At 59.6% G+C, this 230686-nt stretch carries 209 protein-coding genes, 4 tRNA genes, 3 rRNA genes and 4 pseudogenes (1 of these 220 cut by a window edge); 92 read left to right on the forward strand and 128 right to left on the reverse strand.

What is annotated here, in order from left to right; genetic code table 11:
• The first annotated feature begins 63 nt into the window (after positions 1 to 63).
• Positions 64 to 1244 (forward strand): IS3 family transposase gene (locus D1224_RS02840; protein ID WP_119377970.1). Its coding sequence is split into 2 segments (ribosomal slippage): positions 64 to 313 and positions 313 to 1244, totalling 1182 coding nucleotides; the frame shifts between segments, so codons are not numbered across the junction.
• Between the two features lie 161 nt (positions 1245 to 1405).
• Here D1224_RS02840 and D1224_RS02845 read toward each other — a convergent pair.
• The 13 genes from D1224_RS02845 to D1224_RS02900 form a co-directional block, all read right to left on the reverse strand.
• Entirely contained in the window at positions 1406 to 1828 is a 423-nt protein-coding gene (locus D1224_RS02845; protein ID WP_119378439.1) for a PaaI family thioesterase, read from the reverse strand.
• Positions 1825 to 2493, reverse strand: coding sequence for an alpha/beta fold hydrolase (locus D1224_RS02850; protein ID WP_051076820.1), 669 nt, complete (start codon positions 2491 to 2493; stop codon positions 1825 to 1827). Before D1224_RS02850 ends, D1224_RS02845 begins: the two co-directional genes overlap by 4 nt.
• Positions 2445 to 2702, reverse strand: coding sequence for an alpha/beta fold hydrolase (locus D1224_RS16825; RefSeq protein WP_366041824.1), 258 nt, complete (start codon positions 2700 to 2702; stop codon positions 2445 to 2447). Before D1224_RS16825 ends, D1224_RS02850 begins: the two co-directional genes overlap by 49 nt.
• Positions 2703 to 3194: 492 nt before the next feature.
• Positions 3195 to 4166, reverse strand: coding sequence for an alpha/beta fold hydrolase (locus D1224_RS02855; protein ID WP_119378440.1), 972 nt, complete (start codon positions 4164 to 4166; stop codon positions 3195 to 3197).
• The gene (locus D1224_RS02860) at positions 4163 to 5800 is read right to left on the reverse strand and encodes a flavin-containing monooxygenase (RefSeq protein ID WP_119378441.1); all 1638 of its coding nucleotides are present in this window, start codon (positions 5798 to 5800) and stop codon (positions 4163 to 4165) included. Before D1224_RS02860 ends, D1224_RS02855 begins: the two co-directional genes overlap by 4 nt.
• Complete coding sequence (locus tag D1224_RS02865; RefSeq protein WP_119378442.1) at positions 5797 to 7407, reverse strand: acyl-CoA synthetase; 1611 nt, start codon at positions 7405 to 7407, stop codon at positions 5797 to 5799. Before D1224_RS02865 ends, D1224_RS02860 begins: the two co-directional genes overlap by 4 nt.
• A gap of 59 nt (positions 7408 to 7466) precedes the next feature.
• Positions 7467 to 8558 (reverse strand): acyl-CoA dehydrogenase family protein, encoded by a 1092-nt coding sequence (locus D1224_RS02870; protein WP_119378443.1) that lies wholly within the window; start codon positions 8556 to 8558, stop codon positions 7467 to 7469.
• Complete coding sequence (locus D1224_RS02875; protein WP_018147840.1) at positions 8558 to 9808, reverse strand: acyl-CoA dehydrogenase family protein; 1251 nt, start codon at positions 9806 to 9808, stop codon at positions 8558 to 8560. Before D1224_RS02875 ends, D1224_RS02870 begins: the two co-directional genes overlap by 1 nt.
• Before the next feature lie 7 nt (positions 9809 to 9815).
• On the reverse strand, positions 9816 to 10292 hold the full coding sequence (locus D1224_RS02880) for a Zn-ribbon domain-containing OB-fold protein (RefSeq protein WP_018147841.1): 477 nt from the start codon (positions 10290 to 10292) through the stop codon (positions 9816 to 9818).
• On the reverse strand, positions 10289 to 11479 hold the full coding sequence (locus D1224_RS02885) for a thiolase C-terminal domain-containing protein (RefSeq protein ID WP_119378444.1): 1191 nt from the start codon (positions 11477 to 11479) through the stop codon (positions 10289 to 10291). The genes D1224_RS02880 and D1224_RS02885 overlap by 4 nt, the downstream gene beginning before the upstream one ends.
• Positions 11476 to 12255, reverse strand: a complete 780-nt coding sequence (locus D1224_RS02890; RefSeq protein ID WP_233349004.1) for a Coq4 family protein — start codon at positions 12253 to 12255, stop codon at positions 11476 to 11478. Before D1224_RS02890 ends, D1224_RS02885 begins: the two co-directional genes overlap by 4 nt.
• A gap of 23 nt (positions 12256 to 12278) precedes the next feature.
• The gene (locus tag D1224_RS02895) at positions 12279 to 13421 is read right to left on the reverse strand and encodes an NAD(P)H-dependent flavin oxidoreductase (RefSeq protein WP_018147844.1); all 1143 of its coding nucleotides are present in this window, start codon (positions 13419 to 13421) and stop codon (positions 12279 to 12281) included.
• 45 nt (positions 13422 to 13466) lie between these two features.
• Positions 13467 to 14207: a FadR/GntR family transcriptional regulator gene (locus D1224_RS02900; protein ID WP_018147845.1), complete on the reverse strand. Its 741-nt coding sequence runs from the start codon at positions 14205 to 14207 to the stop codon at positions 13467 to 13469.
• A 178-nt stretch (positions 14208 to 14385) separates the two neighbouring features.
• On the opposite strand from D1224_RS02900, the gene D1224_RS02905 reads away from it, so the two are divergent.
• Positions 14386 to 15648 carry a cytochrome P450 gene (locus D1224_RS02905; protein ID WP_018147846.1) on the forward strand — a complete coding sequence of 421 codons (1263 nt, stop codon included), beginning with the start codon at positions 14386 to 14388 and terminating at the stop codon, positions 15646 to 15648.
• Between the two features lie 48 nt (positions 15649 to 15696).
• On the opposite strand, the pseudogene D1224_RS16830 reads toward D1224_RS02905, so the two are convergent.
• Positions 15697 to 15822, reverse strand: a pseudogene (locus D1224_RS16830) (IS6 family transposase); the annotation flags it as partial.
• A gap of 124 nt (positions 15823 to 15946) precedes the next feature.
• Between D1224_RS16830 and D1224_RS02915 the strand changes: the two are divergent.
• The gene (locus D1224_RS02915; RefSeq protein WP_026180629.1) at positions 15947 to 16561 is read left to right on the forward strand and encodes a class I SAM-dependent methyltransferase; all 615 of its coding nucleotides are present in this window, start codon (positions 15947 to 15949) and stop codon (positions 16559 to 16561) included.
• On the opposite strand, the gene D1224_RS02920 is transcribed toward D1224_RS02915, so the two are convergent.
• The 6 genes and pseudogenes from D1224_RS02920 to D1224_RS02945 form a co-directional block, all read right to left on the reverse strand.
• Positions 16553 to 17611 (reverse strand): hypothetical protein, encoded by a 1059-nt coding sequence (locus tag D1224_RS02920; protein WP_018147849.1) that lies wholly within the window; start codon positions 17609 to 17611, stop codon positions 16553 to 16555. The genes D1224_RS02915 and D1224_RS02920 overlap by 9 nt on opposite strands.
• Positions 17611 to 18339, reverse strand: coding sequence for a class I SAM-dependent methyltransferase (locus D1224_RS02925; RefSeq protein ID WP_018147850.1), 729 nt, complete (start codon positions 18337 to 18339; stop codon positions 17611 to 17613). The genes D1224_RS02920 and D1224_RS02925 overlap by 1 nt, the downstream gene beginning before the upstream one ends.
• Entirely contained in the window at positions 18333 to 19628 is a 1296-nt protein-coding gene (locus D1224_RS02930; RefSeq protein ID WP_051076821.1) for a glycosyltransferase family 4 protein, read from the reverse strand. The genes D1224_RS02925 and D1224_RS02930 overlap by 7 nt, the downstream gene beginning before the upstream one ends.
• Before the next feature lie 202 nt (positions 19629 to 19830).
• Positions 19831 to 20316 (reverse strand): annotated as a pseudogene (locus D1224_RS02935) (IS3 family transposase); the annotation flags it as partial.
• 63 nt (positions 20317 to 20379) lie between these two features.
• A protein-coding gene (locus D1224_RS02940) for an IS3 family transposase (protein WP_407637647.1) occupies positions 20380 to 21518 on the reverse strand; the annotation gives its coding sequence in 2 pieces (ribosomal slippage) (positions 20380 to 21260 and positions 21260 to 21518; 1140 coding nt in all).
• 259 nt (positions 21519 to 21777) lie between these two features.
• Entirely contained in the window at positions 21778 to 21981 is a 204-nt protein-coding gene (locus D1224_RS02945) for a globin family protein (RefSeq protein WP_018147856.1), read from the reverse strand.
• 409 nt (positions 21982 to 22390) lie between these two features.
• On the opposite strand from D1224_RS02945, the pseudogene D1224_RS02955 reads away from it, so the two are divergent.
• The 7 genes and pseudogenes from D1224_RS02955 to D1224_RS02985 form a co-directional block, all read left to right on the forward strand.
• Positions 22391 to 22711 (forward strand): annotated as a pseudogene (locus D1224_RS02955) (DUF2924 domain-containing protein); the annotation flags it as partial.
• A 32-nt stretch (positions 22712 to 22743) separates the two neighbouring features.
• Positions 22744 to 23077, forward strand: a pseudogene (locus D1224_RS16405) (recombinase family protein); the annotation flags it as partial.
• Between the two features lie 286 nt (positions 23078 to 23363).
• Entirely contained in the window at positions 23364 to 24251 is an 888-nt protein-coding gene (locus D1224_RS02960) for a TIGR02391 family protein (protein ID WP_018147857.1), read from the forward strand.
• Positions 24223 to 28728: an NACHT domain-containing protein gene (locus D1224_RS02965; protein WP_119378446.1), complete on the forward strand. Its 4506-nt coding sequence runs from the start codon at positions 24223 to 24225 to the stop codon at positions 28726 to 28728. Before D1224_RS02960 ends, D1224_RS02965 begins: the two co-directional genes overlap by 29 nt.
• Before the next feature lie 642 nt (positions 28729 to 29370).
• Positions 29371 to 29607: a DUF3489 domain-containing protein gene (locus D1224_RS02975; RefSeq protein WP_018147859.1), complete on the forward strand. Its 237-nt coding sequence runs from the start codon at positions 29371 to 29373 to the stop codon at positions 29605 to 29607.
• Positions 29604 to 29993 carry a DUF2924 domain-containing protein gene (locus tag D1224_RS02980; protein WP_119378447.1) on the forward strand — a complete coding sequence of 130 codons (390 nt, stop codon included), beginning with the start codon at positions 29604 to 29606 and terminating at the stop codon, positions 29991 to 29993. The genes D1224_RS02975 and D1224_RS02980 overlap by 4 nt, the downstream gene beginning before the upstream one ends.
• Positions 29990 to 31495, forward strand: a complete 1506-nt coding sequence (locus tag D1224_RS02985) for a recombinase family protein (protein WP_119378448.1) — start codon at positions 29990 to 29992, stop codon at positions 31493 to 31495. The genes D1224_RS02980 and D1224_RS02985 overlap by 4 nt, the downstream gene beginning before the upstream one ends.
• Before the next feature lie 792 nt (positions 31496 to 32287).
• On the opposite strand, the gene D1224_RS02990 is transcribed toward D1224_RS02985, so the two are convergent.
• The 3 genes from D1224_RS02990 to D1224_RS03000 form a co-directional block, all read right to left on the reverse strand.
• Positions 32288 to 32377 (reverse strand) — tRNA-Ser (locus D1224_RS02990).
• Between the two features lie 73 nt (positions 32378 to 32450).
• On the reverse strand, positions 32451 to 34442 hold the full coding sequence (locus D1224_RS02995) for an alkyl/aryl-sulfatase (RefSeq protein ID WP_119378449.1): 1992 nt from the start codon (positions 34440 to 34442) through the stop codon (positions 32451 to 32453).
• A 934-nt stretch (positions 34443 to 35376) separates the two neighbouring features.
• Positions 35377 to 37155, reverse strand: coding sequence for a hypothetical protein (locus D1224_RS03000; RefSeq protein ID WP_233350371.1), 1779 nt, complete (start codon positions 37153 to 37155; stop codon positions 35377 to 35379).
• A gap of 361 nt (positions 37156 to 37516) precedes the next feature.
• Between D1224_RS03000 and D1224_RS16720 the strand changes: the two genes are divergently transcribed.
• Together D1224_RS16720 and D1224_RS16410 are read left to right on the forward strand one after the other, a co-directional pair.
• Positions 37517 to 37648: a hypothetical protein gene (locus D1224_RS16720; RefSeq protein ID WP_267897071.1), complete on the forward strand. Its 132-nt coding sequence runs from the start codon at positions 37517 to 37519 to the stop codon at positions 37646 to 37648.
• A 1-nt stretch (position 37649) separates the two neighbouring features.
• Positions 37650 to 37823, forward strand: a complete 174-nt coding sequence (locus D1224_RS16410; protein ID WP_182482141.1) for a hypothetical protein — start codon at positions 37650 to 37652, stop codon at positions 37821 to 37823.
• A 226-nt stretch (positions 37824 to 38049) separates the two neighbouring features.
• Here the strand turns inward: D1224_RS16410 and D1224_RS03010 are convergent, their stop codons facing one another.
• The 6 genes from D1224_RS03010 to hppD all read right to left on the reverse strand — a co-directional run bounded on the left by D1224_RS03010 (position 38050) and on the right by hppD (position 44102).
• A complete protein-coding gene (locus D1224_RS03010) occupies positions 38050 to 40266 on the reverse strand; it encodes a xanthine dehydrogenase family protein molybdopterin-binding subunit (protein WP_119378451.1) in 2217 nt (738 codons plus the stop codon).
• On the reverse strand, positions 40263 to 41249 hold the full coding sequence (locus tag D1224_RS03015; RefSeq protein WP_119378452.1) for an FAD binding domain-containing protein: 987 nt from the start codon (positions 41247 to 41249) through the stop codon (positions 40263 to 40265). Before D1224_RS03015 ends, D1224_RS03010 begins: the two co-directional genes overlap by 4 nt.
• Positions 41246 to 41755 (reverse strand): 2Fe-2S iron-sulfur cluster-binding protein, encoded by a 510-nt coding sequence (locus tag D1224_RS03020; RefSeq protein WP_119378453.1) that lies wholly within the window; start codon positions 41753 to 41755, stop codon positions 41246 to 41248. Before D1224_RS03020 ends, D1224_RS03015 begins: the two co-directional genes overlap by 4 nt.
• 125 nt (positions 41756 to 41880) lie before the next feature.
• The gene (locus D1224_RS03025; protein ID WP_119378454.1) at positions 41881 to 42435 is read right to left on the reverse strand and encodes a VOC family protein; all 555 of its coding nucleotides are present in this window, start codon (positions 42433 to 42435) and stop codon (positions 41881 to 41883) included.
• Between the two features lie 9 nt (positions 42436 to 42444).
• The gene (locus tag D1224_RS16415) at positions 42445 to 42714 is read right to left on the reverse strand and encodes a hypothetical protein (RefSeq protein ID WP_182482142.1); all 270 of its coding nucleotides are present in this window, start codon (positions 42712 to 42714) and stop codon (positions 42445 to 42447) included.
• Positions 42715 to 42992: 278 nt separating this feature from the next.
• Positions 42993 to 44102: a 4-hydroxyphenylpyruvate dioxygenase gene (hppD, locus tag D1224_RS03035; protein ID WP_119378456.1), complete on the reverse strand. Its 1110-nt coding sequence runs from the start codon at positions 44100 to 44102 to the stop codon at positions 42993 to 42995.
• Positions 44103 to 44196: 94 nt separating this feature from the next.
• Here hppD and D1224_RS03040 point away from each other — a divergent pair, with 94 nt between their 5' ends.
• The 6 genes from D1224_RS03040 (at position 44197) to D1224_RS03065 (ending at position 50253) form a co-directional block, all read left to right on the forward strand.
• Positions 44197 to 44676, forward strand: a complete 480-nt coding sequence (locus tag D1224_RS03040; RefSeq protein WP_119378457.1) for a MarR family winged helix-turn-helix transcriptional regulator — start codon at positions 44197 to 44199, stop codon at positions 44674 to 44676.
• Positions 44677 to 44720: 44 nt separating this feature from the next.
• Positions 44721 to 45794: a DUF3137 domain-containing protein gene (locus D1224_RS03045; RefSeq protein WP_182482143.1), complete on the forward strand. Its 1074-nt coding sequence runs from the start codon at positions 44721 to 44723 to the stop codon at positions 45792 to 45794.
• A 125-nt stretch (positions 45795 to 45919) separates the two neighbouring features.
• Positions 45920 to 47452 (forward strand): exopolysaccharide biosynthesis polyprenyl glycosylphosphotransferase, encoded by a 1533-nt coding sequence (locus D1224_RS03050; protein ID WP_233350372.1) that lies wholly within the window; start codon positions 45920 to 45922, stop codon positions 47450 to 47452.
• Position 47453: 1 nt separating this feature from the next.
• Positions 47454 to 48437, forward strand: a complete 984-nt coding sequence (locus D1224_RS03055; RefSeq protein ID WP_119378459.1) for a glycosyltransferase family 2 protein — start codon at positions 47454 to 47456, stop codon at positions 48435 to 48437.
• Complete coding sequence (locus tag D1224_RS03060; RefSeq protein WP_182482144.1) at positions 48437 to 49222, forward strand: polysaccharide deacetylase family protein; 786 nt, start codon at positions 48437 to 48439, stop codon at positions 49220 to 49222. Before D1224_RS03055 ends, D1224_RS03060 begins: the two co-directional genes overlap by 1 nt.
• Positions 49219 to 50253 carry a glycosyltransferase family 2 protein gene (locus D1224_RS03065; RefSeq protein ID WP_119378461.1) on the forward strand — a complete coding sequence of 345 codons (1035 nt, stop codon included), beginning with the start codon at positions 49219 to 49221 and terminating at the stop codon, positions 50251 to 50253. The genes D1224_RS03060 and D1224_RS03065 overlap by 4 nt, the downstream gene beginning before the upstream one ends.
• On the opposite strand, the gene D1224_RS03070 is transcribed toward D1224_RS03065, so the two are convergent.
• The 3 genes from D1224_RS03070 to D1224_RS03080 form a co-directional block, all read right to left on the reverse strand.
• Positions 50170 to 51519 carry an O-antigen ligase family protein gene (locus tag D1224_RS03070; RefSeq protein ID WP_119378462.1) on the reverse strand — a complete coding sequence of 450 codons (1350 nt, stop codon included), beginning with the start codon at positions 51517 to 51519 and terminating at the stop codon, positions 50170 to 50172. The two genes, D1224_RS03065 and D1224_RS03070, sit on opposite strands and share 84 nt — an antisense overlap.
• The gene (locus tag D1224_RS03075) at positions 51488 to 52189 is read right to left on the reverse strand and encodes a P-loop NTPase family protein (RefSeq protein ID WP_119378463.1); all 702 of its coding nucleotides are present in this window, start codon (positions 52187 to 52189) and stop codon (positions 51488 to 51490) included. Before D1224_RS03075 ends, D1224_RS03070 begins: the two co-directional genes overlap by 32 nt.
• Before the next feature lie 78 nt (positions 52190 to 52267).
• Positions 52268 to 53728, reverse strand: a complete 1461-nt coding sequence (locus D1224_RS03080) for a GumC family protein (RefSeq protein ID WP_182482145.1) — start codon at positions 53726 to 53728, stop codon at positions 52268 to 52270.
• Positions 53729 to 53927: 199 nt separating this feature from the next.
• Here D1224_RS03080 and D1224_RS03085 point away from each other — a divergent pair, with 199 nt between their 5' ends.
• Positions 53928 to 54635: a polysaccharide biosynthesis/export family protein gene (locus D1224_RS03085; RefSeq protein WP_119378465.1), complete on the forward strand. Its 708-nt coding sequence runs from the start codon at positions 53928 to 53930 to the stop codon at positions 54633 to 54635.
• A 24-nt stretch (positions 54636 to 54659) separates the two neighbouring features.
• Here D1224_RS03085 and D1224_RS03090 read toward each other — a convergent pair whose 3' ends face one another.
• Positions 54660 to 54935 carry an SEL1-like repeat protein gene (locus D1224_RS03090; protein ID WP_119378466.1) on the reverse strand — a complete coding sequence of 92 codons (276 nt, stop codon included), beginning with the start codon at positions 54933 to 54935 and terminating at the stop codon, positions 54660 to 54662.
• A 327-nt stretch (positions 54936 to 55262) separates the two neighbouring features.
• Here D1224_RS03090 and D1224_RS03095 point away from each other — a divergent pair, with 327 nt between their 5' ends.
• The 4 genes from D1224_RS03095 to D1224_RS03110 all read left to right on the forward strand — a co-directional run bounded on the left by D1224_RS03095 (position 55263) and on the right by D1224_RS03110 (position 59109).
• Positions 55263 to 56204 carry an isopenicillin N synthase family dioxygenase gene (locus tag D1224_RS03095; RefSeq protein WP_119379873.1) on the forward strand — a complete coding sequence of 314 codons (942 nt, stop codon included), beginning with the start codon at positions 55263 to 55265 and terminating at the stop codon, positions 56202 to 56204.
• Positions 56204 to 57091 carry an alpha/beta hydrolase gene (locus D1224_RS03100; protein ID WP_182482146.1) on the forward strand — a complete coding sequence of 296 codons (888 nt, stop codon included), beginning with the start codon at positions 56204 to 56206 and terminating at the stop codon, positions 57089 to 57091. Before D1224_RS03095 ends, D1224_RS03100 begins: the two co-directional genes overlap by 1 nt.
• Positions 57092 to 57182: 91 nt before the next feature.
• Positions 57183 to 58199 (forward strand): amidohydrolase family protein, encoded by a 1017-nt coding sequence (locus D1224_RS03105; protein WP_119378468.1) that lies wholly within the window; start codon positions 57183 to 57185, stop codon positions 58197 to 58199.
• Between the two features lie 10 nt (positions 58200 to 58209).
• On the forward strand, positions 58210 to 59109 hold the full coding sequence (locus D1224_RS03110; protein ID WP_119378469.1) for a crotonase/enoyl-CoA hydratase family protein: 900 nt from the start codon (positions 58210 to 58212) through the stop codon (positions 59107 to 59109).
• A 26-nt stretch (positions 59110 to 59135) separates the two neighbouring features.
• Here D1224_RS03110 and D1224_RS03115 read toward each other — a convergent pair whose 3' ends face one another.
• From D1224_RS03115 to D1224_RS03125, 3 genes are all read right to left on the reverse strand, one after another.
• On the reverse strand, positions 59136 to 59606 hold the full coding sequence (locus tag D1224_RS03115) for a GNAT family N-acetyltransferase (protein WP_119378470.1): 471 nt from the start codon (positions 59604 to 59606) through the stop codon (positions 59136 to 59138).
• Positions 59607 to 59761: 155 nt separating this feature from the next.
• Positions 59762 to 60625, reverse strand: coding sequence for a ribokinase (locus tag D1224_RS03120; protein ID WP_119378471.1), 864 nt, complete (start codon positions 60623 to 60625; stop codon positions 59762 to 59764).
• Positions 60622 to 61557, reverse strand: coding sequence for a nucleoside hydrolase (locus tag D1224_RS03125; protein ID WP_119378472.1), 936 nt, complete (start codon positions 61555 to 61557; stop codon positions 60622 to 60624). Before D1224_RS03125 ends, D1224_RS03120 begins: the two co-directional genes overlap by 4 nt.
• A 104-nt stretch (positions 61558 to 61661) precedes the next feature.
• On the opposite strand from D1224_RS03125, the gene D1224_RS03130 reads away from it, so the two are divergent.
• Complete coding sequence (locus tag D1224_RS03130; RefSeq protein ID WP_233350373.1) at positions 61662 to 62369, forward strand: dienelactone hydrolase family protein; 708 nt, start codon at positions 61662 to 61664, stop codon at positions 62367 to 62369.
• Positions 62370 to 62378: 9 nt separating this feature from the next.
• On the opposite strand, the gene D1224_RS03135 is transcribed toward D1224_RS03130, so the two are convergent.
• From D1224_RS03135 to D1224_RS03150, 4 genes are all read right to left on the reverse strand, one after another.
• Complete coding sequence (locus tag D1224_RS03135) at positions 62379 to 64535, reverse strand: acylase (RefSeq protein WP_233350374.1); 2157 nt, start codon at positions 64533 to 64535, stop codon at positions 62379 to 62381.
• A 48-nt stretch (positions 64536 to 64583) separates the two neighbouring features.
• Positions 64584 to 65954, reverse strand: coding sequence for a Na+/H+ antiporter NhaC family protein (locus D1224_RS03140; protein WP_119378474.1), 1371 nt, complete (start codon positions 65952 to 65954; stop codon positions 64584 to 64586).
• Positions 65955 to 65987: 33 nt separating this feature from the next.
• Entirely contained in the window at positions 65988 to 67316 is a 1329-nt protein-coding gene (locus tag D1224_RS03145; RefSeq protein ID WP_119378475.1) for a dipeptidase, read from the reverse strand.
• Positions 67317 to 67386: 70 nt separating this feature from the next.
• A complete protein-coding gene (locus tag D1224_RS03150) occupies positions 67387 to 68694 on the reverse strand; it encodes a replication-associated recombination protein A (protein WP_119378476.1) in 1308 nt (435 codons plus the stop codon).
• 55 nt (positions 68695 to 68749) lie between these two features.
• Between D1224_RS03150 and D1224_RS03155 the strand changes: the two genes are divergently transcribed.
• On the forward strand, positions 68750 to 69595 hold the full coding sequence (locus D1224_RS03155) for a TauD/TfdA dioxygenase family protein (RefSeq protein WP_119378477.1): 846 nt from the start codon (positions 68750 to 68752) through the stop codon (positions 69593 to 69595).
• A gap of 7 nt (positions 69596 to 69602) precedes the next feature.
• Here D1224_RS03155 and D1224_RS03160 read toward each other — a convergent pair whose 3' ends face one another.
• Positions 69603 to 70280 carry a Fe2+-dependent dioxygenase gene (locus D1224_RS03160; RefSeq protein WP_119378478.1) on the reverse strand — a complete coding sequence of 226 codons (678 nt, stop codon included), beginning with the start codon at positions 70278 to 70280 and terminating at the stop codon, positions 69603 to 69605.
• Between the two features lie 73 nt (positions 70281 to 70353).
• Between D1224_RS03160 and D1224_RS03165 the strand changes: the two genes are divergently transcribed.
• The gene (locus tag D1224_RS03165) at positions 70354 to 71256 is read left to right on the forward strand and encodes a hypothetical protein (protein WP_119378479.1); all 903 of its coding nucleotides are present in this window, start codon (positions 70354 to 70356) and stop codon (positions 71254 to 71256) included.
• Positions 71257 to 71330: 74 nt separating this feature from the next.
• On the opposite strand, the gene D1224_RS03170 is transcribed toward D1224_RS03165, so the two are convergent.
• From D1224_RS03170 to D1224_RS03225, 12 genes are all read right to left on the reverse strand, one after another.
• Positions 71331 to 73340 carry an alpha/beta fold hydrolase gene (locus tag D1224_RS03170; protein WP_119378480.1) on the reverse strand — a complete coding sequence of 670 codons (2010 nt, stop codon included), beginning with the start codon at positions 73338 to 73340 and terminating at the stop codon, positions 71331 to 71333.
• A 91-nt stretch (positions 73341 to 73431) separates the two neighbouring features.
• Positions 73432 to 74964 (reverse strand): Do family serine endopeptidase, encoded by a 1533-nt coding sequence (locus D1224_RS03175; protein ID WP_407647452.1) that lies wholly within the window; start codon positions 74962 to 74964, stop codon positions 73432 to 73434.
• 85 nt (positions 74965 to 75049) lie between these two features.
• The gene (locus D1224_RS03180) at positions 75050 to 76498 is read right to left on the reverse strand and encodes an MFS transporter (RefSeq protein WP_119378482.1); all 1449 of its coding nucleotides are present in this window, start codon (positions 76496 to 76498) and stop codon (positions 75050 to 75052) included.
• Between the two features lie 37 nt (positions 76499 to 76535).
• Complete coding sequence (locus tag D1224_RS03185; protein WP_119378483.1) at positions 76536 to 76826, reverse strand: putative quinol monooxygenase; 291 nt, start codon at positions 76824 to 76826, stop codon at positions 76536 to 76538.
• 88 nt (positions 76827 to 76914) lie between these two features.
• Positions 76915 to 77307, reverse strand: coding sequence for a RidA family protein (locus D1224_RS03190; protein ID WP_119379875.1), 393 nt, complete (start codon positions 77305 to 77307; stop codon positions 76915 to 76917).
• Positions 77308 to 77397: 90 nt separating this feature from the next.
• Positions 77398 to 78276 carry a DUF6624 domain-containing protein gene (locus D1224_RS03195; protein ID WP_119378484.1) on the reverse strand — a complete coding sequence of 293 codons (879 nt, stop codon included), beginning with the start codon at positions 78274 to 78276 and terminating at the stop codon, positions 77398 to 77400.
• Positions 78277 to 78332: 56 nt separating this feature from the next.
• Entirely contained in the window at positions 78333 to 79130 is a 798-nt protein-coding gene (locus tag D1224_RS03200; protein ID WP_119378485.1) for a crotonase/enoyl-CoA hydratase family protein, read from the reverse strand.
• A gap of 89 nt (positions 79131 to 79219) precedes the next feature.
• Complete coding sequence (locus tag D1224_RS03205) at positions 79220 to 79777, reverse strand: hypothetical protein (RefSeq protein WP_119378486.1); 558 nt, start codon at positions 79775 to 79777, stop codon at positions 79220 to 79222.
• Positions 79778 to 79852: 75 nt separating this feature from the next.
• On the reverse strand, positions 79853 to 81010 hold the full coding sequence (locus D1224_RS03210) for an acyl-CoA dehydrogenase family protein (protein WP_119378487.1): 1158 nt from the start codon (positions 81008 to 81010) through the stop codon (positions 79853 to 79855).
• Between the two features lie 32 nt (positions 81011 to 81042).
• Positions 81043 to 81687 (reverse strand): hypothetical protein, encoded by a 645-nt coding sequence (locus D1224_RS03215; RefSeq protein WP_119378488.1) that lies wholly within the window; start codon positions 81685 to 81687, stop codon positions 81043 to 81045.
• A 2-nt stretch (positions 81688 to 81689) separates the two neighbouring features.
• A complete protein-coding gene (locus D1224_RS03220) occupies positions 81690 to 82886 on the reverse strand; it encodes an acyl-CoA dehydrogenase family protein (protein WP_119378489.1) in 1197 nt (398 codons plus the stop codon).
• 115 nt (positions 82887 to 83001) lie between these two features.
• Positions 83002 to 84015, reverse strand: coding sequence for a nicotinate-nucleotide--dimethylbenzimidazole phosphoribosyltransferase (locus tag D1224_RS03225; protein WP_119378490.1), 1014 nt, complete (start codon positions 84013 to 84015; stop codon positions 83002 to 83004).
• A 112-nt stretch (positions 84016 to 84127) separates the two neighbouring features.
• Between D1224_RS03225 and D1224_RS03230 the strand changes: the two genes are divergently transcribed.
• Both D1224_RS03230 and D1224_RS03235 read left to right on the forward strand, forming a co-directional pair.
• The gene (locus D1224_RS03230) at positions 84128 to 84334 is read left to right on the forward strand and encodes a DUF1289 domain-containing protein (RefSeq protein ID WP_119378491.1); all 207 of its coding nucleotides are present in this window, start codon (positions 84128 to 84130) and stop codon (positions 84332 to 84334) included.
• A gap of 18 nt (positions 84335 to 84352) precedes the next feature.
• On the forward strand, positions 84353 to 84883 hold the full coding sequence (locus D1224_RS03235) for a retropepsin-like aspartic protease family protein (protein ID WP_119378492.1): 531 nt from the start codon (positions 84353 to 84355) through the stop codon (positions 84881 to 84883).
• On the opposite strand, the gene D1224_RS03240 is transcribed toward D1224_RS03235, so the two are convergent.
• The 4 genes from D1224_RS03240 to D1224_RS03255 all read right to left on the reverse strand — a co-directional run bounded on the left by D1224_RS03240 (position 84870) and on the right by D1224_RS03255 (position 88781).
• On the reverse strand, positions 84870 to 85694 hold the full coding sequence (locus D1224_RS03240; protein ID WP_119378493.1) for a sulfite exporter TauE/SafE family protein: 825 nt from the start codon (positions 85692 to 85694) through the stop codon (positions 84870 to 84872). The genes D1224_RS03235 and D1224_RS03240 overlap by 14 nt on opposite strands.
• Positions 85694 to 86713 carry a tRNA dihydrouridine(20/20a) synthase DusA gene (gene dusA / locus D1224_RS03245; protein ID WP_119378494.1) on the reverse strand — a complete coding sequence of 340 codons (1020 nt, stop codon included), beginning with the start codon at positions 86711 to 86713 and terminating at the stop codon, positions 85694 to 85696. The genes D1224_RS03240 and dusA overlap by 1 nt, the downstream gene beginning before the upstream one ends.
• A 98-nt stretch (positions 86714 to 86811) precedes the next feature.
• On the reverse strand, positions 86812 to 87498 hold the full coding sequence (locus D1224_RS03250; RefSeq protein WP_119378495.1) for a protein-L-isoaspartate(D-aspartate) O-methyltransferase: 687 nt from the start codon (positions 87496 to 87498) through the stop codon (positions 86812 to 86814).
• A 104-nt stretch (positions 87499 to 87602) separates the two neighbouring features.
• Positions 87603 to 88781 (reverse strand): acyl-CoA dehydrogenase family protein, encoded by a 1179-nt coding sequence (locus D1224_RS03255; protein WP_119378496.1) that lies wholly within the window; start codon positions 88779 to 88781, stop codon positions 87603 to 87605.
• Positions 88782 to 88876: 95 nt separating this feature from the next.
• Here D1224_RS03255 and D1224_RS03260 point away from each other — a divergent pair, with 95 nt between their 5' ends.
• Both D1224_RS03260 and D1224_RS03265 read left to right on the forward strand, forming a co-directional pair.
• Positions 88877 to 89761, forward strand: a complete 885-nt coding sequence (locus D1224_RS03260; RefSeq protein ID WP_119378497.1) for an ROK family protein — start codon at positions 88877 to 88879, stop codon at positions 89759 to 89761.
• A gap of 83 nt (positions 89762 to 89844) precedes the next feature.
• Positions 89845 to 91020 carry a CaiB/BaiF CoA transferase family protein gene (locus D1224_RS03265; RefSeq protein ID WP_119378498.1) on the forward strand — a complete coding sequence of 392 codons (1176 nt, stop codon included), beginning with the start codon at positions 89845 to 89847 and terminating at the stop codon, positions 91018 to 91020.
• A gap of 452 nt (positions 91021 to 91472) precedes the next feature.
• Here D1224_RS03265 and D1224_RS03275 read toward each other — a convergent pair whose 3' ends face one another.
• Positions 91473 to 92453, reverse strand: a complete 981-nt coding sequence (locus tag D1224_RS03275; protein WP_119378500.1) for an NAD(P)H-dependent flavin oxidoreductase — start codon at positions 92451 to 92453, stop codon at positions 91473 to 91475.
• A 157-nt stretch (positions 92454 to 92610) separates the two neighbouring features.
• On the opposite strand from D1224_RS03275, the gene D1224_RS03280 reads away from it, so the two are divergent.
• The 7 genes from D1224_RS03280 (at position 92611) to D1224_RS03310 (ending at position 111662) form a co-directional block, all read left to right on the forward strand.
• Positions 92611 to 93693, forward strand: coding sequence for a DUF2855 family protein (locus D1224_RS03280; protein ID WP_119378501.1), 1083 nt, complete (start codon positions 92611 to 92613; stop codon positions 93691 to 93693).
• Positions 93694 to 93833: 140 nt separating this feature from the next.
• Positions 93834 to 96653 (forward strand): phosphoenolpyruvate carboxylase, encoded by a 2820-nt coding sequence (locus D1224_RS03285; RefSeq protein ID WP_119378502.1) that lies wholly within the window; start codon positions 93834 to 93836, stop codon positions 96651 to 96653.
• 191 nt (positions 96654 to 96844) lie between these two features.
• Positions 96845 to 98350, forward strand: coding sequence for a PfaD family polyunsaturated fatty acid/polyketide biosynthesis protein (locus D1224_RS03290; protein ID WP_119378503.1), 1506 nt, complete (start codon positions 96845 to 96847; stop codon positions 98348 to 98350).
• A gap of 27 nt (positions 98351 to 98377) precedes the next feature.
• A complete protein-coding gene (locus tag D1224_RS03295) occupies positions 98378 to 102280 on the forward strand; it encodes a type I polyketide synthase (RefSeq protein WP_119378504.1) in 3903 nt (1300 codons plus the stop codon).
• A gap of 302 nt (positions 102281 to 102582) precedes the next feature.
• Positions 102583 to 103779, forward strand: a complete 1197-nt coding sequence (locus D1224_RS03300) for an SDR family NAD(P)-dependent oxidoreductase (RefSeq protein ID WP_119378505.1) — start codon at positions 102583 to 102585, stop codon at positions 103777 to 103779.
• Positions 103772 to 111088 (forward strand): beta-ketoacyl synthase N-terminal-like domain-containing protein, encoded by a 7317-nt coding sequence (locus D1224_RS03305; RefSeq protein ID WP_182482147.1) that lies wholly within the window; start codon positions 103772 to 103774, stop codon positions 111086 to 111088. Before D1224_RS03300 ends, D1224_RS03305 begins: the two co-directional genes overlap by 8 nt.
• Positions 111081 to 111662, forward strand: coding sequence for an N-acyl amino acid synthase FeeM domain-containing protein (locus tag D1224_RS03310; protein ID WP_119378507.1), 582 nt, complete (start codon positions 111081 to 111083; stop codon positions 111660 to 111662). Before D1224_RS03305 ends, D1224_RS03310 begins: the two co-directional genes overlap by 8 nt.
• Here D1224_RS03310 and D1224_RS03315 read toward each other — a convergent pair.
• From D1224_RS03315 to D1224_RS16420, 4 genes are all read right to left on the reverse strand, one after another.
• Positions 111646 to 112299 carry a 4'-phosphopantetheinyl transferase family protein gene (locus D1224_RS03315; RefSeq protein WP_119378508.1) on the reverse strand — a complete coding sequence of 218 codons (654 nt, stop codon included), beginning with the start codon at positions 112297 to 112299 and terminating at the stop codon, positions 111646 to 111648. The genes D1224_RS03310 and D1224_RS03315 overlap by 17 nt on opposite strands.
• Positions 112300 to 112301: 2 nt before the next feature.
• Positions 112302 to 112895: a sigma-70 family RNA polymerase sigma factor gene (locus D1224_RS03320; protein ID WP_182482149.1), complete on the reverse strand. Its 594-nt coding sequence runs from the start codon at positions 112893 to 112895 to the stop codon at positions 112302 to 112304.
• Positions 112896 to 112936: 41 nt separating this feature from the next.
• Positions 112937 to 113116: a NepR family anti-sigma factor gene (locus tag D1224_RS03325; RefSeq protein WP_147372310.1), complete on the reverse strand. Its 180-nt coding sequence runs from the start codon at positions 113114 to 113116 to the stop codon at positions 112937 to 112939.
• 105 nt (positions 113117 to 113221) lie between these two features.
• Positions 113222 to 113374 (reverse strand): hypothetical protein, encoded by a 153-nt coding sequence (locus D1224_RS16420; protein WP_182482150.1) that lies wholly within the window; start codon positions 113372 to 113374, stop codon positions 113222 to 113224.
• An 82-nt stretch (positions 113375 to 113456) separates the two neighbouring features.
• Between D1224_RS16420 and D1224_RS03330 the strand changes: the two genes are divergently transcribed.
• Complete coding sequence (locus tag D1224_RS03330) at positions 113457 to 115223, forward strand: autotransporter assembly complex protein TamA (RefSeq protein ID WP_119378511.1); 1767 nt, start codon at positions 113457 to 113459, stop codon at positions 115221 to 115223.
• Entirely contained in the window at positions 115223 to 119425 is a 4203-nt protein-coding gene (locus tag D1224_RS03335) for a translocation/assembly module TamB domain-containing protein (RefSeq protein ID WP_119378512.1), read from the forward strand. The genes D1224_RS03330 and D1224_RS03335 overlap by 1 nt, the downstream gene beginning before the upstream one ends.
• Here D1224_RS03335 and mmsB read toward each other — a convergent pair.
• From mmsB to D1224_RS03355, 4 genes are read right to left on the reverse strand one after another with little or no spacing between them, the layout of a single operon-like run.
• Positions 119422 to 120312 carry a 3-hydroxyisobutyrate dehydrogenase gene (gene mmsB / locus D1224_RS03340; protein ID WP_119378513.1) on the reverse strand — a complete coding sequence of 297 codons (891 nt, stop codon included), beginning with the start codon at positions 120310 to 120312 and terminating at the stop codon, positions 119422 to 119424. The two genes, D1224_RS03335 and mmsB, sit on opposite strands and share 4 nt — an antisense overlap.
• A gap of 15 nt (positions 120313 to 120327) precedes the next feature.
• Positions 120328 to 121353 (reverse strand): enoyl-CoA hydratase/isomerase family protein, encoded by a 1026-nt coding sequence (locus tag D1224_RS03345; protein ID WP_119378514.1) that lies wholly within the window; start codon positions 121351 to 121353, stop codon positions 120328 to 120330.
• Positions 121350 to 122492 carry an acyl-CoA dehydrogenase family protein gene (locus D1224_RS03350; RefSeq protein ID WP_119378515.1) on the reverse strand — a complete coding sequence of 381 codons (1143 nt, stop codon included), beginning with the start codon at positions 122490 to 122492 and terminating at the stop codon, positions 121350 to 121352. Before D1224_RS03350 ends, D1224_RS03345 begins: the two co-directional genes overlap by 4 nt.
• 36 nt (positions 122493 to 122528) lie before the next feature.
• Positions 122529 to 124025 carry a CoA-acylating methylmalonate-semialdehyde dehydrogenase gene (locus D1224_RS03355; RefSeq protein ID WP_119378516.1) on the reverse strand — a complete coding sequence of 499 codons (1497 nt, stop codon included), beginning with the start codon at positions 124023 to 124025 and terminating at the stop codon, positions 122529 to 122531.
• A 109-nt stretch (positions 124026 to 124134) separates the two neighbouring features.
• Here D1224_RS03355 and D1224_RS03360 point away from each other — a divergent pair, with 109 nt between their 5' ends.
• On the forward strand, positions 124135 to 125031 hold the full coding sequence (locus D1224_RS03360; RefSeq protein ID WP_119378517.1) for a LysR family transcriptional regulator: 897 nt from the start codon (positions 124135 to 124137) through the stop codon (positions 125029 to 125031).
• 3 nt (positions 125032 to 125034) lie between these two features.
• On the opposite strand, the gene D1224_RS03365 is transcribed toward D1224_RS03360, so the two are convergent.
• Together D1224_RS03365 and D1224_RS03370 are read right to left on the reverse strand one after the other, a co-directional pair.
• Complete coding sequence (locus tag D1224_RS03365; protein ID WP_119378518.1) at positions 125035 to 126228, reverse strand: acyl-CoA dehydrogenase family protein; 1194 nt, start codon at positions 126226 to 126228, stop codon at positions 125035 to 125037.
• Positions 126229 to 126312: 84 nt separating this feature from the next.
• Entirely contained in the window at positions 126313 to 127551 is a 1239-nt protein-coding gene (locus D1224_RS03370) for an MFS transporter (RefSeq protein WP_407647453.1), read from the reverse strand.
• Between the two features lie 216 nt (positions 127552 to 127767).
• Between D1224_RS03370 and D1224_RS03375 the strand changes: the two genes are divergently transcribed.
• From D1224_RS03375 to D1224_RS03390, 4 genes are all read left to right on the forward strand, one after another.
• Positions 127768 to 127953 (forward strand): hypothetical protein, encoded by a 186-nt coding sequence (locus tag D1224_RS03375; RefSeq protein ID WP_119378520.1) that lies wholly within the window; start codon positions 127768 to 127770, stop codon positions 127951 to 127953.
• A gap of 79 nt (positions 127954 to 128032) precedes the next feature.
• Positions 128033 to 128797 carry a TIGR04255 family protein gene (locus D1224_RS03380; protein ID WP_119378521.1) on the forward strand — a complete coding sequence of 255 codons (765 nt, stop codon included), beginning with the start codon at positions 128033 to 128035 and terminating at the stop codon, positions 128795 to 128797.
• Positions 128790 to 129131: a hypothetical protein gene (locus D1224_RS03385; RefSeq protein ID WP_119378522.1), complete on the forward strand. Its 342-nt coding sequence runs from the start codon at positions 128790 to 128792 to the stop codon at positions 129129 to 129131. Before D1224_RS03380 ends, D1224_RS03385 begins: the two co-directional genes overlap by 8 nt.
• Before the next feature lie 9 nt (positions 129132 to 129140).
• Positions 129141 to 129773 carry a hypothetical protein gene (locus D1224_RS03390; protein WP_119378523.1) on the forward strand — a complete coding sequence of 211 codons (633 nt, stop codon included), beginning with the start codon at positions 129141 to 129143 and terminating at the stop codon, positions 129771 to 129773.
• Between the two features lie 45 nt (positions 129774 to 129818).
• On the opposite strand, the gene D1224_RS03395 is transcribed toward D1224_RS03390, so the two are convergent.
• The 7 genes from D1224_RS03395 to D1224_RS03425 form a co-directional block, all read right to left on the reverse strand.
• Positions 129819 to 129895 (reverse strand) — tRNA-Met (locus tag D1224_RS03395).
• Positions 129896 to 130074: 179 nt separating this feature from the next.
• A 5S ribosomal RNA gene (rrf, locus tag D1224_RS03400) occupies positions 130075 to 130189 on the reverse strand.
• A gap of 143 nt (positions 130190 to 130332) precedes the next feature.
• Positions 130333 to 133110 (reverse strand): 23S ribosomal RNA (locus D1224_RS03405).
• 287 nt (positions 133111 to 133397) lie between these two features.
• Positions 133398 to 133473, reverse strand: a tRNA-Ala gene (locus tag D1224_RS03410).
• 53 nt (positions 133474 to 133526) lie between these two features.
• Positions 133527 to 133603 (reverse strand) — tRNA-Ile (locus D1224_RS03415).
• Positions 133604 to 133787: 184 nt separating this feature from the next.
• Positions 133788 to 135241, reverse strand: a 16S ribosomal RNA gene (locus D1224_RS03420).
• The 16S, 23S and 5S rRNA genes sit together here with 3 tRNA genes alongside, the layout of an rRNA operon.
• Positions 135242 to 136383: 1142 nt before the next feature.
• On the reverse strand, positions 136384 to 136812 hold the full coding sequence (locus D1224_RS03425; protein ID WP_119378524.1) for a CBS domain-containing protein: 429 nt from the start codon (positions 136810 to 136812) through the stop codon (positions 136384 to 136386).
• Between the two features lie 269 nt (positions 136813 to 137081).
• On the opposite strand from D1224_RS03425, the gene hfaA reads away from it, so the two are divergent.
• The 5 genes from hfaA to D1224_RS03450 all read left to right on the forward strand — a co-directional run bounded on the left by hfaA (position 137082) and on the right by D1224_RS03450 (position 141150).
• Positions 137082 to 137498 carry a holdfast anchoring protein HfaA gene (hfaA, locus tag D1224_RS03430; RefSeq protein WP_119378525.1) on the forward strand — a complete coding sequence of 139 codons (417 nt, stop codon included), beginning with the start codon at positions 137082 to 137084 and terminating at the stop codon, positions 137496 to 137498.
• A gap of 20 nt (positions 137499 to 137518) precedes the next feature.
• The gene (gene hfaB, locus D1224_RS03435; protein ID WP_182482243.1) at positions 137519 to 138493 is read left to right on the forward strand and encodes a holdfast anchoring protein HfaB; all 975 of its coding nucleotides are present in this window, start codon (positions 137519 to 137521) and stop codon (positions 138491 to 138493) included.
• 41 nt (positions 138494 to 138534) lie between these two features.
• Positions 138535 to 139833, forward strand: coding sequence for a holdfast anchor protein HfaD (gene hfaD, locus D1224_RS03440; RefSeq protein ID WP_119378526.1), 1299 nt, complete (start codon positions 138535 to 138537; stop codon positions 139831 to 139833).
• 102 nt (positions 139834 to 139935) lie between these two features.
• Positions 139936 to 140319, forward strand: a complete 384-nt coding sequence (locus tag D1224_RS03445) for a DUF4345 family protein (protein WP_119378527.1) — start codon at positions 139936 to 139938, stop codon at positions 140317 to 140319.
• Positions 140320 to 140340: 21 nt separating this feature from the next.
• Entirely contained in the window at positions 140341 to 141150 is an 810-nt protein-coding gene (locus D1224_RS03450) for a hypothetical protein (RefSeq protein ID WP_147372311.1), read from the forward strand.
• A 59-nt stretch (positions 141151 to 141209) separates the two neighbouring features.
• Here D1224_RS03450 and D1224_RS03455 read toward each other — a convergent pair whose 3' ends face one another.
• Positions 141210 to 143711 carry a TonB-dependent receptor gene (locus D1224_RS03455; RefSeq protein ID WP_182482151.1) on the reverse strand — a complete coding sequence of 834 codons (2502 nt, stop codon included), beginning with the start codon at positions 143709 to 143711 and terminating at the stop codon, positions 141210 to 141212.
• 326 nt (positions 143712 to 144037) lie between these two features.
• The gene (locus D1224_RS03460; RefSeq protein ID WP_147372312.1) at positions 144038 to 145003 is read right to left on the reverse strand and encodes a hypothetical protein; all 966 of its coding nucleotides are present in this window, start codon (positions 145001 to 145003) and stop codon (positions 144038 to 144040) included.
• Positions 145004 to 145207: 204 nt separating this feature from the next.
• Between D1224_RS03460 and D1224_RS03465 the strand changes: the two genes are divergently transcribed.
• Positions 145208 to 145756, forward strand: a complete 549-nt coding sequence (locus D1224_RS03465; RefSeq protein WP_119378531.1) for a PAS domain-containing protein — start codon at positions 145208 to 145210, stop codon at positions 145754 to 145756.
• A 4-nt stretch (positions 145757 to 145760) separates the two neighbouring features.
• Here the strand turns inward: D1224_RS03465 and D1224_RS03470 are convergent, their stop codons facing one another.
• Entirely contained in the window at positions 145761 to 146294 is a 534-nt protein-coding gene (locus D1224_RS03470) for a gamma carbonic anhydrase family protein (protein ID WP_119378532.1), read from the reverse strand.
• A 241-nt stretch (positions 146295 to 146535) separates the two neighbouring features.
• Between D1224_RS03470 and D1224_RS03475 the strand changes: the two genes are divergently transcribed.
• Positions 146536 to 147336 carry a PhoH family protein gene (locus D1224_RS03475; protein WP_119378533.1) on the forward strand — a complete coding sequence of 267 codons (801 nt, stop codon included), beginning with the start codon at positions 146536 to 146538 and terminating at the stop codon, positions 147334 to 147336.
• A 63-nt stretch (positions 147337 to 147399) separates the two neighbouring features.
• Here the strand turns inward: D1224_RS03475 and D1224_RS03480 are convergent, their stop codons facing one another.
• The 6 genes from D1224_RS03480 to D1224_RS03505 all read right to left on the reverse strand — a co-directional run bounded on the left by D1224_RS03480 (position 147400) and on the right by D1224_RS03505 (position 151968).
• Positions 147400 to 148965 carry an ABC transporter permease/substrate-binding protein gene (locus D1224_RS03480; RefSeq protein ID WP_119378534.1) on the reverse strand — a complete coding sequence of 522 codons (1566 nt, stop codon included), beginning with the start codon at positions 148963 to 148965 and terminating at the stop codon, positions 147400 to 147402.
• Positions 148962 to 149684, reverse strand: coding sequence for an ATP-binding cassette domain-containing protein (locus D1224_RS03485; protein ID WP_233350378.1), 723 nt, complete (start codon positions 149682 to 149684; stop codon positions 148962 to 148964). Before D1224_RS03485 ends, D1224_RS03480 begins: the two co-directional genes overlap by 4 nt.
• 53 nt (positions 149685 to 149737) lie before the next feature.
• Positions 149738 to 149959: a DUF3126 family protein gene (locus tag D1224_RS03490; RefSeq protein WP_119378536.1), complete on the reverse strand. Its 222-nt coding sequence runs from the start codon at positions 149957 to 149959 to the stop codon at positions 149738 to 149740.
• Between the two features lie 73 nt (positions 149960 to 150032).
• The gene (locus D1224_RS03495) at positions 150033 to 150422 is read right to left on the reverse strand and encodes a hypothetical protein (RefSeq protein WP_119378537.1); all 390 of its coding nucleotides are present in this window, start codon (positions 150420 to 150422) and stop codon (positions 150033 to 150035) included.
• A 63-nt stretch (positions 150423 to 150485) separates the two neighbouring features.
• On the reverse strand, positions 150486 to 151289 hold the full coding sequence (gene cysE, locus D1224_RS03500) for a serine O-acetyltransferase (RefSeq protein WP_119378538.1): 804 nt from the start codon (positions 151287 to 151289) through the stop codon (positions 150486 to 150488).
• A 76-nt stretch (positions 151290 to 151365) separates the two neighbouring features.
• A complete protein-coding gene (locus D1224_RS03505) occupies positions 151366 to 151968 on the reverse strand; it encodes a PilZ domain-containing protein (RefSeq protein ID WP_233350379.1) in 603 nt (200 codons plus the stop codon).
• A gap of 149 nt (positions 151969 to 152117) precedes the next feature.
• Between D1224_RS03505 and D1224_RS03510 the strand changes: the two genes are divergently transcribed.
• Entirely contained in the window at positions 152118 to 153761 is a 1644-nt protein-coding gene (locus D1224_RS03510) for a choline dehydrogenase (protein WP_119378539.1), read from the forward strand.
• Here the strand turns inward: D1224_RS03510 and D1224_RS03515 are convergent.
• From D1224_RS03515 to D1224_RS03530, 4 genes are all read right to left on the reverse strand, one after another.
• Entirely contained in the window at positions 153758 to 154294 is a 537-nt protein-coding gene (locus D1224_RS03515) for a hypothetical protein (RefSeq protein ID WP_119378540.1), read from the reverse strand. The two genes, D1224_RS03510 and D1224_RS03515, sit on opposite strands and share 4 nt — an antisense overlap.
• 99 nt (positions 154295 to 154393) lie before the next feature.
• Positions 154394 to 157516, reverse strand: coding sequence for an efflux RND transporter permease subunit (locus D1224_RS03520; RefSeq protein WP_119378541.1), 3123 nt, complete (start codon positions 157514 to 157516; stop codon positions 154394 to 154396).
• A gap of 14 nt (positions 157517 to 157530) precedes the next feature.
• Complete coding sequence (locus tag D1224_RS03525; RefSeq protein WP_119378542.1) at positions 157531 to 158697, reverse strand: efflux RND transporter periplasmic adaptor subunit; 1167 nt, start codon at positions 158695 to 158697, stop codon at positions 157531 to 157533.
• Entirely contained in the window at positions 158694 to 159356 is a 663-nt protein-coding gene (locus tag D1224_RS03530; protein ID WP_119378543.1) for a TetR/AcrR family transcriptional regulator, read from the reverse strand. The genes D1224_RS03525 and D1224_RS03530 overlap by 4 nt, the downstream gene beginning before the upstream one ends.
• Positions 159357 to 159518: 162 nt before the next feature.
• Here D1224_RS03530 and D1224_RS03535 point away from each other — a divergent pair, with 162 nt between their 5' ends.
• The gene (locus D1224_RS03535) at positions 159519 to 160148 is read left to right on the forward strand and encodes a nitroreductase family protein (RefSeq protein ID WP_119378544.1); all 630 of its coding nucleotides are present in this window, start codon (positions 159519 to 159521) and stop codon (positions 160146 to 160148) included.
• On the opposite strand, the gene D1224_RS03540 is transcribed toward D1224_RS03535, so the two are convergent.
• Positions 160145 to 161911 (reverse strand): acyl-CoA dehydrogenase, encoded by a 1767-nt coding sequence (locus D1224_RS03540; RefSeq protein WP_119378545.1) that lies wholly within the window; start codon positions 161909 to 161911, stop codon positions 160145 to 160147. The two genes, D1224_RS03535 and D1224_RS03540, sit on opposite strands and share 4 nt — an antisense overlap.
• 119 nt (positions 161912 to 162030) lie before the next feature.
• Here D1224_RS03540 and D1224_RS03545 point away from each other — a divergent pair, with 119 nt between their 5' ends.
• The 9 genes from D1224_RS03545 (at position 162031) to D1224_RS03585 (ending at position 169688) form a co-directional block, all read left to right on the forward strand.
• Positions 162031 to 162672 (forward strand): YceI family protein, encoded by a 642-nt coding sequence (locus D1224_RS03545; RefSeq protein ID WP_119378546.1) that lies wholly within the window; start codon positions 162031 to 162033, stop codon positions 162670 to 162672.
• A gap of 28 nt (positions 162673 to 162700) precedes the next feature.
• Positions 162701 to 163456, forward strand: a complete 756-nt coding sequence (locus D1224_RS03550; RefSeq protein ID WP_119378547.1) for a YceI family protein — start codon at positions 162701 to 162703, stop codon at positions 163454 to 163456.
• 5 nt (positions 163457 to 163461) lie between these two features.
• A complete protein-coding gene (locus D1224_RS03555; RefSeq protein WP_119378548.1) occupies positions 163462 to 164664 on the forward strand; it encodes a cytochrome b/b6 domain-containing protein in 1203 nt (400 codons plus the stop codon).
• 20 nt (positions 164665 to 164684) lie between these two features.
• Positions 164685 to 165620 (forward strand): L-threonylcarbamoyladenylate synthase, encoded by a 936-nt coding sequence (locus D1224_RS03560; RefSeq protein ID WP_119378549.1) that lies wholly within the window; start codon positions 164685 to 164687, stop codon positions 165618 to 165620.
• Positions 165621 to 165629: 9 nt separating this feature from the next.
• Complete coding sequence (locus D1224_RS03565) at positions 165630 to 166232, forward strand: FMN-binding negative transcriptional regulator (protein ID WP_119378550.1); 603 nt, start codon at positions 165630 to 165632, stop codon at positions 166230 to 166232.
• Complete coding sequence (locus tag D1224_RS03570; RefSeq protein ID WP_233350380.1) at positions 166232 to 167641, forward strand: FAD-binding oxidoreductase; 1410 nt, start codon at positions 166232 to 166234, stop codon at positions 167639 to 167641. Before D1224_RS03565 ends, D1224_RS03570 begins: the two co-directional genes overlap by 1 nt.
• A 109-nt stretch (positions 167642 to 167750) precedes the next feature.
• Positions 167751 to 168029, forward strand: coding sequence for a DUF2218 domain-containing protein (locus tag D1224_RS03575; protein WP_119378552.1), 279 nt, complete (start codon positions 167751 to 167753; stop codon positions 168027 to 168029).
• A gap of 181 nt (positions 168030 to 168210) precedes the next feature.
• Positions 168211 to 169107 (forward strand): acyl-CoA desaturase, encoded by an 897-nt coding sequence (locus D1224_RS03580; RefSeq protein WP_233350381.1) that lies wholly within the window; start codon positions 168211 to 168213, stop codon positions 169105 to 169107.
• The gene (locus D1224_RS03585) at positions 169104 to 169688 is read left to right on the forward strand and encodes an NUDIX domain-containing protein (RefSeq protein ID WP_119378553.1); all 585 of its coding nucleotides are present in this window, start codon (positions 169104 to 169106) and stop codon (positions 169686 to 169688) included. Before D1224_RS03580 ends, D1224_RS03585 begins: the two co-directional genes overlap by 4 nt.
• Before the next feature lie 60 nt (positions 169689 to 169748).
• Here D1224_RS03585 and D1224_RS03590 read toward each other — a convergent pair whose 3' ends face one another.
• The 5 genes from D1224_RS03590 to D1224_RS03605 all read right to left on the reverse strand — a co-directional run bounded on the left by D1224_RS03590 (position 169749) and on the right by D1224_RS03605 (position 173519).
• The gene (locus D1224_RS03590) at positions 169749 to 170084 is read right to left on the reverse strand and encodes a YegP family protein (RefSeq protein ID WP_119378554.1); all 336 of its coding nucleotides are present in this window, start codon (positions 170082 to 170084) and stop codon (positions 169749 to 169751) included.
• 105 nt (positions 170085 to 170189) lie between these two features.
• Entirely contained in the window at positions 170190 to 170348 is a 159-nt protein-coding gene (locus D1224_RS16425) for a hypothetical protein (RefSeq protein WP_182482152.1), read from the reverse strand.
• On the reverse strand, positions 170341 to 171381 hold the full coding sequence (gene cydB, locus D1224_RS03595) for a cytochrome d ubiquinol oxidase subunit II (RefSeq protein ID WP_119378555.1): 1041 nt from the start codon (positions 171379 to 171381) through the stop codon (positions 170341 to 170343). The genes D1224_RS16425 and cydB overlap by 8 nt, the downstream gene beginning before the upstream one ends.
• A 15-nt stretch (positions 171382 to 171396) precedes the next feature.
• Entirely contained in the window at positions 171397 to 172815 is a 1419-nt protein-coding gene (locus tag D1224_RS03600; RefSeq protein WP_119378556.1) for a cytochrome ubiquinol oxidase subunit I, read from the reverse strand.
• Positions 172816 to 172892: 77 nt separating this feature from the next.
• Positions 172893 to 173519 (reverse strand): peroxiredoxin, encoded by a 627-nt coding sequence (locus D1224_RS03605; protein WP_119378557.1) that lies wholly within the window; start codon positions 173517 to 173519, stop codon positions 172893 to 172895.
• Between the two features lie 131 nt (positions 173520 to 173650).
• Between D1224_RS03605 and D1224_RS03610 the strand changes: the two genes are divergently transcribed.
• Positions 173651 to 174448, forward strand: a complete 798-nt coding sequence (locus tag D1224_RS03610) for a hypothetical protein (RefSeq protein ID WP_119378558.1) — start codon at positions 173651 to 173653, stop codon at positions 174446 to 174448.
• Positions 174448 to 175074: an HAD family hydrolase gene (locus tag D1224_RS03615; protein WP_119378559.1), complete on the forward strand. Its 627-nt coding sequence runs from the start codon at positions 174448 to 174450 to the stop codon at positions 175072 to 175074. The genes D1224_RS03610 and D1224_RS03615 overlap by 1 nt, the downstream gene beginning before the upstream one ends.
• Before the next feature lie 18 nt (positions 175075 to 175092).
• Here the strand turns inward: D1224_RS03615 and D1224_RS03620 are convergent, their stop codons facing one another.
• Positions 175093 to 175578, reverse strand: a complete 486-nt coding sequence (locus D1224_RS03620) for an MgtC/SapB family protein (protein ID WP_119378560.1) — start codon at positions 175576 to 175578, stop codon at positions 175093 to 175095.
• Between the two features lie 41 nt (positions 175579 to 175619).
• Positions 175620 to 177743, reverse strand: a complete 2124-nt coding sequence (locus D1224_RS03625) for a TonB-dependent receptor (protein WP_119378561.1) — start codon at positions 177741 to 177743, stop codon at positions 175620 to 175622.
• Positions 177744 to 177954: 211 nt separating this feature from the next.
• Here D1224_RS03625 and mnmA point away from each other — a divergent pair, with 211 nt between their 5' ends.
• The 9 genes from mnmA (at position 177955) to ctrA (ending at position 184906) form a co-directional block, all read left to right on the forward strand.
• Positions 177955 to 179133 (forward strand): tRNA 2-thiouridine(34) synthase MnmA, encoded by a 1179-nt coding sequence (gene mnmA / locus D1224_RS03630; protein WP_119379879.1) that lies wholly within the window; start codon positions 177955 to 177957, stop codon positions 179131 to 179133.
• Between the two features lie 197 nt (positions 179134 to 179330).
• Positions 179331 to 179621 carry a CtrA inhibitor SciP gene (gene sciP, locus D1224_RS03635; RefSeq protein ID WP_119378562.1) on the forward strand — a complete coding sequence of 97 codons (291 nt, stop codon included), beginning with the start codon at positions 179331 to 179333 and terminating at the stop codon, positions 179619 to 179621.
• A 142-nt stretch (positions 179622 to 179763) separates the two neighbouring features.
• On the forward strand, positions 179764 to 180408 hold the full coding sequence (locus D1224_RS03640; protein WP_182482153.1) for a hypothetical protein: 645 nt from the start codon (positions 179764 to 179766) through the stop codon (positions 180406 to 180408).
• Positions 180405 to 181346, forward strand: coding sequence for a FliG C-terminal domain-containing protein (locus D1224_RS03645; protein ID WP_119378564.1), 942 nt, complete (start codon positions 180405 to 180407; stop codon positions 181344 to 181346). The genes D1224_RS03640 and D1224_RS03645 overlap by 4 nt, the downstream gene beginning before the upstream one ends.
• A complete protein-coding gene (locus D1224_RS03650; protein WP_119378565.1) occupies positions 181343 to 181705 on the forward strand; it encodes a hypothetical protein in 363 nt (120 codons plus the stop codon). The genes D1224_RS03645 and D1224_RS03650 overlap by 4 nt, the downstream gene beginning before the upstream one ends.
• 94 nt (positions 181706 to 181799) lie before the next feature.
• Positions 181800 to 182057, forward strand: a complete 258-nt coding sequence (locus D1224_RS03655) for a FliM/FliN family flagellar motor switch protein (RefSeq protein WP_119378566.1) — start codon at positions 181800 to 181802, stop codon at positions 182055 to 182057.
• Positions 182058 to 182201: 144 nt separating this feature from the next.
• Positions 182202 to 183209: a flagellar biosynthesis protein FlhF gene (locus D1224_RS03660; RefSeq protein WP_233350382.1), complete on the forward strand. Its 1008-nt coding sequence runs from the start codon at positions 182202 to 182204 to the stop codon at positions 183207 to 183209.
• A 1-nt stretch (position 183210) separates the two neighbouring features.
• A complete protein-coding gene (locus D1224_RS03665) occupies positions 183211 to 184062 on the forward strand; it encodes a nucleotide-binding protein (RefSeq protein ID WP_119378567.1) in 852 nt (283 codons plus the stop codon).
• A 124-nt stretch (positions 184063 to 184186) separates the two neighbouring features.
• Complete coding sequence (gene ctrA / locus D1224_RS03670) at positions 184187 to 184906, forward strand: response regulator transcription factor CtrA (protein WP_119378568.1); 720 nt, start codon at positions 184187 to 184189, stop codon at positions 184904 to 184906.
• A 74-nt stretch (positions 184907 to 184980) separates the two neighbouring features.
• Here the strand turns inward: ctrA and D1224_RS03675 are convergent, their stop codons facing one another.
• The 4 genes from D1224_RS03675 to dnaK form a co-directional block, all read right to left on the reverse strand.
• On the reverse strand, positions 184981 to 186462 hold the full coding sequence (locus D1224_RS03675) for an aldehyde dehydrogenase family protein (protein WP_119378569.1): 1482 nt from the start codon (positions 186460 to 186462) through the stop codon (positions 184981 to 184983).
• A gap of 93 nt (positions 186463 to 186555) precedes the next feature.
• Positions 186556 to 187068 carry a hypothetical protein gene (locus tag D1224_RS03680; protein WP_119378570.1) on the reverse strand — a complete coding sequence of 171 codons (513 nt, stop codon included), beginning with the start codon at positions 187066 to 187068 and terminating at the stop codon, positions 186556 to 186558.
• Positions 187065 to 188402, reverse strand: a complete 1338-nt coding sequence (locus D1224_RS03685) for a mechanosensitive ion channel family protein (RefSeq protein ID WP_119378571.1) — start codon at positions 188400 to 188402, stop codon at positions 187065 to 187067. Before D1224_RS03685 ends, D1224_RS03680 begins: the two co-directional genes overlap by 4 nt.
• 112 nt (positions 188403 to 188514) lie before the next feature.
• The gene (dnaK, locus tag D1224_RS03690; RefSeq protein WP_119378572.1) at positions 188515 to 190425 is read right to left on the reverse strand and encodes a molecular chaperone DnaK; all 1911 of its coding nucleotides are present in this window, start codon (positions 190423 to 190425) and stop codon (positions 188515 to 188517) included.
• Positions 190426 to 190694: 269 nt separating this feature from the next.
• Here dnaK and D1224_RS03695 point away from each other — a divergent pair, with 269 nt between their 5' ends.
• Positions 190695 to 190940 carry a DUF2061 domain-containing protein gene (locus D1224_RS03695; protein WP_119378573.1) on the forward strand — a complete coding sequence of 82 codons (246 nt, stop codon included), beginning with the start codon at positions 190695 to 190697 and terminating at the stop codon, positions 190938 to 190940.
• Here the strand turns inward: D1224_RS03695 and D1224_RS03700 are convergent.
• A complete protein-coding gene (locus tag D1224_RS03700) occupies positions 190937 to 191536 on the reverse strand; it encodes a nucleotide exchange factor GrpE (RefSeq protein ID WP_119378574.1) in 600 nt (199 codons plus the stop codon). The two genes, D1224_RS03695 and D1224_RS03700, sit on opposite strands and share 4 nt — an antisense overlap.
• 19 nt (positions 191537 to 191555) lie before the next feature.
• Positions 191556 to 192632, reverse strand: a complete 1077-nt coding sequence (gene hrcA / locus D1224_RS03705) for a heat-inducible transcriptional repressor HrcA (protein ID WP_119378575.1) — start codon at positions 192630 to 192632, stop codon at positions 191556 to 191558.
• Between the two features lie 88 nt (positions 192633 to 192720).
• Here hrcA and D1224_RS03710 point away from each other — a divergent pair, with 88 nt between their 5' ends.
• Together D1224_RS03710 and rph are read left to right on the forward strand one after the other, a co-directional pair.
• A complete protein-coding gene (locus D1224_RS03710) occupies positions 192721 to 194118 on the forward strand; it encodes an MFS transporter (protein ID WP_119378576.1) in 1398 nt (465 codons plus the stop codon).
• Complete coding sequence (rph, locus tag D1224_RS03715) at positions 194118 to 194843, forward strand: ribonuclease PH (RefSeq protein WP_119378577.1); 726 nt, start codon at positions 194118 to 194120, stop codon at positions 194841 to 194843. The genes D1224_RS03710 and rph overlap by 1 nt, the downstream gene beginning before the upstream one ends.
• Before the next feature lie 55 nt (positions 194844 to 194898).
• Here the strand turns inward: rph and D1224_RS03720 are convergent, their stop codons facing one another.
• The 5 genes from D1224_RS03720 to D1224_RS03740 all read right to left on the reverse strand — a co-directional run bounded on the left by D1224_RS03720 (position 194899) and on the right by D1224_RS03740 (position 197135).
• The gene (locus tag D1224_RS03720; RefSeq protein ID WP_119378578.1) at positions 194899 to 195336 is read right to left on the reverse strand and encodes a group III truncated hemoglobin; all 438 of its coding nucleotides are present in this window, start codon (positions 195334 to 195336) and stop codon (positions 194899 to 194901) included.
• A gap of 56 nt (positions 195337 to 195392) precedes the next feature.
• Positions 195393 to 195896, reverse strand: coding sequence for a CreA family protein (locus tag D1224_RS03725; protein ID WP_119378579.1), 504 nt, complete (start codon positions 195894 to 195896; stop codon positions 195393 to 195395).
• Positions 195897 to 196054: 158 nt separating this feature from the next.
• The gene (locus D1224_RS03730; RefSeq protein ID WP_119378580.1) at positions 196055 to 196357 is read right to left on the reverse strand and encodes a GIY-YIG nuclease family protein; all 303 of its coding nucleotides are present in this window, start codon (positions 196355 to 196357) and stop codon (positions 196055 to 196057) included.
• 9 nt (positions 196358 to 196366) lie between these two features.
• Entirely contained in the window at positions 196367 to 196612 is a 246-nt protein-coding gene (locus D1224_RS03735) for a helix-turn-helix domain-containing protein (protein WP_119378581.1), read from the reverse strand.
• A gap of 16 nt (positions 196613 to 196628) precedes the next feature.
• Positions 196629 to 197135 carry a DUF2975 domain-containing protein gene (locus D1224_RS03740; RefSeq protein ID WP_233350383.1) on the reverse strand — a complete coding sequence of 169 codons (507 nt, stop codon included), beginning with the start codon at positions 197133 to 197135 and terminating at the stop codon, positions 196629 to 196631.
• A 141-nt stretch (positions 197136 to 197276) separates the two neighbouring features.
• Between D1224_RS03740 and rdgB the strand changes: the two genes are divergently transcribed.
• Positions 197277 to 197876 (forward strand): RdgB/HAM1 family non-canonical purine NTP pyrophosphatase, encoded by a 600-nt coding sequence (rdgB, locus tag D1224_RS03745; protein ID WP_119378583.1) that lies wholly within the window; start codon positions 197277 to 197279, stop codon positions 197874 to 197876.
• Positions 197876 to 199042, forward strand: coding sequence for a radical SAM family heme chaperone HemW (hemW, locus tag D1224_RS03750; RefSeq protein ID WP_119378584.1), 1167 nt, complete (start codon positions 197876 to 197878; stop codon positions 199040 to 199042). Before rdgB ends, hemW begins: the two co-directional genes overlap by 1 nt.
• Here the strand turns inward: hemW and D1224_RS03755 are convergent.
• Together D1224_RS03755 and D1224_RS03760 are read right to left on the reverse strand one after the other, a co-directional pair.
• Positions 199039 to 199878 (reverse strand): SDR family NAD(P)-dependent oxidoreductase, encoded by an 840-nt coding sequence (locus D1224_RS03755; protein ID WP_233350384.1) that lies wholly within the window; start codon positions 199876 to 199878, stop codon positions 199039 to 199041. The genes hemW and D1224_RS03755 overlap by 4 nt on opposite strands.
• Positions 199838 to 200923, reverse strand: a complete 1086-nt coding sequence (locus D1224_RS03760) for a class I SAM-dependent methyltransferase (RefSeq protein ID WP_119378586.1) — start codon at positions 200921 to 200923, stop codon at positions 199838 to 199840. Before D1224_RS03760 ends, D1224_RS03755 begins: the two co-directional genes overlap by 41 nt.
• A 155-nt stretch (positions 200924 to 201078) precedes the next feature.
• Between D1224_RS03760 and D1224_RS03765 the strand changes: the two genes are divergently transcribed.
• Positions 201079 to 201858: a hypothetical protein gene (locus D1224_RS03765; protein ID WP_119378587.1), complete on the forward strand. Its 780-nt coding sequence runs from the start codon at positions 201079 to 201081 to the stop codon at positions 201856 to 201858.
• Between the two features lie 124 nt (positions 201859 to 201982).
• On the opposite strand, the gene D1224_RS03770 is transcribed toward D1224_RS03765, so the two are convergent.
• The 4 genes from D1224_RS03770 to D1224_RS03785 all read right to left on the reverse strand — a co-directional run bounded on the left by D1224_RS03770 (position 201983) and on the right by D1224_RS03785 (position 206812).
• Positions 201983 to 202534, reverse strand: a complete 552-nt coding sequence (locus D1224_RS03770; protein WP_119378588.1) for a chloramphenicol phosphotransferase CPT family protein — start codon at positions 202532 to 202534, stop codon at positions 201983 to 201985.
• A gap of 10 nt (positions 202535 to 202544) precedes the next feature.
• Entirely contained in the window at positions 202545 to 204104 is a 1560-nt protein-coding gene (locus tag D1224_RS03775; protein WP_119378589.1) for an acetolactate synthase large subunit, read from the reverse strand.
• A 63-nt stretch (positions 204105 to 204167) separates the two neighbouring features.
• Positions 204168 to 206033, reverse strand: coding sequence for a feruloyl-CoA synthase (locus D1224_RS03780; protein WP_119378590.1), 1866 nt, complete (start codon positions 206031 to 206033; stop codon positions 204168 to 204170).
• The gene (locus D1224_RS03785) at positions 206030 to 206812 is read right to left on the reverse strand and encodes a potassium channel family protein (RefSeq protein ID WP_119378591.1); all 783 of its coding nucleotides are present in this window, start codon (positions 206810 to 206812) and stop codon (positions 206030 to 206032) included. The genes D1224_RS03780 and D1224_RS03785 overlap by 4 nt, the downstream gene beginning before the upstream one ends.
• A gap of 202 nt (positions 206813 to 207014) precedes the next feature.
• On the opposite strand from D1224_RS03785, the gene D1224_RS03790 reads away from it, so the two are divergent.
• Positions 207015 to 207689 carry a Crp/Fnr family transcriptional regulator gene (locus tag D1224_RS03790; RefSeq protein WP_182482154.1) on the forward strand — a complete coding sequence of 225 codons (675 nt, stop codon included), beginning with the start codon at positions 207015 to 207017 and terminating at the stop codon, positions 207687 to 207689.
• A 133-nt stretch (positions 207690 to 207822) separates the two neighbouring features.
• Positions 207823 to 209526, forward strand: coding sequence for a S41 family peptidase (locus D1224_RS03795; protein ID WP_119378593.1), 1704 nt, complete (start codon positions 207823 to 207825; stop codon positions 209524 to 209526).
• Positions 209527 to 209549: 23 nt separating this feature from the next.
• Here the strand turns inward: D1224_RS03795 and D1224_RS03800 are convergent, their stop codons facing one another.
• The 11 genes from D1224_RS03800 to D1224_RS03850 all read right to left on the reverse strand — a co-directional run bounded on the left by D1224_RS03800 (position 209550) and on the right by D1224_RS03850 (position 219012).
• A complete protein-coding gene (locus D1224_RS03800) occupies positions 209550 to 210338 on the reverse strand; it encodes a hypothetical protein (RefSeq protein WP_119378594.1) in 789 nt (262 codons plus the stop codon).
• 74 nt (positions 210339 to 210412) lie between these two features.
• The gene (locus D1224_RS03805; RefSeq protein ID WP_182482155.1) at positions 210413 to 211831 is read right to left on the reverse strand and encodes a M20/M25/M40 family metallo-hydrolase; all 1419 of its coding nucleotides are present in this window, start codon (positions 211829 to 211831) and stop codon (positions 210413 to 210415) included.
• Between the two features lie 217 nt (positions 211832 to 212048).
• Positions 212049 to 212810: a hypothetical protein gene (locus D1224_RS03810; protein WP_119378595.1), complete on the reverse strand. Its 762-nt coding sequence runs from the start codon at positions 212808 to 212810 to the stop codon at positions 212049 to 212051.
• Positions 212807 to 213577, reverse strand: coding sequence for a hypothetical protein (locus D1224_RS03815; RefSeq protein ID WP_119378596.1), 771 nt, complete (start codon positions 213575 to 213577; stop codon positions 212807 to 212809). Before D1224_RS03815 ends, D1224_RS03810 begins: the two co-directional genes overlap by 4 nt.
• A gap of 7 nt (positions 213578 to 213584) precedes the next feature.
• Positions 213585 to 214073, reverse strand: a complete 489-nt coding sequence (locus D1224_RS03820; protein ID WP_018148013.1) for a hypothetical protein — start codon at positions 214071 to 214073, stop codon at positions 213585 to 213587.
• Positions 214070 to 214561, reverse strand: a complete 492-nt coding sequence (locus D1224_RS03825) for a hypothetical protein (protein WP_119378597.1) — start codon at positions 214559 to 214561, stop codon at positions 214070 to 214072. Before D1224_RS03825 ends, D1224_RS03820 begins: the two co-directional genes overlap by 4 nt.
• A gap of 15 nt (positions 214562 to 214576) precedes the next feature.
• Positions 214577 to 215194, reverse strand: a complete 618-nt coding sequence (locus D1224_RS03830) for a sulfotransferase family protein (protein WP_182482156.1) — start codon at positions 215192 to 215194, stop codon at positions 214577 to 214579.
• A 119-nt stretch (positions 215195 to 215313) separates the two neighbouring features.
• A complete protein-coding gene (locus D1224_RS03835; RefSeq protein WP_147372314.1) occupies positions 215314 to 216171 on the reverse strand; it encodes a hypothetical protein in 858 nt (285 codons plus the stop codon).
• The gene (locus tag D1224_RS03840) at positions 216168 to 217511 is read right to left on the reverse strand and encodes a dihydroorotase (protein ID WP_119378600.1); all 1344 of its coding nucleotides are present in this window, start codon (positions 217509 to 217511) and stop codon (positions 216168 to 216170) included. Before D1224_RS03840 ends, D1224_RS03835 begins: the two co-directional genes overlap by 4 nt.
• A gap of 372 nt (positions 217512 to 217883) precedes the next feature.
• The gene (locus tag D1224_RS03845) at positions 217884 to 218273 is read right to left on the reverse strand and encodes a phytanoyl-CoA dioxygenase family protein (protein WP_119378601.1); all 390 of its coding nucleotides are present in this window, start codon (positions 218271 to 218273) and stop codon (positions 217884 to 217886) included.
• A 286-nt stretch (positions 218274 to 218559) separates the two neighbouring features.
• Complete coding sequence (locus D1224_RS03850) at positions 218560 to 219012, reverse strand: hypothetical protein (RefSeq protein ID WP_119378602.1); 453 nt, start codon at positions 219010 to 219012, stop codon at positions 218560 to 218562.
• A 183-nt stretch (positions 219013 to 219195) separates the two neighbouring features.
• Between D1224_RS03850 and D1224_RS03855 the strand changes: the two genes are divergently transcribed.
• The 5 genes from D1224_RS03855 (at position 219196) to D1224_RS03875 (ending at position 222678) form a co-directional block, all read left to right on the forward strand.
• Positions 219196 to 219729: a biotin transporter BioY gene (locus D1224_RS03855; protein WP_119379882.1), complete on the forward strand. Its 534-nt coding sequence runs from the start codon at positions 219196 to 219198 to the stop codon at positions 219727 to 219729.
• 98 nt (positions 219730 to 219827) lie between these two features.
• On the forward strand, positions 219828 to 220637 hold the full coding sequence (gene ygfZ / locus D1224_RS03860; RefSeq protein WP_119378603.1) for a CAF17-like 4Fe-4S cluster assembly/insertion protein YgfZ: 810 nt from the start codon (positions 219828 to 219830) through the stop codon (positions 220635 to 220637).
• 12 nt (positions 220638 to 220649) lie between these two features.
• Positions 220650 to 221252, forward strand: a complete 603-nt coding sequence (locus tag D1224_RS03865; protein ID WP_119378604.1) for a DNA-3-methyladenine glycosylase I — start codon at positions 220650 to 220652, stop codon at positions 221250 to 221252.
• Positions 221249 to 221473 (forward strand): hypothetical protein, encoded by a 225-nt coding sequence (locus D1224_RS03870; protein ID WP_147372315.1) that lies wholly within the window; start codon positions 221249 to 221251, stop codon positions 221471 to 221473. The genes D1224_RS03865 and D1224_RS03870 overlap by 4 nt, the downstream gene beginning before the upstream one ends.
• 86 nt (positions 221474 to 221559) lie before the next feature.
• The gene (locus D1224_RS03875) at positions 221560 to 222678 is read left to right on the forward strand and encodes a beta-ketoacyl-ACP synthase III (RefSeq protein WP_119378606.1); all 1119 of its coding nucleotides are present in this window, start codon (positions 221560 to 221562) and stop codon (positions 222676 to 222678) included.
• Between the two features lie 102 nt (positions 222679 to 222780).
• On the opposite strand, the gene D1224_RS16430 is transcribed toward D1224_RS03875, so the two are convergent.
• Positions 222781 to 222924, reverse strand: a complete 144-nt coding sequence (locus D1224_RS16430; protein ID WP_182482157.1) for a hypothetical protein — start codon at positions 222922 to 222924, stop codon at positions 222781 to 222783.
• A gap of 154 nt (positions 222925 to 223078) precedes the next feature.
• On the opposite strand from D1224_RS16430, the gene D1224_RS03880 reads away from it, so the two are divergent.
• Entirely contained in the window at positions 223079 to 223705 is a 627-nt protein-coding gene (locus D1224_RS03880) for an HD domain-containing protein (RefSeq protein ID WP_233350385.1), read from the forward strand.
• A complete protein-coding gene (locus D1224_RS03885; protein WP_119378607.1) occupies positions 223705 to 224652 on the forward strand; it encodes an NUDIX hydrolase in 948 nt (315 codons plus the stop codon). The genes D1224_RS03880 and D1224_RS03885 overlap by 1 nt, the downstream gene beginning before the upstream one ends.
• A 104-nt stretch (positions 224653 to 224756) precedes the next feature.
• Here D1224_RS03885 and D1224_RS03890 read toward each other — a convergent pair whose 3' ends face one another.
• Positions 224757 to 225446, reverse strand: a complete 690-nt coding sequence (locus D1224_RS03890; RefSeq protein ID WP_119378608.1) for a rhomboid family intramembrane serine protease — start codon at positions 225444 to 225446, stop codon at positions 224757 to 224759.
• Between the two features lie 152 nt (positions 225447 to 225598).
• On the opposite strand from D1224_RS03890, the gene D1224_RS03895 reads away from it, so the two are divergent.
• Positions 225599 to 226780 (forward strand): acyl-CoA dehydrogenase family protein, encoded by a 1182-nt coding sequence (locus D1224_RS03895; RefSeq protein WP_182482158.1) that lies wholly within the window; start codon positions 225599 to 225601, stop codon positions 226778 to 226780.
• A gap of 142 nt (positions 226781 to 226922) precedes the next feature.
• Positions 226923 to 227363 carry a hypothetical protein gene (locus tag D1224_RS03900; RefSeq protein ID WP_119378609.1) on the forward strand — a complete coding sequence of 147 codons (441 nt, stop codon included), beginning with the start codon at positions 226923 to 226925 and terminating at the stop codon, positions 227361 to 227363.
• Positions 227364 to 227444: 81 nt separating this feature from the next.
• Here D1224_RS03900 and D1224_RS03905 read toward each other — a convergent pair whose 3' ends face one another.
• Entirely contained in the window at positions 227445 to 228143 is a 699-nt protein-coding gene (locus tag D1224_RS03905; RefSeq protein WP_182482159.1) for an OmpW/AlkL family protein, read from the reverse strand.
• Positions 228144 to 228328: 185 nt separating this feature from the next.
• On the opposite strand from D1224_RS03905, the gene D1224_RS03910 reads away from it, so the two are divergent.
• Entirely contained in the window at positions 228329 to 228814 is a 486-nt protein-coding gene (locus D1224_RS03910; RefSeq protein ID WP_119378610.1) for a transcriptional repressor, read from the forward strand.
• Positions 228815 to 228890: 76 nt separating this feature from the next.
• Positions 228891 to 229814: an acyl-ACP thioesterase gene (locus D1224_RS03915; protein ID WP_233350386.1), complete on the forward strand. Its 924-nt coding sequence runs from the start codon at positions 228891 to 228893 to the stop codon at positions 229812 to 229814.
• Positions 229815 to 229823: 9 nt separating this feature from the next.
• On the opposite strand, the gene D1224_RS03920 is transcribed toward D1224_RS03915, so the two are convergent.
• A protein-coding gene (locus D1224_RS03920; protein ID WP_119378611.1) for an alpha/beta fold hydrolase crosses the window boundary here: on the reverse strand, positions 229824 to 230686 show its 3' portion. 109 nt of this gene lie beyond the right edge of the window; only the last 863 of its 972 coding nucleotides appear in the window; the start codon falls outside the window, past its right edge — the gene reads right to left on this strand; it ends in the stop codon at positions 229824 to 229826.

Here is a 230686-nt window from a genome sequence, read left to right on the forward strand (position 1 = left end):
TGACCCAGCCCCGTAATTTCCGGCCATGAATTTGCAGAGTCCTCGACACGAAGAGGATGACAGATGCGCAAATCACGATTTTCCGAAGAACAGATCATTGGGATGATCCGGGAGCACGAAGCTGGTGTGAAGACGGCCGATATCTGCCGCAAGTACGGCATCTCGGATGCGACCTTCTACAAGTACAAGGCGAAGTTCGGCGGCATGACGGTGTCGGACGCCCGGCGGTTGAAGACGCTGGAGGAGGAGAACTCGAAGCTGAAGCGCCTCCTGGCCGATGCCATGCTGGACAATGCCGCCCTGAAGGACCTGGCGACAAAAAACTTCTGACGCCCGATGCGAAGCGGAAGGCCGTGCACCACGTGATGGAAACGCATGGCCTGTCGGAGCGTCGGGCCTGCCTGCTGGCCGATCTCGATCGGTCCACCTTCCAGTATGAGAAACGCGATGGCGGTGACGAGAAGCTGCGCCAGAGGCTACGGGAGCTGGCTGGTGAACGCCGCCGGTTCGGCTATCGCAGGCTCGGCATCCTGCTGGACCGCGAGGGCCTCAGTGCCAATCACAAGAAGATCTACCGCATCTATGCCGAGGAGGGGTTGGCCGTGAAACGACGACGCGGGCGAAAGCGGGCGACAGGCACGCGTTCGCCCATGCTCCTGCCGGAACAGGCGAATGAGCGATGGAGCCTGGACTTCGTGTCGGATGCCCTCAGCGATGGCCGCCGGTTCCGCACGCTCTGTGTTGTCGACGACTTCTCCCGGGAAGCCCTGGCTGTGGTCGTCGATGTCTCCTTGTCCGGCGTGCGGGTCGCGAGGGAGCTGTCCCGCCTCATCGCCCAGCGGGGCGCTCCGAAGATGATCGTCTCCGACAATGGCACTGAGCTCACCAGTCATGCGATCCTGAAATGGGTCCGCGAGGTCGGCATCGAGTGGCATTACATCGCGCCGGGAAAGCCGACACAGAATGCCTTCGTCGAAAGCTTCAACGGCCGGCTGCGCGACGAGTGCCTGAACGAGCATCTCTTCGACAGTCTCGGTGACGCCCGGCGCATCATCGAAGCCTGGCGGATCGATTACAACACGACACGGCCGCACACCGCACTCGGCGGACTTGCTCCGTTGACCTATGCCGCTCAGCACCGCAGACACCGGCCCGGCTCGCTTGAGCGTCGCGGTGGCTCCGCTCGCCGGGCCTTGACCTCAAACCAACCAACAGAAAGAAAGGCGAACAGACTCTCCGAATGAACGGCCCGGATCACGGGGCTGGGTCATCTTGAGTGGTTTGAACCCATAAGCACCAGCGCAGATTTCGGACATCTCATCGGTCGATAGAGGCGTCTATTTTCTCAAGGGGATTGGCGCCGGACGCTAAAAGAAAAATAAGGGCGCGGATGGCGCATCCTTACTCACGATGGCGCCCTAAGCATGCGATAAGCACCCCTGCCGCTCGACAGCAAACCACCTGTGCTGTTAAAAACACTGGCCTCCGCCACGGACAAAGTGGTGCCAAGTCGAATCACTTTCCCGACAATTGTAAGCGCGCCGGGCGTTGCAATTTTATGATAATCAACACGCAGGTCTGCCGTTGCCACAGGCATGTTTCCAGTCGCAAGCAACGCATAAAATCCCGTCAGGTCGATCAGCGCGGCGAGCACGCCGCCATGTGCGGACTGCACCTTCGGGTTCGACACAAGTTCGTCTCGCCAGGGCATTAACAGTTTAATTTCATCTGCGCCCGTTTCGGTCACACTGAGTCCGAGCCAGCGGTGAAACGGTGCCGCTTCTAATGCCTCCTGAACAAAGGCGCGATCAGGCAAGGTCGCGTTCATGCGTCAATCCCTTCTGAATGCTTCCGTAGAAAATCACTGACAGCCGCGGTGAACACATCATTCTTGTCGCCAGCTACCATGTGCCGCGCATCAGCGACGTCCGTAAAGTGGGCGTCGGGTGCCAAGGCTTTAAAAGCTTCGACCGAGGCATCAGAGACGAGTTCACTCATGCGGCCTCGCACCAAATGAATTGGGGCTTTTATGTTTCGAACCGATTGCTCGAGGTCGCCGACCCGCTCAACCGCAGATCGCCTCACAACGTCTTGAATGAAAGCTGGATCCCAGTGCCAACGCCAGCGGCCGTCCTGGCCTAGCCGAAGGTTTTTCCGCAAGCCTTCAAGGTCTTTAGGCCGGCGTCGATGTGGCAAGTATTTAGCGATGACATCTGCAGCCTCATTGAGCGATGAAAAACCATCTTTGCTGTGCTCGCCCATAAAGCCGACAATCTTTGTGACACCGCTTTCTTCCAAATTAGGGGTGATATCGACTAGAGTCACCGAGGAAAAAACTCCGGGTTTCAAGGTTCCAGCCGCAATGACCGCGCCGAGCCCACCGAGCGACGCACCGACAATGTGCGGCGCACAGCGCTCACATTCGAATTCTGCGGCCACTGCAATCAGGTCGCTACCGAAAGCCTTAAGGAATAGTCGCCATCCAAAGCCCAATCGCTATCGCCATGTCCGCGGAGGTCTAGAGCGACAGAATGATAGCCTTGCTCACCGAGCGACTTGGCTGCATCTTTCCAAGCATGTCGAGTCTGGCCACCCCCGTGAGCGAAGATTACGACCGGCGCTACTTCTTGACCATACACCGAGCAAGCTAATGTCAGACCGTTTCCTGAGATTCTTCGATCAGAAGCATCATAGTTTTTCATGCCGTACTCTTACTTATATATTATAAGATAGCCGATTATATGCATTCTTACGATCAAGTAAACCGTGATGGACCTTTGAAGTATCACTCGCAGGCTAAATCAACCTTTAGCGAAGAGTGGCAAGCGCAAGCACATCATCACCGCAAGCTAGATGATTTCTGGTGATATCTCGCAGTAGCGAAAAGACGAGTTGGTCATTCAACCTAGAAATCAAACACCGGTAAAGCGCCGGTTCCTCTAACAATGCCCTGCAACATGCTCGTTCAGGTTACCGATTATTCGTTGTTCTGTGAATCAGCAATGCCTCATTCGTCCACTTTTCATCATCAACAGATAAACCTCAAAGCATTGGCTTTTCAGTTGATCCGGTCAAAATGCAAGAGAAAATGGGGCACAGGTCGATAGCCCAAAGGAATAGGATCGGCTCTTCAAACTATTAAGTTTCATTGTTCGCCTGGGACGCATGACTGAAAACCCATAAACGTAGTACGTTTATTTCCCCCAAACGGAAAGAATACTCCTGAGTGCCGTTAGAAAAGCTAATGGCTGGTCGAGCATCAAATGGTGGCGAGCTTCGGGTACGGCAATTATCGGAATATCGTCCCCACCTAACTCGCGGATGTATTCGCCCGAGTCCTGGGTAAATAGTTGGCTTTTAGCACCGTGTACAATGGCTTTGCGGCCCGGCGCTCTCACCAGTCTCTCGCCCATTTTCAGCCACTCATCTGGCTTATTGCTCTGCCGGAATACCTCGGGTGAAAACTTCCATGTCCAGTCTTCCCCGTCGCGCCGCAGGGAATGATACGCCATGTAGTCCGCGAGGAAGGGCTCGCCAACCGGCTGGGGCGGGGAAAGGATGTATCTTTTGCGCGCGGCTTCATAACTGGGATAGCGTTTGTTGGGCTTGTCTGGATTACCCGATCCAGGGCTTGCGCGCCGACGATTCCAGTATTGCTCCATCAGCTCAGGCCGCATGATCATCAGATCGCAAATTACAGCGCCGGAGAATGCATCGGGCGACTGGGTGACGGCCGTCAGTGCCGCGCCGGAACCAAAACTGTGCGCGATCAGGGTGGGTTTGTGCCCATCCACGAACATATCGAGCGCCTCCGCGATTTCACTGAACTCACGTCCTCTGGCCGTCGGATCGACCTCCCCGCGCATCTCGCTGTCGCCCATTCCTGCAAGATCGAACGCCACCACATCGTGGTCCTCCGCAAGAAACGGAGCTATGAAGGCAAAGCAGCGGGCGTGTGCGAGGAAACCATGCGTCATAAGCAGTTTCGGTTTGCGCCTGTCGCCCCAACGGAAGTAATGCGCTCTGGCACCGTTGATCTCAACATAGCCCTCTTCGCGTGGCACCTTCAGGGCCGACACAAACCATTTCGGCAGATGAGATCCGTCGCCTGCCCAGACGGGATCGATGTCCCCGGAAAGATCTTCGATGTTGGTCAGTACGTTCATTCAGTTGTCGTCTCCTTGGTTGAGATATTTTCAACAGCGAGACCGTGATAGCCTTTCTCTGCGACATCGTCGCAAAGCGCGGCGTAAATCGACAGGCTCGGAAAGTTAATAAGTTGACGCTTGTTGTCTGGAATGTTCGCACTCATGTACCAAGAGTCCGCTTCGGGAAACAATGTCATCTCGCCGGCCTGAGCAACTATTTCTGTCCATCCTGCTTCAGCGGCCGGATCGGCTTCGAAAAGGTCCTGTTCGTTGTTCCGCATCCAGACCAGGAAGTCGCAGATCCAATCGCCCTGGACCTCTGCGCTTGAAGGGCCATTTGAAAAACCCGACGGGCTAAGGGGGCCATAAGAAAACAGCATGTTGGGAAATCCCGACACGGCCATGCCCAAATACGCGCGCAACCCGTCTTTCCATGCTTGCGAAAGGGATAATCCGTTCGCTCCGGTGATATTCATGTCGCTCAGCCCTCCACGCCCGGCATCGAAGCCGGTAGCGAAGACTATGAGGTCGCATTCCATCTCGCCGTCCACAGTCTCGATCGCATGCGGCTTGACCCGGAGGATCGGCGTTGATCTCAGATCGATCAACGCAACGTTATCCTGCGCGAAAATTTCATAGTATCCCTGCTCAAGCGAAGGTCTCTTCGTGCCGAACGGATGGGGCGGATCGGCGGGCGCGAGCCGCTCGGCAAGGTCGGGATCTGCGATTCTCGCACGAACCTTGTCGCGCCAGAAATTGTAGGCGTGGCGGTTTGCTTCACGGTTGGAAAGCAGGTCGGCAAAATTGTGATACCAGAACCTCAGGCCGCCCCGCTGCCATAAATATTCGAAGTGCGCATCGCGCTCTTTTTTGTCTACTTCAAGGGCTGAAACCTCTAGCGATTGGCATTCAAACCCACCGCTCGTCTGCCGGCGTTTTTCGAAGATCGCGGAATGGCCCTGTTTTTCCCTTTCCTGATTTATCTTGGACAGCTTTTCTTGCCTCATCGGCAGAGCCAGAATTGGGGTTCTTTGATACAGAGTCAGTTTCTTCGCTGACTTGGCCGCTTCTTGCGCGACCTGTACGCCACTTGCACCGGTGCCGATCAAGGCAACCCTACGGTCGGCGAGGTCGATTCCCTCTTGCGGCCAGCGTGCTGTGTGAAACCACTGGCCTTTGAAATCTTCGAGGCCCGGGAAATCAGGAAGATACGGCTTTGAGGCGAAACCAAGGGCTGGCAGCAGAAACTGTGTCGAAATGATTACATCATCGTCGAGATGCAAACGCCACCGCTTCGCTTCCTTCTCAAAATGCGCGCTTTTGACTCTCGTCCCCATGCGCATCATTGGCCAAAGGTCTAGCGTATCGCAAACATGCCGGAAGTACGCTCTGAGCTCTTCCCAGCCTGGAAATCGCTCGCTCCAGGTCCATGACTTCCACACTTCATCTATCGAAAATTCGTAGAGCGGGACCTGCGAATCAACACGTGCACCGGGATAACAATTCCAGTACCAGATGCCCCCTGGCTGCGACGCAGCATCCACAAGAAGCACGTTGAATCCAGCGTCACGCAACTTGTGGAGCAGATAGATTCCGCTGAAACCCGCGCCGACAATTATAGCGTCGTAATGGCGAGAAGCCTGATTAATCACGTTGCAACCGTCAGACGTTCCGCGATTGCTTTCGCGGTTGCATAATCGGCCTTGCCGTTGGATGCACGCAGGGGTGTTTTCGTCGGATGAACGGCCTTCGGCGTTTTGTATCCTGCCAGCTGCCCGCGTACATGGTCCTTGATGGCTTGCTCTTCGAACGGAACATCGTGGTTGAGGTGGACGACGGCGGTGACGGCTTGACCCCATTTTTCATTCGGAACACCTACCACCAGCGCATCACCAATGGCAGGATGGGTCTTGAGCACTTCCTCGACTTCTTCTGGGTATACCTTCTCGCCAGCAGTGTTGATGCATACGCTACCGCGGCCTAGCAGGATCAGGCTTCCGTCGGCCTCTACCTGGCACCAATCGCCCGGTATTGAATAGCGCACGCCATCAATTGTGCGAAATGTCTTGGCTGATTTTTCGGGATCTTTGTAATATCCCTTGGGGATGGCTCCCTTGCGCGCGATAAAACCGGGTACGCCGCTTCCCGGTTCAACTTTCTGATCGTTCTCATCAAAAACATCGCAAAACTCGCCAATCCCGAATTTCGCAGTGTTCGTGCCGCCCTGTGCGGTCGTGATGGACAGCCCGTAGCCGAGGCCTTCAGAAGCCCCAAAACTGTCCATCAGGACGACCTGGGGTATGTGCCTGCAAAGACCGGCTTTAACCTCCTTGCTCCACATCACGCCGGACGAGATGATGGACACGAGACTCTTGGTATCCCAGCGCCCGGGATGTTCATCGAGGGTGCGAAGCATCGGCTTGGCAAACGCGTCCCCCACAATTGCGATACTCTCGACCTTGTGCTTATCGACGGTCTGCCACAGTTCTTCGGCATCAAAGGACGGGTCCGAGAGAGTAACAATTGCACCGCCGGACATCAGCGCACCGATCGCGGTAATAAAACCAGTCCCATGCATCAGCGGGCAGGAGGAAAGAGTACGCCTGCCAGGTCCCTCATTTTTGATCAGGGCAACATTTTCTTCCAGTGTCTGCGGTACGGTGCCAAGTAGCTTCTGCGCGTCAAGCTGGGCTTTACGCATGTCGTCGTGCCGCCACATCACGCCTTTCGGCATTCCAGTTGTGCCGCCGGTATAGATGAAGAGCAGATCGTCAGGTGAGCGTTCGATACCGAGCGCCGATCCGTCTCCCTCACCCGCCAATGTTTCATAAGAACGTGCAAAAGGCGCTATTTCGGAAGGATCGCCAATTTCGACGAAGGTATGAACCTTCTTCAGCCTGTCCTTGAGCTCAAGAATACAGTCGCGAAATTCAGAACTATAGACGATCACCTCGCTATCGGAATCGTCGAAGATGTAAAATACTTCTTCGGGCCGATAGCGATAATTGATGTTCACATGCGTGAGTCGACCCTTGAAGCATGCCGCCATCAACTCGCCATATTCAGGGCGGTTGCGCATGTAGAAGGCCACCTTGGCACCATTTTTTGCGCGTTGACGCAGTGCGCGTGCGATATTGTTCGAGTGCGATGACATTTCGGGCCAGGTAATAATCCGGTCGCCGTGTATCAGCGCCGGAGCGTCGCGAGGCATGGCTGGCTCGATCGCGTCGAGGATGTCACCGAGATTCCAGTCTATCATGTCGATCTTCCTTTCGGACAACGCAGCAAGTCCCGAGGGAACCGCCGATAATGAGTATCTTATGCGGCCTTGATCCAACCTTGCAGTACTGCCGCCTCGGCCCGCACCAATTCGGGACCTCCCAGAACCTGCCGGTCGAATCCTATGCGTTTGAACCAGTAATGCAGACCAACCAGGTCGGTGAATCCCATACCACCATGTACCTCGGTAGACGTGCGGGCGACAAAGCGATGGACGTCTCCAGTATGTGATTTTGCCTGGCAGGCGGCGAGCGATACATCCTCCGGCATCGCCTCATAAGCATACGCGGCGTACCAGATAAGCGAGCGGCATGGTTCATGATGTGCGGCCATCTCTGCGCACATGTGCTTCACGGCCTGAAAGCTACCGATAAGACGACCGAATTGCTCGCGCTGTCCAGAATAATCGACCGCCTTTTCGATCATGGCCTGGCCTGCGCCCAGGCTGTCGGCGGCCAGGAGGATACGTCCCGCATCGCGCAGGCGCCCGGCAGTGAAACCGCTATCGTCGGCCAGTGGCTCGGCGGTGACCTGTGCGAAGCGCAGTTCCCCGACACTGCGGGTCCGGTCGATCGTCATCAGGGGGATTTTCTCGAGACCCGATGCGTTGGCCGGAACAAGGTGCAACCGCCCCGTGGTATCAGCCACCAGGAAGGCATCAGCCCCCGCAAAATCCAGCGCAAACAGCGCCGTGCCGTCGAGTTTGCCACCCCTGCAGGTTACGCCAGCACCATCGCGCGCCTCGACTGTTTCGGAAATTGCCACACTTATATGCGCCTCGCCACTCGCGATCTTCGGCAGCCATCTGACCTTTTGATCCTCGCTGCCTGCCTCGCTGAGTGCGAGGGGTGCCAAAACATGACTGGCAAGGAAAGAAACTGGTGCGACCGCATAGGCGAGCTGCTCTGCAACTAATGCAGCGTCGAGAAGGGTCATGCCTAGGCCGCCATGCTCTTCCGGGATCATCATCCCGGGAATACCCAGGCCTTGCAGAGCGTCCAGCACCTTGTCGCTAACTGGATTGTCCCGCTCGGAGCATTCGCGGACATGCTCCAGCGGACAGGTATCGGCTAGACACCGCGCAACTGCATCGCGCAGCATCTGCTGCTCTTGAGAAAGTCCAAAATCCATCAGGCTGACCCCTGTTTCTGACGTAACATGTCTGCCGTTCCCTTCGCCGCACCCGAGATCTTCGGCAGCTTCGGTTCGCGCGGCATGTCGAGGCCACGCTCAGCGATGATATTCTTCTGGATCTGCGCGGTGCCGCCACCGATGATGAGCCCCAGCTGAAACATGTAATTCCATTGCCATGTCCCCCTCATCCGCTCGCGCGCGCTACCGCTATAAAGGATGCCCATCTCGCCCATTGCGTCGATGGCGAGCGCCGAAATCTGGTGTGCCAGCTCGCAGCTTTGCAGCTTCACGATCAGCTTCGCCATGCCGCCTGGCTCGCCTTTGAGGCTGTTCGAAAGTATACGCATTCCGTTGCATTTCATCGCAGCCACTTCGGCCTGAAGCGCGCCCAGCCGATCGCGCAGCACGGAATTGTCGATCGCGCGGCCCATGCCGATGCGTTCTTCCTTCATCAGCCTCACAAGAGCCTGGAAGCGATTTTCCAGGGCGTCAGGATCGCCCAGCATGCCCCGCTCGTGGCCCAGCGTTGCATTGGCAACGAACCAGCCCTGGCCCCGCTCGCCGACAATTTGTCCTACAGGCACCCGTACCTCAGAAAAGAAGGTCTCATTGAATTCCGCATGACCAGTCATCGTCTTTAATGGCCGCACCTCGATCCCCGGTGTATCCATCGAAAAAATCAGATAGGAAATGCCGCCATGCTTGGGCGCGTCGTGTTCGGTCCTGACCAGGCAGAAGATCATGTCCGCCTGCTTCGCAGTACTGGTCCAGATTTTCTGGCCGTTGATGACAAACTCACCGCTTTCGATTCGTGCGCTGGTCTTCAGACTGGCAAGGTCCGATCCCGCGCCGGGCTCCGAATAGCCCTGACACCAGACGACCTCGCCTTTCAGCGTCGGCTCTACCCACTGGCGCTTCTGTTCCTCGGTGCCGAGTTCCAACAGGGTGGGGACCAACATGGATATTCCCTGATTGGCGAGTCCGCCGGGAATGCCCGCGCGCGAGAATTCCTCGGCGATGATGCGCGATTTGAGGATGTCTGGCTCAGACCCGTAGCCGCCATAGTCTCTGGGGATCGTGCGCGCGGTATAGCCATGTTCGATCAACAGCTTCTGCCATTCGACCGCTTCGGCAGAGGGACGAGCGGCGCGGGCCTGCCCAGTCGGCGCGCGATGGCCGTGCATCTTCAAGAATAGCCGCATCTCCTGACGGAAAGCATCATATTCGGGTCCGTAGTCGAGATCCATGTCGTACCTATCTTTTCTCGCGCCGGTTCATATCAGGGCGGAAAACGGGCAGGCGAAACTCGGGGCTGATCGGTTCAAAGTCGAGCTCCACCGGCAGATCCAGCTCCAGCGTATCGCGGTCGCAATCAATCAGGCGCGTGGCCATGCGCACGCCTTCTTCCAGTTCTACGACTGCAGCAATGAACGGAAGATCTTCGGCAAAGGCCGGGTGCAGAGCCTGGTGCGTGACGGTCCAGGAAAAAAGCGTGCCCTTGCCGGTGCTGCGCTCCCACGAAAATTCTGGTGAGCCACACTTGGCGCACATATAACGCGGCAGGTGCCGGAAAGTGCTGCAACTGCCGCAGCGCTGGAAGTAGAGATAGCCATCCTGACACCGATTCCAGAACTCCTGTTCGATTGGGTCCTGCGGGCGCGGCAGCGGCTTGGGCGGTACCTTCTGCGCTGCGGCACGGGTGTTCGGCAGCCGTTCGTTATCGTCGTTCACGCATACCTCCTGAGGATAGCGATACTTCCGTCACCGAGGTCGCCCCAGCCAGTTACGAGGCCGGTCTGCGCACCCATTACCTGTCGCTCGCCGCAATCATGCCGCAGCTGTCGCACAGCTTCCACGACATGGTTGAGGCCCCAAACGTGTGCTTCGCTGAGCAAGCCGCCATGGGTGTTGATCGGAAAGCGTCCACCTAACTCAATCTGGCCATTGTCCACGAATTCGGTCTGACCGCCAGGCTCACAGTATCCGAGGGCCTCAAGTTGCAGCAACACAACATAAGTGAAACAGTCATAGATCTGGAGAAAGTCCATCTCCTCACGTGTAACGCCTCCCATCTCGAATGCACGTGGGGCGGCATATTTGAGGCCAATCTTGAAAGGATCCGGACGCGAGGGAATGTCGTCGGCGGGATACGGGTGCCCTTCGGCGGCGCCAGCAATGCTCACTGGAACATGCGGCATATCCTTGGCCTGCTCCATCCGCGAGACAACGACCGCGCAGGCGCCATCGGTTTCCAGACAGCAATCATAGAGCCGGAAAGGCTCGGATATCCAACGCGCCGAATGATATGTCTCCGCGTCAAGCTTTCGGCCGAAGCTGAAGGCTTTCGGATTCAACTGCGCGTGTTGGCGACAGGCAAGTGCGACGGCGGCCGTCGCATCCGGTCCGACCCCGTAGAGCTTGGAATGGCGCATGGCGAGCCAAGCATACATCTGCACTGGCAGGAACACTCCATAGGGCATGTAATAGCCCTTTATGGTGTTGGTCAGCGTGTTCATATTCATCGGTCGGGTCGGTGGCGCGCCCGGCTTCGGCCTCAGAGCAGAATATCCGTTCCATCCAAGGGTTATCAGAACATGGTCGCACAGGCCGTTGGAAATCGCCATCGCTGCGTTCTGCAAAGCCGTGATTGGGCTCGCCCCGCCCATATGTACTGTCGACGCAAAACGCAGGACATCGATACCAAGATTGGCGGCCATTTCCTCTGATGTCGTATAGATCGGGGGAGGCACCATACCGTCTATGTCAGACGGTTTCAGTCCGGCATCGGCAATCGCCCGGCGCGAGGCATCAAGCATCATGTCGACCGCTGTCCGTTCGGTCCCCTTGACGAATTCTGTCTCGGCGACACCGGTGATCGCGGATTTGTCGCTGAAATTGAAGGTGGAGGAGACACTCATGCGTGATGCTCGCTCTGACGGCTGGCTTGGAAATCTCGCTCAAGTGAGCGGGACAGATCCTGCACCCGAAGATAGCGAATCGGTGGCTTCAGATTCAAAAGCCGTCGCACCTCCTCTAATGGTGTATCGAGATGTTTTTCCCAATAGAAGGTTGTGAAATCGGCGGCAGTCCTGCCCCGCTTCCACGCTTCGAACGCAGTACGGGCCACCGGCAATCCCGAGACCTCAGCAAGAGTTTTTGCAATTCCGGTTGCCACGATGAAGGCGATTCCGTGATTGTAGAACTGAGCGTTGCCGAGCGATAGCACACACAATTCACCCAGCGCATCTCGTCCATACCCGGTCACAACGTGAAACAGATCGTGCGAATCTCGCAGCCGCTTCCGATATAGTGAGACTTCCGGATCGCTGAAATCGTCGGCTCCGACCACTTCACTTGCATCCACTAACCCCTCAGCGGTCAACCCCTCTCCATAAACGAAATCAAGATAAGCACGCCCCAGCGTTCCCGGTTCGCATCCGCTCAAGCGATCACGGTCACATAAGGTGCCGAGTAGGTCCGCATGGTCCAGAAGGATACGCTTCCCCTCAGGCGAGGCAGCGAAGCGCCGGAAACTGCGATAATAGGAATTGCCCGACAATGCCCTGACAATATGGAAGACCTGCGCTGTGTCTTCCTTGTCCCGGATAAGTCGGCGCATGGCCGCAATTGCTTCACCCGGGCGAATTGGCGAGCGCAGTTCATGTCCCTTCAGCGGCTGGTCGGCGTTTCTCATCACATGTCTGCCTTTATCCCGTGTCATTCGTAAGATTTGGTGCGGGCGAGTGCGGTTTCCGCCCCTTCGACGAGTTCGCGCATCACTTCGGCTGCGGGCCGGATCGAATGAATGAGACCAATTCCCTGGCCTGCAAAACCCGGAATTACATCCTTGCGCTGGGCCTTGATACCGGACGCCATGACAGGCCCCGAGATCATCGACTGATAGGGCATGGGCAATGGTTCCTTGCCTGCTTCTATCCAGGCATCAGCCCATTTGTTGCGGATCATTCGCGCAGGTTTGCCGGTGAGAGAGCGACTTACCACGGTGTCGGCATCACCGCTTTCTATGATCGCTTCTTTCTGGAATCGTTCGATGCCCGCTTCTTCGGTTGCAAGAAACGCTGTCCCAATCCACGCGCCCTCGGCTCCCAGCATCAGCGCTGCAGCAATACCTCGGCCGTCGGAAATGCCCCCCGCACCAATCACAGGAACGCGGCTGCCCACCGCATCAACCACTTGGGGAATCAGCGAAATGGTGCCGACTGGTGAGTTGTGGCCACCTCCGTCGTGCCCCTGCGCAACGATCATGTCGACGCCGGTTTCGACGACCTGCTGAGCATGCTTTACCTTACCAATGACGGCCATAACCTTGGTGCCATTAGCGTGCAGCCGGTCCATCCAGGGGCCGGGATTACCAAGCCCAGCAGCATAGACGGGCACTTTCTCCTCGATCACCACCTCCATTTGCGCTTCAAAGAATTCCTTCGAGAACAGCTGGGGCATTCCCTTACCTGCTTCCGGCGCGCCAGCAGCGCGCATTTCAGATGCGAGGTCCGTTTCCGGCAGATGTTCGCGCCGTATGAAGTCGCAGGTGAACTCTTGGTATTCGCCAAGAAGCGCCGCGGGATTTCTGGTCGAATCTTCACTCTGCGGGGCCGGGTCTCGCCTGACAGATGCAGGAAGAAGAGTATCAACACCAAACGGCTTGTCTGTCATCTCGCGGGTCTCGCGAATCCAGCTGCGCAACTGGTCTGGCGAGCATGCCGCCGCCCCGAGAACGCCCAGCCCGCCGGCATTCGATACCGCGGCAGCGAGAGCAGGAACGCTCGCCCCACCCATTCCAGCCAGAAAGATGGGGTGTTCTATACCGAGAATTTCACAAATGCGGCTTTTGAGCGCCATAGTCTTGTATCCTTTATTCCGCGACCTTTGATGGACGCAATTTTTTTAAATCTGTCCCCACCGGATCCTTTGGGAAACAAGCTCCGGACTTCTTTCAGCCAAATAAGATGCAGATCCCGACACGAGCCGGGTCATAGCCTGTCGCGCCGCTTGAGCATCCCCTGTGCGGACGGCCTCCAGAACGCGGCGCAGGAAGCGCAACTGGACCGCCCGCTCCTGCGCCGAATAGCCGAGCGAGCTCGAGAATTCGCGAGTAAGCAAATGCATGGAGGAGGTCAGAAGACCGAAGAGCGGATTGCCGCTGGCCCACCCGAGAAGATCGTGAAAGCGGCGGTTTAATTCCTCGAACTGACTTCCAGCCTCATTGCGCTCCAGCTCTTTGAGGCAATCGACCAAGGCACTGAGGTCACCCGTGGTCGCTCGTTGGGCAGCATAGGCTGCAACGTCCGGCGCGATGGCTTCGCGCAGCTCGAGCAGCCCCCTTAAATCGGCTTCCATGAAATGCAGGATGAGTGAAAGACTGCTGGCAAAATCGCCAGTCTGGGGACGCGCCACCACAGGCCCGCCAGATCGGCCAAGCTGAAGATAGATAACACCCTGAAGCTCGAGAAAGCGAAGCGCTTCACGCAAGGTCGCCCTGGCAACTTCGTATCGGGCAAGCATCTCTTCTTCACGCGGCAACCTGTCTCCCGGAACATGAGCCCCTGCCTCGATATCGCGAACGATGTCTTGCGCGAGCGAGAGCGCACGCTTGGCTTTCTTCGCGTTATCGACCATCGGCTGCATTTCTGAAACTCTCTCCTGTGGCAAAACTCTTATAAGATTTAATCATATTCACCGCTTCCGCTACACATAAACTTTCCACGGTCACCAGGAGGTGTCAAGAAAACATTATAAGCTTTATTGACTGCGCTCTTTCGAAAATTTATCTCTTCGAGAATAACGAGTCTTTTTGAGGTGATTTATGAGCGTCGAGACAGTGGAGCTGGATACAGTCGAGAAAATCGCGGCCATTCCGATTGAGCAAATTGATGTTTCGCGGCCGAACCTATTTCAGAAGGACACAATTGGTCTGTTCTTCGACCGGTTGCGCAAGGAGGATCCGGTCCATTACTGCCGGGAAAGCAATGTCGGACCCTACTGGTCTGTCACCAAGTTCAACGACATCATGGCCGTGGACACCAACCATAAAGTCTTCTCGTCAGAGGCGAAACTTGGCGGCATCGCCATTCAGGACATGCATTCGGTGGAAGGTGCCCTGGAGCTTGAAATGTTCATCGCCATGGATCCGCCCAAGCACGACCAGCAACGAAAGGCTGTTACCTCCTCAGTTGCGCCATCCAATTTGCGGCTGCTTGAGCCAACAATCCGCGAACGCGCATGCGAGATTCTCGATGACCTGCCGATAGGGGAGGATTTCGACTGGGTCGACAAGGTCTCGATTGAGTTGACCACAATGACACTTGCGACCCTGTTTGACTTTCCATGGGAAGAGCGGCGCAAGCTCACGCGCTGGTCAGACATCGCAACGGCCGCCCCCGAAACCGGCATTGTCGAATCCTATCAGGCAAGGCGCGAAGAGCTCATCGAATGCGCAATGTACTTCAAAGAGCTGTGGGAACAGCGCATCAAGCAAGAACCGAAAAACGATCTCATTTCCATGATGGCACACTCTCCGGCGACACGGGAAATGCCCTTCATGGAATTTCTCGGAAATCTCCTGTTACTTATTGTGGGCGGCAACGACACCACACGCAACTCGATTAGCGGCGGTGTACTCGCCCTCAATCAAAACCCCGACGAATATCGCAAGCTGAATGATGATACATCGCTAATCACAAGCATGGTGCCGGAGATCATCCGATGGCAGACGCCACTTACCCATATGCGCCGTACCGCCCTTCAGGACTGGGATATCGGCGGCAAGCAGATAAAAGAAGGGGATAAGGTCGTTATGTGGTATTTGTCAGGCAACCGCGATGATACGGTCATCGACAAGGCTGACCAGTTCATTATAGACCGCAGTAATCCACGTCATCACCTGTCCTTCGGCTTTGGCATACACCGCTGCATGGGCAATAGGCTTGCAGAACTGCAGCTGCGGATCATCTGGGAAGAGATCCACAAACGTTTCGTAAAGGTCGAAGTGGTTGACCAACCCGAGCGCCTCTTTTCAAACCTTGTGCGAGGGATCACGAAACTGCCTGTGCGACTGCATGCTCGCTAATTGACTGCGCCCAATGCCGACAAGGGGTTATGGCGATGTGTACAGCGTGACCGTGGTTTTCCGCAATAGATCTTCGACGTTGCGCAGCGAGAATGGGAATCGCACATACACCATCACTGAGAGCTGGACGATCTCAAGCGACATTTTGAAACAACGAAATGGGTTCAGAGGCATGAGACGCGACTAACCAAACTGCCCTATCCGACCAGTTTCGCTGACAATGCTATTCGAACTTCAACCTTCTCGGTCCTCACTTTAAGAAATCGACTATGGATAGCTGACCGGTTACCTCGGCAAGATGAAACTACCGTTGAACCCCTCGAGCGTAAAAGGCTTCCTTGATGATGAGGAAGGGCTTGCGCTGCATAACGCGGCCCTTGAACGCGCAGATTACGGGCCTTGCCTCGAAGTGGGTGGATATTGCGGAAAATCGACCATCTACATTGGATCGGCTTGTGCACGCGCTAACGAACTTCTGTTCTCCATCGATCACCATCGCGGATCTGAAGAGAACCAGCCTGGCTGGGAGTACTTCGATGCGGAGCTATGGGATGAGACCGCAGGTGCTGTCGATACACTCCCGTTTTTCCGGGATACAATACGCAAGGCTGGCCTAGAAGCGACTGTGATTGCAATTGTCGGTCAATCAAAGGACGTCGCCGCGCGGTGGGGAACGCCTCTAAGTCTGCTCTTTATCGACGGCGGACACACGACGGAACACGCACTCAATGACTATGAAGGATGGGTTCCCCATCTCATGGTCGGCGGGCTGTTAGCGATCCATGATGTATTTCCTGACCCGAAAGATGGCGGGCGACCTCCTTTTGATATCTACCAGAAAGCACTGAGGTCTCATGCCTTCGCTGAAGAAGGCGCGATCAAAAGCCTGAGGCTGCTGCGGCGCCTAAAGTAGCGGGGCCAGAAAAATCCGGTTGGCGCCGCTGAACCCTTTCAGCGCGTCCGCGGCTAGTATTGCGGCCGCCTGCGTCCAGGTTGGCCTCTCCTTCGGCCAGATGACACTCTCGGCGGTTTGCCAGCCCATCCAGAGCACGCCTGCCGGATCGCGGATGGTCATTGCCTGACGAAAAAGCCTCTCAGCCAAAGTCTGGTCGCCAACGGAAGCAAGAGCGATCACCAGTTCGCAAGTCTCAGCGACTGTAACCCATGGCTCATCGCTCACGCAGCGGCAGCCGTGCCCTGCAATGACGAAGCGGCTCCAGTTGTGATCGAGACGCTGACGCGCTGAGGCTTTGCTCAGGGCTCCAGAGAGCACCGGATAGTACCAATCCATGGCGAAGCGCTGCCCTGTGGCCCGTCTGTCGAAAGCGCTTGGCTTATCTCTGAGAGCCATAATAATTTTTGCATGTGCCTCGCGCCATAACGCTGCGGGTTCATTGAATTTATCAGCCAGAAATAACGCACATTCGAGACTTTTGGCGATCGAGGCATTCCCCGCCACCAGAGCGTCATCATCGCTCGAATTGATCGCATCGAGCGCCCATGGGACCGCCCCGTCTTCGCGCTGAAGGGACACCACGAAATCAATGGAAGCTTTGATCATCGGCCACCACCTACGAACGCCCCGCCAGTCGCCGGTCGCCAATGCGTAATGCGCGACACCCACAGCCGGGTAAGCGCAGAAATTCGTATCGACCAACTGCGGCGCAGGCTCACGACTAATAAAATCGCGGTCGACCATCGGAAGCGCATTGCCATAGCCCCCGAGCCAGGCGCCGTCAGCGCGCTGTGTGGCGCGCAGATAGTCCAAAGCCGCGCCTGCCGCCTTGGTTCTGCCCATTACCGTCAGGGCCATCGCGCTTTCGACATGATTCCAAGGGTCCCAGGGACCATCCTCGAACCAGGGGATTGCCCCCTGCGGTGTCTGGAGATCAAGGATACGCTGAAGCGGCGCCTCAAGGTCGATTGCTCCAAGGGACAGCGCTTTCTTGAAAGAGCCATCCATCAGAGTTTGCCTTCCTTCTCGAAGTACATGACGAGGCTCTTACCCATAACCGGCGTAAGCAGGGCATCCAGAACCCGCGTCAGAGGGGGGCGCTTCATGATGTCCCAGACCAGAAACCGGTGATAGGTTTTTACCCAGGGATGATCATCTCGCCTCGCCCAGAACGCACATTTCAACCACCAGAGCGGCGCATGCAGCCCATGCGCATAATGGCGGCGCACCATTCGAAAACCCTTCCGCTCAATGGAGATTTTGAGGTCGACCTTGTCGAAAATCCGGATATGGCCACCGGGTTGAAAAGGATATCCGTCCGGTGGCGGTGCGAGGTGCCAGCATATCCTCTCCGGCCAGGCACGTGGGACGGATATGCAAAGGCCGCCGCCTGGTTTGAGCACGCGGCGAATTTCGGCAATCGCCGCATGATAGTCTGGCAGATGCTCTAGAACTTCTGAACAGATGACGGCGTCAAAGGTGTTGTCTTCAAACATCAGAGCCGTTGCATCTCCCTGCGCAAAACGGGCCACTCCATCATCGCTGCCTCGAGGCGGCGGAAGTGAGCTGAGCCCCACCTCTGCCTTTTCGAGGGCCTCCGCGTCGAGATCAATACCATCGATTTCGAGGCCGCCGATCATATAAAGTCCATGAACGTGGCGACCTTCACCACAGCCGAGATCCAGTACGCGGTCCCCGGCAGAGAGCCCAAGGTGCTGTAAGCGCGCTGTCAGCATGGGTTCGCTCTCGCCTCTTCCATAAGCGAGAGGTAGCGCGGCGCGATCTGACGCCAGTCGAACTCGGTCCTCGCACGCATGAGACACGCTTCGCCGACGGACAGACGGTTGTCAGCATGATCCAGCAAGCGCGCAATCGAGGCCGCGAGCGCGTCCGCATCGCCGCGCGGCACCACGATGCCAGCATCTCCTGCAACTTCCGGTAAAGCCCCGCCATCCGTAACGATGACCGGGGTGCCACAACTCATGGCTTCTGCTGCCGGAAGACCGAAACCTTCGTAAAGTGACGGCGTGACGGCAATTGTGGCCCTGCAAAACTCTTCAGCGAGCTCTCGCCTGGTCAGTCCGCTCTTGAATTGCACGCAGTGCTCCAGCCCCAGCTCACCAAGCATCCGCCGGGCCAGCCCATCCCTAAGCTTTCCAATGACAACAAGCTCCAGATCAGGATGATTATCAAGCAGCTGACGATAGGCCTTCAGAAGGACCGGCAATCCCTTGAGCGGTGTGTCCGCACTGGCTGTCGAAATGATCCGGTTTTTCGCGCGTGGAATCTGGGGTTTGGGACGAAACGCGCTCTGATCGACACCAAGTGGGATTGGATGGAGACGATCCGGGTCGACACCGAACGCCTCTACGATGTCTCTTTTCGCCGCTTCGGAGGGGCAAGTCATCACCTTCAGCCTGCGTGCGACACGGATTTGCATATGATGAAAGGCGTACCAGCGCTTGATCAACCAGCGTTGACGCCAGGTTTCCGCGGCTTCGAGAGCGAGCCTTCGATCCTGCGTGACGGGATGGTGTATCATCGTCACCAGCGGCAATCCCAAACCTGACTGAATCCTGAGCATTCCGCTGGCAAGGGTCTGATTGTCCAGAACGACGTCGTAATGATGTGCTCTCTGCCTGAGGAACCGATATACGCGTTCGCCGAAAACATAAGGTTCGACAAACTTGCCAGAGAGATGACCGAAATACTCGTAGGTATCCGTCTTGCTCAGCAGGTGCCGGGGACGCAAAGAATAGTGCCCATTGTGGGGCTGCGCATAGAGGTCAAGCGAGGGGATTTTCAAAAGACGTACATCGCCAGAGAGTTCGGGGTAAGGCGGCCCCGAAATCACGTCGACATGCGCCCCCGCCTCGCTCAGCGCTTGAGACAGATAATCAATGTATACGCCCTGCCCTCCCACTTTCGAATCCGAGCGATATCCAAGGATCGCAATACGAAGAGGCGCCAGCTTAGAGGGCAAGGCGACTCTGCTATGCCGAAGCCGGGGGCGTGCGGTGACCATTACGCGGTGCTTAAAGCCGGACTGGACGAAAGCAAGTGGTCATGCGGCACATCGTCGAAACCCGTAAAGGTGCCTGCTGAGGATAACGAAGGTTAGGAACAGTCAGGGGCAATACAAGCAATACTTCGCATCTGACTTCCCTTCGAAAATCTCCCTGGAAACCTTTGATAACTGGCCTGCTGCCGGTTTGATGGACGGCAACTTAAGCTTCCATCGCTTGCTCCTCATACTGCATAGGGCTGAGATATCCCAGCGTCGAGTGCCGGCGGGTGGGATTGTAGAACCGCTCGATATAATCGAACACATCGGAACGCGCCTGATCACGGGTTCGGTAAACTTGGCCCCTGATCCGCTCGGTCTTGAGCGATGAGAAGAAGCTCTCCATCGCCGCATTATCCCAGCAGTTGCCGGACCGGCTCATTGAGCATGTGATGCCATTGTCCCTCATCAGGCGTTGGAAGGCCTCACTGGTATACTGGCTGCCCTGATCGGAGTGATGCATCAGCGTCCGGGGACGCCCTCTTCTCCAGATGGCCATCATCAGGGCGTCGGTGACCATCTGCGTGGTCATCGCTTCCTTCATCGACCAGCCGACGATGCGCCGGGAGAACAGGTCGAGGACCACGGCCAGGTAAAGCCAGCCTTCAGCGGTCCAGATATAGGTGAAGTCCGCGACCCATTTCCGGTTTGCTCTGCCCCACCGAGTTGGTCCACCGGCTTTGTTAGCCCGGCGGTTTCCACGTAGCGGCGTTCATGCCGCTACTTCCACACAGTAAGGCGATATGAACGCCGCGGGCAAGATGGCTTGTGGCGCGGGCGGCCGGTAGCCCAGAGAAGAGTGCGGACGCGCGGTGTTGTAATGCCGGCGCCAGGTCTCGATCAGGACTTTCGCCTCCCTGAGATCATAGAAGATTTCCCTCGCCAGCAACTCGTCTCTGAGCTTGGAGTTGAAGCTCTCGCAGTATCCATTCTCCCATGGAGAACCCGGCTCGATATAGAGCGTCCTCACGCCGATCCGGCCAAGCCACTCGCGCAGGGCAGTGGCGATGAACTCGGGGCCATTGTCGGAACGGATATGCTCCGGCGGGCCATGATGCACGAACAGTTCGCCCAGCGTGTCGAGGACATCGCGGGAGTTCAGCTTGCGCTCGACGCGGATGGCGAGGCATTCGCGAGTGAACTCATCAATGACGCACAGCATGCGGAACACCTTGTCGTCATGCGTGCGGTCCTGAACGAAGTCATAGGACCAGACATGCCCCTTGTGCGCAGGGCGAAGCCTCACGCACGAGCCGTCATTCAGCCAGAGACGGCCGCGTTTCGGTTGTTTCATTGGCACTTTCAGCCCTTCACGCCGCCAGATGCGATAGACGCGCTTCTCGTTCACATGCCAGCCATCCCGTCTCAGCAAAGCTGTGATCCGGCGATAGCCATACCGGCCAAACCGTTCTGCCAGGGCGATGATGGCCGCTGTCAGCACATCCTCGTCCTGGCGCGGCACGCGCGGCTTGCGCTGGGTGGAACGATGCTGGCCCATCACGCGGCAAGCCCGGCGCTCTGTTGCGCCGAGTGTCTCTACCACATGATCGACCGCTTTGCGCTTGCGTGAAGGGCTTAGAACTTTCCCCGCACGACTTCCTGCAGGATCTGGTTGTCGAGGGTCAGATCAGAGATCGCCCGGCGAAGCCGCGCATTCTCCTTCTCCATCTCCTTCATCCGTTTGGCCTGGCCGACCTGTAGCCCGCCATACTCCTTGCGCCACCGGTAGTAGGTCTGCTCCGTCACACCGATCGAACGCACCGCCTGACCCGTCGTCTCACCGCGCGCGAGGCGCACCTCCACCTCCCGCAGCTTCGCAATAATCTCTTCAGGCGTTGATCTCTTGCCCATCTCTAAGCTCCATATCTGAAGCCGGAACTAACTCAAATAATGGACCACTTTTCAGGGAGCAGACCAATCCGCCGATGCTTCGAATGCACGCCCGCACCAAGAAATGGGTGTAATGGTCTCTTCCAATGGCTCGGCGCAACACTTGCGTGAACAATTTCAAGTCAAACGCGACTACGCAAGTTAGATAGCACCTTTCGACGGGCGCCCCCCCCAGCAAAGGCCCAAAGTTGGTGCTCTCCATCTCGACTGCGATCGAAATTTAGTGCTCATCAGAGAGCAGGCGCTCAGCCGCTTCGAGCCTTAGGACCGCTTTTTCAATGCGACCATTTAGGGCGGCCAGTCCAGTTGTAATTTCCTGTCTTCCTGACATTGGCGCCTGCGCTGGCAAACCATCATCCAGCGCCCGTTCCAACTCCGCTATTGCTTCCACGACTAGTTCACGGATGGGATCTAATTCGTCCATGCGCGGACCTCGCACCACTTCACGCTCGCAGTCCACGCAGCTTCTTCGCCCCACTGGACTTGCCGCCCGATCCGAGCGTCGCTGTCTCTGGTAACAAGGTCGCGCTGCCCGGTATCATCCCGGGCTTGTCTCTGTGGGAGCGGATAATGGCGCCTGCAAATCTACAGTAGACAAGCCATGACTGACCAACACACAATTGACGCTCCGAAAGACGGCACGAAGGAAGCTCGCCTAGTCGAGGCGCTGACCGGCAAAGGCCAGACGTTGAAGCAGCTATCTCGCTGCTCACTTGGCAACCACACACGGTCCGCGCCGCGATGACCCGACTCCGCAAACGCGGCTACGTCATCTACCGGATCGCTAAGACCGAGAAATCCGCCGCACGGTTCAAGTTGCGCGGGGACAAGGCGTGAGCCGGATCGACTTCAAGCGTCATTTGCGAGAGGCGCTAATCGAGTGCTGGATCGAGACGATCCGTTCAGCGCCCCCTCGCAAGCTCCGTTCGCCCATGATGGCGAAGATCCTGACCTGCGAAGACCAGTGGCACACCTCTGGCAAACCACGCGCGGCAAATGCAAGAAAGCTCAGACGGCTTGCATCAGCCTCACCCGATACCGCCGCGCCTGGCAGCAACGGCCAACGTAGCGTGCGAGAATGGAACGGGGTACAGCACACCGTCGGTATTACGGAGGCAGGCTATCTCTGGAATGGCAAGACTTGGCGATCGCTCAGCGCCATCGCCAAGGAGATCACAGGGACCAAATGGTCGGGGCCTCGCTTCTTCGGTGTGCAGACACGAAAAAAGTCCGCTGCGTCATTTACACCCGAAAAACCTCTGACGAAGACCTTGACCAGGCTTTCAACTCGCTGGACGCGCAGCGTGAGGCCTGCGAGGCCTATATACGCTCGCAGCGCCACGGAGGACGGAAGCTCCTGCCGCAGCACTATGATGATGGCGGGATATCCGGTGGGACCATGGATCGCCCTAGCCTAAGGGCCCTGCTCGCTGAACTCAAGGCCGGCAGCATTGACATGGTCGTAGTATGCAAGATCGACCAGCTCACGCTCACTCACCGACTTTGCTCGGTTGTCCGAACTGATTTCGCTTGAGCTACCCGCCGAAGAGGATTTGCGGCTGCGCACGATCGCGCACGATCGCGCGCGAGCAAGCCGTTCTGTCCTTCTTTCCAACAGCGGAGTCCGCAACGATTTCACGGTCCGCGGCTCCTCGAAGTCGAAATCATCGCCGTGTATTGGTGATGCAAGGTCGATGTTTATGCGCCCAATCCTTGCCGAAGCCGCGAGAACGAAGCAAAAACACTGACGGTGGCCACTCTGGCAATTCGTCTTGTACTTCCGATCGATAAAAGGGGACTCAATGCATGGCCAAGGCGGCAACACAACAGGCAGCTGGCCTTGCCTATCATGGATTGAGCGGGGTCACGCGGCCTTGCGAGGAAGCGGTTCTTGAAGCGCTCCAGCGAGAAACCAGGATAGAACGCGCGCGGATCTTGTCCTTTCGAGAGCAGCACGGACTGTTGCTGATTAACGCCGTCGGAGATGGTCTTGTCATTAGACCGGGATTTGCGTCCGGCTATAGCGGGGAGGGGCCTTCTGGGCTGTCCAAAGCGATTGCCATGCTAAGCGCACATGAGGTGCAGATTGACGAGGTGGATCTGACACCGGCGGAGTTTCAGCGGCTGGATGACTCTGTCCTCACCGAATCGGATCTGCAAGACCTAGCCGCGCGGCGGGCCGTGCGTATTGGTCAATATCAGGATTATATGTTCAGGGGCGATTGGGACGACGCCCGCGCGGGTCGTTTGTGGTCACACTATCCTGCCCGCCTGCCATTAGCCGCATTGGCGCCTGGGCTGATTGACCTTGTTCTGGAGTTCGACACGCGGCCGGGACACGCCTTGCATTTGGGATACATCAGGCTTGAAGACCGACTGCGGAAACTGACATGCACAAGACTTTCGGGTACTCGGCTTGTCGATGCCGCTTTTTCTCCAAAACACGCCTTGTTGAAGTTGAGCGGCCGGGAGGATCCCGGTGAGCAAGCCGGGCTTGAGTTCCTGTTCCGTGGCGTGCTTCAGCTACACAGAAATCCCCATGCCCATAGCGAGCTCAATCGGTCGCCGGTTGAAGCTGTGAGCGAGTTCCTGGTGCTCAATCATCTGTTTCGCCTTCTTGATGCAGTTGAAGTGGCCAATGGCAAGGCCGGTAAGGACCCATCCGATGAAGGGAGCGGGCTTGGCACTGGCTGAACTCCTGATCTCTGGCGGGGGCGGCTGGGCCATTGGCAAAGCGGCCGACGCACTGAGCGCACCACTCGAGGGCCTTGCTGAAGACATCAATGTGCGTTTTGCCATTTCAGCGGCCCTGGAGCGAAGTGCTGCACGTCTAGATGAGGTGTTCGGCGAACGCGAGCAGGCCGACCTGACGGACATGTTGCGCGGCCAGCACGCGCTCGTTTTCACGCTGATCCTAGAGCGGCTTAAACGCGCACCGGCGTCTGATCTCATGCGGGGCGGACTATCGGCAGAACTCGCGCAAGTCTTAAGGGCCGGAAACGGTCAAGCCCGAGATGCCCTGCGAAAGCTCGCGGATCTGATTGACAGTGAGCTTTGGGCGAAGCCGCCTTTGGCCGCGTATCGTCAGAAACTTAGCGAATATGTAAATGAACAGCGGCTTGGCCATTTGCTTGAGCGACTGGCGCCGGACATGTCTGCCGCAGCGATTGCCGCGCGGGTGAGATTTGCCGCGCGGTCCGATATCACAAGACGGCTGAGCAGGGTTCACACGACACGTCTTGTTTTGCCGCGACGCGTGAGCGAACTGAATGACGAGGACAGTGCGCCTGGCCCGCTGACCGCGCTGGCGGAGCGTTTGACACCAGGTTGGCGCGGCGCCCTGATCGATCAGGGCGGCGCTGGAAAGACCATTGCGCTGCTCACAATTGGCGAGGCCGTGTTCAGCAGGTTCGATGAAGCGGCTGCGGTCTATGTACCGATGGCGGAGGCGGCGACGCACGGTTCGGTAATTTCGGCCCTCTTGCAGCGCGATGCGCTGATCGCCGAAAACATCTCGCAGGCGGATCTGGCCGCACAGGCTCGGGCCGGGAGATTGACGTTTCTGCTGGATGGTTGGAATGAGTTGTCGGTTGACGAGCGGCGCCAAGCCCGGTCTGCGATCGAAGCCTTCCACGGCGAATATCCGGATGCACCGCTTCTTTTTGCAACGCGGCCATACTGGTCAACCTTGCCAACGACGATCAGCGCGAGCTTTGCTCTCGACCGGATCACCTTCGATGACCAGGCGCGCTTTATTGAAAGCGTTGGTGGTGTTGCAGGCCTTCAAGCGCATACTCGTACGCGCGATCACCGCCCGCTGCGCGAGCTCCTCGGCATACCGTTTTTCCTGAATCTGTTCGCTCGTCTGGAATGGCAGGCAAGCGATGGCGACCTGCCGGAAAACAGTGTCCAGCTTGTCTCTCGTTTCGTCGAGGGCGAATTTGGCCGTCCGGCCTATCTTGATCCGCCGCCGGGCGGGTCGGCAGAGTTCGTGCGTGGTCTGCTCATGGAATTGGCGGTTCGCATGGCCGGGTCCGGTACAGTTGAACTGCACATCAAAGCGGCGAGCGCCGTCATTGCTGCACGCCTGAAGGCCGCTGGCCATGTCCACAACGCCGCCGAGTGCGAGCGCGCTCTTCAGCGCCTTTCACAGCAATCTCTCATCCAGGTTGCAGGTGAGGGCAGAGCGAGGCGGTTTGTCTTCGATCACCAACTGCTCCAGGATTGGTTCGCTTCGTTTCACGTACGGGATGCTATTGTCGCTTGTGCCAACGACACGGCTTTGCCGTCGCCCGCCGCAGCTGAATTCGGCAATGCGAGAAGCTGGGAAGGGGCGGTTGAAATCGCGGTGGAGGCGCTCGGCCAATCTGGCCCAATTGATCCGGGCCTGCGCCGGTTTCTGATGGAACTTTGGGGAATGGATCCCGAATTTGCGGCGAAGATGATGTCTCGGCTGAGTGACGCCGCTTGGGACGGGATACGCGACGATGTGCAGCGCTTTGTTCGTGCTTGGCGCAGGAAAGATCCAGGTGTGGAGGTTTTATCCTTCATGGTGGGCACCGGGCGCTCCGAGTTCGCAGAGACGATATTCGAAGACCTCGCTTCGGAAAAGGAGAGGCGCCGCGAGCGCCAGTTAACCCGACGGGGTGGATTTCACCCGGATGTGCTTGGACCAGACTGGAGCGCCAAGGCCGAAGGGCTTTCCAGATCCCAGCGCCGGATACTGGTCCATGATCTGGCCTATTCCGGCGGTGATCGCGGACTGGATATGGCGATTGAGCTTAGCGCCGGGGACACCGAGACTGATCATCTTGGCTTCGTCCTCGATGAAATCCACTACCTCGGCCGGAAAGACAAATCGACCGCGCTGTTCGCGGCCATGACTGAAGCCTCGGCTGACAAATGGGCGCTTGACGAGAGATACAGGGAGATTGCGGCGGAACACGACCCTGAGCGCTATCGGGCAACGCTCAAGCGGATTATTAAGAAGGGGCCGAACACAACCGGCGGCGTACACGCCCGAATGATCCTTTGTGAGCTTGATGGCGAGCTTTTTCCCGCGGACCTGATTGAGGCCGGGCTCGCTCTACATGATCAGAGCAAGGATAATCGCCACTGGCATTTGCACAGGTTTTCCGAAGATGCCCCTAGCGCGCTTTCAGACGTGCTCCTGGAGCACATGAAAACTGGCAAGGTGCTCTACAGGCTGCATGAGTATGTCACCAAAGTGAATCCAGCCCAGGCTGACGACATTCTGTCGTTCTTGCTCGACGATAGGCGGGAGCGTCACGACGGGCTTGGGATGGCGACGCATCTCAAACCGGGACAGTTACGCTGTGTCCTCACCGAGGCCTTGCAGATTTGCCGCACACTTGAGGGTGCAGATCGTTATGCCATGCGCGACGAGCGCAGCCGGCTTGCGCGCCTGATGGATGTGCTCAAGAATTCCGATAACACGCGCCTTATTCAGATTCTTATTAACTCGCCCGCGAAAAACCGGTCCGAAGTGGTCTTGCTGATGAAGCTTGTGACTGGCTGGAAGGGCGCGGACCATCATGATGAGAGAGGTCTGAGCCCGACGGGCCTCGCATCGCTGGGCTTGCACAGTGCAATCGATCGGTGGTGTCGATTGCTATTGGCGGTGCCGGACAAAAGCAGCGACGATCTGCAATTGGCCTTACGGGCACTGGCTGTTCCCGGCCGTGTTTCAGCATTGAAACGCATGCATGAAGTGCATGAAGCTGAACTCCTGCAGTATGAGCAGGAGCATGCTGACAACCCGAGTCGGCTGAGGCTACGGGGCGGCTATCCAGGGGACTATCGTCGCCGGGAGCCATTTATGCGCCATGGTTGGCCGGAGGCGAAGGCGCTGTTGCTGGGCTATATTGGCGATGAACGATTTGAGCTCGGCGCGGCGATAGCGCTTCGCAAATTCGCTCCTTTTGTCGCGGCCGATGTTCAGGGCAAGGGGCTCTTTCCAAACGATCGCAGTCATGAGCTGAAACGGGAGCGCCGGGCGGTCTGTCTGGAGCGGGGACCTTCAGCATCGTGTCATCACATTGCAGCCCGTATCCTCGATCGTGTTGCTGAGATTGATCTTGATGCTAAGGATGGCTGGGCGCGGGCGCGCAGTCTGGCTGCCTCTGCGGCCTGGATGGATTGTGGCCCGCGCCTGGCGGAGGTGATCGATCTCATTCGACGCGATCCCGAGCCGGTCAAGTCCCTGGCGATACTTGAGGCGCTGGCCGAGACCGGCCAGCCGCTCAAAGCGGACTGGATCCTGCCAGGTCTTGCAGCGGCAGAGGCTGAGTATTTTGCGCAGACCTGGCGTTCCGAGAACGATTTTTACATCCTTCGCCCATGGCTCGACCTCCTGGCGCGATCAGACACGCCGCTTGAGCTCATCGCCAGAAAAGCCAAGCACCCCCGCGAGGTTCACCAATGGCAGGCAGGCGATTTCATCTCGCTGCTCATGCTGGAAGACGCTGATGCGATGGTTGACGCCATCGAAGCCCTGCATGCTGAATGCCGTCTCGGCCATGGTGACTATGATCGCATCCGCGCGCTCTTTCGCGTCGGGTCGGACCGAGCGCTCAGTCTGCTTTTGGATGATGTTCTTGAAGGGCGATATCAAGACTTGCTTCATTTCGGGTTTCATGGGCCCAATGCCATTGCCGATATGCTCGAACGCGAGCCGGACAAGCTAAAGGCGGCCGTCGCAAAAGCTGCGTCAAATGATAATGCGCGGGGAAATGCAGCGTATCGTTTGGGCAGTCTTTGCCGGGGGGCACAAACCGCCAAACTGTTCGAGATAGCGTTGGAAGAGAGCCGCAGTGGGTCCGAAGCTATGATATGGCGTGTTTTAGCGGAGCATATGTTGGAAGGACAGTGCACAAGATACGAGCCGCTCGGCCCTGGCAGCTATAAGCTTCACCAAAAGTCTGTCGGCGAGTTGCGGCAAAGCCTCTTTTCCTGGGTTTTGGCGGAACCCGAGGAGCCTTTCTGGCGGAAGCTGCTTGCCGGCGTCGATGATCTGGTTTCGCAACATGGCGGACATCCCGATGATCCGCGTCACCCCGATGTCGTCACGGGGGTACCTTATCCGGATTTTGAGCCCGATATCTGGGCCAAGGTGCGTATTTTGGAGAACCCTCCGAGCCATTTTGACTAGGAGGGTTACGGCAACAATCACATGCATAATATGATGGGTGCTTTGTCGGTGTGCGCAAATAGCTGGTGAATGGTGGGATACCGAGTGCGAGTGTTGTTCCAAGTAAATTTACCCGCATTTCTTGCGCAGGCTGACTCGGCAATCGTTATAAACTGACTGGCTGAATTGAAGCGTGGCCGCCATTCAATCTACAACATAAGTCTGGAAGGGTTTGGCCCGAAGCGTACAAACTGCTCCTTTACGAGAATGCTCGATAGCGGGATTCAGCTGATTTCGGATAGGCGGACTTCAGCGTGTTCAACTTTTCTGGTGGCAGATTCAATCCGCGCTCGCAATGCCGCCCACCCAACCTTAATTTCCTGCCCTTTAGCGCTCGGTGCCCGAGCTGGCAGACCATCAATCAGCGCCTGTTCCAGCTCTACCATCGCCTAAACAAATTTGCGAACAGGATCTAGCTCGTCCATTTCGGACACATTCCGCGACCTCACGTCACCAGTCTACGCAGCTTTTTCGACAGCCGCTGGACTTTGCCCGCATTCGGAGCATTGCTGTCTTCGACAATTTAAAGCGCGGCCCGGTATCGGCCCGGGCTTGTCTCAGTGGGAGCGGATGATCGCCCCTACAATCGAAAGGAGACAAGCCATGACTGACCAACACACAATCGACGCTCCTAAAGACGGCACCAAGGAAGCCCGCCTAGTCGACGGCCTGACCGGCAAGGGCCAGACGCTGAAGCAACTTTCGGCCCTACTGACTTGGCAGCCACACACGGTCCGCGCCGCCATGACCCGGCTGCGCAAGCGCGGTTATGTTATCGACAGGGTCGCAAAGACCGAGAAGTCCGCTGCCCGCTTCAAGCTGCGTGGAGACAAGACGTGAGGCACGGCGACTTCAACCGGCTTTCACGGGAGGAGCTGATCGAGTGCTGGACCGAAATCATCGGTTCACCGCCGCCTCATAAGCTCCGCTCGCCCATGATGGCGAAGATCCTGACCTGCGAACACCAATGGCAGACCTCAGGTCGCCCACGGGCGACGCTGGTTCGCAAGCTGCAACGGCTAACTGGGGCCCCGCCCAATAGCACCTTGCCGGCCACCAGCGGCCAACGCCTGGTTCGAGAATGGAGCGGCGTCGAGCACACCGTCGATATCACCGAAGCCGGCTATCTCTGGAATGGCAAGACCTGGCGATCGCTTAGCGCCATCGCCAAGGAGATCACCGGGACCAAGTGGTCGGGACCTCGCTTCTTCGGTGTGCAGACATGAAGAAGGTCCGCTGCGCCATCTACACTCGGAAGTCCTCCGATGAAGGCCTTGACCAGGCTTTCAACTCGCTCGATGCGCAGCGAGAGGCCTGCGAGGCCTATATTCGGTCGCAGCGCCATGAAGGCTGGAAACTCCTGCCGCAGCGCTATGACGATGGCGGCATATCCGGTGGGACCATGGATCGCCCTGCCCTCCAGGCATTGCTCGCTGAACTCAAGGCCGGCCGCATCGACATGGTCGTCGTATACAAGATCGACCGCCTCACTCGCTCACTCGCCGACTTTGCTCGGCTGGTTGAGCGGTTCGACGCGACCGCCGCGTCTTTCGTTTCGGTAACTCAGCAGTTCAACACCGCCTCCAGCATGGGCCGACTGACACTGAACGTCCTGCTCTCCTTTGCCCAGTTCGAGCGGGAGGTCACGGCCGAGCGGATCCGCGATAAAATCGCCGCCTCTAAGAAAAAGGGAATGTGGATGGGCGGCGTTCTGCCGCTAGGCTACGATAAAACCGATGGTGGTATCGTGATCAACAAGGGTGAAGCTGAGACGGTCCAAACCCTATTCAAAACATACATCAACGTCGGCTCGGTCCGGAAACTGAAGGACTACGCTGATACCGAAGACCTAAGGACCAAGCAGCACGTGTCTGCCTCGGGCCGGGTCACTGGCGGCAAACCATTCACAAGGGGCCATCTTTATCAGCTGCTCTCCAACCCTCTCTATCGCGGAAAAATCAAGCATCGCGACCAGGTCTATGATGGACTGCATGACGCGATCATTTCGGAAGCGCTCTGGGTCCGGGTTCAGGAGAAGCTCGCAAACAACCGTGTCGCCCGAAAAACACGAAAGAGTGCCGCCAATCCATCCCCGCTCGCTGGCAGAGTGTTCGATGAGAATGGACGATCCTTCTACGCCCATCATGCTCGGAAAGGGCAGCGACGATACCGCTATTACGTTTCTTCGGACGAGACGGTCCGCCTGCCCGCCCATGAGCTAGAACAGGCGGCGTTCAATGCGCTGATTCATCGTCCTAACATTCGACAACAATCGGCTGATGGCGTCACATCGCAGCGCGAAACGCTGGAACAGATCGACCGGCTGGTGGTTGGCTCGAATGAGCTGGAAATCCACCTCGCCGGACGGGAGAACGCGCATCCGGTCCGTGTTCCGTTCACACAACGCCGTCGCGGTGTGGAACGGAAACTTGTTTTGGAAAATGCGAGCGTATCTCGAAAAGTGGATCGGGCCCTGATCCGTCGGGTCGTTAAGGCCATGGATTGGCTCGATGCCATCAAAGCTGGACGCGCAATCAGCGAGATCGCGGCCGAGCAAAATGTCTCGCCATCCTACATCACGCACAATCTTGATCTGGCATTTCTGTCCCCGCGAATTCTTGAAGCGATTAGTGGGGGTCGGCAGGCGCCGCATATCTCAGCTTATCAGCTTTCGAAGATTTCGATCCCGGTAAATTGGGACGAACAGGACTCGATTTTCCTCTCCTAGATTCCCGCGTAATCACCCGGTGCATCCTCTGCAAAATCTTCAATGGTATGCGCTGAGGACTTGAGATTTTCCTCTCGGTCATACCCTTAGTCATATGACTTAGGTCATGACTAAAGGTATGACTAAAGCTATGACTTAGCCCCCCCCCGCGACGATAGAGCAGGTCCAGCAGCTCCGGCCGCGGCTCGCGTCTGAACTGAGCGCACCAGTTCCCAAATCACTTCAGCGGTAGGTCGTTCACTTCGCAATATTCCCGCTGATTCAAGTCACTGCGCTCCACGCCTCGTGATGAGCCCACAAGAACGCTTGCAGCTCCGCACGTTTCTCAACTGACAATCTCGTCATCGGCAGCTCCCCTCGGCTTTTGAACACCAACCGAAAGAGATCGAACGCCCCGCACAAGCATGTCACTATTGTACGCTTTCCTGGTCCGTTCGCCGATTTTTCCCTGTTAATGAAAATAAATTTCCCTGTTATGGATCAAAGAATTCCCTGTTATTGCACGCAGGGAATTTAGCTTTAGAGCACTGTAAACACGCGATTTTGCAGCCTTAGGAGTCGACGTTTCCCTGCAAAAATAAGCGATTTCGCTGTAAATCGGGCGATAACAGGGAAAATGCCGCTAAACTTGACTGAAAAATTGGCCGACAGAGACTTTTGGCTGAAAGCGCACGATTGCAGGAGAATGGAGACGGAAACTGCAGATTTTAGTCGCTGATACGGGCGATAAGCCCCGGAATTGTCGGGATTATTCGCAGACGTCTCGATTCTCGGGATTTTCGGAAGACTGGCTGGCGGAGAGGAAGGGATTCGAACCCTCGATACGCGTAAACGTATACGCCCTTAGCAGGGGCGCGCCTTCAGCCACTCGGCCACCTCTCCCAAGCCAGATTGCCTGACTAACCGGATGGCCTCATGCGGGCAAGAGGCCAAACAGCACCGTCTGCATATCGCATCAGGGCGTGACGACCGGGAACCAGAACTCCGGCTGGTCGAGAGCGCCCAGGAATGCGGCAGCAGCTGCCCCCTCCCCTTCGATTGAAAGTGCGCCAGAGGCGACAAGTTGAGGCACGCCAGCTTCGCGCAGGATCAGCCTGTTAAAGTCGGCCCGCGTCATGTTCAGCGTAGCGGTCGCGTCACCCGTCTCAGCAACACTGCGCGGTACAACGACATCGCGGCCGACTTCGACACGGATATTTTCGCCGGTATCGCTGAACGCAAAGACGACGGCAAACGGGTCACGCGAGAGCTTGTCAGGGTTGTAGCGGCTGGCCAGCGCATCAAACAAATCGAGCGTCGGTACAGCGGCAAGGAAGTCGGCATTGCCAAGATTGGGTGCCCCACTCTCTGGGACTCCGTTTCTCAATTCGGATGCGGCGGTCAGGAAATAGCTTCGCCAGGAGCCGCTTTCAGCCTGAAAACCCATCTGTTCATAGGTGGCCGCCAGCCAGTCCTTTGCCGTCTGGCTATCCGGTTCGGCAAAGACGGCCTTGTTGAACAGCTCTGCAGCCCACCGGTAGTCGCCTTGCTCATAGGCGCCGGCCCCACGCGCGAGAACGGCCTCAAGTCCGCCCATAGCTTCAACATAGCGCGGCGCGGTCTCTTCGTCAGGAAGGGCATGATAGTTGGCGGGCACACCGCTCCACCAGCCATAATAGTATTGATAGACCGCCTTGGAGTTATGGTTCAGCGTGCCGTAATAGCCGCGTGTCGAAAAATCTTCCTGGCTGAAGTCCGGCTCGGGGATTGTCTCCGCGGCCTCCGTCATTGTGGCGCCGGCATTGGCGCGGCGCAGGGTCTGGTCATGTACATAGCGATAGGTGTCGCGCTGGTTGCGCAGGAAGCTCTCGACATTCTCCTGCCCCCAGCTTGGCCAATGGTGGGACGCGAAGACAACGTCTGAGCGGTCGCCATAATCGGCAAGCGCGCGGTCGATCACCCGGCTCCATTTCAGCGCATCGCGGACTTTTGCCCCGCGGGATGTCAGGACGTTATGGAAGGTCCCGGTCGCGACCTCTGCGGTGCAAAGCGCGTCGAACTGCGGCAGGTAGAACATGAATTCGGCCGGCGCTTCGGTGCCGCCCGCATCCATGAATTCGAACCTCACACCATCAATCTCGCGAACGGTGCCCCAGCCTTCGATTTCTTCGGTCGGGAGGACGAGGCCGGTCGTGCCTTGCGGTAGGCCCGGACCAAGCCCTGTTCCCACATTCGCGGTTTCCGAGCGCGGGATCGTATTTCCGAACATGAGAACTGCGCGGCGCTGCATCAGATTGCCCGCGATAAGGTTCTCAGTCACCGCACTTTCGGTGAAGCCGATTGGCGCAAGCACTGGCACGCCGCGCGCCTCGATCTCTTCTTCGCTGATCACGCCGCGAGCCCCGCCAAAATGGTCCGCGTGTGCATGCGTGTAGAGAACGCCGGTCACAGGCCGCTCACCCAGCGTCTCGTTGACCAGCTTGAGCGCCGCTGCAGCGGTTTCCCTGACTGTCAGAGGATCGACGATGATCCAGCCTGTTTCACCGCGAATGACGGTCATGACGGAGAGGTCATAGCCCCGCACCTGCCAGATGCCGTCTTTCACCTCAAACAGGCCATGTTTGGCTGCCAGCGCCGACTGGCGCCAGAGCGACGGGTTCACCGTGGCTGGCGCATCGCCCTGCAGAAAGTCAAATTGCGGGATCGACCAGACCGTATTCCCGTCTTCATCGAGGATGGCGTCGGCTTCAATCGCGGCAAGAAACCCCCGCGAAGCGTCTTCAAGGTCGCCCTGGTCATTGAGCGGCAGTCGTTCGGCAATGGCACGGTTGGCAGCGGCGGTTGCCTCACTCGCCTCACCAGCAGCCGGCGGTGCAGGAACGTCAACATTGCTGCCTTCGGTATGAGCAAACGACGACATTGAAACGAATGCGAGGGCAAAGGCCGATACGGCCATTCTGTAAGTCATGCGATTTTTCCTCCCGGCATATTTTGCGAAGAGCCTATGCGCGCGGGGCAGATTTCGGAAGGGCAATTTGCTCTTTCAGGTTTGCTCCCGTGTCGGCGCTGGTGCGCCTCTCATGGAGCGGGCTAAGGGCTGCAGCGTCTCATGCATCCGCTCATCCCGGCGCAGGCCGGGATGTCGTGAGGCGGGCGCCGTACCCAAACTGGCTGAGACCCCGGCCTGCGCCGGGGTGAGCGGACTATTTCAACTCAAACACCGATATCGCCATACGGGGTTTCCCGCTGGCGGTGCGCATCAGTCTCGCCCCTGTGACAGGGCCGGGCGCGTCCAGGGTGGACGCTATATGTAATGCCAGCCTTTCGGCGTGGCTGTAGAGCGTGCGCCTTGGACGCGCCCTGCGAAGAATTGCCCGCTCGTTTGACGCGGGCCGCCCAGAGGACTCAGAAAGGCGAGCCGTCGCCTGACTGGACAAGTGGATAGCGCGGACCGCCTTGTGGCAGGGCCGTTAGTCCCATACCGGCAGCACTCGTCTCCTTCGCACTCCACTCATGGGCGGCAGATGCCAGCCATGAGCCCTCTCGCTCTGCTGAATGCCTGCCGGGGTCTTTCCGGCAGGCACCAACGCTGCGAGAACCATCTCCACCCGGTCGGTCCGGACCGCCCTGTCTGGTGATGGAAGGCGTGTAGTATGCGCTGCGCTCTAGATGGTGGGGATAAATTTGATTTGTCCGACAGCCCCGCTTTGCCGTCATCCCGGTTTGCGTTCTTGCGCAACACCGGGACCCAGCTGCTGCGTGGCGCTTCGTTTCCTCTGGGTCCCGGCTCAAGGCCGGGATGACGATAGAGTTAATAGCGCCAGGACGAATTCTGATGGCAGGAGATGGGCCCTCAGACGGGCCTTCGGAATAGTAGCGCGATCTGGAAGAACGGCTTCTAGTCAAAGGTCAGCGAGCGATGGCGCGTCCGGCCCGCCGAGCCATGCTTCAATGAACAGGTGTCTCGCATAGGCTTCAGAGCGCTCATTTCCCTTGGCCGCGTAGGCTTCGGCGAGCCCAAAAAGGGCATAGGCGTTGTTTGGCGACTCGATCAGGGTCTTGAAGAATTCTCGTTCGGCGCGGTCAATCTGGCCGTCCACGAGAAGGTAGGCGCCGAGTGATTGCCGGACTGGATAATACCACCAGGCTGGTTCGAAATAGGGGAGTTTTTCCTGCGAGGTGGCCGCAGACTCCAATGCGTCGATAGCCGCTGCGTAATTGCCTTCAGCTGCGGCGATACGGCCCGCGAGAACATGACTGGCCACTTCAACAAGGTCCGGCAAAGGTGCGCCGCGCGCTGCATACGCATCAAAGCCCTCAGCCTCTGTCAGCGACCTCAACGCCGCGAGTTCCGTGCGGGCACCGTCCAGCGCGCCCTGTCTCGCAAGGACAACGCCCCGGGCATGGTGCCAGGCCATCTGAGCGAAGAGGTGTGCCGAAGACGGCAATTCATATTCGAGCACGTCCTCATCGGACCCGAATTGCAGGAGCGTGAACAGCTCAGCCGCCGCGACACGTTCCCCGAAAGGCGATGGAGAGGCAGGATCTATCGTCACGATGCCTGACAGCTTGTCCGCCATCGAAAGCGCCGTCGCTGCGTCGCCGCCAAGCTGCGCATTCGCGATCACGAAATGCACATTGTGGGGATAGTAGACGGCGCCATAGAATCCGCCATTTGCGCTTTCAGCGATATAGGCCTCATCGGCGGCGATGGCGTCGATATTTGCCTGAATGGCTTTTTTCCAGCGTCCAAGCCGAAGATAGATGTGGGACGGCATGTGAACGAGGTGACCGACGCCAAGCCCTTGTGCATGCAAACGGTCCGCAAATCCTTCGGCGCGAAACGGGTCTACCGACGCTTCGGTTGCATGGATGTAAAGGTGGATCGGCGGCGCAAAGTCTGGGTCAATTGCCAGCGCCGCATCGAGCAGTTCGAGTGTGCGGGCCGTCCGTCCCTTGGGTATGCGCGCGCCAGCCTGCCAATAGTCCCAGGGCTGTGTGTCCATGTTCGCTTCGGCCGCGAGGGCAAGGATCAGCTTGTCATCGCCATAGCGGCGCGAAACAATATCCATTCTGTCGGCATAGGTTTCGGCGTCTTCGACGACCTCGCCCGTCTCATTCTGGCGGTAGCGAGCCTCCAGCGCCGATATGAGGGCTGCTTCCTTTTCCGAAATGGAAGAGGCCTTCGCCGCAGCGCCGCGCGTTGCAATCAGTCCGGCCGCGCCACGTGCCGGGACGAAGGGCGCATTGATATTACTGCCAAAGGCGAGCCCCTCGCCCCAGAAACACATGGCACAGTCCGGGTCGAGCCGCTGCCCCTCCCGGAAGGCCGCAATGGCTTCATTGTGATTGAAGTTGGCCATATGCGCGAGACCGGTGTCGAACCATGTCTGGGCGTGTGCACTCTTCGTTGTGACCGGGTAATGGAAATGGTCGATGACCTCTTCAGGCAGGGCAAATGGCGCCCCGAAATCGAAGCTTGCCTCCAGTGGCAAAGCGTCCGTCTGGTCCTGAGCGCCGATGGGCGCGGCCTGCCCGCCGCAGCGGGTCTGCGACAGGATGAGCGGGTCGATGAAAGCGGGTGGCGGCGCGTCACTGTCTGCCCCTTCCCCGGACACGCAGGAGGCGAGCATCAAGGCGCCGACCGCGGCCCCCAACATATCGTGGCGTCTGGATCGCATCGCATTTCCCCCTTTGAGAAGGAAAAGATGCGACATGGCACCTTACAAGTCTACGGCGCGCCGCGAAATTGCGCGCGCCTGAAGGCAACCACGCACCGTGCCTTTATGTAGGAACCGCTCAAAGTTTTCTACGAAGTGCGGCCGCGCAGAAGCAGTTTCTGGCCCTACTCCAGCAGTCGTTTCGCTGCTTCGAGGCCGATGCCGTCAGTGGCGCCTGTCAGAAGAATAGTTTTTATGGAAAATGCCTTTTGTCTGGCAGACGCCAGGTCGAGCTGGTCAGCATTCTAGGTCGCAAGCCCTTGTTTTCAACCCTGATCCAGTTGGAGCGCGCCCCCGTAGCCATTGGTGAAAGGAGTTCAAAATGAAACAGACGAAACTTCAGACCGACAAGGCGCGCCAGGGCTCGATCACCCCCGGAATGCTGGCCGTACTGGCAATCTCTACCGCGCTGGCAGTCTTTGCCATGACCGGCGTAATTGCGGGGGTGAGCTAGCATGATGAAATCGCAGGATAACCAGAAGAAGGCGCCGCAGCCGGCGCGACGGACAGTTCACCTGCCCAAGCGTGATGAAGCCTCGTTCTTCAAAAAGCGCGGAAACCTCAATCTCGAAAACGATACGGCCTCTCACCGGCGTTACACCTGGATGTTCGAGGACCTGTTGCAATAGTTCCGGCAACCGCTGGGGACCGGGCGTTCGAAGTGCCCCGTTCCCGGCTGCTGCCTGTCTGGATCAGACCTCGGTCAGCGTAACCGACAGGGGAAGTTTCGACTTCGGCGTCTTTGCGTTGAAGTCATTTGCTTCGTCGCGGTAACCAAGCTCGATGACCACTGGTAAGGTGTTTTTGGAGCGAGGCGCACGTTCTAGCCCTAGCCAAGCATGATCAGCGCGGAGCTCAGGCTGGCTCAAGCTCCGGTAGGCCATCCAGGATCTTGTCCAGTGTTGCCGGATACTCGCGAACCCGTACGCCGGTTGCATTGAAGATGGCGTTGGTGACCGCCGCGCCTGCGCCGCAAAGACCAAGCTCGCCAATGCCCTTGGCCTGTATGGGGCTCGCCCAATCGTCTCGTTCTTCGAGCAGGACAACCTCCAGCTGCGGCACGTCGAGATTAACCGGTACGTGGTACTCTGCCAAATCATTGTTCACGACATGACCGTCGCGCGGGTCGAATTCCATCGCTTCGTGGAGCGCCATGCCGATGCCCCAGGTCATACCTCCAAGACATTGCGACCTGGCCGTCTTGTGGTTGAGGATCCGCCCCGCCCCAAACACGCCGAGCATGCGGCGTACGCGGGCTTCACCTGTCACGGCGTTGACAGCGACCTCGGCGAAGTATGAGCCGTAGGTCGCTTGCTGCACCTTTTCCATCGTTTCACCCGGCTCGATATGGCCTTCGCCTTCAATGGTCTCGCCGGCGAGAAGCTCGATCAGGCTGACTTCCTTGCCGCCGCCGGAGGCTTTGCCATCGTTCAGCTGGAGCTCATCTTCATCGCAACCCAGCCTGCGGGCGAGTTCGCCGCGAATGTCCTGACAGGCGAGGTAGACAGACGACCCGGAGGAGGATGCACCGACAGAGCCACCGGAACCGGACGCCTTGGGGAAGTTGCTGTCGCCGAGGCGCGTATCAACCTGCTCTGGCGCAAGGCCCAGCATGTCGCAGCAAAGCTGGGTGAGGATTGCATAGGTGCCTGTCCCGATATCGGTCATGTCGGTTTCGACAATGGCAGTCCCGTCATCTATCAGTTTTACCCGGGCTTTAGATTCCATCAGCATGTTGACGCGCGCAGCGGCGGCCATGCCCATGCCGATCAACCATTCGCCGTCGCGCTGTTTGCCAGGCTCTGGATTGCGCTTGTCCCACCCGAAGCGTTTGGCGCCTTCGTCAAGGGCTGCTGCAAAGGGGCGTGAACTATAAGGCATGTCCTCTTCTGGATGGATTTCCGGAATGTTGCCCTTTCGAAGCTCAACCGGATCGATACCGGAGACGTGGGCGAGTTCGTCCATCGCGTTCTCGAGTACCTGCATCCCGATCGCCTCGCCGGGGGCGCGAACGGAGCCCGCGCACATACGGTTGAGGCGGGCGACCTCAATGCTGAGCCGCCGGTTTTCGCCGCCATAGATGAAATGCGTCGCCTGAATAACTGGCTCATGAAAGGACTCGCCGGGCAGGTTTGAAACGAGGCATTCATGACCAAGGCCCGTCAGCTTACCTGTTTCATCTGCGGCAAGACGCAGACGCTGGCGCGACTCCGACCGGCGCATGACATTCTCGAAGACCTGCTGACGGGTGAGGGTCACACAGACGGGGCGGCCGATCTCTTTTGCCGCAATCGCCGCAGCGACGGCTTCGGGCGCGATCCCTAGCTTTGAGCCGAAACCGCCACCGACAAATGGCGACAGGATACGGACTTTTTCCGGTTCAACTCCAAGGGAGTCGGCAAGCTCATTCACATTGTACTTCACCATCTGGTAGCTGCCATGAAGGGTGAGCTGGTCGCCCTCCCAGCTGGCGATGGAACAGTGCGGTTCCATGGCGGCGCTGTTGTGATTTGGCGTGCGATAGGTGGAATCAACAGTGAAGGCGGCCTCAGCCATGGCCTTGTCGAGATCGCCCTGATCAAGCTGGTCGTCTTCGGGTTGTTCGGGCGAGAGGTTGCTGGCTTCAGGGTCATAGACGCCGTCGGTGTCGGCCTCACAGACCAGTTCCAGCATATGGGCGCCGTGGCGGGCCTGCTCAAAGGTTTCGGCAACGACAAGCGCGATGGGCTGACCGAAATAGGAGATTTCGGACACGCCCTGAATTGGCGCCTCATTCGCGGTGCCTTGAGCTGGATTGCGCAGGAAGCGGTCATCGCTGAAGACGCCTAGGATGCCAGGCAGGCCTTCAATGGAAGACTTATCGATGCGTACGAGCTTGCCTTTGGAAATTGGGGCACGGACAAGGACGCCAAAGGTTTTGCCCTCGATCTGCCACTCATGGGCATAGGTCGCTGTGCCGGAGACTTTCTTTGGCCCATCGGGCCGGTCCATGGGCGTCCCGGTCAGTCGGCTCGGCAGCTGGTCGAGTAGCCGCGCGGTTGCCGGCGTGTCCATTTTGAGATGGCGTGTCATGAGCGCTCTCCTGTCGCTTCGCGCAGCACCGCTTTCAGCGTGCGGCGGGCCAGCGGTATCTTGAAATCATTGCCGCCCTGCCCGTTCGCATCGGCGAGCAGGATGTCGGCCGCCTTGTCGAAAAGGGCGTCGGAGGGTGCTTCACCGATCAGCAAGTCATCTATTTCCGGGTCATGCCACGGCTTGTGAGCGAGACCGCCAAAGGCGAGCGAGGCTGACGCGATCTTGCCTGCGTCCATCTCGACCACGGCGGCGATCGAGACGAGCGCGAAAGCATAGGAGGCCCGGTCGCGGACCTTGCGGTAGATGTGGCGGCCCCTGGCAGGCGGCGGCAAAGTTACGTGTGTGATGAGCTCACCGGGCCGCAGGATATTGTCCTTGTCAGGCTGGTCACCCGGCAGGCGGTGGAAGTCGCGAACGGGAACGGTGCGGATGTCGCCGCCCTGCCCTTCGATTACGACCTGCGCGTCGAGCGCGGCCATCGCAACGGCCATATCACCCGGATAAGTCGCGATGCACTCATCACTGGCGCCGAGAATAGCGTGGATGCGATTGGCGCCTCCGACGGCAGAGCAGCCAGAGCCGGGCTTGCGCTTGTTGCAAGGCATATCTGGATCATAAAAATAGTAGCAGCGCGTACGTTGGCAGAGATTGCCGCCCGTCGTTGCCTTATTGCGGAGCTGGCCACTCGCGCCCGCAAGAATAGCGCGAGAGAGGACTTCATAGTCCTGACGGATCCGCATGTCGGCGGCGCAATCGCTGTTGGTCACCAGCGTACCAATGAAAAGACCGCCGTCATCGGAAGGCGTGATTTCATCAAGGCCGATACGATTAATATCGATGAGCCGATTTGGCGTCATCAGGTCAAGCTTCATGAGATCGAGCAGGTTTGTGCCACCCGCAATGAAGAGTGCCCCCTTTTCGCTGGCAGCTTCTACGGCATCTGCCGGGTCGTTCGAGCGGTAATAGTCGAAGGGCCTCATGAGCTTGCCTCCGCGGCTTCGCGGATCGCATCGACAATGTTCGGATAGGCCGCGCAACGGCAGAGATTGCCGCTCATGCGTTCGGAGATTTCTTTGAGCGTGAGTTTCGCTTCGCCGGTCAGGCTGCCGGACACGTTGCTTGGCCAGTTATCCTTGATCTCTTCGAGCATTGCAGTTGCCGAGCAGATCTGTCCGGACGTGCAATACCCGCACTGGAAACCGTCATGCTTAACGAACGCGGCCTGAAGCGGGGAGAGATCGCCCGGCTCACCGAGGCCCTCAACAGTCGTAATCTCATCGCCGTCGTGCATGCAGGCGAGCGTTAGACAACTATTGATGCGCCGCCCGTTTACCATGACCGTACAGGCACCGCACTGGCCGTGATCACACCCTTTCTTCGAGCCGGTCAGACCGAGGTGATTGCGGAGGGCGTCGAGAAGCGTTGTGCGCGTATCAGCAGAGAGCTTGCGCTCTTCGCCGTTGATGCGCAGCGTCGTATCTTTCATGGGGCGGGTCCTTGCATGCGTTTATCGTGAACGCCGCACACCCCATTCAGTTGCTCATTAGACTAAGAAAACGAAAAACGCCGCCCGAGCAGGCGGCGTTCTCACATTTCCATTCAGCAGCCTTATCAGGCCGTTTCGTTGGCGATCTTTTCGTGGAGCCAGGCCGCGTGGCGCGGGGCTTTCTTGGTCTGGGACCATTCGTCGAGCATGTCCTGCGCGACTGATTTCAGCTGGGCCATCTGGTCTGGCGTGCCGATGTCGCAGGCGAGTTCCAGACGGTGGCCGTTCGGGTCGAAGAAGTAGATCGACTTGAAAATGCCGTGATGGGTCGGCCCGACAACGTCGAGGCCCATTTCCTCAGCCCGCGCCTTGGCGTTCATCAGGTCGTCCATCGTCTCCACCTTGAAGGCGATGTGCTGGACCCATTCGGGCGTATTGCGGTCGCGGTCCATGTCCGGCTTCGTCGGAAGCTCAAAGAAGGCAAGGACATTGCCGTTCCCGGCATCCAGGAAGACGTGCATGTACGGGTCAGGCGCGCCGGTCGAGGGCACCTTGTCCTCTGCAATGGCAAGCTGGAAATCCATCCCGAGCAGCTTGTTGTAGAACTCGACCGTCTCTTTCGCATCCTTGCAGCGATAGGCGACGTGGTGAACGCCGCCGAGTTTTGGGTCTTCAGTCATTTTGGTCTCCTAGTTCACATCAATATAAGTTTGCTTGCCATCGCAATCACGCGGCAGCGATAGGTCGCGAAGTTCTCGAAGCACGACGTCGCGAGCCCCGATGCCTCGAATACTGTGCGTTGCGCAAACATCCTGGTCTGGTCCACCAACCGTGGTGATTATCCAGTTTCCGCGAAAATAATCTCGCTCAATATCTAATGGGTCATCATCATATTGAGATACGCGGTAGGCCAGAGCGACTGCCATACCGTTATCTGTTCTCCAGATCAGGTCAGGCATGCATCGCCGGACAGGCTCGCCTTCCGCCCACTCGTCCGGCAATTTACCAGGACTTATAAGGCATCCACCGACAGCCTGAATGATGTAGAGCTCTCCTCCAACAGACGACTGGCAGTCCTTCACGGCTTCATCAGCAACGTGCGCCGAGGGCTTGCAGGAAAGCTCGCTTAGCCGCTCGTCGACGAGGGTTGTTTGTGGGGACGCAGACACATTCGGGGTAGGCTCATCGCCACTACACGCAGCGATGAGCAATCCTCCAAATGTAAGAAGGGCCTTCCTCAAGCGTCCTCTTTCTCATCCACCTTCAGCGCACCGCGCTTGATCTGGTCGCGTTCCATGCTTTCGAACAGCGCCTTGAAGTTACCTTCGCCGAAACCCTGCTTGTAGTCACCCTTGCGCTGGATGAATTCAAAGAAGACAGGGCCGACTTGCGGTTCTGCAAAGATCTGGAAGAGGAGGCGTGGTTCGCCGCCCTCGGTCGTGCCATCGAGCAGGAGGCCGCGCGTCTTCAGCGCATTCTCGTCCTCGCCGTGGCCCGGCAGGCGCTCGCCCAGCATCTCGTAATAGGTATCCGGCGGAGGCGTCATCATTGGCACGCCGCGCGCTTTCAGCTTGTCATAGGCCGCGACGAGGTCATCGCAGATGAGCGCGATGTGCTGGATGCCTTCGCCATTGTATTCACGCAGGAATTCCTCGATCTGGCCCTTGCCGCCTTCGGCTTCTTCATTGAGCGGAATACGGATCTTGCCATCCGGCGCGGTCAGCGCCTGCGAGGTGAGGCCGGTATATTCGCCCTTAATGTCGAAATAGCGGATTTCCTGGAAGTTGAAGAGCTTCTCATAGAAGTCAGCCCAATACTTCATCCGGCCCTTATAGACGTTGTGGGTCAGGTGATCGACGAGCTTGAAACCACAGCCTTCCGGGAATTTCTCGACGCCCGGCAGGTATTCGAAGTCGATGTCATAGATGGAGAGGCCCTCTTCGCCCTCATCGGCGTAACGGTCGATGAGGTAGATGAGCGAGTGGCCGATACCGCGAATGGCCGGCAGCTTAAGCTCCATCGGGCCGGCGGGGACATCGCATGGCTCTGCATCATTTGCGATGAGGTGATCATAGGCGGCCTTGGCGTCGCGGACGCGAAAACCCATGCCACAGGCGCTCGGCCCGTGTTCCTTGGCGAAATAATAGGCCGGCGAGCCCTTTTCGTAATTGGTGATGAGGTTGATGCCGCCCTGGCGCCAGAGCTCGACATCCTTGGAGCGATGGCGGGCAACCTTGGTAAAGCCCATGACTTCGAAGACGGGTTCGAGCTGGCCCTTCTCTGGCGCAGAAAATTCGATGAATTCAAAGCCATCGAGGCCAGCTGGATTTTCAAACAGGTCTGCCATGTGCTTAACCTCCAAAAGTTGCGTTTGACTCGATAATAGTTTCATTTGCAACTAAATCAAGTTAACTCGCGCAAAGGTAGGACCTCGCCAGATCATGAATGACGATGCCGGTGACAAGCTTCGCCTCGACAACTTCCTGCCTTACAGGCTCTCAGTGCTTTCCAATGCGGTCTCGCGGAAGATCGCCGACATGTATGAGCGCGAGTTCGATATCTCGATCTGGCAATGGCGCATCCTGGCGGTCCTTGGCGAGAGTGACGGGATTACCTCTACTGAGGTCGCCGCACGCACACTGATGGACAAGCCGGCGGTGAGCCGGGCCACGGCGAGCCTGATCGACCGGGGGCTGGTGACGCGGACCTCGGATGTTGCCGACAGGCGCAAGTCGGCGCTCGGCCTCTCTACGGCAGGGCGGGAGGTCTACAATGCTGTCATTCCGCGGGCACTGGCGTATGAGCAGGAACTGCTGGCAGCCCTTAGCCCGGAAGATGCAGAGGCGCTTCACGGCTTGCTAACCCGTCTGGCGCAAATAGCGTCACCAGAGCGAGACCTTTGGGACATGCGCGAGGGCTGAAGCCGCTGAGGCCGCCTCATCCAGTGACGGCAATGGGGGAATTGATGTCGAAATTCATGACGCTTGAGGATCACTTCGCGCGCCTTCACCCTGTCCGCCCGGAGCATGATGCCGCCCGCCTCCTCTGGCAGGATCGTCTCGCGCCCGAACTGACGACGATGGAAGAAGAGCGCAAGGCCGTCATCAAGCGGGCGACCATGCACACGGTTGCAACAGCGGCCTTCATTGTTGCGCTGGTCTTTGCGGCCATTATCGCCTTCGGGTTTGAAGCGATTTTCCCATTCGGGATCTTTGCCGGGATCGTCGGCATCTTCATCGCCTGCGCAGCCGTGTGGATGCCGGTCTTCAGCATGAAATCGCAGACCAAGCAGCTCGTCGTGGGTGCGGCGTGCGAACCGTTCGGCTTTACCTACAGCACGCTGCACCAGGACTTGTCTGGCGTCAGCAGCCTGCGCAGCCTTGGCTCATGGGTAAATGCAAACAAGTCGGCGGTCTTTTCGAAGGGCAATGAACCGCCCACGCCCGCCTTCGAACGGCTGAAAACGGTTGGCCTCATGCCGAGCTATGACTCGCGCAAGTTCGAAGACCTGATCGAAGGGGTACGCGCCGACGCCGCCTTTACCATGGTTGAATGCAAGCTCACCGAGCAGCAGGGATCGGGCAAGAACCGGCGCACGGTGACCAAATTCCAGGGCCTGCTGCTCAATATCGAATATCCAGAACGCTTCCTCGGGCGCACATTGCTGGCCCGCGATGGCTGGTGGAGCTGGGGCCGGAAGAATGGCATGCAGCAGGTCCAGCTGGTATCGAAAGAGCTCGAAGACGCCTTTACAGTCTATTCGACAGACCAGGTGGAGGCGCGCACCCTGCTGACGCCTGACCGGATGGAACGGCTGATCGCACTGGAGCGCCATTTCAAGGGCTCAAAACTCCGCGGCGTGTTCGAGGAAGGCCATCTGACGATCGCGCTCGAAGCCGACAACCAGTTCGAAGCCGGCTCTATCTTCAAACCGCTCATCGACCCGGCGCGCTATGTCGAAACGCTGACTGAAATCGGCCTGATCTGCGACCTGATCGACGGCTTCCTGACGCGCGACTGGTACAAGGACAAGATCTGAGCGCGGCCCGCCCCAGCACCTGGCTGCGCATGCATGACCAGTTTAGTTGAAATTTAAAACATGCCACAAAGGCAATATTGATGCTGTTCTGGCAGGAATGCTCTCAGTTGCATGAGACCGAGGCCATGGCTGAAGGACTATCCAGACTGGCCGAACCGGCCAACAGCAATCGACCTGATGAAGCGGCTCACCTCGTTTCGACGGCGACGACGTCACCGGCTGATCTATCGGCAGGGGCGCGGCGCATCCAGCAACGCCACCACCCGATCAATCGCGAACTGCTGCGCGCCGCCCTCAGCATCGTCGATTTTGCAGGCGCCGCCTTCATCGCCTGGTTCACGCTTTACCTCACCGGTCACAGCGTTCTCTACTCGCCCGTCAATCTGGTCCTGCCATTTGCCCTCATGCCGTTTGCGTTGCGCTGGGGCCTGAAGGCGAGCCAGTCCTATACGCTGTCCTATGCCCGGCCAGTGACCGAGCACATGATCCGCGCATCGATTGGCGCGGGGTATGGTCTGGCAGCACTCTGTGCAGCCACTGCCCTACTTTATGGTGAGGCGCATACGCGCTGGGTTATGGGGTCTGCTTACCTCACCTTTTGCGCAAGCATCGGCATCCACGCCCACTTCATCGTCCTGTTCAAGGTTCTGACCCGTAACGGCGCTCTTTCGGAGAATGTCGTGCTGGTTGGGGCGACGCCGAATGCGCAGCGCTTGCTGTCGCGCAATGACGAAACGCGCGAGCTGAATATTGTCGGCGTCTTTGATGACCGCCTGTCGCGTGCGCCGAAGTCCATGGCGGGTGTACCCGTGCTCGGACGGCTGGACGATCTGATGAACTGGGACCGCCTGCCCGAAATTGATCGTATTGTCGTGACCGTAACATCGGATGCGCGCCACCGTGTCCGTGAGCTTATTGACCGTCTGCGTGTGCTGCCGCAGCGTGTCGTCCTCCTGCTAGACCTTGAAGGGTTCGACCCAGAAACCGAAAGCCTTGCCGAGATTGCAAGGTCGCCCGCCGCCTATGTTTCCGGCGCACCGGACGACAACCGCCGCGCAACCGTCAAGCGCGCCGCGGATATCGTGTTTGCGAGCCTCATGCTGGTCGCATTCAGCCCGATCCTGCTCATCACAGCCATTTCCGTCAAACTGGAGAGCCCGGGGCCGATCCTGTTCCGTCAGCGTCGCCAGGGCTTCAACAATCAGGTCATTCGCGTCTGGAAATTCCGCTCCATGCGCCACGACCCGGACGCCGAAGAGAAGATGGCCCAGCAGACGCTGAGTGATGACGAGCGGGTGACGCGTGTCGGCAAGCTTATTCGCGCCACCTCCCTCGATGAGCTGCCGCAGCTGATTAACGTGCTGCGCGGCGAGATGTCGATTGTCGGTCCACGTCCGCACGCGATCGGCATGACGGCCGAGAATGACGAAGTTCAGGGCATTGTTGGCGACTATGCGCACCGCCACCGGGTCAAGCCGGGCATTACAGGCTGGGCCCAGGTCAATGGTTCTCGCGGCCCCGTTCATACGCGCGAGGAAGTGCGCGAACGCATCCGCCTCGATATGGAATATGTGAACCGCGCCTCTTTCTGGTTTGACGTGTTCATAATGGTCATCACCGCGCCATGCCTGCTCGGCGACTTCAAGCGCCAGCGCTAGCATGACAGGTCAAGATGCCATGCGTGCGGCGGGGGAGCACACCAGAAAAGCGGACGCCGTCAAAGGCGAAGCACACTGGTCGAACGGCAAGCCAGGCAATAGCGCGATCACGGTTTGCGTTCCCTGCTACCGCGATGATGTTTCGGCGCTGGTCGCCAACCTCTCACAGGCGGAAGGCGCCGCGCGTGCCGCAGTGCTGATCTACGACGATGGGAGCGCAGACCCGCAGCTGACCGCCAGACTGAAAACCTTTCTGGAGGCCTATCCGGGACCAGCACGCTTGGTGACGGCCTCCGACAACCAGGGCCGCGCCCACGCGAGAAACCGGTTGCACGACGTTTGCGAAAGCGACTGGATCCTTTTTCTCGATGCCGACATGAAACCGGATGATGCCAGATTTCTGGCGCGCTATCTGGCGGCTGTCGAAGAGTGCGAGGGCCCTGCCCTGATCGCCGGTGGTTTCAGTCTCCAGCATGCTGAGGTCAGCGCGCAAACGCGGCTTCATGCGGCCCAGTCGCTTGCCTCCGAATGCCTTGATGCGGTCGCGCGGCGCAAGGAACCCGGGCGCTATGTCTTTACCTCGAACATCCTCGTTCACCGCCGCGTGCTGTCAGAGGTGCCTTTCGATGACGGCTTCAAGGGTTGGGGCTGGGAGGATGTCGACTGGGGTCTCAATGTCGCGAAAGCCTATCCTGTCCACCACATCGACAATACCGCCACGCATCTCGGGCTGGACGAGACAGATACTTTGCTTCGTAAATTTGGCAGTTCGGCACAAAACTTTGCGCGGTTGGCGAGGCGCCATCCGGACGCCGTCCAATCGATGCCGCTATACCAAATAGCCCATAAATTCAGAAACTTACCGGCCCGCACTTTATTCATGGGCCTTGCACGCTTCGGCGCGCGATCAGCCACACTCCCCGATGGCCTGCGGCTTGCATGCTTGAAGACCTATCGGGCGCTGGCATATTCGAGGGAGATATAATGACCGCAGCCACGCTTTCAGCCTACCAGCCATCGGACTCGCTTGTGGCGAAATTCCGCCGGCGTGCCGCACGCTGGCACCGCGCGCGTCCGCTTGGCGCGACGCCGCGCCGTACCCGTATCTGCTTCACGTTCGACGATTTCCCGAAATCCGCCGCCGACACCGGCGCAGAGATCCTGGACGAAGTAGGCGCAAAGGGTTGCTACTATGCCTGTACGGGCATGGCAGGCACGCACAACCATCTTGGCGACCTGTTCGACGAGCGTGACCTGAAAGCGCTAACCGCCGCCGGTCACGAAATCGGGGCGCATACACAGACGCATCTGGACTGCAGCCAGGCGCCTGCATCCATCGTACTGGCTGATATTGATGCAAATCTGCGCAATCTTGTCTCAATGGGACACAATGAGATTGTCCGCCAGTTCGCATGGCCGTATGGCGAAACCCGCGCCGATCTTAAGCCGCGCCTCGCCACACGCTTTGACGCCGTTCGCGGCATTCATGCTGGCGTGAACTCCAAAGGGTCTGACCTGATGCAACTGACCGCGCTGGAACTTCAAGCTGACGAGAGCAGCATTGAGCGCGCCGCAGCCGCGATCGAGGCGTCAGCTCACAACCCGTCCTGGATTTTCGTCTTCACTCATGATGTCCGCAATAACCATAGTCGCTGGGGCACCTCTCCTGAACAGTTCCGCCGGATCGTGCGGCTCGCCCGCGATACCGGTGCGCGCCTTCAGACACCGTCCGATGCACTGGATGCCATCATAGCCCGGGACAAAAATTGACCGGCGATGTCCTCACTGTTGTCATACCGACCTATAATCGGCCGGATAGTCTGCGACGGGCCATGGAGAGCCTGTTCTGGCAGGGCGAAGCGCGCTCTGGCCTCAGGCTGATCGTCGCCGATAATTCGGTCGACGCGTCTGCCCGCCTGACCTTCGATACGCTTGCCGAGAAAGCGCCAGACACAATTACGCTAACCTATCTGCACGTTCCGGAAGCCGGCGTCGCCAATGCGCGCAATGCCGCGATGAAAGAACTCGAAACTCCGCTTATTGCCTTTCTGGATGATGACCAGGCCGCGCCAACTCACTGGATTGAAGAGCTTCTCGCGGCCTACAAGACCTTCGGCGCTGCCGTAACATTCGGCCCTGTCCAGACGGTGCTGCCTGACGATATCACCAAGCATCGCGCCTATTATGAAAATTTCTTTGCGCGCGAACCCAACATCTCGCCCGGCTATATCGAGAAACCGTTCGGGTGTGGCAATTGCCTGATCGATGCGCGGCAGGTGCCGACGAAGGGACCGTGGTTCGACACGCGAATGAACGAAGTTGGCGGCGAGGACGATCTTCTTTTCCAGAGGATACGCGCAAACAGGGGCAAGTTTGCCTGGGCGCCGAATGCGCCGGTTTTCGAATACCCGCTACGCCAGCGCATTTCCCTGTCATACACGCTGCGGCGCGCATTCGCTTATGGGCAAGGTCCCGTCACGTTGGCTCGCAAACGTCAGCCACCCCGCTACGATTTGTTGCTGTTCTGGGTCATTATTGGCGGTGGAAAGTTCGCCCTGCATTCACTGCGCTGGCTTGTCCTTCGCCTGATTGGCAACAGGAATCGGGCTTTTGAGGCCGATCAGGCCGTGCGGGGCCTTGGCAAGATTTTATTCTGGGTGAAGCTACGCTTTTATGGCACCTCGACGGTCACCCAATTCAGCGATCAACCTGGTGCCTCATCTGCTACGGGCGAGCCCGCTCCCGCTGTTCATGACACCCGCCCCGGCATGACCGGGCGCGACAGTCTTGCGCGGCGTTGAATTCGGAACGTAGGCAGGCCGCTGCAGGCTGATTGCCGTTTTTGCTGCGATCGCGACATAGGTTACCCAGATAATTGAGTTCTGCTGCAGGGCATTGCTCTCTGACAGGCTGAAAAGCAGGAACTGTCCGGCGACACCAAGCGCAAATATGCCTAGCCAGTTGTCGATGGACAGCCAGGCCGCCCGCGCGACGAACAGTACATAGTTCGCCATGAGAAGCCCCAGCCCGATCAGGCCGACGCTCAAAGCCGTTTCGAGCCAGCCATTGTGAGCCGTGGGCACGAGCCATTCCGTTGCCGAGCGCACGCGATGGGCCGGCATTGAATCAAGTTGCCAGAACGCGCCGTACCCATACCCAAGCTGTGGGCGATCCGCGATCGCACCGGCGAGAACGCTCCAGATATCGGTACGTCCCGTCAGTGTGGCGTCACGCCCTAGCAGGTTGAGAACGATGCCGGGTTCAATGATCATGATGGCGGCGAAGGCAGAGGATAGGACAATGCCGGTCCAGAGACCCGAGATGGTTATGGCCGTCCCCTTGCGGCTGATCCAGCCCGCGAAAAGTATGCCAAAGCCCAGCATCAGACCGAGCAGAGCCGTCTTCGATGTGGAGGCCACAACCAGTCCGCTGCAGAGCAAGACGGCAAAGCCCCAGACCGAACGCCACGGCCGGTCCAGAATGAACAGGAAGGCGCACAGGAATGCGGCGCGTGCCATATGACCACCCAGCGTATTCTTCTCCCACCAGAGCCCCTTCCAGGCGCCTGGGTGAATTTCACTCATGATCGCAAAGCCCGGCGCGACAATAACGGCGCCGAGGGAAACGATCGCCATGAACAGCCACATGGCGCCCATAAGGCGCAGGAGCGTACGCCAGTCATAGCGCGCGGCGAGATAGAAGCCTGCAAGGCTGGTGGCGACGACGGCAATCGAGCGGCGCTGCGTCAAAGCCGGATCAAGCGACCAGAGAAAGGAAGCCGCGGTCACTGCCAGTAGCAGAATCAGAAAAGGCATCCGTACCGCAAGCGATACCATTGACCTCACCTTCCAGAGACAGCCTATCGCCACAAGCCCATAGACCGGAAGCCAGAGCAGGCGCAGGAAGGCGCTGCTGTCTGTGTCGTATTCAGACGCAAAAAGCCGAGGCAGGAGGCCTTCGCTGAAGAGGACGAGGCAGATGAAAGCCAGTCCCAGCTCTACCGCCAGTATGACAGTCTGCGTCAGCGAGCGCTGACTATCCTGCAAGCCGGTCGGCGAAACTGGCATCGGATCCGATCCTGTTCATGACAACACCGGCGACGTGTCCGCCGTGCGCTTCAATCGCCTCGCGCAGGCCCATGACCTCATCGGCGCCAGTTGAGTCCGCCTCGAGAACGATAAAGACCCCATCCATCTGTCCAGCCACGGCAAGCCCGGCTTGCGAGCGCGCCAGCGAAGGTGCATCGACGATTACGAGGCCTGCGGCGCGCCGCACCTGCTGCCACCAGTCCGGGCGGGCGCGAAGCTGTACGCGCTGGCCTCTGCGGACACCTTCGTTTCGAAAACGTGTCACGAAAAGACGCGAGCCCTGAATAGGGTGTACGGAAAGCAGGCCCTTCTGCTGGCTTTCCTGACGTCCGCCGGACAAGGTCGGGGTCACCGAATAGATCGGGGCTGTACGAAGCGATCCATCAAAGGCGCGCCCCGGTTTTCCGACGTCGCGGGCAAAGCCCTTCTGGAATGACCTGAACATTGCATTCTGCCGCAGGCCAAGATCTATGAGCCATGTCGGACGCGACGACTGGGCCGCGCAGCGAAGCGCGACCGATGCGGCAACGCTGCTGGTGCCTTCTTCCTGTCTGGCAGACATGAACATGACGCAGCGGGCACCCGTTTCCGGCGACACCCGCGCGACGGCCTTGCAGACCGGGTCCATCTTTCTGCGCAAATCTTTCATAGCGTCCAATTCCCTGTTGAATCGGGCCTATCATGCGGTTGGTTAACGGTTTTCTTAATGTTGAACGCGGCCGTACCGTCAGACCGCCTTGAGCGACCCGACGACCTTCAGGCCCGTGGTGCGCTCAACTGACCGTGCTGTTGCAAAGCCCCGACGCGTCAGGGCCCATAGCAACCCGGCCATGAGAGCCGTGAATCCTGCGAACAGAAAGCCAAGCGCGGCCACTACCATTTTGAGGCTCTTGCCTTTTACCGGCACACTTGCCGGCTCAAGCACGCGCACGCTGTCTGCTGTCTGACCGGAAATTTCCGAGAGGGCGCGCTCCTCGACCTCGCGGACCGAGAAGTTCTCGACGTTTCTTTCCATCAGGGCCTTGCGGCGCTGCAGCTCCTGCCATTCAGGCGCCAGATCATTCAGACGACTGAGGCGCGCTTCGACGCGGGCAAGCTGTCGATTGAGCTCTGCTTCCTGCAAAGCCAGCGATTGCTGTTCTGCCTGAAGGGACGAAGCTGATTGCTCGATGGTCTGGTAGACTGGATTGGGGCCGCGGCGGGTCGTGCCTGAGAGCCCATCGCGCGATGAAAGATAATTCTCGACCTGCGCGATACGTCGGTCGATCGCCTGAACGCGCTGGGACTGCTCGGTATAGCGGCTCAGGAGGTCTTCACGCTCGATACGAAGCTGCATGAGGGTCTGGGCGGAGTTGTCCTCGACATACAGGTTCTGCTGCGGATCAAGGCGCGCAAGCTGCTGGTTGTAGATATCAAGTTGTCCGTCGACGGCGCTCGCGCGCGACTGCGTGGTCAGAAGCTCGGATGAGACGGTCGAGTAGAGCTGTTGGGCGGTTGCCCGCTCGCTTTCGAAGTCACCGATATTGGTGCGGCGAAGGAAGTCGCGGATGTCTTCTTCGACCTCAAGCAGCTGGGCTTCGAACTTTACGCGCTGTTCCTGCAAGCTGGCCGAGCCATTGCTTGAGAACACCTCGCTGCGATAGTCGAGATAGCTGTTGATCCAGTAATTGAGCAGGTCAGCCGACAGCGCCGCATCCTTGTGCTCAAGCGCCGTACTGATGACCGGTGTCTTGGGCGCCGTGCCGGAGCTGAAGTCTTTCTGCAGTCCGAGCACCCCCTTGCGGAATGTCTGCTCTTCAATCGCGGCATGTTCTGATGGCGGGCTGGCGGCGATCTTGTCGTCGCGCGCATCGGCGAGTTTAGGGAAAACCCGGTCGATACCGAACTCGGTCAAGACACGTTCTGCGATGACGGGGCTGCGTAGAACTTCGAGTTCCGCCTGTATGAGAAGCTCTTCTTCCGGCGCAACCCCCTGAAGCTCACCGCCGACGCGAGGCCGGTAGACGTTCTCGTCACCGATCCGGACGAAAAGGCGCGATGTCGCCTCATACGATTTCGGCATCTGGAAGGCGACAAGCAACCCGATGAGGAAGATCGGAATGAAGACGAGGATCATCAGCCACTTGGCCCGCCAAAGCTGCAGGATGAGATCAGCGGGGCCAATGCGGGGGCGTGAACGAACAGGCATGGCATTGCCCTGCTGCGGTTGCCTCGCTCCCCATTCGGCTGAATTCGACATAGACGGTCATCCCTGAAGGTGGCCGGGAGCAAATCAAACGCAAACCCCCTTACTTGGCTTCTTCAGGCACGTGGCTTGATAATTCCTTAAACATTAACGTTGAGCCTCAGACTGTACACAATTAGCAAAGAGATCGTGAGCCAGTATCATGCGAAGTCTTCTCGCCGCATCTGCTCTTGTCCTCGGTGCCTGCCAGTCAGTCACGCCGACGCCTTCGGAGTATTTCCCGGTCGCCGAGTGGCGGCATGAGGATGGCCGCGACCAGCCTTACCTGCTCGCTCCAGGCGATACGGTATCCATCGTTTTCAACTCTGTGCCAGAACTCAATCGGGATATAAAAATCGCCCCGGACGGGTCTTTAACCCTGCCCTATGTGGGCACGGTACAGGCCTCCGCTCGCACGCCAGCAGAGATACAGGCCGAGCTTGTGCAAGCTTATGCGGGCGAGCTGCGATACCCTGACGTCGATGTCATCCCGATGGCATTCGACAGTCAGAAGATCTTTGTAGGTGGCGAGGTTCAAGCGCCAGGCATGCTGGACCTGCCAGGCCAGATTGATCCGCTTCAGGCGGTCATCATGGCGGGCGGCTTTACCCCCGGCGCCAAACCAACACAGGTGGCGCTAATGCGGCGTATGCCGGGCGGTGAGGTCATGACGGCTGTCATAGATATCCGCGCCGGGCTGAATGATCCAAGGCTTGCGGACTTTACGCCGCTTCGCCGTTTTGACGTGGTCTATGTGCCACGCTCGGCAATCGCTGAAGAAAACCTCTTCATGGAGCAGTGGTTTCGCGCTGCCCTGCCGATCGATTTCTCGCTGTATTATGACCTCGCGGGCGATTTCAACGGGCGCTAGGTCAGGCCCGCCGGCCCGGCGAGATCAGTTCATCAGCTGAAGCCAGTCACGCGCAGATTTGAGCGCCTGCTTGATCTCTTCGCTAGAGAGCATGTCAGACATCTGCTGGCGGTATTCCTTGGCCTCTTCCGAGCCCTTGAGCACTGCGAGATTGAACCATTTGTGCGCAGCGACCATGTCGGCATCGACGCCGACGCCCGTCGAATAGGCAAGGCCAACCTTGCAGAGTTCTTCGGCCGTCGCGTGTTCGCTGAGACCAGTTTCGGGGGCGACATCCATCGCCATTTCTGAATACGGCATTGTCTTCTTCCTTTAACCCAGAACCCGTCGGTTTGCGGCTGTCTTTGCGTCCGCTTGGCCGATGAGCTTTTGTCCATCCGTCACGTCTTGTGACAGGGAAGAGGTTGCGCTCAGGGGTTTGCCACATGGTTAACAGGATCGGCCTGGAAGCGCGTCTGTGTTAATGATAGGCGGGCCAAACTTTACACTTGGCCAAAATCTGGCTGCAGAGGCGCTGTTGCAGCAGACTTTGCCGCGGGCCGCAGCTTGGCTAATGGCAAACGGACGCATTGGCGCGAAGGCCGCCGCGCGATAGATTTCCGGCCTGGAACAGACAAGGCAGATGCAATGAGCAACCTTTTCGAACCGATCCCCTACAGCCTCTGGAGAGAGGACAAGCAGGCTTTCGCCAAGCGGCTTGGCAGTTCTTTCCGTGAGACCGGGTTCGCCGTGATCACCGGGCACCCTGTCAAACAGACCGTTATCGACGAGGCAAATGACGCAGCGAAGGCTTTCTTCGCGCTGTCCAGCGAAGCCAAGGAAAAATATCACGACGCAGAGGGCGGCCGTCAGCGTGGCTATACGCCGTTCGGCACTGAGAACGCCAAGGGCCAGAAGGCCGCTGACCTGAAAGAATTCTGGCACACAGGCCGCAAGCTGCCCGCAGACTCGAAATACCGCTCGACGATGAAGGACACACCTGTCGTCGACGAGGTGCCGGAGTTCGACGCCGCGACCTATGCCTTCTACACCGAGATGGATGAGTTTGGCCGCGACCTGCTGCGCGCCGTCGCCCTTCACCTGGAGCTGCCGGAGAACTGGTTCGACGACAAGGTCGAGAGCGGGAACTCCATCCTCCGCCTGCTTCACTATCCGCCGCATGAAAACCCGCCACCTAAGGGCACGGTTCGCGCTGCCGCGCATGAGGACATCAACGTCATCACGCTCCTGCTGGGTGCTGAAGAGGCAGGCCTCGAAGTCCTGCACCGATCTGGCGACTGGCTGTCGGTGAACCCGCCTGCCGGCTCGCTCGTCATCAATTGCGGTGACATGCTGCAGCGCCTGACCGGCGGCGTCCTGCCATCTACGACGCACCGCGTCGTGAACCCGGAGCCGGAACGCGCCAAATTTCCGCGTTATTCCACGCCATTCTTCCTGCACTTCAATCAGGACTTCCTGATTGAGCAGCTGCCGCAATGCCTGGAAGAAGGCGGCAAGACACAGGCGCCCATCACCGCGCAGGATTATCTGATGGAGCGCCTGCGGGAGATCGGGCTAGTGAAAGCCTGATGCGCGTCCGGCTTGATGCGCTCGCTCTTGCGCTTTCGCTATGGGCGAGCGGGCATGACGGCCCCGCTGCTTTCGTGCAGGAGCCGATTGAGTTCGGCGAGACCTATACAATTCAGTCCGAAACGCTGGGTGAGGCGCGCACCATAAATGTCTGGGTGCCGCCGCACCCAGATGAAGACCCGCGCGCGCCTTACCGCGTTCTCTACCTGATCGACGGCGGCACGCAGCAGGACTGGTTTCATATTACCGGACTTGCCCAGCTTGGCGCGCTATCCTGGACATTTGAGCCAATGGTCGTGGTTGGCATCGAAACGGATGACCGCCAGAACGAGCTGACGCCCGAAGCCAGCGACCAACGCTATTCGGCCGCGTTTCCAACCTCTGGCGGCGCGGCAGACTTCCGTGCTTTCCTCATTGGTGAAGTGAAGCCCTTTATCGAGGCGAACTTCCCAGTCGGCGAACAAAGTGCCCTCATCGGCGAGTCTCTAGCCGGCCTGTTTGTCGCCGACACCTATCTCAATAGTCCGGACGCTTTCGGCGACTATCTCTCGATCAGCCCGAGCCTATGGTGGGATGACAAGGCACTCGGACTTCAGGCCGCGCGCCTGATGGCGGCGAACGAGTATGAAGGCAAACGTCTCTTTATCGCTGCCGCCGATGAGGGCGGCACGATGCAGCAGGCCATCGACCAGCTGTATAAGGCAGCTGTCGAAGCGGGCGTCGAGGTTCATTTCGATGACCTCTCGGCCACGGAGACGCATGCGACGATCTTCCATCAGGCCGCCTTGCATGCCTTCCGGCTGCTCTATGCAGAGCCGCCTTATGATTACGGGCCGACACCCTGGTATCTGATTGAAGGCGGCGAGCCAGAGCCAGCGCAGGACTAGGCAACCCGCTTGCCGCCGCGTCCGGCTTGCCAGACGACATCATAGCGACTGAACTACTCCCAAGGCCCAGAAGAGGCAAAAGGGAGTAGAGATGTTCGATAATGACGACTGGCTGAACAAGCACCGTGAGGAGCTTATCGACCCCGCTCGCGAGATTGTGGACCCGCACCATCACCTCTGGCGCGAAAGCCACCCGGTCATCCGGTACGACCTCAAGGAGTTGTGGTCGGACACCGATGACGGCCACAACATCACCCAGACCGTATTCATGGAATGCGGCTCTTCCTATCGCGAGGATGGACCAGAGCATCTGAGACCGGTTGGCGAGAGCGAATACATCGCAGAAGCCGCCGCCCTTTCGAACGCCGTACCTGCCAAGGCGAGCATTGCAGCCCTCGTCGCGCATGCCGATCTTCGCTTGCCGATCGACACGCTGGATGAAGTTCTGAATTCCCATATTGAAGCATCGCAGGGGCTATTTCGCGGGATCCGGCACTCAGGTCCGTTCGACAAGGCTGGCGCCGGCTTTCGCATTCCGCCTCGCGCCCCGGAGGGCCTCTACAAGGATGAAGCTTTCAGACGGGGCGTCGCGCATCTCGGGCAGCGCGGCTTTACCTATGACACCTGGAACTATCATCACCAAATCCTGGACTTCCGTGATCTCGCCGCCGCAATCCCTGAAACGACGATGATCCTCGATCATTTCGGCACGCCGCTGGGCGTCGGCCCCTATGAGGGCAAGCGCCAGGAGAATTTCGGAAAGTGGAAAGACGATATCGCCGCCGTTGCCGAGCAGAAGAACGTCTTCGCCAAGCTTGGCGGCCTTGCCATGCCGGACAATGGCTTCGGCTGGCATGAGCGCGACCTGCCGCCCTCGTCCGACGAAGTCGTCGATGCGCAGGCTGAATACTATCATCACGCGATTTCCTGCTTCGGCGCGGACCGCTGCATGTTTGAAAGCAACTTCCCGGTCGATCGGCTTTCCCTGAGCTACCGCGTCTACTGGAATGCGATGAAGAAGATCGCCGCCGACTATTCGGAACTGGAGCAGCAAGCCATGTTCAGCCGCGTGGCGCGGCAGGTCTATCGCATAGATCCACCCCTATAGGAGGCTCTCCATGTTCGAAGAAATCCTGTACGAGGTCGAGAATGGCCGCGCCCGCATAACGCTAAATAGGCCTGACAAGCTGAACGCGCTGACGCTAAAAATGCAGGCCGAAATGTCAGAAGCGCTCTGGCAGGCCGACAACGACAAAGCAGTGCATTGCGTCATCATAAAGGGCGCGGGCCGGGGTTTTTCAGCCGGGTATGATCTTGCAGGCTCCGACAGCGTGCCGGTCTCTCGGCTTGATGCTGTTACCGGCAATAAGCGCGGTGGCCGCTCTGTCGACGATGATATATGGCAGCTGGAGCGCGCGCAGCGCTATCGCCTGGCGATCTTTGACATGCACAAACCTGTCATCGCACAGATTCACGGGCCCTGCGTGGCCGGCGGCACGGATATCGCGCTTCTTTGCGACATGGTCATCATCGCCGATGATGCGATGGTGTCCTTCCCTGCGGGGCGAAACCTCGGCGCGCTTCCTAACCAAATGTGGCTCTATAATGTCGGCCCTCAATGGACCAAGAGACTTATGCTGACCGGCGACAGCATTACAGGGGTCGAGGCCGCACAGCTTGGTTTCGCGATGAAGTCGGTGCCTGCGGACATGCTGGAAGCCGAAGTCGAAGGCCTCGCCGACCGGATGGCGCACATTGATGCTGACATCCTTGCCGCGAACAAGCGGGCGGTGAACCTCGGCATGGAGTTGATGGGTGCTCGGACGATGCAACGCCTTGCCGTCGAAAATGACGTGCGCGGTCATCAGGCCGCCTCTGCGCATGCCTTCGTGAAACGGGTTGGCGAAGCAGGCCTGCGTGAAGCCTTGCGCGAACGTGACGCCCCGTTCGGCGATGGCCGCGCCCGCGTCAACGGGCCTGAGGTCAGGGATGCCGAAGGAAATCTGATTGAGGACTAACCGCCCGATGGTTCGGCGACCGGCGGTTAATCGGTGAACTGGGCCAGCCAGTCATCGCGCATGATTTCCCAGACCTGCGACTGGCGGATGCTGCCATCCGGTCGCTTGCTTTCGATATCGCCGCGATAGACAAAACCGGTCCGCTGAAACAGTTTCTGTATACGGACATTGTCGAGCGCCGTCGTGTTACAGATAAGATCGAGGCCGAGCGCCCTGAACATCCAGGTAAAGGTCGCGGCCATCCCGGCGCCGCCCTGTCGCTTGCTCTGCAGGTCTGGGCGCATCGCGCCCGCAAGCTCTCCGGCACCCCATTGGGGCCAGACGCATAGTTCGGAATAGCCAGACAGAACGCCAGCCTCATCGAAGTTAAGTGATAACAGGCCCTCGCCCCGCTTCCGCGCGCCCTCCATCCTGGCGATATACTTCGCGACGGCTTCTTCGGTCAGGGGGCGGGGCAGGCTGTAGATCCATCGGTTTACCTCTGGAAAGGCGAACAGCTCTGTAAGGGTGCGACATCCTCGGGCGTTGCCAGCCTGCTCGTGGCAGCGGTACTGGGCAAGGCACGGATTTCGCGAACAGCAGCCCGGATGTCAGCTTCACGCGCTGGCCCTACATCCATCCGTGTCCATGGAAACTGCCCCATCCGCCGCTCTCAGTCTTGATCTTCCAGAAACGCGTCCACATCTTCGCGCCACGGCAGGCTTGGCTGCGCGCCAGGCTTTGTCACGGTCAGCGCAGAGGCCGCCGACGCGAAACGCAGTGCTTCTCCTTCCTCACGGCCTTCGGCAAGCGCGAGCACAAGCGCGCCGCAGAAAGTATCGCCTGCTCCGGTCGTGTCGATCACAGGCACGGTGAAAGCCGGGACGCGCGCAATCTCTTTACCGGCGCGGTAGAGTACAGCGCCCTGCCCTCCAAGCGTCAGGGCGACCAAACCGCCGCCGCGGTGGATACCATCGCCATAGAAGGCGGCTTCGCCCTCGTTCACGATCAGGAGGTCCGCTGTCTCCAGCAGCTCAACCGGGACAGGGCCAGCGGGGGCAAGGTTCACAGCAAAGAGGCCGCTATTGGCGCGCATGGCCGCCAGCACGCATGCAGTGGGTATCTCTAGCTGGCAGAGCACGGCGTCCGGCTTTCCCTCGATGTTCACATCACCAGGTGACAGGCAGGCATTCGCGCCGCTTGCGACGACGATATGGTTTTCGCCAGCCTTGTCCACGGCGATGAGGGCGACGCCTGTCTGCTGCTCCGGGTCGCTGACAATGCCAGACAGGTCGACGCCATCCGCCTTGAGCAGTGCGAGGGCAGCGTCGCGGTTTGGGCCCTCTCCGGTGCGTGCGATCATGGAAACATCTGCGCCGAGACGGCGCGCTGCGAGTGCCTGGTTCGCCCCCTTGCCGCCCGGGTGTTGTGCGAAGGTGGCACCGGTGACGGTTTCGCCCGCCACGGGCAGTTTTTCAGCCGTCGCAACAAGATCAAGATTCGCCGAGCCAACTATTGTGATACGGGCGCTTGTCATAACGGATATCTTCCGAGCTGACCGATCAGTTCTGCAAAAGCGCCATCAGCGTCGACGGTGGTATACCACTCAACGTGGCCGTCTTCGCGGAACTCCGGAATTGTCTTGCCGAACCGCTCGCCTTCTTCGGTGACGACCGATACGCGCGCCTTGAGCCCCGCAAACAGGTCTGGCCGCAAGAGCGCAAGAATGGTGGACGGGTCGTGTAGCGGCGCATTGCGCGCCTTTGCCGACTCTTCCAGCCGGTTGGAGGCTGCGAGAAGGTCTGCAGCAATAACGGCCTGCCGAGACCCGAGCGCGCGCACCCGCTCGACCATCTCATCCTGTGTCAGCAACTGATGGGTCACATCGAGGCTGAGCACCCGCATCGGGACGCCGGATCGGAAAACCGCCTGCGCGGCGTGCGGGTCTGCGAAGATATTGAATTCTGCGTGCGGCGTAATGTTGCCGCCTTCGGTATCGGCCCCGCCCATAATGACAATCTCTGAGAGCCCCTCGGCGATGTCTGGCGCCATGCTGAGCGCGAGCGCCACATTGGTCAGTGGGCCAGTCACGACCAGCGTGGCCGGAAAGCCTTTGGCCGTGCGAAGGGTCTGTATCAGGAAATTCACGCCGTGCTGACGCGAGGCCCGCCCTTTCGGTTTTGGCAGATCCAGCCCACCCAGACCTGTCGTGCCGTGAAAGTCCTCCGCCGTTACCGGATCGCGCACCAGCGGGCGCGGCGCACCTGCGCGGACAGGAAGGTCTGGATGATTGCCGGCGACGTCCCGAATGATACGCGCATTACGATGGGTGAGCTCACCGCGGACATTGCCTGCTACGGTCGTAATTCCAAGCACATCGATCCGGTCGGTTGCCGCAAAGGCAAGTAGCAACGCGACGGCATCATCGAGCCCCGGGTCGCAATCTATTATAATCTGGCGTTTCCTCATGCCCTCTATTTGTGTCTGTTCCGATCTTCCCGGCAAGGTCTAGCTATCACTCAGAGAAACCCTAAGTGAGGCTGGGACACGTCAAACAAGAAGGAATGAAGCTCATGGCCGTTTCAACGAAATCACTGGACTATGAACAGGCCGGACAGACCTATGAAGGCTTTCTGGCCATGCCCGAAGGCAAGCCGAAAGCTGTCGTCCTCGTCTCCCATGCATGGGGCGGGCAAGACAAGTTTGATCATGAGAAGGCCAAGATGCTGGCAGAGTGGGGCTATGCCGGCTTCGCGCTCGACGTCTATGGCAAGGGCAAGCGCGGCTCGACCAAGGAAGAAAGCCAGGCGCTGATGGAGCCGCTCGCCTCCAATCGCGGCGAGCTTCAGAATCGTCTGAAACTGAGCCTTGAAGTCGCGAAGAAAGAGTCTGGTTGCGATACGGCCGCCGCTATCGGTTTCTGCTTCGGCGGCCTCTGCGTGCTCGACATGGCGCGAGCCGGTATGGATGTAGAGGGCGTTGCCTCCTTCCACGGCATTCTGGGCGCCCCGGGCAATACAGACGGCCACAAGACGAAGTCCAAGGTCCTCGCCCTGCACGGCTGGGACGACCCAATGGCGAAGCCTGAGGATGTCATGGCTTTCTCCAAGGAAATGACGGATGCAGGCGCAGACTGGCAACTGCACGCCTTTGGCGGCGTTATGCACGCCTTCACCAACCCGGACGCGAACGATCCGGACTTCGGCACGGTGTACGACCCGGCCGCCGAGCGCCGCAGCTTTGCGATCCTCAAGGACTATCTTGAAGAGCTTTTCGGTTAGGCCAAACGCCTAATCAGACCAGGCGGGCCGGTAGGTCCGCTCAGCATTCTCCTCGACGGCGGCGCGTTCAATCAGGGCGCGCCGCCATTTCATGTCTGCAAAGAGCGGCGCCTGATCGGCATAATGGGCTGAAGTTTCATCCAGCGTCGCCGCGCCAAACTGGTGGATGACTTCGGCCCTCTGCTCGCCAACCTCATCCCACTCGACCAGCGCGATCCATGTATCGCCAGCCGCTGCCGCAAGAATGCCGGTGTCGCCAATCTCTGCCGGGTAGATCGCGCGCAGCGTGTCTGGACCTCCGTCGAGCGGCAGACTGACATCACCGCGCACCAGCCGGTTCACCTCGCCCCATTCAGGATCGATGCGGCCATGATGCGTCATCAGCCAGTCGACAGCTTCGCGGAATGCATCTTCCGGCGCTGGCGGGGGGCTGCCATCGATTGAGCTGCGGATTTCACGGATGACCGTCAGCACACCGAGCGCAGCATGCGTATTCTCGCGGTTGGTTCGCTTGTCCCAGGCGCGGAGGTGGTCGGCAGCAGCCGCGAGCCTGTCGTCATCGCTCCAGTCCTCAGCCAGAACGGCTTCGATCACCTCTTCGGCCTGCGAACCCTCTGCATAGGACTGGTCGAACTTGATATCGAGAAGGCGAGCACGGCCGATAGGTTCGCCTTCGCCCGTCAGCTCTGCAATCCGCAGAGAGCGGTTGGTCTCATTTTCCTGCAGGCCTATCGCGACCGGGAAGTCTTCTGGCTTCAGATTGTCCGCCCCGTCAGTTGCCGAATAGGGCGTATTGTTCGCATTGTAGACAAAGCCGCTTTCCGGATTGATGAGCATCGGCACAGCCTCGAACGGCAGATAGTCCTGCCAGATGAGATCGGAGCGGTCGCCGGGAAGGTCCTTGCGCCACTCCCAGCCCGCCACTCTGTCCGGGTACTGGGCATTATGGATGAAGGCGATATTCCCCGCCTTGTCCGCATAGATATAGTTGATGCTCGGCAAGGCATTCATAGACATGGCGTCCATGAACTCATCGAGTGAGCCTGCCTTGTTCAGACGGTAATACTGCTCCAGCTGGCGGATCTCGCCACGCCCGGCATAGCGGATGGCGTAGGTGCCGTGTTCGGCTTCGATCACCGGCCCGTGCACGGAATGCTTGAGCGTACGCTTTGCCTTGAAGGCAAACGGGCCGAGCAATCCAACACGGATGGTAACGGTTTCGGTCTTAAAGTCGTGCCACTCGCCATCCAGCCTGTAGCGGGTTCCATCCTCGTCGACTTCCAACCGGTAAACATCGGCAAGGTCCGGCTTGTTGACGGTATTGGCCCAGCCAAGATCCTGATTGAAGCCGTGCAGAATGAGGGGCGTGCCGGGAAAGAGGCCTCCGGTAATGTTGAGCCCCTCCTCGGAAATGAGATGAGCCTCCCACCAGGCGACAGGCCCGGTCATGGGCTGGTGAGAATTGATCACGAGGCGCGTCACGCCGTCGCCAGATCGCTCCGGGGCGACTGCAAACGCGTTCGACCCGCGCTCTGGCTGACCATGTGGGACGGCGTGAAAGGCTTCGCGCCCGCCGCTCGGGTCGAGCGCGATGGCGGCCTGCCGCTCATCGCCAAACAACTCCATCAGCGTTGAATCGAGGCCGTAAAAGAAGGGCGTCTTGAAGACGAAGCCCGCAACGACGTCCTCTGCGGTGAAAGGCGCCAGGCCCGCCCAGGTCGCCTCCGGGTTTTCTGCCGCATAGAGATTAAGCCCTGCGGCATAGGCCTCTGCGATGGCCTTAACATTGTCTGGCACGTCAGTCTCGTACCGCACATCGACCGTATCCCAGACACCCAGCAATGCCACGATATAGTCAGTCGGGGCCGCCCCTGCCCCATCATAGCGCGCCAGCACGCCGCGCGTGGCAGCGACGACATTCTGGATTGTTTCATAGTCATCTCCGGCATGGGCGTAGGCAACGCCGAAGGCGACGTCCGCGTCGCGGGCGCCATAAATGTGCGGCACACCCCAAGTATCGCGGATGATCTCTGCATCGTAGTTTGAAGCTGCAGCGGCGAGTTTATCTGGCGGCGGATTGCTTCCAACCGGATCCCAGAGCCAGATGGCGAGCCCGAAAATAGCAACGATGAGAGCGGCGAGGCCCCATTTCAGAATCCGCATCATGCGCCCCTCCCCTTCAGTTTTTCTTATTTCTGTAAAGGCGTGCACGCTTCAAAGCGTGGTGGCAATACCCGCCGCGAGATAGCTGACCACTGCGAGCAGTCCGGCGCTGAGCGCATAGGGAAGCTGAGTACGCACGTGTTCAATATGATCACATTCAGCCGCCAAGCTGGCGATGATCGAGGTGTCAGATATCGGCGAGCAATGGTCACCGAAAACGCCGCCGCCGAGCACCGCCGCGAGGGCAAGCGACGGCGGAACACCGCTGCCGAGCGCGAGCGGGATGGCGACTGGAACAAGGATGCCATAGGTGCCCCAGCTCGTGCCGGTCGTGAATGAAGTGATACCCGCCACAACAAATACGATGGCAGGTAGCGCCCAGGCAAAGGAGATACTGCCCGCAAGGCTGCCGAGCACTTCGCCGGTGCCAAGGGCCTTGAGGCTCGCGCCAAGCACCAGCGCGAGGAAGATCACCGTAACCGCAGGCAGGAGATCGCCCATGCCCTTGAAGCCTGTTTCGATGAGGCTGCCTTTCGGCTCCTTGCCGGATCGGAGCAGAAGAAGGAAAGCGACAGCGGTCGCAATGCAGACCGCCCACAGGATGGATTGAGAGCCTGAACCCTCGAGCATGTTGCCGCCGCCTGTCCACAGCATGAAGCCGAGCGCGCCGCCGACCAGCACGAGCAGGGGCACGCCCATATTGAACGCGCTGCCCGTGCCTGTCTCTTCTTCAGGTGCATCGTCATTCGCCGCGATCGTCTGCTCTTCACGTGCGCGCAGCGGGCCGAATGTACGGTCGCTGATGACAGTCAGCCAAACGCCCGCCAGCGTCAAAAGCGCATAGAAATTGAGCGGGATGGTCCCCACGAGCACGGCCAGCGGATTGTCGAGGTCGTACTCTGCGATAAGGCCAAGGACAAAAGCACCCCAGCCATTCAGCAGGATCAGGATGCTGACAGGGGCGGACGTCGAATCGATAATATAGGCGAGGCGCTCCCGGCTCATCTTCAACCGGTCGAAGAGCGGTCGCCCCATGATGCCGGTCGTCAGGAGGCTGATATTGGTCTCAACGAAAATGAGCGTTCCGGTCAGCGCTGTGACTGCGCCTGCCCGCCGCCGCGTGCCCGCTGCGCCTGTACGCACCAGCCAGTTCACCATGCCGGCAATACCGCCTGACCGGCGCATATACTCGATCAGCGCGCCGATGATCAGACAGAACAGAAGGATGCGGGTATTGCCTTCACTGCCGAAAACGGAGACCGCCCGCTCGACGCCGCCGAGCAGGCCAAGCGCCGGGTTTCCCCCGGCAATCAGCGTTTCCGATGTCCAGATGGCGAGGCCCAGCGCCCAATAGACGTTGCGCGTCCAGACCGCGAGGCCGAGCGCCAGGACAGGCGGCAGTAGTGTAATCCAATCCGCCATTATTCGACTCCCGGCAGTTCGTCCTTGACCGCGTTAGTTCAGAACGGTCGGCGATTGCAGTTCAGAGGTACGAGCCTCTTCTGCCTGACGCAGGAGGCGCAGCATGTTGCCGCTCCAGAACTTCTCAATGTCCTGCTCGCTATAGCCGGCTTCAAGAAGCGCCGCGGTCACTTTTGGAAGGAATGTGATATCCGTCATTCCGTCGACGCCGCCGCCGCCATCCCAGTCGGCGCCCATGCCGACATGGTCCGGGCCGACAAGGTCGAGCGCATAAAGAAGGTGCTCCATGAACTTCTCGAAGGTGGAACGCGGTGCCGGGTACTGCGCGTCGATCTCTTCGCGGGCGGCGGAGTATTCTTCGCGCGTCGCTTCGTCGAGATCGTAATAGCTGCCACCGAAACGCTCTTCCAGGTCGGCCATGGCTTGCTGGCGCTCAGCGCTTGGCTCCAGCGCTTCAAGGTAGCCGCCATACGCGTTGATCTGGATGACACCACCATCTTCAGCGATTGCCGTCAGCAGCTCATCCGGAATGTTGCGGAAGTGGTCGTAGACGCCGTCTACGCCAGTGTGGGACAGGATGATCGGCGTCGTGGACAGCTCGATCATATCATAGACGGTTTCATCCGAAGCGTGCGAGCCATCCAGCACCATGCCGAGCTCGTTGGCCTTGCGCACAAGGTCTTCACCGAGAGGCGACAGGCCGCCATAGGAGTCGCCTGAGACGTCGGTCGCGCTGTCGGCGAACTGGCTATCACGGAAATGGACGGGCGCGATCATGCGCAGGCCGCCGATATAGAAGGTTTCCATCAAGGACACATCGGTGCCCAGAGGATAGGCGTTTTCCATACTCTGATAGACGACGCGCTTTCCTTCGCCTGCGATGCGTTCGGCGTCATCGGCGGTGAACGCAAGTTCGACCTCGTCACTATACTTCGCTGCAAGTTCGCGGATCGACATCTGACGCAGCATCGCCTGGTTACGGGCAGCGTCGTACGATGCCTCATCCAACGGACCCTGCGCGGTGAAGATGACCCAGAAACCGCCATCAAGACCGCCTTCCTTCATGCGCGGCAGATCAACGTGGGTGCCGTTCTGCTCAAAGGTTTGGCGAACCGAAAAGTCGTAATCAGGCGTGTGGAAATAGGCGGGGGTATCGAGGTGGGTGTCCATGACGAGCATGCCCTCATGGATGGACTCCACATTTTGCGCCACGCTCATGGGCGCGGCGACTTCGGCGCTGGACTGGGCCTCAGCCGGGGCAAAGATTTCGCTGCCGCTTGGTTCAGCGTCCGGATTGCACGCGGCGAGCACCGCCAGCGCGCCTGCCATCATGAGACCATTGCGAAAGTTGAAACCCGTCATCCTGTTACCCCTTTGATCAATCTGTTTGCGATACCAGCAGAAGCCGGGCCGGGCTGCAATCGCAGATGCGTTATTCACCCCGGCTCTTACGCAGCTCTGCCCAGCGTTTCAGCCGCTCAGCGATGGGGCCTTCGCGCCCCTGCCCCTTGGGTTGGTAAAAACTTTCGCGCTTCATTCCATCCGGGAAATAGTTCTGGCCTGAAAAGCCGTCCTCGGCGTCATGGTCATAGGCATAGCCTTTGCCATAGCCCTCGCCCTTCATGAAGGCGGTGGGCGCGTTCAGGATATGCTTTGGCGGCATCAGGGATCCGGTCTCTTTCGCGGCGCGCTGAGCCGCCTTCCAGGCGGTATAGACCGCGTTCGACTTCGGCGCCGTGGCGAGGTGAACGACGGCATGCGCGAGGGCCAGCTCACCCTCCGGGCTGCCGAGGCGCTCATAGGTGCGGGCCGCTTCACTCGCGATCATCAGCGCCGTCGGGTCGGCGAGGCCGATCTCCTCTGACGCCATGCGGACGATGCGGCGGGCAAGGTAGAGCGGATCTTCACCGCCTGTGACCATGCGGGCGAACCAGTAGAGCGCCGCATCCGGGTCTGACCCGCGCACCGATTTATGCAGGGCGGAGATGAGGTTGTAATGCTCTTCGCGGTCCTTGTCATAAGCGGGCGCGCGCTTCTGGAGTGCCTGGCTCAGCGCCTCTGGCGTCAGTTCCGTCCCCTCATCAGCCAGCGTGAAGGCCTGCTCGGCAAGGTTCAGCATGTAGCGGCCATCGCCGTCGGCCATGTCGATCAGCGCTTCGCGGGCGCGCGGCTCCAGTGGCAGTTTGCGTCCCTCAAGCGCTTCGGCGCGGACGAGCAATTCTTCCAGTGCCTCTGGTGTCAGGCGTTTGAGCGTCAGCACCGCGCAGCGCGACAGGAGCGCGCCATTGATCTCGAAGCTCGGATTCTCCGTGGTGGCACCCACAAGGGTCACGACACCCGCCTCAACGAAGGGCAGGAAGCCATCCTGCTGGGCACGGTTGAAGCGGTGGATTTCGTCCACGAAGAGCAGCGTGCCCTTCCCCGTGCTGCGCCGGTTCTCGGCCCGGTCAAACGCGGCGCGCAGATCCTTTACACCCGAAAAGACCGCGCTGATCGCCTCGAATTCGAGATCGGTTTCCTTGGCGAGCAGCCTGGCAATGGTCGTCTTGCCGACGCCGGGGGGGCCCCAGAAAATGATCGAGGAGAGGCGCTTCGTTGACAGCATCCGCCCAAGCGCGCCGTCAGGCCCGAGCAGATGGTTCTGCCCTACGACTTCGGACAGCTTTGCCGGGCGCAGCCTGTCAGCCAGCGGCCGAGGCGCCTCATCAGCCATACCCGAAGCGGAAAAGAGATCACTCATGCTGCACACCTAGCCCGCGTCAGTGCCCGTGATAAGATGGCAGCTGGAGGAAACCATGACACTGACCATCACTAAAAGCGGTGAGGCGTGCGGGGCGAGCGTAACAGGCATAGACCTGAGCCAGCCCCTCAGTGAGGCAACCATTGCGGATATCCGTACGGCCTGGCTCACCCATCACGTCCTCGCCTTTCCGGACCAGATCCTCAGCGATGATGATCTGGAGCGGTTCACGCAATACTTCGGACCCTTTGGCGATGATCCGTTTATCGCGCCGATACCGGGCCGGAAGCACATCATTGCCGTCAAACGCAAGGCCGATGAGACCGGCCCGGTCTTTGCCGAGACCTGGCACACCGACTGGAGCTTTCAGGCCTCTCCGCCTGCTGGCACGTGCCTTTATGGCATTACGATTCCGCCCATCGGCGGCGACACGCTTTTCACCAATCAGCACAAGGCGCTGGCGGAGATGCCTGACGATCTGCGTGAGAAGCTGGACGGCAAGATGGCCGTGCATTCGGCGCGAAACGGCTATGGAAAGACAGGCCTATATGGCGAGAATGATGAAGGCCGGAGCATGGACATCCGCTCTTCGGATGAGGCGCTCGCGACGCAGTCCCATCCCATCATCCGCAAGCATCCTGAAACCGGCGAGGAAGGCATCTTTGGCTGCGCTGGATACATCATCGGCTTTCAAGGCATGGATGAGGAAGAGAGCTGGGCTTTGCTGACAGAGCTCTATCGCTGGCAGACGCGGCCAGAGTTCCAGTACCGCCACAAATGGTCGGCGGGCACGCTACTGATGTGGGACAATCGCTCATGTCTTCATATGGCGACGAGCGGTTATCAGGGGCATGACCGCCTGCTCCACCGCACAACGATTGGCAGCCGCGCGGCCGCCTGAACCGCTGTCAGACCTCCGACCAGAGGCGACGCAGATTCGCGATCACCTTTGAAAGCGCGAGATGTTCTGGCGCGCCTTCTGGCAGGGAGGCGCGCACGGAGACTTTCAGGTTCGCAAGATCGAACAGGATGTCGCGCTGCTCGCTGGTACGGACCTGGCTCTGTACCCAACCGACGCAGACTGTGCGCTGGCCAGACGTGATCGTCTCGACGCGGTGCAGGCTGGTCGATGGATAGAGGAGGAGCGAGCCAGCTTCGAGCTTCATGGAATGGATCATGCCCGCCCAGTCGATGGTCAGCTCACCGCCCTCATAATCGGCCGGGTCATTGAGAAAAAGCGTGAAGGACAAATCCGTCCTGATCCGGTTCGCGCCTGTGCCCATCAGCGCATTGTCGACATGGGTGCCATAGCCCTGCGCCTCGCCGCTGCGGCTGACGAGCAGGCGTGACAGGCGCGCCGGCTGAGCGGCGGCCTGGAAGACCGCGTTCTTGCGAATTGCATCATTGAGCAATGTATGCAGCGCGGTGCCCGAGCGGGACGACAGATCCGCCTGCTCGTTGCGCTTTACTTTCGCTGCTTCTGGTCCCGCCGTCTTGCGCCCATCGGCCCAGCCGGTCTTCGCCAGAAGCTCTTTCGCCTCAGTGAGGGCGGCTGCGTCAAGTATGTCTGGAATCGTGATCAGCATCTTGCTTTTGAGAATTATTTGCAGATATAGCTAGGCGTTACTGGAACACTCGCAACAATGAAAGTGCACCTCTATGGCATCAAAATACAAATCTCTTGCTGCGCTCGGCCTGTCGACCACCCTTCTTGGCGGCCTTGTAGCGTGCGGCAATGAGGTGGAAACAGCCCCTGCTCCGACCGAAACCGCCGCAGCCGAAGATACCGATACGGCGGCAACCCAGACACCCGACGCCGAAACTGACACCTCCTCCTACGCGATGTCCGGCGGCGAAGGTGAGGGCGACGGCGGTGAGGGAGAAGGCGGGGAAGGTGAAGGCGGCGAGGGCGGCGTTGATCTTACTGCAGCCGCAGAAGACCCAGCTGTCTATCGCAGCGCGCTCGCCATGACTGAAGCGCATATCCGCGCCGGTATCGATGCGTTGGACGCGGGCGAACGCCGCGCAGCCGGCGAGATGTTCGCCCACCCGGTTAGCGAGATCCTGCTCGACTTCGAGCCAGTGCTCGTCCAGCAGGGCGTCGAACCCTTCGCGCAGAAGCTGAGCGATGCCTCCGCCGCCGTGTTCGCCGAAGAGTCCGCTGAAGACCTCCGCGCCCGCGCAGATGACATCATCGAAACGCTTCGCGCGGCTGCCGAAAAGGCACCCGAGGGCAGCGACAGCGAAGCCGTCGTGGAAGCAAAAGTGATCGCAGACCAGATCGACCGCGCTACCGCGCAATATGACTCAGCGAGCCGCACGGACGCCTATGAACCATATCTTGACGGCTATGGTTTCTACAACACGGCGAACGCGCTGCTGGAAGACCACCGCGCCGACATTGAAGCCGACGCGCCGGAATTCGTTGAACAGGCTGACGCAGTCCTCGCCATGCTGGCTGACGCGTATCCGACAGCAAACCGCCCGGACACGCTGGACGCAGACCAGTCCGCCATGACGGCTGGCAATTCAGAGCTTCAGCTGATCGTCAGCGGCCTGTAAGGCCTCGCTGGCTTCGACAGAAAAAGAAAAGGCCGGGCAATCGCCCGGCCTTTTTTGTTGCGCGTTGGACCTGCCTAGTCTGCGGCGTTATCACTTGCTGCATCCGCTTCCTGCAGCGCAGTCTCACCCTTCAGATAGGTGTCGAGGAAACTGACATAGGCTTCTGACGCAGTGATGCGGTTCTCTCGCTTCTGGAAGCCGTGGCCTTCATCGGGGAAGAGGACATACTCCACTGTCGCGCCATTCGCACGGGCCGCCTCAACCAGCTCATCGCTTTCGACCTGCAGAACGCGCGGATCGTTTGCGCCCTGGATAACCAGGAGCGGCTTCGTGATTTGGTCGGCGTGGAAGAGCGGCGAAATCCGGCGCAGGCGTTCTTCATCCTCTGCCGGGTCGCCCATCTCGTCATAGAGCGCATCACGGAACGAGCCCCACCATGGCGGAATGCTCTCAAGCGTGCGCAGCCAGTTGGTCACACCGAAGATATTTACGCCGACATCAAAGACTTCCGGCTCAAACGCGAGCGCGGCCGCTACCATGAAGCCCCCATAGGAGCCGCCGATGATACCGATCTTGTCCGGGTCGATGCCGTCAACGCCCTCGAGGTATTCGCGGCCATAAACAATGTCCTGAAGATCATCCTCGCCATGATTCTGGTCGTCGAGGTGGAAGAAGGTTTTGCCATAGCCTGACGAGCCGCGATTATTGGCGCCGAGCACAGCGTAGCCATGATTGACGAGGTGCTGGATCGTCGCCGAATAGCCGCGCGTTGTTTGCCCGCCCGGCCCGCCATGCACCCAGACGAGCGCCGGGACAGGGTTCTCCGCCGATGCCTGTTTCGGCATGTAGAAAACAGCCGGAATGTCGAGACCGTCAAAGCTCTGGTATCGCACGATCTTTGCCGTCACGAGGTCATCTTCATCAATCGCTTCCGGCAGCGCGGACGTGAGCCGCGTTGCTTCGCCGGTTTCAAGATCAGCCATGTAGAGGTTGAAGGGCGATGTATCGGTGTTCACGCCGAAGGCGATCTCGCTTTCATCGCGGCTGAAGCGGACCTGACCGACTTCGCCATCCGGGATGTTGCTGAGGGCCACTTCCTCACCGGTCTGATTGTCGAGAATGGTCAGTTCCGTCAGCGCATCATTGTTGATCGCGGAAACCAGGTACCGACCTGTTGGGCTGTCGAAGACGTAGGACACGTCCCAGTCGGACTGGATCAGAGGGCTGCGCTCTCCGCTCGCCAGATTATAGGTCCAGGCCTGGTTGAACTCACCATACTCATTCGTGGCATAGATCAGCGTTTCGCTGTCAGCCGTAAAGTCATAGACGCCATAGGAGATGTCGCCATCATGCTCGGTGATGAGTTGCTCATCCGGCTCGTCGGCCAGGAGGTCGATAAGGAAGATGTTGGAGTCCGCATTGGTGCGGTCTTTCGACAGCGCGAGCCAGCGCCCGTCCGGGGAGACGTCGGCAATATCCTTGCCGTTATTCTGAAAGACCATTTTGCGCGAATAGTCGCTTGCCTGATAGGCATAAAGATCATTCGTCTGCGGGTCGCGCTCATTGGTCTGAATGTAGAAAACCTCCCCGTCGCTGCGCCAGCCTACAAAGCTCGCGCGCACCTCGGCACCCGGCGTCAGGTCACGCAGGGTCCCATCTTCCTCCCGCACATAGACGTGAAAGATCTCGTCGCCGCCGCCATCAGAGGTCAGAAGTGTTCTGTTGTCGTCTGGGAAGAAGGACTGGGCGTAGATCGCGTCGCTATTGGAGTGGGTGAGCGCTGTGACCGCACCGGTCTCATCCATCGTCACCGCATTGTAAATGCCGGTCACATCAGTGGAGGCAAGGATGTCACCGCCCTCAGCTGAGAAGACATAACCGCCCGAAGAAGCGAGAGAATAGCTGGTTGTCTCGTGGAACAGCGCGGCCGGATACGTCTCCACCTCAACGCCGACAAGCGGCGCGTCTGAAGCATCGGCGCTTTCGCCCGGCGGCGTTGGGGCCGTCGTGTCAGCTTCCTGTGTCTGTGCGCAGCCAAAGGCCAGCACGGACGCGCCTAGCGCCAGAGCAGTTCTGAGTTTCATGGATCAAGCCTTCCGCATCTGATGTTGATGCGGACGCTAGCACCGCCGCCCACAGGTGGCGAGGCTTGACCGGGCTAATTCTCGAATTCGCCTAGAGGCGCAGTGTGCCGCTGATCCGGCGTCCATTGCGATCAAGCTCGATCGCCCAGGTGGACGTCTTTCCACCCAGTGCTTCGTCGAGATCGCTGAGGCCCTCGATCTGCTTATCATTCACAGACACGATCAGGTCCCCGGGGCGCACCACACGCCAGGCATAGGCCCCGCGCAGAATGCGCGTGACAAGGACACCGGTTTCGAACGGGTCACGGCCAAGCTCTTCGGCGAGGCGGGGCGACAGTTCTGCAACCTCCGCACCGGAGAAAGGATGACGGCCTTCCAGCAGTTCAAGTTCTGCCTCAGTCGCGCCGGGCGGCGGCGCCAGCTCTACGCTGATAGTGTCGAAAGACCCGCCGCGCAGGACGGTCAGCTCGGAGAATTCACCGGGGGAACGCGTTGCTGCCAGAAATTTTAGCCCCCGCTCATCGAACACTTCGCGGCCATCAATCTCGGTGATCAGATCGCCGCGGGCGATACCGGCTTCATCGGCCGGGCCGTTCTGGAAAACCTCCGTAACCATGACGCCAAGTGGGCGGTCGAGACCTTGCGCCTGAGCGATGTCATAACTCACAGACTGTGCCTTCAGGCCCAGCCAAGGCCGCACGATCATGCCTTCATTCACGGCTGCGTCTACGACGCGGCGTACCATTTCGGCCGGGATGGCAAAGCCGATCCCGTTCGAGCCGCCGGAGCGCGAGAAGATCGCGGTGTTCACGCCGACAAGCTCTGCCTTCGTATTGATCAGCGCGCCGCCGGAATTGCCTGGGTTAACCGCTGCATCGGTCTGAAGGAAGAAGGAATAGTCCGATACGCCAACATCGGTGCGTGCTGTTGCCGAAATAATGCCTGTGGTCACGGTCTGTCCAACGCCGAACGGGTTACCGATGGCCAGCACAATATCGCCAACTTCAGTGTCGCGCGTGTCTGCATATTTGACCGTGGGGAGCGGGTCGCCATCATTGTCGATACGCAGGACGGCAAGGTCGGTGCGCTCATCGGACAGGACGAGCTCAGCCTCGTATTCGCGCCGGTCGGACAGGACAACGAGGAACTGGTCGGCATCCTTCACCACATGGCTATTGGTGACAATGACGCCATCATCCGACACGATCACACCGGAGCCGAGCGAGTTCTGCACCCGCTCACGGGCACGCGGGGTCGCGCCAAAGAACTGTCGGAAGATGGGGTCATTGGCGAAAGGCGAATTGCTCTGACGCACGACGCGGCTGGTATAGACGTTCACAACGGCCGGAGAGACCTGTTTGACCAGAGGCGCATAGGACAGCTGGATCTCTGCCTGGCTTTGCGGCACGCGCCGACCGGGCATGAAGAAATTGCTGTCCTCGTCTGCCCGTGACGGGCTTGCCTCAGACTGGGTGGACTGCGCCTCGTTGGCTTGGGATTGCGCGCCAGCCTGCTGGCCGAATGAAAATAGCGGACTGATAACAACGGCCAGCAGCGCAAGGACTGCGATGGCCGTTATGAAGAGCAGTTTCGAAACGTGCCGTGTCATAGCGGTGTTATGCATCATGAAAATGGCTCTATTGCGGCCTTGGCGAGGGCGCAATCTGGCACCGCATAACATTTTTGTCAGCTGGCACCAGCTGAGGAGCCTAGCTTTTCTCGAAACGCGGCTCTGCCGTCGCCCCTGATCTGAGCGCTTCGAGGTTGGCCTCATGGTCTTCACGGCTGATCCGGTAGAAGCTGATGCAGACCATCATGATCGTCCATAGCGTGAGCAGACTGAGCGCATAGCCCCAACCAAGAATGCGGATGGATTCCTCGCTCGCCTGCGCGGACCGCATACCCGGTGTGATCGACGCAACCGCCAGAACGCCAGACGCCGTCAGCACGCCCATGCCCTGGGCAAGTTTGCGCATGAAGCTGATGCCAGCAAAATAGATGCCTTCAGACCGCCTGCCCGTGGCAAGTTCATTCTGCTCGACGATATCAGCCACCATGGAGGCAGCCAGCATCTGGTAAGCGATGATGAGCGCTAAATCGAAAATCGTGACGGTGATCACGATGTAGTAGAGCGCATCGCTGCCGTTTGGCGGAAGGAGGCCGAACTGGCGCAGGATCACTGGCATGGGTGCAATCGTGAAGGCGAGGAAGCCGATGATGATGGCTGCCTTCTTCTTGCCGAAAGCCTTGCCAACCGGCGGCGCGATGACGAGCGCAAGAATGGCCGAGACATAAACCGCAACGGTCAGTCCGCCGATCTGGTCATTGGTGAATTCCCAGAAGAAGCCGTTGATGTACTGGTTCAGGGTTGCAGATATACCGCTCGCCAGAAGGCCGAAAAGCGTCGCAATGAAAAGCGCCCGGAAGGACGGGTTCGACACGGTTTCCCATATTTCGCCAAGGATCTTAACCGGGGTCAGCTTGCGCGCCGCAGGTGGGGCCTTGAGGTGCGGAATATGCCTGTGCGTGCCGAGTGATGTGATGGCGATCGAGACGAGGATACAGCTCGCGCCAATCAGGCCATACGTATTCCAGCCGGGAATGTGGAAGAAGCCAGACGGGTCGCCTTCGCTCGGTTGCAGCAGGAAGAAGAATAGGATGATCTGAACGGTCAGACCGCCGACCCATGCAAAGAAGTACCGGAAGGACATGAGCGATGTGCGCTCATCATAATCCTGCGTCAACTCTGCCGCGAGCGCGGTACTTGGCACCTCAAAGAAGGTATACATCAACCGCACAATCACCGTGAAGCCGAGCAACCAGGCGAACAGGTTAAAGCCTGAAAGTTCTGTCGGCGGATTCCAGACGAAGAAATAGGCAATCGCAACCGGCAGCATGGCGGTGTACATCAGAGGGTGCCGACGACCCCATTTCGTCCGCATATTGTCTGACCAGTAACCGACGACCGGGTCGGAAAAGGCGTCGATCAGGAGAGCGATCCACAGCGCCGCCGCAACGAGAACGGCCGAAAGGCCCATGATCTGGCTGTAAAACAGCAGGAGGACGTATTCGAAGCCATTGTTCTTGATGCCGCCAGCCGCGCCGCCAATGCCATAGGCAAGGCGGGTCGCGAGGCTCGGTTTACCGGTCTCAACCATATCGGGCCCTCCTTCGGGGACGACGCGTCAGAGGGTTTTATTCAACGATATCGTAGCGTTCGATTTCCGGTTTGCCGCCGAGACAGCCTGCCATTTTTGGGCCGGCCGCCTTGAAGTATTCGGTCTGACCATGCGCCTTCAGCGCCTCATCGTCAGAATACTGTTCCATGAAGATATAGGTCTGCGGATCGGACTGTGAGCGATAGAGCTGATAGGTGAGACAGCCAGGCTCATTCGCCTTGACCTTGGCCATCAGGTCCTTGCCGACCTGCTCAAACTCATCATTCTTGCCTTCAGCGATTTGCAGCTTCGCGACGATACCGATCATGTAGTCCTCCCTTGAGGCGTTTTTCGCCTTTATCGATGGAGAGCTTATCGACTAGCGGAAAGCAGGCAAGGCATGACGTGGCGGAGGGTCAAGCCCCCGCGCGGAACGCTGTCACTTCGATTTCGATCTTCATTTCAGGCGAAATCAATCCCGCGATCACCATGGTCGCCGCAGGCCGGATATTGCCCATATGCCTTCCAAGAACGGGCGCAACTTCATCGACCAGCGCCCGGTCGGTCAGCGTGTACTGGACGCGCACAATGTCCGACATCGCGAAGCCTGCCTCATCAAGGACGCGGCCAATTGTGGCAAAGCAGGCTTCTGCCTGTGCAGCGGCATCCTCCGGCATCGTCATTGAGGCGTAATCATAGCCGGTTACCCCGGCCACGAAGCACCAGTCCCCCTGCACGACAGCGCGCGAATAGCCGAACGCCTTCTCGAATGGCGAACCAGTAGATATCAGGCGGCGCGCTTCTGACATGAATGTATCACTCCCAGCGACAGTAAAGCTTCCAGTTTCACTTGCCATGAAACACGAAAGAACGCTTTCAAAAAGATTGGACATGACGCTTCAGTCAGGCGAAGCAGGCGCATCACAATGTGCAGGATCGAACCTTGGCATACCGAGATAGTCGGCTATCGGCCCTAGGCCGACCGATGCACGAAGGGCCTCTAAACCTTCCTCGTCCTCCAGAAGTTTGGGCTGATATCGTCCATCTCGGCACTCCAACTGGGTGCCATAGCGTTGAGCCTGTCCAGCACCGCTCATGACCCGATCATAGAGATAGGCATAGCTGCCTTTATCGACCTCGTCCGTTTCGATCATTGGCTCCATCTTCGCAAGCACCTTCCTCTGGAAGGCTGGGTCGTGATCAGCATGCTGCACCAGAAGCCAGAGATGAAAGGACGCATCTTCGCCAATCTCAGAGATCGGCCACCATTCGCGTCCATTGGCATCGAACGCCCGTTCCAGCCATGCCGCGTTCTCGATATCCATGGAGAACGCCTCGCGGTGCATAACCTCCTGGACCCGGACCAATTGCTCATCTGACAGGGTGTGACCGAGTTCTTGCAGTTTAAGTCGCTTGTCAGCAAGCGTCGGCGGCAAGGTGAACCGCATGAACTGGTCTCTGGCTGCGCGTGTGAACAGTTCGCGTTCGAATTCGGTATCGGCGGCCATCGCTTTCTGCCGCAAACCGTCGATATATTCGTCCGAGCGCTCTTCTCCGGTCGAATTCCGACCCGCAACGCCTTGATCAACCCAACGGCGCCACGCATCGACGGCGTCCCTCTCAGGTAAAGAGAGAGCCGGATAGGTCACGAGGTCTGATCCGTCCGCCCCGCCGATAGCAGACTGTTGCGCGGTCTGGCCAAAACTTGGCCAGACCGCGCCAAATCCAGTTCCGGCTAAGAGCAGAACGGCAATAATCCATGATAGAATTTGGGACATCTTATCACCTCTAACGCAAACGTTAGAAGCAATGCCCCGGAGAATCAATCAGAGCCCTACTTGCCTTCGAACTTCGGCGCGCGCTTTTCGAGGATAGCGTGAACGCCTTCCATATGGTCCTCGGTCTCGTGCATCAGGGCTTGCGAGGCAGCTGAAAGCTCCATGATCGTGTCGTAGGAGGCAGACTGGCCGTGACGCAGGAGGGTCTTTGCGAGGCGCAGCGCCTGCGGCGGCTGGACAGCCATCCGCTCTGCGAGCGCCATGGCGGCGTCCATCAGAGCCTCCGGCGTGTGGACCTCTGAGATCAGCCCCCAGTCGAGCGCGGTTTCAGCATCGATCACATCGCCAGTGAAGAGAAGCTGGGCTGCGCGGGCATTGCCTACGATCCGCGGAAGGAGCCATGCGCCACCATCACCCGGGATAAGACCAAGCTTCAGGAATGTGACGCCGAACTTCGCCTTGTCCGACGCGATCCGAACATCCGCCATACAGGCGACGTCACAGCCAAGGCCGATCGCCGCGCCATTCACGGCAGAGATCAGCGGGACTTCCAGATTGTAGAGCGACTTGACGACCATATGGATATTACGGCGATAGCCATTGCGAATCTGGTTCGGGCTGCCGCCGAAAGCACCGGTCTTGTCGCGCATGGCTTTCACGTCGCCGCCAGCGGAGAAGGCGCGGCCTTCACCCGTAAGGATCGCTACACGGATATCCGGATCAGCTTCGATCTCTGCGCAGGCGGCCGCGACGGCCGGGCCGTCACCTTCCTGGCCGAGGGCATTCATCATGTCCGGACGCGTCAGCGTCAGCGTTGCAATGGATCCGGATTTCTCGAGCTTGATGACGGACATGGTGTCTCCCTCAATGTCTGACGCAGTGTCTGGTTTTCCTGACCGGGACTATGGCAGCTGCGAGATCATGTCGAGTAGGCACCCGCGTCTTATTCAGCCCTTGGCTTCGGGCGATAGACACCCGTGAACCAGTCATCCCACCCGTCAGTCTGAGAATTGAATTGTTGAAAGCGCTGCGTGACGCTTCCGTTCGGTTCAGGGGTCCAGCTGCCACGAAAAGGGGCTGTCGTGCCATTGCGATAGGCGATCTTGCCTTCGAGGCGCATTTCGCCGTCCTCGGTCAGTTTGCCTGCATAATCGATCGTCGCGCCGCGAGCGACCCAGACCTGGCGCCATTTCTGAAGGCCAGTATCGTAGAAATTATAGCTTTGCCCGGTCGTCCCCTGCGCGCCCGTCCAACGCTCGATCAAGAGACAGCCGTCTTCGGCTTTCGTGATCGAATTGGTGCCTGCGACCTGCCCGTCCGGTGTGGTGACATCCCACTCGCCCAGCCAGAAATCAAAATCGTCATACACGTCGCCTTCACAGGACGATTGCGCAGGCTGCGGCGCAGCCTCGCCGGTGTCCTGTGCGCTTGCCACCGGCGGGGCGCCCAAGCCTGCAACCAGAGCGGCCAAGGCAGCAAACGCAATCGAAACCTGTTTCATCTTCCCGTCCCCAAAAGAAAAACCCGGCCTGCAGTGTTGCAGGCCGGGCCTTTTCGTCAAGCTTGTGGACGGTACCTATTCGGCAGCCATCGCCTGATCTTCGCCGCTGAGGCGCGAGTAGCGGCGCATGTGGAAGTCCACATTGCCATACTCGCTGTCGATCATGGTGAGGCGCTTGAAATAATGGCCAACCGCCAGCTCGTCCGTCATGCCCATACCGCCATGGATCTGAATGGCTTCCTGACCAACGAAACGGCCGCCCTGGCCGATGCGGACCTTGGCCGCAGAGACGGCTTTCTTGCGGGTCACTTCGTCTTCGTCGAGTTTCAGCGTCGCCATATAGGTCATGGAAATCGACTGCTCATGCTCCATGAACATGTCGACCATGCGGTGCTGGAGCACCTGGAACTTGCCGATGGCGATACCGAACTGCTTGCGCTGCTTGGAGTATTCAACCGTCTGCTTGTGCGCGACGCCCATGGCGCCCATGGCTTCGGCGCAGACCGCAACCGTCGCCTCGTCCACGATACGCTCGATCAGCGGCAGGGCCTTGCCTTCCTCGCCGATCAGGTTGCCGGCTGGCACAGTGACGTTCTCGAAATAGACTTCCGAAGCACGGCGGCCGTCGACAGTCGGGTAATCGCGCGTGGTGACGCCCTTTGCATCCTTTTCGACGATGAAGACCGAGATGCCATCCTTGTCGCGCCGGTCGCCGGAGGTGCGCGCCGTCACGATGAGGTGGCTTGCCCATGGCGCGCCAACGACGACAGCCTTGTGGCCGTTCAGCGTGTAGGCATCGCCATCTTTCTTCGCCGTGGTCTCGAGATCATTGAGGTCATAGCGCCCGCGCGGCTCTGCATAAGCGAAAGCAAACACACGCTCGCCGCCAATGATGGCTTCGAGATGCTCGGACTTCTGTTCTGGCGTGCCAGCATGCTTCAGGAAGCCGCCTGCGCAAACGATGGTTGGCACATAAGGCTCAACGACCAGCGCCTTGCCGAACTCTTCCATGATGACCATCGAGTCGATCGATCCGCCGCCAAGGCCGCCATCTTCTTCAGAGAAAGGCGCCGCAAGCAGGCCGAGCTCTGCGAACTGCTGCCACATTTCCGGGCGCCAGCCGGCCTCGCTACCAGTCACCTTACGGCGTGTGTCGAAATCATACTGATCGCGCAGCAGCCTTGCGAGGCTGTCGCGGATCATTGTCTGTTCGTCTGAGAAATTGAAATCCATTACGGTCTCCTCCGGAATTTCCTTGATTTTGTCTAGTTCAGAAGTGCCGCGCAGTTCCCGAGCATTTCGGGCGACGGCACGTCTTGTATTTCATTCGATTGCGCGATCAGCGTGACGCGGTCCTTGCCACTTTCACCCCAATCCAACCCAACCGTGTAGGGCTTTTCAGTCAGCACGAACATTGTCTCATCTTCGTGCGCTTCGTCATCCTCTGGATAATCGAACACAACCTTGTTTACGCTGACACTCTCCCCCATCAGGAAGAAGTCTTCGCGCGCGCCGATCCGGATGACGGGGCCGCCCGAAAAGGTCGTCTCTTCCATAACGCCCCCCTCTGTAAGCGGGAAAAGCGCGGCCAGTCGGCCGCGTTCCGCCTGATCCGGCATCTCGTCTTCGCTACAGCCGCGATAGTCGATGCCGGAAAAGAGAGCGTAGAAATCGTCTGGACCGACTTCGTCGCTCTCAGAAAGCCGCTCATCTTCCAGAAGCTGGTAGATCGCCCAATCGTCACCTGCTGCCACAATGCGTTCCCGATAGCTTGAATCATAGCCGTCATAATGGCTGACCCAGAAAAGGGATACGCCTGCCTCAACGTCAGGAACGTCCTGACCTGCAGCGGGAAGAGCCGGGGCAGCAATTGCGATACTGAGTGAAGCGATTGCTGCCCGGGCCGTCATGACTAGAGCCCCAGGATCATCTTCGTGATGATGTTGCGCTGGATCTCGTTGGAGCCGCCATAGATCGACGTCTTGCGCATGTTGAAATAGCTCGGCGCTGCCTGATGGGCATAGTCCGGGCCGATCGGGAATTCGTTGGAGCCGTCTTCCGGAAAACCGCGGAAATATGGGTGACCATAGTGGCCGACAGCTTCAAGCGTGAGCTCGGTCAGGCGCTGCTGGATCTCGGTGCCCTTCACCTTGAGGATGGAGCTTTCCGGTCCGGGACCCTTGCCCTGTGCTTCACCGGCCAGTGTGCGCAGTTCGGTGAATTCCAGTGCCGTGAGGTCGATTTCAAGCTGCGAGACTTTACGCAGGAAGTCGTCATCATTGATCAGCGGCTTGCCTTCGAGCAGCTCTGTCGAAGCAATCTGGCGAAGCTTTTCGACACCGCGCTTGGAGCGGGCGACGCCAGCGATGCCAGAACGCTCGTGCGCCAGCAGGAACTTGGCGTAGGTCCAACCTTCGTTTTCCTTGCCGACAAGGTTCTCGACCGGCACGCGGACATCCGTGAGCCACGTCTCGTTGACCTCGACACCGCCATCAATCGTCTTGATCGGCTTCACTTCGATGCCCGGCGTATTCATGTCGGCCAGGATAAAGGAGATGCCTTCCTGCGGCTTGGCTGCGTTCGGGTCCGTACGGCAAAGGAAGAAACCCCAGTCAGCGTGCTGGGCCAGCGTGGTCCAGGTCTTCTGACCGTTGATCACATAGTGGTCGCCATCGCGAACTGCCGTCGTCTTGAGCGAGGCAAGGTCAGAGCCGGCGCCCGGCTCGGAATACCCCTGACACCACCAGACAGAACCATCACGGATACCCGGAAGGTGCTTGGCCTTCATTTCTTCGGACCCGAATGTGTAGATCACAGGGCCGACCATGGAGACGCCGAAAGGCAGCGGCATGATCGTATCCATGCGGGCGTTCTCTTCCGACCAGATATATTTCTGCGTCGGGGTCCAGCCGGTACCGCCATATTTTTCCGGCCATGCAGGGACAGACCAGCCCTTCTGGCCGAGGATCTGGTGCCAGGCCAGCATGTCTTCCTTGTTGAGATCCTCGCGCGCGCCAACGCCGCGGAGTTGCTCAGGATAATTGTTCTCGATAAATTCGCGGACTTCCTTGCGGAAGGCCACTTCTTCGGGCGTGAATTCCAGATTCATGTGCGCGCTCCTCTAGTGTTTTTTGCTCTTACGCAGGTCTTCTGCCTCCCGCCTTCGACGAAAGCAAGGTGACGCGAACGTCAACGTAAATCATGTCGCACCTAAAAGGCAGTAATCAGTTGCCTGACTGGTCCGGTTTTCCCAGGAACGGCGCGCAAGCTGTCCGCAGGAGGCCAATTGCCGCAACCGATCCCATTCCGCCGCCCGTGTTGAATTCCATGGGCAGAAGCGGGGTCATGTCCAGGCGGTCCAGGGCGGCCTGATGGGCCGGTCGGCGGGTGACATGGCCTGCCAGCACATGCTCGACGGCACTCGGGTTCATCGCATGGACGATACCGGCAGCAATTGTCGTTGCGAAGCCGTCGAGAACGACTGGCACAGACTGGATGCGCGCGGCCAGGATCGCTCCGACGCAGGCGGCCAGTTCGCGCCCGCCAAGACAACGAAGCGCCTCCAGCGGGTCATCCAGATGGCCACGGTGCCGGGCAAGGCCAGCGTTCACTGTCTTGATGCGAGCGGCGCTGATTTCCTTCGGCGTGGATGGGCCGGGTCTGACCCAGTATTCTGGCGTGCCGCCATACAGCCCGCACGCCACTGCAGCAGCTGCAGTACCGATACCGGCCCCGACAACCCCGAGCGCCAGCAAATCCGGTTTACCTTCCAGTGCCTCGAAACCATAAGCGATCGTCGCTGCGCACTCGCGTTCACTCATGGCGGCGTCATCGGTAAAGTTCGCCGTAGGCTTTTCGATTGCCAGCTCAAAAATGCGTATGTTTGCCTCATTGGCGGCGGCGATGGCAGAAAGCGGCGACCGGCCCGCGCGCAGGTCCTCGACCCGCGTCTTGGTATTTTCGTCAGACGATAGCGAAACGGCGCCGTCGAGCGCTGTCACGCCATGAGAGCCTGCAAAGACGGCCAGAGTCGCGTTTTCGATCCGCGGCGGATACCGCCGCTGCCAACCGGCCAACCACTCGGCAGCGTTGCCCAGCTTGCCGAAATCGCCCTGCCGTCCCATGCCGAGCAGCGCGTTGTGCACCTGTTCACTGCTGGACGCATCTGGTGCGATATCGCGCATAGCGAGCTCGCGCACGTCACTGAAAGGTGTAGAAGATTCAAGCGCTTTGCTCACACGATTCCCTCTCACTGGATTTAACGGGAAACCGCATGATCCAGCCGTCGAAGTCAACGAAACTTTCGTGAATTTTTGACATAGTCCATTTGCTGCTGAAGAACAGGCCCTGATGACCACACCCCGACCCACGCCAATCGTGTCCCCGTGCAAGAAAGTTTGCGCCGTAGACGGACAGACCGGGCTCTGCCTCGGTTGCGGACGGACTCTGCGTGAAATCGGAAGCTGGTCGAGCTTGCCCACTGAACAGCGCGATGAGATCATGCAGGAGCTCGACGAGCGGATGGAGCGTCTTCAGTCGCTCGGAAAACTCGGCTGAGGCGAGGACGCACATCAGATGAACCATAAATTCCTAAGCCTGATGGTCAGCGCCGGTGCGATTGCGGCAGCGCTAGTGCTCATCCTGGTTCCGAAGATTGAAAATGCCGAGGCTGCTTCCGAAGCGCGGGCCGCAGAGACCGTGAACGTCGTCGAGACTGCAGATCCTGGCGAGATGCGCCGGACTGCCGTCATGCTCATCAAATCAGACGGTCACTACTGGGCCCGCACACTTGTCAATCGCAAGGCCAGCGTCGACTTCATGGTCGACACCGGCGCCAGCACAGTCGCGCTGACGCAGGACGATGCCCAGAAAATGGGGCTGCGGCCACGCGCTCTGACCTACGATATCGAAATCCGCACCGCTGGCGGCATCACTTATGGTGCTGACGTCGTCATCGACTCCATCAGGATTGGCGAAGTGGAAGTGCGTGATGTCCGCGGCGTTGTCATGAAAGATGTGCTGACACAGTCATTGCTCGGCATGAGCTTCCTGCGCGAGCTTTATTCCTATGAGTTTCGCAGTGACCGGCTGATCATCCGGCAATAGTCTTCCAGATCATCCGCACTGAAACGAGAACCAGTAGAAGCCCGAACAGCTTGCGCAATAGGCCTGCGTCCAGCTTGTGGGCGAGCGCGGCGCCAATCGGCGCCATGGTGACCGTGCAGACAGAGATCAGCGCAAAGGCCGGCAGGTTCACATGGCCGAGCGAAAATGGCGGAAGGCCCTCACGGCCGAGGCCGTTCAGGATCGCCACGATGGCGCCCGGTAGACCAATCGCGACACCAAAGCCCGCAGCCGTGCCAACTGCCTGATGGATCGGGCGACCGCAGATCGTCATCAGGCTGACCCCGAACGTGCCACCGCCAATACCCATGATTGCCGACAAAGTGCCAAGCCCGGTGCCAAGACCTGCACGCGGCGCGCCGCCGGGAAGGTCTTCAGCAAGCTTCCATGTCGGGCGGCCAAAATAGAGCTGCAGCGCAAGGATGAGCAGAAGCGAGCCGAAGGTCAGCGTCAGGGCATCTTTCGAGACAAACCCCGCAACCAGTTGCCCCAAACAGGCGCCGATCACGATCCATGGCGCCCACCCCTTGAGAACGGACCAGTCCACAGCGCCGTGCTGATTGTGAGACATGACAGAACGGATGGACGTCAGGATGATCGTCGCAAGCGATGTCGCAACGGCGACATGCATCGCGGTTTGCTCATAGCCGAGCGCGGTCAGCAGAAAATAGAGGACCGGCACAATGACCGCGCCGCCACCAATGCCGAACAGGCCCGCCGCCAAACCCGCAAGGACACCGGCCGCAATCAGGGAAATAATAAGCACGCCATACTCGGCGAGAAATGCGTCCATCAGGCGTCGACCTCCATGCCCGCGACATGCGACAGGGCCTCGTCAAGAATGTCCAGACCGGCACCTTCTTTGACGGCCTTTTCCGAAAGAGTACGGCGCCATGCACGCGCACCCGGCTGGCCAGCAAACAGTCCCAACATGTGCCGTGTCATCGATGAAAGCTTTATCCCCTCATCCAGCCGCGCTGCCATGTATGGTCTGTAGCGTTCAAGCGCTGTCAGTGCCCCCGCCATATCGAACGTGTCATCGCCTGTACCATCATGGATTAGCTGGTCAGCCGACAGTAGGCAGGAGGGCGTCTGATAGGCAGCACGCCCCAGCATGACACCGTCGAACGTCTGGAGATGGGCGGCGGCGTCCGCCATTGTCTTGATCCCGCCATTGAGGATCAGCGTCAGGTCCGGGCGCTCTGCCTTCAGATCTGCCACCAGGCCATAGTCGAGTGGCGGGATGTCCCGGTTCTCCTTGGGGCTAAGGCCCGATAGCCAGGCTTTCCGCGCATGGACGGTGAACACCTCACAGCCTGCATCCGCGACCTGATCGACAAAACCGAAGAGCGTCTCGCGCGGCGGATCGTCATCGACGGCCACCCGGCATTTCACGGTCACCGGAATGGAAACGGCATTGCGCATCGCCGCCACGCAGGCCGCCACTGTCGAAGGCTCCTGCATAAGGCAGGCACCGAACCGCCCGGACTGCACCCTGTCCGACGGACAGCCGCAATTGATGTTGACCTCGTCATATCCGAATTCTTCGGCGATCCGACTTGCCTCTGCCAGCTTGGCCGGGTCCGACCCGCCAAGCTGAAGCACCAGAGGATGTTCGGCAGCACTGAACCCTATCAGGCGCTCACGGTCGCCATGGATCACCGCATCGGCGGTCACCATCTCGGTCCAGAGCAGCGCATCCTTCGAAAGCGCACGATGGAACATCCGGCAATGCCGGTCCGTCCAGTCCATCATCGGCGCGACCGAGAACCGGTAGGTGGTGGGTGTCGGGTATGTGCTGGTTCCTGGCATTCAGATCTGGTCCGGCTCGATTGCGAACGCTCCTATAACGCCTTTGCCTGTTAACGATCCACCCCGTCCTTGCTGCAGCGCAGACAAGGTGGCCGCGTCTACCCCGAGGGCGCAAACGCTTCTTCGCCTACGAGCGGCACAAATTGAACCCTACCCAAGTCTTCTTCCGAGAAGTCGTCTTCACCGCTTCTTGTAATCTGCAGCAGCCTCTGCTCGTCATGTCTGCCTGCAACGGGGACGATTAGCCGGCCACCTTGTGCAAGCTGGCTTAAGAGGGGCTGGGCAATGCGTGGCGCAACCGCTGATACGATTATCGCGTCAAATGGAGCTTTCTCGACCCAGCCTGCAGACCCATCGCCGCTGCGGATCTCGATATTCTCACAGTTGAGTTCAGCGAGACGACGCGGAAGCTCGCGCGCCAAGGCCTCGTTTCGTTCTATGGCGAACACCTTGGCTGCCAGGCGCGACATGATCGCCACGCAGTAGCCAGACCCTGCCCCGATTTCGAGGACGCGTGATGTCGCCGTCAGTCCCGCTGCCCTGATCATCAGGGCGGCCATATAGGGCTGCGAAATCGTCTGGGCTTCCCCGATCGGCAGCGGGGCATCGTCATAGGAAAATTCTCTCAGATTTTCCGGCACAAAAAGCTCGCGCGGCACCTCTTTCATTGCGCGCAGCAACGCCTTGTCACGTATCCCGCGCGCCTTGATCTGGCGTCGCACCATTCTCTGTCTCTCAGAGGCGAAGAGTCTCTCAATTTGCGCCTTCGTTCTTGAACGTTTCATGTCAGGGAAACGGGCGCGTATGAGACAACGTTCCTCTGCCCTGCCTCTCAGGCAGGCGGCAGAGGGCGCTAGACCTCTCTTTCATGAATCAAGGCGGCAGGCGCCTATTTTACGCCAGTGCGGACCAGCTCAGCCTTTTTGATCTTTTTCGCCAGCGACCATTTGTGCACTTCGGTCGGGCCATCATAAATGCGGAAAGCCCGAACTTCGCGGAATAGCTGTTCCACGATTGTATCGCGGCTGACACCCATGCCGCCCATCACCTGGACGCAGCGGTCTGCAACCCGGAACAGCGCTTCCGACACAGCGACCTTGGCCATGGAGCTTTCGACATTGCCATTCTCGCCGCGGTCCAGCGCGTCCGCGCACCAGTCTATCATCAGCGAGGATTGCTGCAGGTCGATCTGGTTTTCGGCCAGCATGAAACCGACGCCCTCATGGTCCACGAGCAGCTTGCCAAAGGCCTGACGCCTGCAGGCATATTCGGTCGCAATCTCCTGCGCCCTTGTCGCCACGCCGTGCCACCGCATGCAGTGCGACAGGCGCGCGGGCGCCAGCCGGATCTGCGCATAGCGGAACCCCTCGCCGGGATTACCCAGCATGTCAGAGGCTGGCACGCGGAGATTGTCGATCACGACCTCGGAATGCCCGCCCGGCATAGAGTTATCGATTGTGTCCAGCACCCGCTCGATCCGGATCGCCGGGTCCGGCAGGTCGACGAGGAACATGCACGCGCCCTCCTCAGACTTGCCCATGATGATCCCGACCTTTGCGCCCTCAGCGCCTGTAATGAACGTCTTGCGGCCGTTGATGACCCAGTGATTGCCATCCTGCACGCAGGTCGTCTGCATCATGGACGGGTCAGACCCTGCCCCGCCGTCGGCGGCTGGCTCGGTCATGAAAAAGGCAGAGCGCGCCTCGCCGGAAACCAACGGCTGCAGGAAGCGCTCATGCTGCTCTGGCGTCGCGACCTTGCCGAGTAGAAACATGTTCCCTTCATCCGGCGCTCCCGTATTGCAGGCCACAGGCCCCAGCGGCGAGAGGCCCGTCTTCTGAAGCACATATGCCGTCCCGCGCTGTGAGAGGTGGCCGCCATCTTCCAGGATGTGCGGCGTCATCACGCCCGCATTGCGCGCTTTCGCTCTCATCTCGACGACCAGTTCTTCCGATGGGCCATGTTCGCCAAGGCGCGGATCGCGCTCATACGGCGCCACGACATCGCGCACAAAGGCTTCCACGCGTGCGCCAATTTCCTCGGCAAGTTTCTGGTCGGAATAGGTCATGGGGGTTGTCTCCTTGAAGCGGGGAAAGACCTATCCATTGAAGCGCGGGCTGCATAGTCTGGCAGGTCTGATAGAGTTGAGGGTCACAAGGCAGGATGTCGGACAATTTTCTACACGGCGGCATCGATGCGGGCGGGACGACATTCAAGTGCGGCCTCGCCGATGCGTCCGGCACGCTTGTCGATACTCAGCGTATATTGGTGACCACCCCGGAAGAGACGCTTGCGGCCGCTGCAAACTGGTTCGCCCCTCATGCGCACGCGGGCACCCTCAAGACGTTCGGTATTGCCAGTTTTGGCCCAATAGATGTGGACCCTACGTCGCCCGCCTATGGCACAATTACCGGATCTGCGAAGCCCGGCTGGGCCGACATTCCGTTACGGGCCCGCTTCGCCGATGCGCTCGGCCTGCCCGTCACCGTCGATACTGATGTGAACGGCGCACTCCTCGCAGAGATGAAACAAGGCGCCGCGAAGGGCTGCGCCTCAGCTGCCTATGTCACGGTCGGGACAGGTATCGGGGCCGGGCTCTTTGCCAACGGCGGCTTTCTAGGTCGCCCAGCGCACCCGGAATTCGGTCACATCGCCCTACGCCGCCACCCTGCCGACCATGAATTTGAAAGCGTCTGCCGTTTCCACCCCGACTGCCTCGAAGGTCTCGCATCGGTGCGCGCCATTCGCGCCCGGGCCGGTGCGCCGGAAGACCTCTCCCCCGACCATCCTGTCTGGGACATGGCAACCGACTATCTTGCGCAGGCTGCGCGCAGCTTGACGCTTACCTTTCGACCAGAGCGCATCGTGATCGGCGGCGGATTATTGCTTGCCCCTCATCTCATCGCCCGCATCCGCATGTCCTATGACGAGCAGATGAGAGGCTATCTTGAACACGCCCCCTCCGCTGACCTGATCACCACACCGGGTCTTGGCGATGATGCCGGCTTGATCGGCGCCATCCTTCTTGGCGTGCAGGGGGCGCAGTAACCGGACGCTGGGTCAGCCTGTGCGGCGACAAGCTCTCGGTCTAGAACGCTTGCACCTGAGAAGACCTGGAGAAAGCACGCATCATGGATATAAAGGGATTTCCACTTGAAGGGCTGAAAGTCCTTGATCTTTCACGTGTTCTTGCAGGCCCTTTTGCGACGCGGATGCTGTCTGACCTCGGCGCAGATGTCCTCAAGGTCGAACCGCCCGAAGGCGATGTGACACGCCATTTCGGCAAGTCGGATGAAGGCGTCGCCGGCTTCTACCTTCAGCAGAATATCGGCAAGCGGAATATCTGTATCGACCTAAAGGCCGAAGGCGCGCGTGAGCTTGTGCTGGAGCTTTGCAAGGAAGCCGACATGCTGGTGGAGAATTTCCGCCCCGGCGTGATGAAGCGCTTCGGTCTCGACTGGGAGAGCGTGCACGCGGTCAACCCGAAGCTGGTCATGCTGTCCATCTCTGGCTTCGGCCAGACGGGGCCAGAGGCAAAGCGCGCCGCCTATGCGCCGGTCGTGCATGCCGAGGCGGGGCTCATCGCCCGGCAGGCAGAGATCAGCGGCGGGCACCCAACTGACCTCCAATACTCTCTCGCCGACAGCTACAGCTCACTGCACGGTCTCGTTGGCCTGCTCGCCGCCCTGCGCGTCGCGGAAAAGACGGGTGAAGGCCAGCATGTTGATATTGCAATGATCAACGTCATTCATGCGACCGATGACTATGCGCATTGGGCGCTGGACGGCGTCTGGCCGAAGCCGAAGGAAAACCAGGTCTGGGACGCGCCGGAAGGCAAGCGCATCCTGATTGCCTCTGACATGAAATGGATCTGGATCGTGCTGTCCAAAAAGGCGGGGCTCGTCGATCCGACCCCGAAAGGCGCAAGCCTTGAGGAGAAAGTCGCTGCGCGCCACAAGGCCGTCACCGACCACATCCTCTCCTATCCAAGCTTTGAGGCGCTCACCAAGGCGCTGGACGGGATGAACCTCGCCTGGGGACTGGTGCGGAAATTTGGCGAGGAATCCTTCTCGCAGACCAGTGTCGGGCCGAATGGCGTTCTGGTCGATGTCGAAGACGACAAGGGCAATGCACGCCGCACGGTCCAGTCGCCCTATAAATTCTCTCAGTCAAAGAGCGGCATCTCCGCAGGCATGCGCCCACCACGCCGGGGCGAACACAATGTCGATGCCTTGAAAGACTGGATCGGCGCAGATGAGGCCCGCGTCTCTGAGCTAACGGAAAAAGGCATCCTGCTCAGCGAATAGCAACGAGATGAAACTTTTTGGTCAATACCGCCGACGGTATCTTAATTTACCAACGCGATGACTAATAGCGTCCCGCCAATAGCGAGGCCCAAGTTAAAGACGAGGGCGAATAACATAAATTTCAGTTTTTTTCGGTAATTAGCGATGCCAGCTTCTCTAGACTGACCCGGAATTAGACATGTTGGAAATACGATCAGCAGGACGGCGGATATGATAAACACCTGAACTGCCACAATATACGCTGCTGGTATTCCAAGAAATTCGTAGAAAAAGCTGGAATCAAAAAAAGTGTTTGAGATCGCTACAGCGAGCCCAACCTTCAGCAAGTAAATATACTTTTCCATCTAGAGGCGATTGTACTGCGCGGGGCGGCTGTTAGCTAGCCGCCCCCTAAACAATGTATCGGTCTATGACCTTCTTAATCCCATCACATTAGGAAGAAAAAAGGATGCTCAGGAAACAACGAAATTCGACATCCGCTTCTTGATGATCTCTTCGGCGTCGGAAACGATCCGGTCGATCAGTTCCTGCACGCTTGGAATGTCGTGGATGAGGCCCTGGATCATGCCGGCCGACCAGATGCCGTCATCGGCGTCGCCTTCTTCCATCGCCTTGCGGCCACGGACACCTGCGACGAGGTGCTGGACGTCCTCGAACTTGGCGCCGCCCTTGCCTTCGATCGCGACGACCTCTTCCGACACCTTGTTCTTCATCACGCGGGCCGTGTTGTGCAGCGTGCGGAAGATGAGCTTGGTGTCGCGCTCATCATTCTCGACCATCTGCTTCTTGAAGTTCTCGTGGATCGGCGCCTCTTTCGTAACGCAGAAACGCGTGCCCATATTGATGCCGTCGGCGCCGAGCGCCAGAGCCGCAGCAAGACCACGGCCATCGCCGATACCGCCAGAGGCCAGCATCGGGATTTTCACCTTGTCGGCCGCGGCCGGGATCAGGATGAGGCCCGGAATGTCGTCCTCACCCGGGTGACCGGCGCACTCAAAGCCGTCGATCGAAATCGCGTCTACGCCCATGCGCTCCGCCGAGAGCGCGTGACGCACAGCGGTACATTTGTGGATGACCTTGATGCCGTGCTTCTTGAATTCGTCGACATGCTCCTGCGGCTTGTAGCCAGCGGTCTCGACGATCTTGATCCCGCCCTCGATGATCGCCTGGCGATACTCGGCATATGGCGGAGGCTTGATGGCCGGCAGGATGGTGAGGTTCACGCCGAACGGCTTGTCCGTCATGTCCTTGGTACGCTGGATTTCCTTGGCGAGGTCTTCCGGCGTCGGCTGGGTCAGCGCGGTCAGAAGGCCAAGGCCGCCAGCGTTTGAAACCGGCGCTGCCATTTCCGCATAACCGACCCATTGCATACCCCCTTGAACGATCGGATGCTCGATGCCGAGCAGTTCGGTGATCCGTGTCTTGATGGCCATGTCGTCTCCTCAAATCATGTTTTCCCGCTCTTGATAGGACAATCGCCCGCCCCTGCGAAGGATTGCCCTCGCGGCAGCAAATCGCCCACCCCTTGCACTCGCCCCCAGACAGTTCATTCTTGCGCCGGATAAAAGATTTAAGGGAAGGACCGACCCGATGGCTGATGTCAGTGAGCTCTGGATCAATCGCAGCGACTACCGGAAGACGAAACCTGTTACCCGGCCCCAAGCCCCGCTTGAGGACGGACAGGTCCGCGTCGCCATCGACAAGTTCGCGATCACCTCGAACAATGTGAGCTATGCGATCTCTGGTGACGCGATCGGCTATTGGCGTTTCTTTCCCGCAGACGATGGCTGGGGCAAGGTCACGGTCTGGGGCTTTGGCGATGTCGTTGAATCGCGCAGCCCCGATATCGCGGTCGGTGAGCGCCTCTATGGCTTCTTCCCGATGGCGAGCGAAGCCGTCCTGACGGTCGGGCGCGTGAAGGATGATTTCTTCATGGACGCCTCCCCGCACCGCGCAGACCTCGCCGCGGTCTACAACCAGTATCGCCGGCTCGCCGGTGAACCCGAAGCCATGCGCAAACTGGAAGATGAGCGCAGCCTCTACTTCCCACTCTTCATCACGTCTTTCGTGCTCTACGATTATCTGACGGACAATGACTATTTCGGGGCCAGCCAGGTTGTCATCGGCTCTGTGTCGTCCAAGACGGCCTTCGGACTTGCCCAGTTCATCCATGAGGATGAAAGCGCAGGCCAGCGCGTTATCGGCCTTACCTCGCCGGGCAATCGCGCTTTCGTTGAAAGCCTCGGCTGCTGCAACGACATCCTGCTCTATGGCGATGAAGAGAAGATCGACCCGAGCGTGAAGACCGCCTATGTCGACATGTCCGGTAACCGCGACCTCACCGTGACCCTTCACAATCACCTTCAGGAAAACATGGTCGAAAGCTGCATGGTCGGCGCCACTCATTGGGAAAGCGCCGGCCGCGCCAAGGGACTTCCGGGTGCAGAGCCGAAATTCTTTTTCGCGCCGGCACAGATCGCCAAGCGAGACAAGGAATGGGGGCCCGGCGTGCTGTACGGCAAAGCAAGCGAAGCGAGCGCGCGTCTTGCCCGGTCCGCCTCCAAGGAAATCGAGATCGAACGCGTCAAAGGCCCGGACGAAGTGGCAGCCATCTGGCGCGATTTTCTCGACAACAAGGTCGCTCCGAACAGAGGCATCATGGCGTCGCTCTAGCGTTATGTGTGCTGTCGTCAGGCATTTCACTGATCAACAGCGCCGTTTGGCGTCAGAAGTCTTGACTGAAATCGTTCGGACTCTCCTGCTGAACAAGATAAACGTCGAAGCGCTATCTCGCTTTCAGGGAGAACGACGACATGCCGACCCGTAAGACGCCGCTCGACCCGGCTCGCATCCGCAGATTCCTGCGCGATCACGCAGAAAGCATTGATCGCGATCCGCTGACCAATTCGGTTTTCTCTTTTGCGCTGCAACTCTTCCAGGACCTTGAGGCGGGCCGCACCGACCTCTCCAGCGTCGCTGAAACGGTAGATGGCCTGCATTTCGACCTTCTCAAGGACCGCGCCGACCAGTTTCGGTCGCAGCATACCGAGATCGGCAAACCGAAGGATGCCTTCGCCGGGGTCAGCGCAAAGCTCGCGGCCCTCGCCAAGTCGGACCCGGAGCGTTTCCGGCACACCGTCACACGGCATGCTGGCGGCATCGTCTTTACCGCCCATCCCACCTTTGCGCTTTCACAGGACCTGCGCCGTGCCTTCGCCGCCTATGCAAGCAAGCCGGGGAAAATCGAACTTGCCACGCTAAAAACGGTCGCCAGTGATCCGCAGCCGGACTGGCCGGACCAGATTACTCTGACCCACGAACATGAAGAAGCGCAGGACGCGATTACGAATGCGCAGGACGCGGCGGGCCACTATGCCGGTATCATGGTGGACGCGGCCAGAAAGTCCCTCGACGACTGGCGCAGCCTCCGCCCGGTCCTCCCCACGCTCGCAAGCTGGGTTGGCTATGACCTCGATGGACGCACCGATATTCACTGGTCGCAGTCAATCACACTTCGCCTTCGCGAGAAGGCAGCCCAGCTTGCCTATTATCGCGGACGTCTTTCCAATTTCGCAAAGTTCGAGACGCTTAAGGCTCTTGAGGAACGGCTAGCCGCTGCGCAGGCCCATACCGAAGCGGCCGCCGAGAAATTTGGTCAGGACCTGTCCGACCCGAACGTCCTCAGCCAAGCGGCCAACTTCCTGACAGCCGCCTCCGATGACAAGATCACCGACGCCGTCACGCTGAGCGATCCGCTGACGACGCTCATCAAAGACGCAGAAACACCAGATGAGACAGCCGCCGCGCTGATGATCCTGCGCGCCGAAATCGATGCGCTGCAGCTTGGCACCGCCCGGATCCATCTTCGCGTAAATGCCGCACAGGTGCGCACGGTCTTGCAACGCGACCTCGACCTTGAAACCGAAGACAGCGAGCTTGGCCGTCTTGCCCTCAGCAAGCTCTCAAAGATGGCAGTAAAGACCGAAGTGAGGCCCGTAAATTTCGCGGACCTCTTCCTCGAACAGTCGACCGCGCGGCGCCAGTTCATGATGTGCGCGCAGATCCTCAAACATATCGATGCAGGCTCCCCGATCCGCTTTCTCATTGCAGAAAGCGAGAACCCTGCCACTGTCATGGGCGCGCTTCATCTTGCCCGTCAGTACGGCGTTGATCACGCCCTCGACATCTCGCCCCTGTTCGAGACGCCTGAGGCGCTGGAGACCGGTGGGCGGTTCGTGGAACGCCTGCTCGAGGAGGACGCCTTCAGGGACTATATCAGGACGCGCGGCTATCTCTCCATCCAGCTTGGCTTTTCCGACTCCGGGCGGTTCATCGGACAGGTCGCCGGCAATATGGCAATCGAGCGCATTCATAGCCTGATCGGGCGCGCGCTCGGCGACGTCCTGCCCGGCACAGGCCTGCTCGTCTTCAATACGCATGGCGAATCCATTGGCCGCGGCGCTTATCCCGGCAGTTTCCAGCAGCGTCATAACCACCTTCTGACGCCATGGACGCGCAGCGAACTCCTCGCCCGAAATATCCAGCCCATCCACGAAGTGAGCTTCCAGGGCGGTGATGGCTTTCTGCATTTCGCGACGCCAGAACTCTCGCACGCCACCTATGCAGCTTTCTGCGAGCACATTCTCTCGGAACCAACATCTATCGAAGATGATGCCTTCTACACTCAGACCGACTTTGTCTGGGACGCATACCGCGCGCTTCGCAGCTGGCATGAGACGCTCTTCGTCGACCGCGACTACGAGGAAATGCTCGGCGGGTTCACATCCGGCTTTCTGGTCAAGGCAGGCTCCCGCCCGGTAAAGCGCGCAGGCGGCCCAAGCGGGCCCTCGGCCATCCGGGCGATCTCTCATAATGCCATGCTCCAGCAGCTCGGTGTGCCGCTGAACTCGGCCTGTGGCATTGGCTCTGCCATGCCGCGCGAGAAAGAGCGCATGCGCGACATCATCAATGCCTCGCCGCGCCTTCACGCCCTCATCATGCTCGCGACCCGCGCCCGCATGCTGACCAGCCTTCCTGTGCTGCGTGGCTATGCCAGCGTTTTCGATCCGCATGTCTGGCTCGCCGTCTCACGTCATGGCGACATTTCGCAAGCAGGCCCGATGCGCCGCATTGCCGAAGCGCTCCGCGAGAACCAGACTGCTGCCAGCCTGCAGAAAATCGCCAACCGACTAAGCGTAGACCTTGTAGAGTTTGATGGTCTTATCGCCTTTCTCGATGAAACCCCAAGTGTCGAAAGCCGGCATGAGAGCCGCCTGGATTTCCACGCCCTCCACGCCATCCGGCAGGCACTTATGCTCTACGCGTTTAGCCTGACCGGTCGCCTCAGCGACCTTTCGGCCCGCCACGATACGAGCCGCACTGATATCATCGCCCTTGTTCTCACCATGCAGATCGAACAGGCGGCTGATCTTCTTGAAGAAATCTATCCGCCGTCACACGGAGAGGCTGATCTGTTTCAGCACATCGACGAACCAGGTTACGAGACCGGCGCGCGAAGCGAGACCGGCTATGACCGGTTGCATCAGGAATTAATAGCGCCCCTCCGTCAGTGCGGTACGCTGATTTCGAGGCTATCGGTCGCGACCAGCCACGCCTTCAATGCCTGGGGCTGATCCCGTTTTCACTCCTGCATACATGTCTATGGAAGCTCGTAATCTGTCGTGCTTGCAATAGGTTGGAAAAATCGTGACATATGCGTCACGTTTTTCATTACATTCGCTGCACGCGCGATAATCAGTCCCCAGAACATTGCAAGAGAGCCCAATTCACGTTCTACTTCTCGGCCTATAGGGAAAGCTGAGGCATGAGGATCCAGCACTGGGAGTCTAGCAATTATAGCGGCCCGGCCAAGAAGGTTGAGACGCGGCACCCCCCATTAACCAAGAACACCTCTTCGCAGACTCACGCCGTTTACGCCGACTGGCTCGGCGACCACGCTTTCACGAAAATCCATGGCAGCCGCTTTGCCTATATCGTTGGCGAAATGGCACGCGGGATCGCAACGCCGCGCATGGTCATAGCAGCGGCGCAGGCTGGCCTTGTCGGTTTCTATGGCAGCGCCGGGCTGAAGCCTGAAACCATCGCCTCAGGTCTCGACGAGATCGAAGCCGCGCTCGGCAAAGGCGCGCCCGCCTGGGGCGCCAATCTCATACATACCCCGCAGCAGCCAGGCTATGAGCGTGCGGTCGTCGATCTTTTCCTGTCGCGCGGTGTCGCCCGCGTTTCAGCCTCCGCCTTCATGCAGCTGTCGCCGGAAATCGTGCGCTACAGCGCCGCCGGCGTCTCGCGCGCCGATGACGGTACCATCACCCGCTCCACACACGTCTTCGCCAAAGTCTCCCGCGCTGAGGTCGCCCGCCAGTTCATGGCCCCCGCGCCAGACGCGATCCTGAAACAGCTGGTCGCCCGCGCTGACATTACGCCAGAGCAGGCAGAGATTGCCGCCAGCGTTCCTGTCGCCCTCGACATCACCGCCGAAGCCGATAGCGGCGGGCATACGGACAACCGCGCCGCCGGGCCGCTCTTTTCCTCGCTGGTCCAGGCCCGCCGGGAGGTCTGCGAGATCCATAACCTCAATGGCGACGATATCCGCATCGGCCTTGGTGGCGGGATTGGCACGCCATGGGCGGCTGCGGCCGCATTCCAGATGGGCGCGGCCTATATCATTACCGGCTCGGTCAATCAGGCCGCTGCCGAATCCGGCCTCTCGCTGGCTGGCCGAAAACTTCTCGCAGATGCTGGTCCGGCTGACGTCGCCATGGCCCCGGCCGCCGACATGTTCGAACAGGGCGTTGAAGTTCAGGTCCTGAAACGCGGGACGCTCTTTGCCATGCGCGGGTGCCGGATGCGCGAGATCTACAGGACCCGTACAGGCTTTGCCGACTGCACACCGCAGGAGCAGGCCTTCATCGAAGCCGCTCTTGGCGAGACCTATGCCTCCGCATGGGAAAAGACCCGCGCCTTCATGGCGGGGACCAATCCGAAAGAGCTGGAGAAGGCAGAAGCAGACCTTCGCCACCAGCTCGCCCTTGTCTTCCGCAGGTATCTTTTCTTCGGGGCCCAATGGGCCCGTGAGGGCGAGGAAAGCCGCCTGCGCGACTACCAGATCTGGTGCGGCCCGGCGATGGGCGCCTTCAATGAGTGGGTCAAGGGAAGCCCGCTCGAAGCGCTTGAAAACCGGACCGTCAAACAGATCGCGCTCAACCTGATGGATGGGGCGGCGCACCTGACCGGGCTTCAGGCCCGCCGGGCGCGCGGGGAGAACATTCCACAATCGGCTTTCGACTATCGGGCGGGGCTATTCGAGTAAATCTCTGGCTGAGGGGCTGAGAACAACATGGCAGACAGAACGTCGGGACCAGCAGATATAGCCATTGTCGGATATGGCGCGATGTTTCCCGGGCGCGGCGACGCGGCGGGCTTCTGGCGCGATATTGCCGAAGGCGTTGATACGCTGGGGCCCGTTCCGCCGACGCATTGGCTGATCGAGGACTATTACGACGCCGACCCGAAAGCCCGGGACAAGACCTATGGCCAGCGCGGCGGCTTCCTCTCGCCTCAAGGGTTCGACCCACTTTCCTTCGGTATTCCGCCCAATCAGATCGAGGCCACAGACAGCGCCCAGCTCCTCGCGCTCATGGTGGCGCAGGCTGCGCTGGATGAAGCGGAAAAAGCCTCCAATGGCACGATTGATCGCAAGCGCACCTCCTGCATTCTAGGCGTTGCCTCGGCCACCGAACTCGTCGGCCATATGTCGGGCCGTCTACAGCGCCCCTCCTGGATCAAGGGCCTGCGGGACGCCGGTCTTCCCGAAGCGCAAGTCCAGGAGATCGCCGATAAGATCTCGTCGAACTTCTCCGAATGGAAGGAAAGCACCTTCCCTGGCCTCCTTGGCAATGTCGTCGCCGGACGGATCGCCAACCGGATGGACCTTGGCGGCTCCAACTATGTCACGGACGCAGCCTGCGCCTCATCTCTCTCAGCCCTTCACGGCGCAATCCATGAGCTTCGCGCAGGCGACAGCGACCTTGTCCTGACCGGCGGTGTCGATGCCCTCAATGACATCCTCATGTATATGTGTTTCTCGAAGACACCGGCCCTCTCACCAACCGAAGACTGCCGTCCATTCTCGGACAAAGCAGATGGTACGATGCTGGGTGAAGGCATCGGCATCCTGGCGCTCCGCCGCCTTGCCGATGCCGAACGGGACGGCAACCGGATCCACGCGATCATCAAGGGCATTGGCGCCGGCTCTGATGGGCGCGCCACCGCAATCTATGCCCCGCTACCTGATGGGCAGGCCCGCGCCCTTGGCCGCGCCTATGAACAGGCCGGTTATGACCCGCGCTCTGTCGAGCTGGTCGAAGCGCACGGCACAGGCACGAAGGCAGGCGACGCGGCTGAAATCGCCGGGCTGAAGCAGGCCTTCTGCGAAGAGGGCGAGATCGTCGATACGCCCTGGTGCGCCATCGGATCGGTCAAATCCCAGATCGGCCACACCAAGGCCGCCGCCGGATCAGCCAGCCTGATCAAGACGGCGATGTCGCTGTCCAGAAAAGCTCTGCCGCCAACGATCAAGGTCGACCAACCCAGCCCGGCGCTCGCAGGCTCCCCCTTCTATGTGAACCGCGAACTTCGCCCATGGGTGCGAGATAAATCCCATCCCCGGCGGGCGTCTGTCAGCTCCTTCGGCTTCGGCGGCTCGAACTTTCACGTAACGCTTGAAGAGTACACCGGCCCTCAGGCGGCCCTGCCAGACCGTATCCTGCCAGCAGAACTCTTCATGGTTTCGGCGAGCTCACCAGATGCGCTGGCGACGGCCATTGAAGCGACGGCGCGCAAACTGGTGCATGAAGAAGACCTCGCCATCGCCGCCAGCGAAAGCCATGCAGCTTTCGAAGCAGATGCGACCTGCCGCGCGGCCATCACTGCCAGCAGCAATGACGACTTCAACGCAAAGGCCGCCAAGCTCGCCGCCCATATCCGTGCAGGCAACGCCGAGAGCGCACCGCTGCCGAAAGGAAGCAGCGTCAGCCTCAGCGCCGCCAAACCCGGCAAGCTCGCCTTCCTGATGCCGGGCCAGGGCAGCCAGTATGTCGGCATGGGCCGCGACCTCGCCCTTGCCTTCCCGGAGGCACGCGCCGCCTGGGATTATGCCGCCAGCCACAAGAAAGCCGGCAAGCTCGGCCTCCATCGCCTCGCCTTTCCGCCATCGGCCTTCAGCGATGAGGACGCGAAGGCGCAGGCCGACACGCTGACGGCGATGGAAAATGCCCAACCTGCACTTGCCGCCGCGACGATGGCTGTCCTCGCCGTTCTGGAAAAGGCCGGCCTCAATGCCGACATGGCCGCCGGTCACAGCTTCGGTGAGATCATGGCGCTCAACGCATCAGGCGTGTTGTCGGACAAGGATGCGCTGAGCACCGCCTGCAAGCGCGCCAAGCTGATGAGCCAGGCCGCCGCCGACAATGAAGGCGCGATGCTGGCCACACAGGCCTCGAGCGAACAGCTTGCGCCGATCCTAAAAAACCATCCGGACGTGGTCGTCGCCAATGACAATGCGCCAACGCAGACAGTGCTTTCCGGCCCTGTCGACGCCATAGAGGCCGCCCGGCAAGCCATAGAGGCCGCGGGCATCAAGGCGCGCCGCCTTCCCGTTGCCTCGGCTTTCCATTCGCCGATTGTGGCTGGCGCTGTCGCCCCCTTCCGCAAGGCGCTCGGCAAGACCGATTTCGCCAAGGGCGACTTCCCGGTCTTCGCCAACGCGTCGGCCAAACGCTACCCGCTTGCCTATGACAAGCAGCGCGACCTCCTCGCCGGGCAAATCGAGAGCCCCGTGCGCTTCCGCGAAATCATTGAGGCGATGCATGAAGCCGGCGTCACAACCTTTGTGGAGGCAGGCCCCGGCACGGTGCTCACCGCTCTTGTCGGCCAGATCCTGCCCGGTGGGGTTAATGCCGTCTCGCTCGATGACAAGAAGGGCAATGGACTCGCCGCATTCCTCGCCGGGCTCGGTAAGCTTGCCGTCCTCGGACATAAGGTCGATTTCGAAGCGCTGTTCGCCAACATGCCCGCCCCAGACGCACGCAAGCCGCGCTCCAAGCACGCCATCGATCTCACCGGTGCGAACTATAACAAGCCCTACCCGCCAAAGGGCGGCGCTGCGGCCCTGCCACCGCCGAAAGCGGCGGCCTCGGTACCCGAGCAGGTGAGCAAGCCGGTACCTGACGACCCGCCAGACCCGGCGCCAGCACCTGCCCCTACTTCAACTGCTACTTCCCAGATTTCCCAGCCAGGACCTTCGCCCATGACTGAGCCCCGCCACTCCGCCCCCGCCAGCACGGCCGCGCAGATCCACGCCCAGATGACAGAGGCCCACACCGCCTACATGCAAGCGCTGCAGACGGCGCACGCCCAGTATATGCAGACCACGCAGGCCATGCTCGCATCGGCAGGGTCGGCCGCTGCGCCAGCGCCTCAGCCGCAGGTCCAGCCAGCAACCCAACCGGCGCCAGCTCCTGTAGCGGCCGCACCAGTGACGCCGCCAGCACCAGCCCCAGCCGCAGCGGCGACAGCACCAACCCCAGCGCCTCAACCGGCCCCTGCTCCCGCTCCGGCGCCAGCAGCCGCGCCCGCCCAGGACTTCACCGCGCTCGTCACCAGCCTCGTTGCCGAAAAGACCGGCTATCCCGCCGACATGCTCGAACCAGACATGGACCTTGAAGGTGAGCTTGGCGTCGACTCCATCAAACAGGTCGAGATCCTCTCAGCCCTGCGCGAGAAGATGCCCTCCCTACCAGAGATCGAGCCTGAACAGATCGCAGAGCTGCGCACCATCGCAAAGATCGCCGCTTTCCTCGGCCCATCGGCTGGCAGCGCGCCAGCACCGAAACCAGCCCCTGCCCCCGCCCCGGCAGCGCACGCAAATGGAAACGGCCATGCCAACGGCAACGGCCACCACATCGCCGCCGCTCCAGCCCCGGCACCTGCAGCTCCCTCGGCAGACGCTGGCGTCGATATGACAGAGCTGGTCCGCAACCTCATCGCCGACAAGACGGGCTATCCGCCTGAAATGCTCGAAGACGATATGGACCTTGAGGGCGAACTTGGCGTCGACTCCATCAAACAGGTCGAGATCCTCTCTGCCCTGCGCGAGCAGATGCCGAACCTGCCAGAGGTCGAACCGGAACAGATCGCTGAGCTGCGCTCGATCCGGAAGATCGCCGATTTTTTTGGCTAAGGGGCGCGCCGGCGTCACCTGACGCTGCCCGCCCCGCTTCGCGCGATGCTCGACCCGTTTCTGGTCCAGCGCCGCTTGCCCTGAAAGCCGTCGCCTATGTCAGCCAGTCTGCCATTGGACGGGTAACGCCGGGCCTGCGCGAAGCATCGCTCATCGAGTGGGTCACGCCAGACCTCGCCGCAGCTGAGCATTTCATTGCCGCGCTTGGCGCATCAGGCTTTCAGGTCCGCGCCGTCACCGAACCGAGCGGGCAAGCCAACGCGCTGATCCTCGCGCATGGCCTTTCCAGCTCGCGTGAGACCTTGCACGCAGACGCCGTCGCCGCCCTGAAATCCGCCTCGCCGCAACTGGAAACACAAAGCGGCGCCGTCATCCTGCTGCAGGACACAGGCGGGCTTTTTCAGCCGCAGGACCACCGCGCCTGGCGCGGCGGCCTTTCCGGTCTTGCCCGCACCGCCGCACGCGAGTTCACAGCTGCCACCATCCGCCTCATCGATATCGACATGGCGGGCTTCGGCACGTCGCTCGCCGCCAGCCACCTCGTCGAAGAACTCCTCACCGGTGGCACCGCGCCCACGACAGGCCTCAGCCCCGCTGGCCGCTATGTTCCGCAGGACAGAGACTTCACCCTGCCCCGCAACCAGCCCGGCCGCCTTGGCCTGCAGGATGTCATCCTCGTCACCGGCGGCGCACGCGGCGTGACCGCAGACTGCGTCATAGAGCTCGCCCGCCGCACCGGCGCGCGCTTTGCGCTTCTCGGGCGCTCCCCCGTGACGCCATGGCCAGACGGTTTGCCGACAACGACCAACGAGAAGACCCTGCGCGGCGCGCTCGCCAAAGCAGCAAAGGCCGCAGGCGAAAAGATCACCCCCGCCGCCCTCAACACCCGCGCCCGCGCGCTGCTCTCTGGCGCTGAGATCCGTGAAACCCTCACCGCGATCGGTCAGGCAGGCGGCGAGGCGCGCTACATCCCTGCAGACGTTTCGGACCCCGCCGCGCTCACCCAGGCGCTTGCCGATATCCGCGCCGACCTCGGCGAAATCACCGGCCTCGTCCATGGCGCAGGCGTCCTCGCCGACAAGCTCATCCGCGAGAAGACACCAGAGCAGATCGCCCGTGTCTTCGGCCCCAAAATCGGTGGCCTCGATGCCCTGCTTACCCAGCTCGACACGTCAAAGCTGAAAACCATCGCCTTCTTCTCATCGGTCGCGGCCCGATATGGCAATGCAGGCCAGGCCGATTACGCGATGGCGAATGAGATCCTGAACCGGATGGCCTGGTGGCTGAAATCGACCCATCCGGATGCCGCCGTCACCTCGATAAATTGGGGCCCATGGGATGGCGGCATGGTGGATGATGGCCTCCACGCCAAATTCGCCGAGCTTGGCGTTGCCCTCATCTCAAAACCCGCAGGTGCCAACGCCTTCGCCGACGCCGTGCTCGCTGGCCCCGCCTGCCCAGTCGAAATCGTTGCTGGCGCGGAGATCGCCCATGGCTAAGCCGACGTTTGAGCCCATTGCCATCATCGGCCGCGGCTGCGTCCTGCCGGGCGCGCTCACCCCGGCAGAGCTCTGGCAGGCCGTGCTGGACGAAAAGACCCTCATCACCGACGCCCCATCCGGCAAATGGGGCGTCACCGAAGCCGAGCATCAGGCCCTCGGCTACAAGGGCGCGTTCGTCACCGGCTTCGACAAGGTCTTCGACGCCGCCGCCCATGACCTCGGCGACACTGACGCCGCAGACCTCGATCCGGTCTTCCAGTGGCTGCTTCATGCAGGCCGCGAGGCCTGGCGCGAAGCTGGACAGCCCAAGAGCCGCAGGTCCCGCATTGGCGTCATCGCTGGCAATCTCGGCTATCCGAGCCGCGCCCTTTCTGACTTTGCCGCAGACATCTGGTTGGACGGTGCCTCCGACATCCACCCACAGAACCGCTTCAACACAGGCGGCCCGGCGCAGCTTCTGGCCCGCGCCCTTGGCGCCGCTGGCCCGGCCTTCGCCGTCGATGCCGCCTGCGCCTCCTCGCTCTATGCCATCAAGCTCGCCTGCGACCGCCTGCAGGACCATAGCCTCGATGTCGTCATTGCAGCGGCGGTCAACGGCGCTGACAATCTCATCCTGCATCAGGGCTTTTCAGCGCTCAACGCGCTCTCTCCTACTGGCCGCTCACGCCCCTTCGTCGATGGCGCAGATGGACTTGTCCCTGCAGAAGGCGCTGCCGCGATCGTGCTTAAACGCCTCAGCGATTGCGACCTTGCCGACCGCGTCTTCGGCGTCATTCGCGGCATCGGCCTTTCCAATGATGGACGCCGTAAATCCCTCCTCGCCCCGGACGGCGACGGCCAGCGCGAAGCCATGACCGCAGCCTGGGCCGGTTCCGGCCTCGATCCTGCCCGCGATATCGGCCTCCTCGAAGCCCACGCCACAGGCACGCGCACGGGCGACGCCGTCGAGCTTGCCGCCACCGCCGCGCACTTTGATGGTTTGGAAAACCTCCCCATCGGCTCTCTTAAAGGCAATCTCGGCCACCTCATTACCGCCGCCGGCATGGCGAGCCTCATCAAGCTGACCTTCGCGGTGAATGAAGGCACCATCCCGCCGACCCGCCTTGAAGGCGACGCCATTTCCGGCTTCGAAGGCAGCGGTCTGACACCTGCCCGGCAGGGCAAGTGGCCGGACGACCGTCCCCGCGTCGCCGCCCTCTCAAACTTCGGATTTGGCGGCAACAATGCGCACCTCATCCTAGCTGCGGATGACGGCCACCGCGCACGCCGCACCCCCGTCAAAGCCGCCAGCAAAGCAGTCCCGGTATCCATCACCGCCACCGGCCTCTCCCTTGGCCCGGATCGCGGCGTCGCGCGCGTGCTTCAACGCCTGATGCGCCCGCCAAAGGATGCGCGCGGCCCGTTGCTCGAGACCCATGCCGACCCAAAAGCGCTGCGGGCGCCACCATCCGACCTTTCGTCCGCGCAAGGCCAGCAAGTCGCGCTATGGGACACAATCGATGAAGCCCTTGCCCGCGTCGCCATTCCGGACGGTGCCCGCGTCGGCGTCTTCACCGGCTTTGCCTGCTCACCCGAAGCCACCCGCTGGATGCTGCGCGCTCGCATCGCATCTCGTCTGGGCCTCGATCCGGAAGCAGCCCAGACAGATGACGCCCGCAACGCCATCGCCCCGCCACTGAAGGCAGGCGACGTGCTCGGCGCCATGCCGAACGTCTCGGCCAACCGGATCAATGTACGCGGCGACTGGCGCGCGCAAGGGTTCGCTGTGATGGAAGAGGAGGCCTCCGGCCTTCGCGCCGCAGAGCTTGCGATCCGCGCGCTTCAGGCCGGCGAGATTGACGCAGCCATCGTCGCTGCGGCCGATCTCTCATCGGACCTTGTTCACCGCGCCAGCGGCAGCCCCCTCACCGGCGACGGCGCCGCCGCGCTCATCCTGATGCGCAGCGAGGACACTCCCGCCGCCACCGAAATCCATAATCTGCGGCTCGAAGCCGGCACACCGCCGAACGCCCTCCTCGGCCGTATCTATGGCCACGCCCATGCTGCCGGCGGTCTGGTCCAACTCGCCCTGCAGGCCGAGGCCGCACAGCGCGGTCTTCACCTGACCGATCAAGGGCTCGTCCCGCGCCTTGCCACCGGCAAGGACAAACCGCCTGTGGCGGGCGCGAAACTCAAACTGAAAGCCTCGCCACACGCGGCGCCAGACCTGCTCCGCCCGTCTCCTTTGCTCGAAACCTACGCCGCAGAAAACCGCGACGCGCTGGCGGCCTCTATTCAGTCTGGCGAACAGAATACCCAAGGCGATGTCCGGGTCGCCCTCCTCGCCTCTCGCCCCGAAGAAATGACAGCCCTCCGCCTCGAAGCGATTTCACGGCTGAGGTCAGGCAGGCTTGAAACCGGCGGCGGCATCCATTTCGGGGAAGGCAGCCCAAAGGGAGAGCTCGCCTTTGTCTTTACTGGCGCAGCCGCCGCCTATCCCGGCATGGGGCGCGACCTCTTCTCGGCATTCCCCTCCCTCGGCAAGCTGATGACGAAGCGTTTCCCGACCGCGCAGACCGTTGCCGACACGCTCGCGACCGGGCTCGAAAGCGCGTTCAGCCAGCTTCGCGCGACAACGCTGGTCTCGCAGGCCCAGCATCTGCTCCTGACCCAGAAACTTGGCCTCAACCCAACCGTCGCCATGGGGCTTTCGTCCGGTGAAACCAATTCGCTGATCGCCTTTGGCGCATGGGTCGACGCCGATGGCCTGATGGGCACGATTGGCGAAAGCGGCATGTATGATCGCTATCTCGCCGGGACATTCGACACTGCACGCAAGGCATGGGGCGAGAAAGCCCCGATCGAGTGGGCGACATGGCGCCTGCGCACCAGCGAGGCCTCCGTCCGCGATGCCGTGAAACCAGAGCCGCGCTGCGATATCACCATCATCTATAGCGCCAATGATGTCGTGATTGCGGGGGAGGCCGTCGCCTGCCAGCGCGTCATCAAACGGCTTGGCGCGCCCGCCATCCGCGTGTCGCATGACCTCACCGTCCACACGCCCGCCATGGCCTCCTATGAAAAGACCTGGCACCAGCTCCACTTCCGCAAGACGAAAGCGCCAGACGGCGTGCGCTTCTATGCCAACGCGATAAATGGCAGCTACAAGGTCTCTGCCGACAGCGCCGCCAACATGCTGACCGCGCAGGCCGTCACCCCCATCAACTTCCCCGCCACGCTGCGCGCCGCCTATGCGGACGGGGTGCGCACCTTCGTGGAAATCGGCCCGCGCGACACGCTGACCGGCGCCATTCAGGATACGCTGGGGCCCAAAACCCTTGTGCTGCCAGCTGACCGGTTTGGCGCCCCCGCGCTCGACTGTATCGCCGCCCTCGCCGCCCATCTTTTTGCCGCCGGCCATGCCATCAATATGGACTGGCTCAAGCGCGAGCTGACCGAAGCGGCCGCAAATACCATCCCGTTACGCATTGCGGACAAGACATCGGTTACCTTCGCCGCACATATCAAACCGCCGCGACTGCCAAAGCTTGCCAGACAGCCGAAACCGACGGCCCGCCGCCGCCTCGCGCTTCCGAAGTTCCCATCCATCGACCCAGGCTCGCTTCCTTCTGCCAAGCCGATCCGGGCACGCACCCTGCCACTGCCGCCTGGCACAAGCTGGACGCCACCTGTCGTAAAAACTGTCGGAGCTGCTGTTCTGGAACGCACGAGAGCGGCCACCCCGCCCACGCCTCCTAAAGCGACGCCGCCCAAGACGGTGACAGCAAAGCGGGCCTCACCTGCGCCTGCGCAACCGCGAAAGTCCATCACGCCGCTTGATCGAAAGGCCCCCACAGGCGCCTCCTTTACCCGCGCCGATATCGAACAGGCCGCCGTTGGCAACATCTCCAGCGTTTTCGGCAAAGCCTTCGCCGCGCAGGATAAATACCGCCGGCAAGTGCGTATGCCGCGTCCGCCCATGCTGCTCTGCGACCGGATCACCGGCATCGATGCAGACGCGCTCGTTCAGGGCAAAGGCACGATCTGGACCGAAACAGACGTCACCGCAGACCTCTGGGCGGTCAGCGACGGCATGCTGCGCCCCGGCCCCCTAATTGAGGCAGGGCAGGCAGACCTCGCGCTCATCTCATGGATGGGCGCCGACCTCCTGAACTGTTCCGACAGGGTCTACCGCCTGCTCGGCTGCGAGCTCACCTTCCATGAAGGCGGCCTGCCGCGTGTGGGTGAAACCCTGCGCTTCCAGATCTCCATCAAGGGCCACGCAGAGCTCTCTGGCGTGCGCATGTTCTTCTTTGAATATGACTGCTACGCCGACGAACGCCTGCTGCTCTCGGTTCGCGATGGCCAGGCAGGCTTTTTCACCGATGAAGAACTTGCCAACTCAAAGGGCGTGCTCTGGGACGCCGAAGAAGCCGGCGCCCCAACGCCTGACCCCCGCCTCGACGCGGCCGCGCCAACAGGCAAGCGCAGCTTCAGCGCCGATGAGGTCGCCGCCTTCCGGTCGGGCGACACCTATCGCTGCTTCGGCGACGGCTTTGAGCGCGCCGCCCCGCACACCCGTCCTGCCCGCCTGCCGGACGGCAGGCTCGCCCTCTTCGATGAAGTTGTTGAGTTCGAGCCGGAGGGAGGCCCCTGGAAGCGCGGCTATCTGAAGGCGCGCCACCATGTTTCGAAAGACGCCTGGTTCTATGACGGCCACTTCCACGAAGACCCCTGCATGCCGGGCACGCTGATGGCAGAGGCAGCCGTTCAGGCGCTTGAGTTCACCGCCGCCGGACTTGGCCTCACTATTGAGCGCGACAGCCATGTCTTCGAACCAGCCCCCGGCGAAGCGGCGACCTTTTATTGCCGCGGTCAGGTCACCCCGGACGCCGACCATGACGTGACCTATGAGGTCTTTGTCGATGAAGTAATCGACGGTGAAGAACCGATGGTCTTCGCCAGCCTCTTGGCCCGCTCCGATGGCCGCAAGGTCTTCTACTGTCCACGCTTCGGCGTGCGCCTGCGCCGCCAATGGCCGAAGCCAGACAATCTCGGGGCCAGCCCTCATTATGTGAATCCAGGCTGCGATGTACGGGGCGATGAGATTGCTCTGATAGAATGCGGGTCAGGTGCGCCAAGCAACGCCTTTGGCAGCATGTATGCGCCCTTCGACACAATGGGCGCTGTCCCCCGCCTGCCGCAGCCGCCCTATCACATGGTCAGCCGCGTCATTTCGGTATCAGAACCTGCAGGCCAGCAGGGCGCAGGTCTCGAAGCCGTCGCTGAATACGACATTCCAGAAGACGCCTGGTATTTCGAGGATGGCGGCACGGGCACGATGCCTTTCAGCGTGCTGACCGAAGTCATCCTTCAGCCCTGCGGCTGGCTCGCCTCCTATTCAGGCTTTGCCCTCTCCGGAGAGACGCGCTTTCGCAATCTCGATGGCAGCGGCAAGCTGCATCGTCAGGTCCGGCCCGGCGACGGCATGGTCCGCACGACCACAAAACTCACACGCTGTTCGCGCGTCGGTCCGATGACCATTGTCTTCTTTGCGCTCGAAGCCACGCTCGCCGACGGCACGCCTATCATCTCGCTGGAAACGAGCTTCGGCTTCTTCACCAAAGCCTCGCTCGCTGCACAGGCCGGCCTGAAACCAACCGATGCCGACCGCGACTTTGTGAAAGCGCCAGCAGACCCGCCAAGCGAAGCAGACACTCGGCTCAAGGCCTCACAGAACCGTCTCGCCCTCTTCGATGTCATAGACCGGTTCGAGCCGACAAGCGGCGAGGCAGGTCTTGGCCGTATCCGCGCGCGCCAAGCCGTCGATCCCTATGCCTGGTACTTCAAGGCGCACTTTTTCTCTGACCCGGTCCAGCCCGGCTCGCTTGGTCTCGATATGCTGGTCCAGCTTCTGGCCCGGGCCGCAGATCTCAAAGGGTACGCAGACAGGTTCGAGCATCCGGTCTGGGAGCCAATAGCCGAGACCCATGAGATTAACTGGACTTATCGCGGACAGGTCATGCCGACCGCGAAGCAAGCCACCCCTATGGTCGAAATTCTCGGCGTCAAAGAGCGCGATGACGCCACCGTCATTACCGGACGCGGAGTCCTCTGGGTCGATGGGCTCAAAATTTATGAGATGCGCGAACTGAGTGTCCGGATATGTACCGCCCATGCACCGTCACTGCACCGTCACTGCACCATGTTTTCTGTGGGAAATGACGGCTGGCTCCAGTCGCATCGTCCGACCCACACTCTCCCCTCACTCCCCCTCCTGGCACAGGCTGGCATGGCCCTGCGACAGGCCCGCGCCGCAGGCTTTGAAGGCTATCCTATTGAATTGAAGGCGTTTTCACCAAAGCGCTGGGGCAGCCTTGGCGGTGATGGCCTCAGCGTTGAGACCAGGGTCACGCCGGACGGAGAAGCCCGTCTACGCGGCCGCGATGCCCTTTCCGGCGACGCACCCTGGTATGAAGTTTCCGCCGGAAAGATCAGCCAGCCCGTGCGCGGACCTAAACCGAAACTCCAGCCGAAAAAGCATGGAAAGAAGCGCGGCGATCCTTACGCATCGGGCGACCTTTTCCACGGCCCGGCCATGCAGCCCGTCATCTCCATGCGCCGCGACGCAAAGGGATTCGAAGCTGTTCTGGACCTCGGCGCGGCGATAGATCCGGGGGACCCGTTCGACCCCGTCATACTGGACGGGCTGGTGCATGGCCCGCCGCATGAAACGCCTGAAGAGTGGTTCGATGATGCGGGAAATAGCGCGATCTACCCCGTCCGGATCGAGCGCCTCACCGTGCTTGGTCCTCTCCCGGAAAGCGGCAAACTCACTGTAAGAGGCCGCCGTCAACGGCGGCCTGAAGGCTCTGACGACCTGCCTGTTCTGATCGAAGCCTATCTCGAAGATGGTAGCCTCTGGGCCCGGCTCAATCTGATTGAGAAAGCCTACCCGAAAGGCAAACTCGGCGCGCTTAACCCTCTGGCACGAAAAGCTTTTCTGACCGGCGAAAATGATCAGGTGGTTGCCCCCCTAAGCTGGGAGCAAAGCGGAAGATCACTTGTTTCACCCGCAGATATCATGGCCTGCGACTGGCTCCCCGGTACGGTTGCCGCCGCCTGGGGTCTTGAAGGCTTGACTGGCGCCGACCTCATCAAGGGCGTCGCGGTGAAGGAATTCTTCGCCCGCAAATGGGGTATCCATCCGCAAAAGCTGACGCTGGACCCACCTTTCGTCACAGGCCCGAACGCCCGTAGCCGTTACGATTTGCGCTTCGACAAGTCCGAAAGGGCCTGGTCGGTAGGAGATGAGCCCCATGGATAGTTTCGAGATCATCCCTGTTACTGGCGCAACGCTGCCCCTCGTCCAGCACCTGCGCTACCGCGTCTATTGCGCCGAGAAACAGTTCGCCATGCCTGGCGCTGACCATGACAATCGTCTGCTGCGCGATGATGCTGACCAACTGGGCGAAACCTTCGCCCTGTTCGATGGCGCAGATCTCGTCTCCAGCGCGCAGGTCATCCCCGTCCATGCGAGCGAAGCGTCTGAAAGGTTTCCGGTTTTCGATCTAGGATCGGTCCTCGCTGACGGGGAAAGCTGTGTCGTGGTCTCAAAACTGGTCACGGCACCTGAGCGTCGAGGTTCAAAGACACTCGGCCCGATCATGCGCGCCGTCCTCGACTATGTCGCCCGCGACAAGCATCGCTACATCGCCATTCTGGCCGAAGCGCAGATGCGAGAATTCTATGGCTCCATGGGGTTCGATATCCGCAAGGAAGGCATCAACGCGCCGCCCTTTGGCACTGTTTCCCTTATGGTTTTTGATATGCATGATGAGCGCCACACAAGCGGGCGGTCACTTGCCGGCTGGATGTTCAAATCTATTTTTGCGCGCTGAACGCCAAAGTGCAAACGGCATCGGGGCCAGCATCGATCACTGAAAGTGCTAGCGACACGCCACGATCATGAATTGTAATTGTGTCGGCGCGCCCGTGTATGAACGCCAGCGGTATTTCAACACTCTTCGCGCCGCCGCGCAGACCTTCTCCCCGGCATTTCAGGACCGCTTCCTTGGCCGTCCATAGCCGGTAGAAAGCGGCAAGCTGCGCCGTCTCATTACCCGCCGACGCAACAGCAGCTGCCTCTGTTCCGCTCGCGGTCATTGTCAGGACAGCGCCCGTATCGCGCGCAATCACCCGCTCGATATCGATGCCGACGATCCCCCCTCCGGAAAGGGCCGCTGCCGCCACTGGCCCTGACTTCGACCAGCTGAGGGCCACATCAGGCGCCCTGGGGAGTTCGGGGCGGGCATCGTCATAGCTTTGGAGAACGGGCGTTTCCATTTGCGGGCGACGCTGCTGGATCAGATGGCGCATAAGCCACCTTGCATGCAGGAAATCAGCTACGTCTTCGCCGCGCCTCAGTTTCGATGCACGGCTTTTCTCTACCGCGTCGGCCGGATCGAAAACGCGTTGAATGCCCCGCCTGTCGGAAATGGCCCAATCTGGGCCAGCAGCCAGAGAGCCGCCTTTCACCTTCAAAGGGGGTGCCGGGCAGGCCCTGCCAGTTCATCAAGACGGTGAAGCAAGGCTGGCAGCCCTTCTCCTTCAGGACGCTTGACCAAGTAGGAAGAGCGCTCGCTCGAAACAAAACGTCGTTTAACCGTCTCGCGAGCGCGGCTTACGCGGCTCTTGATCGTTCCAGCAGAGCAGCCACAGACCTCGCCAGCTTCGTCATAGGTCATTCCCGCCGCCAATATCAGGATAAGCGCGTCGCGCTGCTCATCAGGAAGCTGACTGATCAGCCGCTCCATGCGGGCAAAGTCCTTGCTGGTTTCCTGATTTGCTTCAGCGACAAGCGCCGCCGCGATCACATCCGGTTCGAGATTGACCGACCGCCATGAGCGGCGCTTCTGCATGTAAAATTCATTGCGGAGAATGCGGAACAGCCAAGGGCGCATGGATTGTGCCGGGTCGAACATCTCCTGTGATGTCCAGGCTTTGAGACAGGCATCCTGCACAAGGTCATCTGCAAGCGCAGCGTCGCGGCAAAGCCCCCTCGCAAAAGCGCGAAGCTCTGGGATGAGCGCTTCGAGACGGGCGACGAAGGACGCTTCTACTATTTCGACCAAACACCCAACTCCAACACCTGAACGCCGGCTATTGCCGTGCATCAATCCGCTTTTCTTTCCTGCTCTCGCAGGCGCCGGATCAGATCCTGCAGACGCTCGGGCACTGGTTCTTCAGCGACATCCCGATAAGCCTTACGCAGGGCTTCACCGACAGGCGGTTCCTTCATCCAGGGTGATGGCGATTTGCGGTTCTGCCGGGCTGGCGACTTTTTCTTTGTCACGTTTTCGTCCCAGCGATAGAAAATCAGATCCGCTCTGGTGCCATACACCTTTCAATGTCGCAACTATGCCTGATGCCATCTAACGATCAATTTCCTAATCTCTTTCTAAATTCCCGTGAAACTTTCTGCCTTTGCTGCAATCAGCGCCCGCACGAAAGCAGGTGTCCTGCTCAGTTCCACATGTCCGAACTGTAAATTGCGCGCCGAAAGCGGAAACATAACAACGTAGACAGCGTTGAATTCCACTGCAGCCAACATACCGCTTAAGGGTATCGTCGCCATCGCAGGGCAAATGATGCCCCGGATGGTGCCGGGTTGTTACTTAAAGAGCCGGGGACTGATGTTTAATCGACTTATCTTTTTGCTTGTCGTCCTCATGACGATGGCGGCGTCTGCTGCAGCAGAGAAAGTCGATATCGAGTTTGCGGGAGACCGCCCCGGCGACGAGTTGAGATCGACACTTCAGTATGCACTTCCAGACGAAAGCGACCCTGAGACGGCATTAGAGGCACGCCGTCAGGGCAGGCGCGCCGCTGAAGCAGTACGAAGCGCATTGAATAGTGAAGGCTATTACGATCCACAGATCGACCTTGCCGTTCTGGGTACGGAGGCGCCCGAAGCGCGTTTGCGCATCGATACGGGTCCGCGTTTTTCTCTTGGCCGAGTGAAAGTTTCCTTCGTCGGAACGAGCCCTGCCGAAGCAAACCAGGCACAAATCCGCGAAGACCTGCCCGTTCGCGCTGGACGCCCGGCAATTCCGGCAGATGTTATCGATGCAGAGCGCTGGATCACGAATGAATTGCGCAATGCAGGTTACCCCTATGCGGAGGTTGAGGAACGCCGCGTTCTGGGCGACCGCGACGCCGAAACAATAAGCGTGACCTATGAAACGCGCACCGGTCCCCGCGTCGTCTTCGGCGAGACCCGGTTTCCCGATGAAAATATCGAGACGAAGGCGAGTTACCTTAACCGGCTCATCCCGTATGAGGCTGGCGCTATCTATGACCCCTCCGAACTATCGAGATTTAACACACGCCTGGCGGAAACCCGCATGTTCAAGGTTGCGCGGGCCGATCTCGCTAGCGAGCCATCAGGACAGACCGAGGCCGGGGAAGAGATCCGCGACGTCGTCGTCACGCTGACCGAGAGGCCGCAGAACTCTATCGGTCTCGGCGGGAAATACTCCACCAGCGAAGGTTTTGGCCTCAACGCCGAACTCACCCGCCGCAACCTGACGCGGCGCGGCGATGTGCTGAACGCGGATCTTACCGTTGCTGAACTCGAGCAATCACTGGAAGTCATCTGGCGGCGCCCGAACGAGTTCGGATATGGACGCGGCCTTGTCCTGTCAGCCGGCGTGAACAATGAGACGACGGATGCTTATGACCGTCAGGCTATTTTTGCTGGCGTCGGCTTTGAAGTCGTTCGGAGCCCGGAATTCACCTATTCCTATGGCGTGCAGGGTGAAATCGCCAAGGAAGAAGACGAATATGGCGAGCGCGACCTTCAGATCGTTTCGGTCTATGCAGATGCCCGCCTCGACAAGACTGATAGCCTGCTGGACCCACGCTCAGGCTGGCGAGCCAATGCACGGGTAGAGCCAAGCTACGCCTTTGGCGATGAGGTCAGCCCGTTTGTTCGCTCTGTCGGTCAGGTAAGTGCCTATGTGCCGTTCGACGAGGACAGGCAATTTGTACTGGCTGGACGCTTCAAGGCAGGCGCCGTTGTCGGCGCAGACGTCGAGAACCTGCCGGTTGATACGCGCTTTTATGCTGGCGGCGGCGGCAGCGTTCGCGGATATGCCTATCAGGCAATCGGGCCGCGCGCCGACGATGGCACACCGCTCGGCGGGTCCTCGGTCATCGAAGCTTCGGTCGAAGGGCGCTACGCCGTGCGGCCAAATATTGGCGTGGTGGCTTTTCTCGACGCGGGCGCTGTTTCGACCAGCCAGTTTTCCGACTTCAGCGATGCGCGCTATGGCGCAGGCATTGGCGTTCGCTACACAACGCCCGCAGGCCCGATCCGCCTTGATGTGGCGACACCGCTAAACCCCACAGACTTTGACGATCCGGTCCAGATCTACATCTCGATCGGTCAGGCCTTTTAATGAGCACCACTGACCCGACACCAAACCAGCCCGCCGGAAAGCGGAGCCTGACGCGCCGTCTCCTGAAATGGACAGCGATCATACTGGGAGTGCTTCTGGCGCTGGTTATCGTTCTTTTTCTGGCCGCGAGATACGCGGCGCAGTCCGGCTTTGGCCGTGAGTTCGTGGAAACACGGATCGAGGCGGCCGACCCATCCGGTCAGGAAATCGAAGTCGAAGGCCTGTCAGGCGATTTGCTCGGCACGTTTCGGATAGAACGTCTCACGGTAGCCGACGAAGACGGCATCTGGCTGATTGCGGAAAATCTGCTGGCAGACTGGAAACCATTCGACCTGCGCAAGCGTGCCCTTACCATCGAAGCGCTGGAAGCAGACCTTATCCACGTCCTGCGCCGACCGGTACTCCAGACGTCCGAAAGCGACTCTTCCTCTGGCGGCTCAATGCCACTGCGCGCTGGCGAACTTGGGCGGTTGCGGATTGGAGAGCTTCGAACAGATGAAGGCGTCATCCCGCGCGCGCTATCCCTGAACATTGAGGCGCAAGGCCGGGTCGGGCGCGATGGCGGACGGACCGAAATGACTGTCGTTCCACTGGACGGCAATGGAGATGAGCTGCTGGCTGACCTCACCTGGTCAGACGATTTCCGGTTGCAGGGTAATCTGGCGCTGGACGGGCCCGCAGGCGGTCTATTTGCAAGCCTCGCCCGGCTCGGTCCTGATCAGTCGATATCCGCCAAGCTGGACACCGACGGTGAGCTGAACGACTGGCAGGCCGAAGCCGACATCGAGATTGGCGGCGCTTCGCTTGTTATGCTCGATGCAGAGGCGCGCGGCCAGATCATCAGCTTTCAGTCAGATATCCAGCCAGCACTTCACCCGCTTACACGGCAGATCGCTGAAACACTGGGCGAAACGCTTACTATTGAGGGCGACCTGTCCCGCGGCGAGGCAGGTCCGACACTCGATGTCACCGCCATGGCCGAAGGTCTGGAGCTGAACGCGATTGCGAAGCAGGCGGAAGGTGACGGCTATCGCGCGGACCTGCGACTGACGCTGGACGATCCGACCCGCTATGCCAAGGTCGAGAATGTGAGCGTCGGCGAAGCCATGCTAGATGGCGTGCTCGTCTATGCAGGCGGCACCGCGCGGTTTGACGGTGATGTGCGGGCGTCGGGTGTGGATGTGCCATCATTTGAGGCGGAGAGCGTGTCTGGTCCGATGACGGCCATCTATGGCGAGCGCCGCGCGAGCGTGCGCACGACATTGACCGCTGCAGGCGCGACCCTACCGGGCACACTTGGACAGATTGCAGGTCGCGCGCCGGCCCTCGTGCTAAATGGCGACTACGATATTGCGCAGAAAACTATCGACCTGCGCGAGACTGTCATCCGGGGGCGCGCCGGTCGTATAGCCGCTCAGGGGAATATCGCCCTGTCACCATCGCTCAGCGCCAGTGTCTCGGGCAGTTTCCAGCTTGATGGCAGCGCAGCGGAGCTGGCGCGACCGGTAGATTTGCAGGGCAATTTCGAAGCGAGTCGCGCTGGCGCAGGCTCCACGCGGTTCAATACGCGCATCAATGCAAGTGAGCTTGGCGCCCTGCCTGCTCCCTTAAGCGACTGGGCCTCGGACGCCGCCCTGCTCAATGTGAACGGCGTGCTGCAGCCAGACAATGCGGTGGATCTCAGCCAGATTTCGCTGGAAAGCGGGTCGCTGTCACTCAATGGCTCAGGCCGGTTGAGCAGCGAGCAAGCTGTCTCGGCGTCATTGCAGTTGCAGGCGGGGGAAGCACGCGTGGCGGGCTATGCGCTGGAGAGCGTGACCGGTCGCGCCGACGTCTCTGGCACGCTCGATGCCATGGACTTCGTCGTGAACCTCAACGCCCCGCAGCTCGCCAGCGAGAGCTTCACCTTTACGCATGTCGCCCTTGGCGCTGATGGCACTTATGGTGGCGGGGCGCTCAATGCCTCTGTTTCGCTGGATGCCGGGACGACGAATGGCCCGCTCGATATCGAGACAGGCGTCGCGCTCAACGGGTCCGAGTGGCAGGTTGAAGGCTTGGAAGCGAGCTGGGGGCCGCTGGCCGCGAATGCGACGATCAGCGGGTCTGGTGGCGAGCTTGGCACGATGCGAGGTGAGGCAAATGTGCGCGGCGAGCTGCCTGACGGCCTGCCCGCTCGCCGCATCGATGCGAGTGCCTTCATTGAGGGCGAAGCCCTTACGATAGATGCAACGCTAGAAGAGGTGGCGGCCGGACCGACACGCGCCGCGGCGCTCGTCATCCGGGCGACTGGCACGCCGGACAATGCTGATTTTATCGTAGAGATGGATGGCAGCACAGAAGTCGACGGTCTGTCCTATCGAACGCTGCTGAACGTCGATGGTAATCTGAGCGGCCTGACAAGCGGCACGATGGAACTCGTGGCAGGTGTGGACGCCAGTCTTGGCGAGCTCACCCTGATGACGCAGGAGCCGCTTCGCTACACCTCGTTTGAAGATGGCATGGAGGCATCGACAGAGCTCGCTGCGCTCGGCGGCTCATTTTCGGCCAGCCTCACCACGCGCGGGGACACGCAACTGCGCGCATCCGCAGGCGGGCTCAGACTGGCCCCGCTTCTGGTTCTGCTCGGCCGCCCGGCGCTGGACGGCGCGCTGGATCTGTCTCTCGCCTTCGACGAAACGGCCGAAGGTGGACTTAGCGGCCCGATCGAAGCGGAGATGCGCGGCGTGGCACGGCCCGGAACTGACCTGCCGCCGGTTGACCTGTTTGTCAGTGGCACACTTCAACCGGACCTGCTGGATCTTGCGCTTCGTGCGCTAGACAATGAGACGCTTGAGGCCCGCGCTTCAGTAGAAGTTCCAGTGAACACTTATGAAAGCGCGCCGTTCATTCAGCCTGTATCGGGCGCGAGCATTCCCTTCGCAGCGAATGCCAGCGGTCAGATAGAAGCGATTGCCGCGCTGTTCATCCCCCCGCAAATGGTGTTGCAAGGCGTGGTTGATGCCGAACTGTCGGGCGACCTGCCAAGCCTGAATGAGAGCTTTTCTGGCACAGTGCAGTTCTCCGAAGGTGTTTTTGAGCATGGCGACCTAGGCATGGTGCTCAACCGGATTTCCGCCGATGCGCGCCTTGGTGGTGGCACGGTCACGCTTGCGAGCTTTGCCGCGCGTGGTCGATCCGGCGGTACGCTTGAAGGCAGCGGTTCCATGGCTGTTGATGGCTCCGGCCGCAGCGATGTGCAGATACGCGCAAACCAGCTTGTGGTGACAGAGCGCCGGGAGGGCTCTGCGACGGTGAGCGGCACGCTGTCGCTTAACCAGCAACCTGACCTGTTCGAGATTACAGGCGACCTGACCGTCGATGAAGGCTCTATCAATCTCGCCAACCTGCCGCAGGGGGGGCCACCGACGCTGGATGTCACTTTCCGCGAGCCAGATGAGGATGAAGAGGAAGGAGAAGCCGAGGAGGCCGCGACGCGGCTCGATATCAGCCTGAACGCGCCGGGGCGTATCGATATCAGCGGGCGCGGCGTGAACGCGGAGCTCGCGCTGGACGCTGATATTGAAGGCCCGATCGGCAGCCCGGTCATTACAGGCGAAGCTGAGATCGTCCGCGGCCGGTTCGACCTCATCGGCAAGCGCTTCCAGTTTGGCGAGAGCACGGTCCGGCTCGCGCCTGACCTTGGCGAGTCGCGCCTATCGGTTCGCGCCGAGCATGAGACGCGCGATGATATTACAGCCATCCTGAACGTTGTCGGCACGGTGTCGCGGCCGGAGATCGAGCTGACCTCAGAGCCAGTCCTGCCCGAAGACGAAGTGCTTTCGCGCGTCTTGTTCGGCCGCTCCCCGACGCAGCTGACGGCGCTGGAGACGGCGCGGCTTGCAGCGGCGCTTGCCCAGCTCTCTGGTGGCGGTGGCTTTGACCTTCTCGGCGGCATTGAGACCGCGCTTGGCCTCGACACATTCGATGTCGGCAGCGGCGCTAGCGGCGGCGTCGAAGTGACGAGCGGCAAATACCTTACCGACAATGTCTATCTGGAAGTACGCTCAGGCGCGACTGGCGCACCAGGTATCGCCATTGAGTGGGAGCCAATCGAAAATATCGAAGTCGAGGCCGCCACCAATACAGGTGAGGAGCAAGGTCAGGAACTCTCGATCCAGTGGACGCGCGACTTCGATGACCCCGGCAGCGGTGACGAAGACTAGAGCTCGCCCTTGAGGCGGCGCATTACACCGGAAAAATCGATATCGCCGAAGCCGTCCTCATCGAGCTTTGCATAGATCTGCTGGGCATGATTGCCGAGCGGTGTATCTGCCCCGACGTCATCGCCTGCCCCCATGGCAAGCCGCAGGTCCTTCAGCATCATGGCAACTGCGAAGCCTGGCTGATAGTCGCGGTTCGACGGCGCTGCTGGGACAGGTCCCGGCGCCGGGCAGTAGCTTGTCATCGACCAGCACTGGCCTGACGCGGTAGAGGAAATATCGTAGAAAGTCTGCGCATCAAGGCCGAGCTTTTCGGCCAGATTGAACGCTTCGCATGTCCCGATCATCGAAATGCCGAGCAGCATATTGTTGGCGATCTTTGCGACCTGCCCATTGCCCGGGTCGCCTGCATGGAAGACGTTCTTGCCCATGACGTCGAGGATCGGCTTTGCCTTCTCGAACCCGTCCTTGCCCCCCCCCACCATGAAGGTCAGTGAGCCAGCCTCGGCAGCGGCAACCCCGCCGGACACGGGCGCGTCCATATAAGAGAAGCCCGCCTGCGCCGCCTTTGCGGCAGCATCGCGCGCCTCTTCCACCGCGATGGTCGAGCAGTCGAGGAAGAGCGTGCCGGATTTGGCGTGAGCCGTCACACCATCGTCACCAAAATAGACCTGGTGAACGTGCTTGCCGGCTGGCAGCATGGACACCACGACGTCGACATCGCTCACCGCCTCGCCGACAGTGGCGGCAGCGTTCGCCCCTGCCGCGACGGCGGTCTCCACCGCATCGGCATTGAGGTCAAAGGCGTGTACGTCATGTCCCGCCTTGGCGAGGTTCGCGCACATTCCGGAGCCCATATTGCCAAGGCCAATGAATGCAATCTTCGTCATGGTGAGATTTCCTCCCTAGAGAAATGTAAGCTCGTCTGCCCCTAGCGGCGCAAAGAAGCTGTCGACCAACTTCTCATCCACTGAGGCCAGATCGGCCGGAACCCATTTGGGGTCATTATCGCGGTCAACGAGAACGGCGCGGACGCCCTCAATGAAGTTCTCGGTGCAGACTATGCGCGCGCCGATCCGGAATTCCATTTTCATATTGTCCCGGAAGTCGCCGAGATTGCCGCCTTCGCGGAGCTGGCGGTACGCAACCTTGAGCGTGAGCGGCGACTTGGTTTTCAGCGTCTCGGCCTGTTTGTGGGCCCACTCACTGCCAGCTTCGAGGCAGGCGATGATCTCTTCGACCGTGTCCTTGCCGAAGCAGTTATCGATCTCGGACTGGTGTGCTGCGAAGCTGCCTTCTGCCGACTGTTCCAGGCCATCAAGAGCGGAGAGGCCCTGTTCTGCAAGCTGCGCAGCAAGGCCGGTGGCATCTTCGGTGAAATGCGTCGCGACGCCCGCCGCGAGGACATCCTTACCTTTGAGGCGCGCGCCCGTGAGGGCCAGCCACTGGCCCAGTTCACCGCCCAGACGCGGCAGGAACCAGCCGCCGCCGACATCCGGGAAGAGGCCAATGCCGCTTTCAGGCATTGCGAAGGTCGTGTTGGGCGTTGCGACGCGTACATCGCCATGCACGGAGATACCAACGCCGCCGCCCATGGTGACGCCATCGATGATTGCGACGTAGGGCTTTGGATATTCCTCGATCAGCGTGTTGAGGCGGTATTCGGCCGCGAAGAAAGCCTGGGCTTCCTTGCCATCGGCCTTGCCGGAATCCTGCAGCATGCGGATGTCGCCGCCTGCGCAAAAGCCGCGCGTATCCTCGAGATGATCGACAATGACCAGCTCAACCGCATCGTCATCCCGCCAGGCGAGAAGCGCCTCGATCATCAGATCGCACATTTCCTGATTGAGGGAATGGAGGGCCTTCGGGCGGTTCAGCGTGATCCGCCCCGCCCGGCCCTCTTTGCGGGCGATAATAACTTGATCGCTCATACCTGGCCTTTCATCATTTCACGCGCGACGATGACGCGCATGATTTCATTGGTGCCTTCAAGGATCTGATGGACGCGAAGATCGCGCACGATCCGCTCAACTTCATAGTCGCCGAGATAGCCGTAACCCCCATGCAACTGGAGCGCGTCATTCGCGACCTTTGAGGAGGTGTCCGTCACGAAGCGTTTTGCCATGGCGCAGAACTTGGTCGCGTCGGGCGTCTTCCTGTCGAGCTTGGATGCGGCCTCATAAAGAAGCGCGCGGGCAGCCGCGAGTTCGGTTTCCATGTCGGCCAGCTTGAACTGCGTCGCCTGGAAATCGATGATGGCGCGGCCAAACTGCTGGCGCTCCTGCACATAGGCGAAAGCGCGGTCGAGCGCGTCCTGCGCGCCACCCAGCGCGCACGCCGCAATGTTGAGGCGCCCGCCATCGAGGCCCGCCATGGCGAATTTAAAGCCATTGCCTTCATCGCCAACACGGTTCGTTGCCGGGATGCGGCAGTCATCGAAATTGACCATAGCGGTCGGCTGGGCGCGCCAGCCCATCTTGTCTTCGTGCTTGCCGAATGAGAGGCCCGGCGCGTCCTTGTCGACGATGAAGGTCGACACGCCCTTGGCGCCGCCCTCATCTGTCCGTGCCATCACGACATAGACGTCAGAAAAGCCCGCGCCGGAAATGAAGACCTTGGCCCCGTTGAGGACGTATTCATTGCCCTCCAGCTTTGCCGTCGTCTTGAGACTTGCCGCATCGGAGCCTGCGCCCGGTTCGGTGAGACAGTAGGATGCGATGAGTTCTGTCGCGGTCAGGCGCGGAACATATTTCGCGCGCAGCTGGTCATGGGCGAAGCTGTCGATCATCCAAGTCGCCATATTGTGGATCGACAGGAAGGCCGCATGGCTGATGTCGCCGCGCGAGAGCTGTTCGAAGATCAGCGCCGCATCGAGGCGTGTGAGGCCCGAACCGCCATGCTCCTCAGTCGTGTAGATGCCGCCAAAGCCGAGCTCGCCCAACGCTTCCAGTTTGGAGCGATCAAGATTGCCTTCCTTGTCCCACCTCGCCGCGTTGGGGCGAAGCTCCTTCATGGCGAACCCCTTCGCCATGTCGGAAATCATCGTCTGTTCTTCGGTTAGAAGCGTCATGGACTTAACCCTCAAAATCTAGGACCTGGGTCAGACTTATTGCATCGTCGGGATGATGAAAGCCTGATCGCCAACGTCGCCTTCCGGCCAGCGCTGGGTGACGGTTTTGATCTTGGTCCAGAACTTCACGCCTTCCGGGCCGTGCTGGTTCGTGTCGCCAAACGCAGAGCGTTTCCAGCCACCGAAAGTGTGGTAGGAGACCGGCACCGGGATCGGCACATTGATGCCGACCATGCCGACATTGACCTGGGCGGCGAACTCACGCGCGGCGCGGCCGTCAGAGGTGAAGATCGCGACGCCATTGCCATACTGGTGATTGCTTGGCAGGGCGGCGGCTTCTTCCAGTGTCTCCGCGCGCATGACCTGAAGGACCGGACCGAAGATCTCTTCCTTATAGCTGCGCATGTCCGGCTTTACGTAGTCGAACAGGCTTGGGCCGACAAAGAAGCCGTTCTCATGGCCCTGAAGCGTGTGTCCGCGGCCGTCGAGTTTGAGCTCTGCGCCCTCCTCGACACCCATGCGGATATAGTCCTCGACCTTCGCCTTGTGGGCGGCAGAGACAACAGGGCCGTAATGGGCATCAGTATCTGTTGAAATACCAACTTTGAGGTTCTGCGCCGCTTCCAGCATGCGTTCGACGAACTCGTCGCCTGTCTTCTTGCCGACCGTGACGGCCACCGGCAATGCCATGCAGCGCTCGCCAGCGGAGCCATAGGCCGCGCCTACGATGTCCTTCACAGCCTGCTCCATATTGCAGTCCGGCATGATGATGCCGTGGTTCTTTGCGCCGCCCATCGCCTGCACGCGCTTTCCGTGCGCCGTGCCGGTCGCGTAGACATACTGGGCAATATCTGAGGAGCCGACGAAGCTGACGGCCTTCACGTCAGGGTGCTTCAGGATGGCGTCGACTGATGATTTGTCGCCATGCACCACGTTGAGCACGCCTTCCGGGGCGCCGGCTTCGAGGAAAAGCTCTGCCAGGCGGACCGGAACCGATGGGTCTTTTTCCGATGGCTTCAGAACGAAAGTGTTGCCGCAAGCGACGGCGACCGCGAACATCCAGCACGGGATCATGGCCGGGAAGTTGAATGGCGTGATGCCTGCGCAAACGCCCAGCGGCTGGCGCATCGAGTAAACGTCGATGCCGGGGCCTGCGCCCTCTGTATACTCACCCTTCTGCAGATGCGGGATGCCGCAGGCGAACTCGACCACGTCGATGCCGCGCTGCACGTCACCCTTGGAGTCGGCGACAACCTTGCCGTGCTCAGAGGAGAGAAGCTCTGCAAGCTCGTCAATGTTCTGCTCGAGCAGGTCCTTGAACTTGAACAGGATGCGCGCGCGGCGCTGCGGGTTCGTTGCCATCCAGCCAGGCAGTGCGGCCTTCGCTGCCTCGACCGCCATGTCGACCTCAGCATCAAGCGCAAGGCCGACCTTCGCCTGAACCTCACCAGTGTTCGGATCGTAGATGTCACCGAAACGGCCAGAGGACGTCTCAACGGATTTACCCGAAATGAAATGATGAACGCTGCGCATACGGCTTTCTCCCATATCTATCTGACCGCAGTTTATCTTTGGCGCACACGCAGTTAAACACGCACATATGCAGGTTTAACCTGCATAATCGCAGCCAAGGACAAGCCCCGTGAACTGGGACGACCTCAAACTCCTCCTCGAGATCAGCCGTCATGCGAAACTGTCGGACGCGGCAGCGCGCACAGGGCTCGACGCCACGACTGTTGGGCGGCGGCTCAGACGGCTAGAAGCGGATCTCGGTCTGTCGCTGTTTGAGCGCACACGCCGCGGCCATATCCTGACCGCAGCTGGAGAAGCCATCGTCGCCAAGGCCGAAGCCATCGAACAATCAGCACTCGAAATCTCTGCGCAGGCTGACATAGGCGGCACGGAGGCGAGCGGCCGGGTGCGCCTAGGCGTCACCGAGGGGCTCGGCAATGCGCTGATCGCCCCTGCCCTTGCGGGTTTTCGCAACCGCTATCCCTCAATCGCGCTGGACCTCATCGCCATGTCGGGCTTTGCTAGCGTACCCAAGCGCGAGGCCGACATGGCCGTCATGCTGGCACGGCCGACATCGGGCCGGCTGAAAGTCCGCAAGCTGTCAGACTATGCGCTCCACCTGTTCGCAAGCAGAGATTATCTTTCGCGCTGGGGCGTACCGCAGACGCCAGGCGACCTCTCCCGGCACACGCTGATCGGCTATGTTGACGATCTGATCTACTCGCCGCAGCTTCGCTATCACGCCGAAATCGCACCGGATCTCACGCTGCATTTTTGTAGCCCGTCCATTATTGCGCAGCTTCAGATGGCACGCGCGGGCCTTGGCATCGCCGTATTACCGAACTTCATGGCGGCGCGCGACGTCGCGCTTCGGCCTGTCCTACAGGATCAGGTGCGGGTGGAGCGCAGCTTCTGGCTGACCACGCATGAGGATCTTGCCCCGCTCGCGAGAATACGCGCGCTAAGCGAGTTTCTCGCTGAGCTATTCGACACGCACCGGGACATTGTCCTGCCCGGGATGCGCTAAAGTCTACAGCATGGCCGTGTCAGCAGACTGGCCGAGATAGAGCCGACCCGTCGTTTCCCAGGTCGACGCGCCGACCATGATGTGCTGGGTCGCGACATGGATATCGCGAAAACGGCGCTGAATGGGCGACTGGCTATAGACCGCGGTGCCACCAGCCAACTCATAGACCCGGTCCACGGCGCGCTTGGCCGACTGAACGGCGCTTGTCGTCGCGAGGCGGAGATCACGGCGAAGCTCCAGCGGTACTGGCCCATCCTGCGCGGCATGCCAGGCCGCCTCGATGGCTTCGAAAAAGAAGGCGCGCCCCTGCCGGATGTCCGCTTCGCTCATCGCCACATCGCGGTGGGTGAGCGCCTTTTCAGAAAGCGTCTTGCTGCTACCCGATGGCTTCTTGGCGCCGGCGAGTTCATAGAAGTCGTCCATCGCGCCTCGTGCCGCGCCAAGGGCGACGGCGGCAATACCGATCGCGAGCAAGCCGAAAGCCGGAAAGCGGAAGGCGGCTTCATCCTGGCGCGTACGACCAAAACCGGCCGTTACCCGGTCAGCCGGGACGAACGCGTCTTTGACTTCAAAGTCGGTCGAGCCTGTACCCTTGAGGCCCGTAACATGCCAGGTGTCGACGAAGCTGATCTGGTCGGACGCAAAGATGGGGGCGAGCTGTATGGGCCCACCCTTGGCCGACATGATGAGCCCTCCAGCCTCATCGACAAGGAAGCATCCGCCGCTGACCCAGTCGGCATTCTGACTGCCAGACCCCCAGGCCCAGCGACCGGTAACACGGTAGCCCTGCACACCATCCTGCTCGGCTTGGACGGCGCGCCCCATAGGCGCAAAAACGCCTGCCGTCTTCACATCAGAGCGGCATAGCAGGTCCCGCACATTCGAATTGTCGGCAAACGCCATACCAAAAGCCGCTGTCGACGCAATGAAGGCGCACCAGGCGGGGGCGGCGTCACCGCGCGCCAGCGTTTCGACAAGCTCAGCATATTCAATGGGTGTTGTTCCTGACCCACCATCGCTTTCGGGGTGGCACAGACCGTAGAAACCATCACGGGCCAGGCCGTCGGCTATATCCTGAGGAAGCTTCCGAGCGGCTTCCGCCTCTTCAGCGCGCGCGGCAAGGATGGAGCGCCAGGCCTCCGCACGCTCATAGAGACCCGCCCTCATATCTAGCTGATTGATTGTATCTGCCGGCATATTACGTCTCCCTGTCTTCTAGCAGTGTCAGAGCCTGCTTTGCGGCGACGCTAGCACAGGAGTAGTTGCGCTGTCGCGGAGGGTTCATGGTTCTGGGGCGGTCTGATTGAGGCGACTGTGCGTTCGGAGGAAAAGTGCACCAATAATAGCGGCGATAAAGCCTGCTGCTGCGCCTGCACCCAGCCCCCAGCGCGGCCCGAGTTCATCGGCAATCCAGCCTATGATTGGCGCGCCCAGAGGCGCCCCGCCCAAAGCAACGGCAATACGAAGGGCCATGACCCGGCCGCGCATGTCTGGCGCGGTGGTGAGCTGCATCATGCTGTTCGTCGTCGTCATAAACGTAAGTGCAGCCATACCGGTCACCACGAGGGCTGCGGCGAACGTCCAGTACCCTGGCGCGAGCGCGGCGCCGAGACACCCTGCGCCAAACAGACCGGCGCCACTAACCATCAGGTTCATACTATGGGTGCGGCGTCTCGCGGCTAGAAAGGCACCCGCGACAGTTCCGACTGCGATAAAAGACGAGAGAACACCAAAGCCCTGCGCGTCCGTCTGAAAGACCTTGGTTGCCATTGTCGCAATGAAGATCGGAAACTTGAAGCCGAACGTGCCGATCAGGAAGAGCATGATGAGGGTTATGCGAAGATCCGGCCGTTTCCAGACATAGGCAAAACCCGCTGTGAAATTGCCGCGCTGGCGTTTCGCACGCTTCGCCTTGTGCAGCTGCCTAACCTTCAAGAGGAAGAGTGACAGCAGGACCGCCAGATAGGAAATACCATTTAACAGGAAAGCCCAACCGGTTCCGAACGCCGCGATCAGGAAACCGGCCACCGCAGGACCCGCGAGACGTGCGCTGTTGAACGAGGCTGAGTTTAGCGCCACCGCATTCGGTAAATCGGTGTCACCAACAAGATCGCTGACGAAAGTTTGTCTTACTGGCGCGTCAATCGCGGCTGCACAGCCGAAAAGAAAAGCAAACACATAGACATGCCAGAGGACCACAAGACCGGTGACGGTAAGCAGGCCAAGCATTAGCGCGAGTACGCCCATCAAGAGCTGAGTCACGACAAGCAGCTTTCGCCTGTCGAAATAGTCGGCCGCAAAGCCGCTCCATGGCAAGAGAAGAAGCTGCGGCGCGAACTGGCAGGCGACGACGAAACCCAGGGCTGTCGCATTATGATCTGTCAGCTGGGTAAGGACCAGCCAGTCCTGCGCTGTACGCTGGATCCAGGTACCGAAATTCGAGACGACTGAACCACTCGCCCAGACGCGGTAGTTGAAACTTCGGAATGACCGAAGCGCGCCGTTCGCTGAAATCCGTATCATGAAGACGAGACCACCATGCGGGCAGATCTAGACCAGTCTCCGTTCCCAGAAAATGACAAGGCGGCCCGCCGACTGTCTAGAAACATTCAGTCCAAACGCAAAAAGCCCCCGATCCGAAGATCAGGGGCTTATTTGGGTGCGGGAGGGGGATTTGACCGGCTACGTCGGACCAATTCTCCATCATTTCAAAGACTTGCGGCAGGCTGACATCAGATGCCGAAGAAGCAAAATGACAAGAAAAGTAAGAACGGAAGCACGCGCCAAATCCCTGCAGCAATCGTCCAATTTGCTGAATTGATCGGGAAACTGGCAGCGCGCCGCGATTACAAGCGGGAAGTCGAAGAACGCAAGCGGCCAAAACCCAACCCGCACCCAAAGGACTCTGATTTGGATGACTGAATTGGTTGGAAATGAATGGCAGAGCCGGTTGTGCCTCTAGGCAACGCTCGCTAAGTCTTCAACAAGCAGCGCGGATTTAATGAAAGCAGAGCAAGTGGCCCATCGACTTCCTAAAAAGCTTGGAAAAGAGCCGCTCATTGATGCCGTGTTTGAGTTTCGCTTTTCAGCTCACGCTTCATTTTCCGAGATTGTCCCCGGTTTCCTGTTTAGTGAATTTGGTGGCAAAGCAAAAATTGAGCGGCTCGGACCGGCCGAGCTGCCTCGTCCGGTGAGAGATCAAGATGCGAAACTTCGATACGTGCCGATCTATAGGCTACAGCTAGAAAAGTTTACCGTGTTGATTGGCGACCGGGTGCTCGCACTTGCATGTAAGCTGCCTTATCCAGGCTGGGGTGCTTTTAAGCCAGAAATACTTGGGCTTGCCGAGCGCATGCGAAAGCTAGAGCTCATTGAGAAGGTCGAGCGACACTCAATTAAATATGTAAATATCGTCGCTTCCGACGGAGTGGCAAACCAACTGTCCCAAACTACCCTGTCTTTGGAACTGGCTGGAGAACAAATAAAGTCTGACAACGTTTCGCTTCGAATTGAGAAGCATCAAGATTCTCTGCTTAACGTAATTCAGCTTGTAACAGGGGCTGAGGCTACCCGAGAAAACGAACATATCGCATCGGGCATAGTAATAGATATAGACACCATTGTGAATTTCGAACCCGTCTCTTTCCACGAGTGGCTCAGAGAGCTTCCAGATTCCTCAGAGAAAATTCGAGCAGAGAACAGAAAGGTGTTTTTCTCTTGTCTGCATCCTCGAACAATTGACGAATTAGAGCCGATCTATGAATGATTCAGCCTCCCACTTCACGCAATCCACATACGTGCAAGCTGTGATCTCGGCAGGCATCATGGCTACTTCGCTTAGCCCTTCGATGGCAGCGAACCAACAGGCTACTGATTGGAAAGCTACTCAGTACGAGAACACTGCGTATTCGATGAACCAGGTACAATCATCCCACGGTTCAGAGCAGGTCTATCTCCAACGTAAAGGCGCGTTAAGCGAGGCTCAGTTCAGCAGTGAAATCTCGGCGCTGTACGCAGAACTTTTGCAGGCTCAGAAAAGTCTACCCGAGGACCTCGCTGCATATTTAGACGAGCACGCCTTAGACTTATATGCGTCGTAGGATCCGATCATGGTCAGCGACTTTGAGAATCTAGAGCGGCAACTGCCCTATTATCTTACACAGGGTCGGGATGCGCTCCTCAAAGAGCTGAAAGCTTTTTTCACATCACAACAGGGGCATTATTACTACGAAGGCCCCAACGACGAAATTTATCAAGGCGACGCCTGGAGGGGGCTGGAGTTTTATCATTTCGACACCGGCAAAAAAATTACCGCCCGAGCAATAGTTCTCTCCAACACTTGTGACGTTGCTCCAGAAAATAGAAGAGTATTTCCGCGTCGAATAACGTTCGCCCCTCTCACTCCGTTCTCGCAGTATCGAAGCGCCCTCGTAAACTTTGGATGGTCTGACTCACAAATTGAGCCCCATCTTGAAGACATAAAGAAGCAGCGCATAACTAGTGTCTTCCATCTACCCAGCGGAGGCGGGCTGGAGGAAGATCACTTGGCTCGTTTAGATGACATTCACAGCGTCCCAGCAGCTGCACATGAAAAGAACGCTGAGCGCGAAAAGTTATTCACACTCAGCCAATTCGGGCACTACGTCTTCTTATTCAAGCTCTCTATTCACTTTTGCAGGTTTCAAGAGGAGATTGTTAGATCGCCGGAGCAAAGTGAAACAGCTATCTTTGGGCAGGCTTAGCCAAAAAAAAGGCCCTGAAATCTTCAACGATTTCAGGGCCTTGTCTGGGTGCGGGAGTAGGATTTGAACCTACGACCTTCAGGTTATGAGCCTGACGAGCTACCGGACTGCTCCATCCCGCGTCAACTTTTTGTCAGAACCAGATTTCACTAGCCCTGAAAACACAAATCCGGCCACTGGGGCCGGACTGCATCGCGGTCCGGCTTTAGGCGGCCGGCCACGCTCCGCCCGTAAGGCGGTAAATTGTAAGGAAAAGACTTGTCTGCAAGTGTCTAGTTTTGCGCATCGCCCGTTTCGGCGGACCCGGCAGCGACTTACTCTCCCACGTCTTGAGACGCAGTACCATCAGCGCAAGGGGACTTAACGACCGAGTTCGGAATGGGATCGGGTGGGGAACCCCTGCCATAACCACCGGGTCGGCGGAAACGGGCAATGGCGCAAATTCCAACATGTCACTCATACTCGTATCCGAGCATGTACCACTTTCATTTTTATCAGAGGTGTTTTGATCTGAAAACTTCAAGCGGTGGTGCATTCACCACCGCACACGAAGCTTCGCAAGATCAAGCCTATCGAGCAATTAGTACTGGTTAGCTCCACGCCTCGCGGCGCGTCCACACCCAGCCTATCGACGTCGTCGTCTACGACGGCTCTCAAGGGAAACCTGGTTTTGAGGTGGGTTTCTCGCTTAGATGCATTCAGCGATTATCCCGTCCATACATAGCTACCCTGCTGCGCGGCTGGCGCCACGACAGGTCCACCAGAGGTATGTCCATCCCGGTCCTCTCGTACTAAGGACAGATCCTCTCAAGTTTCCAACACCCACGGCAGATAGGGACCAAACTGTCTCACGACGTTCTGAACCCAGCTCACGTACCACTTTAATCGGCGAACAGCCGAACCCTTGGGACCTGCTCCAGCCCCAGGATGTGATGAGCCGACATCGAGGTGCCAAACGATGCCGTCGATATGGACTCTTGGGCATCATCAGCCTGTTATCCCCGGAGTACCTTTTATTCGTTGAGCGATGGCCCTTCCACTCGGGACCACCGGATCACTATGACCGACTTTCGTCTCTGCTCGAGTTGTCACTCTCGCAGTCAGGCAAGCTTATGCCATTGCACTCAACAGACGATGTCCGACCGTCTTGAGCTTACCATCGCGCGCCTCCGTTACTCTTTGGGAGGCGACCGCCCCAGTCAAACTGCCCACCATGCTGGGTCCCGTCCCCATCCAGGGGAGCGGTTAGACATCACAAAGAATAAGGGTGGTATTTCAAGGACGGCTCCACTCAGACTGGCGCCCAAGCTTCAAAGCCTCCCACCTATCCTACACATACACTTTATGATGCCACAGCAAAGCTGCAGTAAAGGTTCACAGGGTCTTTCCGTCTGACCGCGGGTACCCCGCATCTTCACGGGGAATTCAATTTCGCTGAGTCGATGCTGGAGACAGTGGGGAAGTCGTTACGCCATTCGTGCAGGTCGGAACTTACCCGACAAGGAATTTCGCTACCTTAGGACCGTTATAGTTACGGCCGCCGTTCACCGGGGCTTCAATTCGGAGCTTGCACTCCTCCTTTTAACCTTCCGGCACCGGGCAGGCGTCAGACTGTATACGTCGCCTTACGGCTTCGCACAGCCCTGTGTTTTTGATAAACAGTCGCAACCCCCTGGTCTGTGCCCCTCATAGCTGGTTGCCCAGTATGAGGCCTCCTTCTCCCGAAGTTACGGAGGTAATTTGCCGAGTTCCTTCAGCATCGTTCTCTCAAGCGCCTTGGCATGCTCTGCCTGTCCACCTGTGTCGGTTTAGGGTACGGTCTATACGGGAGGGCTATTTCCAGGAACTCCCAGGCTGCCTATCCAATCCAATAAGGACAGACAACTTTCGGAATTCGTCACACACTCCCAGGCCACAGAATATTAACTGTGTTCCCATCGACTACGCCTTTCGGCCTCGCCTTAGGGGCCGGCTAACCCTGCGCAGATTAGCTTTACGCAGGAACCCTTGGACTTTCGGCGAGCGGGTCTCTCACCCGCTTTATCGCTACTCATGTCAGCATTCTCACTTCTGATACCTCCAGCATCCCTCACAGGACACCTTCACAGGCTTACAGAACGCTCCGCTACCGCTCCTATGGAGCCCACGATTTCGGTATATAGCTTTAGCCCCGTTACATTTTCGGCGCAGGGTCGCTTGATGAGTGAGCTGTTACGCTTTCTTTAAAGGATGGCTGCTTCTAAGCCAACCTCCTCATTGTCTAAGCAACCCCACATCCTTTCACACTTAGCTATAATTTGGGGACCTTAATCGGTGGTCAGGGTTGTTTCCCTCTTCACGACGGACGTTAGCACCCGCCGTGTGTCTGCCAGATATTACTTCCAGGTATTCGGAGTTTGGTAAGGTTTGGTAAGACGGTGAGTCCCCCTAGCCCATCCAGTGCTCTACCCCCTGGAGTATTCATCTGACGCTCTACCTAAATAGATTTCGCGGAGAACCAGCTATCAGCAGATTTGATTGGCCTTTCACCCCTAGGCACAAGTCATCCGAGTATTTTTCAACATACAACGGTTCGGCCCTCCAGTGGGTGTTACCCCACCTTCAGCCTGCTCATGCATAGATCATCTGCCTTCGGGTCTAATGCTACGTACTCAATCGCCCTATTCAGACTCGCTTTCGCTACGCCTACACCTAACGGCTTAAGCTTGCACGCAACACTAAGTCGCTGACCCATTATACAAAAGGTACGGTGTCACTCCGAAGAGCTCCACCTGCTTGTAAGCATCCGGTTTCAGGTACTGTTTCACTCCCCTCGTCGGGGTGCTTTTCATCTTTCCCTCACGGTACTGGTTCACTATCGGTCGGTAAGGAGTACTTAGGCTTGGAGGGTGGTCCCCCCATGTTCAGACAGGATTTCACGTGTCCCGCCCTACTCTAAACGGTCTTCATTTTACGGATACGGGACTATCACCCACTACGGTTGAGCTTCCCAGCTCATTCTCCTTGTTTCAGACCAGGCCTGGTCCGCGTTCGCTCGCCACTACTAACGGAGTCTCAATTGATGTCCTTTCCTCCGGGTACTTAGATGTTTCAATTCCCCGGGTTTGCTTTTCAACACCTATGTATTCAGTGTGAAATACCTCTCTAGTGAAATGAAAGACCAAGGGCTGACACGGATGCCAGCCTGTAGTCTCCCATCTCGGAGGTGGGTTTCCCCATTCGGAAATCACGGGATCAAAGGGTGCTCTCGCCTCCCCCGTGCTTATCGCAGAGTGCCACGTCCTTCATCGCCTCTTACCGCCAAGACATCCCCCGGATGCCCTTTTGACGCTTGATCTCATTCGAAACTCGTGTGCGGAGGTGAATGCACTTTGCAGTACATCACTAATCCGCCCACAATTTCAGATCAGACATGTTGGTTTCTTGCAGACTGACCCTTTGGCGCAAGCTTTGTTGCCATACTCCTATGGCACTTGCGTTATCGGCTATAAGCAGACACATCGATCACGAGGATCGGCATGTCGGCCGGATCAGTCTTTCCCTTACGATTTACAAACATCCCGGACCGCAGTCCGGAAACTTATGACTTCTTTCATTCGCTATTTACGCACACCATTCAAGGAATGGTGGAGCCTAGCGGGATCGAACCGCTGACCTCCTGAATGCAAATCAGGCGCTCTCCCAGCTGAGCTAAGGCCCCAAATATACCAGTATCAAGCTGTAGCATAGGGCCCGGCGCACTCCCTTGGGTCGTGGTGGGCCGAGATGGAGTTGAACCATCGACCTCACGCTTATCAGGCGTGCGCTCTAACCACCTGAGCTACCGGCCCTTGTTACCAGGACCCGGGGGCTCGCTGAACTATGCCGTCCAGCTGGCCGGCACGGCGAATGAAGGAAGAGAAACGAAGACGGCACAAACAGCCGCATATGTTTTGCTGTCAGAGCAAGCTCTGCAGCTATGTCTATCAGAGCTTTCGAAGTCTGCGTGAGCAGACAATCAGAAAGCATCCTTAGAAAGGAGGTGATCCAGCCGCAGGTTCCCCTACGGCTACCTTGTTACGACTTCATCCCAGTCGCTGAACCTACCGTGGCCTGCTGCCTCCGAAGTTAGCGCACAGTCTTCGGGTAGATCCAACTCCCATGATGTGACGGGCGGTGTGTACAAGGCCCGGGAACGTATTCACCGTGGCATGCTGATCCACGATTACTAGCGATTCCAACTTCATGCCCTCGAGTTGCAGAGGACAATCTGAACTGAGACAGCTTTTTGGGATTATCCCATTGTCACTGCCATTGTAGCACGTGTGTAGCCCCGCGTGTAAGGGCCATGAGGACTTGACGTCATCCCCGCCTTCCTCCGGCTTAGCACCGGCAGTTTCCTTAGAGTGCCCACCCAAACGTGCTGGCAACTAAGGATAAGGGTTGCGCTCGTTGCGGGACTTAACCCAACATCTCACGACACGAGCTGACGACAGCCATGCAGCACCTGTGCACCTGCCAACCAAATGAAGGAAACCATCTCTGGTAACCAAACAGGGCATGTCAAACGCGGGTAAGGTTCTGCGCGTTGCTTCGAATTAAACCACATGCTCCACCGCTTGTGCGGGCCCCCGTCAATTTCTTTGAGTTTTAACCTTGCGGCCGTACTCCCCAGGCGGAATGCTTAATGCGTTAGCTGCGTCACCTGTATGCATGCACACAGACAACTAGCATTCATCGTTTACGGTGTGGACTACCAGGGTATCTAATCCTGTTTGCTCCCCACACTTTCGCGCCTCAGCGTCAGTACCAGTCCAGTTAGCCGCCTTCGCCACTGGTGTTCCACCGAATATCTACGAATTTCACCTCTACACTCGGTATTCCGCTAACCTCTCCTGGTCTCTAGGCTACCAGTTCCAAATGCAATTCCGGAGTTGAGCTCCGGGCTTTCACATCTGGCTTAATAGCCCGCCTACGCGCGCTTTACGCCCAGTAATTCCGAACAACGCTAGCCCCCTTCGTATTACCGCGGCTGCTGGCACGAAGTTAGCCGGGGCTTCTTTACCAGGTACTGTCATTATCATCCCTGGCGAAAGAATTTTACAACCCTAAGGCCTTCATCATTCACGCGGCATGGCTGCATCAGGCTTTCGCCCATTGTGCAAGATTCCCCACTGCTGCCTCCCGTAGGAGTCTGGGCCGTGTCTCAGTCCCAGTGTGGCTGATCATCCTCTCAGACCAGCTATAGATCGTAGTCTTGGTAGGCCATTACCCCACCAACAAACTAATCTAACGCGGGCCGATCCTTCACCGATAAATCTTTCCCCCGAAGGGCGTATACGGTATTACCTTCCGTTTCCAGAAGCTATTCCGTAGTGAAGGGTACGTTCCCACGCGTTACTCACCCGTCTGCCACTATGTCGTTCGACTTGCATGTGTTAAGCCTGCCGCCAGCGTTCGTTCTGAGCCAGAATCAAACTCTCAGGTTGAGTGCTCGATCTCTGACGTACTCGACCTCTTGGAATAGAGGCCGGAAATTGCTGATTGCAATTTTGCGTTTTGACGGGAAACCCTTTTCACAAAATCATTGGCCGAAACCAATAATAGTGAAAGGTATTTCCTTGAAACGCATCGTCATGATCGCATTGGAGCCCCTGAGGGCTCCGCAAGCTATTCATGCCGCCTGCGTTTCTCTTCCATAATCCTACGATGTCAAACAACCCGGCCGAAGCCTTGTTTCCCTCGGCTGGAGCAATCTGCTCCGCTTCGGAAGAGGCGGCTTATATTGGCCGCCGAATTCCCCGTCAACACCCTTTTTTGCGCTTTCTGCAGAACTTCGCAGTGAACCGCGAAACCTGCAAAATGGAGCGCGAAACCCGGCTTTCGATCCGTGCCGCGAGGCACCGTCTCAACCAGTTGAGCGTCTCAGGAGAGGGCGGCATATATGAGGCCGTCCGAACTCCGTCAACACCCTTTTTCGCACCCTCTGCAGTTCGTAGGCACAAGGCCAAAAAACCGCAGAAACATAAGCGCTTACCGTCCGTCCAGAACCCGGTAAGGTTCCTTCCGTCTGGCAGGTCGTCTCCAGAAGAAGGGCGGCTCTTAAAGACCTGCCCGACCCCCGTCAACAACCTTTTCAGCACCCTCTGCAGTTTGTGGCACAAGGCCGAAAACCGCAGAAACAAAAGCGCTTGCCGTCCGTCCAGAACCTCGAAAGGCTCCTTCAGTCTGGCAGGTCGTCTCCAAGAGAAGGGCGGCTCTTAAAGACCTGCCCAACCCCCGTCAACAACCCTTTTGCACTCTTCTGCAGCAACCCGGCAAAAGCCGAAAACCGCAGTGTTTGAAGCACAACCCGGATCCCGCGAAGTTCGTTAGAACCTCGTTTTCACCGGAAGGTCTTTCCAGAAGAAGGGCGGCTTCTATTCGCCGCTCCGTCCCCCGTCAACAAACCTTCTGCACTTCTCCGGCAGATTAAACAGTGACCCGTTTATCCTGCCATTTTGGCGCAAAACGCTGCCCAGCTGAGCCGATTATTCATCGGCCCCACATAGACAGAGGCGTTTCGGATGGAACCGACCATATAGAATCTGTTCGCGGTTCTTGGCAAGCGCTAATATCACCCGACAGGCGATTATTGGCCCTTGATGTAATCGGCCATGGCGTCGGCTTCTGCGCGGGTTTCCTCGATCTTCCATTTCACAAGGTCGCCAATGGAAATTATACCGGCGAGCCGACCGTCCCGCATGACGGGGAGATGACGCACGCGTCTGTCGGTCATCCGGCCGAGGCACTGGTCGAGACTCTCGCTCGGATTCGCCGTAATCACACCGCGCGTCATCGATTCCTCAACGGTCATCTGCAAGGCATCAGCCCCATGGCGCGCTACCTGGCGAAGGATGTCGCGCTCAGAAAGAACGCCCGCAAGACCCGTATCATTGACGGCGACAACCGCACCGATTTTTGCATCATCGAGGAATCTCGCCGCGTCGCTCAGTGAACTCTGCGCGTCGATCGTAAGGACTTCGCCGCCCTTCGTTTTCAAGATCTGCTCAATCAGCATATTAATCCTCCCTGATTTTTATGGCCAGTTTTCTGGCTCCGATTTCGTATCCCTATAACACACGCACACGTGCGCGCGAAGGAATGCGTCGCGTTTGCCCGCCGCGCGTCTGGCGCATATCGGCACAATTTCTTCGGTCAGCTGCCGTCCATTGCTGCAATTTGCCGGCTGGCTGTTCCCCAAAGACGCGAGAAAAGCTGTTCCTGCTCCCGCAAACTGGCACACCCATTGCAACCGATCCTCGCATCAACCCCAAAAGGGATCGGCAGATGAAACATACGATGCAACTTTTTACCGGCCTGGCTGGCTTCGCGATCGCTGCAACCGCGGCCGTCGCCCAGCCTGCTGCGGCACAGGCTGCCTCAAGCGCCTCGCAGTTCGAACGCCCTTATGGCTTCGCTCCTGGACAAGAAAGCCAGCCGTTTACCGCAACTTCACGCGATGCGAGCAATAATCGTGTCGTTATCAATGGCTTGATCAATGGCGGCACCGGGCTTGGTACCGGCCTCTATACAAGCTGGGGGCAGACAGAAGGTGCACCGGGTATGCTCGGATCAGGAACCGCAATCGGTAACCAGCTCAACGTGGTCACGAACGGAAACTACAACACCGTGATCATTGATTCCACGCAGATCAACAATGGCGACCAGACGGTCGTTCTCAATGGGGAGCTCGACCTGCAATGATCAATCTTGGCAAGACGAAAATGACCGCAACCAAACGGCTTTCCGGTGCAGTTCTGGCAAGCGCCATGCTCGCAACCGGCTGTGTCTCACCCGTGGCAGGCCCGGGCGGCAATTATGCTGACCCGATCGGCAACGCCCCGGTGACCGCAAACCCGACGCCATATTCCGACGGTCTCGTCTGTATGGGCCATTATGCCCGTCAGAGCGGATACGCCGCCCCGCGAATCGCTGTGGGCCGTATCCTCGACTATACCGGCAAGGCAGACTTTGAAGGCGGCCGCCGCGTTACGCAGGGTGCCTCACTCATGGCAATCTCCGCATTCGCGAAAGCTGGTGCCCGCCTGGTTGAGCGATTCGACACCTCTGTTTCAGAGCTAGAGCTTAAATATGCCAATAATCGCCTGATCGGCGATGACGTGGCGCAGGATTTCCGCCGCATCAATGCCGGCTCCATTCCGGGCTCCGACTATTATCTTATCGGCGGCATCACCGAGCTGAACTACAATATTCGTTCGGTTGGCGGTGAAGCTTTTGTCGGTGACACCGACGCGATGGACACCAAAGGCTCCATCGGCGCGAAGCTCTACGTCATCAATGTCGGTCTCGACCTGCGTCTCGTAGAGACCGAGAGCCTCGAAGTTGTTGATGTCATTTCCTACCAGAAGCAGATCATCGGCCGCGAAGTTTCGCTCGGCGTGTTCGATTTCGCCAACGGCAATGTGTTCGACATCGGGATCGGTGGCCGTGCGCAAGAGCCTATCCAGCTTGCGATTCGTTCGGTTCTCGAACGCGCCGTGCTGGAAATGATGGCGAATCTCTACGCCGCTCCGACGTCTGACGTCTGCGCCCTGACCGCTGGCGGCATCTCGACCAATAGCGTCACCGGCGACTTTCGCCCGGCAGGTGCGCCGCTCGAAGAATATAACGGTCCGTCGCGTCAGTCCGTCTCGGCCTGGCACAATCGCCGTGACCCTGTCCTGCGTGGCCGCAACTAGCCGCCCGAACAGACACAGATAACTGCTCCATGGAGGCTTGCATGCCCAAGACAGGAATCAGATTTTCGGCTCTTCTCATGATTGCCGCCTCGACGACGGCCATGGCTGCCGCGCAGGACTGGGAATACATCCCATATATGGGCGACGAAGCGGCCGAATCGGAAGCCGAATCCTCTTCCAGTGTCGCATCCGGCACGATTGACCAGGTCCAGTTCGGCAATGTCTGGGCGGATATGGACGTCCAGCTGGATGATCACACACCGAATGCGGTGTCGACATCTACCACGGTCGGCAACCTCGCCGCTGCGACTCGCCACACCGGTGACATTGATGCAGAGGTTCGCCAAAGCTTTGACGCGGCAGCTGCCGCAACGAATCGCCTGCGTGGCTATTCCGCTGGCACCGCAGTATCGACCACAACGGCTTATGCCAACGCCTCGTCTGGTGGCACGAACTACGGATCCAACAGCTATTATGCGCAGCAAGGGGCCGCAGGGTCCGTCGATGCGTACAGCCGAATCGAACTTTACCAGGCCGATCAGGTTGCCAGTGCAACGACCGCAGTGGCGAATGTGTCGACCAACGACAACAATCACGGCTTCAGCGTGGCCGACCAGACTCAGTACAGCGCTGCAGATGTCACTGCAGAAACCGATGCGGACATGTGCTGCGATGGTACATCAGCGTCATTTGCAACCACAGCTGGCGCCAACGCGACCTCTTCGACCGGCTATACAAGCACAAATTACAATCGCGCCCTGCAGAAAACCGAAGATGGAACCCGCGTGTCTGCATCAACCGACGTCTATATGGGCAGCGGAACGAATGTGATTGCCGCAACAAACAGCTTCGGCAACTCCGCGACGGTCCACAATGAGTGGGGATATGCGACGCTCGGCATTGAGGGCGCACCGACTCAGCAGGAAAACAATGCTGATATCGACGCACAAACCTATGTGACCCTTGATCACTGGAACGGCTACGCGAATGCAAGCTCGTATGGCGTCGGTAACTCTGCACTGATCTCGAATGTCGGATCTGACACTGTACTTTACGCTGACCAGTACAATAGTGGCACAGTTTACAGCTATGCAGATCTCAATGGGGCCTCCTGGACGGGTGGCACGGGCGTCGTGACATCGACAGCTATCGGCAACGCCGCCACGGCAAGCGTCTGTAATTTCTGCAGCGACGGCGCAGTTGGTGGCCAGATCAACCAGCACAACGCCGCCAATATCATCGCGCAGGGTCAGGCCAGCATCAGCTATGGCGGAAGCGTCTACGGCTCTGCCAGCGCTGTCGGCAATGCCGCAACCATTCAGTCGCTCGGCGAGCAATAGCGCGCAAAGCGACTGAGGATCTGCCGATCCAAGGCCCCTGCCCTCGCAAGAAGGCAGGGGTTTTTGATTCGCCGTTGAAAGATCCGATCTATATCGCCGTTCATGGCTACACGTATTTTTCTCGGCGCAATCGCCCTGCTCTTCGTCGGCTTCGGCCTCTGGTCCATCATCGACCCCATCGGAATGACAGCGCGACTGGACGTGACTGTCACCGGATCCAATGCGGCATTCGAGATGCGCGGCATTTTTGGCGGGGTCAGCCTCGCAGCTGCCGGTCTCACAGGTGCCGGCGCACTGATGCCCGCGCGCTATGAGCGTCCGGCCCTCTGGTTTCTGGTCGTCTATATGGGTGGTTACACCCTTGCCCGGCTCGTTTCACTGATTGTCGGCGACAGCGCGACGTTCAATGGATGGGCATTCGCCAGCTTCGAAGTTATTAGTTTTGTTCTTGCGGCGCTCGCACTCAAAGTCCGCAAGATCCCTTAGAGTTTGAAGATAAGGCTTGCGATGACAATTATTTTGGCAGGACTTGCCTTTCAACTTCAAGCTGTCGCGCCTCAACCCCCTCTGCCCGCATCCATGATTGGTGATACCGAATGTCTGCAATATGCAGCCTTCGAGCAGGTGATCGACACTCATTCTGGGGTCTTCCTCGGCGAAATGCATGGACAGTCACAGTCCGCACAAATCGTTCGTTGCCTCGCAAAAATGGCGGGCGAGACCAGTCTTCAGCCGGTCATTTCGCTGGAGCTTTCAGAGGTAAGCGAGCGCCGGATCGCAACGCTTGAAGAATATGGCGGCGAAGGCGTGTCTGTTGCTGTGCCCGAACTTTCCTGCGCAGTCGCAACCCTGGCAGAACGGGGTGAAGCAACGCTGAGTTTCCATAATCCGAAAAGCGGCCGCATGCGGTCGGACGGGGGTTTTGATTCCACACACGACGAACGACAGCGCGCAGACCGCATCGAAGCCGAAATAGCGGAACGGGCATTTGTAATAGCGCTGTCAGGTTGGCGTCACGTACAGAACTTTCATAATCGCACTGGAGACCGGCTCGATGCGAAGGCAGGTTACTTCCTCCCAGAGAGTATTGCCCTTGTTAAAATCACCCACGAACCCGGAAGCCGCGCGCGCAACTGCCAGTTTGGCGGTCAGTGCGGTGTACATGACTATAACGGCAGCGCCCGAACCGATCCGCTCACTCTTGCACCGTATGAGACCGATCTGTTTGACTTCGAATTCAACGTCGGGAGGCTGACGCCCTCTTCCGGTCCTGACGGCTACGCCGCCTGTCCCAATTACAAACGGGCATTTGAATAAAAAAAGCCCCGCCAGACAGGCTGGCGGGGCTTTCTCTATTCAGATCGGAGCTTTGAGACCTAGAAGTTCACCTTCAGCTCTGCGCCGTACATCGTCGGGATGCCTGGATAGACGGCAATCGTGCCGGTCTGCTCAGGGACCGCGAAGGATGCAAGGTTGTAATACTCGTCGGTGATGTTCTCACCAAAGATCGAGAATTCCCACTTACCATCTGCGGTCTTCAGGCCGATACGGCCACCAACCAGCGTATAGGCGTCATTGTCCGCGATGCCAGCCGTTGCTGCCGAGGTGATGTGCTCGGAGTTATAGCGTGCATTAAGGTGGAACAGCGCCGTCAGGTTTGGCGAGATATCATAGAGATACGTGCCCGATGCGGTCAGAACATGCTCCGGCGTGAGGGACAGCTGGGTGCCACCCTGCGCGAGGACCTGGTTCTGGCCATTACCGAGCGGCACGATCACGTCACCTTGGCGCTCTGCCTTGGTGTAGGCGTAGCCGCCCTGGATGGTCAGGCCATCTGCCGGAATGATCGAGGCATCCAGTTCAAGACCGTAGCTTTCGACGTCGGAGTTGATGACGCGGAAGTTCGTGCCCGTGAAGAAGTTCTCCTGGAAGTCCTGCACGTCCTGGAAGAAGATCGCACCGTTCAGCGTCGCATTGAGCGCGTTGAAAGACGATTTCCAACCAAGCTCATAGCTGTCGACTGTTTCAGAATCGAACTGCAGGTCGGTTGGCTGTGCGCCGTTGCCGCCAAACAGAACGCTGTCGAAACCAGACCGGTCAAGGTTGTAACCGCCGGACTTGAAGCCGCGTGAGTAGGACACGTAGGCCATGAAATCATCGGTGAAGTCATAGGCCAGCTTCGCTGTGCCGCTTAGATTGGTCTCGTCGAAGCTGTCGTTGTCAGAGCCATTATACTCGCTATTGATCGCCGGGTTACAGCTGAGCAGAGCAAGATCGAGCGCGTTAATCGCACCGAGTTGCTGAAGAACAGACTGGCCATCAGCCGTGAAGAAGAAGTCGCAGGATGGCGCAACCGAAGTGAGATCATAGGCGATCTCTTTTTCTTCATAGTTGAGGCGAAGGCCTGCCGTCGCCGTCAGGCGGTCGGTGACCATATACTCATTGTGCGTGAACAGTGCGGCTGCGTTGGTCTTCACCTCGAACACGTCGCTGTTCTGACCGCCGCCGTCGACGAGACCCGGGACGAAGTAGGACGGTAGACCAGCAGGCACGCCAGGCGCGATGCGAAGTGCCGGGTCCCCCGGCACGCCGTCGCCATTGGTGTCGAACGGCAGGCTCACGAAGAGTGTCGGAACAGCTGGGCCGAGCGAACCGGTGAGCTGGAAGCCAGTCGGCACCAGCGGGTTGGCGGTCGCGCCAGCCGAGATCAGGTCGGTATAGAGATTGGCCTGTGAACCAGTGCGAATCGTATCGGTGTAGCCAAGCTCCTCGTTCATGTAGAAACCGCCGACGAGCCAGTCGAGGTCACCCCAAGTGTCCTGAAGACGGACTTCCTGGGTGAAAACCTTGTCGGTAATGTCGGTGCCATCGCGATAAGCACGGTCGATACCAGAGAAATCGACGTCCTGCGCGCGATCTGCCTGCCAGTCACGATAGGAGGTGATGGAGGTGAGGCTGATCGTGCCGATCTGGTTCTTATACTCGCCAGAAATGCCCCACTCTTCGACATCGTCGCGGATATCGCGGTTAGGGGACAGCGCAACTTTCAGGTCTTCCGGGCGCGCATTGGCAAAGCCCTGCAGGCCAGCAAAAGCGGCGGCGGTGTTGACCGCGGCGCCGGTTGGGCCTTGCAGAAGGTTCACGCCGATACAGCAATCTTCATCGGTCTGGCCGTAATCTGCAATCACCCGAAGGCTGGCATCGCCTTCTTCGAATAGCATCTGGCCGCGCATGAGGAAGCGGTTGAGATTGTTTAGCTCACGACCGGAATTCACATCGTCGATATAGCCATCGCGTTCGCGGTATCTGATGTCGACGCGGGTCGCGATGTTGTCCGCGATCGGGCCCGTCACCATGGCTTCAGCGGCATACATGCCGTAATTGCCAGCAGAAACGCCAAGCGTTGCTTCAGGATCGAATTGCGGGCCGGCCGTGTTGATCGAAACGACGCCGGCCGATGTGTTACGGCCGAACAGCGTGCCTTGCGGTCCGCGAAGGACTTCGATGCTACGAAGCTCTGGCAGCTCGGAAAGGGCAATACCTGTACGGGTGCGGTACACGCCATCGATCAGGACACCGACAGCTGGCTCGAAGCCCGGATTGTTGGAGCCGGTACCGATACCACGAATGGAGATCGAGGTGCCGGAGGCGGCCGACTCGGTCTGCGCGATCTGCACCGATGGAGCGATCTGCTCGATATCGTTGAGGCGGGCGACGCCGGTATCTTCCAGCAACGCAGCGTCGAACGCGGTCACCGAGACCGGAACGTCCTGCACAGTGGTGCCTGCGCGGCGCGTTGCTTCGACAACGACGGCATTGAGGCGCCGCTCGCTGTTGTCTGCTTCTTCTTCGGCGTCTTGCGCCGAAGCTGTAAACATTTGCGACCCCATAAGCGCCGCAAGGCCAACGCTGGCACAAAGCGACATTTTCGCTAGCTTCGCATTGCTCGAAGGTCTGGGAAGAAACCTCATCTAACGTCTCCGAATTGTCTGAATTATTATTTGAACAAGCCTCTAACGGACTCTTCGCCTGATTAGCAGCGCTATGCAGGGATGCAAGTCGCAAACCCAGACGCGAGACAATTCGCCGTATCGAATGTCCGAAGTGCAACAATAAAGAAACGCCGTGCAGCCACAGCACGGCGTTTCTCCCCCCACAAAGCGCGCAAGAATAGCGCGTCCCTGCCCTATGAAACTTCGCTCTTCTAGTAGACGCCTTGGCCGACGCCGCCGTCGAATACCATCGACTTGGCTTCGGCCTGACGAACACGTCGGACCTGGCGTGTCACTTCACGCATCACTGTGCGGGTCTGTGGCACACAGACTTCTTCGGCAACGCGCGCTTCTACGACCTTGATACCGGGCCCGTAGCGACGAAGGAGCGAGCGCTCATTACAGTCACGCTGAGGTTTTTGTGGCGCACAGCTAAGATCGCCGCCCGGGCGGTGAACGAGTGCTTCGCCCTTTGCACAGGCCATTGTCTGGCCTCGGTTGAAGTCGGCACGGCCGTTCTGGATGTCACCAAGCGTCACCTGAAGGCGCGAGCCGGCCACACAACGGAATACTTCGCCGCTATAGTTGCCCGCGATGTCACGACCACCATCAACTTGCGAAGCCGGATGTGGTGAACCGGTATCGTCGATACAGACAGCCTGGACCGCACGGAAGGCCATGCGATAGCTAACCTGGTCGACACAGTATTCTTCGGTTTCTGGAACCTGCTCGGTCACGGTGTCGGTATAGGTTTCTTCTGCACCGCTCACATTGAGCTGGCCGATTGAGGTCACGCCAACCGGAGCCGGACCACCGAAACCACCCCCACCGCCAGCATAGGCGATCACTTCGCTGGAGGCCGATGCGCCAGCAGTCACATTGAGATAGCTCTGCGCCGACACATTCAGATTGCCGCCGTGAACGTTTACATTCGTGCCGCCAATAGAGATGTTCGGACCTGCCACGTTCACACCAGGCACGCGTAGCGCATGCTGCTTGCCACCATCACAGCAACCAGAACGCCCGCCATTATAAGTCGGTGGAGAGACCGGCTTGGCGGTACACGTATTGCAACCACCATTGCCGCCACTACCGCCAGCCCAGGCGAGGCCGGACAAGGTTATAATGACTGCCGCACCAGCACCGGCAAACAAAGTGTGTCGTGATGAAACGCGCATATGGGGTCTCCGTGGCTCTTCGCCTGAGGAGAAGCACAAGCCGTGCCAGTTCTCGCCTGATTAGCGAAAATTGTTCCGATGCCGGAAAATTTGGACCGCAGCAGGACACATAGAACTGGCCCGCGCCTTGCGACGAGATGATGCGACAGCCTCACGGCAGTCCGACGCTTTAGAAATAACGCCAGAATAGAGAAGCAGGTCAAAATGCTCGACAGAACCCTTCATCCGAACAGCCAGACCCTGCTGTCTGCCTGGCAGCGCATGTCTATTGCTGCGTCGGACGTCCCGTCCGGACCGACGACAAAGGACCATCCGGACCTGATCGAGCGACTGTTCGTGATCCAGCAGGAGAGCGACGACCAGTGGCTCTTCCGTACCGCAGGCATTCAGCTGCAATCCTCGCTCGGGCGTGAACTCGCTGACCACGACTTTCTCGGCGTCTGGACAGGGCATGATCGCGATATGCTGTCGAGCCTGCTGAAAATAATCTCGCGAGAAAAGCTACCCGGCATCGTTCGCGCTCGCGGCGAATCCCTCACGGGAGAACGCGTTGATATTGAAATGACACTCGCCCCGCTGGCAAAGCCGCCTCATATCGATACAGGCGCGCGCATGCTCGGCCTGTATCAGGCGCTGGGCGGTGAGACTTTCCTGCGTGGGCGCCCCGTCTGGCGTCATCGCTTGACGGCGATCTACCCACCAGACGCGCGGACGAAGGAGCCTCGCCTCAAACTCGTGGCCAGCAACGACTAGGCGCCTAGCCGTCTATGCGGGTCAGTCCTGATTTGAACCGCTTCCAGTTCTCGACATAGACCTTCGCCGACGCCGCGATCATCTGCGCAGCGCCCCCATCAAGCTCGCGCACGACCTTGCCGGGCGCGCCCATAACCAGTGAATTGTCCGGGATCTCCTTGCCTTCAGGTATAAGAGAGTGTGCCCCGATGATGCAGTTCTTGCCGATTTTTGCGCGGTTCAGGATTGTTGACCCGATCCCGATCAACGTCCCGTCTCCAATCGTGCAGCCATGGAGCATTACCATATGGCCGACCGTGACGTTCCTGCCGATCGTCAGCGGCACACCGTGGTCGGTATGCAGGACACTGCCATCCTGGATGTTGGAATTCTCACCGATCTCGATTGGATCATTATCGCCCCGCAGCACAGCATTGAACCAGACGCTGGCATTCTCCTTGAGAATCACGCGGCCAAGCACAGTCGCATTTTCCGCGACCCAGTAGTTTCCACTTTCCGGTGTGACCGGTTTCACGCCATCGAGGTCAAAAAGTGCCATATCGCAGGGCTCCCTTGTCATAAAACTAAATTGACCCGAAGCGACTGGTTAACCGGGCCTTAATACTGGTAATCTCTAATGGTGTTGAGATTCGCGAGGCAAGTGCTGATGGTCCAGAGACCATTCCTTACACCTACGCCGCCCGGCCCCTCCCTCGGGTCCGGACCCAATCACTCCCCGTTCTTCGTCGCCGCCCGGCATTTCGCCCGGCGGTTTTTTTGTGCCCGAAAAGGAGATCCTCATGGGTAAGCGTGCTGTATCCAAGCGTCAGAAAGCCAGGAACGAGATTGAGGCCATGGGCTTTCTCGAGGAGATGGGTGGCAAGTCCCGGCAGGAAGCACGCCTTTACGCGATCAATGGCGGATGGCATCCCGACGATGCCGCCAAGGTCCGCAATCCAAACACGCCGCGCGACCAGCGCTATCAGAAGACTGTAAAGCCGCGCTCGGAAAACCAGGCGCGTCTGATGAAGGCGCTGGACACGAAATCCCTTGTCTGCGCCCTCGGTCCGGCAGGCACTGGCAAAACCTACCTTGCGATCTGCAAGGCAGTCGAAGCACTACAATCCGGAAAGGTCGCACGTATCATTCTCTCCCGCCCAGCTGTCGAGGCAGGTGAACAGATTGGATTTCTGCCCGGCGCAATGGAAGACAAGCTCGCGCCTTACCTGCGCCCGCTCTACGACGCACTCGCGGACAGACTCTCGCCACAGCAGCTGAAACACATGATGGGCGAAGGCCTTATCGAGATTGCGCCGATCGGCTTCATGCGTGGACGCACGCTGAACAATGCGTTCGTCGTTATCGATGAGGCGCAGAACTGCACCTACACACAGCTCAAGATGTTGCTGACCCGGCTGGGCTGGCACTCAACCATGGCTGTAACGGGCGACCCTCAACAGTCGGACCTCCTGCCGTCCCTGTCCGGGCTGGCCCAGGCAGCTGAGAAGCTTGCCGGACTGTCAGACGCAGAAGTCATTTACCTGGAAGGCCAGGATATCGTCCGCCATCCTCTCGTCGCGGAAATGCTCGGCGTTCTGTAACGGGACACTGATCAGATAATCGAGACGGGCGGTCCTTCGGGCCGCCTGTTTTCCTTTGCGCTATTATTCTGCGGGGAAGATCCGCTCATAAAGCCAGGCGCCCGCTTGCGCGCTGCTCTGGCGTTCCAGATCGACACGCGAATTGGCCTTGCGCATCAGCTCTGTCGAGATTTTTCCCTCAAGCGCGCCAAGGACATTCAGGAGCGCCGTGTTCGCACGCGCCTCCGGACCGATCAGCATGAAGGCGTCATAAGGCGGTAAGATTGACCGTGTGTCCTCCAGAAGGATGAGCTCGAAAGCGTCGATCCGGCCATCGGTCGTATATGCCGTGATGAGCCCGACTTCGCCGCGCCGCACGGCGTCATACATGAACGCCGAATCCATGCTTCTCGGCGAAAGGCTCTCGAGACCATAAGCGTCCCGGGTACGGGTCCATTCCGGACGGCCAAAGAATTCAGGGTCGCTCGCGATGGAGAGCGGCGCACCTGACAGGTCGCCAATTGTCTCAAGATCATACGTTTCGGCCGTTTCGGGGCTGGTCGCGAACGCATACGCATTCTCGAAACCGAGCTTACCGGCACTCAGAACGCCGTGCTCCGCCAGCAGCCAGGCTGAAACCTGTGCGTACATATCCGCGCGTTGTGCCGGTTCCTCTTTATTCATCAGGCTGGCCCAGACTGTGCCGGTATAGTCGATATAGATGTCGACCGAATTTGCGGCGAGCGCATCAAAGGCAACCGTCGTGCCCAGACCTTCGCGGATACGGACACTCGCGCCTTGCGCCTCCAGGGTCCGGCGCAACAGGTCGGCAAGGATGTACTGCTCGGTAAAGCCTTTGCTCGCCACCGTGATGGTCTGACCTTCAAGTGGCAGGGCGCTGCTGCTTCCCACCTCGCGAGTGTCGGAAGACTGCATCGCCGGTCCCGCTCTTTGCGGGCTAATCACGATCAGCGCCGGAAGAATGATGATCACCAGTCCGATCACACCGGCGATGGCATGTGAGCGTTTTCGCTCGCTGGCCGACTTCTCGAACTGCGCTATGATCTGGTCCAGCGCGAGCGCCAGCGCCGCTGAAACAAGACACCCGAACAGCACCGCGGTCCAGTTGCGGGTCTGCAGCCCCTGAAAAATGTAATTGCCCAGGCTGCGTGCGCCGACCGGCGTGGATAGTGTTGCTGTGCCGACGACCCACGCTGACGCGGTGCGCAGTCCGGCGACAATCACTGGCGCTGCCAGCGGCAAATCCACCTCGCGCAGGCGCTGGCGCGCTGTCATCCCGACCGCAAGTGCGGCTTCGCGTACGTCCTTATCGACGCCGCGAAGGCCGACAATCGTGTTCCGCAACATGGGAAGGATGGAATAGAGCGAGAGCGCGACGAAAGCCGGCCAGAAGCCAATCATGCCGCCCATGAGCGGGACCATGAGCGCCAGAAGCGCAATGCCCGGTATGGTCTGGATGACGCTTGCTGCAGCGAGCGCAGGCCCTGCAACATATTTTTGGCGGGCGGCGAGAATCCCTGCCGGTATTGAAACCAGAAGGCCCATCGCCAAGGCGCCGAGCGCCAGCTTCAGGTGTCCTGAATAATTGGCCGGGAATGCAGCGAGTTCTTCTGCCAGAAACCCGCTCATACCTCATGCCCATCAAAAGCGCGTCCGACCGTTTCCGCCAGCCGGCGCGGAGCCGCCAGAAGGTCGCGAACCGTATCCGTCGCAGGCTTTGCAATCAGTTCTGCAGGGGTGCCCCTCTGCACGATCCGCCCGCCATCCATGACGGCCACGCGATCGCTGAGACGCAGTGCTTCGGCAAAATCATGCGTCACCAGAACCGAGGCAAAGCCAAGCTCTTTCTTCAGGCGCGCCATATCGTCGATCAGACTCGTCCGAGTAATCGGATCAAGGGCTGCGAACGGCTCGTCCATGAGAATGATCTCAGGCTCGCCGGCGAGGGCCCTTGCAAGTCCGACGCGCTGGCGCTCACCGCCCGACAGCGCCGTCGGATAGCGGTCGGCATACCGCTTCGCAGGCAGCCCAACCATGGAAAGAAGCTCGTCGAGCTTTTTCTTCTGGCGCTCCTCCTCCCAGCCGAGGAGACGGGGCGTCACGAGGACATTCTCGGCGACACTACGATGCGGGAACAGGCCTGCACTCTGGATGACGAAGCCGATCCGCCGACGCCACTCATGCGCAGGCATATCGTGCGCGCGTGTCCCGGCCAGCCAGACTTCGCCGCTGTCCGGCTCCACGAGCCGGTTCAGCATTTTAAGTGTCGTGGTCTTTCCGCAGCCCGAATGGCCAATCAGAGCGAGCGTCTCGCCTGCGGCCAGATCGAGGCTGACGCCATCCACCACGACCGTCTCACCAAATCTCTTGCTGAGGCGGTCGGCAGATAGCAGCGGCGCGTTCAGTCGCCCAGGTCCTCTGACAGGACGGTCATCTGGAACTGGTAAGACGTCTCGCCCTCATCCACATCCTTGTAGATCACCGCGATGAATTCCGAGCCGAGATAGACTTCAACGGAATCATCGGTCTGCGACCGGGTAACAAGGCGGATTTCAGGGTTCAGCTTTTCTTTTAGATAGGCTTCGAGAAGCTGGGTTTCGTTCTTCTTGAGATCTTCGCTCATCATCGTCTCCTGTATTCGCGCAGAGAGCTATATCAATTGGCGAAGCGCTGAAACGGCTGAACGTGCCTTTTCTTCAGTTGCGCGAATAGGTCGGCGGGACGTCTTCGCTCGGGTCGAAGCTGCGGCGCGTGAAACCGTCTTCATCTTCGCGCGGGTTGGCGACGCGCCAGAGCATTGCGCAGATCCAGAAAATGAACTCGACGAAGGCGCGGGCGATCAACGTCATCAGGATACCAAAGATCGTGGTTTCGTTGACGAAATTCCGGAAAACAGCAACGGCTGTCTGCGGAATGTCAGGGTTCCGGACGAAATCGAGATTGGCGATCCAGTTCGCGACATCGTTGATCTGGTTGAGCTGGCGCGGGAAGAAAACGATGCCCAGCAACATCAGAACAATGACCATGAAGAATGTCGCGACAATCTTCGTGGACGCGATTGAAAACCCGCTAAGCAATCTAAGCATGAGAAACTACCCCTGTGCCCCTACGGGATGTTCTATGCGAGTCTCGTGCCGATATCCAGCTATCTAGGAAGTTTCCGGGAGGGTCTGGTCCATATTCTTGGCAGGTGCCTCGCCACCGCCGCCAACAACGCGGGCTGGTACACCGGCGACAGTCGTGCGCGGCGCGACGTCCTTCAGGACCACGCTGCCCGCTGCAATCTTGGCCTCATCACCCACTTCGATGTTGCCAAGAACCTTTGCACCCACCGAAACGAGGACACCGCGTCCGATCTTCGGATGACGGTCGCCAACCTCCTTGCCAGTACCTCCCAGGGTGACGCCCTGCAGGATCGAGCAATCGTCACCTACCACAGCTGTCTCACCGATCGTGATGTTCGTGGCATGGTCCAGCATGACGCCCGTGCCCATCTTCACCGCCGGGTGAATATCGACACCAAAACGTTCGCTTGCACGCGACTGGAAATGGAATGCGAGTGTTTCACGCCCGTCGCGCCAGAGACGGTTGGCAACGCGCTGTGTCTGCAGCGCCAGAAACCCTTTAAAGAACAGGAAGGGCTGCAGCAGCCCGCGGCATGCCGGATCGCGCTCCAGAACGGCCTGGAGGTCGCGTTCTGCCGCTTCGACCAGCCAGTGCTGCTCATCATAGCAATGGGCGATCACGTGGCGCACCTGTTGCGCGCCGATTTCAGGCCCGGCAAGCTTCTCCGCCAGATGGAAGGCGAGCGCCTGACAGATCGTGTCATGCGAAAGAATGGCGGCATCTATATAGCTGGCAAGCGTCGGCTCATCGGCTGCGGCAGCCTTCGCTTCAAACCTCAGCCTGCGCCAGGGTGGTGGCGGTGCACCAATGTCAGGATTGTCGACCATGGGCCACGTCCTTTTAGCCTGCGTCTGAATGTGCAGATGGATCGCCCGCACAGGGTCTTCAAGGTTTCCGCAGCGTTCAGGCCCCGTCCTGCTTACTGAGATAGCGGATGGCAAATCCGTTCCGCAGGTTGCGCACAACCTCTCCGACCAAATTGCCAACTGTGACCCGCTCTCCAACAAATGGTGTTGGGCCGTCGGTCTCGAACGCAGCGCCAGACAGCGAGATATCAATCGTCCGGCATTGCAGAACGCGTCCGTCTGCGCGTGTCACAAGGGCGGGACCACCTGAGGCGTATCGGGGCGCTTCGCGCTCATCGGTCAGTCCAAGCGCTTTTACATTCGCAAGCCAGGTCAGCCTGTCAGCGATCTTGTCTTTCTTGCGGCTGGTTACGTGGAATCTTACGGCAAAACCGTTGGCGGTATGGCGGACGACGTCGGTTTCGATGCGGCCGAGGTCATCAAGGTAACAGACAACCCGGCTGCCGATAGCAGGCTGTTGCCGGGAGATGAACGCCGCGCCGCCGCATGAGATATTTTCTGTCAGAAGCGTATGGTCATTGCCGCCTTCGGCGAGAAAACGACCGTTCAGTTGAACGTTGACGCGCCGGTTGCGGCGCCTGTCCTTACGCAAATCCATTGCTGGGCGCAGTCCTGCTGCCCTTGGTTTGACGGCTTCCATGCGGCCTCCTGCCTGATGGACCCCGCAGATATCAGCTGCCGGTCCGCCGCGAATGTTAAGAAATCTATGTTCACAAAAGGTTGATGGTCGATCAAAAGTTGACACTGTCGTCAACAATTACGAAACCTCCCTTCCAAGGGAGATAACTGATGCCAGATACTGCAAACTTCGACTATGTGATCGTGGGCGCGGGCAGCGCCGGCTGCGTGCTCGCAAACCGCCTTAGCGCCGACCCCGATGTGAAGGTCTGCCTCGTCGAAGCTGGCGGTCAGGACAAAAGCCTGATGATCCGCATGCCGGCAGGCGTTGGCGGACTGATCAAGGATGCAGGCCCGCACAACTGGGGCTTCTATACCGTAGCGCAGAAGCACATGGATGGGCGCAAGCTCTGGTGGCCGCGCGGCAAGGGCTGGGGCGGCTCCTCCTCCATCAATGGCATGGTATATATTCGCGGCCATGCGCGCGACTATGACCAGTGGCGCCAGTCGGGCCTGACCGGGTGGAGCTTCGCAGACGTTCTCCCCTATTTCCGACGCTCCGAAGGCTATCGCGGCAAGTATGAAACCTTCCACGGACAGGACGGCCCCCTCGTCGTCGAAGACAGCCCGCTCGATTCCGTCGCCTATGACAGCTTCATCAAATCAGGTGAGCAGGCAGGCTACCCCTACACGCCTGACTTCAATGGCGCACAGCAGGAAGGCGTTGGCCCCTATCAACGCACGATCAATGATGGCGAACGCTGGAGCACCGCGCGCGCCTTCCTTCATCCGGTCCTGAAAGACAGACCGAACCTCACCGTCATGTCGACGGCGCTTGTGTCCAAAATCCGGTTTGAAGGTAAACGTGCCATCGGCGTCGAAACGCTATCGGGTCGCGGCGCTGAACCAGAACTTGTCCGCGCAGACCGCGAAGTCCTCATTTGCGCCGGCGCGGTCCAGTCACCGCAGATCCTGAAACTTTCCGGGCTTGGGCCAGAGGCGGAACTTCGCAAACACTCCATCGACGTCGTTCAGGACATGCCCGGCATCGGCGAAAACCTTCAGGACCATCTCGACGTCACCGTCATTCACAAGATGACCCAGAAAATTTCTGCCTATTCGCGCCAGGCTGGCCTGAAGAAGATCGCGGTCGGCCTCAATTATCTCCTGCGCAAGCAGGGCGCGGGCCGCGACAACTTCCTGCAGGCGGGCGGCTTCCTGAAATCGCGCGAAGGCCTCGACCGGCCCGACCTGCAGCTTCACTTCGTCAATGCGATCATGATGGATCACGCCCGCACGCAGGTGAAAGCGGACGGCTTCACCATCCATGCCTGCCAGCTTCGCCCTGAAAGCCGTGGCAGTGTGACCCTCGCCAGCGCTGACCCGTTCGACCACCCGCTGATCGACCCGAACTATCTCGCCACCGAAGAAGACCGCCGCGCCATGCGCGAAGGGGTGAAAATCTGCCGCGAAATTGCCGGGCAGAATGCGTTCGACGCCCTGCGTGGTGAAGAGATCATGCCCGGACAGGATGTGCGTACCGACGACGAGATCGATGCCTTTATCCGCCGGACTGGTGAAACGATCTATCACCCCGTCGGCACGGTCCGGATGGGCGTCGACGATGCCGCTCCACTTGATGGTGAACTGCGTGTTCGCGGCATTGATGGCCTGCGGGTGATTGATGCGTCTGTGATGCCGACGCTGGTCAGCGGAAACACCAACGCGCCGACCATCATGGTGGCAGAAAAAGCCGCAGACATGATCCGCGGCCTTGCAGCCCCGGCACCAGCAGAGATCGCCGAACCTGCTTAGTCCAGATCGGCGTTCCACACCCGCCGGATGTGGACGTCAGCCTCCGGGCCGAGATTGAGCCAGGCGAGACGGCCTGTCGACGCATTGGCGATCATGACCTGATCGGCAGATGTGACCGTCTGGTTCAGCTGCTCGCGCAGCCGCGAATGCTTGACGCTTGATCGAAGCGCCCAGACCCCGGGCATGATTTCAGCAAACTTGCCGAGCCGGTTCATCGCGCTGACCAGCTGGGTTTCTCCAGTCCCCGTCAGCTTTGCGATGATGAGATAGTTTGACACGTCGTCCGCCGGTTCCGGCTGGCTGGAAGGTCGAAGCGCCTCGTTCAGATGGTGGACGAGTGGGCGATGTTCCCGGGCAGGCAGGAAAGCGCCGCCATCGCCTTCGGCGACCTGCGTCCGCGGCCCGACGCGCTTCTCGGCGATAAAACCAACCATCTGGCCTAGCGTATAAGGCCCATAGATAACCTCATTCACCAGGACCCGCCATTCAGCCGGGTCCATTTCAGAAAGATCGAGGGCCGTTTCTGTTGTCATATCCGCAGCAATTCGTTCTCGTAGGATCTCAAACTTGTCTCACGCGGCGACTAGCCATGCAAAGGTAAGCGGGCGGTTACAAAGGACAGGTACGTAGAGCTAAGAGTGTTCCACGGCTGGATCGTACCGCCGGCCCCTTAGCCGCGCGAACAATCGCCGTCCGGATTTCATCGTCATTAGCCTGTAGGCCGCAGGCGTAAAGTAGAGCGCCAGCAGCGCTGAGCCGGCGACGCCCCCGGCAATCGCAGTCGCAAGCGGCAGCCAGAACACATCACCGGTCAGGATAATCGGCACGAAACCACCCATAGTCGTCAGGGTGGTCGCCACGATGTGCCGGGTCGCATCAACCACGACTTCGCGCTGGGCAAGCACGTCATCGGCGCGCGCCGCAGCATTCCCCTGCAGGAGCGATAGAACCACGATCGAGCTGTTGATCGAGATACCGAGCAGCCCCAGCGAGCCGACAATCGCGTTGAACCCGAGAGGCAGGTTGAACATCCACACGCCGCCAAAGGCGAGGCCGACGGACAGGAACCCTGTTAGCAGGATAAGCAGAGACAGACGGAAGGAATTGAATACCAGCGTCACCGCGCCCGCCATGATGATGATCAACGGCACGGCCAGGGACAGAAGGTTTGTGGTCGCTTCGGCCCGCGTTTCTGCCTCACCGCCGATCAGGATGTCGTAACCCGGCGGCGTTTCGAAGTCAGAAGCGTCCAGAAGCTCCTGAAAACGTTCCTGCGCTGGCGATGGAAGCGAGAAAGGTTCGGTAAAACCGAAGATCTGGTTCACGCGCCGCCCATCAAACCTCGATATCACAGCGGTCTGAGGGTCGAGCGTCATCTCACCAAGCGTTGCGAGCGGGGCCCCTTCTCTACCATTGACGGTCCCAACTGACATGGCCCGCAAATCTGAAAGCTGCGACCGGCGCGATTGAGGGGCAATGACGCGGACGGGGATTTCTTCGATGCCTTCGAGGATAGACCCAGCAGGCACGCCTTCCAGCTCCGCGCGGACATCCTGCGCCAGACCGGCCAACCGTTCGCCCGTCATCGCCGTTGCGGCTTCGTCAGCGCGTATTGTGACGATTGGCGCGCCAAGCTGGAGGCTCGCTTGCGTGTAAGTCACGCCCGGCGTCGCGGACAGCACGCGCCGCGTTTCGTTGCCAAGCCGGTTGAGCGTTTCGAGACTGTCGCCACGAATATAGAACTCGATCGGCGCAGGCACGGGCGGTCCCTGCTCGAAGGGAAGTGCCAGGAACTGGGCATCCGGAAATTCCATTCGCAGATCGTCCTGTATCTGGCGGACCAGACGGCGTGTCGAAAGGTTATCCGTCAGCTGCACCCAGCCTGAGGCAAAGCCAGGCACGCCCTGAGTATTGTTGAACGCATTATAATAAACACGCGGCGCAGACTCGCCGAGCGTGAGATTGACCAGCTCGACTTCGGAGTATTCGTGCAACAGTTCAGTTGCGCGCATTGCTGCGCGCTCAGCTTCGTGGATTGTAGCGGTCGCCGGCAGGCTAATCTCGATCTGGAACTGATCACGCTCGGTCTGTGGGAAGAACTGAAGCGGCAGGCTGCCGCCCAGAGAGAAGCCGACAAGCGCCGGCACCAGGCCTATGGCGAGACCAAGCGGGGGAAACTTAAGCACGGCACCAACCGTCCAGCGATACCCGTCGGTTACGGCATTGATCGAAATCCCGTCACGGAACCAGTTCTTCCGTTCTCCAATAACCCTTTTCCGGTCGAAACGGCCCGCGAGGAACGGGATGATTGTCATTGAGAGAAGGAAAGAGGCGATAACGGAAAAAATTACCGAGACGCCCAGCATACCGATAAATTCACCTGCCGCCCCTGGCATCAGCGCAATCGGCGCAAACGCTAGCGCCGTAGTCAGTGTGGAGGCAAAGAGCGGGCCGAACAGTTTCGAGAGGGCGATGTCGATTGCTTCAACGACGCTGTGCCCACGGGCACGCTCTTGATCATATTCATCAAAGACGACGATCGCATTGTCGATGAGGAGACCGAGCGAGATGACGAGGCCGGTTACCGACATCTGGTGCAAGGGATAGCCGAAGACGTTGAACAGGATGAGCACGAGCGCGATCGTCAGCGGCAATGCCGCACCGACAACAAAAGCCGCACGCCACCCCATCACCAGGAACAGGGCGAGAAACACAATCACCGACGAAAAGGCGAGATTCTGCGCCAGTCCGTTCAATCGCGCATTTGTATACTTACTCTGGTCAAAGACGAGCTGAACATCGATCGCGGCCGGAGAGGCCGCATCAAACTCAGCTACTAATGCGCGTGCCCGCTCTGCCCACTGATCGACCCGCTGGTTCGGCTGAATGAAAGCGCTGACGACGATGGACCTTCGGCCATTCGTGAAATTCATCACCGTGGCCGGGTCCTCAATCCCCTTCCGCACTTGCGCAATATCACCCACGCGCAAGGCGCTGCCATCTGCACGCTGCACCAGAGGCACCGATCTGATCCGCGCGATACCGTCAAAGGAACCGCCGATCTCGACCCCGACATCGGCGCGATCCCCCCGCACCTGTCCTGCCGGCGCCTTGGCATCTGATGCCGCAACCAGCTGGGCGGCATCGCTCATGCTTAGGCCAGCTGCGGACAGAGCGTCGGGATCAATGACGACGCGGACTTCCTCGCGCGGCAAACCAAAAATCTCGGCCTCTTCGGTGCCCGGCAGGTTCTGAAACCGGTCAGAGAGGTTGCGCGCAAAACGCGACATGACGGCGAGTTCTGGCTCACTCTCTCCAGTCCAGACCAGTGAGACCAACATGGTCGATGCGCCAACATACTGGCGCTCGACGCGCGGGACACTCGTACCGAAAGGCAGGTCTGCGCGGGCACCGTCCACTTTCGCCCGAACCAGCGTCCAGGCATCATCGACTTCCGCCTCGCTGAGGCCCTCATCCATCGAGATATCGATCTGGGAAACGTTCTGGCGCGAACTGGACCGGACTTCGTCGACCTCAGGAAGTTCGCGAATGGCGCTCTCAATGGGGTCTGTAACGGTCGCCTCGATGCGCTCGGCATCAGCGCCTGGCAGGGCTGTCAGCACATATCCGAAACGCTCAACGAGAGTCGGATCTTCCTGTCGTCCAAGCGTCAGCAGAGACCCGATCGCGCCCGCCACAATGACGAGGATGGCAAGAATGCTGAGCCGCGGCAGCCGGTAGAAAAGCGTGCGCATCCCCCTGCTCTCCTCTAGCCTTCGTTCGAATAGGATGCCGCAAGCGGCGCCGGCCGTGGCGAAACGGCCTGGCCGGGCGTAACGCGCTGCAGGCCGTCGATGATGATCCGGTCGCCGTCTGAGATCGCGCCTCGAACGAAGGCGCGCTCTCCGTCGCTCTGGACGACTTCAACCAGTCCGGGGCGGGCGATCCAGCCGCCATCCTGCGGCGCGGCGATGTACAGGGACCAGAGCCCTCGCTGGCCCTCAGCGAGCGCAGAAACAGGCAACCATAGGCCATTCTCTTCCACATCACGCGATAGCGATAGACGAACGACAGCTCCAGGCGAAACGGTCGCTGGGTCGGTCACATCAAACACAGTCGTTACACTTCGCTGTCCGGCTTCTATGACACCGGTTACAGAGCGCAGGCGCGCATCAATCGGTCCGCCATCGCTTTCCAGCGCATAGACTTTTCCAGGCTCCAGCGTCGAGGCAAGGTTCGCTGGCAGGCCGAGCCGGGCCTCCAGCGAACCTGTCTCAATCAGTGCAAAGACGGGCGTACCTCGGGGGGCGATGGCGCCCTCATCATAGTTGCGCGCCATAATCATGCCCGGATAGGGCGCCCTTATACTTGCGAGATCGATCTGCACGCGCAGCGTGTCTGCCTGCGCTTTGGCCGCTTCGATCCGGGCATCGGCCGTCGCAGCCTGTGCAAGGGCTTCATCGACGCGCTGCTGGGAGACGTGGCCCCGCTGCATCAGCGTTTGCTGACGCTCCACCGTGTTCATTGCGAGCGCATGGGAGGCGCGCGCTTCATTGACCCGCGCTTCGGCCGAGGCGAGCTGCGAGCGTAGCGCACGTGTATCGAGCACCGCCAGGATCTGCCCGTCAGTAACACGGTCGCCAACATCGACGTTGAGCGCAGCGATGCGGCCTCCATCTGCAAAGCCAAGATCGCTGGAGCGGCGCGGCTGTATGATACCTGTGAACTTCTCGTCCAGCGCCAGTGATGACTGCACATCTGCGACAACCACATCGACCGCGAGCGGCACTGGCTCTTCGCTAATGACAAGCGGTCCGTCGCTGGAACGCTGACTGAGCACAAACAGCGCAAGAAGCGCGACGCCAACGGCAATCACCGCGATAAAAAGCAGGCCCTTCAGGAAGCTGGGCCGGGGTGTGCGGTCATACTCGCTCATGCGGCCTCTCCGCTGGTTTTCTCGATGCTACGGATGATCAGATCGGAATGAAATTCCATGAATTCAGCCTGGTTCATCCCGCCGGGCATGGAGGCGGTCGCGGGAAAATCCGGCAGATGGGCAATCATCATGGTGAGGCCGTGGATAGACGCCCAGACAGACTTTGCGGTGTTGACCGGATCGAGGTCGGACCGAAAGTACCCACCTTCAATCCCTTCGGAAACCATGTCGGTGAGCACGCTGAACGCGCGCCCCTTATTGGTATCCTCAAATGCGCGCGCGTCCAGCGACGTCTCTGCATCAGGCCGGACACCGGAGAAGGCCGCCACATAATGATGGGGCTTTTCTATCGCGATGCGCACATACCCTGTCATGCATCTGCGAGCACGCACACTGAAAGGCTCACGCCTGTCTACAATCTCATGAACAGCGCCCAGCAGGCGGCCAAAGAACGACTCCTTCAGCTCATCGACGAGGTCGTCCTTGGAGCTGAAATATTTGTAGATCGCCGCAGGCGAATAATCGATCTCATCGGCAATCCGCCGGATGGAGAGACCAGCCTCCCCCTCTTCGGCGAAGACTTTTTCGGCCGCATCCAGTATCGCCCCGCGCACCCGCAGACGGCGCCGCTCAGCTGGCGATATCTCGCTATCCTGCATGTTGCGCCACCCTCAGCTGCACCCGCAGGAACTTAACCGAACCGCGGTCACTAAGCAATAGGCGTTCAATTTGTGAACACCGTTCACTCTGACCTGCATACCCCACAATTATTTCCGAGCGGCGGCGGTTTGAATTAGCCCACGCGCCCCTATTTCTTGGACATGACCAAACTCTTCCCCGACGCCCCATCCGTAGGCACCCCAATGCCCGCCACACGCGAGAGCGAAGCGGCCCGCGAATTCCTGGCGCTGCGCCGGTCCGCTAACAAGGCCTGCATCGGCGGACCCGGCCCGGATGCTGAGACGCTTGATGCCATTCTTACGGCGGCCACGCGTGTACCGGATCACCGGCGGCTCTCGCCGTGGCGCTTCATTATTCTCGACGGTGATGCGCGACGCGCCTTCGGTGAAAAAGCCGCCGAGGTCCACAAGCAGGAAAACGAGTTTGCCAGCGACGCAGACCTGGAGGCGACGAAGGCCCTGCCCCTTCGCGCGCCTTGTGTTGTCGTGCTGGTCTCCAGTCCTAAGGACGATAACAAGACGCCGGTCTGGGAGCAGGAGCTTTCAGCCGGGGCCCTCGGCCATAACCTGCTCCTCAGCGCTAATGCCGCCGGGTATGCCGGTAGCTGGCTGACCGAATGGATCAGCTTTTCGAGGGGTATCAACGAACTGCTCGGTCTTTCAGGCCGTGAGCGAATCGCAGGCTACTTCTACCTCGGCAAGGCGACCGCGGACCCGCAGGAACGCGCACGCCCCGAGCCGTCGGACCTCATTTCGCGCTGGCAAGGTTAGCTTAGTCCGAAGAGCGCCTCGCTCTCGGCAAGAAAGCTGTCGCCGCCTCTGGTAATGCCTGAGACGCGGCCCGGCGCTTCGGCGAGAGACGTTTCCGCAAAGAACCCGGCGAGCGCCGTCATCCGGCCCCGCAGCGAGGAGTTGTCCGCCCGTGCAGACAATGCGCCCTTGGTCAGGAAGTGGCCGCCGATGACATCGCCAGCCAGCTCAAGATAGGCCGTTGCGCCGGACAGCCCCTTCTCGCGCTCATCTTTCATCGCCGCCTTCATCCAGTCCGTAGCCTCACGAAGCGCGTCAGCAGACGCGACCAGCCTGTCTGCGATCTGACCAAGCTGCGGGTCGTTGGTCTCGCGCGCCGCGCGGGCGGTTTCGCGCACCTCGTCGATCATCTCATCCATAGCGCGCCCACCCGCCATGGACAGCTTGCGACCGACAAGGTCGATGGCCTGAATACCGTTGGTGCCCTCATAGATCGGCGCGATCCGCGCATCGCGGTAAAGCTGGGCCGCCAGCGTCTCGTTCATGAAGCCCATACCGCCATGTATCTGCACGCCGAGGCTCGCCATCTCGACCCCGGTATCGGTCGACCAGGCCTTGGCGATTGGGGTTAGAAGTTCTTCGCGCAGACGCGCGGCCTCGCGAGCCGCCTCATCTTCAGCCGCATCTGAAAGGTCGGCCGCTACACCGCAGGCATAACAGATCGCCCGCGCCGCCATGGTGTGTGCGCGCATCGTCGTCAGCGTTCGGCGAATATCGGCATGATGAAGGATAGGCGCAGGCCCATCGACACCTTCCGCCCGGCCCTGCTTGCGCTCATTCGCATAGGCATAGGCGGTCTGGTAGGCCGCTTCCGAGACGCCGACACCCTCAAGGCCAACATTGAGGCGCGCCGCGTTCATCATGGTGAACATGCAGGCGAGGCCCTTGTTCTCCTCACCGACAAGCCACCCGGTCGCGCCATCATATTCCATGACGCAGGTCGGGCTCGCATGAATGCCGATCTTCTTTTCAAGACCGATACACTCAACGCCGTTGCGCGCACCGAGCGAGCCATCCTCATTCACCAGCACTTTCGGCACGACGAAAAGAGAGATTCCACGCGACCCTTCCGGCGCATCCGGCAGGCGGGCGAGGACAAGATGGATAATATTATCCGTCATGTCGTGGTCGCCCCAGGTGATGTAGATTTTCTGGCCGCTGATCTGGTACGAGCCGTCATCCTGCGGGACCGCTTTCGTCTTGAGCGCGCCGACGTCGGAGCCGGCCTGAGGCTCTGTCAAATTCATCGTGCCGGTCCACTCGCCTGAGATCAGCCTGGGAAGGTATTTCTTCTTCTCTGCCTCTCCGCCGTGCGCCAGCAGCGCCTCGATTGCGCCGGCGCTCAGCATCGGGCAGAGACCGAAGCTCGTATTCGACCCGTGCAGCATTTCGAGCACCGCATTCGACAGCGTACGCGGCAGACCCTGCCCGCCCCATTCGACAGGTGCAGCGAGGCCCATCCAGCCACCTTCTGCGAACTGGCGATAAGCCTCAGCGAAGCCGTGCGGCGCAACAACGCCATCGCCGGTCAGCTGGGCGCCCTGCTCATCGCCTGCCTGGTTCAGCGGTGCGAGCACGTCGCTCGCCAGCTTTCCTGCTTCTTCAAGAATGGGATCGATGAGATCGTCATCGAACGCTTCGAAATGATCACCTGACAGGCGGCCAATACCGGCAAGTTGCCTCAACGCAAATGCCATGTCCTCAACGGGTGCCCGATAGCTCATATGATGCATCTCCCGGATAAGTACTATTCTCGACTAGGTCTAAAGCCGTACTGGTTAGTTCAGTCGGCTGGTGTATCTATGCTTCGTGCATTCTTGACCATGTATGAGGAGGTCCGTCCATGCGCCGTATCGTAACAACAGCAGTGCTCGCAGCCCTGACAGCTGCCCCTGCACTCGCAAAACAAACCCTGGAAGGTGTCGCTGACGCCTTCTATCAGCTCGACCCGAACCATTCCTTCCTGACCTTCAACGTCACCCATAACGGTATTTCGACCTATACGGTCTACTTCACCGATTTTGACGCAACGCTCGACTTCGCCCCTGGAAATCCGGCGGCATCCACTCTGAACCTGACGATCAACCCCGCCGCGGTGGAATCCAACTATCCCGCCGATTACAAGGCAGGCCATCCGAACAGCGAGTTTGAAAGCTGGAACGAAGCGCTGGCCAATGATGACCGCTTCCTGCAGGCCGATGAGTATGGCGAGATCACCTTCACCTCGACCAGCGCTGAACTGACGGGTGACTTCACCGGTACTGTCACAGGCGATCTGAGCTTTCGCGGTGAAACCCGCCCGGTCACGCTCGATGTCACCTATAATGGGGTCGCCAACATGCCCTGGATGGGTGAGCGCGATACGATTGGCTTTACCGCCTCAACAACAATCGACCGGACCGAATTCGGTATGGACGCACTCCAGGGCATTATCTCGAATGAGGTCGCCATCGAGTTCTCCGGCGAATTCATGCAGAACGAATAGACCTCCAGACAATCAGGGCTGATACAAGATGAAACTCACAACGACTTTTCTTGCCGCGTCGAGCCTACTGGTTCTGGCGGCTTGCTCCGGCGCCGAGACAGACACGTCCAGCGCCGCCGAAACCGAGACGACAGAGACGGCAGAAACCGAGACCGACGTCTCTGCGGGCGACGGCGTCCTGGCTGAGGTTGCAACGGCGACCTATTCCATTGAGCCAACGCACGCCTTCCTGACGGCAACAGTGATGCACAATGGCCTGTCAGAATACACGCTGAGCTTTACAAACTTTGACGGCACGCTCGACTTCAATGCAGCAGACCCTGCAAGCTCCAGCCTCGATTTCACCATCGATCCTTCGTCAGTCTGGGTGAACTTTCCGGGTGACTACGAGGCAGGCCATCCTGACAGCCCGCATGACAGCTGGACCGACGCCCTCGCCCAGGATGAGGGCTTCATGAATGCGGGCACCTATCCTGAGATCACCTTCACCTCGACCGAAGTGACCCGTACCGGCGACACCACGGGAACGGTCACGGGCGATCTCACCTTCCTTGGCCAGACCCAGCCTGTCACGCTAGACGTCACCTTCAATGGCGTCGCCAACGTGCCTTGGTTTGGCGTCCGCGACATCATTGGTTTTGATGCCGTCACGCGGAGTAATCGTTCGGCGTTCGGGCAAGATACGCTCCAAGGCATGATTTCTGACGAAGTCGTGGTCGAGTTTTCGGGCGAATTCCTGCAACAAGAAGCCGCAGAGACGGACACCGCGACAGACGGCAATTAAATATAATGACCCGCTCCCCGCGATATACTGCCGTTGCGATTGCCCTTCACTGGGCGATCGCATTCGGTATCCTGTTCATGATCTGGCTCGGCTGGAACATGGACGGCAAGGAATCCTGGTTCCAGCTCCACAAATCGGTCGGCATCACGATCCTGACCCTGACAGTCGCGCGGATTATCTGGCGGGTCATGAACCCGCCGCCTCCCCTGCCAGCGGACATGAAGCCTTGGGAGAGCAAAGCCAGCCACGCCGTCCATATCGGCTTCTATGCGCTGATGGTAATCATGCCTCTGACCGGCTGGCTCACCGTCTCGATTTCTTATGATTTCGACATTCCGACCGTGATCTTCGGGCTGTTCAGCTGGCCAGACATCCCCGGCGTCGGCTTCCTCGCGAATGAGACGGGCTTTGCAATCGTCTCGAATATCCACTCCAAACTTGCTTATGTCGCCTTTGCGCTACTGGCGCTGCATGTCGGCGGCGCGCTGAAGCACGAGTTCGGCCCGGAAGAAGGCGTGCTGAAGCGCATGATGCCGGGTCTTTTCGGCAAGACCGGCAAACCGAGCTCGCCGCCGCGCGGATTTTCAGCCGCCTTTGGCGCAGCCATTGGCCTCTTCCTGCTCATCGCTTTCGTGCCGCAGCTTTTTTCCAGTGGCGAAAGCGAACCTGCCGGCAATCGTGCCGCTGGCAATTCAAGTGAAACATCTATCGAGCCCAACTGGGTGGTCGACTACGACCAGTCCTCAATCGCCTTCACCTTCACTCATGAAGGCCAGACTTACGAGGGCACCTTCGGCGACTGGACCGCCGATATCGATTTCGACGCCAGCGACCTTGCGGGCTCCGAAGTGCTTGTCACGGTGAACACCGGTTCGGCCGCGACACCGAAGAAGCTCTATACAGACAGCCTGAAATCGGGCGAGTGGTTCGGCGTCTCCGCATTTCCGCAGGCCACAGTCCGGCTCACCGGCTTCGAAGAGACCGGTACAAGCTACACCGCGAACGCCGCGCTCTCGATCAAGGACAATGAAGTGACTGTGCCGTTTGCCTTCACGCTTGAAGAGAATGGCGGTTCTACCGTGATGACAGGAAATACAACGGTTGAGCGCACGCCGCTGGACCTTGGACAGACATCTGATGCCAGCGCCGCCTATGTCTCCGAATCCGTTCGCATTGATGTGCGCGTCGTGGCCTCGCCTGCTGGCTGATTGGGTGCTAGGCGGTGGCCATGCAGGCAGCTGTTCTCAAACCAGATCCCGCCGCCATTCGGAAAGCGGCCAGCCTCCTCAAACAGGGGGGGCTCGTCGCCATGCCGACAGAGACAGTTTATGGCCTTGCCGCAGATGCCTCTAATGCGGACGCCGTTGCCCGGCTCTATGCCGCGAAGGGCCGACCCGCCTTCAATCCATTGATCGCGCATTGCGCCTCGGCGGAGGCAGCCTTTGCGCAAGGACGTTTCTCCGAGAGGGCGCGCGTGCTTGCCGCCGCCTTCTGGCCCGGGCCGCTCACCTTCGTGGTCGATGCGATAGACACCACAACGGTCTGCTCGCTGGCCCGCGCCGGACTTGATACGCTGGCGCTGCGGGTGCCAGCTCACCCGGCGGCGCGCGCACTGCTTGAGGCTTTCGGCGGACCACTCGTCGCGCCATCCGCCAATCCTTCGGGCCGCATAAGCCCTACAACCGCCGCGCATGTTTCGAGTGACATGGGCGACAAGGTCGACCTTATTCTTGATGGCGGCCCGTGCAGCGAAGGCATTGAGTCGACGGTGATCGATGCGCGCGGTGAGAGCCCCGTTCTGCTGCGTCAGGGTACTGTCCTGCCCGAAGCTATCGAGAGAATCTGGCCGGGCCTTGAAGCTGGCGGCAGCGAAGACAGGCCGACATCTCCCGGCCAGTTGCTGCGCCACTATGCGCCAAATGCCCGGCTTCGCCTCAACGCCGACAACGCGCGGCCTGGTGAAGCGCTACTTGGGTTTGGGCCCGGCGAGGCAACGCTCAACCTGTCAGCTAGCGGCGACCTTGTCGAAGCGACGGCGAACCTGTTTGCGATGATGCGCAAGCTGGACGAGCGTTTCGACCAGATCGCCGTGGCCCCTATTCCCGAAAAAGGATTAGGTGCGGCCATCAATGACCGTCTGGTTCGCGCGGCTGATCGCGGCTAGACAAACGGGATGCATCCAGCGCCCGCCTATCTTGAGACCGACCGAGCCATCCTCCTGCAGCGTGTGCATGATTGGCCCTTTGCCCTGGTCATCGGCCTCAATGAGGGGCGACCCTGTGCAGCCCATACGCCCGTGCTGGCTGGGCCGGACGGCACACTCCGGTTTCACCTGTCCAAAGCGAACCCTGCCGCCAAAGGACTGACCAACGATAGGCACGCGCTCATCGTGTTTTCCGGTCCTCATGATTATATCTCGCCAGACTGGTACGGCATGGAGAAACAGGTGCCGACCTGGAACTATCTCTCCGTTGAAGCCGAAGGCCCTGTCAGCATCTGTGATGAGCAAGACGCCGAGCAATTTCTCGAAGACCTCTCGGCGCGGTTCGAAGCTGGTCTCGCTCCCAAGCCGGCATGGATGGTCGCGTCGATGGATCGGGTCCAGCTGAAGCGGATGCTGGCCGCCATAGTGACCTTCACACTCACCCCGCAAAGGCTGGAAGGGATCACAAAGTTCGGCCAGGACAAGCCTGACGAGGCGCGCATCCGGGCGGGCCGGGCCTTGAAAGCTGCAGGCGGAGACATAACCATTTCGACCATGATGGAGCGTCGCTGATGAACCGCCCGAATGAAGAATTCTTGACCGGAGCCAAGGCTCTGCTGGGACCAACGGGCTGGAGTGAGGACCCGGACAAGCTCGAAGAAGTCGCCTCGCCATGGCGAGGTACGAGCAAAGGCGAAACGCCTTTTCTCGCGATGCCTGGCTCCACCGAAGAGGCGGCAGCCCTCGTCAAACTTTGCGCTAAGCACCGCGTCGCGCTCGTGCCACAAGGTGGCAATACCGGTCTTGTCGATGGTGGCACGCCGCATGGCGAGATCACCGTTTCCATGCGCCGAATGACAAAGCTTCGCGGCGTTGATACCCGCAACAATTCCATGACCATCGAGGCTGGAGCGACACTTCTGAGTGCGCAACAGGCAGCTGAAGATGCTGGCCGCTTCTTCCCGTTGTCGCTTGGTTCGGAAGGCCAGGCCAGTATTGGGGGGCTGATCTCGACCAATGCGGGCGGTGTCGCTGTCCTGCGCTACGGGATGATGCGTGACCTTGTTCTGGGGCTCGAAGTCGTCCTGCCCTCTGGTGAGATATGGGATGGGCTATCGGGTCTTCGAAAGAACAATACCGGCTATGATCTGAAGCATCTCTTTGCCGGCGCCGAAGGCACGCTGGGCCTGATAACGGCTGCCACGCTCAAACTTTTCCCAAAGGTTTCAAAGGCGACCGCCTGGGTGACCTGCGAGACGCCTGCCAAGGTTGTCGATCTGCTTGCGCTCGTTCGCGACCATGCTGGAGATACTGTCACCAGCTTCGAGATCATCCCCGCCAACGCCATCGAGATGGTGAAGTCGGATGTGCCCGATACGCGAGACCCGGCGCCGTCCGGCCTGCCCTGGCGGGTCCTTGTCGAGGTTTCAATGTCGCGGGAAGATCTGGCCCGAGATGCCCTGATGGAAGCTCTTGCGGACGGGATGGAGAGCGGGCTTGCCGCCGACGTCCTCATCGCAGAGAGCGGTCAGCAGGCCGCGAGCTTCTGGCACATCCGCGAGACGATCCCCCTGTCCAAACGCGCCTATGGCACCGCGCTCAACCATGATGTGTCTGTGCCGGTGTCGGCCATTCCGGACTTCCTGACCGCGACGGAGCAAGCGATCCACGAATTGGTGCCGGAGGCTGAAATCGTCGCCTTCGGCCATGTTGGTGACGGCAATCTCCACTATTCGGCCTGCGCGCCAAAGAACCCTGAAAATTCAGCGCTTTCTGAAAAGTCTGACGAGGTTACCCGTATTGTTCATGCGCAGGCGATGAAGTTTGGCGGGTCGATCAGCGCCGAGCATGGGGTCGGCCGGTTGAAGCGCGATGAGCTCGCCGAGATCAGGCCAAAGGCAGCCACCGAAACCATGCGGGCCATCAAGCTGGCGCTCGATCCGCTTGGCATCATGAACCCTGGCCGGGTCGTGTCGGTCTAGTCAGTAGTCTTCGTCCATCCGCACCTGGCATAACTACCATTCCGCCGGAACGCCTTCAGTTGCGAGTGCATCTCAATTACATCTTCGGCATCAAACCGGAGAAATCGTAATGAAAAGAACAGCCCTCGTAAGAACCGAGAATGCCAGCCGCTATCTTCAACAGCTCAGCAAGCACTGGGCTCACAAGTTCGAGGTCGACTATTCGCAGACCGAGAGCCGGATAAAGCTGCCGCTTGGAAAGCTGAGCATGCAGGCCAGCGAGAGTGCGCTCGGACTGGAAGTGACTTCTGACACAACAGATTCGCTCGATCAGCTTTGCGACGTCATTGAACGTCACATTGACCGGTTCGCTCATCGGGAAAGTGCGCTCGTTTATGGGTGGAAATAACGCCAAAACCACGGTGCAGCGACGGTGTACTGGTGGTGTTTCTGCCGGTGTCGGCAAGCATAGATTGCAATGCAGTAACTCGCGGCGTTTTTTCCTTTGCCAAACTGCGATTGGTTCTTAACGTCTCCTGAGGCAGTCTCCTGCAGACTGAGCCTTATTGCCCGACGACCCGGAGTACTGAATGACCAAAATCCCACGCTCGCTTGCCATTCCAAAATCCTGGAAGACAATCGACATGCCAAGCCTGTTTTCGGCCTTCATCTATCCGGCACTAGGCATTGCGCTGCTGACCACCATGGTCGCACTCGGCTTCGCGCTGACGCAAATCGAACTCAAGCTCTGGTACATTCCGCTTTCGCTGGGCGTCACCGCGTTTACGATTTTTATCTGCAATGCTGGTATCGGCCCACTTCACCGCATCATGCAGCACCGCGCAGGCGAAATGGCATGGCCAGCACAGGTCCTGACCATGGTCAATCTGATGATCGCCATGCAGGGCAATGTGAAGGACTGGGTGAACTATCACTCCCAGCATCACCGTTTTGCTGATGGCCCGGGCGATCCGCACAATCCGTTCGAGAGCAAGCGCTGGGCCTGGGTTGGCTGGATCCTGTTCCGAGACCCGAAAGACACGATGCGCCCGATGCCAATCTGGCTGAAGAACCATCCGATCATTGTCTGGATGGACGGCTTCTACAATTCCATTTCCCTCGTCATCCACCTCCTCATCCCAGCGATCATCTACCTCATCGTCTGGGCGGCTGGCGGATCGCTGATCCTGACCGGCATCATCCATGCCAGCGTCGTGATCGGCCGTGCGATCCAGTTCCACGCCACCACCTATGGCATCAACGTTCTTGGCCACCTCAAGACCCCGGCCTGGGCGGACCATGCGATGGCGCTGCTGACCGGCGGCGAGGCTTTCCATGACCACCACCATGATGAGCCTGTGTCGGCGCTTCACCGCCCCCGCAAAGGCGTCTGGAACCGTATTGTCGACTATAACGGCACGATGCTGCTCATCTATGAGAAGCTTGGTTGGGTCAAAGGATTGAAGATCGCCCCTCGCTTCGCATGAACGAAAAACCGCTCAAGGACCGCGTGACCCTTGTCTCCAGCGACGTGCTCGCTGATGACTGGGTCCCGCTGGTCAAGCATACGATCGACTATGAACGCCGGGATGGGCGCCGCGAGCGCCTGTCGCGCGAAATCTATAACAGACCCGATGCCGCAGCAGTTCTGCCCTATGACAGCGCGCGCGGCACCGTCCTCCTCATCCGTCAGCTACGCCTGCCCGTCTTCCTGAAGGGCGACGAAGAACCGATGTGGGAAGCCTGCGCCGGTGTCATTGAAGATGAAGACCCCGAGCAGGCGATCAGCCGCGAAGCCATCGAGGAACTTGGCTACCAGTTGCATGACCTGCATCTCGTGACCGCCATGTATGCAAGCCCGGCAAGCTTTGGTGAGCGGGTCTGGTGCTATACAGCGACCTACAAACCTTCAGACAAGGTCGCGAGCGGCGGCGGCGCCAAGGATGAGGGCGAAGACATCGAAGTGGTCGAGCTTCCCTTCGACGATGCCTATGGCCGTATCGAGACCGGCGACATCACCGACGCGAAGACAATCCTGCTCCTCCAGCACCTCAAACTGTCGCTTTAAAGAAAAAGGGCGCCCGCAGCCTGACTGCACGCGCCCTTCTCCGAATTTGCAGACGGATGCTTAAGCCGTCAGGTCTTCAACGCGGGCGTCGGGCGCGTTCTTCTTGACGGACTCGATACCATTGTCGCGGCCAGAAGCGCTCTTGTAGTTCTCGGACGTTCCAATCACCTGGCCATTGGTGGACTTCAGATTGAAGCGGAAATTGCCAGCATCGGTTTCCTTGCGCTCAAAGCGCGCATCATCGGGCGCATTCTTCTTCACCGACTCGATGCCGTTCGTTGCGCTGGCTTTCTGCTTGTAGCCTTCGCTTGCGAGGATGACTTCGCCATTGCCGGCTTTGAGCCGGAAGCGAAATTCGCCGGCCTTGTCAGTGTAGAGTTCGAATTTGCCAGCCATTTGGCGCTCCTTTCCATTGGGGAATCGGTCGGTTGATGGTGCCTGAAAGCGTGGCCGCAGCGCTGGACGGGGTCAAGCAGGTTCAACCCGGCCGGGAGCGTCCGCTCACCCCATGAAGAGAAAACCGCGCAATATGTACGCCGTCGCCGCCACCAGGGTTACGCTGGCGATCGCGATACCCCAGAACCAGGCGAGCCGTTTCCAGAGAGGCCCGGCGGAGCCGCCGGTTTCGTCAGGGCCTTCAGGCTCTATCAGGTCAGTCATGATAGGCCTCGTCCGGGTCCACCTTGCCCCAAAAGAGCGAGTAGACATAACCGGTATAGATCAGGATGACCGGCAGCATAATGGCAGCGCCGACGAACATGAGCATCAGCGCATTATCGCGCGCGGCTGCCTGCCAAATGTCGACTTCGAACGGTACGATGTTCGGAAACAGGCTGACCGCGAGGCCGAGATAGCCTGACAGGAAGATACCGGCGGACAGGACATAAGGGCGCCAGTCGGGCGCAGAGACCTTCCCGGTAAGATCTCGCCAGACAAGCGCTGTCAGGACAAGACCAATAAGAGGGATTGGCGAGAGTGGCAGGATCTTGCCGAACTCAAGCTCTGCCATGGAGAATCCCCACCGCTCCGTCACGCGGGGATCAATGGAGAGCGTCGCAAGGCTGACCGCTGCAAAGCAGACTGCAACACCAATGAGTGCCATCATGCCGCGATTGCGTGCGCGCCGCTGCACCTCGCCTTCGGTCTTGAGCACAAGCCAGCAAGCACCGAGAAGGACATAGCCGATCGCGACCGATACGGCGACGAGAAGCGAGAACGGGGTCAGCCAGTCGAGCGGACCGCCCGCAAAGCTGCGGCCTTCAACCGTGACACCCTGTATGAAGCCGCCAAGGATGAGCCCCTGTGAAAGCGCAGCCGCAAGCGAGCCATAGAAGAAAGCGCCATTCCAGAACAGCTTGGTAGGCCGTCGCACGGCCTTGTGCCGAAATTCAAAGGCAACCCCGCGAAAGATAAGCGCTGCCAGCATGAGCAGGACCGGCAGGTAGAAGGCGGGCATCAGGATGGCGTAGGCGAGCGGGAAGGCCGCGAAGAGGCCGCCGCCACCGAGGATCAGCCAGGTTTCGTTTCCGTCCCAGACGGGTTCGATCGTGGCCGTCATCAGATTACGCTCGTCATCGGTCTTGGCAAAGCCGGTCAGGATGCCGATGCCAAGGTCCATGCCGTCAAGAAGGACATAGAGCATGACCGCCGTCGCGATCAGCAAGCCCCAGATCAGTGGAAGATCAAGTTCCATCGTCTCGCCCTTTCCCTATTCAGCAGGCTTGCGGCCACGTGGACCGGTTTCAGCGGGTTCTTCGACAGCGCCGAGTGGGGAACCGGGGGCGCGGTGTTCGCGCTCCGGCGGCTCTGGCGCGTCATCCTGAAAGCCGCGCGTCGCGATGCGCGCCATGTAGATGCTGCCTGCGGTAAAGATGATCGCGTAGACCACCATGAAGATGATGAGCGAGGTCGCCACCTGCCCGGTCGAGACCGGCGCGAGGCTGTCTTCGGTGCGAAGCTGTCCATAGACCGTGAAGGGTTGGCGGCCGACTTCAGCGACGACCCAGCCTGTGATGACGGCGATGAAGCCGAGCGCCCCGCCAGGAATGGCGAGCAGGTGGAAGAGGCCGGGCTTGTCGATACGTTTGCGCCACCAGAGGAAGCAGCCCCATATACCGAGGCCCAGCATGGCCATGCCTGCACCAACCATGATGCGGAAAGACCAGAAGACGATTGCGACCGGTGGGCGGTCTTCCTCGGCAAAGGCGTCGAGCCCTTCGAGCGGACCTTCAGCATGGGGGAAAAGGTACGGGCTGGTGCCAGGAATGGCGATTTCGGCAATGTTGCGTTCATTCTCCTCGTCCGGAAAGCCGAACAGGATTGTGGGTTGGACTTCGCTCGTTTCCCACCAGCCTTCAATCGCGGCGACTTTTGCGGGCTGATACTCATGGGCGATCTCGCCCGACCAGTGTCCGGCCCAAATCTGCAGAGGCATCAGGACTGCCAGCGTACCGACGGCCATACGCATCTGCCAGCGCGTCGGCTCTTCTTCATGGCGGCGGACAACCTGCCAGGCCCCTGCCGCCAGAATGACGGCAGCCGTCGTGATAAAGGCCGCCAGCATCATGTGAACATAGCGCGCCGGGAAGCTTGGATTGAAAATGACGTCCCAGAAATTCGTTGCGTAGAAATTGCCGGTCTCAGCATCAATCGCGAAGCCCGCTGGCGTCTGCATCCAGCTGTTTGCCGACAGGATCCAGAAAGCCGAAATCGTCGTCCCTATGGCAACCGCGCAGGTCGCGATGAAATGGAGCTTGTTGCCAACCCGCTTCCAGCCAAACAGCATGACACCGAGGAAGGTCGCCTCGAGGAAGAATGCGGTGAGGACTTCATAACCGAGCAGCGGACCGATCACGCTGCCTGTCTTGTCAGCAAAGACCGACCAGTTCGTGCCGAACTGGTAGGACATGACAACGCCGGACACGACGCCCATCGCAAAGGCGAGCGCGAAAATCTTGATCCAGTGGAGATAGAGCCGCTTGAAGACGTCCCGCTTCGTCCAGAGCCAGAGACCTTCACAGACCGCCAGGAAGGCAGCCAGACCGATCGTGAAGGCTGGAAAGATGATGTGGAAGGCGATCACGAACGCAAATTGCAGGCGTGAAAGGATAAGGGCGTCTAATTCCATGGAATGTTTTCCCGTTTCGCAGAATGTCAGCCGGGCTCGCATAGACTCCTATGGGGCCCGGCCGAATTAACACTGGCTCAGACCTTGGTAAAGCGAAGGTAGGGGCGTACCTCGTCCCAGCCTTGCGGAAACTGAGTGCGGGCCGCCTGGTTCGTAACGGATGGCGGGATGATGACCTTGGCGCCCATGACCCAGTCCGCCGGTGTCGCCACCTTGTACTTGTCGCCTGTCTGCAGCGCGTCCACGACGCGAAGAATCTCATCGAAGTTGCGACCCACGCTCATCGGATAGGTCATCGTGAGACGGATCTTCTTGTTCGGATCGATGATGAAGACGGACCGGACAGCCGCTGTTTCGCTCTCACCCGGATGGATCATGTCATAGGCCTGCGCCACAGCATGATCGATATCGGCGATAATCGGAAATGAGAGGTCAGTATTCTGCGTGTCGTTGACGTCATCGATCCATTTGAGGTGCTCTTCGACGCTGTCGGTCGACAGGCCCAGCGGCAGGACATTGCGGGCTGCGAACTCGTCGGCGAGTTGGGATGTCCGCCCCATTTCCGTCGTGCAGACGGGCGTGAAGTCAGCCGGGTGGCTGAACAGGAAAACCCATTTGTCCCCTGCCCAATCATGAAAGGAGATATCGCCCTTCGTTGTCGGGATGGTGAAGTCGGGGGCCGTGTCGCCAATGCGCAAGGACATATCAGTCGCTCCTGTAAGTCTGGTTTCCCCAAAGGTAGCGACTGGCCCTCTTCCCTTTGCCTGTGCATTCTGCCACGCGGCAGGATGGCGCGGGGGTGACGGACACTTCGTTCTGGTTCAAAAGACGGCTCATGCCAAAGACTAAACCCTCCACCACCGATACGAAAAAAGAGAAAGAGCCGCTTCACGAGCGCCTCAATATCTACCAGTGGTCAGTCGTCGCCATCCTGCTCTGGCTGGTCTTCGGCCTGGTGCCGATTGCGCTGATGCAACTGGTGCGGCTGGAGGATCTCGCCGCGACCCGTGTCTCTCAGTATGGTGCGATGTTCGGCGCGGCGAGCGCGTTCTTCTCAGGCTTTGCGCTTATCGGCATCATGCTGACCAATAGCGCGCAGAAGAAAGCGCTGGAGCTTCAGAAGCTCGAACTGGAAGAGGTCGCCGACAATCAGCGCAAGGCGCTGAACCTGCAGATTATTCTGGCATTCATGGACGATATCGCCGCCGATGAATTCCGGCAGGCCTCTGGCATTCTGTTCGACTATGAGCGAGCGGGCGCGCTCGGCCGATACGGGGTCCTGCGTCACAAGACAGATCGCACGCCAGAGGAAGAAGCCGAGTATCAGCGCTTCGATTCTGCCCGCCGCCGGTTCGTTCTCGTCTTCCACAAGATGAAACGCCTTCATGCGGGCGGCGCGGTGGATCTTTCCACTGTGCGGACCGTCTTCTCCCCTGATCTCGTCTGGACGCTTTTGCTCGTCGATGAGCCGATGGAAGAGGCAATCCGCGCCAACTACAGCCGCGACACGTTTGTTTTCTTCCAGGAGCTGTATGAGCCCGAAGAGATACTCGGCCAATGGCCGAGGACGCCCGGCAACCCGCTGCCGACACGCCTGAAGGGCACAGCTTTCGACCTGGACACGAGCACCTGATGACCGCACCACGCTATAAACTCATCGCCTGGGACTTTGACGGGGTCCTCAATGCCAACGTCCAGAACGGTGTCTTCAAATGGATGACGACGTTTGAACAGGATACAGGGCTGCCGATCGACTCCCTGGCGAGCTATCTCTTCTCCGGACGCTTCCAGCGGGCCATGGTGGGCGAAGCGGACCTGCACGAGCTTGTCGGCGACTGGGCCGCTGAACATGGCGTGCCGCACCGGGCGGGCGAGGTGATCGACTACTGGTTCGACAAGGACCATATTCCCGATGAGACGACGCTGGATGTCGTCCAGCGTGCGCGCCGGGCGGGGATTACCAATGTCATTGCCACCAATAATGAGGTCTACCGTGCCGACTGGATCGAGGCGCAGGGCTTTGGCGAGCATATGCATACCGTGTTCGCCGCTGGCCGCATGCGGCTCGCCAAGCCTGACCTTGCCTATTTCGCGCATATCGAGGACGCGCTCGGACATGGCGGCAAGGATGTTATCCTCGTCGATGATATGGCCGAGAATGTTGAAGCCGCCCGCCAGCATGGCTGGGACGCGTTTCATTTCGTGCCGGGATGCCATGACGCGCTGGCGGAGAAACTTGGCCTTGCTGGCAATCGCTAGGCACCGCGAAGGCAAGGCCTAGTCTTTATCTGTGACGGGCAGGTACCGTTCCAGCCATTTGAACAGGACCATGATAACCAGCGCGAGTATGGTCACCAGCGCCGCAATGGCCATGAAACCGGCACCGCAGGCGAGACCGATTGCGCCTGCCAGCCAGAGCCCTGCTCCGGTCGTCAGACCCTCAAGTCGGCCGCTATGGCGTATGATGGCCCCCGCCGCGATGAACGCGACCCCCGCCGTTACGGCTTCGACAATGCGCAGCGGGTCTGGCCGGATGCTCGAGGCGTCTTCAGTCGACTCGACCAGATAACTCACTTCAAGCGCGATGATGGTGAACAGACAGGCTGCCAGCGACACCAGCATGAATGTGCGAAGGCCTGCCGGGCGGTCACGTATCTCGCGTTCGGCACCTATGAGCGCGCCGAAGATGCAGGCCGCCGCGATGCGCACGACGATCTGCATCGTTCCGATTTCGGTCGCAAAGAAGCTGTCGAGCATTTCCATGCTCGCAGAAACGTCTTAGCCGCGCGGGACGTTCCCGGCGTCTAGAACCGCCCGCTAACCGTCAGCCTTGCATTGAGCGGTGCGCCGACGCTTGCCTGATGGGTGGCGTGGGCGTTCGGGAAGTAGAGCTCATCAGTGGCGTTCTCGATGTTGAGCTGGACCCGCACGGCGTCCGACACGTCGTAGAAGGCCGCAGCATCGACGCGCGTATAGGCTGGCAGGATCGCCGTGTTTCCATTGTCGATGAAGCTCTCATCCTGATAGGTCACGCCAAGGCCGATGCCGAAGCGGTCGGTCAGGCGATAAGTGTTCCAGATCGACGCCATGTGTTCTGGCAGCTCACGCGGACGATTTCCGGTCGGGCCGGTGCGGTTGACGATCTCACCATCGAGATAGGAATAGCCAGCCGAGATAAACCAGCGGTCGCTGAACTCGCCCTGCACCTGAACCTCGAAGCCCTGTGTCTCGGACTCGATCACTTCCAGTGTGGACGGGTCATTGTCAGCGACCTGCGGGGAGCGTTGTTCGATCTCGAAGATGGCCGCCGTCAGGCTGACGCCGCCAATGAGGTCCCATTTGAGGCCTGCTTCCAGATTTGTGAACTCATCCGGGTCGAGCTGGTTTGCAGCGCCATTGATATCGGAGAACTGCTCACCGCTGCGCGGCAGGAAGGTCGCGCTATAGCTCGCATAGAGGGAGACGTTCTCCTGCGGCTTGTAGACGAGGCCAAGGCGTGGGGAGACTTCCTCATCCTTGCGGCTGCGGGTGTCGTTAGCGAGGACGTTCAGGACTTCGATATCGAAGCTGTCAAAGCGCAGGCCGACGATGACGTCGAGCTTTTCGGAGATCTCGATCTCATCCTGGATATAGGCCGAGAAGACATCGACTTCAGCCTTGGTGAAGTCGTTGATGTCGACGGTATAGTCATTGGTCGTCAGCTGGCCCGCCGCATTGATACCGACGCCGCCGTTCAGGATTAGAGGGCGACGGATATCGAAGACTTCATTGTCGTCAGCGGTCGTGTCCCAGAAAGCGTTGAACCGATCATTGTCATTCGAGGTGTCGATGTACTCACCGCCGACAATGATGGTGTGCTCAAGGCCCCAGGTTGCCGGTTGCCAGACGAGGTTGCCCGACAGGATGGTGTTCTGGCGCTTGGTTGAGTCCTCATAACCATCCAGCGTGACAAGGCCAGGCGTCGCCGCTTCATTGTAACTGGATGCGTAGAAGTTGCGGTAGCGCTTGTCATAGTCGCCATAGAACAGGCTGACATTGGCTTTCAGGGTCTCGGAGAAACGATGCTGCAGCGATGAGCGCAGCAGATGAGCTTCAAGGAAGGTACGGTTCAGCTCCGGATCGCCGAACACAATATCACGAAACGCTTCGACAGGGCGGCCATCTGCGCCGGTCGGAATGCCCCGGTCCACGAAGCGCTCATGATCCAAGTATTCATAGGAAAGGTCGAGCGTCGTCGACGGGGTCAGTTCTATACGCGCCGTCGGGTTAATGCCGATCCGCTCGCCGTCATAGAAGTCGCGGTGATTGTCCAAATTGTCGTACATCGCATTGATGCGAAGCGCCGATGTATCAGACAGGGCGACATTCTGGTCGATCTGCGCGCCGAAACCGCCAAACGTGTCGACGCTTGCCTGGTAACCTGTAAAGGTCTCTCCCACGACACCCTTCTTGGTGACACGATTCAGGATGCCGCCCGTGCCGCCCCGACCAAACAGGAGCGCATTCGGACCGCGCAAGATCTCGATCTGCTCGAGATTGTAGAGCGGCCGGTAATACTGCACGTCGTCGCGCACGCCATCGACGAAGAAGTCGGCCGTCGATCGCACACCGCGGAACACGACAGCGTCGCGGTGGCCTTCACCCTGCGAGGTGTTCACGCCGGGCGTGTAATCGATGATATCGCCAACGCTGTTGAATCCCTGCTGCTCGATCTGGTCAGCCGTGATGATGGAAAGGCTCTGCGGCACATCAATGATGGGCGTGGGCGATTTCAGCGCGTTCACTTCATCAGTGTACAGATACTGGCCGGTCACCAGGATGGAATCGAGGACCTTGTCTTCTTCGACCTTTTGAGCGGCGGCGATGGGCGCGGCGAAAAGCAGGGTCAGCGCGCTCGCACCGTGAAGGGTTTTGTGCAGGTGTTTCATCTGGTTTCGGGCCCCTAGAAAATGTACTGGATGCGCCTACTGCAAATGCGAATGACTGGCAAACTCACGGGTGCAGTATCTTGCAGTTATCGCTTTGAGGATCGCCAGGCCTCGCTGACACCCTGCCCCTGACATCGACGCCAAGATCGACTATGTAGCGCGCTTCAAATTGATGTTTCTGCTGCGGGCCTTGAACCCGCTGGAGGATGAGATGACTGATACGAAGATCGCCCCTGCGGGCGAGCTCAATTCGCTTGGGCTGCCAAAACCCCCATCTGAAACCCGCGTCGTGGCCGCCATGTCTGGTGGTGTCGATAGCTCTGTCGTCGCGGCTATGCTGGCCGATGAAGGCTATGATGTCGTGGGCATCACGCTGCAGCTTTATGACCATGGTGCCGCCATCGAGAAGAAGGGCGCCTGCTGCGCAGGTCAGGACATCCATGATGCGCGTAATGTGGCCGATCAGGTCGGCATCCCCCACTATGTCCTCGACTATGAAAGCCGGTTCAAGGAACAGGTGATGGAAGATTTTGCCGACACCTATATGGCCGGCTCCACCCCCATCCCCTGTATCCGTTGCAACCAGACCGTAAAGTTCAAGGACCTTCTTGCCACAGCAAAGGAGCTTGGCGCTGACTGCCTGGCGACGGGGCATTATATACGCCGCACCGATGGCCCTGATGGCTCAGAGCTTCACCGCGCAGAAGATGCCTCCCGTGACCAGTCCTACTTCCTGTTCGCAACCACGCGCGAACAGCTGGATTACCTACGTTTTCCGCTGGGCGGCCTGCCAAAGACGCGCGTGCGCGAGCTTGCAGAAAAATACAATCTGCCGGTCGCGTCCAAGCCCGACAGCCAGGACATCTGCTTCGTGCCGCAAGGTTCCTACGCCGATGTGGTCAAGAAGCTGCGCCCGGCGGCCGGGCGCGGCGGTGAGATCGTACATCTTGATGGCCGCGTCCTTGGTGAGCATGACGGCGTCATCCACTATACGATTGGTCAGCGCCGCGGACTTGGCGTTGCGACGGGCGAGCCTCTCTTCGTGGTCAAGATCGATGCGGCGACGCGCAGGGTCATTGTCGGCCCGCGTGAAGCACTGCTGACGGCGGGCCTCACCATGGAAGAGCTGAACTGGCTCGGCGATGGAAGCCTGGAGGAAGCTTGCGACATGGGCTTGCCCGTGCTGGCACGCGTGCGCTCCACGCGCGAACCCCTTCCAGCGCATCTCGGCTGGGCCGGCGACCAGCCTGCTGTCTTCTTCGACATTCCCGAAGAAGGCGTCGCGAAGGGCCAGGCCTGCGTCCTGTACGATTTTTCATCAAAAAGTCGCGTGCTTGGCGGAGGCTTCATTGCCTCCACAATTGCCGCAGATGAACGTTTGAGCGCATAAAAATAAAGGAACCTGTCCGGTTCCGGCACACCTGCCCCAGCCGGGGACAGGTTTGCGAAGCCTTGCTTAATGGGGCCTGCGAGAACGTATCGAATTTTTATGAAAACTCACAGGCTTCGCTGAAAGGTCATTTAAGTCCCGCGCGCTAGAGCAGATGTCGGGCGCAAAACGCGCCTTCAGGACTTAACCGCTAAGAAATGGTGGATCTCATGGCGCAGCAAGCCGCAGCTAGAACTCTGAGCATTAAAGGGCCGGATGGCCAGGTCATGACCAGGGAGGACCTGCCGCCGCCAGGTATCCGCCGGTGGGTTACGCGCCGCAAGGCACAGGTTGTTGCGGCCGTTCGCGGAGGTCTGCTTTCCAAGAATGAAGCGTGTGAGCGCTACGCCCTTTCCGAGGAAGAGCTGGCCGGCTGGTCGCGCCTCTATGACGAATATGGCACCAAGGGTCTGCGCACCACGCGTCTGCAGCACTACCGCGCCAACTAGAACTGGCACTCCATCATCCCTGTCGAACCGCTTTGATCCGTTAAAGCGCCGTTTACGCTGACAGGCCTAGCCTTGAGGGAGATATCCCAAGGGGCAGGTCATGACAGCAGGCAGGTCAATTATGCCAGGAGGCACGCGGCTGGTGGCGCTCATTGCGCTCGCCATCACTGCGTGCCTTTTCGCATGGCGTGCCAACACGCTGCTGTCCGATGGTGCGCCGTCAGCAGAGGCGCAGACCTTCGAGCAGCGTCAGCTGACCAACCTGCTTGAGCCGGTGTTCGGTGCCCGGAATGTCCGTGTCGCAACGCACACGGGCAGCGATGGCAACCAGCAATTCCTGCTTCTGGTTAATTCCACCGAGCGCAGCGTGCCTGTCGACCGGACGGTGTTCGACCGCGTTGTCACCATTCTCGAGACGACGGCAGGATATGATCGCGCCGCAGACAGCCTGCACATCCAGCCTTTCGCATTCGCGCCCGGCACCGCTGGCGGGCTCCAGCAAGTCGAGTTGTATGAGCTCGGCGCGCTCGGCGCTGTCGCTCTACTCATCCTGATTTATATGCTATTTCCTTCGCGCTCACGCGATGAGGTCACTGACCCGTTTCCACGCGCTGAGGCACCGCTTGAGCTGAAACCCGCAAGCCAGATGATGCGATCACCAGCAGAGCCGGCACAAGCTGCGAATGAGGACGAGTTTATCGATGTCCAAGAAGCCGCCATGCGCGACCCGAAAGCAATTGCGCAGGTTGTTCGTGGATGGCTCTCATCAGATGAGGGCGAGAAATGAGCCTTCCAGCACTCCAGCAGCCAGACACAACGGCCCGTGCCGGTAACCAGCCGGGACTGAACCGCGCCGCACGTCTTATGCGAATGCTTGGCCCTGCGGCCGCAGGCGTGTGGGACGAACTTTCAGCTGGCGAGACGGCGAACCTTCGCCAGGCCATGACTGCAGGGCCGATCCAGCCGCGTGCAGAAGATGCCGACGAACTTCGCCGCGCCCTCTCCCGGCAACCGGACCTGTCGGCCAATGAGCCGCAGAATATCTGGCAGCGCCTCTGCGACCTTGAGGCCGGCGCACTTGCCGGAATGCTTCAGGCGGAACACCCCCAGACGCTGTCGCTGATCCTGTCGCAAATGCCCGCGCCCGGCGCAGCGAAGCTTGTGCACGCCCTACCCCGCCCGGCTGCGATCAAGGCGATGCGGGGGCTCATGTTGCTTGGTCCGGTCCACCCAGCCACATTGAGAACGATCGAAGCCCAGCTTGAAGCACTCGCTGCAACGCGCACCGATGGCTTCAAAGCAGCCGGTCCAGTCGGCGTCGCCCGTATCTTCGACAGGCTGAGCAACGGACTTGAGACATCCTTCCTCAAGGCTCTTGAGGCATCCGACCCGGGCTGCGCCGCGCGGATCCGTGGGCACATGTTCACGTTTGACGACCTCGCCGCGCTTGAACCTGCCGCGATCCAGACCGTGCTGTCGCAGGTCGATCGCTCAGTCCTGTCACTGGCACTGAAAGGCGCCGACGCTCCGGTTCGTGAGGTCTTCCTTAAGAACATGACCAAACGCGCCGGTGAGCTTCTCGTCTCCGAGATCGATGCGACGGGCCCCGTGAAACGCTCGCGCGTCGAAGCAGCTCGCGCGGAGATTACCGACATTGCCCGCCATCTTGCGCGCCGCGGCGACATTCTTGCGCGCGATGACATAGACGATGAGCTGATCGAATGAGCGCCGCCCGCCAGCAGACCGTTACCCCGTTCGAATTTCGCAGCGATTTCAGCGCGCCTGCCCCGCCCCCCACGGGACCTGAGAAAATCGCCATCAGCATCTCCGAGCTCGCAGCACTTCTGGACGATACACGCCGCAGCACGCTCGACATGGTGCGTGACCGCGAAGCGAAGGCACGCAATGCCGCCATCGAGCGGTCATCGGACGCGCTGAGGATCGCGCTGCTGCAGATCGTCGAGCTTGCAAATGCGCTTGAGAAAGCATCGATTTCCGAAAGTGTCCGACAGGACGCAAAAGCACGAATTCGCAAGATTGCATCCGAGCTCGTTGACGGACAGGGCAATCTCTTCCAAGGGTGATTCGAACCTGAAATTTTGAGGGCGAGGTCGCGCGGTAACCCGCGCGAAACCTTTTCGGCCAACCTTCAACACCAAGACCGGGAGGAGCGATACGATGAGCGGGCGTGCGTCTGGATCAAATCTGCTGGATGTGCCTGTGCGAGTCGATGTCATTCTCGGCGAGGCGCGAATCCCCATTGAGAAACTGAGCGCCATGCGCGGCGGCGAGGTCATCGCACTGGAGCGATTCATTAATGAACCTGTGGACATCTACGTGTCCGACCAGCTTCTGGCGCGCGGGCGTCTGATCGTCAGCAATGGACAGCTGGGCGTGAAACTCTCTGAAATTCTTCATGAAAAGCAGGCGGCCTAGCCAAAGCTTCGCCTCTGCCCATCAACACCCACCTGACTTTTCATGCACGAAAGTCTGGGGATAACTCTGCCAGTCCTAACAGATTGACAGAATTCGTTAACCTTTCTCGCCGACAACCGATCTCCAGAATGGAGTGATTTGCTCATGCGCATGAAAATGTTCGCAGCCGAGAGTCTGGAAGCGGCAAAGGCCATGATCTTTGCCGAGATGGGTGACGACGCCATCATTCTCTCGGAACGCGAAGTCCCCGGCGGTGTTGAAGTCCGCGCTGCAACCGACAAGCTCGGCGGCGGCATGGTTCCAAGCGAGCCACGCTTTGTAACCCGTATCGACCGCACTGGCGTCATGGGCCGTCCGCAGGAAAATCCACTACGCAATCGCGTGCGTGACGCGCTTCTATGGCATGGCGCGCCGCCGCGCTTTGCAGACCGCGTGGCCGATGCCGGTATTCCAGCCAGCGTCAAGTCCAGCGACCCTGCTGACATCCTCGCCTGCGGCCTCGATGCGCTGATCAGCTGCGACCCTATTGCCGCGCGCCCGGTACGCGACATCATTCTTGTCGGACCGCCAGGACATGGCCGCACAGCAACCGCCGCAAAGCTGACCCGCCGGGCTGCCGTTGCTGACACGCGTATCCTGCCTGTCGCGGCCGACCTCGACGCAACTGCCGGCGGCGCGCAACTCGCAGCCTATCTTGAGCTTGAGCAGGAGCAGATCCGCGTCGCACGCACGCCAGATGACCTTTTCGAGCTGCTGCGCACCGCGCGCGAAGATGGCGACCGCTGCGTGATCGACCTTCCGGCCATCGTTCCTTTCGACCGTGAGGACATGGCCAGCCTGAAAGACCTGATTGCCGTTATTGACGCTGAACCTGTTCTCGTCATATCGGCCGAAGGCCACCCTGATGATCTCGCCGATGCTGCGCACGCTTTTGCAGATGCCGGTGTAAAGCGCGCGATCGTCTCCAAACTGGATGTGACGCGAAGGCGCGGCGGTATTGTCGCGGCGCTTAGCGGCGCTGGCATATCCTTCGCCCAACTCGGGATCACCCCGTTCATCGGCGGCGGACTCACGCCCGCGACACCGGCCCGGCTATCAAAGATCCTGCTGGAAGAAGCTTCAGCAGATTTCGCACTGAGAGGAGCTGCATGAGATGAGCTTCATGCTTCCAAAATCGATGGACAGACCAAAAGCGCCGCAAGGCAAGTCTCATCACAGACGCGTTGAACCGGGTTCGATCATAGCGGTCGCATCCGGGAAAGGTGGTGTGGGAAAGACGTTCATGTCGATCACACTGGCCAGTGCCTTTGCCCAGCAGGGGCAGAGGACGCTTCTTGTTGATGGCGACCTCGGTCTTGCAAACGTAGACGTCCAGCTCGGCATTGAACCGATCACCGACATCGCAGCGGTTATCGCAGGCTGGGTTGAGCTTGAAGACGCGGTGACGCCGGTTGATGGCGGCACTGGCGATGGTGGCTTCGATGTGCTGCCGGGCCGCTCTGGCTCTGGCGCACTGGCAGAGCTCTCTTCCGATGAAGTGTCGCGCCTCGCGGCCGGCCTGACGACGCTGTCGCTGCAATACGACAAGATCATTCTCGATCTGGGCGCCGGCATCGAAGCCAATTGCATGCGTCTCGCGCGCGCCGCCGACAAGGCCTTGATCGTGATCACGGACGACCCGTCATCCATGACCGACGGCTACGCCTTCATGAAGGTTCTTCGTGGCTATGCCCCGGACGTCGACCAGCACGTGGCGATCAACCAGGCGGCGAACCGCGCCATGGGCCAACAGACCTATGAGGCGATCGCCATGGCCTGCCGGAAGTTCCAAGGCTATCGCCCACCGCTCGCCGGGATCGTCCACCGTGACGAGAAAGTGCGCGAAGCGGTGCGCTGCCAGCGGACGCTGATTTCAACCGATCCGACGGCGCAGCCTATCCAGGATGCGATCGCTATCGCACAGACATTTATCGGCCGCTCAGGCGGACGCGATCTGCATTATTAAGAGGTGTGAACAAAATGGGGCAATTAATCACCAGTGTTAAACTGTTGGTAATTCTCGCTCCATAGATTCACATTGGTTAACGGGGCGGCTACGGTGTCGCTAGACTGATTCGGGAGAGTGACACATGCGAGTGCTTCTAATTGAGGATGACAGCTCCGTCGCACGCAGCATCGAACTGATGCTCAAGGCGGCTGGCTTCAACATCTATACCACCGACCTCGGCGAAGAGGGCGTGGACCTCGGCAAGGTGTATGAATACGACATCATCGTACTCGACCTCGACCTGCCGGATATCTCCGGTTACGACGTGCTCAAGCAGCTGCGCATGGCCCGCATCAACACGCCGGTCCTGATCCTCTCCGGTAATCCAGACATTGAAGCGAAGGTGAAGACCCTCGGCTACGGCGCTGACGACTACCTCACCAAGCCATTCAACAAGGATGAGCTGATTGCCCGCATCACGGCGATCGTTCGCCGCTCCAAGGGCCATGCCGAAAGCGTCATTCGCACTGGCGAAATCGTCGTCAACCTCGACTCCAAGACGGTTGAGGTCGAAGGCGACCGCGTGCACCTCACCGGCAAGGAATACCAGATGTTCGAGCTGCTCTCGCTCCGCAAGGGCGTGACGCTCACCAAGGAAATGTTCCTGAACCACCTCTATGGCGGCATGGACGAGCCTGAACTCAAGATCATCGACGTTTTCATCTGTAAGCTCCGCAAGAAGCTCGCAAAAGCGACTGCGACCTCCGACAATCCGGACGGCGAGCATTACATCGAGACCGTCTGGGGCCGTGGCTATGTGCTGCGCGACCCGAAAAAGAAAGAAGACGCGATCGCTGCCTAGCGGACGCCTTCAAACCGAACAGTCAGGAAACCCCGGCCCCAGAGCCGGGGTTTTTCTTTGGCCGCCGCCCTGCCCTAGCCAAGATCATCGAGCGAGTAAGGATACTGGCGCGGCGTGCGCTGGATCGTGATCCAGTGATCAGTGGTGAAGGCGTCGACCGCCCAGCGTCCATTGAACCGACCGATGCCTGAATTCTTTTCGCCGCCAAACGGGCTGAAGGGCGAGTCGTTGACCGGCTGGTCGTTCACATGGGTCATGCCTGCCTCAACTTGCTTGGCGAACGCCACGCCGCGTTCAATGTCACCGGAAAAGACGGAGCTGGAAAGTCCGTACTCGGTCTTGTTCGCAAGCCGCAGCGCGTCAGCCTCGTCCATTGCTCGAACGATGGGGGCGACAGGGCCGAATATTTCATTGGTGCAGAGACACGAGTCCTGATCAACATCGACAAAGACGTGAGGCGGAATGACGAGGCCGTCGCGCTCACCGCTGAGACGGCAGTCAGCGCCTTCTGCCTTTGCCTTCTCAATCAGCTCCATCACGCCATCAGCCTGGTCTTCATTCACCAGCGGTCCAACAAAGGTGTCGGGCTCTGACGGGTCGCCGACCTTCAACGCCTTTGCGCGAGCGACAAACCTGGCGGAGAACTCATCAAAGACACTGTCGTCGACGATGATGCGGTTGATCGCCATACAGATCTGACCTGCATGCATGAACTTGCCCCAGATTGCCGCATCGACAGCCGCGTCGATATCCGCGTCATCCAGCACCACAATCGGACCATTCCCGCCAAGCTCCAGCTCAAGCGGTTTCAGGATAGCTGACTGCGCAACCGTCTCTGCGATACCGCGCCCGACCGGCGTAGAGCCGGTAAATGAAACGAGACGCGGGATTTCATGTTCGACCAGCGCCGTACCCACGTCAGAGCCCCCGCCTGGAAGCACGCTAACCAGCCCCTCGGGAAAGCCTGCCTCTTCCAGCAATTTCGCAAAGATCGTTCCGCCGGTCACAATGGAGTCGCTGGCTGGTTTCAGCACGACGGCGTTGCCGACAGCCAGCGCCGGCGCAAGCGTGCGGGCAGTCAGCTGCAGCGGGAAATTCCAGGGGCTGATCAGGGCGATGACACCGACAGGCTGGCGATAGGCTCGCGATTCCTTACCGGGGATATCCTCTGGCAAAATTCGGCCTTCGACCATGAAGGGCAGGACCGCAGCCTCGCGCAGCACGCCAAGGACGAGTTGAACCTCGAGCGCAGCCTTGACCTGGGTTCCACCAATCTCGCGCGTAATCCACCCCATCACCTCTTCACGGCGCGCCTCTAGCGTGTCTGCGAGCACTGACATCTTGGCTGAGCGTGCAGAGGGCGGAAGTGCCGCCCATTCGGTTTGCGCGGCTTTGGCTGCCTTGCAGGCTTCATCGACATCATCGGGCGTTGCCGCCTTCATCTCGAAAATGGTTTCGCCTGTGTACGGGTTCTTGTTCGTCAGGGCCTTTCCAGTGCCCTCACGCCACTTACCGGCAAGAAATATCTGGTCGAGATCGGTATAAGCGTCAGTCATGGGAGCTCCTGTAAGTCAGACAGAAGCTAGAATTCCCGTGCGCACTGTCACGTTCCGCTGGTGCGACATGCTGCAAACCGACGGGTCGATAGTTCAGGCGCCAATAATATCGCGTAATCCAGACAGAAAACGCCGGACGTCGGTTTCTACCGCCGACAATTCGAAAGTCTCCAGACTGGCTTCGGTCCACACAGCCTCTGGCGCCAGCATTTTCAGGAGAGCGGTGTGTTCTTCTCGCTGTGCCTGGCTCAGGGGCAGTCCATCAGCTTCGCGCAGCAGCAATAGCAACTCATGTACTCGCCGCATAAGGTGAAAGGCACGGCTCATGCGTGACATCAGCGCCGGATCTTCACGCCATGTGCTGCCCCTGAAGACATCCTGAACGACGCGCTGACCTGCCCCGTGGCAATCGAAGGCTACGCAGCCTTTGAAGCCACGATCTGACAACTGGTCATGAATACGGCAGCCAAAGCAGGCATCGAGATGCTGGCAAGGCTCGCCCCCTGCCTTGTCAAAAGCGAAAGCCGCAGACTTGTCGAAAGGCAGCAGCACGCAGCAGAGCGCCGCGCACTGGCTACAATCTGCCTCGAGTGACGGAAAGGTCACTCGCCATCCTCTCCGCCGCCAGCTTCGCTCGCCTTGTCGCCACCCTCGCCGTCAACCGCACGCCCTTTTGGCTGAGGCCCCTTGGTGGAGCGACCACGGCCCTTGGCAGAGCCCTTCACGCTCTCGCTGCGGTTCTTGGAAGGCATGTCTGTGTCCGCGTCCGCATCATCCTCGTCCTCACCGGGCGGGTTGAACGTTTCTGGCGCAAAGCCGTCCGGCATCTTCTCGAAATAGAGAGACCGGCTCGGGAAAGCGAAGCTCGCCTCATGCTCCTCGACCGTCTTCTTGATGAAGAAGGCAAGCTGTTCCTTGATGGCTAGCCATTCGCCCCAGGTCGTCGTCTTGGTGAAGCAGTAGACCATGAGGTTCACAGCTGAATCGCCGAACTCATCGATATGGACAAAGGTGGAGACATCGGATGCGGCCGCAAAATCGTCCGTCTTCTCGATGTAATCCGCAACAGCGCCGCGAATGCTGTTCAACGTCTCGCTATCAGTGCGATACTCAAGGCCAATCTTCCAGTAGATCCGGCGATGCGTCATGCGCGAGAAATTGACGAGCGGATTGTCGGCGAGTTTGGCGTTCGGCACATAGACCGGCGCCTTGTCGAAGCGGCGCACTGTCGTGGAGCGAAAGCCGACATCCTCTACTGTCCCCTCGACGACACCATCGACAAAGACCCAGTCGCCCTTTGCGAGACGCTGTTCGGCGATAATCGTCATCCCGGCAATCAGGTTCTTGAAGAGGTCCTGCGCGCCAAGGGCCACGGCAACTGAAAGAAGCGAGAGCGAGGCGAGGAACGGGATGACCGGGATGCCCCAGACATTCAGGATGGCCGCACCTCCGATGAAGACGATCACGCCCTGAAGGATGCGTGTCACCCATCCGATGAAGGTATCGCCAAGCACTTGCTGGACCCGCCCGGCAAGCTGCAGGAGTGGCTTCACGAGCCGGTAGAGCGCCCAGAAGATCGCGAAGATAATGACTGACTGGGTCAGCGAGATAAAGAAGGTGTCGACGTCGCCCTCTGCCCCCATGGCCTGCGCGGCAAAGAAGATACCTGCGGCGACCGGCAGGAGCGAGATTGGCGCCTTCAGCGCCTCAACCAGCTTGTCGTCAAACTCGGTCTCGGTCTCTCCCGCCATCTTGCCGATCGTCGCAACGATGATCTTCGCAATCAGACCGCGCGCGAAGAAGGCGATCAGGAGGATGACCAGTGCGAGCACGCCGCGCCCGATGGGCTGACCTAGAAAGCCTGTATTGAGCACACTCTCGACCTGACCCCAGAAATCCTGAAGTGACTGAACGAAGCCAAGTTCGGTAAGCTGTTCCATCGATGCTTCCCATTGTTGAGCCCATGCGCCTCAGACGCCCTGCCCTGTCTTGTAATAGCAAAACGCCCCGCAAGTATGTTGCGGGGCGCTTCAGTGTCAGATGGGCGTAGGTTTAGGCCGACTTGCGGTCGTCGTCCACCTCTTCGAAGTCAGCGTCGACGACGTCGTCGTCGCTTGAGGCTGCATCGGTTTTCGCATCGGTTTCTGCAGCTTCTTCCTGCTGGCTGGCATAGATTGCCTCGCCCAGCTTCATGGCTGCGGTCATCAGCGCCTGATGCTTGGCCTGGATGTCTTCGAGGTTCTCGCCTTCTGCGGCTTTCTTCAGCTCTTCAGAGGCTTTCTCGATTTCAGCCTTCACTTCGGTGCCGACCTTGTCGCCATGCTCATCGAGCTGCTTCTCGGTCTGGTGAACCAGAGCTTCAGCACCGTTCTTGGCTTCGACCAGTTCGCGGCGTTGCTTGTCAGCCTCGGCGTTGGACTCTGCGTCCTTCATCATCGAGTTGATTTCATCGTCGGAAAGGCCGCCATTCGCCTGAATGGTGATCTTCTGCTCTTTATTGGTCGCCTTGTCCTTGGCCGACACGTTCACGATGCCATTGGCGTCGATGTCGAAGGTAACCTCAATCTGCGGGACGCCGCGCGGGGCAGCTGGCAGGCCTTCGAGGTTGAACTGGCCGAGGATCTTGTTGTCAGCAGCCATCTCGCGCTCACCCTGGAAGACGCGGATTGTCACGGCCGGCTGATTGTCTTCAGCGGTCGAGAAAGTTTGCGACTTCTTGGTCGGGATCGTGGTGTTGCGGTCGATGAGTCGCGTGAACACACCGCCCAGCGTCTCGATGCCGAGCGATAGCGGGGTCACGTCGAGAAGGACAACATCCTTCACGTCGCCTTGCAGAACACCGCCCTGGATCGCTGCACCAATGGCAACAACCTCATCAGGGTTCACACCCTTGTGCGGCTCCTTGCCGAAGAAGTCCTTCACGGCAGCCTGGACAGCCGGCATGCGGGTCATGCCGCCAACGAGAACGACTTCGTCGATTTCGGAGGTCGACTTGCCAGCGTCGGCCAGCGCCTTCTTGCATGGCTCGATCGTGCGCTTCACGAGATCCTCGACGAGGCTCTCATACTTGGCGCGGCTCAGCTTGATGTTGAGGTGCTTTGGACCGGACTGGTCAGCCGTGATGAATGGCAGGTTCACTTCGTACTGCGTGGCAGACGACAGTTCCTTCTTTGCCTTCTCGGCTTCTTCCTTCAGGCGCTGGAGAGCCAGCTTGTCCTTGGACAGATCAATGCCCTGATCCTTCTTGAACTCGCTGACGAGGAAATCAACGATACGAAGGTCGAAGTCCTCACCGCCGAGGAAGGTGTCACCATTGGTCGACAGAACTTCGAAGACACCATCGCCAATCTCGAGCAGCGAGACGTCGAACGTACCACCGCCGAGGTCGTAGACGGCAATCGTCTTGTTCTCTTCCTTGTCGAGACCATAGGCCAGCGCAGCAGCCGTCGGCTCGTTGATGATGCGCAGGACTTCAAGGCCCGCAATCTTGCCGGCGTCCTTGGTAGCCTGACGCTGGGCGTCGTTGAAGTAAGCCGGAACCGTAATGACGGCCTGCGTGACTTCCTCGCCGAGATAGTTCTCAGCGGTTTCTTTCATCTTGGTCAGGATGAAAGCGGAAATTTCCTGCGGCGCGTATTCCTTGTCGCGGCCTTTGACCCAGGCGTCGCCTCCCTTGCCCTTCACGATCTCGAAGGGCGAAATCGCCTTGTCCTTCTGCGCCGTCGGGTCGTCGAACTGACGGCCGATCAGGCGCTTGATCGCATAAAAGGTGAAATCAGGGTTGGTGACGGCCTGACGGCGCGCCGGCATACCGATGAGGCGTTCGCCGCCTTCGGTGAAAGCAACCACGGACGGAGTGGTACGTGCGCCTTCTGCGTTTTCAATGACCTTGGCTTCCTTGCCATCCATGACGGCAACACAGCTGTTCGTGGTGCCGAGGTCGATACCGATAATCTTTCCCATTTCTACTCTCTCTTCTTTCAGCCGCCGCCATTTCGTTTTTCAGGGCCTGTCGAGGCAGCACCCCGAAACAGCGGCTCTACGGGTTGAGATGTGCGCCTGCCATCATTGGCAAACACGTCCTACCGCTGCGATATGGGAAGGCCTTTTGCTGGCTCAAGAGGCTGGATCACATTTGAGTGAGCCTACCCCTGTTTGCTATTGATAAATTCGATGCATCCATTGCGAATAATAGTCTGGAACTCTAGCTCGCGCCGCCTACTTTCATTGGCATGTCCAGTTTGTTGCCCCGCCTGCCTCGTGCAGTTGCCAAAACGATCACCTACAGCGTCATGCACCTCATTGTTGCGGTGTCGGTTGCTTATGCGCTGACAGGCAATCTAGCCATCTCACTTGGCATTGGCCTCATTGAACCTGCGGTCCAGACAGTGGCCTATATGCTTCATGAAGATGTATGGCGAAGGGCCGGGAGCCGGGACGAGGCGCCGAACGCCGAACCTGGCCCCTACAACGCCTAGTTTGCCGGGCCTGAGCTGACAGCGACAATGGCCGCCCGCAGGGTACGCTCACCGATTTTCCAGCCCGACTGAAAAGTCTGCGCAATCGTGCCTGACGGGTGCTCGGACGGGATCTGGCTGACGGCTTCGTGCTTGTTCGGGTCGAAAGTTGCGCCCGCCTCTGCATCGATAGCGGTGACGCCATGCTTGGCGAGCTTCGCATGCAGTTCCTTCTGGGTCATCTCGACGCCGCCAAGAAGGTTTTGGCCAGCTTCGGTCAGGACGTCGCGTTCCTCATCCGGCAGGGCTTCCAGCGCCCTTGCGAGATTGTCGGAAACGCTGAGAAGGTCGCCTGCGAACTTTTCTACCGCATAGGTGCGCGCGTCGACAATCTCCTTCTGGGAGCGTTTGCGGACGTTCTCCATCTCTGCATGGGCACGCAGCACCTGGTCTTTCAGGGCCGTGACCTCGCCTTCCAGCTCAGCAATTCGTGTTTCAGCGTCCGGTTCGCGGTTGTCGGCTTCTGCAGCCTCTTCCAGCACCTCGGACTCCGGAGAGCCTGCGTCGAGGTTTTCAGTTTCTACCGCTTCTGGGGGACGCTTCTGATCTTCAGTCATGTTCGCTTCCGTTTGCTCTTCACTTCTGGCGCTCGCCGAGTATCTGGCTGACGATACGTGCGGTATAGTCAACCATCGGAATAACCCTTGCATAGTTTAGCCGGGTCGGACCGATCACGCCGAGTGCGCCGATAACCTGTCTTGAGGCGTTCATATAGGGGGCAACAATCAGGCTTGAACCCGATAACGGAAAAAGCCTGTTTTCAGCACCGATGAAAAGGCGCACCCCTTCAGCTTCGCGTGTGGAGTCCAGCACGTCCAGCAGCCCTTTCTGACGATCCAGGATGTCGAATAGCTGGCGGACCTGCTCCATATCGTCGGCCGCACGCGAATCAGAAAGAAGGTTGGCGCGCCCGTGCACGATCAGCGCGCGTTCCTCGCCCGGAACTTCGCCTGCCCATTCAGCCAGACCTTTTTCGACCAAAGAGGTCGCTGCTGCATCGAGCTCGGCACGTCTTTCGGCGATTTCGCTCCGGATGGCCAAAGCTGCTTCGCGCAGAGTACGCCCCTTCATCCGCGCGGCGAGATAATTGCCGGCCTCGATGAGTGTCGTGACAGGCAAGCCCTTTGGTATGGGCACAAGACGATTTTCGACTTCGCCCAGCTCATCAACAAGAATGCAAAGTGCCTCACCCGTCGCCAGCGGGACAAACTCGACATGGCGGACAGGCCGCTCGCGTGTCGGCGAAGAGACAAGCCCTGCCCCACCTGCAAGGCCGGAAAGAATAGATGAGGCTTCTTTCAGAACACCCTGAAGGTCCCGTCCGTTGGCGCGAAGTCGATCCTCGATAGCGCCGCGATCATTCTCGACAGGTTCACCAATCTCCAGGAAGCCATCGACAAAAAGGCGTAGCCCGATATGGGTCGGCATCCGACCGGCAGAGATATGGGGGCTGTCCAGAAGGCCAAGCTCTGTCAGGTCCGACATCACATTGCGAATAGAGGCGGGCGAAAGGCCGATCCCGCTTTTCGACAGGGTGCGGGAGCCCACCGGCTCACCGGTTTCCAAATAGGTTTCGACGATCTCCCGGAAGATGGAGCGGGAGCGCTCATCAAGGCTCTGAAGAAGGCCGGTTGGTTTGAAATTCTCGGTCATAGGCGCGAATTTCCAGGCTTTGCAATCGCGAGTTTAATCGGTTGTTTTTCTCTTGGACGCGGACCGCAAATGGGTTTCAGTCTGATCCATGTCCAGTGTGCCAACGAAACTGTCTACCTCACAAGTGATTGCCTACGGCTCGGTCGGAATCCCCTTCGGGGCGGTCGGCCTGCCAATGGCGGTCTTCATCGCCCCTTTCTATGCCGAACAGATGGGCCTCGGCACTGCCATGGTCGGGATTATCTTCATGATCCTGCGATTCTGGGACCTGTTCTCAGACCCGGTCATGGGCTGGCTGGTTGATACCAAGCCGTCGCGCATGGGCAAGATCAAGCACTGGCTGATCATCGCGGTGCCCATCCTGCTCCCGGCCGTCTGGCTTCTCTATAACCCGATCGGGCCTCCGGTCTCGCCGCTTTTCCTCGGCATCATTTTGTTCATCTTCTATATCGGCACGACGATGATCACCACGCCGCACCAAGCCTGGGCGCCGTCGGTTGCACGCTCTTATGACGAGCGTTCACGCCTGTTCATGTGGCGCGAACTTTTCACCATCTCGACCATGCTCGTCATGCTCGCATTGCCCTCACTACTTGAAAGGTTTGGCGGGGTTACCTTTGCCCAGCAGATATCGATCATGGGCTGGTTCCTGATCATCGCCCTGCCGGTCACCGTCGGCGCGGCCGTCTGGCTCGTCCCGGACCCGCAGCCTGACCCGAACGCCCCGAAGGCCAGTTTCCATCCGTCCGCCATTCTTGAAGCGCTTCGTCAGCAGACCCTGTGGCGGCTGCTGGCTACAGAGATCTTCATCGGGATCGCCATTGCTGGCACAGCTGGCACATTCCTCTTTGCTTCCTTCTGGGGCTTCGGCGTGGGTCATGGCGCCGCATCCCTGATCCTGATGGCGCATTTCATTGCCGGTTTCGCGGCGATGCCCGTCTGGGTCTGGCTGTCCAAGCGCACCGAGAAATATGTGGCCATGCGATATGTCTGCGTGTGGTCCGCCATCACCTATATTGTCTATTTCCCGCTTTCGGTGTTCGGCGGCGGCATTGTACCGCTTCTGATCGCCGCCGTCATTTCAGGCTTCGGATATGGCTCGCCCTTCATTCTAGTGCGTTCCATGATGGCCGACCTTGTCGAGGCTGAAGAAGCGCGCGGCGGGGCCAACCGGGCGGGTCTTTTCTTCTCTCTGATGTCGGGCGCCTACAAGACCGGGGCAAGCTTCGCCATCGGCATTCCCTACATCCTTCTCGGCGTCCTCGTCGGCTTCAATCCGGCAGGCGAGAACTCGCCAGAGACCGTGCGCGGCCTCATGGCCGTCTTTGTCGGGGTGCCAGTGGTGTCCTACGCCCTCGCCGCAATCCTGATCTGGAAGTACCCGATCACCCGCGCCGTACAGGCAAAGGCAGCAGAAGCCATGAGCGGGGGTGGACAAGCCAATCTCGAGTCGCTTCACCCGCCGGTGAAAGAAGGAGATCTCTGATGGCTGACCTTATCCGCCCATCCGGCCGCGCCGCCGACCAGCTACGCGACATCGTGCTCGAAACCAATGTGACCCGCTATGCCGAAGGCTCATGCCTTGCAAAGTTCGGCCACACACACGTGCTCTGCACCGCAAGCTGGCAAGACAACGTCCCGCCATGGCTACGTGGGCAGGGCAAGGGCTGGGTCACCGGCGAATACGGCATGCTACCACGCGCGACGCACACACGCGGTCGCCGCGAGGCTGCCGCCGGCAAACAGTCTGGCCGCACGCAGGAAATCCAGCGTCTGATCGGCCGCTCGCTGCGATCTGTCGTAGACCTTACCGCGCTCGGCGAAAACCAGCTCACCATCGACTGTGACGTCATCCAGGCCGATGGCGGCACGCGGACAGCCTCGATCACGGGCGGCTTCGTCGCCATGGCCCTCGCCCTGAAATACATGCGTGAAGAGGGCGTCATCAAGACTGACCCGATCCAGAAACAGGCAGCGGCCATTTCAGTCGGCCTCTACAAAGACCACCCGGTTCTCGACCTCGATTACCCGGAAGACTCCGGCGGCGAAGGCGACATGAATGTCGTGATGAGCTCAGACGGCGGCTTCATCGAAATTCAGGGCACCGGCGAAGAACGCCCGATGACCCGGCCTGAAGTCGAGGAAATGATGCGGCTGGCAGAAAAGGGCTGTACGGAACTCTTCGAGGCGCAGAAGAAGGCGATTGGTTAGCTTTAAGTCCCCACTCTATCCCTCCCCATTTCGCGGGGAGGGATAGGGCGGGGCCCTAGCCCCGCTCCAGACCCTCCAGCCCGAACATCGCGAGCTGCAAACTTTGCGCGATCCGCTCGGCGCGAACCATGAAATAATCCACGGTTTCAGCGCCCGGCGCGATATCCTCCAGCGTGCGCCTGAACAGACCGAGCCATTCGCCGAAATCCTCACGCCTGACGCCCTCAAGCTTCGTGTGCGCGGGCACGGGCTTGCCAGAGTAGCGCCCGGCATTCATCGCGACAGAGGCCCAGAAGTCCTTCAGCTTCGCGAGATGGTCAGGCCAGTCATCAATCTCACCATCGAAGATCGGCCCGAGGCGGTCGTGCTCTCTCACGCGCCCATAGAAGGTCTCCACGAGCTTCGAGATGAAGACGTCATCAATACCAAGGCTGGCGGCATGGGCCTGAATATCGCGGCGTCGCTCCTCAGCAGAGCGTGTCTGATAGGTCATGACTTGCGCGTGCCATAACAGGGCCAAGCCCGTCCATACGCAGATGTACCGAGGCCTTACTCCACCACAGGCTTCTCCCGGCCCTCCCACGTGACATCGGCGTCCCAGAGCGGCACCGTGGAGAGGCTCATCTTGGCGGAGCCGTCGACCGGCTTGCGCGAGAATGAGACATACATCATCGCGTCGCTTGCAGGATCGTAGATCCGGCGCACGGCGAGTTGCTTGAAAATAAGCGAGCGCCCACGGTCCCAGACTTCCTCGCCAGAGCGATCGAGATCGATCCGGCCGATCGTGACGGGGCCGGTCTTCAGGCAGGAAATGGAGGAGTTTGACGGATCCTCGAACCAGTTACCCTTGCCGATCCGGTCCCAGACGCCGCGGTCGAAATAGGCGATATGGCAGGTAATACCCGGCACTTTCGGATCCTGCAGACGGTCAATCTTGATCTCGTTACCGAGCCAGTCATTCTTGAACTCGCCAACTTCGCGGTCGCCGCCGCCACATGCGGCAAGGGTGAGAGCGGTGAGAAGAATGGCTGCGCCTCTATACAATTGCATCATGGGGTCCCCGGTGATCCTGCTCGAAGCAATGCGTCGCCTGAAAAATGGTTGCCTCCCCACGGCTTGGCCGTGGGGTCCATCTCCTAAATTGCGCGAGCCGCGAGGTCAGAAGCTGGGTGCCACGGACAAGCCGTGGCAAGTCAAAGACTGAGAGGCCATTATGTGAACGGAAGTGTCATCGTAAGGTCCTTCCAGTCGGGATTGACCTCTTCAATCAAATTTATTTTCCACTGCCTCGGCCATGCCTTCAGCCGCCTTTCGCGGTGTAATGCTGCCGAGATATCCTGATGGAATTCGCACCAGACAAGCCGGTTACAACCATACTTTGCCGTGAAGACAGAACCCTGACCTGATTTGTGCTGGCCGATCCGGGTCCACAGATCTGACGTCGATCCTGTATAGAGCGTCCCGTTCTTGCGGTTCGCCATCATGTAGGTCGCGATCAGGTCGTACCGCGCCATATCCGGACCCTAAGCGGCAGCTTCATCCTCGCCTTCGGCAGCGCCGTCGCCTTCTTCGTCGAAGATGAGAATGTCGCCCGGCTGGCAGCCCAGCTCACGGCAGAGCGCCTCAAGCGTCGAGAAACGTACCGCCTTTGCCTTGCCGGTCTTCAGGATCGACAGATTGGCGAGGGTCACGCCGACGCGGTCAGAGAGTTCTGTCAGAGACATGCGGCGCTCGAGGAGCACGCGGTCAAGAGTTACGCGAATGGCCATATAGGGTGAGGCCCTCCTAAATCGTCATCTTCTCTTCCTCGCGCAGGCGGCTTCCTTCACGGAAGACCTGCGCAAGAACGAAGAGCGCGATGACTGCCGCCCAGGCGGCAAGGTTGATGCTGAGCCTCAAGGGCTGGTCGCTGCCAAGGTCGACAAAGGCATTGAGGAGAATAACGGTCAGATAGCGCGCAAGTTCGATTGCGCCGATTGCCATCGCAATTCGGGTAAGGCGCGGCCCGTTTTCAGGCACGAACGGGTCGCCGCTGGCAAGGGTGGAAAGGATGCTACGCAACTGGATACAGACATAGATAATGCCCGGCGCGAAGACGGCGAGCCCTGCAAGCCCTGCAATAAACTGGCCCGGCGCGACACCTTCGACATAGGCTTCCATGCCGGGAACACGCATGACGCCGCCATTCAGGCTGCCTATGAGTCCGACACCGATCAGGATGAAGGCGATAATGCCGCTCAGGATCGCGATCCAGATCACGACCTGCATCAGTCCCGAAAGAAAGGCAGCCATGGAGTTATGCTGGCGGATTGTCATATGTCTTTCAAATCCTCAGATACCGCTGAACGGCCATTATCTGGCAGCCACATGCGAATTTACCGTTAAACGATAATCGTGTTCACACAGAAAGCAAGATCGGAGCCACATCCACGCATGACTCGCAAACTAGAGAAAGGCCGTCTCGTCGCGGCAACGCATAACAAGGGTAAGGTCCGCGAACTAAAGGACCTTTTTGAACCTGTCGGCATGGAAGTCGTCTCCGCAATAGAACTCGATTTAGACGAACCGGAAGAGACCGAACAGACCTTTTCGGGCAATGCGCTTATCAAGGCACGGGCGGCCTGCAAGGCAACAGGCGCGCCTGCCCTGTCGGATGATAGCGGTCTCGAAGTTGACGCACTCGGCGGTATGCCGGGCGTGCACACCGCCATCTGGGCGGGCGAGCCGCGCGACTTTTATGTCGCCATGGAAAAGGTCGAAACCCTGCTGAAGGAAAGCGGCGCAACTGACCGCACCGCCCGTTTCGTGTCCACGCTCGCGGTCGTCTGGCCGGACGGGCATGAGGAAGTATTTGAAGGCACGGTCGAGGGCGAAGTGGTCTGGCCGCCGCGCGGAGAGAATGGTTTTGGCTTCGACCCGGTCTTCGTCGCGAACGGCAAAACCGAAACCTTTGGCGAAATGGATCCGGCGAAGAAACACGCCATGAGCCACCGCGCCGATGCCTTCGCAAAGCTGAAGGCCGCCCTGCTTTAATGGCAGATACCCCACCCTTCGGCCCGGCACATGGCTTTGGGCTCTATATTCACTGGCCCTACTGTACGCGCATCTGCCCGTATTGCGACTTCAACGTCTATGCCGCCAAAGACCGGGACAACGCCCCGCTCAATGCGGCGCTGCTGAGCGACCTTGGTCGTCATGCAGACTTGCTTGCAGGGCATCCGGACCTGGGATCGGTCTATCTGGGTGGCGGCACGCCGTCGCTGATGGCACCTGCTGACATTACGGCGCTTATTGATCTGGCTGAGCAAAGGTTCGGCCTCGCACCGGAAGCTGAGATCACTTTGGAGGCTAACCCGGTCGACATCAGCCGCGCCTCGCTGGACAGCTGGAAGACCGCTGGCGTGACGCGTCTTTCCCTCGGTATCCAGTCACTCGAAGATGAAGCGCTCACCTTCCTCGGGCGGGATCATGACGCCGCGATGGCGAAGCGTTCAGTGGCGGAGGCGCTTTCAGTTTTCGACAATGTGTCGATTGATCTTATCTATGCGCGCCCCGGCCAGCCCGAAGACCGTTGGAAATCGGAACTGACGGAGGCCCTGTCGCTCGGCGCACCCCATCTTTCGCTTTACGAACTAACCATTGAGGAGCGGACCGCCTTCGGTCAGCGCGCCCGGCGTGGTGACCTCGTTCCCATGGGAGATGATGATCAGGCCGACCTCTATGAATTGACGCAGGAAATCTGCGAAGCGCACGGCCTGCCAGCTTATGAAGTCTCCAATCATGCCGCGTCAAAGCCGTACCAGTCGCGGCACAATCTTACCTATTGGCGCGGCGGCGACTGGATTGGCATCGGCCCCGGCGCGCATGGCCGTCTGACGGTCGATGGGCAGCGTATCGCGACGCATGCGGCAGCAAGACCAGCGGACTATCAGCTCGCCGCGCAAAACTCCCTTGATGCGAAGTCACTCACGACTCTTTCCACGCTCGATAATACACGAGAACTACTCGCTCTCGGCCTGCGGTCCGATGAGGGTTTCGATTTGGAACGCGTTGCTCGAATAATAGGGCGCCACGTGGATACGAGCGCCCTCAAAACCTTCTCTGAAAACGGTCTCGTCCGACAGAACGGCCAGACCATTTCATTGACGCAGGATGGGCGCCTGCTCGCTGACAGGATTACAGCCGAGCTCTCGCCCTAATCCACCTTTCGGAAGCGCTTCCCCTGCTTCTTCATGATGGCCCGGCCAACAGGCTCTGGCAGGATCCGCGTCAGTGTTGCGACGCCCTTGTTGACCATGCCCGGCACCACGACTGGCTGACCGCGCGCGACGCCCTCCAGCCCAGCCTTCACGACCGGCGCCGCTTCCATCCACATCCATTCAGGCGACTCGTTGGTCATCTCGCGCGTGCCGTTCACATCGTGAAATTCGGTCCAGGTAAAGCCGGGGCAGAGCGCGGTGCAGTGAATGTCATGCCCCGCTGATTCTGCCTCTGCCTGAACGCTTTCGGAGAATTTAATCAGCCCCGCCTTCACGCTTGCGTACAGCGTGTGGCCACTCGACCCCGGCGCATACCCAGCAAGCGATGCCACATTGATGATGCGGCCGAAATTGCGCTCTGCCATGCCGGGCAGCAGCTTGTGCGTCAGCTCGATCGGCACGGTGTAGAGCACGCGGATAAAGTCTGCCTGCTCTTTCCAACTCGTATTAAGGAAAGTGCCCGGCAGGCCATAGCCAGCATTGTTCACCAGCGCATCGACATGGCGGCCAGCCTCTTTCAGCTCATGAATGATCGTATCGGCCGCGCCTTCCCGAGCGAGATCCTGCGAGATCGTCATTGCGGAGACCTTGTATTTTTCCTCGATCTCCCGGGCGAGGCCATCCAGCCTGTCGAGGCGGCGCGCCGTCAGCGCCACATCCCATCCCTTGGCTGCATACTGGCGCGCAAACTCTGCGCCGATGCCTGCAGATGCGCCTGTAATTAGCGCCAGCCTGTTACCCGCCATGCGTTTCTCCATCCGTTTTGCGCCAGACATTCACCTTGGTGAGGAAGGCAAGCTCGGAGCGTTCCAATTTGAAACCCGCTTGCTCCATCGCCGGTGTGAAATCCCAGCCGAGATAGGCCTTGTAGTAGGGTTCGTGGAAACCTTCAGGGAAATATTCGAGAATACCATCGAGGCCATCACTATCCCCAAACTGTAGACTGTCGGCCACGATAAAGGCACTGCCCGGTTTCAAAACACGCGCCGCCTCGGCGATGGCCTGAGCGCGAACTTTCTCTGGCAACTCATGGAAGAGGTAGATCGACACGATCATGTCGAGGCTGGCGTCATCCAGCGGCAGGACTTCCACTTGCCCTTCGACAATATCGACGTGTGGCCAGGGCCTGAGCAGCTGGCGCGCGCGCTCTGCGTAGTTTGGCGAGAGGTCCAGCCCGTTCGCCTGCAGTCTCGGAAAGGCCCGCATCGTCTCCCGCAGGAAGCGGCCCGTTCCGCAAGCAAGGTCGAGCAGCTTTACTTCTCTCTGGTCACGGCCTTTCAGCTCGCGCGCAATCTCGGCGAGAGCACCGCGCCGCATGGCATCGGCTGCGCCGGTGAACAGCGCTTCGACCTGATGGTCATAAAGTTTAGCGCTTTCATCGGAAAGCCAGCCATCTGTCTGGTAGTGAAAGTTCTGCTGGTAATAATCCGGATAGCGATTGCTGCCTTCGAACCGGTCCTTCACCTCATCGCCCTCACGCGCGACGCGCCTGCGGTCCACATCGGCAACATCTCGCATGAAATGGCGCGCACGGCTGACAGCCTTGGGCAAGTCCGCGAGGCGAACATCTTCGGGGGGTGGATAAAGTCCCGCCTCGATATTCGCGCGGTCCTTTGCAAACAGACCCAGATAGGCCCGGCGCAGCTCTTTGGTATCGACCGGGTTGATTGGCCTGAACTCTGGCTCACCCGGCCGGTTGAAGCCCGCAGAGCGGCGTTTAGCAATTGTATATTGCGCACCGTACCAGGCTGCGCGCATCGCCTGCGCGGCACCATATTTCGCCCGCGAAAGCGTTTTTCCCGTTTCTTGCATGATAGCCATACTGGGAAAATGGGGCACCGGGTGCCTTCCGTCCAGCCACCAGATTAAGCTGCTGTATTAATTGTAATTTACCCTTCAGCTTGCGTTCAGGCGCAGATGTTAATGTGGCCGTTGAAGACCAAAGGGGCACGCTTGTCCCCGGTAAAGGAGACCAGATGTTCAAGATGCGTACAGCAATTCTGGGCAGCGCCGCAGCGCTCGCAATCGCGCTGCCGGCTGGCGCCCAGAACTATGGCTATTCTAGTTATGACAACTACAGCTATGGGCAGTCGGCCAACAGCAACGCTGCCTATCTCAACTGTGAACGCGAGCGCCGCCAGCGCCAGCAGACGGCCGGTGTCGTGGGTGCGATCGCAGGCGGGCTGCTGGGCGCGACCATCGCCGATGATGACGATGACAAGCGCTATCGCAATCGTCATCGCGGCCATGACCGGTATGACCGCCGTGATCGGTACGGGCGTTATGACCGCTACAATCGCCGCGGCTATGGCCGACACCACCGCGATAATAATGATGGTGACCAGATCGCCGGCGCCGTGATCGGCGCGATTGTCGGTGGCGTCGCAGGCTCTGCCATCGGCGGCAGCAATGACTGTGCTCGCCGCGCGCAGGCTCAGCCGACCTATCAATATGGCAACCGGACCAATCCGCCGTCACGCGTCACCTATGACAATCGCTATGATCCGAACGCCTATAATCGCGGCAGCTATAGCAACGACACCTCTAACCAGACCTATAGCCAGGATGAGCTTTATGGCGGTGAGCGGACCTACCGCACCAGTACCACCTACGGCAATGGCGCGACCACGACCGGCTATAATACCGGCTACCAGACCCAGGGCTATGACAGCGGTGAATGCCGTATCGTCTATCAAGGTAATCGCGAACGCACCGCCTGTAATGTCGGCGGCGACCGCTGGGAGTTCGTCGACTAGGCTGCTAGAACAGTAAGAGCCAATCGGCCTCGCCCTTCGACAGCTCAGGGTGAGGCCGTTTTGTATTTGGTCGCGAAGAACTCACCTCAGCTTGAGCGAAGTCGAAGGATGAAGCGACCCAGAGCTACATCCCAACCGCGCCCAGAATGACCCGCGCCCCCTCATCCGGCGACATATCGTCAGTCGAGACTTCAAGATCATAGCCCCGGCCCGCATGGACGCGGGAGAACTGCCAGCGCGCCATGCCGATATCACGGTCGCCCCTGTCGCGCTCACGCTGCTCTGCTGTCTCCAGCTCGCAGCGTACGGCAACGAACGTCACAGTGTGTTCGGCCAGCACGTCGCGGTAGTGATCCTGATCACCTGCGCCCAGCATGACATCATCGACCACCAGATCGAGACCCTGATTGGCGAGTGCCGCAACCGAAGCCCGCATGCCGCGCATCAGCGCTTCCCCGTATGAGCCTGTCCCGATCTCGACCTCTATCGGCTCGGCTTCCGGCACGAGGCGAAAACTGAACGCTTCGTCATCATTGGCAAAGCGCGGCGGCATCATCTCAAGGAAGTCGTCCATGCTGACGCGCAGGACCGGCCCTTTTGCGAGATGCTGGATCGCGCGCGCCAGCGAGGTCTTTCCAGAGCTGCTGGTGCCGTTGAGTATGACGACCCGTGCCATCTACGCCTGATCAGCCCGGCACGATGGCCGCAATCAGCTTCGGCCCACTGGACTTCATCGCCTTCTCGAAGGCTTCGTCGAAATCCTCCGCCGTGGTGACAGCCGTCGCCTCAACACCCATGGATTCAGCCAGGCTGACCCAGTCGATATCCGGCTCACCAATGGCCAGCATGTCCTTGGCCGTCGGGCCCGGATTGCCTGCGCCGGTGCGGTGCAGCTCAATATTCAGGATGCGGTAGGTGTGGTTGACGAAGACGATCGTGGTCACGTCTGCGCCTTCGCGCACCATGCTCCACAGCGCCTGATTGGTGTACATGCCAGCCCCGTCGCCTGTCAGCGCGATCACTTTCCGATCTGGCGCGGCGACGGCCGCACCTAGCGCCAGCGGCAGGCCCTGCCCGATCGCCCCGCCCGTCAGCATCATCCAGTCATGCGGCTCTGCCGTCATGGTCGACAGGAAGACAGGCAGCGAGTTGGACACCCCATCGTCTGACACAATCGCATTTTCCGGCATGTGGCGCGCGACGCTGGCACCTACGGCGCCAGCATTGAGCTCACCCTTAGGCGCGTCCGGTTTGCGAAGCGGCATCGGGTCTGCAATGTCGGCCGCGCCCATCGCGTCGGCGAGCGCGAGCAGTGTCTTCGCGCTATCGGTATCTGCCCCACCAAGATTCATGGTTTTGCAGCCTTCCGGCACGAGCAGGCTTGGCTTGCCCGGATAGGCGAAGAAGGCTGCTGGCAGGCTGGTGCCGGCAACCAGCATAAGGTCTGCACCCTCAAGATCCGACATGGCACCTTCGGCGAAATACTGCATACGGTCCGGCGCGAAGACACCAGCGCCGCGGCGCATTTTCCAGTAGAAAGTGTCGGTGATTACACGCAGGCCCGCCGCTTTAAGACGGGCCGCCGCCGCCAGGCCCTGTTCGGTCAGCGCTGTGCCATTGATCAGGATGACCGGCGCTTTCGCCTTGCCAATGGCCTCCTTGGCCTCAGCGATGAGCTCTGCCGATGCCTGGCGCATCTGGGGTAGCTGCGCCTTGCCGCCCCGCTCGCCGCCTTCTTCCCAAGCAGAGTCTGCCGGCAGGATAAGTGACACGGGACCAGAGACCGGGCCAAAGCTCGCCGCAAAAGCTTCTGCGGCCAGCTTGCCAGTCGACTTCACCGTGTCGGCCGACTTGATCCAGACCGAGTTCGGGCCTGCAAGGCCGATAATGTCAGAGTTCAGCGGCGCATCATATTTGCGATGATCGACAGCATGATCGCCAATCACATTAATCATCGGCGTGTGCGCACGCTTGGCGTTGTGGACGTTTGCCCCGCCATTGAGGTAGCCAGCGCCGAGGTGCAGCAGCGTCATGGCAGGCTTGCCAGCGATGCGCGCATAGCCATCGGCAGCGCCCGTCGCGACGCCTTCGAACAGGCAGAGCACCGACTTGATCCGCGTCTCGCGATCTAGCGCGGTCACAAGGTGCATCTCCGACGTGCCGGGGTTTGCGAAACAGGCATCCAGCCCGTTGTCGGCCAGCGTCGAGACCAATGCGTCTGCGCCTGTCAGTTTCTGTTCCGCCATGGCGTCCTCCTGATTCTTTCTGCCAGACAGCGCCGAGCGCCGCCGTTTGATGTTTTTGAACTTCTAGTCGACAACTATCACGTCGCCGTCATAGGGCGCTTTGTAGAGCCGCTCGACTTCACGCGTCCGCAGCGCCTGTACGCGGCCCTGATTGATATAGCCCTTTTCGGTGATCTCGCCTGCATCGGCCTTGGGCTGGTCCCATTGCAGCAGGATGCGTGCAATACGCTTGGCCGCATTCGGGTTCGCCTTGTTGTATTGCTCAATGCCTTCGCGCACGGCGGCACGGACCTGATCGTCCTGCGCCAACTCATCGAGGCCCACATTGCGCCCTGTCTTGCGGCGGCACCAGGCCTCATTGAGGAAGCCGATCAGCGCAATGTCGTCCTGATTGAGGCCGCAGACCACGACATCCGACAGCGCGCCGTCGACCGCCTCGACGACTTTGACGCGCACCGTGCCTGCTGACACCCAAGTGCCGTTGGCGAGCTTGAATTCCTCTGCCAGCCGCCCGTCAAAGGCGAGTCCTTCCTCGGGGTTGTCCGGGTCCTTGAACTTCACCGCATCGCCCAGCTTGTAGAAGCCTTCCTCGTCAAACGCTTCTGCGGTCTTTTCCGGATTCTTCAGATAGCCCTGCGTAATGCCCTGCCCGCGCACGCGAAGCTCCATTTTCTCGCCTGCAGGCACCATCTTCATCTCGACGCCCGGCAGCGGCAGGCCAAGCAGGCCCATCGTGTCGCTCGGCCAATGAACGTTTGAAATAGTCGGAGAGGTCTCGGTCGCGCCATAGCCTGCCGACAGGCTGATCCGCTCACCCGTCACTTCTACGGCGACTTTCTGAATGCGCTCATAGATGTCCTGGCCCATGCTTGCGCCGCCATAAGCCATGACCATGATGCGCGAGAAGAATTTCTCTGCAAGCGCGCGGTCCTGCTCCAGCTCGGTTGCGATTGCGGCCCAGGCGGCCGGCACGGTCGTGTGCTGTGTCGGCGCGATTTCCTTCAGGTTGCGCAGCATTTCCGGCAGGCGGGCCGGCGTCGGTGCGCCCCAGTCGATATAGAGCGTGCCGCCCCAATCGAGCATGGAATGAAGGATTGAGTTGGCCCCATAAGTGTGGCTCCACGGCAGGAAGCTCACCATAACCTGCGGCCCATCGGCCATCTCTTCCAGCCTCTCCACATCCCAGACAGAGCGGATCATCTTCACCATGGAGGCGATATTTCCATGCGTGTTGATTACGGCCTTGGGCTCTCCGGTAGACCCGGACGTCAGCATGTATTTGGCAACCGCGTCTTCGGACAGGCGATCATAGGCAAGGTCCACCTGGCTAGTCGGCTTCTTTGCAAAGTCGAACAGCGAGACAGCGTTGTGCACATCAGGCGCGCTCTTGCGGTAGATGACCAGCCGCTCGCCCACACCCATACCTTTCAGGCCGCGCTGGAACTGGATGCCGTCCTCGACATAGACAAAGGCAGGCTCTGTCAGCTGGTCGACATGTTTCAGGCGCGCAAAATCCTCGCTCAGTGTCGCATAGGCAGGGGTCACTGGCACAACCGGGCTGCCTGCCCACATGGCGGCATACATGACCAGCGCATGCTCGATGGCGTTGCGAGAGAGGATCATCAGCGGCTTGTCCGGGCCCGCCCCCGCATCGATGAAGCCCTGAGCCAGCGCACGCACCTGCGAAAGCGCGTCAGCATAGGTCACCGTATTCCAGCCGGGCTTTGACGGGTCGTCGGTGTCACGCTGCGCAAGGAAGACCTGATCGGGTCGCGAACTCGCCCAATAAACCAGCGGCGCGAGCATATGCGGGGAATGAGGCCGCTTTGGCTGGCCATTACGCAGAAGGATCGAGCCATCGCTGCGCCGCTCAACCTCCAGCTTCTGCGGCAGGTAAGGAATATCGCGGAAAGGAATATTGGAGGTCATGAAATGCCTTCAGTCTTGATCTTCATAGGGGCGCCGCAGTGCTTGCAATGGACTGCATCGCGGTCATGGCGCATCAGTCCGCACGTCTCGCACTCACAATCGACCCTGTTTTCCGGTTCGACAATGGCGCGCAGCAATTGAAAAAAGAGCGACAGGCCCAGCACCATGGTGAATATGGCGAGCCAGCGCCCGAACTCATCGGTCATGATGATGTCGCCGAACCCAGTCGTCGTCAGCACCGTCACGGTGAAATACACAGCGTCCGTATAGGTCGTGATGTCCTCATTGCGGCCGACCTGCGTGGCATAGGTGATCGCTGACATCACAAAGACAAACACAACGAGGTTCGTCACCTTGTCGATGATGCGCTCATGGCGCTGGAAGAAGGGCGTGAGTACCTTCACCCGGCGGATAAAGGTGAATGCGCGGATCGCCCTGACCGCGCGCAGGATGCGCAAGAAGGCGAAATTCGAAACGAGCAACGGCGCGAACATCGTCACCACGACGACGATATCCGCCCAGTTTATCCATTTAAGGAAGAAGCGGTGGCGCGGAGCGGCAATGTAGAACCGGGCGACAAGGTCAATCAGGATCACTCCGCCAATCACATAATCGATCAGATGATAGCCGCGCTCACGCGAGTCGAACGGCGCCCATAGAAAGTAGGCAATCGTCACGAAATCAAACGCCAGCAATGCCCAGCGGAACCAGAAGGAAGCCCTGCCCGTGCCCTGATAAAGCCAGAAAAGCTGGCGATTTAAACCCGTCCGATCGCTCATTGCTCTGGGGTGTCACATGCGCCCGTCACCAGATCAATAGAAAGAGCGGCGGGCCAGCCCGCAGAACCATCATTTCGCGCTGCACACAGAACTGTGAGCAGACGCATCAACGTTTCACTCTTTAAACATTCAAAGACTTCTATATACCTCTAAATTGTGAACTGTGCTTTTGCACAAACCTGACCGGGAGTTACAAAAGCCCTTGTTCGACTTTGGATTGCCTGCCTTCTTCGACGTTCTGGCCGAACCACAGCGCGTGGAGCTCAAGAACCTCGCCCGCCAAAAAACCTATCGCGACGGCGAGACCCTTCACCAGCCGACAGATGTCGCCGACACGATGGGCTGGATCGAAAGCGGTGCCCTCCTCTTTGGCAAATACCTTCAGGAAGAAGGCTTTCACACGCTTGCCCGCCTCGGACCCGGTCATCATTTTGGCGAGTTCAGCGCCTTTCCGAACCGTGACGGCGGCAAAAACCTGAGGCGCCTTGCTGCCGTTTCCGAAGGACGCACCATCGTCAATGAGATCCCAGCGGACGAGCTGAGCGGCCTGTTTGCTCGCGATCCCGAATACCTGCGCGCCTTTCATTTCGTCACGACAGCCCGGCTGGCGCTTCTGCTCGAACTCTATGACGATGCACGCAGGCTGCCGGCGCGCCAGCGGATCATCAATTTCCTGTCTCTCGTAGATCGGCTGATGCAGGAAAAGCGGCTCCTAAACTGCACGCAGTCGGACGTGTCCAAGATGCTTGGACTGTCCAAGGTGACCGTCAATCAGACCTTGAAAGCGCTGACTGAACGCGGCGTCATCTCGATTGGCTATGGCACCATCAAGTTTCAGGATGCCGAGCGCCTTCACGCCATGACTGACCGAGCCTGAATAAGAGCCCCCGCTCTAAACCCTGCGTTCCAAGAAGTGGCAGCTTCCGCTTCGATGAGGTCTGTTCCTCTTCGGCAATGCATGCCAGCATGCCTGCAGCTTATAGTTCAACAGCCGCGACAGGACCCGTCCCATGCGCCCAGCTTCTTCCAGCCACCTTCTCAAAATCCTGCTCGCATCTGCCGCGCTTGGCCTGGTTTCCGCCTGTGGCGGGGGTGGAGGCAGTGGCGGTGGGAGCGCAGCGGCCCCGAGCCCACCACCACCTCCGCCTCCTCCTCCTCCGCCGCCGCCCCCACCGTCGGGGCCGTCCTATCAGGCAGGCGTCTATCCGGCGGCCAGCCAGTTCAAGGACCAGTGCGCCAATCCGCGTTCAGGCGTCGATATTGAGGGCAATCCCTTTCCCGATGAGGCAGGTCTGCTGGTCGAAGAACTGTTCTGGCTTCGCTCATGGACCGATGAGACCTATCTCTGGCGGAATGAAGTGCCAGATCTCAATCCCTACAATTACAATGACAGGGTTGCGTACTTCGACCTTCTGAAGACCAGCGAAGTGCTGCCATCCGGCACGCCAAAGGATGATTTCCACTTCAGTGAGCCGACGGAGGATTATCTCAGTTCACGCAATTCGGCGCCGACGCCGGGCTATGGTGTAAACTTCCGGGCTATTTCGACAACACCGCCGCGCGACTTCCGTGTCACCTATACCGAACCGGGTTCACCGGCAGCCCAGACCGTAAATGGGCAACCAAACTTCGAGCGCGGCTCACGCATCCTCGAAATCGACGGCGTCGACTTCATCAACGTCAACACGCAGAGCGGTATCGATACGCTGAACAATGGCCTCTTCCCGACCACGGCGGGCGAAGCGCATGAGTTTCGCCTGCGCGACCCGGACGGGACAGAACGCACCGTAACTGTCGCCGCTGGCAGCATTACGAGACAGCCCGTCAACGAAACCACCGTCTTCAACACAGGCAGCGGCTCGGTTGGCTATATTCACTTCACGACGTTCAGCCCGTTCTCTTCGGAAGAGCAGATCGTCAACGCCATGCAAGAGATGAGCAATGCTGGCGTCAGCGATCTAATCCTCGATCTACGCTATAATGGCGGCGGCCTTCTCGCTGTGGCGAGCCAGGTTTCCTACATGATCGCAGGCCAGTCGCGCACGGCAAACCGGACCTTCGAACAGCTGCGTTTCAATGACCGCGCCGGCAATGTGAACCCTGTCACTGGGCAGGTAAACGACCCGATCCCGTTCTTCTCTACCGGACAGGGATTTACCGTGAATAGCGGCCAGAGCCTGCCTGCACTCAATCTCAACCGGGTGTACATTCTCTCCACCGCGCGCACATGCTCGGCGAGTGAAGCGGTCATCAATGGCCTTCGCGGTATTGATGTCGATGTGGTGCTGATTGGTGACGTGACCTGCGGCAAGCCGTTCGGCTTCTACCCAACCGACAATTGCGGACGGACCTATTACACGATCCAGTTCCAGGGCGTGAACGAGAAAGGTTTTGGCGACTATGCGGACGGTTTCGTACCGCAGAATGCCAACTTCCAGTTCGGCGTGCGCGCACCGGGCTGCCAGGTTGCCGATGATCTGGTGGCCCCACTCGGCACCACGGGTGATCCGCTCATCGCTGCGGCGCTTCAGTACAGGTCCAATGGGTCATGCCCTGCCCCGACAAGCTCCAGCAGCGCGTCGCGGGTTCAGCCATTCCGGTCGTCGGAAACTGCCCAGCCTTCAGGCACCGCGATCACTTTGCCGCGCCCCGACGTCATGGACACCAATCGTGACCTTTCCATGCCTGGCGAATATCGCGGCCGCAGCAACTAGAAAACCAGACCGGCACGGGAGATTCAGTTCTGGACTTCCGTGCCGGTGTCTTCACCGCGCAGCGTTTCCAGACCCACGCGGATTGTCTCGGCCAGGCTATGCCCTCCCACAGCATGCCAATAGGCTGAGATTTCCCAGGTATAGAAATCCATCAGGAAGGCATTGTCCCGGCACGCCTCTTCCAGCGGGACAATCAGCTCTGAATTGCGCCAGATTGACGATCCGCCCACATCGCCGCGCTCAAAAGCGGCGATCACTTCTTCAGGACTTGCATAGCTAAGCTCGCCCGGCGCGGTGATATGAAGCGTGCTCAGCGGATCGGTTTCAAGCTCATCGTTCATCTCAATGGAGTAGCGCTGCATCTGGTCAATATAGCTGATCAGCTCCATCAGCGTTTCACGCGTGGCCGCGTCCTGAAAGGGCAGGAACGCTTCATTCGCGATCAGTTGATCAAGCGCATGCTTGTCGAGAATAAACTCGATTTCCCATTCTAGCGGGACCAGCGCCGCCCGGACATTGGCTTCTGCCTCAGGGCTTGTCCGGCACGCCCGTAAGTCTTCAATTGCCTGCTGAACGATTGGCAGCCGCTGGCGGATCGCTTCCTGTTCCGCCTCGACGCCGGCCAGATTGTTTTCCAGCTCAACGATGACCCGGCCGAAAGCTTCCTCGTAGAGCGCCCGGTCCTGCCGGTCCTCGTTCAGATTGCCCAGCCACAGGCCGAGATAGATACCCAGCACGATGAGAACGAACTCGATTGCGACAGCAATCCAGTTCTGCTCGGCAACATAGCGCGAAAGCCGCCGCAAGATCATGGCACCTGTCCCCCTGAGGCTGAACCTTAGCGGGACAGGCGAGAAAATCTACAGGGCCGGCAGGCGAGCCTGGCTCACCCCTCTTCTGGGCCAGCCAGCTCTTTCAGGATGATATAGAAGTGATCGAGGCCATCATAGAAGCTGGAGACGAGAAGACGCTCGTTCAGGCCATGCGCGAACGTATCATTCTGCTTGGCAGCGGCCCCGCCGACGCCGTACGTGTCATAGCCAAGATTGCGGTAGTGCATGCCGTCCGTGCCGCCTGCTGACATGTGCGGGATGATGTCGACATCGGTGACGCCGCGCGCTTCCAGCGCTGTCTCCACGGCTGCCAGTACATCCTCACGCATCCCGGACTCCGGGCTTTCGACGAGATCGGAGATCAGTTCGAACTGCACGTCTTCGTTGCCGACCACATCTTTCAGCGTGGCTTCGGTCGCCTCGATGCCGACGCCCGGGAAGATGCGGCAGTTAACCGTTGCCGTTGCTGATTGCGGCAGGGCATTCTCTGCATGGCCGGCACGCAGCATGGTGGCGATACAGGTCGTGCCGATCTGGCCGACGGTCGCCGGATTGGCGCGCAGCACTTCGATCGCGTCTTCATCGGTCGGGTCGGCAGCAAAGGCGCGCTGCGCATTACCAAGCCGATCAAGCCGCTTGCGGCCCGCAGCCTCGATGGAGGCCAGCGTGAGATCATTGTACCGGACAGGGAACTTGTACGCCTCGATCTTCTTCAGCGCGTCGGCAAGCTCATAAATGGCATTGTCGGCGCGCGGCGCAGACGAATGACCGCCCGGATTGGTGACCGTCAGCTCAAAGGTCGCATAGGTCTTCTCAGCGCCCTGAATGCCATAGTCGAGCGGCTCACCATTGTCGTCGAGCCCAAGGCCGCCCGCATCGGCGTTCAGCACGAACGCCGGGTCGACTTCTTCTGCTACCCAGTTGGCCTGCGCCCGGGTGGACACCATGCCCGTTTCCTCATCGCCGGAGAGCACCATGACAAGATCACGCGTCGGCTCGAAGCCTTCTTCTTTCAGGCGAATGAAGGTCGCGACGAGGCTGGTCACGCCATACTTGTTGTCGGCTGTGCCGCGGCCGAAGAAATAACCTTCTTCCTCGATCAGCTTGTACGGCTCACGCACCCAGTCCTCAGCCAGCGCATCAACCACATCCATGTGCGCCAGAAGCGCGATCGGCTTGTCCTGCGGGTCGGGTGAGCGATACCAGACGACCAGGCCCTGCGTCGCCTCGCCATCATTGTCGTAGTCGGTGACTTCGATGTCCTCGTCCGAAAAGCCGGCCGCTTTCAGCTCACCGACGACATAGTCGACGATCTTCGGCACATTCTCATGCCCGCGCGCCGAGCGCACTTCGACAACATTGCGATAGATCTCCCGCGCCTGCTGCTCGAACTCGGTACGCTCCTGACCACTTGCGATCGGTGCAATCGATACTGCCGCTGCAGCAGCGAGAAGGGAAATCCTGAATGACATGGGGCAAACTCCGTAATTCAAATGACCGCGACACGGCGGGCCGACTCGCGAGACCATAGTCAGATGACGACGCCTGTCAGCTACAGATTTGTGACCCACACGCGGTCACTGGCGTTTCTGGAGCTCAGCCTCCAGTCGCTCAGGCAACTCTGTGGCGACGTTGCGGATTTCCTCGCGAAGTCCTGCTTGCGGATGGAGGTGGCGAGGCGGCGGAGGATCATGAGCGGCGCTCCAGCTCTGCCTCGATCATGTCCAGAGCGCGTTCGGCGGCCATATTCTGGTCTTCAAGGTCGGCCGGTGTGGCGCTGTGGAGACCCGCCCATTCTGTCAGCAAAAGCGCGATATCGGGCGTGTCGGCAATTTTTCCGACGGCTCGCGCGGATGCAGCGTCGCTGATGCCTTTGGCGCAGTCGAGCACATAGGTCTCAGCGCCATCCTCAAGAATGTAGCAGGTCGCCCAGTAGAACTCCTGCGCGTCCAGTGGGATGAGCTGGCGGACGCGTGAGCGATAGGTCGGCAGATGGTTGGTAATCGACAGGGTCGCATTCTGCGCAAGATACCCCTCGACAGCATCGACAATCTCTCGCGATCGCGGGAAACCCTGCCGGCGCATCTCGTCATAGGTCGAGCGATCAACCTCGATCGACTGCCATTGAGAGGCGTGAAAGAAATCGACGAGCACAGGCCAGCACGCATTGCCGCAGCTTTCGCCCGCTTCAAGAAAAGCCAGTGACCGTCTGCCCGCATCGACCACCTGAAGGATGGCATCAGACTTCTGCTGGGTAAGACGTATCGAAGTCTCGATTTCCTGGTGAAGCGCCCGCAGGAGTTCTGTTTCCTGCGCCCGCTGCACCCGCGCTTCGTTCCAGTTACCAAGCTGGATACCGAGAAAGACACCAAGCACGACAATCAACGTCTCGATGAGGACCGTGAACCAGTCCTGCTTGCGGAGCGCGGTGGTGAGACGGCGGAGGATCATGGACTGGCCTCCTCCGACACTTTGACGCCCCATCTGGTGTCCAGTTCAGCCGCGACGAGAGGTGAGAAGGCCGCATAGGCGTCCAGTATCGGCCGATACGCTTCGAGGCGCTCTGATGTCGTGTAGCTTACCGCTGAAATGGCGTTCGTGATCCCGGCGTCCGTGCACAGGGTCTCAATGTCGTAATCCACGCCGCCCCGATGGTCTGGAACGAATGGGTTCTGGATCGTGCGATCCATCCGGTAGCGAATACTGGGCTCGATTATTTGCCGATAGCTCTCGACCACCGTCATGGTGTGATCGAACCAGGAGGCGCGCCACTCAACAAGCGCGATCGTCCGGGCAAGCTCCTCGGCGATTTCTGACGAGCTGATAATATCGGTGCGGCCCGATGCCGTGATTTCATCTATCGTGCGTCGATAGAGACGCGGTGGATTTATCCAGCCGATCGTTGCGATGCCACGCTGGAAGGCCGCATCATCCCCGGGCGCCACGGCGCACGCATCGAGCGATTTTAGGATCAGCGCCTGGTCGGCGAGTTGCTGCTCGAGGAAGTGGATGTCTCGGCTCTGGCCGGCAATGCTTTCCCTGAAATCCTCATGCAGGCGGATCAGCGTCCCCCGCTCAGCGGACCGCTCCGCGCGCGCCTCGTTCCAGTTGTTCACCTGCAGACCGATGAACACCCCGAACACCACGATCAGCGTCTCGATCACGACGGTGACCCAGTCCTGCTTGCGCAGCGCGGTAGTAAGGCGGCGGAGGATCATCGGACCGTCACTCTACTGCCTCAAGCCGGTCCCAGAGGTCGACTTCCGGCGCGTCTTTTACCATTGCGTCGACGACATCGACGAAGCCCGGATTGAAATAGGTCCGGCAGACATCCCACAGCGCACGGCCGCGGGCGGTGCCGAGAACGAAGTAGATCACGCTCCGGTAGGTCTCCCAGGATTCCTTCGTGATCGCGCCGTTCTGATATTGCAGCCACTCATATTCCCGCGCCCGCATCTGTCCGATCATCCAGAAGAAGAGCCGCGTCTTCTGCTCGAAGCTTGGCGTTTCGGCTTGTGAAAAGATGCGTCCAAGCTCAGGGAAATCGACGAATTTGTAGACCCCGGTCTGGTCATAGGTGAGCTGCGCCTGACGTGCCTCCGACCGCATCTGCCGCGCGCCCTGGTGCACCTGTATGGCGAGATAAATCAGTGTCGCGGCGACGACGACGACACCGGCAATCTGTGCGATGAGAGCGGCCTGTTCGAGTGTCACGACGCCATCTCCAGCAATGGCGCAGTCGGCCCCGCCTCAATTAACTCATCGACCAGTTTTCGGAAGCCTGGCGGAAAATGATGCCTGCGGGCCCGCCAGAAGGCTTGATAATACTTCGAAGCCAGGTGGTCGCGAAAATGGTTCTGCGTATGATGCCAGAAATCTTCTTCGAAAACCTTTTTGCGCGCCTGATAATGCATGACCTGATAGCCGCGCGTCAGCATGGTGTAGAAGACGTTGAGCTTCGTCCGCTCGGACGGCTCAAAGGTTTCAGGCCCCATCTCCAGACCGCGCAGAAACAGGTCCACAAGACTGGCTTCCTCCAGGGTTTTCATATGATCCCGGAAGAAATCGTAATAGCTGACGGCTGTCGCGATACGTTGCTGGTTCGCCGAATGCCTCAGCTGGAATCCGACGAATACAAGCGAGGCGATCACGGCGAGCGACGAGACGATTCCAGCAAGGAAATAGAGCTGTTCAAGCGTCATAGACCGGCCCCATACTTATTGTCCGCCGGAGACGAGATCCCAGAACTCGGCCCTGTCATTCGTCCTGGGGAATGGGCCTTGCGGTACGTCGACGGCAAGAAAGCGACAGAGCGGCTCCCAACCCTGCTTCACTTCGAAGACAAGCAACTGGCCGGCAGGGATCGTCTGTTTGACCGCCTCGTTATGCGCCTCGAAACGGGCCATGCGTTCCGCGTCTGACAGGCCGCCGGGGAAGCCGCTCCGGGCGATCACACCATAGGCCATTTCCAGCCATGGCTTCATCGGCTCCGCCGCCATGCCGCGCTCTTCGAGGAGTTTTGCGATCGTCGCGCCAAAACTTGCCGCCCAGCTATCCGGGCTACGGGTCGAGAGGATGAATTTCGCTTCGGGATAGGCGGCGTACAACTCCTCGTAAAAACCGGCGATCGGCCAGTCTACGCCGCTATCGAACCCTTCAAATGTTTTTCCCCAGTCAGGCCGTCCTGCCAGCGCGTCATTCCACTGCGGCACCCGTTTCTCCAGGTCGTTGAACACCGCTTCCATGTGGTAGCATGGCCCAAAGCCAAGCTGCTCAAGCGCCAGCTTCAGCGACATCGTCCCAGTCCGGCCGAGGCCAGTACCAATGATTTTCATGTCTGGTCCCACCCATATCGACGACTCGCCCAGCAAGCCGGACTCGAAGTCATCAAAAGGATGCTAGCGCGAGAATTGAGGCAGGTCACCCCGGCGCGAAACAAACCGGCGAAAAGGACTTAAGCGTTCAGCTGCGCAAAAGACCGGGCAAGGTTCCGGCGGGCCTGCGCGTCCCAAAGGCTGCGGCCCTCTTCGGTGAAATAGATGGCCGGGCGGTCTGCAAAGCTTTGCAGGACTTTCGCGCGGCCTGCCCGGAAGGCCTCTTCCGGCACGAACGCGTATTCTCTTCGGACATTCACTTCATACTGGTCAAAGACCGGGTCCGGCGCGCCCAGTATGGAGAGGTCGATATCGAGGAAAAGCGCGAGGTCTGCCCGGTCGTCATCGCTGAGACCTTCGGGCGCGTTATGCTTTGCCGTCGCCCGGATGATCTCAGCCGCAAAGGCGAGGTCTGCGGCGCCTAGATGAGCCGCCCCCTCTTCCTCGAGCAGTTGCGCACTCAGCTCCTCATTGTCGGGCCGCGTCGGGTCATAGATCGCATCATGCCAGTAAAGCGCCCAGAGCACGGGCTCAGGCCGGTGCCAATGCGCTTTCAGACTATCGAAATGACGCTTTAGCGCGTCGATATGGTCCCAAGTGTGATAGTGGCGCTGTGGTTCGGCGTACCGGGCTTTCAGGCGGTTGAGCAGATAACCGGGAATGCAATCGGGCTCTGGCACCCGCCCATCCAGTAGCCGGGCCAGTTGGCTTTCTGGGTCCCAGTCAGCCGGCGCATTGCTGGCGACAGAAGACCATTCTTTGCCTCCCTCAATCCATTCGCGGCGTAACTGCGGATGGGACTTGCTGAAGTCTTCGTATCCAAACTCCACGCCGCAAGACGGGCAGATTTCAAAGCTGGCGTAGCCATGCTTGTCGTAAGCCGGTTCAAGCAGATTTGGATAACCGCAAACAGGACAAGTAAAGCCCGAAGTGCTCAAACGGCCTCCGGCTCCAGCGTCTCGTTAAATTTCACCGGTTTGCCGCCGCCCTTCTGGGTGATCTCGCCGTCGCGCATGACGAACTGGCCGCGAATGATGGTGGCGACGGGCCAGCCGGTGGCTTCGAAGCCATCATAAGGCGTCCAGCCGCATTTGGCTTTTGTCCATTCCTCGGTGATCGTTTCCTTGCGCTTCAGGTCCACGACTGTGAAGTCGGCGTCATAGCCCTCAGCGATCCGGCCCTTATTCGCGATACCGAAAACACGCTGCGGACCAGCCGAGGTCAGCTCCACGAAACGGCGCAGCGTCAGCTTCCCATTGTTCACATGGGTCAGCATGATCGGCACGAAGGTCTGCACACCCGGCGTGCCAGACGGTGAAGCCGGATAAGGCCGCAGCTTCTCTTCGCGCGCATGCGGGGCGTGGTCGGTCGCGACTACGTCAACGATGCCTGCATTCAGCGCACGCCACAGAGCATCCTGATGACGCTGCTCACGGATGGGCGGGTTCTGCTGGGCGAACCCCTTCAGCCGGTCATAGCAATCGGGCGCTGCCAGCGTCAGGTGGTTCGGAAGCACTTCGACAGACGCCACATCCTTGGCATCGCGAAGCAGCTCCATCTCCTCAGCCGTCGAGATATGCAGCACATGGATGCGCTTGCCCGTCTTGCGCGCAAGGCGCAGCAGCCGCCGGGTGGAGCTCACAGCTGCCTCGACATCGCGCACCACGATATGGCTCTGCCAGTCGCCCTGCACGGCAAGTTTCTGCCGGTCTGCAAGCCGGTACTCATCCTCAGAATGGAAGGCTGCCCGGCGCTTAATTGCGCGCAGCACCGCCTCGACGCCTTCATCATCATGCACCAGCAGGTCGCCGGTCGATGATCCCATGAAAACCTTGACCCCGCAGCAGCCCTGCATGCGCTCCATCTCGCCGAGGAGACCGGTATTCTCATGCGTCGCGCCCGCATAGAAAGCATGGTCGACATCCATGCGCCCCTTGGCGCGGTTCAGCTTGTCGGTCAGCATCTCCGGGCTGGTCGTCGACGGGTTCGTGTTCGGCATTTCGAACACGGCCGTAACGCCGCCAAGCGCGGCGGAACGCGCCTCTGTCTCAAGGTCTGCCTTGTATTCAAGGCCCGGCTCGCGGAAGTGGACCTGGCTGTCGATCACACCCGGCAGGATGTGCAGGCCGGTGGCGTCATAGGTCTCGCCAGCCTGCGCGCTATCAAACTTTCCAATGGCGACAATCTTGCCGCCGCGCACAGCCACATCGACATGGTCCTCCCCACCAGGAGAGACAACGGTGCCGTTCTTCAGGATCAGATCATAGGTCTCGGTCATGAAGGCGTTATGCGCCTGTTAGCGGCCTGAGTCACGAGGCCGGGTTCAGGCCGGCGGCCCGCCCGTCGAATGCGCTCAAGCTAAGTGCCTGCACCAACGCTCGAAAAGGCTCATCCTGAGCGAAGTCGAAGGACGAGCCTACGCGCCACACCGCCAAACATACCAACGCGCCCCATCCCGCGTCACCCTCGGCCGCCAAATGCGGTCTGAGGGTCCAACACCTGCCATCAAAGCGACTGCTGTCCTCGCAACATCAGAGATCGACTCTCAGATGAGCTGACGCTCATCGAGAGTGACGGCTCATATGAAAACTGGCAAAAAATCTACTGCCGCAGACCCAGGTGAAGACAGTGGTTCACAGTGGCGGGGTCATCAATTCCGGGGCAGCGCCCATTCGAGCCCTTCGGCCAGCTCTTCGCGCACCGCAAAATCGATACGAACGATCCGTCGCTGCGCCATTTCGGCGGCGCGGCCCGAACGATGAAGCGTTAGTCCCTTGAGAAACAGAACGTCCCCGCGCCTCGCATTTTCGATCTCTATCTCGCTGTCTGCTGCAATCCGGGCGGCATCTCGTGCCGACACATAACCTTGCTTGTGGCTGCCAAGCGCGAACTCCATCGCGCCATTCGCTGTATCGGAATCATCGAGAAAGACGCGCGCAAAGACCATCTTCTCGAGCAGCTCGATCGGTGGTTCGGCATGCCAGAAATCACCCTGCCCGACCCAGCAGCTATATCCAGGTGTCTCGCACCTCGCCTTCACGGCAACGACACGGTCCTAATGCCACGGCACGCCCCAGTTTGACTTGTCCGATTTATTGAATGCCAGGATCCGCACGGGGCTTGCACCCGGCAAGTGTGACTGAGCGAGTCTGCTTAACGCGCCATCCGGGCGCAGCACAGCTGCAACCTCATGGGTCCAGCCCAATCGGACCCCGGGCCGCCTATCGGTTCGGCAGGCGGCGTCCAATAGGGCAAGGTCTTGCGCATCAAGCGCGTTTCGGTGCCAGGCGCGACCTGTCTGCTCGAAGTCGTCAGGCACTGCCGCCCTACCCCACCCGCCGCGCAAACCGGTCGACCAGCTCGTCTATCTGGTGGCCCGTCTCATCGAGCGTGAAGAAATAGCCGCGATAGGTGGCCGGGTCTGGCGGGTTTAGCGTGTAGTTCTGCAGGTGCGGGACGCAGGCATCCGGCGACCAGAGCTCTACCGAGCGGGCAAAGCGGGTGCGCACATCTTGGTGCGCGCGCTGCATGTTCTGGGCGCGCAACAGCCAAGTCTCTGCGTCGCAGTCTTCGCTGATCCGGTCACAGTCATGCAGTTCTGCAAAGCCCGCACGCAGCTCCGGGCGGAGCGCATCCAGATAGATCGTTGTGTCGCGGATCGCGCCCTGCAGGCGGTCGACATCATCATCGCAAGCGCCGCGCGATTTGTAGCCCTGACAGCCGGACGCAAGGAGCAGAAGGGCGAGCGGTACTAGCGCGGTTTTCGGCGTTACAGGCATAGGCTCCCCAAGGCTCGCCTGCCTTGAGCGAATCGCCGGCAGGTCCAGAGCCCACTGTTTGCTGCCCTGCCCCCTCTTGCAAGTCCCGGCCTTGTCTTGACCCTGCCGCCGCACCGGCGCAAACCCCGTCCAACGAGAAAACAGACAGTTATGAGCACCCCTCCCCCTATGCAGACCGTATCGATGACCGACCGCTTTCCTTTCGCTCGCCAGATCGCCCTACTCCTTGCCGGGGTCGGTGTCCTGACGGCGTCTTCCTATGTCGCGGTGCCCATGGTGCCGGTGCCGGTCACGATGCAGACGCTGGCCGTGCTTCTGGTCGGCGCGCTGGCCGGGCCGCGCTTGGGTCTTGCGATGATCGTCTCCTGGCTGGCGCTCGCGGCATTCGGGCTGCCTGTGCTCTCTGGTGGCAAGGCGGGGCTGCTTGCCTTTACCGGCCCGACGGCCGGTTTCCTCCTCGCCTTCCCGGTTGCGGGTTATCTTGCGGGTGTCGCTGCGCGCACGATCGCGCGCGGTCATGTCAGCCGCTTTGCGAGCTTTCTTGGCCTGCATGGTGTGATCCTGCTGGCTGGCTGGGCATGGCTGTCGACACTGGTTGGCGCAGAGGCTGCTTTCCTCGCAGGTGTCGCACCATTCCTGGTTGGCGCGGTGATCAAATCGGCGCTCGCGGCCGCCATTATCGCAGCAATTCCGGGTCGCTACCGCCAGCGCGGCTAAAAAAACACCGCCCATACACCGCCAGTACACCGTCACTGCACCGTGCAAATGCGGGGACGGGGCTGGCGGATACGGTCGGAAACCCTAAATCTGCGGGCATGGACACAAAGATTCTTTCCGACAGATCCGTGCTCGTTCTGGACGGTCCCGATACGATCGCCCTGCTCGAACGGCTGGTCACGAACAACACGCATGACTGGGCGACGGGCAAGGCGCGCTATGGCGCCCTTCTGACGCCGCAGGGCAAGGTCATCGCCGATTTCATCGCCCACCGCACAGAGGCTGGCGCGCTGCTCGACGTTGCCACCCACGCAGTCGGCGACCTCTCCAAACGCCTTCAGATGTTCCGCCTTCGCGCCAAGGTCGACATCAATGTCGATGGCAAACAGGCCGTCGCCATTGGCGATGAGGGCACAGCCGACCCGCGCTCGCCAGAGCTTCCGAAACGGACCTTTGTCGAAGATGGCGCAGCACCAGCAATCAGCGACGAGGACTGGAACGGCATCCGCATCCCTGCCGGCGTCGCCGAATGGGGCCGCGACTTTCAGGGCGGCGAAGTCTTTCCATGGGAAATCAACATGGACCGCCAAGGCGGCGTGGACCTCAAAAAGGGCTGCTTTGTCGGTCAGGAAGTCGTCTCTCGCATGCACAGGCGCGGCAAGCTGCGCAAGCGCAGCATCATCATTGAGGGCGAAAATCTCCAAAAAGGTCAAAGCCTTGAGGGTGAGACACCTGTGGGTGAGATCACCAGCACAACGACCGGCAAAGCGCTCGCCACGGTTCGCGTTGACCGCCTCGCAAAGGCTGGCGATACACTGACCGTTGAAGGAAATCCGGTGAGTATCCACGGGCCGGACTGGCTGAAGGACGAGCTCGCCGCCGTTCTCGCCGAAAACGAGACCGACTAGGAGACGCGCAGCATGGGCATGAATCTCTCACCTGATGAGACCCTGCCCTGCCGCTGGGCCCCGGCCGAAGACGCGCTCTACCGCGCCTATCACGACCATGAATGGGGCGTGCCGGAATACGACCCGCGCGCGCTCTGGGAGAAGCTGCAGCTCGACGGCATGCAGGCCGGGCTGTCCTGGGTCACGATCCTGCGAAAGCGCGACGCCATCCGCGAGGAGTTTGACAGCTTTATTCCAGAACAGATCGCCATGTGGGATCAGGAGCGGATCGAAAAAGCGCTTCAGAACCCGGGCATTATCCGCAGCCCGACCAAGATCAGGGCGACCATCGGCAATGCCCGCGCCTTCCTCACCATGCAGGAAAAGGGCGAGGACTTTTCCGAGTGGCTGTGGGGCTTTACCGGCGGCACGCCCATCGTGAACCAGCTGCGCGACATCACCGAAGTGCCTGCCAAGACGCCGCTTTCAGAGGAAATCGCCAAGGCGCTAAAGTCGCGCGGATTCAAGTTCTGCGGGCCCGTTATCGTCTATGCCTTCATGCAGGCTGTTGGTATGGTCAACGACCATGAGACGCGCTGCCCGCGTCATGGCGAGATACAGGAGCTTCACTCATGAAAATGAAGATTGGCGCGGCCTTTGCCGGCCTGTTGTTGCTGACTGGCTGCGAAAGTTTCAACGGCCCGTACCTCGACAATAGTGGCGCCTGCGATGAAATCGTGGATGCGCGCGAGCGTCTGGACTGTCTCGACCGCGCCGAACGGGCCGAAGATGAGTGGCGAGAGGAGCGTCGCCGCGAGCGCGACGACAAGGACCGCGAAGACGCCAGCGCACCTTAAAGGTCGACGCAGCCTTCAACCCTGTCTAATTTCATTTGCAACCGAAGTCTGACGCACCGAGGGGCGTGCGCAAGGAGGGCTTTTCGATGACACCTGTTATTTCCGCGACCGGTCTCTGGACGCCGCCGCACACTGTTACCAATGCCGAACTGGTCGAGAGCTTCAACGCCTGGGCCGACCGATGGAACGAGGCGAACAAGGCCGAGATCGAAGCGGGCACGCTGGAAGCCAAAACTCATTCGAATGTCGAGTTCATCGAGAAAGCGTCCGGCATCAAGTCGCGCTATGTCGTCGACAAGTCCGGCGTCGTGGACCCGGCTATCATGCGCCCCATCATTCCGGAACGCCCGAACGAAGAGATCTCCATTCTCGCAGAGATCGCCGTGAAAGCGGCTAAACAGGCGCTCGAAACGGCAGGCCGTGACCCGAAAGACGTGGACGCCGTGATCTGCGCTGCTTCCAACATGCAGCGCGCCTACCCGGCCATGGCGATTGAAGTGCAGGAAGCGCTCGGTATCGAAGGCTTCTCTTTCGACATGAATGTGGCCTGCTCATCGGCGACCTTCGGCATCCAGACCGCGGCTGACTTTGTCCGTGCTGGCAACGCGAAATCAGTTCTCATGGTCAATCCGGAGATCACGTCCGGGCACCTCAACTGGACCGACCGCGACAGTCACTTCATCTTTGGCGATGTCGCCACGGCTGTTCTAGTCGAGGCAGAAGACATTGCGCCGAAGCAGCACTGGAAAATCCTCGGCACGCAGCTGAAGACCAAGTTCTCCAGCAATATCCGCAACAATTTCGGCTTCCTGAACCGAGCCGACCCGGCGGGCGAAGGCCAGGCAGACAAGCTGTTCATTCAGGAAGGCCGCAAGGTCTTCAAGGAAGTGGTGCCGATGGTTTCTGAAATGATCCTGTCAGAACTGACGCGTCTCGACCTCAAATCGGACGAGTTAAAGCGGCTCTGGCTGCATCAGGCCAATGCGAACATGAACAGGCTCATCTCGACCAAGGTACTCGGACATGAGGCCAGTGAGGATGAAAGCCCGACCGTGCTCGACGAGTATGCCAACACATCCTCTGCCGGCTCGATCATCGCCTTTCACAAGCATTCAGGCGACTTCAAGTCCGGGGATAAGGGGCTGATCTGCTCTTTCGGCGCTGGCTATTCGGCAGGAACCGTCTTCGTGGAAAAGGCCGCCTGAGCAAACTGAATTCGGGCCGCTGGTCGTAAGTACCGAAGCTGGAATCAGGCTGGCGATAGTCAACAGTCAGGTTGGCAGGTTTAACGCCTGGCCGGTCGACACCTAGTCCTCATCGTCGCCGAGGTCGCTCCAGAGAATGGACTTGCAGCTGCGGGCGGCCTCGACCGTTATGATCAGTGCCGCCCCAGCCAGTATCCACCAAGGGGCGAGCGCGTTCTCCGCCGCATGCATCACCATATCCACCATAATCACTCCGCCTCGGCTTTGCCGTTGTCTTTGAGTGTGTTTATGCCGGAGAGGCCTTAACGAGGTCTCACCAGTTCGCGGCAAGAACGGGGCAGTTCGTAAGCGAAATGCGGCGATTTCTTTACCCCTTCAGGCAGATGTATACATAGACCCCATGAGTTCCCGCGCTTCGACAAAACCAAAAAAAACGCCCGCGCGCGTCTGGCAACGTATGCTCTCCGGGCGGCGGCTGGACCTGCTGGACCCGTCACCCGTGGATATCGAGGTTGACGATATTGCGCATGGTCTTGCGCGGGTTGCGCGCTGGAACGGCCAGACCCTCGGCGACCATGCCTTTTCCGTCGCCGAACACAGCGTCATCGTCGAACAGATCTGCGGCGAGCTGGAGCCCGCGCTGCCCGCCGCTGACCGGCTGATGGCGTTGCATCATGACGCCGCGGAATATGTGATCGGGGACATGATTTCTCCGTTCAAGACGGTGCTAGGCGATGGCTACAAGGACATTGAGAACCGCCTGACCGAGGCCATCCATGTGCGCTTTGGCTTGCCAGCCCGCCTGCCTGCCAAGCTGAAAAAACTGATCAAGCGGGCCGATCATATCTGCGCCTGGTTTGAGGCGACGCAGCTTGCTGGGTTCACTACCGATGAAGCAGACAAATTCTTCGGCGGCCCGCCGGACCGCATTGCGCTGACATTGCACCCATGCGCACCGACAAAGGCGCAGGCCGCCTTCGTCGCCCGCCACGAAGCCCTGCTGCATGAGATGGAGCGAGCAACCTGATGGCGATCCCGCTGATCATCGGCCTTTCCGTGGTGATCGTCGCCTGCGACGGCGACACGCCGCGCGTCCTCGTCACCCGCCGTGATGGCGGACTTGGCGGCCTGCCCTTCGGTACATTCGATCCGGGCGGCCACCGCACCTTCGAGATCGCCCTGCGCGGCTGGGTTCGTGAACAGACCGGCTTCGATCTTGGCTATGTCGAGCAGCTTTACACTTTCGGGGATCGTGACCGCGAAACACCAGAGGCGACACTTGCTGATGCCCCGGCAGATGCGCGCGTCGTGTCGGTCGGCTACCTTGCGCTGACGCCGGACCAGCAGCGACTGCCCGACAGGCTCGAGGCGCAGTGGCGCGGTTGGTACAGCCATTTTCCCTGGGAAGACCACCGCACCGGCCGCCCGGACCTTATCGATCGGGAGATCGCCCCACGCCTTGCGACATGGTCCGCGGGCTCTGATTCAAGGCGCACCCGTATTGATCTTGCTTTCGGACTCAATGGCCGCGACTGGAGCGAGGACCGCGTACTTGAGCGCTATGAGCTGCTCTACGAGGCTGGCCTTGTGATCGAATGTGCCCGCGATGCCGACCTGCCGCTGCCTGATGTTCGCCTCGGTGAACCCATGGCGTCCGATCACCGCCGCATCCTGGCCACGGCTATGGAGCGCCTGCGCGGCAAGATCCGCTACCGGCCAGTGGTCTTCGAACTGATGCCGGACCGCTTCACCCTTTCCGACCTGCAGATCGCCTGCGAAGGCATACTCGGCCTGTCGCTGCACAAGCAGAACTTCCGCCGGGCGCTGGATCGCACGGGGCTGGTCTGTGGCACGGGAGAGATGAAGGCAGGCACTGGCGGGCGCCCGGCAGAGCTTTATCGCTTCATGCGCGAACGCGTCAGGAAGAGCGCGGCCATCGGCATTGCCGCCCCGACCCTACGGCGTGAGCCCTAGAAACTGAAGCGTCGGTTCTTCGTTTCACTCCGGCCCGCCGCTTCATATCCTTGTTTTGGCGCAAGTGTCCGTTCGCAAACGATTCCGTTTGCTCCGAACTTGCTTCAGAGGCGCTTGACCAGCCGCCAGAGGCGCGTGTTGAACACGGCCAGCATGAGCGGAAACAAGACGAACCCGCCTGCGACCCCGCCGATATGAGCCGCCCAGGCAAGCCTGATCCCGATGATCGAGGCCATGAACTCGCCGACCACGGCGATGACGAGGTTGATGACGATCCAGGGAATGGAGATGCGGACAGCACCTCTCAGACCGCCGCGCAGCCAGCCGACCGCCGGCAAGAAGCCCGACAGGGCGGACGACGCGCCAATGGCCAGTTCCGACTGTCCTGTGAACTCACTCCAACCGATCTGGAAGAGTGCGCCAGAGATGGCGGCACCCGCAAAGAAAAGCAGGAAGGCAAACGCCCCCTTTCGGTCGATGCCGAGCGCGATCGCGACCGGCGGACCAAAAGCGATCAACGCCATCATGTTCATCGCCAGATGGAAGATCCCGCCATGCAGGAAAACGTGCAGAATGAGCGGCGCAAGATCACCGAGTGGGCGGTAAACGCCGTCAAACTCGGGACCACCCGCAATCGCGCCTGCATCGAACATCCAGGCCGCGACCCAGCGGTCGAGGAAAAGCTGCGACTGCGACAGAAGCTGCACACAGGATGCGATGGTGATCGCAGCCGTCAGTATCAGGACGACCGGCGGCAGCCTGTTGAAAAGCGGCTCCGGACGGCCGCTCAGCATCTCGGGGGAGGTATGATATCGCACAGTGACATCTAAGACACACAATGCGGCGCGGTAAAGGCGGCGGGGTGTTACAGTGTCTTCACTTTCTGCGAAAACCTGCCCCGGCGTCACGAATTGATTTCGCTGCGCGTCTGGACACCATCGCCCGCATGGCAAAAGCACAAGAAATTACCTTCGACAGTCTTCGTCCCCCGGCCCCTTGGATGGACGAGACCCACTCGATCTGGCGTAAATCCGTCCGCGCCTTCGTGGACAAGGAACTGGTCCCCCACATCGAGGACTGGGAAGCGGCGGGAGAAATACCCAGAGATATCTACCCAAAGGCAGCAGAAGCTGGCCTCATTGGTATGGGCTATCCCGAAGAGTATGGCGGCGCAGGCACCGACTTTGACCGTTTTCACGGGACGGTGACCTCTGAGGAATTGGCACGTATGGGCGCAGGCGGCGTTTCCTCTGCCCTGATGATCCACGGTATCGGCCTGCCCCCGGTCATGGTGGGCGGTAGCGAGGACATGAAGCGAGAGATCGCGCCACAGGTCCTCTCCGGCAAGAAGCAGATCAGCCTCGGCATTACAGAGCCGGGCGGCGGGTCCGACGTCGCGCAACTGAAAACCAATGCAAAGAAGTCGGGCAATGGCTGGGTCGTGAACGGGTCCAAAACCTACATCACGGGCGGTTGCACCTCGAAATGGCTGACAACGGCTGTGCGCACGGGTGGCGAAGGCATGGCCGGTATTTCACTCATGCTGATCGACCTCGAGGCCGAAGGCGTGTCGCGCACCGCCTTGCCCAAGATGGGTTGGTGGGCATCGGACACGGCCACCATCCACTTCGATGACGTTTTCGTGCCACCTGAAAACCTGATCGGTGAAGTCGACCGCGGCTTTGTCAGCATCATGGCGAACTTCAATGGCGAACGCCTTGGCATGGCGGCGCAGGCAGCTGCCTGTGCCCGTGTCTGTATCGAGGATGCCGCTGCCTGGGCGCAGCAGCGCCAGACATTCGGCAAACGCCTCGCTGACCATCAGGTCATCCGCCACAAGATCGCGGCCATGTGCCAGAAGGTCTGGGCAACGACGGCCATGCTCGATCAGCTGACCTGGCGGGTGCAGAATGGCGAGCAGCCGATTGCAGAGCTCGCCATGCTGAAAGTGCAGGCGACCGAGACGATGGAGTTCTGCGCGCGCGAAGCGATGCAAATTCTTGGTGGGGCCGGCTTTATCCGCGGTCACCGGGTTGAGCGCATCTACCGAGAGGTTCGCGTCATGGCTATTGGCGGCGGCTCAGAAGAGATCATGCGCGACCTCGCCTCTCGCCAGCTCGGTCTCTAGCGACGGAAATATGATTGAGTAGCAGGGACCGCGTCTGAAAAGGCGCGGAACCCTGCTTTCTGTCCTTTCGTTAAGTCTTAGAAGCGGCGCGGGTCTCATCCGCGAAAAGCCTGCTGCGCAGGCGAAACCCAGGAGCACAATAATGAAAAAGACCATCCTCGCCTCATGCCTGATCGGCGCATCTCTCATCCTGCCGGCCTGTGGCACGAGCGATGGGGACAAGGCCGAAATGTTCAATCAATGTCGTATTGTTCTCGGTGATCGCTCGCTCAGCCCGAACTTGCGCGAAGCAGATACGACACCGGATGCCGCCTGCACCTGTCTTGAAGCGACGCTGGATGATGGCAGCGATGAGCGCGATATGATCGCGACTTTCTTCGAGCGCGTGTCGACGCGTATGTCGTCGGCCGATGAGAGCGCCAAGGAAGCGACGGACAAGCTTGTCTCGGGCGCGTTGCTGCCTGAGGACGCAGGCTCTGATGAGGGGCAGACCTTTGCCGACAACCTCTCGACCTTCAACCGCGTCGTGAATGGCATGCTCGAAGGCATGCGCGAAAATGGCGGCGCCTGCCCGGCTATCTAGTCACCCAAGTACAAGAAGGCCCTCCGCGCGGTGCGGAGGGCCTTTCAGTTATCCTGGCTGTTCGAGGTGCGTCAGCCGCAGCTAGAAACGATAGCCGAGGCCTAGCCCGACAATGACCGGATTGATCTCGACATCGGCATTCACGATAACCGGCGCGGTACCAAGTGCCGGGCCGAGCGCGCTGGTGAGGTTCACCTTCACATCGGGTTCAATCCACACCTTCTTGATATCCGCGTTGAAGGCCCAGCCACCCGCGACACCGTCGAGGTCATAGTCGAAGCCTGCCTGCAGGGCTAAACCGACGGTCGGATCATAATCAATCGCATCCGCCACCGGGCCCTCGTCTTCGTTGAAGAAGAAGGTCGCGTTTACCCCTGCCCCGACATAGGGCTTGAAGGCGGATCCGGTATCGAAGTGATACTGCAAGGTCAGCGTCGGCGGCAGCAGCCAGACATCACCTAAATCAACCGTCGCATTTGTCATAGCGCCCGGAATGGTGACGTTCGTCGCCTTCACATCGTGCGGCGTGACGCCGAGGATCAATTCGGCTGCGATATTATCGGTGAAGAAATAGGTGATATCGAGCTCCGGGACGTACTGATCGCCGATATCGACCGTGCCCGGCAGGCGCGTATTGCCCACGCTGAGATCGCCGCTCTCATCGGGCAGAACACCCAGAACGCGGCCGCGCACCATCCAGTCGCCTGGCTCGGCAAAGGCTGGCGCGGTGGAAACAAGAGCTGTCGCTGCAGCGAGCCCGGCAAGAATATGAAGTTTCATGAGACCCTCCTCATTGATGATGAGGCGAGCTAGACACTTGTCCCGAAACGGAATATTGGCATCTCTGTCGCGCGCTTCCATACCGCGCGGCATAAGCGCCCGACTACGCATCTCACCTTATCGACACAGGCAGAGACAGCGTTTCTGACTGGAAATTCCGCGCAAAACATCCGACATTAAAATACATGGCCCACGCCGACACCCATTCACACGTTCACGCGAATACGCCCTGCAGTCCGCAGGATGTGGAGACCTTCCTTGCCGAGGCCGAAACGCTTGCGGCAAAGCGCGGCCAGCGCCTGACGAAGATCCGCCGCAAGGTATTGCGCCTCCTGCTGGAGAGCGATGAGCCGTCAAAGGCCTATGACCTGCTTGCCAACCTCGACGGCGAAGGGGCCGCCAAACCGCCAACTGTCTATCGCGCGCTGGATTTCCTTCAGGAACAAGGCCTCGCTCACAAGATCGAGAGCCTCAACGCCTATGTCGCCTGTGGCCATACGGGTCACAAACACTCAGCGGTATTTTTGATCTGCGAGAAATGTGGAGCGGCAGAAGAGCTTCATGCCGTCGCGACCAATGATGCCCTGAAAGCTGAAACTGCTGCGGCTGGTTTCAAAGTTCGACAGGCCGTTATCGAAGCGCGCGGGATATGCCGCGATTGCGCTGCCTGACAACAGGTTGCCCCCCGCGCCGAGCGCGGCTAACTCTGCCCCGCAAGATAGTGCCAAGCCAGCCGGAGGAACCAGCTTGATCGACCTTTGGAAGGGAAGCGCGAATACCTGGGACTGCGATGAGATGGGGCATATGAATGTCCGCATCTATCTGGAAAAGGCATTTGAAGGGCTCGGCACGCTGGCCGCGCATTGTCATATGAGCCACGTCTACCAGACTGGCTCACCTTCCACGCTGATTCCGCTTGAACAGCACATTCGCTTCATGCGCGAGGTTCATCCCGGCCGCCCGCTTCGTATGCGGGGCTGCGTGCTTGAGGTCGATGAGACGCGGGTCACGGTCTATCAGGAACTGCTTCACAGCGATGGCACGCCTGCTGCCGCATTCCGCACCAAGCTTATCCATGCGTCGGCCGACGATATGCGCCCCTTCCCGTGGAGTGACCGCACCCACAAGGCACTGACAGAGCTAATCGAAGAGCCCCCAGCAGCCACAGCGCCGCGCGGGATCGACCTCAAAGTTGAGCCCTTGCCGAACGAAGAGGTGACGCTTGGTTTTGCGGAAAGTCAGGGCGTCGAGCTGATCGGTCAAGGCATGGTGGACGCAAATGACTGCGACGTGTTTGGCCGCATGAAGCCACACTGCTTCATTGGCCGGGTCTCTGATTCAGTGCCGAACCTGCTTTATGACTGGCGCGAAAGGGTCGCCAGCGCTGTTGAAGGCAGCCATATGGGGGCGGCTGTGCTGGAGAACCGGATCATCTATCGAGGATGGCCGAAGGCTGGCGCGCTCTTCCAGATCCGGACTGCCCTGTCACGGGCCGAAGAAAAGGTCCACGCCCTCACCCACTGGATGCTGGACCCGGTCACCGGGCGGCCATGGATGACATGCGAAGCAGTGGCCGTGACCTTCGATCAGATCACACGCAAGGCGATGGCAACGCCGCCAGCTTTGATCGATGAGCTTGCCGAAATCGCCCCCGGTGACCTCACGCTCTAGCCGGTCAAGCTAGTCGTAATCGTCCCATTGGCTGCCATGCAAGGTACGGCGAAGCAGGCCGTCCTCAGCCGGAGAATAGCCGTCGATCAGATAGGCGATCTGACGAGCGAGTTCGTCGCGCACCTCATAAGGCACTTCCATCGGATGGAAATGGCTTGTACCGGGCCGCTCGCGCAGCACCAGTTCACGGTAATGCGCCATCATCAGATTGGTGACCTTGTTGGTCATCACTGGCTTGATGTTCGGGCGGAAAACCACAATCGGTGTCTGGACCTTTTCGATCTTCTTCAGCGCGCCCCAGGGCTGGTTGCGCTGTGAGGAGAAGGTCGCTGATTCCCAGGCAGGGTTACAGGTTAGCCGGACGACAGATTCGCCAGTTTCATTCGTCGTTTCTCTCACGCCATCTTCGAGATAGTCATTCAGGAAAGGCGCGCGCCAGCTCTTGAAGGCGCCTTTGCCATGATAGACGTCATAGGCGGCCTCACGGCTCGCAAATTCAGCGCGTCTGCGCTTTGCCTGGCGCGACATCTGGTTCGTCTGCCGAACGAAAGGCAGCACGTGGAGCCAGAAATAAAAGCGCGGATTCAGCACGACCGGGTCGACCAGAATGAGGCCCGCGACGAGGTCTGGACGCTTGCCCGCAACCAGAAGCGAGACACAGCCGCCCATGGAATGCCCACCAAGCACGACAGGGCCTTTGGCTTCCTTTTCCAGGAAGTCGATCACGTCATCACGGTAGACATGCCAGGATTTCAGCGTCTTCGGATCTGCAGGAAGGCTGGTGAGGCCGTGACCGCGCATGTCGAGGGCGGCAACCCGATGGCGTTCGCCGAGCGGGGCCAGCATCGACTTGTAGGTCATGCCATTGAAGC

This window comes from Henriciella barbarensis (assembly GCF_003576345.1).
Classification (GTDB): Bacteria; Pseudomonadota; Alphaproteobacteria; order Caulobacterales; family Hyphomonadaceae; genus Henriciella; species Henriciella barbarensis.

Coding starts and splice junctions, on each gene's coding strand:
- D1224_RS02845 (WP_119378439.1), bottom strand. CDS start 1,828: ATGAACGCGACCTTGCCTGATCGCGCCTTTGTTCAGGAGGCATTAGAA.
- D1224_RS16825 (WP_366041824.1), bottom strand. CDS start 2,702: ATGAAAAACTATGATGCTTCTGATCGAAGAATCTCAGGAAACGGTCTG.
- D1224_RS02855 (WP_119378440.1), bottom strand. CDS start 4,166: ATGAACGTACTGACCAACATCGAAGATCTTTCCGGGGACATCGATCCC.
- D1224_RS02865 (WP_119378442.1), bottom strand. CDS start 7,407: ATGATAGACTGGAATCTCGGTGACATCCTCGACGCGATCGAGCCAGCC.
- D1224_RS02870 (WP_119378443.1), bottom strand. CDS start 8,558: ATGGATTTTGGACTTTCTCAAGAGCAGCAGATGCTGCGCGATGCAGTT.
- D1224_RS02875 (WP_018147840.1), bottom strand. CDS start 9,808: ATGGATCTCGACTACGGACCCGAATATGATGCTTTCCGTCAGGAGATG.
- D1224_RS02885 (WP_119378444.1), bottom strand. CDS start 11,479: ATGAGTGTCTCCTCCACCTTCAATTTCAGCGACAAATCCGCGATCACC.
- D1224_RS02890 (WP_233349004.1), bottom strand. CDS start 12,255: ATGAGAAACGCCGACCAGCCGCTGAAGGGACATGAACTGCGCTCGCCA.
- D1224_RS02895 (WP_018147844.1), bottom strand. CDS start 13,421: ATGGCGCTCAAAAGCCGCATTTGTGAAATTCTCGGTATAGAACACCCC.
- D1224_RS02900 (WP_018147845.1), bottom strand. CDS start 14,207: ATGCAGCCGATGGTCGATAACGCGAAGAAAGCCAAGCGTGCGCTCTCG.
- D1224_RS02905 (WP_018147846.1), top strand. CDS start 14,386: ATGAGCGTCGAGACAGTGGAGCTGGATACAGTCGAGAAAATCGCGGCC.
- D1224_RS02915 (WP_026180629.1), top strand. CDS start 15,947: ATGAAACTACCGTTGAACCCCTCGAGCGTAAAAGGCTTCCTTGATGAT.
- D1224_RS02920 (WP_018147849.1), bottom strand. CDS start 17,611: ATGGATGGCTCTTTCAAGAAAGCGCTGTCCCTTGGAGCAATCGACCTT.
- D1224_RS02925 (WP_018147850.1), bottom strand. CDS start 18,339: ATGCTGACAGCGCGCTTACAGCACCTTGGGCTCTCTGCCGGGGACCGC.
- D1224_RS02930 (WP_051076821.1), bottom strand. CDS start 19,628: ATGGTCACCGCACGCCCCCGGCTTCGGCATAGCAGAGTCGCCTTGCCC.
- D1224_RS02945 (WP_018147856.1), bottom strand. CDS start 21,981: ATGGACGAATTAGATCCCATCCGTGAACTAGTCGTGGAAGCAATAGCG.
- D1224_RS02960 (WP_018147857.1), top strand. CDS start 23,364: ATGGCCAAGGCGGCAACACAACAGGCAGCTGGCCTTGCCTATCATGGA.
- D1224_RS02965 (WP_119378446.1), top strand. CDS start 24,223: ATGAAGGGAGCGGGCTTGGCACTGGCTGAACTCCTGATCTCTGGCGGG.
- D1224_RS02975 (WP_018147859.1), top strand. CDS start 29,371: ATGACTGACCAACACACAATCGACGCTCCTAAAGACGGCACCAAGGAA.
- D1224_RS02985 (WP_119378448.1), top strand. CDS start 29,990: ATGAAGAAGGTCCGCTGCGCCATCTACACTCGGAAGTCCTCCGATGAA.
- D1224_RS02995 (WP_119378449.1), bottom strand. CDS start 34,442: ATGACTTACAGAATGGCCGTATCGGCCTTTGCCCTCGCATTCGTTTCA.
- D1224_RS03000 (WP_233350371.1), bottom strand. CDS start 37,155: ATGCGATCCAGACGCCACGATATGTTGGGGGCCGCGGTCGGCGCCTTG.
- D1224_RS16720 (WP_267897071.1), top strand. CDS start 37,517: ATGAAACAGACGAAACTTCAGACCGACAAGGCGCGCCAGGGCTCGATC.
- D1224_RS16410 (WP_182482141.1), top strand. CDS start 37,650: ATGATGAAATCGCAGGATAACCAGAAGAAGGCGCCGCAGCCGGCGCGA.
- D1224_RS03010 (WP_119378451.1), bottom strand. CDS start 40,266: ATGACACGCCATCTCAAAATGGACACGCCGGCAACCGCGCGGCTACTC.
- D1224_RS03015 (WP_119378452.1), bottom strand. CDS start 41,249: ATGAGGCCCTTCGACTATTACCGCTCGAACGACCCGGCAGATGCCGTA.
- D1224_RS03020 (WP_119378453.1), bottom strand. CDS start 41,755: ATGAAAGATACGACGCTGCGCATCAACGGCGAAGAGCGCAAGCTCTCT.
- D1224_RS03025 (WP_119378454.1), bottom strand. CDS start 42,435: ATGACTGAAGACCCAAAACTCGGCGGCGTTCACCACGTCGCCTATCGC.
- D1224_RS16415 (WP_182482142.1), bottom strand. CDS start 42,714: ATGCCTGACCTGATCTGGAGAACAGATAACGGTATGGCAGTCGCTCTG.
- hppD (WP_119378456.1), bottom strand. CDS start 44,102: ATGGCAGACCTGTTTGAAAATCCAGCTGGCCTCGATGGCTTTGAATTC.
- D1224_RS03040 (WP_119378457.1), top strand. CDS start 44,197: ATGAATGACGATGCCGGTGACAAGCTTCGCCTCGACAACTTCCTGCCT.
- D1224_RS03045 (WP_182482143.1), top strand. CDS start 44,721: ATGTCGAAATTCATGACGCTTGAGGATCACTTCGCGCGCCTTCACCCT.
- D1224_RS03050 (WP_233350372.1), top strand. CDS start 45,920: ATGGCTGAAGGACTATCCAGACTGGCCGAACCGGCCAACAGCAATCGA.
- D1224_RS03055 (WP_119378459.1), top strand. CDS start 47,454: ATGACAGGTCAAGATGCCATGCGTGCGGCGGGGGAGCACACCAGAAAA.
- D1224_RS03060 (WP_182482144.1), top strand. CDS start 48,437: ATGACCGCAGCCACGCTTTCAGCCTACCAGCCATCGGACTCGCTTGTG.
- D1224_RS03070 (WP_119378462.1), bottom strand. CDS start 51,519: ATGCCAGTTTCGCCGACCGGCTTGCAGGATAGTCAGCGCTCGCTGACG.
- D1224_RS03075 (WP_119378463.1), bottom strand. CDS start 52,189: ATGAAAGATTTGCGCAGAAAGATGGACCCGGTCTGCAAGGCCGTCGCG.
- D1224_RS03080 (WP_182482145.1), bottom strand. CDS start 53,728: ATGCCTGTTCGTTCACGCCCCCGCATTGGCCCCGCTGATCTCATCCTG.
- D1224_RS03085 (WP_119378465.1), top strand. CDS start 53,928: ATGCGAAGTCTTCTCGCCGCATCTGCTCTTGTCCTCGGTGCCTGCCAG.
- D1224_RS03090 (WP_119378466.1), bottom strand. CDS start 54,935: ATGCCGTATTCAGAAATGGCGATGGATGTCGCCCCCGAAACTGGTCTC.
- D1224_RS03095 (WP_119379873.1), top strand. CDS start 55,263: ATGAGCAACCTTTTCGAACCGATCCCCTACAGCCTCTGGAGAGAGGAC.
- D1224_RS03100 (WP_182482146.1), top strand. CDS start 56,204: ATGCGCGTCCGGCTTGATGCGCTCGCTCTTGCGCTTTCGCTATGGGCG.
- D1224_RS03105 (WP_119378468.1), top strand. CDS start 57,183: ATGTTCGATAATGACGACTGGCTGAACAAGCACCGTGAGGAGCTTATC.
- D1224_RS03110 (WP_119378469.1), top strand. CDS start 58,210: ATGTTCGAAGAAATCCTGTACGAGGTCGAGAATGGCCGCGCCCGCATA.
- D1224_RS03120 (WP_119378471.1), bottom strand. CDS start 60,625: ATGACAAGCGCCCGTATCACAATAGTTGGCTCGGCGAATCTTGATCTT.
- D1224_RS03125 (WP_119378472.1), bottom strand. CDS start 61,557: ATGAGGAAACGCCAGATTATAATAGATTGCGACCCGGGGCTCGATGAT.
- D1224_RS03130 (WP_233350373.1), top strand. CDS start 61,662: ATGGCCGTTTCAACGAAATCACTGGACTATGAACAGGCCGGACAGACC.
- D1224_RS03135 (WP_233350374.1), bottom strand. CDS start 64,535: ATGATGCGGATTCTGAAATGGGGCCTCGCCGCTCTCATCGTTGCTATT.
- D1224_RS03140 (WP_119378474.1), bottom strand. CDS start 65,954: ATGGCGGATTGGATTACACTACTGCCGCCTGTCCTGGCGCTCGGCCTC.
- D1224_RS03145 (WP_119378475.1), bottom strand. CDS start 67,316: ATGACGGGTTTCAACTTTCGCAATGGTCTCATGATGGCAGGCGCGCTG.
- D1224_RS03150 (WP_119378476.1), bottom strand. CDS start 68,694: ATGAGTGATCTCTTTTCCGCTTCGGGTATGGCTGATGAGGCGCCTCGG.
- D1224_RS03155 (WP_119378477.1), top strand. CDS start 68,750: ATGACACTGACCATCACTAAAAGCGGTGAGGCGTGCGGGGCGAGCGTA.
- D1224_RS03160 (WP_119378478.1), bottom strand. CDS start 70,280: ATGCTGATCACGATTCCAGACATACTTGACGCAGCCGCCCTCACTGAG.
- D1224_RS03165 (WP_119378479.1), top strand. CDS start 70,354: ATGGCATCAAAATACAAATCTCTTGCTGCGCTCGGCCTGTCGACCACC.
- D1224_RS03170 (WP_119378480.1), bottom strand. CDS start 73,340: ATGAAACTCAGAACTGCTCTGGCGCTAGGCGCGTCCGTGCTGGCCTTT.
- D1224_RS03175 (WP_407647452.1), bottom strand. CDS start 74,964: ATGCATAACACCGCTATGACACGGCACGTTTCGAAACTGCTCTTCATA.
- D1224_RS03180 (WP_119378482.1), bottom strand. CDS start 76,498: ATGGTTGAGACCGGTAAACCGAGCCTCGCGACCCGCCTTGCCTATGGC.
- D1224_RS03185 (WP_119378483.1), bottom strand. CDS start 76,826: ATGATCGGTATCGTCGCGAAGCTGCAAATCGCTGAAGGCAAGAATGAT.
- D1224_RS03190 (WP_119379875.1), bottom strand. CDS start 77,307: ATGTCAGAAGCGCGCCGCCTGATATCTACTGGTTCGCCATTCGAGAAG.
- D1224_RS03195 (WP_119378484.1), bottom strand. CDS start 78,276: ATGTCCCAAATTCTATCATGGATTATTGCCGTTCTGCTCTTAGCCGGA.
- D1224_RS03200 (WP_119378485.1), bottom strand. CDS start 79,130: ATGTCCGTCATCAAGCTCGAGAAATCCGGATCCATTGCAACGCTGACG.
- D1224_RS03205 (WP_119378486.1), bottom strand. CDS start 79,777: ATGAAACAGGTTTCGATTGCGTTTGCTGCCTTGGCCGCTCTGGTTGCA.
- D1224_RS03210 (WP_119378487.1), bottom strand. CDS start 81,010: ATGGATTTCAATTTCTCAGACGAACAGACAATGATCCGCGACAGCCTC.
- D1224_RS03215 (WP_119378488.1), bottom strand. CDS start 81,687: ATGACGGCCCGGGCAGCAATCGCTTCACTCAGTATCGCAATTGCTGCC.
- D1224_RS03220 (WP_119378489.1), bottom strand. CDS start 82,886: ATGAATCTGGAATTCACGCCCGAAGAAGTGGCCTTCCGCAAGGAAGTC.
- D1224_RS03230 (WP_119378491.1), top strand. CDS start 84,128: ATGACCACACCCCGACCCACGCCAATCGTGTCCCCGTGCAAGAAAGTT.
- D1224_RS03235 (WP_119378492.1), top strand. CDS start 84,353: ATGAACCATAAATTCCTAAGCCTGATGGTCAGCGCCGGTGCGATTGCG.
- D1224_RS03240 (WP_119378493.1), bottom strand. CDS start 85,694: ATGGACGCATTTCTCGCCGAGTATGGCGTGCTTATTATTTCCCTGATT.
- dusA (WP_119378494.1), bottom strand. CDS start 86,713: ATGCCAGGAACCAGCACATACCCGACACCCACCACCTACCGGTTCTCG.
- D1224_RS03250 (WP_119378495.1), bottom strand. CDS start 87,498: ATGAAACGTTCAAGAACGAAGGCGCAAATTGAGAGACTCTTCGCCTCT.
- D1224_RS03255 (WP_119378496.1), bottom strand. CDS start 88,781: ATGACCTATTCCGACCAGAAACTTGCCGAGGAAATTGGCGCACGCGTG.
- D1224_RS03260 (WP_119378497.1), top strand. CDS start 88,877: ATGTCGGACAATTTTCTACACGGCGGCATCGATGCGGGCGGGACGACA.
- D1224_RS03265 (WP_119378498.1), top strand. CDS start 89,845: ATGGATATAAAGGGATTTCCACTTGAAGGGCTGAAAGTCCTTGATCTT.
- D1224_RS03275 (WP_119378500.1), bottom strand. CDS start 92,453: ATGGCCATCAAGACACGGATCACCGAACTGCTCGGCATCGAGCATCCG.
- D1224_RS03280 (WP_119378501.1), top strand. CDS start 92,611: ATGGCTGATGTCAGTGAGCTCTGGATCAATCGCAGCGACTACCGGAAG.
- D1224_RS03285 (WP_119378502.1), top strand. CDS start 93,834: ATGCCGACCCGTAAGACGCCGCTCGACCCGGCTCGCATCCGCAGATTC.
- D1224_RS03290 (WP_119378503.1), top strand. CDS start 96,845: ATGAGGATCCAGCACTGGGAGTCTAGCAATTATAGCGGCCCGGCCAAG.
- D1224_RS03295 (WP_119378504.1), top strand. CDS start 98,378: ATGGCAGACAGAACGTCGGGACCAGCAGATATAGCCATTGTCGGATAT.
- D1224_RS03305 (WP_182482147.1), top strand. CDS start 103,772: ATGGCTAAGCCGACGTTTGAGCCCATTGCCATCATCGGCCGCGGCTGC.
- D1224_RS03310 (WP_119378507.1), top strand. CDS start 111,081: ATGGATAGTTTCGAGATCATCCCTGTTACTGGCGCAACGCTGCCCCTC.
- D1224_RS16420 (WP_182482150.1), bottom strand. CDS start 113,374: ATGTTGGCTGCAGTGGAATTCAACGCTGTCTACGTTGTTATGTTTCCG.
- D1224_RS03330 (WP_119378511.1), top strand. CDS start 113,457: ATGTTTAATCGACTTATCTTTTTGCTTGTCGTCCTCATGACGATGGCG.
- D1224_RS03335 (WP_119378512.1), top strand. CDS start 115,223: ATGAGCACCACTGACCCGACACCAAACCAGCCCGCCGGAAAGCGGAGC.
- mmsB (WP_119378513.1), bottom strand. CDS start 120,312: ATGACGAAGATTGCATTCATTGGCCTTGGCAATATGGGCTCCGGAATG.
- D1224_RS03345 (WP_119378514.1), bottom strand. CDS start 121,353: ATGAGCGATCAAGTTATTATCGCCCGCAAAGAGGGCCGGGCGGGGCGG.
- D1224_RS03350 (WP_119378515.1), bottom strand. CDS start 122,492: ATGACGCTTCTAACCGAAGAACAGACGATGATTTCCGACATGGCGAAG.
- D1224_RS03355 (WP_119378516.1), bottom strand. CDS start 124,025: ATGCGCAGCGTTCATCATTTCATTTCGGGTAAATCCGTTGAGACGTCC.
- D1224_RS03365 (WP_119378518.1), bottom strand. CDS start 126,228: ATGCCGGCAGATACAATCAATCAGCTAGATATGAGGGCGGGTCTCTAT.
- D1224_RS03375 (WP_119378520.1), top strand. CDS start 127,768: ATGCCGAAGAAGCAAAATGACAAGAAAAGTAAGAACGGAAGCACGCGC.
- D1224_RS03380 (WP_119378521.1), top strand. CDS start 128,033: ATGAAAGCAGAGCAAGTGGCCCATCGACTTCCTAAAAAGCTTGGAAAA.
- D1224_RS03385 (WP_119378522.1), top strand. CDS start 128,790: ATGAATGATTCAGCCTCCCACTTCACGCAATCCACATACGTGCAAGCT.
- D1224_RS03390 (WP_119378523.1), top strand. CDS start 129,141: ATGGTCAGCGACTTTGAGAATCTAGAGCGGCAACTGCCCTATTATCTT.
- D1224_RS03425 (WP_119378524.1), bottom strand. CDS start 136,812: ATGCTGATTGAGCAGATCTTGAAAACGAAGGGCGGCGAAGTCCTTACG.
- hfaA (WP_119378525.1), top strand. CDS start 137,082: ATGAAACATACGATGCAACTTTTTACCGGCCTGGCTGGCTTCGCGATC.
- hfaB (WP_182482243.1), top strand. CDS start 137,519: ATGACCGCAACCAAACGGCTTTCCGGTGCAGTTCTGGCAAGCGCCATG.
- hfaD (WP_119378526.1), top strand. CDS start 138,535: ATGCCCAAGACAGGAATCAGATTTTCGGCTCTTCTCATGATTGCCGCC.
- D1224_RS03445 (WP_119378527.1), top strand. CDS start 139,936: ATGGCTACACGTATTTTTCTCGGCGCAATCGCCCTGCTCTTCGTCGGC.
- D1224_RS03450 (WP_147372311.1), top strand. CDS start 140,341: ATGACAATTATTTTGGCAGGACTTGCCTTTCAACTTCAAGCTGTCGCG.
- D1224_RS03455 (WP_182482151.1), bottom strand. CDS start 143,711: ATGTTTACAGCTTCGGCGCAAGACGCCGAAGAAGAAGCAGACAACAGC.
- D1224_RS03460 (WP_147372312.1), bottom strand. CDS start 145,003: ATGCGCGTTTCATCACGACACACTTTGTTTGCCGGTGCTGGTGCGGCA.
- D1224_RS03465 (WP_119378531.1), top strand. CDS start 145,208: ATGCTCGACAGAACCCTTCATCCGAACAGCCAGACCCTGCTGTCTGCC.
- D1224_RS03470 (WP_119378532.1), bottom strand. CDS start 146,294: ATGGCACTTTTTGACCTCGATGGCGTGAAACCGGTCACACCGGAAAGT.
- D1224_RS03475 (WP_119378533.1), top strand. CDS start 146,536: ATGGGTAAGCGTGCTGTATCCAAGCGTCAGAAAGCCAGGAACGAGATT.
- D1224_RS03480 (WP_119378534.1), bottom strand. CDS start 148,965: ATGAGCGGGTTTCTGGCAGAAGAACTCGCTGCATTCCCGGCCAATTAT.
- D1224_RS03490 (WP_119378536.1), bottom strand. CDS start 149,959: ATGAGCGAAGATCTCAAGAAGAACGAAACCCAGCTTCTCGAAGCCTAT.
- D1224_RS03495 (WP_119378537.1), bottom strand. CDS start 150,422: ATGCTTAGATTGCTTAGCGGGTTTTCAATCGCGTCCACGAAGATTGTC.
- cysE (WP_119378538.1), bottom strand. CDS start 151,289: ATGGTCGACAATCCTGACATTGGTGCACCGCCACCACCCTGGCGCAGG.
- D1224_RS03505 (WP_233350379.1), bottom strand. CDS start 151,968: ATGGAAGCCGTCAAACCAAGGGCAGCAGGACTGCGCCCAGCAATGGAT.
- D1224_RS03510 (WP_119378539.1), top strand. CDS start 152,118: ATGCCAGATACTGCAAACTTCGACTATGTGATCGTGGGCGCGGGCAGC.
- D1224_RS03515 (WP_119378540.1), bottom strand. CDS start 154,294: ATGACAACAGAAACGGCCCTCGATCTTTCTGAAATGGACCCGGCTGAA.
- D1224_RS03520 (WP_119378541.1), bottom strand. CDS start 157,516: ATGCGCACGCTTTTCTACCGGCTGCCGCGGCTCAGCATTCTTGCCATC.
- D1224_RS03525 (WP_119378542.1), bottom strand. CDS start 158,697: ATGAGCGAGTATGACCGCACACCCCGGCCCAGCTTCCTGAAGGGCCTG.
- D1224_RS03530 (WP_119378543.1), bottom strand. CDS start 159,356: ATGCAGGATAGCGAGATATCGCCAGCTGAGCGGCGCCGTCTGCGGGTG.
- D1224_RS03535 (WP_119378544.1), top strand. CDS start 159,519: ATGACCAAACTCTTCCCCGACGCCCCATCCGTAGGCACCCCAATGCCC.
- D1224_RS03540 (WP_119378545.1), bottom strand. CDS start 161,911: ATGAGCTATCGGGCACCCGTTGAGGACATGGCATTTGCGTTGAGGCAA.
- D1224_RS03545 (WP_119378546.1), top strand. CDS start 162,031: ATGCGCCGTATCGTAACAACAGCAGTGCTCGCAGCCCTGACAGCTGCC.
- D1224_RS03550 (WP_119378547.1), top strand. CDS start 162,701: ATGAAACTCACAACGACTTTTCTTGCCGCGTCGAGCCTACTGGTTCTG.
- D1224_RS03555 (WP_119378548.1), top strand. CDS start 163,462: ATGACCCGCTCCCCGCGATATACTGCCGTTGCGATTGCCCTTCACTGG.
- D1224_RS03560 (WP_119378549.1), top strand. CDS start 164,685: ATGCAGGCAGCTGTTCTCAAACCAGATCCCGCCGCCATTCGGAAAGCG.
- D1224_RS03565 (WP_119378550.1), top strand. CDS start 165,630: ATGCATCCAGCGCCCGCCTATCTTGAGACCGACCGAGCCATCCTCCTG.
- D1224_RS03570 (WP_233350380.1), top strand. CDS start 166,232: ATGAACCGCCCGAATGAAGAATTCTTGACCGGAGCCAAGGCTCTGCTG.
- D1224_RS03575 (WP_119378552.1), top strand. CDS start 167,751: ATGAAAAGAACAGCCCTCGTAAGAACCGAGAATGCCAGCCGCTATCTT.
- D1224_RS03580 (WP_233350381.1), top strand. CDS start 168,211: ATGACCAAAATCCCACGCTCGCTTGCCATTCCAAAATCCTGGAAGACA.
- D1224_RS03585 (WP_119378553.1), top strand. CDS start 169,104: ATGAACGAAAAACCGCTCAAGGACCGCGTGACCCTTGTCTCCAGCGAC.
- D1224_RS03590 (WP_119378554.1), bottom strand. CDS start 170,084: ATGGCTGGCAAATTCGAACTCTACACTGACAAGGCCGGCGAATTTCGC.
- D1224_RS16425 (WP_182482152.1), bottom strand. CDS start 170,348: ATGACTGACCTGATAGAGCCTGAAGGCCCTGACGAAACCGGCGGCTCC.
- cydB (WP_119378555.1), bottom strand. CDS start 171,381: ATGGAACTTGATCTTCCACTGATCTGGGGCTTGCTGATCGCGACGGCG.
- D1224_RS03600 (WP_119378556.1), bottom strand. CDS start 172,815: ATGGAATTAGACGCCCTTATCCTTTCACGCCTGCAATTTGCGTTCGTG.
- D1224_RS03605 (WP_119378557.1), bottom strand. CDS start 173,519: ATGTCCTTGCGCATTGGCGACACGGCCCCCGACTTCACCATCCCGACA.
- D1224_RS03610 (WP_119378558.1), top strand. CDS start 173,651: ATGCCAAAGACTAAACCCTCCACCACCGATACGAAAAAAGAGAAAGAG.
- D1224_RS03615 (WP_119378559.1), top strand. CDS start 174,448: ATGACCGCACCACGCTATAAACTCATCGCCTGGGACTTTGACGGGGTC.
- D1224_RS03620 (WP_119378560.1), bottom strand. CDS start 175,578: ATGGAAATGCTCGACAGCTTCTTTGCGACCGAAATCGGAACGATGCAG.
- D1224_RS03625 (WP_119378561.1), bottom strand. CDS start 177,743: ATGAAACACCTGCACAAAACCCTTCACGGTGCGAGCGCGCTGACCCTG.
- mnmA (WP_119379879.1), top strand. CDS start 177,955: ATGACTGATACGAAGATCGCCCCTGCGGGCGAGCTCAATTCGCTTGGG.
- sciP (WP_119378562.1), top strand. CDS start 179,331: ATGGTGGATCTCATGGCGCAGCAAGCCGCAGCTAGAACTCTGAGCATT.
- D1224_RS03645 (WP_119378564.1), top strand. CDS start 180,405: ATGAGCCTTCCAGCACTCCAGCAGCCAGACACAACGGCCCGTGCCGGT.
- D1224_RS03650 (WP_119378565.1), top strand. CDS start 181,343: ATGAGCGCCGCCCGCCAGCAGACCGTTACCCCGTTCGAATTTCGCAGC.
- D1224_RS03655 (WP_119378566.1), top strand. CDS start 181,800: ATGAGCGGGCGTGCGTCTGGATCAAATCTGCTGGATGTGCCTGTGCGA.
- D1224_RS03660 (WP_233350382.1), top strand. CDS start 182,202: ATGCGCATGAAAATGTTCGCAGCCGAGAGTCTGGAAGCGGCAAAGGCC.
- D1224_RS03665 (WP_119378567.1), top strand. CDS start 183,211: ATGAGCTTCATGCTTCCAAAATCGATGGACAGACCAAAAGCGCCGCAA.
- ctrA (WP_119378568.1), top strand. CDS start 184,187: ATGCGAGTGCTTCTAATTGAGGATGACAGCTCCGTCGCACGCAGCATC.
- D1224_RS03675 (WP_119378569.1), bottom strand. CDS start 186,462: ATGACTGACGCTTATACCGATCTCGACCAGATATTTCTTGCCGGTAAG.
- D1224_RS03685 (WP_119378571.1), bottom strand. CDS start 188,402: ATGGAACAGCTTACCGAACTTGGCTTCGTTCAGTCACTTCAGGATTTC.
- dnaK (WP_119378572.1), bottom strand. CDS start 190,425: ATGGGAAAGATTATCGGTATCGACCTCGGCACCACGAACAGCTGTGTT.
- D1224_RS03695 (WP_119378573.1), top strand. CDS start 190,695: ATGTCCAGTTTGTTGCCCCGCCTGCCTCGTGCAGTTGCCAAAACGATC.
- D1224_RS03700 (WP_119378574.1), bottom strand. CDS start 191,536: ATGACTGAAGATCAGAAGCGTCCCCCAGAAGCGGTAGAAACTGAAAAC.
- hrcA (WP_119378575.1), bottom strand. CDS start 192,632: ATGACCGAGAATTTCAAACCAACCGGCCTTCTTCAGAGCCTTGATGAG.
- D1224_RS03710 (WP_119378576.1), top strand. CDS start 192,721: ATGTCCAGTGTGCCAACGAAACTGTCTACCTCACAAGTGATTGCCTAC.
- rph (WP_119378577.1), top strand. CDS start 194,118: ATGGCTGACCTTATCCGCCCATCCGGCCGCGCCGCCGACCAGCTACGC.
- D1224_RS03720 (WP_119378578.1), bottom strand. CDS start 195,336: ATGACCTATCAGACACGCTCTGCTGAGGAGCGACGCCGCGATATTCAG.
- D1224_RS03725 (WP_119378579.1), bottom strand. CDS start 195,896: ATGATGCAATTGTATAGAGGCGCAGCCATTCTTCTCACCGCTCTCACC.
- D1224_RS03730 (WP_119378580.1), bottom strand. CDS start 196,357: ATGGCGCGGTACGACCTGATCGCGACCTACATGATGGCGAACCGCAAG.
- D1224_RS03735 (WP_119378581.1), bottom strand. CDS start 196,612: ATGGCCATTCGCGTAACTCTTGACCGCGTGCTCCTCGAGCGCCGCATG.
- D1224_RS03740 (WP_233350383.1), bottom strand. CDS start 197,135: ATGGCTGCCTTTCTTTCGGGACTGATGCAGGTCGTGATCTGGATCGCG.
- rdgB (WP_119378583.1), top strand. CDS start 197,277: ATGACTCGCAAACTAGAGAAAGGCCGTCTCGTCGCGGCAACGCATAAC.
- hemW (WP_119378584.1), top strand. CDS start 197,876: ATGGCAGATACCCCACCCTTCGGCCCGGCACATGGCTTTGGGCTCTAT.
- D1224_RS03755 (WP_233350384.1), bottom strand. CDS start 199,878: ATGTCTGGCGCAAAACGGATGGAGAAACGCATGGCGGGTAACAGGCTG.
- D1224_RS03760 (WP_119378586.1), bottom strand. CDS start 200,923: ATGGCTATCATGCAAGAAACGGGAAAAACGCTTTCGCGGGCGAAATAT.
- D1224_RS03765 (WP_119378587.1), top strand. CDS start 201,079: ATGTTCAAGATGCGTACAGCAATTCTGGGCAGCGCCGCAGCGCTCGCA.
- D1224_RS03770 (WP_119378588.1), bottom strand. CDS start 202,534: ATGGCACGGGTCGTCATACTCAACGGCACCAGCAGCTCTGGAAAGACC.
- D1224_RS03775 (WP_119378589.1), bottom strand. CDS start 204,104: ATGGCGGAACAGAAACTGACAGGCGCAGACGCATTGGTCTCGACGCTG.
- D1224_RS03780 (WP_119378590.1), bottom strand. CDS start 206,033: ATGACCTCCAATATTCCTTTCCGCGATATTCCTTACCTGCCGCAGAAG.
- D1224_RS03785 (WP_119378591.1), bottom strand. CDS start 206,812: ATGAGCGATCGGACGGGTTTAAATCGCCAGCTTTTCTGGCTTTATCAG.
- D1224_RS03795 (WP_119378593.1), top strand. CDS start 207,823: ATGCGCCCAGCTTCTTCCAGCCACCTTCTCAAAATCCTGCTCGCATCT.
- D1224_RS03800 (WP_119378594.1), bottom strand. CDS start 210,338: ATGATCTTGCGGCGGCTTTCGCGCTATGTTGCCGAGCAGAACTGGATT.
- D1224_RS03805 (WP_182482155.1), bottom strand. CDS start 211,831: ATGTCATTCAGGATTTCCCTTCTCGCTGCTGCAGCGGCAGTATCGATT.
- D1224_RS03810 (WP_119378595.1), bottom strand. CDS start 212,810: ATGATCCTCCGCCGTCTCACCACCGCGCTCCGCAAGCAGGACTGGTTC.
- D1224_RS03815 (WP_119378596.1), bottom strand. CDS start 213,577: ATGATCCTCCGCCGCCTTACTACCGCGCTGCGCAAGCAGGACTGGGTC.
- D1224_RS03825 (WP_119378597.1), bottom strand. CDS start 214,561: ATGACGCTTGAACAGCTCTATTTCCTTGCTGGAATCGTCTCGTCGCTC.
- D1224_RS03830 (WP_182482156.1), bottom strand. CDS start 215,194: ATGAAAATCATTGGTACTGGCCTCGGCCGGACTGGGACGATGTCGCTG.
- D1224_RS03840 (WP_119378600.1), bottom strand. CDS start 217,511: ATGACCGAGACCTATGATCTGATCCTGAAGAACGGCACCGTTGTCTCT.
- D1224_RS03850 (WP_119378602.1), bottom strand. CDS start 219,012: ATGCCTGTAACGCCGAAAACCGCGCTAGTACCGCTCGCCCTTCTGCTC.
- D1224_RS03855 (WP_119379882.1), top strand. CDS start 219,196: ATGACCGACCGCTTTCCTTTCGCTCGCCAGATCGCCCTACTCCTTGCC.
- ygfZ (WP_119378603.1), top strand. CDS start 219,828: ATGGACACAAAGATTCTTTCCGACAGATCCGTGCTCGTTCTGGACGGT.
- D1224_RS03865 (WP_119378604.1), top strand. CDS start 220,650: ATGGGCATGAATCTCTCACCTGATGAGACCCTGCCCTGCCGCTGGGCC.
- D1224_RS03870 (WP_147372315.1), top strand. CDS start 221,249: ATGAAAATGAAGATTGGCGCGGCCTTTGCCGGCCTGTTGTTGCTGACT.
- D1224_RS03875 (WP_119378606.1), top strand. CDS start 221,560: ATGACACCTGTTATTTCCGCGACCGGTCTCTGGACGCCGCCGCACACT.
- D1224_RS16430 (WP_182482157.1), bottom strand. CDS start 222,924: ATGGTGGATATGGTGATGCATGCGGCGGAGAACGCGCTCGCCCCTTGG.
- D1224_RS03880 (WP_233350385.1), top strand. CDS start 223,079: ATGAGTTCCCGCGCTTCGACAAAACCAAAAAAAACGCCCGCGCGCGTC.
- D1224_RS03885 (WP_119378607.1), top strand. CDS start 223,705: ATGGCGATCCCGCTGATCATCGGCCTTTCCGTGGTGATCGTCGCCTGC.
- D1224_RS03890 (WP_119378608.1), bottom strand. CDS start 225,446: ATGCTGAGCGGCCGTCCGGAGCCGCTTTTCAACAGGCTGCCGCCGGTC.
- D1224_RS03895 (WP_182482158.1), top strand. CDS start 225,599: ATGGCAAAAGCACAAGAAATTACCTTCGACAGTCTTCGTCCCCCGGCC.
- D1224_RS03900 (WP_119378609.1), top strand. CDS start 226,923: ATGAAAAAGACCATCCTCGCCTCATGCCTGATCGGCGCATCTCTCATC.
- D1224_RS03905 (WP_182482159.1), bottom strand. CDS start 228,143: ATGAAACTTCATATTCTTGCCGGGCTCGCTGCAGCGACAGCTCTTGTT.
- D1224_RS03910 (WP_119378610.1), top strand. CDS start 228,329: ATGGCCCACGCCGACACCCATTCACACGTTCACGCGAATACGCCCTGC.